166 protein-coding genes, 2 tRNA genes, 1 rRNA gene, 2 other RNA genes and 1 pseudogene (2 of these 172 only partly in view) are annotated in these 230,686 nt (G+C 44.9%); 91 read left to right on the top strand and 81 right to left on the bottom strand.

What is annotated here, in order from left to right; all coding sequences use genetic code 11:
• The 3 genes in view from trkA to JT26_RS03345 are tightly spaced (at most 35 nt apart) and all read left to right on the top strand, a layout consistent with a single transcriptional unit that may run on beyond the window.
• A protein-coding gene (gene trkA / locus JT26_RS03355) for a Trk system potassium transporter TrkA (protein ID WP_036846024.1) crosses the window boundary here: on the top strand, positions 1-1,211 show its 3' portion. The gene continues 130 nt to the left of window position 1, outside the view; the window shows 1,211 of its 1,341 coding nt (coding positions 131-1,341); the start codon falls outside the window, past its left edge; the stop codon is at positions 1,209-1,211.
• A gap of 10 nt (positions 1,212-1,221) precedes the next feature.
• Positions 1,222-2,703 (top strand): TrkH family potassium uptake protein, encoded by a 1,482-nt coding sequence (locus JT26_RS03350; RefSeq protein WP_036788789.1) that lies wholly within the window; start codon positions 1,222-1,224, stop codon positions 2,701-2,703.
• Between the two features lie 35 nt (positions 2,704-2,738).
• Positions 2,739-4,064, top strand: coding sequence for a UDP-glucose/GDP-mannose dehydrogenase family protein (locus tag JT26_RS03345; protein ID WP_036846021.1), 1,326 nt, complete (start codon positions 2,739-2,741; stop codon positions 4,062-4,064).
• Positions 4,065-4,654: 590 nt separating this feature from the next.
• Here the strand turns inward: JT26_RS03345 and JT26_RS03335 are convergent.
• The 3 genes from JT26_RS03335 to JT26_RS03325 are packed head-to-tail and all read right to left on the bottom strand — an operon-like array spanning position 4,655 to position 8,787.
• On the bottom strand, positions 4,655-6,328 hold the full coding sequence (locus JT26_RS03335) for a formate--tetrahydrofolate ligase (RefSeq protein WP_036846015.1): 1,674 nt from the start codon (positions 6,326-6,328) through the stop codon (positions 4,655-4,657).
• Between the two features lie 12 nt (positions 6,329-6,340).
• The gene (locus JT26_RS03330) at positions 6,341-7,057 is read right to left on the bottom strand and encodes a porin family protein (RefSeq protein WP_052110322.1); all 717 of its coding nucleotides are present in this window, start codon (positions 7,055-7,057) and stop codon (positions 6,341-6,343) included.
• Between the two features lie 5 nt (positions 7,058-7,062).
• Complete coding sequence (locus JT26_RS03325; protein ID WP_036846013.1) at positions 7,063-8,787, bottom strand: LysM peptidoglycan-binding domain-containing protein; 1,725 nt, start codon at positions 8,785-8,787, stop codon at positions 7,063-7,065.
• Positions 8,788-8,959: 172 nt separating this feature from the next.
• Here JT26_RS03325 and JT26_RS10115 point away from each other — a divergent pair, with 172 nt between their 5' ends.
• The 23 genes from JT26_RS10115 (at position 8,960) to JT26_RS03210 (ending at position 31,830) form a co-directional block, all read left to right on the top strand.
• Positions 8,960-9,544: a CD225/dispanin family protein gene (locus JT26_RS10115; protein ID WP_052110321.1), complete on the top strand. Its 585-nt coding sequence runs from the start codon at positions 8,960-8,962 to the stop codon at positions 9,542-9,544.
• Positions 9,545-9,559: 15 nt separating this feature from the next.
• The gene (locus JT26_RS03315; RefSeq protein ID WP_036846010.1) at positions 9,560-9,940 is read left to right on the top strand and encodes a DUF2752 domain-containing protein; all 381 of its coding nucleotides are present in this window, start codon (positions 9,560-9,562) and stop codon (positions 9,938-9,940) included.
• A gap of 809 nt (positions 9,941-10,749) precedes the next feature.
• Positions 10,750-12,186: a TolC family protein gene (locus JT26_RS03310; protein ID WP_036846007.1), complete on the top strand. Its 1,437-nt coding sequence runs from the start codon at positions 10,750-10,752 to the stop codon at positions 12,184-12,186.
• 11 nt (positions 12,187-12,197) lie between these two features.
• On the top strand, positions 12,198-13,226 hold the full coding sequence (locus tag JT26_RS03305) for an efflux RND transporter periplasmic adaptor subunit (RefSeq protein ID WP_081966364.1): 1,029 nt from the start codon (positions 12,198-12,200) through the stop codon (positions 13,224-13,226).
• Positions 13,227-13,250: 24 nt separating this feature from the next.
• Positions 13,251-16,391 (top strand): efflux RND transporter permease subunit, encoded by a 3,141-nt coding sequence (locus JT26_RS03300; RefSeq protein WP_036845999.1) that lies wholly within the window; start codon positions 13,251-13,253, stop codon positions 16,389-16,391.
• Positions 16,388-16,681, top strand: coding sequence for a PG0541 family transporter-associated protein (locus tag JT26_RS03295; RefSeq protein WP_036791929.1), 294 nt, complete (start codon positions 16,388-16,390; stop codon positions 16,679-16,681). Before JT26_RS03300 ends, JT26_RS03295 begins: the two co-directional genes overlap by 4 nt.
• Before the next feature lie 9 nt (positions 16,682-16,690).
• On the top strand, positions 16,691-17,005 hold the full coding sequence (locus tag JT26_RS03290; RefSeq protein WP_036845993.1) for a DUF4286 family protein: 315 nt from the start codon (positions 16,691-16,693) through the stop codon (positions 17,003-17,005).
• Positions 16,998-17,573 carry a crossover junction endodeoxyribonuclease RuvC gene (gene ruvC / locus JT26_RS03285; protein ID WP_036845988.1) on the top strand — a complete coding sequence of 192 codons (576 nt, stop codon included), beginning with the start codon at positions 16,998-17,000 and terminating at the stop codon, positions 17,571-17,573. The genes JT26_RS03290 and ruvC overlap by 8 nt, the downstream gene beginning before the upstream one ends.
• 13 nt (positions 17,574-17,586) lie before the next feature.
• A complete protein-coding gene (gene hemG / locus JT26_RS03280) occupies positions 17,587-19,014 on the top strand; it encodes a protoporphyrinogen oxidase (protein ID WP_036845983.1) in 1,428 nt (475 codons plus the stop codon).
• Positions 19,007-19,384, top strand: coding sequence for a putative signal transducing protein (locus tag JT26_RS03275; RefSeq protein ID WP_036791917.1), 378 nt, complete (start codon positions 19,007-19,009; stop codon positions 19,382-19,384). The genes hemG and JT26_RS03275 overlap by 8 nt, the downstream gene beginning before the upstream one ends.
• Positions 19,385-19,407: 23 nt before the next feature.
• Positions 19,408-19,596 carry a hypothetical protein gene (locus JT26_RS03270; RefSeq protein WP_036845977.1) on the top strand — a complete coding sequence of 63 codons (189 nt, stop codon included), beginning with the start codon at positions 19,408-19,410 and terminating at the stop codon, positions 19,594-19,596.
• 865 nt (positions 19,597-20,461) lie between these two features.
• Positions 20,462-21,460 (top strand): MoxR family ATPase, encoded by a 999-nt coding sequence (locus JT26_RS03265; RefSeq protein WP_036846425.1) that lies wholly within the window; start codon positions 20,462-20,464, stop codon positions 21,458-21,460.
• 55 nt (positions 21,461-21,515) lie between these two features.
• Positions 21,516-22,382, top strand: coding sequence for a DUF58 domain-containing protein (locus JT26_RS03260; RefSeq protein WP_036846421.1), 867 nt, complete (start codon positions 21,516-21,518; stop codon positions 22,380-22,382).
• Positions 22,383-22,396: 14 nt separating this feature from the next.
• The gene (locus JT26_RS03255; protein WP_036845972.1) at positions 22,397-23,458 is read left to right on the top strand and encodes a hypothetical protein; all 1,062 of its coding nucleotides are present in this window, start codon (positions 22,397-22,399) and stop codon (positions 23,456-23,458) included.
• A complete protein-coding gene (locus JT26_RS03250) occupies positions 23,455-24,438 on the top strand; it encodes a VWA domain-containing protein (RefSeq protein WP_036845967.1) in 984 nt (327 codons plus the stop codon). The genes JT26_RS03255 and JT26_RS03250 overlap by 4 nt, the downstream gene beginning before the upstream one ends.
• A gap of 14 nt (positions 24,439-24,452) precedes the next feature.
• A complete protein-coding gene (locus JT26_RS03245) occupies positions 24,453-25,496 on the top strand; it encodes a VWA domain-containing protein (protein WP_036845950.1) in 1,044 nt (347 codons plus the stop codon).
• Complete coding sequence (locus JT26_RS03240) at positions 25,493-26,215, top strand: tetratricopeptide repeat protein (protein ID WP_036845944.1); 723 nt, start codon at positions 25,493-25,495, stop codon at positions 26,213-26,215. Before JT26_RS03245 ends, JT26_RS03240 begins: the two co-directional genes overlap by 4 nt.
• Before the next feature lie 11 nt (positions 26,216-26,226).
• Positions 26,227-28,074: a BatD family protein gene (locus JT26_RS03235; RefSeq protein WP_081966363.1), complete on the top strand. Its 1,848-nt coding sequence runs from the start codon at positions 26,227-26,229 to the stop codon at positions 28,072-28,074.
• Positions 28,071-28,880: a tetratricopeptide repeat protein gene (locus JT26_RS03230; RefSeq protein ID WP_052103153.1), complete on the top strand. Its 810-nt coding sequence runs from the start codon at positions 28,071-28,073 to the stop codon at positions 28,878-28,880. Before JT26_RS03235 ends, JT26_RS03230 begins: the two co-directional genes overlap by 4 nt.
• Positions 28,881-28,893: 13 nt before the next feature.
• Entirely contained in the window at positions 28,894-29,589 is a 696-nt protein-coding gene (locus JT26_RS03225; protein WP_036791891.1) for a phosphatase PAP2 family protein, read from the top strand.
• A gap of 9 nt (positions 29,590-29,598) precedes the next feature.
• On the top strand, positions 29,599-30,393 hold the full coding sequence (locus tag JT26_RS03220) for a thymidylate synthase (RefSeq protein ID WP_036791888.1): 795 nt from the start codon (positions 29,599-29,601) through the stop codon (positions 30,391-30,393).
• Positions 30,390-30,905, top strand: a complete 516-nt coding sequence (locus tag JT26_RS03215) for a dihydrofolate reductase (protein WP_036845939.1) — start codon at positions 30,390-30,392, stop codon at positions 30,903-30,905. The genes JT26_RS03220 and JT26_RS03215 overlap by 4 nt, the downstream gene beginning before the upstream one ends.
• A 25-nt stretch (positions 30,906-30,930) precedes the next feature.
• Positions 30,931-31,830: a hypothetical protein gene (locus tag JT26_RS03210; protein ID WP_036845936.1), complete on the top strand. Its 900-nt coding sequence runs from the start codon at positions 30,931-30,933 to the stop codon at positions 31,828-31,830.
• A 572-nt stretch (positions 31,831-32,402) separates the two neighbouring features.
• Here the strand turns inward: JT26_RS03210 and JT26_RS03205 are convergent.
• The 4 genes from JT26_RS03205 to JT26_RS03190 all read right to left on the bottom strand — a co-directional run bounded on the left by JT26_RS03205 (position 32,403) and on the right by JT26_RS03190 (position 37,914).
• Complete coding sequence (locus JT26_RS03205) at positions 32,403-32,921, bottom strand: gamma carbonic anhydrase family protein (protein WP_036791880.1); 519 nt, start codon at positions 32,919-32,921, stop codon at positions 32,403-32,405.
• Between the two features lie 17 nt (positions 32,922-32,938).
• Complete coding sequence (locus JT26_RS03200; protein WP_036845933.1) at positions 32,939-34,738, bottom strand: aminopeptidase P family protein; 1,800 nt, start codon at positions 34,736-34,738, stop codon at positions 32,939-32,941.
• A gap of 26 nt (positions 34,739-34,764) precedes the next feature.
• Positions 34,765-36,312 carry a DUF4301 family protein gene (locus JT26_RS03195; RefSeq protein ID WP_036845931.1) on the bottom strand — a complete coding sequence of 516 codons (1,548 nt, stop codon included), beginning with the start codon at positions 36,310-36,312 and terminating at the stop codon, positions 34,765-34,767.
• A gap of 222 nt (positions 36,313-36,534) precedes the next feature.
• The gene (locus tag JT26_RS03190; protein ID WP_036791873.1) at positions 36,535-37,914 is read right to left on the bottom strand and encodes a tyrosine phenol-lyase; all 1,380 of its coding nucleotides are present in this window, start codon (positions 37,912-37,914) and stop codon (positions 36,535-36,537) included.
• 108 nt (positions 37,915-38,022) lie between these two features.
• On the opposite strand from JT26_RS03190, the gene megL reads away from it, so the two are divergent.
• Entirely contained in the window at positions 38,023-39,219 is a 1,197-nt protein-coding gene (megL, locus tag JT26_RS03185; RefSeq protein WP_036791870.1) for a methionine gamma-lyase, read from the top strand.
• Between the two features lie 99 nt (positions 39,220-39,318).
• Here megL and JT26_RS03180 read toward each other — a convergent pair whose 3' ends face one another.
• The gene (locus tag JT26_RS03180; protein ID WP_036791867.1) at positions 39,319-39,564 is read right to left on the bottom strand and encodes a hypothetical protein; all 246 of its coding nucleotides are present in this window, start codon (positions 39,562-39,564) and stop codon (positions 39,319-39,321) included.
• Positions 39,565-40,494: 930 nt separating this feature from the next.
• Between JT26_RS03180 and JT26_RS03175 the strand changes: the two genes are divergently transcribed.
• The 3 genes from JT26_RS03175 (at position 40,495) to JT26_RS11090 (ending at position 42,238) form a co-directional block, all read left to right on the top strand.
• The gene (locus JT26_RS03175; protein ID WP_052079414.1) at positions 40,495-41,193 is read left to right on the top strand and encodes a hemerythrin domain-containing protein; all 699 of its coding nucleotides are present in this window, start codon (positions 40,495-40,497) and stop codon (positions 41,191-41,193) included.
• A 36-nt stretch (positions 41,194-41,229) separates the two neighbouring features.
• Positions 41,230-41,850 carry a response regulator transcription factor gene (locus JT26_RS03170; protein ID WP_036791865.1) on the top strand — a complete coding sequence of 207 codons (621 nt, stop codon included), beginning with the start codon at positions 41,230-41,232 and terminating at the stop codon, positions 41,848-41,850.
• A gap of 247 nt (positions 41,851-42,097) precedes the next feature.
• The gene (locus JT26_RS11090) at positions 42,098-42,238 is read left to right on the top strand and encodes a YccF domain-containing protein (RefSeq protein WP_081966373.1); all 141 of its coding nucleotides are present in this window, start codon (positions 42,098-42,100) and stop codon (positions 42,236-42,238) included.
• On the opposite strand, the gene JT26_RS03160 is transcribed toward JT26_RS11090, so the two are convergent.
• The 5 genes from JT26_RS03160 to JT26_RS03140 are packed head-to-tail and all read right to left on the bottom strand — an operon-like array spanning position 42,222 to position 48,944.
• Entirely contained in the window at positions 42,222-43,820 is a 1,599-nt protein-coding gene (locus tag JT26_RS03160) for a ComEC/Rec2 family competence protein (RefSeq protein ID WP_036845925.1), read from the bottom strand. The two genes, JT26_RS11090 and JT26_RS03160, sit on opposite strands and share 17 nt — an antisense overlap.
• 15 nt (positions 43,821-43,835) lie before the next feature.
• Complete coding sequence (gene rpe, locus JT26_RS03155; RefSeq protein ID WP_036791855.1) at positions 43,836-44,492, bottom strand: ribulose-phosphate 3-epimerase; 657 nt, start codon at positions 44,490-44,492, stop codon at positions 43,836-43,838.
• Between the two features lie 51 nt (positions 44,493-44,543).
• Positions 44,544-46,796 carry a bifunctional (p)ppGpp synthetase/guanosine-3',5'-bis(diphosphate) 3'-pyrophosphohydrolase gene (locus JT26_RS03150; RefSeq protein WP_036845922.1) on the bottom strand — a complete coding sequence of 751 codons (2,253 nt, stop codon included), beginning with the start codon at positions 46,794-46,796 and terminating at the stop codon, positions 44,544-44,546.
• 51 nt (positions 46,797-46,847) lie between these two features.
• Positions 46,848-48,200, bottom strand: coding sequence for an MATE family efflux transporter (locus JT26_RS03145; RefSeq protein ID WP_036845919.1), 1,353 nt, complete (start codon positions 48,198-48,200; stop codon positions 46,848-46,850).
• Between the two features lie 54 nt (positions 48,201-48,254).
• Positions 48,255-48,944: a peptidylprolyl isomerase gene (locus JT26_RS03140; RefSeq protein ID WP_036792802.1), complete on the bottom strand. Its 690-nt coding sequence runs from the start codon at positions 48,942-48,944 to the stop codon at positions 48,255-48,257.
• A 244-nt stretch (positions 48,945-49,188) separates the two neighbouring features.
• Here JT26_RS03140 and JT26_RS03135 point away from each other — a divergent pair, with 244 nt between their 5' ends.
• Complete coding sequence (locus JT26_RS03135; protein ID WP_036791849.1) at positions 49,189-49,752, top strand: isoprenylcysteine carboxylmethyltransferase family protein; 564 nt, start codon at positions 49,189-49,191, stop codon at positions 49,750-49,752.
• Between the two features lie 770 nt (positions 49,753-50,522).
• Here JT26_RS03135 and JT26_RS03130 read toward each other — a convergent pair.
• The 7 genes from JT26_RS03130 to pheT form a co-directional block, all read right to left on the bottom strand.
• Entirely contained in the window at positions 50,523-52,070 is a 1,548-nt protein-coding gene (locus JT26_RS03130; RefSeq protein ID WP_036845916.1) for an L-lactate permease, read from the bottom strand.
• Between the two features lie 45 nt (positions 52,071-52,115).
• Entirely contained in the window at positions 52,116-52,697 is a 582-nt protein-coding gene (locus JT26_RS03125; protein ID WP_036845913.1) for an LUD domain-containing protein, read from the bottom strand.
• Positions 52,698-52,712: 15 nt separating this feature from the next.
• Positions 52,713-54,086: a lactate utilization protein B gene (locus JT26_RS03120; RefSeq protein ID WP_036845911.1), complete on the bottom strand. Its 1,374-nt coding sequence runs from the start codon at positions 54,084-54,086 to the stop codon at positions 52,713-52,715.
• Entirely contained in the window at positions 54,083-54,826 is a 744-nt protein-coding gene (locus JT26_RS03115; RefSeq protein WP_036845908.1) for a (Fe-S)-binding protein, read from the bottom strand. The genes JT26_RS03120 and JT26_RS03115 overlap by 4 nt, the downstream gene beginning before the upstream one ends.
• 220 nt (positions 54,827-55,046) lie before the next feature.
• Positions 55,047-56,153 carry a bifunctional 3-deoxy-7-phosphoheptulonate synthase/chorismate mutase type II gene (locus tag JT26_RS03110; RefSeq protein ID WP_081966362.1) on the bottom strand — a complete coding sequence of 369 codons (1,107 nt, stop codon included), beginning with the start codon at positions 56,151-56,153 and terminating at the stop codon, positions 55,047-55,049.
• A complete protein-coding gene (locus JT26_RS03105; RefSeq protein ID WP_036791837.1) occupies positions 56,143-56,868 on the bottom strand; it encodes a YebC/PmpR family DNA-binding transcriptional regulator in 726 nt (241 codons plus the stop codon). The genes JT26_RS03110 and JT26_RS03105 overlap by 11 nt, the downstream gene beginning before the upstream one ends.
• 35 nt (positions 56,869-56,903) lie before the next feature.
• Positions 56,904-59,384, bottom strand: a complete 2,481-nt coding sequence (gene pheT / locus JT26_RS03100) for a phenylalanine--tRNA ligase subunit beta (protein WP_036845905.1) — start codon at positions 59,382-59,384, stop codon at positions 56,904-56,906.
• Between the two features lie 558 nt (positions 59,385-59,942).
• On the opposite strand from pheT, the gene JT26_RS03095 reads away from it, so the two are divergent.
• From JT26_RS03095 to JT26_RS03085, 3 genes are all read left to right on the top strand, one after another.
• Positions 59,943-60,815, top strand: coding sequence for an outer membrane protein assembly factor BamD (locus JT26_RS03095; protein WP_052110320.1), 873 nt, complete (start codon positions 59,943-59,945; stop codon positions 60,813-60,815).
• Between the two features lie 45 nt (positions 60,816-60,860).
• Positions 60,861-61,211, top strand: a complete 351-nt coding sequence (locus JT26_RS03090) for a DNA-directed RNA polymerase subunit omega (protein ID WP_036791831.1) — start codon at positions 60,861-60,863, stop codon at positions 61,209-61,211.
• Positions 61,212-61,276: 65 nt separating this feature from the next.
• Positions 61,277-61,729, top strand: a complete 453-nt coding sequence (locus tag JT26_RS03085) for a DUF4293 domain-containing protein (protein ID WP_036845902.1) — start codon at positions 61,277-61,279, stop codon at positions 61,727-61,729.
• Positions 61,730-61,825: 96 nt separating this feature from the next.
• On the opposite strand, the gene JT26_RS03080 is transcribed toward JT26_RS03085, so the two are convergent.
• Together JT26_RS03080 and JT26_RS03075 are read right to left on the bottom strand one after the other, a co-directional pair.
• Positions 61,826-62,230, bottom strand: coding sequence for a DUF4348 domain-containing protein (locus JT26_RS03080; RefSeq protein WP_036845899.1), 405 nt, complete (start codon positions 62,228-62,230; stop codon positions 61,826-61,828).
• A gap of 593 nt (positions 62,231-62,823) precedes the next feature.
• Complete coding sequence (locus JT26_RS03075; RefSeq protein WP_235300012.1) at positions 62,824-65,628, bottom strand: ATP-binding protein; 2,805 nt, start codon at positions 65,626-65,628, stop codon at positions 62,824-62,826.
• A 753-nt stretch (positions 65,629-66,381) separates the two neighbouring features.
• Here JT26_RS03075 and JT26_RS03070 point away from each other — a divergent pair.
• The 10 genes from JT26_RS03070 to JT26_RS03025 all read left to right on the top strand — a co-directional run bounded on the left by JT26_RS03070 (position 66,382) and on the right by JT26_RS03025 (position 83,605).
• A complete protein-coding gene (locus JT26_RS03070; RefSeq protein WP_235300011.1) occupies positions 66,382-68,616 on the top strand; it encodes an ATP-dependent Clp protease ATP-binding subunit in 2,235 nt (744 codons plus the stop codon).
• Positions 68,617-68,661: 45 nt separating this feature from the next.
• Complete coding sequence (gene htpG / locus JT26_RS03065; RefSeq protein ID WP_036845893.1) at positions 68,662-70,731, top strand: molecular chaperone HtpG; 2,070 nt, start codon at positions 68,662-68,664, stop codon at positions 70,729-70,731.
• Between the two features lie 68 nt (positions 70,732-70,799).
• Positions 70,800-71,194: RNase P RNA component class A (gene rnpB, locus JT26_RS10140), an RNA gene on the top strand.
• 139 nt (positions 71,195-71,333) lie between these two features.
• Positions 71,334-72,620 carry a YihY/virulence factor BrkB family protein gene (locus JT26_RS03060; RefSeq protein ID WP_160217627.1) on the top strand — a complete coding sequence of 429 codons (1,287 nt, stop codon included), beginning with the start codon at positions 71,334-71,336 and terminating at the stop codon, positions 72,618-72,620.
• 88 nt (positions 72,621-72,708) lie between these two features.
• Entirely contained in the window at positions 72,709-75,975 is a 3,267-nt protein-coding gene (locus tag JT26_RS03055; protein WP_036845887.1) for a S41 family peptidase, read from the top strand.
• 799 nt (positions 75,976-76,774) lie between these two features.
• Positions 76,775-77,512 (top strand): tRNA1(Val) (adenine(37)-N6)-methyltransferase, encoded by a 738-nt coding sequence (locus JT26_RS03045; protein WP_036845882.1) that lies wholly within the window; start codon positions 76,775-76,777, stop codon positions 77,510-77,512.
• Between the two features lie 93 nt (positions 77,513-77,605).
• Complete coding sequence (gene rpmH, locus JT26_RS03040) at positions 77,606-77,758, top strand: 50S ribosomal protein L34 (RefSeq protein WP_036845879.1); 153 nt, start codon at positions 77,606-77,608, stop codon at positions 77,756-77,758.
• Between the two features lie 276 nt (positions 77,759-78,034).
• Entirely contained in the window at positions 78,035-79,108 is a 1,074-nt protein-coding gene (locus JT26_RS03035; protein WP_036845876.1) for an ATP-binding protein, read from the top strand.
• Between the two features lie 29 nt (positions 79,109-79,137).
• On the top strand, positions 79,138-81,846 hold the full coding sequence (locus JT26_RS03030; RefSeq protein ID WP_036845873.1) for a transglutaminase family protein: 2,709 nt from the start codon (positions 79,138-79,140) through the stop codon (positions 81,844-81,846).
• A gap of 25 nt (positions 81,847-81,871) precedes the next feature.
• Positions 81,872-83,605: an alkaline phosphatase gene (locus JT26_RS03025; protein WP_081966361.1), complete on the top strand. Its 1,734-nt coding sequence runs from the start codon at positions 81,872-81,874 to the stop codon at positions 83,603-83,605.
• Between the two features lie 100 nt (positions 83,606-83,705).
• On the opposite strand, the gene JT26_RS03020 is transcribed toward JT26_RS03025, so the two are convergent.
• Positions 83,706-83,951, bottom strand: a complete 246-nt coding sequence (locus JT26_RS03020; protein WP_036845870.1) for a thiamine-binding protein — start codon at positions 83,949-83,951, stop codon at positions 83,706-83,708.
• Positions 83,952-84,422: 471 nt separating this feature from the next.
• Between JT26_RS03020 and uvrA the strand changes: the two genes are divergently transcribed.
• The 3 genes from uvrA to JT26_RS03005 are packed head-to-tail and all read left to right on the top strand — an operon-like array spanning position 84,423 to position 90,190.
• A complete protein-coding gene (uvrA, locus tag JT26_RS03015; RefSeq protein ID WP_036846400.1) occupies positions 84,423-87,290 on the top strand; it encodes an excinuclease ABC subunit UvrA in 2,868 nt (955 codons plus the stop codon).
• Positions 87,287-89,533: an ATP-dependent helicase gene (locus tag JT26_RS03010; protein ID WP_036845868.1), complete on the top strand. Its 2,247-nt coding sequence runs from the start codon at positions 87,287-87,289 to the stop codon at positions 89,531-89,533. Before uvrA ends, JT26_RS03010 begins: the two co-directional genes overlap by 4 nt.
• An 18-nt stretch (positions 89,534-89,551) precedes the next feature.
• Complete coding sequence (locus tag JT26_RS03005) at positions 89,552-90,190, top strand: DedA family protein (protein ID WP_036845865.1); 639 nt, start codon at positions 89,552-89,554, stop codon at positions 90,188-90,190.
• Positions 90,191-90,459: 269 nt separating this feature from the next.
• Here the strand turns inward: JT26_RS03005 and JT26_RS10110 are convergent, their stop codons facing one another.
• The 11 genes from JT26_RS10110 to JT26_RS10790 form a co-directional block, all read right to left on the bottom strand.
• Positions 90,460-91,344: a GLPGLI family protein gene (locus tag JT26_RS10110; protein WP_052110318.1), complete on the bottom strand. Its 885-nt coding sequence runs from the start codon at positions 91,342-91,344 to the stop codon at positions 90,460-90,462.
• A gap of 21 nt (positions 91,345-91,365) precedes the next feature.
• Positions 91,366-93,696 carry a hypothetical protein gene (locus JT26_RS02995; protein WP_235300010.1) on the bottom strand — a complete coding sequence of 777 codons (2,331 nt, stop codon included), beginning with the start codon at positions 93,694-93,696 and terminating at the stop codon, positions 91,366-91,368.
• 718 nt (positions 93,697-94,414) lie between these two features.
• On the bottom strand, positions 94,415-95,215 hold the full coding sequence (locus JT26_RS02990; protein ID WP_036845859.1) for an ABC transporter permease: 801 nt from the start codon (positions 95,213-95,215) through the stop codon (positions 94,415-94,417).
• A 6-nt stretch (positions 95,216-95,221) separates the two neighbouring features.
• Positions 95,222-96,124: an ABC transporter ATP-binding protein gene (locus tag JT26_RS02985; RefSeq protein ID WP_036845857.1), complete on the bottom strand. Its 903-nt coding sequence runs from the start codon at positions 96,122-96,124 to the stop codon at positions 95,222-95,224.
• Between the two features lie 465 nt (positions 96,125-96,589).
• A complete protein-coding gene (locus JT26_RS02980) occupies positions 96,590-97,237 on the bottom strand; it encodes a hypothetical protein (protein WP_036845854.1) in 648 nt (215 codons plus the stop codon).
• Between the two features lie 98 nt (positions 97,238-97,335).
• Positions 97,336-99,489 carry a peptidylprolyl isomerase gene (locus tag JT26_RS02975; RefSeq protein WP_036845851.1) on the bottom strand — a complete coding sequence of 718 codons (2,154 nt, stop codon included), beginning with the start codon at positions 99,487-99,489 and terminating at the stop codon, positions 97,336-97,338.
• A 73-nt stretch (positions 99,490-99,562) separates the two neighbouring features.
• Positions 99,563-100,831, bottom strand: a complete 1,269-nt coding sequence (locus JT26_RS02970; RefSeq protein ID WP_036791785.1) for a hemolysin family protein — start codon at positions 100,829-100,831, stop codon at positions 99,563-99,565.
• 23 nt (positions 100,832-100,854) lie between these two features.
• On the bottom strand, positions 100,855-101,595 hold the full coding sequence (lptC, locus tag JT26_RS02965) for an LPS export ABC transporter periplasmic protein LptC (protein ID WP_052110317.1): 741 nt from the start codon (positions 101,593-101,595) through the stop codon (positions 100,855-100,857).
• A 9-nt stretch (positions 101,596-101,604) separates the two neighbouring features.
• Positions 101,605-102,981, bottom strand: a complete 1,377-nt coding sequence (locus JT26_RS02960) for a lipopolysaccharide assembly protein LapB (RefSeq protein WP_036845848.1) — start codon at positions 102,979-102,981, stop codon at positions 101,605-101,607.
• A gap of 68 nt (positions 102,982-103,049) precedes the next feature.
• Entirely contained in the window at positions 103,050-104,336 is a 1,287-nt protein-coding gene (locus JT26_RS02955; RefSeq protein ID WP_036845845.1) for a hypothetical protein, read from the bottom strand.
• Positions 104,329-106,452 carry a type III pantothenate kinase gene (locus JT26_RS10790; protein ID WP_052110316.1) on the bottom strand — a complete coding sequence of 708 codons (2,124 nt, stop codon included), beginning with the start codon at positions 106,450-106,452 and terminating at the stop codon, positions 104,329-104,331. Before JT26_RS10790 ends, JT26_RS02955 begins: the two co-directional genes overlap by 8 nt.
• Before the next feature lie 619 nt (positions 106,453-107,071).
• On the opposite strand from JT26_RS10790, the gene mnmD reads away from it, so the two are divergent.
• The gene (mnmD, locus tag JT26_RS02945; RefSeq protein ID WP_036792777.1) at positions 107,072-107,758 is read left to right on the top strand and encodes a tRNA (5-methylaminomethyl-2-thiouridine)(34)-methyltransferase MnmD; all 687 of its coding nucleotides are present in this window, start codon (positions 107,072-107,074) and stop codon (positions 107,756-107,758) included.
• 2 nt (positions 107,759-107,760) lie between these two features.
• On the opposite strand, the gene JT26_RS02940 is transcribed toward mnmD, so the two are convergent.
• The 26 genes from JT26_RS02940 to JT26_RS02815 all read right to left on the bottom strand — a co-directional run bounded on the left by JT26_RS02940 (position 107,761) and on the right by JT26_RS02815 (position 142,110).
• Positions 107,761-109,077 carry a glycoside hydrolase family 57 protein gene (locus tag JT26_RS02940; protein ID WP_036845841.1) on the bottom strand — a complete coding sequence of 439 codons (1,317 nt, stop codon included), beginning with the start codon at positions 109,075-109,077 and terminating at the stop codon, positions 107,761-107,763.
• 62 nt (positions 109,078-109,139) lie between these two features.
• Positions 109,140-110,399 carry a glycosyltransferase gene (locus tag JT26_RS02935; protein ID WP_036845838.1) on the bottom strand — a complete coding sequence of 420 codons (1,260 nt, stop codon included), beginning with the start codon at positions 110,397-110,399 and terminating at the stop codon, positions 109,140-109,142.
• Between the two features lie 27 nt (positions 110,400-110,426).
• Entirely contained in the window at positions 110,427-112,388 is a 1,962-nt protein-coding gene (locus JT26_RS02930; RefSeq protein WP_036845835.1) for a glycogen debranching enzyme N-terminal domain-containing protein, read from the bottom strand.
• 52 nt (positions 112,389-112,440) lie between these two features.
• A complete protein-coding gene (locus tag JT26_RS02925; RefSeq protein ID WP_036845831.1) occupies positions 112,441-113,379 on the bottom strand; it encodes a TIGR01212 family radical SAM protein in 939 nt (312 codons plus the stop codon).
• Entirely contained in the window at positions 113,376-113,939 is a 564-nt protein-coding gene (locus JT26_RS02920) for a DJ-1 family glyoxalase III (RefSeq protein WP_036845828.1), read from the bottom strand. The genes JT26_RS02925 and JT26_RS02920 overlap by 4 nt, the downstream gene beginning before the upstream one ends.
• Before the next feature lie 49 nt (positions 113,940-113,988).
• On the bottom strand, positions 113,989-114,888 hold the full coding sequence (locus JT26_RS02915; RefSeq protein ID WP_036845825.1) for a TonB family protein: 900 nt from the start codon (positions 114,886-114,888) through the stop codon (positions 113,989-113,991).
• Between the two features lie 33 nt (positions 114,889-114,921).
• Complete coding sequence (locus tag JT26_RS02910; RefSeq protein ID WP_036791761.1) at positions 114,922-115,329, bottom strand: biopolymer transporter ExbD; 408 nt, start codon at positions 115,327-115,329, stop codon at positions 114,922-114,924.
• A 4-nt stretch (positions 115,330-115,333) separates the two neighbouring features.
• Positions 115,334-116,056: a MotA/TolQ/ExbB proton channel family protein gene (locus JT26_RS02905; protein WP_036791758.1), complete on the bottom strand. Its 723-nt coding sequence runs from the start codon at positions 116,054-116,056 to the stop codon at positions 115,334-115,336.
• Positions 116,057-116,124: 68 nt separating this feature from the next.
• A complete protein-coding gene (locus tag JT26_RS02900; protein ID WP_036791755.1) occupies positions 116,125-116,841 on the bottom strand; it encodes a pyridoxine 5'-phosphate synthase in 717 nt (238 codons plus the stop codon).
• Between the two features lie 840 nt (positions 116,842-117,681).
• Entirely contained in the window at positions 117,682-119,355 is a 1,674-nt protein-coding gene (locus tag JT26_RS02895; protein ID WP_052110315.1) for a dipeptidase, read from the bottom strand.
• A gap of 183 nt (positions 119,356-119,538) precedes the next feature.
• Positions 119,539-120,534, bottom strand: coding sequence for a class II fructose-bisphosphate aldolase (locus tag JT26_RS02890; RefSeq protein WP_036791753.1), 996 nt, complete (start codon positions 120,532-120,534; stop codon positions 119,539-119,541).
• Positions 120,535-120,646: 112 nt separating this feature from the next.
• Complete coding sequence (locus JT26_RS02885) at positions 120,647-121,138, bottom strand: hypothetical protein (RefSeq protein ID WP_152565478.1); 492 nt, start codon at positions 121,136-121,138, stop codon at positions 120,647-120,649.
• Entirely contained in the window at positions 121,123-123,270 is a 2,148-nt protein-coding gene (locus tag JT26_RS02880) for an alpha-L-fucosidase (protein WP_235300009.1), read from the bottom strand. Before JT26_RS02880 ends, JT26_RS02885 begins: the two co-directional genes overlap by 16 nt.
• Positions 123,212-124,357: a DNA-processing protein DprA gene (gene dprA / locus JT26_RS02875; RefSeq protein WP_052110314.1), complete on the bottom strand. Its 1,146-nt coding sequence runs from the start codon at positions 124,355-124,357 to the stop codon at positions 123,212-123,214. Before dprA ends, JT26_RS02880 begins: the two co-directional genes overlap by 59 nt.
• Positions 124,354-124,746 carry a thioesterase family protein gene (locus JT26_RS02870; RefSeq protein WP_036791748.1) on the bottom strand — a complete coding sequence of 131 codons (393 nt, stop codon included), beginning with the start codon at positions 124,744-124,746 and terminating at the stop codon, positions 124,354-124,356. The genes dprA and JT26_RS02870 overlap by 4 nt, the downstream gene beginning before the upstream one ends.
• Positions 124,747-124,758: 12 nt before the next feature.
• The gene (locus tag JT26_RS02865; RefSeq protein WP_235300008.1) at positions 124,759-126,039 is read right to left on the bottom strand and encodes a peptidase U32 family protein; all 1,281 of its coding nucleotides are present in this window, start codon (positions 126,037-126,039) and stop codon (positions 124,759-124,761) included.
• Between the two features lie 95 nt (positions 126,040-126,134).
• A tRNA-Asn gene (locus JT26_RS02860) sits at positions 126,135-126,208 on the bottom strand.
• Between the two features lie 797 nt (positions 126,209-127,005).
• A complete protein-coding gene (locus JT26_RS02855; protein ID WP_036845814.1) occupies positions 127,006-129,666 on the bottom strand; it encodes a 4-alpha-glucanotransferase in 2,661 nt (886 codons plus the stop codon).
• A gap of 643 nt (positions 129,667-130,309) precedes the next feature.
• Positions 130,310-131,947: ribosomal RNA gene (locus JT26_RS02850) — 16S ribosomal RNA — on the bottom strand.
• Positions 131,948-132,415: 468 nt separating this feature from the next.
• Positions 132,416-134,014: a FimB/Mfa2 family fimbrial subunit gene (locus JT26_RS02845; RefSeq protein ID WP_036845811.1), complete on the bottom strand. Its 1,599-nt coding sequence runs from the start codon at positions 134,012-134,014 to the stop codon at positions 132,416-132,418.
• A 20-nt stretch (positions 134,015-134,034) separates the two neighbouring features.
• Positions 134,035-135,972 (bottom strand): DUF1566 domain-containing protein, encoded by a 1,938-nt coding sequence (locus tag JT26_RS02840; RefSeq protein WP_152566969.1) that lies wholly within the window; start codon positions 135,970-135,972, stop codon positions 134,035-134,037.
• Between the two features lie 13 nt (positions 135,973-135,985).
• Positions 135,986-137,338 carry a fimbrial protein gene (locus JT26_RS02835; RefSeq protein WP_036845806.1) on the bottom strand — a complete coding sequence of 451 codons (1,353 nt, stop codon included), beginning with the start codon at positions 137,336-137,338 and terminating at the stop codon, positions 135,986-135,988.
• A gap of 13 nt (positions 137,339-137,351) precedes the next feature.
• Positions 137,352-138,254, bottom strand: coding sequence for a FimB/Mfa2 family fimbrial subunit (locus JT26_RS02830; RefSeq protein ID WP_036791735.1), 903 nt, complete (start codon positions 138,252-138,254; stop codon positions 137,352-137,354).
• A gap of 99 nt (positions 138,255-138,353) precedes the next feature.
• Entirely contained in the window at positions 138,354-139,475 is a 1,122-nt protein-coding gene (locus JT26_RS02825; protein WP_036845803.1) for a fimbrial protein, read from the bottom strand.
• A gap of 214 nt (positions 139,476-139,689) precedes the next feature.
• A complete protein-coding gene (locus JT26_RS02820; protein WP_160217626.1) occupies positions 139,690-140,271 on the bottom strand; it encodes a DUF3575 domain-containing protein in 582 nt (193 codons plus the stop codon).
• A gap of 351 nt (positions 140,272-140,622) precedes the next feature.
• On the bottom strand, positions 140,623-142,110 hold the full coding sequence (locus JT26_RS02815) for a bifunctional UDP-sugar hydrolase/5'-nucleotidase (RefSeq protein WP_036845800.1): 1,488 nt from the start codon (positions 142,108-142,110) through the stop codon (positions 140,623-140,625).
• A 994-nt stretch (positions 142,111-143,104) separates the two neighbouring features.
• Between JT26_RS02815 and JT26_RS02810 the strand changes: the two genes are divergently transcribed.
• From JT26_RS02810 to JT26_RS02800, 3 genes are read left to right on the top strand one after another with little or no spacing between them, the layout of a single operon-like run.
• Entirely contained in the window at positions 143,105-144,385 is a 1,281-nt protein-coding gene (locus JT26_RS02810; RefSeq protein ID WP_036845797.1) for an O-acetylhomoserine aminocarboxypropyltransferase/cysteine synthase family protein, read from the top strand.
• Positions 144,379-145,329, top strand: coding sequence for an alpha/beta fold hydrolase (locus JT26_RS02805; protein ID WP_036845794.1), 951 nt, complete (start codon positions 144,379-144,381; stop codon positions 145,327-145,329). Before JT26_RS02810 ends, JT26_RS02805 begins: the two co-directional genes overlap by 7 nt.
• A complete protein-coding gene (locus tag JT26_RS02800) occupies positions 145,329-147,761 on the top strand; it encodes an aspartate kinase (protein ID WP_036845791.1) in 2,433 nt (810 codons plus the stop codon). Before JT26_RS02805 ends, JT26_RS02800 begins: the two co-directional genes overlap by 1 nt.
• A gap of 13 nt (positions 147,762-147,774) precedes the next feature.
• Here the strand turns inward: JT26_RS02800 and JT26_RS10785 are convergent, their stop codons facing one another.
• Positions 147,775-147,912, bottom strand: a complete 138-nt coding sequence (locus JT26_RS10785; protein WP_160217625.1) for a hypothetical protein — start codon at positions 147,910-147,912, stop codon at positions 147,775-147,777.
• A 489-nt stretch (positions 147,913-148,401) separates the two neighbouring features.
• Between JT26_RS10785 and JT26_RS02795 the strand changes: the two genes are divergently transcribed.
• A tRNA-Asn gene (locus tag JT26_RS02795) sits at positions 148,402-148,475 on the top strand.
• Positions 148,476-148,643: 168 nt separating this feature from the next.
• Here JT26_RS02795 and JT26_RS02785 read toward each other — a convergent pair.
• The 6 genes from JT26_RS02785 to JT26_RS02760 all read right to left on the bottom strand — a co-directional run bounded on the left by JT26_RS02785 (position 148,644) and on the right by JT26_RS02760 (position 156,457).
• Positions 148,644-149,579: a hypothetical protein gene (locus JT26_RS02785; protein WP_036845785.1), complete on the bottom strand. Its 936-nt coding sequence runs from the start codon at positions 149,577-149,579 to the stop codon at positions 148,644-148,646.
• Between the two features lie 107 nt (positions 149,580-149,686).
• The gene (locus JT26_RS02780) at positions 149,687-150,700 is read right to left on the bottom strand and encodes an NAD(P)-dependent oxidoreductase (protein WP_036845782.1); all 1,014 of its coding nucleotides are present in this window, start codon (positions 150,698-150,700) and stop codon (positions 149,687-149,689) included.
• A gap of 94 nt (positions 150,701-150,794) precedes the next feature.
• The gene (locus JT26_RS02775; protein ID WP_036791713.1) at positions 150,795-151,628 is read right to left on the bottom strand and encodes an enoyl-ACP reductase; all 834 of its coding nucleotides are present in this window, start codon (positions 151,626-151,628) and stop codon (positions 150,795-150,797) included.
• Positions 151,629-151,773: 145 nt separating this feature from the next.
• Positions 151,774-153,924, bottom strand: coding sequence for a methylmalonyl-CoA mutase (gene scpA, locus JT26_RS02770; RefSeq protein WP_036791710.1), 2,151 nt, complete (start codon positions 153,922-153,924; stop codon positions 151,774-151,776).
• A 33-nt stretch (positions 153,925-153,957) separates the two neighbouring features.
• The gene (gene mutA, locus JT26_RS02765) at positions 153,958-155,829 is read right to left on the bottom strand and encodes a methylmalonyl-CoA mutase small subunit (protein WP_036845779.1); all 1,872 of its coding nucleotides are present in this window, start codon (positions 155,827-155,829) and stop codon (positions 153,958-153,960) included.
• A gap of 415 nt (positions 155,830-156,244) precedes the next feature.
• Positions 156,245-156,457, bottom strand: coding sequence for a hypothetical protein (locus JT26_RS02760; RefSeq protein ID WP_036791705.1), 213 nt, complete (start codon positions 156,455-156,457; stop codon positions 156,245-156,247).
• 88 nt (positions 156,458-156,545) lie between these two features.
• Between JT26_RS02760 and JT26_RS02755 the strand changes: the two genes are divergently transcribed.
• The gene (locus JT26_RS02755) at positions 156,546-156,866 is read left to right on the top strand and encodes a hypothetical protein (protein ID WP_036845773.1); all 321 of its coding nucleotides are present in this window, start codon (positions 156,546-156,548) and stop codon (positions 156,864-156,866) included.
• Positions 156,867-157,186: 320 nt separating this feature from the next.
• On the opposite strand, the gene JT26_RS02750 is transcribed toward JT26_RS02755, so the two are convergent.
• Both JT26_RS02750 and ssrA read right to left on the bottom strand, forming a co-directional pair.
• Positions 157,187-158,074: a DUF1266 domain-containing protein gene (locus JT26_RS02750; RefSeq protein WP_052110313.1), complete on the bottom strand. Its 888-nt coding sequence runs from the start codon at positions 158,072-158,074 to the stop codon at positions 157,187-157,189.
• Between the two features lie 367 nt (positions 158,075-158,441).
• Positions 158,442-158,843: a transfer-messenger RNA gene (gene ssrA, locus JT26_RS10400) on the bottom strand.
• Between the two features lie 140 nt (positions 158,844-158,983).
• Here ssrA and JT26_RS02740 point away from each other — a divergent pair.
• The 11 genes from JT26_RS02740 (at position 158,984) to JT26_RS02685 (ending at position 176,014) form a co-directional block, all read left to right on the top strand.
• Positions 158,984-161,809 (top strand): DUF5686 and carboxypeptidase-like regulatory domain-containing protein, encoded by a 2,826-nt coding sequence (locus tag JT26_RS02740; protein WP_036845768.1) that lies wholly within the window; start codon positions 158,984-158,986, stop codon positions 161,807-161,809.
• 737 nt (positions 161,810-162,546) lie between these two features.
• Entirely contained in the window at positions 162,547-164,337 is a 1,791-nt protein-coding gene (gene lepA, locus JT26_RS02735) for a translation elongation factor 4 (RefSeq protein ID WP_036845766.1), read from the top strand.
• Positions 164,338-164,457: 120 nt separating this feature from the next.
• Positions 164,458-165,885: a replicative DNA helicase gene (dnaB, locus tag JT26_RS02730; RefSeq protein ID WP_200879741.1), complete on the top strand. Its 1,428-nt coding sequence runs from the start codon at positions 164,458-164,460 to the stop codon at positions 165,883-165,885.
• Positions 165,886-165,898: 13 nt separating this feature from the next.
• A complete protein-coding gene (locus tag JT26_RS02725) occupies positions 165,899-166,624 on the top strand; it encodes a lysophospholipid acyltransferase family protein (RefSeq protein ID WP_036845763.1) in 726 nt (241 codons plus the stop codon).
• A gap of 5 nt (positions 166,625-166,629) precedes the next feature.
• Positions 166,630-167,685 (top strand): diacylglycerol kinase family protein, encoded by a 1,056-nt coding sequence (locus JT26_RS02720; protein WP_052110311.1) that lies wholly within the window; start codon positions 166,630-166,632, stop codon positions 167,683-167,685.
• Positions 167,686-167,690: 5 nt separating this feature from the next.
• Positions 167,691-169,289, top strand: a complete 1,599-nt coding sequence (locus JT26_RS02715; protein WP_081966371.1) for an ATP-dependent DNA helicase RecQ — start codon at positions 167,691-167,693, stop codon at positions 169,287-169,289.
• On the top strand, positions 169,286-169,777 hold the full coding sequence (locus JT26_RS02710; protein ID WP_036845760.1) for a metallophosphoesterase: 492 nt from the start codon (positions 169,286-169,288) through the stop codon (positions 169,775-169,777). The genes JT26_RS02715 and JT26_RS02710 overlap by 4 nt, the downstream gene beginning before the upstream one ends.
• Positions 169,774-172,938 carry a PD-(D/E)XK nuclease family protein gene (locus tag JT26_RS02705; RefSeq protein WP_036845757.1) on the top strand — a complete coding sequence of 1,055 codons (3,165 nt, stop codon included), beginning with the start codon at positions 169,774-169,776 and terminating at the stop codon, positions 172,936-172,938. Before JT26_RS02710 ends, JT26_RS02705 begins: the two co-directional genes overlap by 4 nt.
• Before the next feature lie 33 nt (positions 172,939-172,971).
• Positions 172,972-173,688: a lipoyl(octanoyl) transferase LipB gene (lipB, locus tag JT26_RS02700; protein WP_052110310.1), complete on the top strand. Its 717-nt coding sequence runs from the start codon at positions 172,972-172,974 to the stop codon at positions 173,686-173,688.
• Positions 173,675-174,163 (top strand): DUF4268 domain-containing protein, encoded by a 489-nt coding sequence (locus JT26_RS02695; protein ID WP_152566967.1) that lies wholly within the window; start codon positions 173,675-173,677, stop codon positions 174,161-174,163. The genes lipB and JT26_RS02695 overlap by 14 nt, the downstream gene beginning before the upstream one ends.
• Before the next feature lie 759 nt (positions 174,164-174,922).
• A complete protein-coding gene (locus tag JT26_RS02685) occupies positions 174,923-176,014 on the top strand; it encodes an endonuclease/exonuclease/phosphatase family protein (RefSeq protein ID WP_052110309.1) in 1,092 nt (363 codons plus the stop codon).
• 10 nt (positions 176,015-176,024) lie between these two features.
• Here the strand turns inward: JT26_RS02685 and JT26_RS02680 are convergent, their stop codons facing one another.
• The 4 genes from JT26_RS02680 to rpsA form a co-directional block, all read right to left on the bottom strand.
• The gene (locus tag JT26_RS02680) at positions 176,025-177,227 is read right to left on the bottom strand and encodes a hypothetical protein (RefSeq protein WP_052110308.1); all 1,203 of its coding nucleotides are present in this window, start codon (positions 177,225-177,227) and stop codon (positions 176,025-176,027) included.
• Positions 177,228-177,267: 40 nt separating this feature from the next.
• Positions 177,268-179,112, bottom strand: a complete 1,845-nt coding sequence (gene cbiD / locus JT26_RS02675; protein ID WP_036845749.1) for a cobalt-precorrin-5B (C(1))-methyltransferase CbiD — start codon at positions 179,110-179,112, stop codon at positions 177,268-177,270.
• Positions 179,105-179,824 carry a precorrin-2 C(20)-methyltransferase gene (gene cobI, locus JT26_RS02670; protein ID WP_036845746.1) on the bottom strand — a complete coding sequence of 240 codons (720 nt, stop codon included), beginning with the start codon at positions 179,822-179,824 and terminating at the stop codon, positions 179,105-179,107. The genes cbiD and cobI overlap by 8 nt, the downstream gene beginning before the upstream one ends.
• A gap of 448 nt (positions 179,825-180,272) precedes the next feature.
• Positions 180,273-182,075, bottom strand: coding sequence for a 30S ribosomal protein S1 (gene rpsA / locus JT26_RS02665; RefSeq protein ID WP_036791675.1), 1,803 nt, complete (start codon positions 182,073-182,075; stop codon positions 180,273-180,275).
• Positions 182,076-182,300: 225 nt separating this feature from the next.
• Here rpsA and ftsA point away from each other — a divergent pair, with 225 nt between their 5' ends.
• From ftsA to JT26_RS02645, 4 genes are all read left to right on the top strand, one after another.
• The gene (gene ftsA / locus JT26_RS02660) at positions 182,301-183,749 is read left to right on the top strand and encodes a cell division protein FtsA (protein ID WP_036845743.1); all 1,449 of its coding nucleotides are present in this window, start codon (positions 182,301-182,303) and stop codon (positions 183,747-183,749) included.
• Between the two features lie 21 nt (positions 183,750-183,770).
• On the top strand, positions 183,771-185,150 hold the full coding sequence (gene ftsZ, locus JT26_RS02655; protein WP_052110307.1) for a cell division protein FtsZ: 1,380 nt from the start codon (positions 183,771-183,773) through the stop codon (positions 185,148-185,150).
• A 59-nt stretch (positions 185,151-185,209) separates the two neighbouring features.
• A complete protein-coding gene (locus JT26_RS02650; protein ID WP_036845742.1) occupies positions 185,210-185,659 on the top strand; it encodes a GatB/YqeY domain-containing protein in 450 nt (149 codons plus the stop codon).
• 1,036 nt (positions 185,660-186,695) lie between these two features.
• A complete protein-coding gene (locus tag JT26_RS02645; RefSeq protein WP_036845741.1) occupies positions 186,696-187,898 on the top strand; it encodes a hypothetical protein in 1,203 nt (400 codons plus the stop codon).
• 147 nt (positions 187,899-188,045) lie between these two features.
• Here the strand turns inward: JT26_RS02645 and JT26_RS02640 are convergent, their stop codons facing one another.
• Together JT26_RS02640 and JT26_RS10100 are read right to left on the bottom strand one after the other, a co-directional pair.
• The gene (locus tag JT26_RS02640) at positions 188,046-188,720 is read right to left on the bottom strand and encodes an OmpA family protein (protein ID WP_036845740.1); all 675 of its coding nucleotides are present in this window, start codon (positions 188,718-188,720) and stop codon (positions 188,046-188,048) included.
• Positions 188,721-188,791: 71 nt separating this feature from the next.
• Positions 188,792-189,121 (bottom strand): hypothetical protein, encoded by a 330-nt coding sequence (locus JT26_RS10100; RefSeq protein WP_052079426.1) that lies wholly within the window; start codon positions 189,119-189,121, stop codon positions 188,792-188,794.
• Positions 189,122-189,465: 344 nt separating this feature from the next.
• On the opposite strand from JT26_RS10100, the gene purH reads away from it, so the two are divergent.
• The 8 genes from purH (at position 189,466) to JT26_RS10095 (ending at position 200,184) form a co-directional block, all read left to right on the top strand.
• Positions 189,466-190,977, top strand: a complete 1,512-nt coding sequence (purH, locus tag JT26_RS02630; RefSeq protein ID WP_036846334.1) for a bifunctional phosphoribosylaminoimidazolecarboxamide formyltransferase/IMP cyclohydrolase — start codon at positions 189,466-189,468, stop codon at positions 190,975-190,977.
• Positions 190,978-191,019: 42 nt separating this feature from the next.
• Positions 191,020-192,039 carry a rod shape-determining protein gene (locus JT26_RS02625; RefSeq protein ID WP_036845739.1) on the top strand — a complete coding sequence of 340 codons (1,020 nt, stop codon included), beginning with the start codon at positions 191,020-191,022 and terminating at the stop codon, positions 192,037-192,039.
• 24 nt (positions 192,040-192,063) lie between these two features.
• On the top strand, positions 192,064-192,915 hold the full coding sequence (mreC, locus tag JT26_RS02620) for a rod shape-determining protein MreC (protein WP_036845738.1): 852 nt from the start codon (positions 192,064-192,066) through the stop codon (positions 192,913-192,915).
• Between the two features lie 18 nt (positions 192,916-192,933).
• Complete coding sequence (gene mreD, locus JT26_RS02615; protein ID WP_052110306.1) at positions 192,934-193,455, top strand: rod shape-determining protein MreD; 522 nt, start codon at positions 192,934-192,936, stop codon at positions 193,453-193,455.
• Positions 193,452-195,335, top strand: coding sequence for a penicillin-binding transpeptidase domain-containing protein (locus JT26_RS02610; RefSeq protein WP_052110305.1), 1,884 nt, complete (start codon positions 193,452-193,454; stop codon positions 195,333-195,335). The genes mreD and JT26_RS02610 overlap by 4 nt, the downstream gene beginning before the upstream one ends.
• The gene (rodA, locus tag JT26_RS02605; protein WP_036845737.1) at positions 195,310-196,752 is read left to right on the top strand and encodes a rod shape-determining protein RodA; all 1,443 of its coding nucleotides are present in this window, start codon (positions 195,310-195,312) and stop codon (positions 196,750-196,752) included. The genes JT26_RS02610 and rodA overlap by 26 nt, the downstream gene beginning before the upstream one ends.
• A 53-nt stretch (positions 196,753-196,805) precedes the next feature.
• Positions 196,806-198,677: a ribosomal protection-like ABC-F family protein gene (abc-f, locus tag JT26_RS02600; protein WP_036845735.1), complete on the top strand. Its 1,872-nt coding sequence runs from the start codon at positions 196,806-196,808 to the stop codon at positions 198,675-198,677.
• Between the two features lie 106 nt (positions 198,678-198,783).
• Positions 198,784-200,184 carry a DUF3078 domain-containing protein gene (locus JT26_RS10095; RefSeq protein ID WP_052110304.1) on the top strand — a complete coding sequence of 467 codons (1,401 nt, stop codon included), beginning with the start codon at positions 198,784-198,786 and terminating at the stop codon, positions 200,182-200,184.
• Positions 200,185-201,234: 1,050 nt separating this feature from the next.
• Here the strand turns inward: JT26_RS10095 and JT26_RS02585 are convergent.
• Positions 201,235-201,486: a DUF4248 domain-containing protein gene (locus JT26_RS02585; protein ID WP_036845733.1), complete on the bottom strand. Its 252-nt coding sequence runs from the start codon at positions 201,484-201,486 to the stop codon at positions 201,235-201,237.
• 689 nt (positions 201,487-202,175) lie between these two features.
• On the opposite strand from JT26_RS02585, the gene JT26_RS10090 reads away from it, so the two are divergent.
• Positions 202,176-202,673, top strand: coding sequence for an HU family DNA-binding protein (locus JT26_RS10090; RefSeq protein ID WP_052089815.1), 498 nt, complete (start codon positions 202,176-202,178; stop codon positions 202,671-202,673).
• Here JT26_RS10090 and JT26_RS11085 read toward each other — a convergent pair.
• Positions 202,670-202,795: a hypothetical protein gene (locus tag JT26_RS11085; protein WP_255359381.1), complete on the bottom strand. Its 126-nt coding sequence runs from the start codon at positions 202,793-202,795 to the stop codon at positions 202,670-202,672. The genes JT26_RS10090 and JT26_RS11085 overlap by 4 nt on opposite strands.
• 35 nt (positions 202,796-202,830) lie before the next feature.
• On the opposite strand from JT26_RS11085, the gene JT26_RS02570 reads away from it, so the two are divergent.
• From JT26_RS02570 to JT26_RS02560, 3 genes and pseudogenes are all read left to right on the top strand, one after another.
• A complete protein-coding gene (locus JT26_RS02570; protein ID WP_036845729.1) occupies positions 202,831-203,292 on the top strand; it encodes an N-acetylmuramoyl-L-alanine amidase in 462 nt (153 codons plus the stop codon).
• A gap of 43 nt (positions 203,293-203,335) precedes the next feature.
• Entirely contained in the window at positions 203,336-203,962 is a 627-nt protein-coding gene (locus tag JT26_RS02565; RefSeq protein ID WP_152566966.1) for a hypothetical protein, read from the top strand.
• 302 nt (positions 203,963-204,264) lie between these two features.
• Positions 204,265-205,572: pseudogene (locus JT26_RS02560) on the top strand (IS5 family transposase).
• Positions 205,573-205,675: 103 nt separating this feature from the next.
• On the opposite strand, the gene JT26_RS02555 reads toward JT26_RS02560, so the two are convergent.
• Positions 205,676-207,247: a RagB/SusD family nutrient uptake outer membrane protein gene (locus JT26_RS02555; protein WP_036845725.1), complete on the bottom strand. Its 1,572-nt coding sequence runs from the start codon at positions 207,245-207,247 to the stop codon at positions 205,676-205,678.
• 22 nt (positions 207,248-207,269) lie between these two features.
• Complete coding sequence (locus JT26_RS02550; protein ID WP_036846322.1) at positions 207,270-210,251, bottom strand: SusC/RagA family TonB-linked outer membrane protein; 2,982 nt, start codon at positions 210,249-210,251, stop codon at positions 207,270-207,272.
• Between the two features lie 667 nt (positions 210,252-210,918).
• On the opposite strand from JT26_RS02550, the gene rnr reads away from it, so the two are divergent.
• From rnr to JT26_RS02535, 3 genes are all read left to right on the top strand, one after another.
• Positions 210,919-213,105 carry a ribonuclease R gene (gene rnr / locus JT26_RS02545; protein WP_052110303.1) on the top strand — a complete coding sequence of 729 codons (2,187 nt, stop codon included), beginning with the start codon at positions 210,919-210,921 and terminating at the stop codon, positions 213,103-213,105.
• 19 nt (positions 213,106-213,124) lie between these two features.
• Positions 213,125-214,162 carry a 23S rRNA (adenine(2503)-C(2))-methyltransferase RlmN gene (gene rlmN, locus JT26_RS02540; RefSeq protein ID WP_036845723.1) on the top strand — a complete coding sequence of 346 codons (1,038 nt, stop codon included), beginning with the start codon at positions 213,125-213,127 and terminating at the stop codon, positions 214,160-214,162.
• A 64-nt stretch (positions 214,163-214,226) separates the two neighbouring features.
• Positions 214,227-215,432: an aminopeptidase C gene (locus JT26_RS02535; protein ID WP_036791622.1), complete on the top strand. Its 1,206-nt coding sequence runs from the start codon at positions 214,227-214,229 to the stop codon at positions 215,430-215,432.
• Positions 215,433-215,594: 162 nt separating this feature from the next.
• On the opposite strand, the gene JT26_RS02530 is transcribed toward JT26_RS02535, so the two are convergent.
• Together JT26_RS02530 and JT26_RS02525 are read right to left on the bottom strand one after the other, a co-directional pair.
• Complete coding sequence (locus JT26_RS02530) at positions 215,595-217,241, bottom strand: PL29 family lyase N-terminal domain-containing protein (protein ID WP_081966360.1); 1,647 nt, start codon at positions 217,239-217,241, stop codon at positions 215,595-215,597.
• A 281-nt stretch (positions 217,242-217,522) separates the two neighbouring features.
• Positions 217,523-218,221, bottom strand: coding sequence for a porin family protein (locus JT26_RS02525; protein WP_036791615.1), 699 nt, complete (start codon positions 218,219-218,221; stop codon positions 217,523-217,525).
• Positions 218,222-218,713: 492 nt separating this feature from the next.
• On the opposite strand from JT26_RS02525, the gene JT26_RS02520 reads away from it, so the two are divergent.
• The 8 genes from JT26_RS02520 to JT26_RS02485 form a co-directional block, all read left to right on the top strand.
• The gene (locus JT26_RS02520; protein ID WP_052110302.1) at positions 218,714-221,974 is read left to right on the top strand and encodes a TonB-dependent receptor; all 3,261 of its coding nucleotides are present in this window, start codon (positions 218,714-218,716) and stop codon (positions 221,972-221,974) included.
• 20 nt (positions 221,975-221,994) lie between these two features.
• Entirely contained in the window at positions 221,995-223,995 is a 2,001-nt protein-coding gene (locus tag JT26_RS02515) for a RagB/SusD family nutrient uptake outer membrane protein (protein ID WP_036845719.1), read from the top strand.
• An 893-nt stretch (positions 223,996-224,888) separates the two neighbouring features.
• Positions 224,889-226,061, top strand: coding sequence for an AIR synthase related protein (locus tag JT26_RS02510; RefSeq protein WP_036845717.1), 1,173 nt, complete (start codon positions 224,889-224,891; stop codon positions 226,059-226,061).
• Entirely contained in the window at positions 226,062-227,150 is a 1,089-nt protein-coding gene (prfA, locus tag JT26_RS02505; RefSeq protein WP_036845715.1) for a peptide chain release factor 1, read from the top strand. It begins immediately after the preceding gene.
• Between the two features lie 25 nt (positions 227,151-227,175).
• The gene (gene lpxD / locus JT26_RS02500) at positions 227,176-228,240 is read left to right on the top strand and encodes a UDP-3-O-(3-hydroxymyristoyl)glucosamine N-acyltransferase (protein WP_036845713.1); all 1,065 of its coding nucleotides are present in this window, start codon (positions 227,176-227,178) and stop codon (positions 228,238-228,240) included.
• 18 nt (positions 228,241-228,258) lie between these two features.
• Positions 228,259-229,641: a bifunctional UDP-3-O-[3-hydroxymyristoyl] N-acetylglucosamine deacetylase/3-hydroxyacyl-ACP dehydratase gene (locus tag JT26_RS02495; protein ID WP_036845698.1), complete on the top strand. Its 1,383-nt coding sequence runs from the start codon at positions 228,259-228,261 to the stop codon at positions 229,639-229,641.
• 8 nt (positions 229,642-229,649) lie between these two features.
• A complete protein-coding gene (gene lpxA / locus JT26_RS02490) occupies positions 229,650-230,441 on the top strand; it encodes an acyl-ACP--UDP-N-acetylglucosamine O-acyltransferase (RefSeq protein WP_036845695.1) in 792 nt (263 codons plus the stop codon).
• A gap of 37 nt (positions 230,442-230,478) precedes the next feature.
• Positions 230,479-230,686 carry the start of a hypothetical protein gene (locus JT26_RS02485; protein ID WP_036845692.1) on the top strand. The gene runs 368 nt beyond the window's last position, so 208 of the gene's 576 nt are visible here — the first part of the coding sequence; the start codon lies at positions 230,479-230,481; the stop codon falls past the right edge of the window.

The following is a 230,686-nucleotide window of genomic DNA, read 5'->3' as shown; positions in this document are numbered from 1 at the left end:
TGGAAGTACTACCGATACAAGGGAGTCCGACGTCCTTGGCAGATCTCAGAAATGCCGGCATTGCAGGAAGTGATCTCTTCATAAGTGTCACCCCCGAAGAGAGTACAAATATCACAGCAGCCATACTTGCCCATAACCTTGGGGCAAGGAAGACCATGGCTCGGATCAATAACCAGGAGTATCTCGAAGATCCCAATGCCGCTTTCTTCAAAAACCTCGGTGTCGATTACATGGTCTATCCGGAATTGCTTGCAGCCCAAGAGATAGTAGATGGAGTACGTTTACCTTGGACAAGACAATATTGGAGTCTTTCGGAGGGAAGAGTTCAGTTGCTTGCAGTAAAAATGATGCCCGGAGCTCCACTATCGGGTATGTATCTTTCGGAACTCGCGAGTACAGAAAAGTACTTCCACGTTGTCGCCATAAAAAGAAAGCAGGAGACTATTATTCCCAGAGGTAACTCCAAAATAGAAGATGGAGATATTATATTCGTAACCTGCGAAAAGGATAATCTCGATAAAGTAAGGATCTTCTGTGGAAAAGAAAGATCAGAAGTAAGAAAGATCATAATGATGGGAGGCAGTAGAATAGCCATCAAAGCTGTGGAGCTGCTACCATCCAACATCAAAGCAAAAATCATAGACACGGACTATGAAAAGTGTAAGCAGATGGCAAAACGCGTTCCATCCAATACCATGATTATCCATGGAGACGGAAGAGATCCTCAACTTTTGCAAGCGGAGGGTATAGAGGATGCCCAATGTTTTGCAGCACTTACCGGTAATTCCGAAACCAATCTTCTGGCAACATTGGCTGCTAAACGGATGGGAGTGTATCGTTCTATTGCCCGGATAGAGAACATCGACTACCTCTCTATTGCAGAACAGATGGAGATAGGGATCCTTATAAATAAGAAGCTAATTGCAGTAGGAAGTATATACAGACATCTCCTCAATGTGGATGTAAATAACGTAAAGTGTCTGGCTATTGCCAATGCCGATGTTGTGGAACTGGTAGCAAAACCGGGGTCCAAGATAACCTCCAAACAGATCAAAGATTTGAAGCTCCCCAACGAAATAAGTCTTGGAGCTCTCATTAGAGATGGGAAAATGCAGCTTGTGGAAGGATCTACCGTAATACAACCCAATGATGTAGTCCTTGCATTCTGTCTTGGGCACTCCTTAATAAAGTTGAGACACTTCTTCTCCTAACAAAGAATCTATGCATCTGTTCGATAACATCAGACGGAAAGTGAACTACCGCTTCGTTGCCCGAATGTTGGGATTTCTCTGTTTATTAGAAATTCCCTTTCTAATCCTCTCTCTATCGGTAGGACTCTTTTACGACAAGTCTATCGTATGGAGTTTTCTCTCAGCCATTGTTGCGATGGCTGCAGTGGGAGGGACTCTTCTTGTTGCAGGCAGGGAGGCAAAACACTACAAGTCCGGGAGAAAAGAAGCGATGCTGACCGTTTCCCTTGCATGGGTTACCCTGTCTCTTTTGGGTATGCTTCCATATATTATCAGTGGGTACATTCCCAATCCGGCGGATGCTTTCTTTGAGACGATGTCCGGATTCACCACGACAGGAGCGACCATATTGGACAATATAGAAGCTCTACCAAAAGGGCTGTTACTTTGGCGCAGCATCACTCAATGGCAGGGAGGTATAGGTATTGTTGTCTTTGCTTTGGCTCTTTTACCTGTCTTCGGAGGATCAGGCTCTTTGGTCTACAACTGCGAGGCAAGCGGAGTTCTCCACGAGAAGTTCATGCCGAGAGCCGGCATCATGGCAAAGAAAGTTACCAACATTTACCTCATCCTGACCTTTGCGTGCGTTCTTCTCTTTTGGATTGGACCGATGGACCTGTTTGACGCTGTCTGCCATGCTCTCACTTGTGTGTGCTCCGGAGGATTTTCCACTCGGACGGACTCTCTGTCGTACTACAACTCCGCCTATACGGATGTCGTGGCGATGTTATTCATGTTTCTTGCCGCGACAAACTTCTCTCTCATCTATTTTGCCTTTACAGGGAAGCCCAAGAAGCTCATACAGGACACGGAGTTCAGATGGTTTCTCTCCATTGTGGTTATTGTAGGGTTTGCCTCTTCGGTCTGGATCTATATGAAAGGAATCATTGACGCTCCTCTGGAAGCTCTCAGGCACGGATTCTTTCAAGTCATCAGCCTCATTTCCACTACGGGCTACTACACGGTAGATTATGACGGCTGGCTCTCGTTCTTTGCTCTGCTCGCGCTCTGTATCATGTTTGTTGCGGGCTGTACCGGCTCCACGAGTGGGGGGCTCAAGGTCGGTCGCTTTCTCATTCTTGTCAAGAACCTACTCAACGAGATACGCAAGCGGACTCATCCCAATGCGGTATTGCCGGTAAGAGCGGACAATATCGTGATTCCGACAAGATTTGTGGGTCAGGTAGGCACTTTTTTCTTCGCCTATTCGATGCTCATCTTGCTCTGTATTTTATTTCTCACCGTTGAAGGGATAAAGCTCGACAGTGCTGTCTCCGTGGCTGTTGCGTGTATCTCCAACAGCGGTCCGGCGTTAGAGTCTTTCGGGCCTACGGAGAGCTACGCTGCTTTAGGCTCTGTTTCCAAGATCGTGATGTCTTTGATGATGATGATCGGTCGCTTGGAGATTTTCACTGTTTTGGCAGTCTTTCACGGTGGTTTTTGGAAGGACTGAAGTTTTATTCTCATCTCATCAGACAACACACATATATGGGATTCAACATAGCTATCGTAGGAACCGGATACGTCGGGCTGGTGACAGCCGCCTGCTTTGCCGAAATGGGAGTCCACGTACACTGCGTGGATATTGACGAAGAGAAGATCTCCAACCTCAAGCAGGGTATCATCCCCATCTACGAGCCGGGGCTGGATGTAATGGTTCAGCGCAACATCGAAGACAAGAGGCTCTTCTTCCACACCTCGTTGGCGTCCTGCATCGAAGAGGTCGATGTCATATTCACGGCTGTGGGCACACCTTCGGGTGCCGACGGCAATGCGGATCTCTCTGCCGTGTATGCGGTGGCGAAGGAGATCGGGCAGCATCTATGCAGATATGCTCTCATCGTGGGGAAGAGCACGGTGCCGGTCGGTACGGCAAAGAGGGTGAAAGAGATCATACAGGCGGAGCTGGATCTGCGCGGGGAGGATATTCCTTTCGACGTTGCCTCGAACCCGGAATTTCTCAAAGAGGGCAGCGCGATAAAAGACTTCACAAGCCCGGACAGAGTGATCGTCGGAGTGGATTCGGAGCGAGCCAAAGAGATCATGACCCAGCTGTACAGACCCTTTCTGCTGAACAACTTCCGCGTCATTTTCATGGACATCGCCTCCGCGGAGCTTACCAAGTATGCCTCCAACGCGATGCTGGCGACCCGAATCAGCTTCATGAACGAGATGGCAAACTTGTGCGAACTCTTGGGTGCGGACATCGAAGCCGTCCGCCGAGGCATGGGTGCAGACAAGCGCATCGGCACGGCATTTCTATACCCCGGCTGCGGATACGGCGGCAGCTGTTTTCCAAAAGACGTCCGAGCCATCAGGCAGACCGCGCTGGAGCACGGGATGGATCTTACCATACTTAAAGCCGTGGACGATGTGAACAACAGGCAGAAAGAAGTGGTCGTGGAGAAGCTGCTCCGCCACTATGGCGACACCCTTCGGGACAAGACCGTTGCGGTCTGGGGGCTATCTTTCAAGCCCGAAACGGACGATATGCGGGAAGCCACTTCCGTCGTCGTCATTGCCCGACTTCTCGCTCTCGGCGTGCGTATCCGTGTGTACGATCCGGTCGCCATTCCCGAAGCCCGAAAGCACTTCGGCAGCCGCGTAGAGTATGCCGACAGTCTCTACTCCGCCTCCGAAAAAGCGGATGCGATACTACTCCTAACCGAGTGGAAACAGTTCAGAATGCCTCTGTGGCAGCGCATCATTTCGTCCATGAAACCGAATCCCGTTCTAATAGATGGCAGAAACATCTACAACAAAACGGAGCTCGAACAAGCCGGACTCATCTACTACGGCATAGGCAAATCTTAGCAGCGGTGCGTCCTGTGGCGATGCGCCATGCCGAGAGGCAGTGAACGCCATCGCCATCCGCCCCGCGCTCCTTCCCCTCGAAAGCCCGCACCGCTCCCCTCCCCAAGAGAGACGCCCCGTTACGGGGGAGGTGTCATGTATCGATAAGAAAGAGATTTTTTGCAGACAGCCTCAGAGACAACGTCTCGGAAGTGAGGTTTGGGGAGCGTTTTCGGGAACGAAACCGGGTCCGAATCTCGAAGGCAAAACAGCAAAAAAAGTACCCTGCAAGGGTCTCAAAACCCGCCACAATTTCCATCTCCGTATCTTGCTCATATAGAGGGAGATAAACCTTCTTCCGTAAAGGTCTGAATTTTTGTACCTACGGAAATTTTTTTCTTACCTACAGAAATATTTTTTCTTACCTACAGAAATATTTTTTCTTACCTACGGAAATATTTTTTCTTACCTACAGAAATTTTTTTACGTGCGCACGGGAAATTTTTTCCTATACTACACTCTGTAGTTTCGGATCGTACAAAATGCAACAAGCCCGGTATCAAACCTCCGAAAAGGGGCGATACCGGGCTTGTTTATGAGATGGGGCGTTATCAGCTGAGTCCTTCGATCTGTCCTTTGACGATGTCTATCTGATTGGCCGACGGAGCCTTGGGAAGTCCCGGCATACGCATCACATCACCCATGAGCACGACGATCATCTCTGCTCCCGCGTTGAGCACTACGTCCGTTACCTTGAGGTCGAATCCGGACGGTGCGCCGTAGAGCTTGGCGTTGTCGGTGAACGAGTACTGTGTCTTGGCAATACAGACAGGGAAGTGAGCATAACCAAGCTCCTCTATGCGCTTGATCATCTTGGTGGCTCTGCCGGAGAACTCTACCATGTTGGCCCTGTAAATCTCGTGGCTGATCTTTTCGACTTTTGTGCGAATGGAGTCTTCCAAATCGTACACATACTTCAAAGGCTTGGACGGAGTCTCCTCCACCATTCTCACGACCTCTTTGGCAAGTGCCACGGCTCCCTCTCCACCTTTGGCAAATGCCTCGTTGATGGCAAAAGAGACACCTTTCTTCTCGCAATAGTCCGCAACGGCTTGGATCTCGTCATCGGTATCCGTCGGGAACCTGTTGATGCAGACACAAACGCTTTGACCAAACTTCACAAGGTTCTCGACGTGACGATCCAGATTGGAGAAGCCCTCCTGAAGAGCCGGCACGTTCTCGGTCTTGAGATCCGTCTGCGGAACCCCGGCGTGGAGCTTGATGGCCTGAACAGTGGCAACAAGCACGGTCAACGCCGGCTCAAGCTCTCCCACACGACACTTGATGTCGAAAAACTTTTCACCACCGAGATCCGCTCCGAACCCCGCCTCCGTAACAACATAATCACCATACTGAAGAGCCGTTTTTGTAGCCACAAGAGAGTTGCAGCCATGAGCAATGTTCGCAAAAGGCCCGCCGTGAATGAGGGCCGGGGTCTGCTCGATGGTCTGAACAATGTTCGGGTTAAAAGCATCCTTCAACAGCACCGTTATCGCTCCTGCAATGCCCAGATCCTTTACGGTGAAGGGTGTGCCGTCGTTCAAGTAACCGAGCACGATGTTCTCTATCCTTCTGCGAAGATCTCTGAGGTCTTTCGCCAAGCAAAGAATAGCCATCACCTCAGAAGCGGGAGTGATGTCGAACCCTGTCTCGGCAGGTATGCCGTTGTTGATGCCGCCAAGACCGGTTACCACCGTTCTCAAGCTGCGGTCGTTCACGTCCAAAACCCTCTTCCAAACCACCTGCTTGAGAGCTTTTTCTGTGTTCCTGTTCTGGTAGATATAATTGTCCAAAAGCGCAGAAATCATATTGTTGGCCGAAGTGATCGCATGGAAGTCTCCGGTAAAGTGAAGGTTTATCTTTTCCATCGGGAGCACTTGCGCGTACCCACCACCGGCAGCACCACCTTTCATACCGAAACATGGTCCCAACGAAGGCTCGCGAAGTGCAACGAATGCGTTCTTGCCTATCTTATTAAGCCCTTGAGCCAAGCCGATGGATACCGTTGTCTTACCGATACCGGTCTTTGTCGGAGTGATCGCAGAAACAAGGATGAGCTTTCCTTTAGGCTTATCATCGACACTCTTATCCAGTGCGTCCAGATTGATCTTACCCATGTTCCTGCCATAAGATTCTACGGCATACTCCGAGAATCCTGCCCTTTTCGCCACCTCGATTATGGGTGAAAGGGTTGCCTCGCGAGCTATTTGAATGTCTGTTTTCATTTAGTGCTAATATTAAAATTTGAATAAGTAGTATAGTTTCAGCGAATAAGTCTGTTCGGAAGACTTCCCGAAGTAATCCTTCCTTTTATTTCCATATATCTCTCCAAGAGCATAAACGTAGGTCGCTCTAAGACCAAGCACCCACTTTTTGGACTGATACTCCAACCCGGGACCTCCCCCTATTCCCCATGCAAACTTGTTCTCCACCGGCATGCTGTGCTGCCGGGTTACAACAGAGTAAGACCCTCCCTCCTTGTAGGTAGACTCACTGCTTTCAGAAAGTAGCCATCCGAAGTTGGGGCCGGCATCCAATGTCAGCTTTACAGGGCTGTTAAAGGCATCTATAATAAGATGTGTCATAAAGGGGATATTGATCCAGCGGAGAGTACGGGAGTATTTAAGATTAGGATAATCATCGTTCTGCTCTGTCCATCCTCTGTCCGAGTAAGAAGCCTCAAGCCATATACCTGCTTCGATAGATGTCCATGGAAGCTGCCCCATATCTGCTCGCAGCACAATCCCGGCGTCGTAACCGAAACGTATCTTCTGCTTAACTTCGGGCTGAAAGATCATGTACTGTCCATTGGCACCGGCAATCAACCCGGCCATGAACTGCGTCTTGCCACGACTATATCCGAGCATCTGCTTGATCTCAGTGATACTCTGTCCTCTGACCGGAAGCATCCAAAGAGAACAGAGTGAGAGGAATAGAAAAAATCTCTTCAGCATATCTTTTACTCTACGGAGAGCTGTCCCTCCCTGTATGTTACGAATAAGACTCCATTGTTAATATGTGCCACACTCTCTTCAGAAGTAGAAAAGCCCAAGTTGCTCTGCACTCCGCGAAGCTGCGGATAAGTAATATATCCGGAATGATCTATCTCTCCGTCACTTTTTCCATAGGCCATAAAGTAACGGGTAATATCATATCCCAAAAGTCCGTATCGCGGATAGACATTAGCCATATTACGTCCAAACCATGTAAAGTATTCTCGAGAAAGGTGTCTGTATTCGGGGGAGTTCTGATCCACATAAAACATCGAATAGTAAGAGACAGGCACTCTACGGAACAGCGGTTTCAGCGATGTCTCATACATTTGCCAGTCCGGATAGCCGAACACTTCGATAGAAATCTCTTCATTCTGAATCTTGGCAACAGTTTCCAACAGCTCTTGGAGCACCACCTTGGTAGCGGCAGTAGGTACCACAACTATCTTTCCTCCTTTAGAGAGGGCTATCTCCGTAAGCTTTTCAGGAGATAAAGTCTCTTCCGTGTTCAGATAAAAGTGTCGAACCTGCTTGCGAGTCATCTCTCCGGTCAAAACATTCAGAAAAGCATCTTTTCTCTCATCGCTTCTGCTCTTGCTGCTGTTGAAGATCAAAACGGGAAGATTGCCGTACCTCTCTACAAACTTTTCCGCAACCAGCCTATGCGTGCTCTCGTGAGGAGGGTTTATTTGAAATAATGAACGATTTTCTTTCGCGCCACTCTCTACCTTTGATGCAAAAGGCAGCACATACTTTGCTCCCTTCTCTTTTGAGAATGCAGACAGTTGGGCGATAGAAGCATCCGAAACCCCGCCAATAACGACATCCACTCGTTTAGTCTCACGAAGGGTGGTAAAAGAACTTTCCATTTCGCTATCGGAACAGTCCACCACATGAAGTTCTACATTTCTCCCTCTATCCTTTTCGTGCTTAAGAGCCAAAAGCAATCCTTCATAAAACTCCACATAACGGCGAGAAGTATCCTCTTTGAAAGGGAGAGCCAAAACCATACTCGTTACTCCGAAAAGAGTGGGAACAGCAGGAGATATTGTTCTTACCTCTCCGGAAGTCGGATAAGATGGCAGATGAGGCATACTATCATCGGGAATCAAGATCACCTGACCGGCAATAAGTCCCTTCTTCAAAGTTGGATTGTATCTGTATAGTTCATCTTCCGTCCATCCCGTGATAGAGAGAAGATTATATATTGTCTGCCCCGATTGGACGGTATAGTTCTTCAACTTCCTTGTCTGTACAGGGATTGCCGGAGAGCTATCCGTATCCGAAAAGTTCCGAGAGACGGGAGGAATTTTGAGTACCATGCCTACATGAATGCTTGCATCATCTTTCAGGTTCGGATTGGCTCGCATCAGATCCTCCATCGTAACGCCATAGCTCTTGGCAATGAGTAGGAGGGTCTCACCTTTCTCCACGCTGTGATAGGTGTCTTTTCTTACCGGAGCAACCTTCTTGCCACTCTGAGCCTCCGGTATCAAGAGGGTCTGTCCGGTTACGATCTTCTCTCTTGCTCCCGGATTGAGAGCATAGAGCTGCTCGGTAGAGATGTTGTACTGTTTTGCTATCCTGTAAGCATTTTCCCCGGCCTGCACTATATGTTTACGCGTCTGCTGAGCATAGAGACCGCATACACATACTACTGCCAATGTAAGAACAAATAAAAGTCGTTTCATATTTTCACTTTATCCGTTTAGTCTTAGACGATAAAGAGCCGAATACTCCTGTAAACTGCTTTCCATAGTCTTAGGGTACAAAGATATAAACTTCGTACACACTATGGTATCAACGAAGAAGAAATAATTGTTATATTTGTTCACATAAACCATCTAAGCTTCTATCATTATTATGTATTACATCGTCGTCAATGAAAAGAAAGTAGGTCCGGTATCTCTGGAAGGGCTCAAAGATTTTTACTTGAGAAATGACACATTGGTCTGGAAAGAAGGACTCGAAAAGTGGACCACGGCAGAGACTTTGCCGGAGTTGGCTCCCTATATCTCCTCATACGGAAAGCCTTCTGCGATGAGAGCAACAGCCACTCCCTCCGAACCAAAACCTTTTTCTGCCATGGGGGTGGAAAAAACTCCGGAAATGCCTTCCTTCAAAGAGAGTAGCACTCCTAAGACAGATACCGAAACCAATCCGCTGTTCGACATAATGCCTCGAACATGGTTGTTGGAGAGCTTCATCATAACATTTTTCTGCTGTAATATCTTAGGAATAATAGCTCTCACCAAGGCATTGAGAGTCGAAAGCAATTTCCTTGCAGGCAGACAAGCAGAGGCCTTGAGATACTCAAAAGAGGCAAAGAAATGGATACTTGTGGCTCTGTTTACAGGTATAGGACTTTACGCAATCTTTATCCTGCTCTACTTCCTTATATTTGCAGCCATCATCGCAGAAGGAGCCTTTGGAGGAATCAATATTTGATAGAGAGAGCGACAGATGAATAGGAAAAAGATATTCTTGTACCTCTCTCTCATTATCATCAGTATTGTCCTCGTGGGAGTTTATCTCTTCATAGATCCCGAAAGCTCAAGGTTCTTTCCCAAATGCCCTTTTCTTTGGGCATCGGGGTATTCTTGTCCCGGATGCGGTAGTCAAAGAGTGGTGCATGATCTGCTTAACGGAGATATAGTAGGAGCTTTCCGGCACAATGCACTCTTGACACTCTCCATTCCGTTGCTGTTGCTACTGCTTATTGCAGAGATACAACACAAAAGATGGCCCAGGCTCTATGGTATGTTGAATAGCAGTAAGTTCATCTTTGCTCTCATTCTCATAGTGATCCTTTGGTGGATAGGACGAAATATTTTTAATATCTGACAACGACATCTATATGAAGCTTCTTAGGAAGCGACACATTTACAAAAAAGGGGGGAGAGAACTATCAGATTCTCTCCCCCTTTTTCCGTCCATTGGGGAGTGCACTTTTATATAAAAACAGAAGCACCAACCCTCTGCTTTTTTCATTGCCGACAAAAATCTTCTTTTCATCTAGGAGGTCCGATAGAGCGATAAACAACTATCTGTCAAAACAATATAAAAATCTCGAATTTGCGAACTTTTTTGAATCCGGTAAACGTATTAAATGAAATCAGTAAACGTGTTCATTGAAAAATTAAACACGTTAAGCCGACAAAATATGCTCGTTTAGCGTTTTGGCTTAACGGGTTTCGGAAATTGTGTTAATAAAAAAGCCCCGATTTAACAATTCGGTCGTGCTCTGAAAACGCCCCCTTCAACCAAAATAGAGAGACCGAAAAAAGTGAGCATTTTTCGGGATGGAATATATAAAAATCGAGTCAGGAAAATCCCTCTAAATTCTCTTCCAAAGATCTTATAAGACTATTTTATTTTTCTCTCTCTTTTTCAAAAAACGCACTGACGGGATCTAAATCTCTCTATCCTTTTTTGGTCTTAAATCCGAATGCGGGAAAAACTCAATATTTACCTCTAAACACTGTTTCTCGTGTACCATCGTAACAATATTTAGAGTACCTTTGCGAGTAGTGAGGATCTCTTCAGATGACGACACAATGCGTCTTAGTCCACAGACCCCAAAGAAGTAAAGACAGAGAGTAAGCGGCTGTATCTTTAGCTTACATCAACATTACATGAAAAATATAACGACAATGGCAACCGGAAACCTTAAAAAGAAGTGGGTCTTAATCCTACTCTTTTCCGCGATATGTCTTGCTAAGACATCGGCACAGGAGACAAAATCCGCCTCCGATACAGAAAATGCCACAAGCCCTAAAGTGGCTCTGACGTTGGAGAAGGCTCTTGAGATAGCGTTCGATAAAGGACCTATGGTAAAGATCTCCGAAATGGACATACTCAAGAGCAAGTATGACAGCAAATCCGTTTGGGCAACACTCCTTCCCAGAATAGATGCCTCCGGAGACTATGGCTATACCATCAAGAAGCAGGTGATGTATTTGGGAGGGAAGGGCAGTATGCCTTCTTTTCCCGGCATGCCGGATCTTTCCAAAGGGATAGAAGTGGGAAGGACACACAACATCAACGGCGGTGTTACGATAGGTATGCCTCTGATAGCGCCTCAACTCTGGAACAGCCTGAAGCTGAACAAGCAAATGGTGGAAAGCGCACTGCTGGAGTCCGAGCTATCGAAAGTATCTCTTACCAACAATGTAACGAAGGCTTTTTACGCTCTCATGCTTGCAGAAGAGAGTTTTAAGGTGATGGAACTGAGTTGGAACTACGCAAAGTCCACCTACGAAGACGCTTCAAAAAAGTATGAAGCCGGCATCATCCCGCTCTACGATAAGATACGAGCGGAGGTTCAGATGGGAAACATCGAGCCAAATCTCGTTAAATCCAGAAACGCTGTATCCTCTGCAAGGTATATGCTCAACATCCTCATGGGTGTGGATATAGAGACTCCCACAACCATCTCTCCGCTTGAAGAGGGATTTTTGGAACGTGAAATGGCAATGGAAGCAGAGGAGATGAAGAAAGGTGTACTCTCCATGATCTCCAACAATATAGATCTTAAGAAAACAGACCAACAGATAAAGATGCTAAAAACACAGGAAAGCCTGGTAAAGTCTGCATATCTACCCTCTCTTTCTCTTGGGGGATATTACAGGGTAAGTGCTATGGACGATACCTTTGTTCTCAAAGATTACCAATGGACTCCATCTTCTGCCGTTTCGCTTTCTCTTAAAATACCGATCTTCAGCGGTGGAGAGCGGTTGATGAAACTCAAAAAAGCAAAACTGACAACGGATCAGGCGATGCTTAGAAGAGAGCTTCAGAAAAACAATCTGCTTTCTGAAGCGATCACCCTAAACCAAAAGCTCGAAGGTGTATTCTCCAATATGCAGAGTGCTCGCAATACTGTAACGATGGCAGAAAAGGGGTATCAGATAGCCAAAAAGAGATACGAGACCGGAGCATCCACTTTGGTAGAGCTGAACGATGCCGAACTTGCTCTGCTGCAAGCTCGTCTAAACTATCAGCAGATCATCTACGAGTTCTTCTCCCTAAGTGCAGACAAGAAGAAGATGAACGGATACTACTTCCGAACAAGAGATATAGAACAGTAATAAATTAAGCAATGATATACGTAATCGCTATGAAAAAGACAGCCATGTACGGGCTTCTGCTCTTCAACATACTATTCCTTGCCTCTTGTGGAGGTAAGAAAGCAGAAGACTCCAACCGGAATGAGAACGAAACAAGAAAGGTAAGCGTTGGAGAGGTACTACCTGATACAGTTCGCGTTACAGAGGCATTCACCGCCAATCTTGAAGCGTATGTTACCAATAAGATAGCTCCTCAAATTCCGAACAGAATATCCAAAATCCTTGTGGAAGTAGGACAAAATGTATCCCAAGGACAGCTTTTGGTCACTCTTGATGAGGCTAACATGACCCAACAGAGGCTTCAACTCGAAAACATGGAGGCAGACTTCAAACGTATAGATGAGCTTTACGCTGTCGGAGGTATCTCCAAAGCGCAATGGGAGGCCAAGAAAACAGCTCTATCTGTCACTCGTACGGCGTTCAAAAATCTCTCTCAAAATACAATGCTTACGAGTCCCGTTACCGGTGTTGTTACACAAAGAAACTATGACAATGGAGACATGTTTGCACAGATACCTATTTTGGTCATCGAACAGATCTCTCCGCTCAAGATGCGAATCAATGTGAGTGAAAAACATTTCTCGGACATACGAAAAGGCATCAAAGTCTCTCTAGAAACCGATGTCTATCCGGGAGAAGAGTTTGGAGGAGTGGTTGCCCTTACATATCCTACGATAGATCCGAAGAGTAGAACATTCGAGACAGAAATCGAAATCAAAAACGCGAACCGGAAACTTCGTCCGGGGATGTACGCCAAAGCGACATTGGACTTCGGTACCAAGCCTGTGCTTTTAGTTTCAGACAAGGCAGTAAATACACTTGCCGGTACCAACAAAAAGTACGTGTTTGTCGTAGAAAACGGCACAGCTATCCAGAGGAATGTCCGGCTGGGAAATCTGTATGGCAACCAATATGAGGTGTTGGAAGGCTTACAGAATGGAGACAAAGTAGTAACAGCAGGTGCTACTAATCTTAAAGATGGTGATAAAGTAGAGTATTAACTCCTCCCCTAAAAATATAGTCTTATGAGTTTATACAGTAGTGCGGTAAAGAGACCTGTTACTACGGCTCTCGTCTTCGTAGCAATAGCTATACTGGGTCTCTTTTCTCTTACAAATCTCTCCATAGACCTCTATCCCAAGATAGAGATCAAGAATGTGATGGTAGTAGCATCCTATCCGGGTGCAGGAGGAGAAGATATAGAAAATAACGTAGCCCGACCTCTCGAAAACTCCCTAAACAGTATCTCGCAACTCAAACACATCAAGTCTTCTTCAAAAGACAATTTTGTGGTAATCACCATGGAGTTTGAAGAAGATGCCGATCTGGATGCCGCTTCCAATGATATACGGGATAAGCTCGATGCGGTAAAGGGTATTCTACCAAAAGAGGTATCCAGTCCGCTGATATTTAAGTTCAGTTCGGACGATATTCCCGTCATGCTCATTTCCGTACAAGCGGAACAGAGTGCAATAGGTCTTAATAAGATCATAGAAGATAAGGTAACAAACAGACTTGCAAGAATAAATGGTATAGGATCTGTCAACTTTGCCGGTGCAAGTCCACGAGAAATACAGGTTTACTGTGATCCATACAAGTTGGAGGCTTACAATATCCCGATCTCGACAATAGCCCAAGCGATTGCTGCAGCGAACAAGAATGTTCCTATCGGAAGCATAGATATCGGTAGCAAAACCAACTCCATACGCGTACAGGGAGAGCTCTCCTCTTCTGATGATCTCAGGAATATCGTTATCGGTAGCTTCCAAGGGAAAAATGTTTATCTCTATGATGTTGCCAAAGTAGACGATAGCATCAAAGAGAAGTATCAGCAATCCTATGCCAACGGAATAAGCGGAGGTATCGTGATGCTCTATAAACAGAGTGGGGCGAACTCGGTATCCGTATCCAACAAAATCAAAGAGGAGCTCCCCGATATACAAGCCTCTCTTCCGAGTGATGTGAATCTCCAGGTTGTAATGGATACTTCGACCAATATTACGAATACGATCAACAGTTTGATGGAGACTATCATCATCACGTTCCTTGTGGTTATATTGGTTGTACTATTCTTCCTTGGACGTTGGAGAGCCACGTTCATTATTATTCTTACTATTCCTATTTCTCTTGTTGCAAGCTTTATATATCTGTATGCGACGGGCAATACGCTGAATATTGTTTCGATGAGTGCCCTCTCCATAGCTATTGGTATGGTTGTGGACGATGCCATAGTGGTTTTGGAAAATATTACCACCCATATCGAAAAAGGAAGTTTTCCAAAACAGGCATCCATATTTGCGACAAATGAAGTAGCAATATCCGTTGTCGCTTCAACACTGACCATGTTGGCTGTATTCCTGCCCCTTACTCTTGTACAGGGTATGACGGGGATTATGTTTCGCCAGTTAGGATTTATTGTCAGTATCGTTCTTATCGTCTCCACAGTAGCGGCACTCACCCTGACACCCATGATGAGTTCAAACCTTCTACGACGTACTCCAAGAGACAGTAAGGCATATACCAAAATATTCAGTGCCATCAACAGATTCTTAGATAAGATTTCTGCCATATATGCAAAAACGATTGGATACACCGTTCGTCATCGTACACTGACCATTGTAGTATCTTCTCTCGTATTCCTTGGATCTGTCATGATGATTCCTTTACTAAAAACAGAGTTTTTCCCGGAAGCAGACCAAGGACTTGTTACAGCTACTATTCAGTTTGCTCCTGCTACAAATCCAGAGACAGTGAAAGAGTTTACATCAAAATATACAAGCTCTCTAAGGGAAAGATTTAAGGATGATATAAAAATCATCAACTACAATGTCGGTGCACCTGAAGACGATAATGCAAGATCCGCTATGTTCTCTGCCGGAGGAAGCGGAGCCAATTTATGGTTTACAATGACCCCGTATGAGAGCAGAAAGTTATCCAGTTTGGAACTTACGGAGATCATACGTAAAGAACTCTCTCTGTTCCCTGAGATTGTAGAGTCGCAGGTAACCAATGGTATGGGTAACAGCTTCGGAGGAAACGGTGTAGACCTTGAAGTATATGGTTATGACTTCTTGAACACATCTTATTTGGCTAAAACTTTTGCAGAAAAGATGAGAGCAACCGGTGTTGCAAGCCAGGTTACCATATCGAGAAAAGCAGATGTGCCGGAATACAGACTGATTTTCGATGATGAAAAGCTGGCGATGTACGGACTCACCAAAACTACTGCCGCCACTCAGGTTAGAAGTGCAGTGAATGGTATTGTTGCTTCGTACTTCAGGCAAGATGGCGATGAGTACGATATACGAGTGAGATACTCTCCCGAATTTAGAAAGGAACTTAGGTCCATCATGGAGATTATGATCATGACTCCAATGGGTACAGGTATCCGGGTACAAGATTTGGGACGAGTGGAAGAAGTGTCCATGCCGCCATCCATTGAGAGAAAAGACCGGGAGAGATACGTCAGCGTAAGCTGTATGCCTGCCAAAGGATATGCACTGAGCGATCTTGTGGAGACATCGAACCGTATCATGAAAGAGATTGGGGACGTTGAAGGCACCTCATGGAAACTCGCGGGAGCTTTTGAAAATCAGCAAAAGTCTTTCCAGGATCTCTTCTTACTCATGGCGCTCATCATTATTCTGGTTTACATCGTAATGGCTGCACAGTTTGAAAGTCTCATGGATCCGTTTGTCATTATGTTCTCTGTACCATTCGGGTTTACGGGGGTAATATTAGGTCTATATCTCACCAACACTCCTCTCGGAATCATGGCACTCATCGGGGCAATAATGCTCATCGGTATCGTTGTAAAGAATGGTATCGTTCTCATAGACTATACCCGTCTCTGCCGGGAAAGGGGTATGGGTCTCATCCGAAGCGTTATTACAGCCGGAGAGTCCCGTCTTCGTCCGGTACTTATGACTACGGCAACCACAGTGTTAGGTATGATTCCTTTGGCGATAGGTATAGGCGAAGGATCCGAAATGTGGCAGTCCATGGGTATGACAGTGGCAACCGGATTGGCTTTCTCTACTTTGGTTACACTTGTTCTTATTCCTACGATTTACACCATAGTGGGTGGCTATAAGATTAAACGCCAACGCAGAAAAGAGCTTAAGGGTAGAAAAGAATCTCGAATCATAAAAACAGGACAAGCATGAAAGCCGTATTCATATCTTTCAATCAAGCCTACTTTGAATTCATAAAGGATATTTTGGACAAGCTTCATCTGAAAGGATTTACCTATTGGGAGGAAGTCAGAGGAGAGGGATCCCGTACTGGAGAGCCTCATATGGGAACTCATGCGTGGCCGACTCTGAATGGAGCACTGCTTGTCATGGTTAGCGAAACCAAAGTATCTCCTCTGCTTGATGCTCTGCACGCATTAGACAAGAGAGCGGAACAGCAGGGACTGAGAGCTTTTGTGTGGAATATAGAACAGACCATCTAAGCAGATCGAATGGATAAATACATTTACAACATCACTTTCCACGTCAGCAAGGCTGTGAGCAAAGAGGTCTTGGAATACATCAAGACTTCTCTCATCCCCATCTGGAACGGTTACTCTCATTGGGACACTCCTCGTCTCATGAGGGTACACACCCCACAAGAAGATGTAGAAGCCTTTGCCCTTCAGTACGAAGTAAAGAGCATAGACAGGCTGAGCGAGTTCAACGAACATACGGATAAAGCTCTGCTTCTCCTTTTGGATGCCTATCCTCAAAAAGTGATGCCTTTTTCTGTTTTGATGCAAGAGGAGGTCTGGGATGCCTGAAACGAACAAAGAAAAGATCATCATAGGGATAGATCCCGGAACGGTTGTAATGGGCTACGGCATTCTTTCCGTAAAAAGGAGGAAAGCATCCGTTGTCGCACTTGGAGTACTGATGCTGAGCAAATACGAAAACCAGTATGTGCGTCTCCAAAAGATCTATGAAGGCGTCCTATCGCTCATAGATCGTTACCGCCCCGATGAGCTTTCCATTGAAGCGCCATTCTACGGACAGAATGTTCAGAGTATGTTAAAGCTGGGGAGAGCACAGGGTGTTGCCATTGCTGCATGTATGTCCAAGTCCATTCCGGTGCATGAATACGCTCCTTTACAGATAAAAAGAGCGATCACCGGGAATGGCTCTGCATCCAAAGAGCAGGTGGCAAAGCTCCTCCAAAGCATGCTAAACATTTCGGACGAACAGATGCTGCCTCAGCTCGATGCAACGGACGGATTAGCAGCTGCATACTGCCATTTTCTGAAGCTCTCCAATCCTCTCATGATGACTAAAGGCAGTTCCGACTGGAAAAGCTATATCAAAAACAATCCCGACAAAGTAAGAGGAACATAAGAAACAGACACAAATGACATCACAATACGACGTTATAATTATAGGCGCCGGCATCACAGGACTATCCGCAGGGAATAGTTTGGTAAATGCCGGCGTTTCCTTTGCCATACTGGAGAAGGAAGAACGAGTAGGGGGACAGATAGAAACCCTCTCCCAAAACGGATTCACCTTCGAGACAGGCCCTAATACAGGAGCAATAGCCACGCCCGAAGTGGCAGAGCTATTTGAAGATCTTATCGGAGAAGTAGATTTAGAGGTCGCCCATACCGGTGTTGCCAACAACCGTTGGATATGGAAAAAAGACAGGTTCCACCCCCTCCCCTCAGGACCTGTATCCGGTTTGCTCACTCCCCTCTTCTCGTTCAAAGATAAGCTTAGAATCTTAGGAGAACCTTTCCGAGCCGCAGGAAACAATCCCGATGAAACGCTTGCCTCCTTGGCAGAAAGAAGACTGGGAAAATCGTTTGTACAGTATGCCGTAGAGCCATTTGTGGGTGGCGTATATGCGGGAGATGCCAAGACCCTCATCGTGAGGCACGCATTTCCCAAGTTATATAGGCTCGATGCCGAGCACGGAGGGTTCATCCGAGGCTCTATCAAGAAGATGCGCACGCCCAAAAGTGAAAGAGAGAAGAAAGCCACAAGAGAAGTATTTTCTGCCTTAGGCGGATTTCAGAACCTCATATCCGCACTGGAGAGCAAGCTCAACAGAAACGGAGAGATACAGACGGGAGTGGACATTCTGAATATAGCATTCGACAACACGCAAAAGATATGGAGCGTGGAGATTCGGGAGAGAGCATCGGGCATGGAGAAAACGCTCCGGTCAAAATCCATCCTCTCCACTGTACCGGCATATACCCTCCCCTCTCTTATGCCTTGGCTTTCGGATCCTCTCAAGAATGCCTTGCAAAATCTGGTCTATGCTCCTGTGATAGAGGTCTCTGTCGGGTTTGACCACTTCCCCGGACATATCAACACAAAAGCATTTGGCGGACTCATCCCTCCCGTTGAAAACAGAAAGATTTTGGGCATACTCTTTCCCTCATCCACCTTTACAGGACGCACACCGCATCCGGATAGTGCTCTTTTTACTATCTTTATGGGTGGAGTGCGCTTTGGAGAGCAGCTTCTGTCCCAGAGCAACGAGGAGATCACAGAGACTGCTCTCGGTGAGCTTTACTGTATGCTTGGCATACCATCTTCGCTAAAGCCCTCTCTCCTCTACGTGTCGAAGCATCCCAAAGCCATTCCACAGTACACGCTCCACATGAATAACCTTCTCCCTTTGGTGAAGGAAGCAGAAGAAAACTTTCCGGGACTACTGTTGGCAGGAGGACTCCGAGATGGTATAGGTTTAGCAAACAGAATTACGCAAGGAAGAAGTATTGGAAACCGCTTAGGCGCGCAATACTCTAAAACAAAACAGACTCATGAGTAAAGATAGATCTAAAGTGGTGGCTATTGCCGATGTAGATACCGAACAGCAAGCCGTCCTGATGCAACAGCAGCTCGAAATGGCAGGCATCCGCTGTATGCTGAGCAACCTTCTGAGCACCACCATACTTGGCAAAAATCAAGGCAATGCCGTTATATCCGTTATGGTTCTGGAAGAAGATGTAGAACAAGCAAGAGAAGTGCTCATCGAGAGTGGTTATGGACACGAGCTCTATCCCGTCGGAGGGGTTACTCTTGAGCATCTCTCTCCCGAACAGAAGAGAAGCAGAGTAAAGAATGCCCTGTTTTACATCCTCATTGCTCTCATCGGGGTGGTGTTGTATTGGATCTATGTCCTTACAGAAAAGCCTTAAGCCGAACAGCCGCTTGCACCAAAATGAGACCCAAACGGAAGAAACTCAAACCTCTACACATAGCTATTGCCATCGCACTATGGGTTGCGATGGTGGGCTATATCCTTATGTATACAAAGAGGATAGATGGTCCTATCGTATTGACGATATTGATGAGCGGAGCATTTATAGGGGTGGCTATCTACAACAACTCGAAGAAGAAATCCCCCTAAAGAGACCGTTTTCCAACCGATAATATAAAGCTAAAAAAGGTCAATCACCTCTGTTCATATTCTGATATGGGCAGAGGTGATTTTCAATACAAAATCAGAGGATTTTTTCTATAAATGGAGCGGCTTCAGTCGGGATGTTTTATATAAAAACGGAGCTGTGAATTTTCCCCTTTCAGGTGGCTCTTGCGCTTCTCTATTTTTGATAACCGGATCAGTTCACCACCTTAATCACATAGTTTTCAATCTATTAGTGAAAATCTCAAATTCGGAAAAAATTTTTTCTTCGTCCATTTGATGGGCTGTTTTCGAGTTAATTGGTGTAAAATTTAACGCCCATCTCTGTGAATAAATCCTAATGCGATTTTCTGCTCAAAAACGGCAAAAAAGAGAAGAAAACAGATAAAACACTAATTATCAACACTATAAGTAAAAATTCTAAACACGTTAATCGAATCCGGTAAACGTATTAAATGAAATCGGTAAACGTGTTCATTGAAAAATTAAACACGTTAAGCTGAAACAATATGCTCGTTTAGCGTTTTCGCTTAATAGCTATCGGAATTTCTGTTAATAAAACAGCCCGAATTTAACAATTCGGTCGTGCTCCGGAAACGACCCCTCCGATCAAAATAGAGAGCGAGAAAAAAGTGAGCATTTTTCGGGATGGAATATATAAAAATACCCTTTTCAAAAGGTTTTACAATAAGACCTATTTTTAAGCTTTCATAATGATTTAATGTTCTATTCCCGAGCAGAAATCATACCGAAAATGTGAATGATTATCACTATATTTGTGCGTTAAAGCCCTCAGATATTCAGAATGGGCTATCACGTAACAGAGAATATAAGAACAGACAATATTGCAATGGAAACAAATACGGTAGACGTACGTGCTCTGACAGAGCTTATAGAGAGAGAATCTTCATTTATCCAAGCCCTCAATAACGGGATGGGCAGAGTGATTGTAGGGCAACGCCACTTGAGAGAAAGCCTCCTGATAGGTCTGCTTGCAGATGGACACATTCTGCTGGAAGGTGTTCCCGGTCTGGCTAAAACGTTAGCCATAAAGACCCTCGCTTCTCTAATGAATGCAGATTACAGCCGTATTCAGTTCACCCCCGACCTTCTTCCTGCCGATGTTATCGGTACTCAGATATACAGCCAACGCAATGAGCAGTTCAGCGTAAAAAAGGGTCCGATATTCGCCAACCTTGTCCTTGCGGATGAGATCAACCGTGCTCCGGCAAAAGTTCAGAGTGCACTTCTGGAAGCGATGCAGGAAAAGCAGGTTACGATAGGCGAAGAGACATTCAAGCTACCCTCTCCATTCCTCGTGATGGCAACGCAAAACCCGATAGACCAAGAGGGTACTTACACTCTCCCGGAAGCGCAGAGCGACCGTTTTATGCTCAAGGTTACCGTAGGCTATCCGGACAAAGAGGAAGAAAAAGAGATTATCAAAAGCCAGATGTTGGCGGAACAAGAGAGCATCTCGCCGGTAGTATCCATTTCGGATATTGCCCATGCAAGAGATATTGTACACCAAGTCTATATGGACGAAAAGATTCGTCAGTACATCGTAGATATTGTACACGCCACCCGCTTCCCTGCTCAAGCAGGCATCAACACCCTTTCCAACATGATAGCCAACGGAGCGTCTCCTCGTGCCAGCATCAATATGGCGTTGGCTTCCCGTGCTTATGCCTTCATCAAGAGGAGAGGATTTGTCATTCCGGAAGATGTACGTGCAGTGTGTCATGATGTTCTTCGCCACCGTATAGCGCTCTCTTACGAAGCGGAAGCGAACAACCTCAAGACAGAAGAGGTGATCAACGAAATATTGGACAAGGTTCAAGTCCCTTAACCTCGCCGCTCTATCGGTTAGATTCCCATAGAAAACCAGAGATATGTCCGAACATATTCAATTGGAAGATCTCTTACGCCGTATCCGTCGCATAGAGATAAAGACAAAAAGACTATCCAGCAACATCTTTGCGGGAGAGTATCATACCGCCTTCAAAGGACGCGGTATGGTCTTTAGCGAAGTACGAGAATACAGAGAAGGAGACGAGATAAGGGATATAGACTGGAACGTTACAGCCAGATACTCCAGACCGTTTGTCAAAGTGTTTGAAGAGGAGAGAGAGCTGACTCTGATGCTGATGGTGGATGTCTCCAACAGCGGACTCTTCGGAACCCATGGCAGAACAAAACGGGAGCTGATAGCCGAAGTGGCAGCAACATTGGCGTTCTCCTCCATACAAAACAATGATAAAGTGGGCGTGCTGTTCTTTTCGGACAGGATAGAGAAGTTTATCCCTCCCGGAAAAGGACGGAAACATGTCCTCCATATACTTAGTGAGATACTGACACTAAAGCCGGAAGGCAAAGGGACAAACATAGAGCACGCACTCTCTTACATCCGAAACATGATGAAGAAGCAGTGCTCCGTCTTTTTGCTGTCTGACCTCATAGATGAAAATCCTTACGAAACAGCCCTCTCTCTTATAGCAAGAAAACATGACTTGCGAGTGATCAGGGTATATGACCGACACGAGGCGGATCTGCCCGACGTGGGTCTGGTTCGGGTGGAAGATGCGGAGACCGGAAAGATGAGAACGATAGACACATCCAACCGAAAGACCCGCGAAAGCTTTGCACGCAGATGGAAAGAGCAGACCATCGGTATAGAGACGATGCTCAACAAGTATGACATCGGACATGTAACCATGCTCACGGATGCGGATTATGTTCCGGGACTGCTACAACTGTTTGCCAAAAGATAACATAAGGTGATACGATGAACGTTTGCAAGACAAATCATACTTTTAGATCCTGTACGAGACCTCTGCTTGCACTTCTTGTACTGCTTCTCTTCTCCGTAAAAGCAGTAGCCCAAGAGCCTCTCCGTGGTACGGATAGCCGTGTGAGGGTGGTTACGAGTATAGATCCTGCCTCCATTTTAGTTGGAGAGCAGAGTGTGCTGACCATCAAAGTATATACACCCAAGGGTGCCAAAGTCAATATCAATCTGCCCGAAAATGCGCTTTTGAATGGTGTTGAGGTACTCTCTGCCCCTGTTCTGAAAGACTCCTCAATGATCAGCGATGATATTGCAGAACGAATTTACACTGTTCCCGTTACGGCTTTTGACTCTGCCACTTACGAGGTAAAGCCTGTGGATGTGTTGGTGGACAACCAAGTCTATTCGCAAGAAGAGGCTCCCCTGCTTCAGGCTACAAACATTCCGGTAGATGTCAGCAAGCCGGATCAGTTCTTTGGCATAAAAGAGAATTGGAAAGTTCCTTTCGTGTGGAAAGACTATCTCTGGATTCTCTATCTGCTTGCAAGCTCTCTTCTATTCATTGCCGCAGTGGTTCTTCTGGTAATATACATTGCTCGAAAAAGAAAGACGGCAGTAGCTCTTCCTCCTGATATCCCCGTTACAGACCCTTATACAGAAGCGAAATCCACACTGGAAGAGCTGAGAAAAGCGGAGCTGTGGAGACAAGGTAGCGTAAAAGAGCACTACACGATACTCTCCGACACCATCAGACGCTACCTTGAAAGGACATTGGGACTATCCACAATGGATAAGACTTCTGCGGAGATCGTAGAGCAGATGTCCCTTCGCAAAGAGGTAAAGCACGAACATGTGGGAGAGCTTAGAGCATTGCTTTCCGAAGCAGATCTCGTGAAGTTTGCAAAGTATAAACCGAGCGAGTCCGAAAATATAGGATCTGTCAATGCCTCCAATAAGTTTATAGACGATCTACATGAGGAGCATAAGGCTTATATTGAAGAGCTAGCTCGTGCAGAGAAAGAAGATATGTCCAAAACAGAAAACAGATCTGAGTCATGACCTTTGCACATCCTCTATACTTCATACTCCTGTTGGCTGTTCCGGCTCTCGTGGCTCTCTATATCTACAGAGAGCGTGTAAGACCCGCGACATTTACCCTCTCTTCTTTGCGTAATCTGAAGAAGATAAAGCCTGGACTAAGGGTATCTCTCCGCCATCTGCCGATGATCTGCCTGATGTTGGCTTATACCTCCGGTGTGATAGCACTGGCAAGACCCCGATTGTTCAACTCCAGCACGACCAGTAGTACCGAAGGGATCCATATCATGATGGCTATGGACATCTCTACAAGTATGTTGGCGGAAGACTTGCAACCCAACAGGTTTGAAGCGGCAAAAGAAGTAGCCGCATACTTTATCAATAACAGACCCAATGATAATATCGGTCTGGTGGCTTTTGCTGCCGAAAGTTATGTGCAGTGTCCCATGACTACGGATCATGCCACCCTGCTGAATCTGCTCAATGCTCTTGAAATGGGTATCATTGATGACGGTACTGCGATAGGAGATGGACTGGCAACGGCAGTGGGAAGGCTGAAAGACTTGGATGTGGAATCCAAAGTGGTGATCATGCTAACGGATGGCGCCAACAACAGGGGGGCTTTATCGCCAAGGACTGCAACGGAAATGGCAGAAGCTCTTGGGGTAAGAGTCTATACGATAGGCGTGGGCAGCAAAGGCACTGCTCCCTATCCGGTTCAGACAATGTTCGGTCTCCAATACCAAAATATTGAGGTAGATATAGATGAACCGGCACTTCGACACATTGCAGAAAACACCGGAGGAAAATACTTTAGAGCCACCGACAACGAGGAGCTTAAGGGTATATATGATGAGATAGATAAGCTGGAAAAAGTCAAAATCAAGGTCGACACCATAAAAGTACAGCGAGAGCTGTTTATGCCTTTCGTATTGGGTGCTTTGTTCTTCCTCGTATTTGCTCTACTGGGACGTATAACCATCTTTAGAGTAGTACCATAAACCATTTTAGAGATATGAGATTTTTACATCCCGAAATATTGTGGCTGCTTGTTCCGATAATAGTATTGGGACTCTTCTCTCTCTATCGCATCGTTACTCTGAGAAAGAATATCAAACGGTTTGGAGAGTATGAGTTGGTTCGTCGACTAATGCCGGATCTTTCTCTCAGAAGGCGAATGAACAAAGACTTTATGCTTCTTTCGGTGGCAACGCTCCTTGTTCTTGCAGCTGCTCGTCCTCAAATGGGAACCAAAGAAGAGACTATAGAAAAACGAGGCATAGAGGTAATGATCTGTTTGGACCTCTCCAACTCCATGCTCTCACAAGATGTTGCTCCGTCAAGACTCTCTATTGCAAAAAATATTGTTTCCAGATTAACGGATAAGTTGACTGAAGACAAGCTCGGACTAATCTTCTTTACCTCTTCGGCTTATGTTCAGCTTCCTATTACAAATGATATAGTCTCCGGGAAGATGTTCTTGGAACACGCATCTCCGGAAATCATGCCGGATCAGGGAACAGACATAGCCAATGCTCTAAGACTTGCTTCTCGAAGTTTCTCTACATCCGAAGATGAGAAGATCGGACGCACGGTAATAGTAATCTCCGATGTGGAAGACCATTCGCAAAAAGCGGTAGACATGGCAAAAGAATTGGCTCAGAAAGGGATTGCAGTCAATATCATTGGAGTAGGATCCGATAACGGTGGTCCTATTTCAATTCCGGGAGAAGGATATGTACAGGACGCAGAAGGGCAGATGGTAATAAGCAAGGTTAATGACGAACTGGGAAAAGAACTGGCATCAGCAGGGAATGGTCTTTATGTTCGTGCGACAAATGTATCCGGAGCGGTGTCTGTCTTGACAAAGGCTCTGGAAAAGATGCAAAAGGCAGACTTTAAGCAGACAATATACTCTACTTACGATGAAAAGTTTGCATGGTTTCTTCTTCCGGCTCTTCTTCTCCTAATCGTGGAGTCTATCTATCTAAACCGTAAGAACAGATGGATAAAAAGAGTGAATCTCTTCGATTCCTCAAAAAATAAGCCTGAGAAATGAAAAAGATAATACTATACATATGTGCATCGACAATATTGGCATTAGGCTTCTCTAATATGGCTTTTGCTCAAAAAAAAGTGAGACAAGAGGTTAGAAAAGGGAATAAAGCCTACCAAAAAAAGAGCTATAACGATGCAGAAATAGCTTATCGAAAAGCTCTCTCTATAGCTCCTACCGACTCCACTGCCATGTACAATCTGGCTGCTACCCTACTCCAAACAGAAAGAGGAGAGGAAGCTTTCGATCTGTATAAAAGGTTAACGGAAGTGGTAAAAAGAGGCAACAGTTCTGCCGATGTACACCACAATATAGGTGTAATGCTCATGGCGCAGAAAAAGTATGCAGAAGCAATAGAGCTTTACAAGGAAAGTCTAAGGGCAAGACCGACAGACAATGACACACGATACAATCTCATCCTAGCACAAAAGCTCTTGCAACAAGAGAATAAGGGCGGAGGAGAAAATCAGGATAAGAATCAGGAACAACAGGATAAGAAAGAGCAAAATCAGAATAAGGAGAAACCCAATGAGGATCAGCAGGAGAACGACAAGAAAGATCGCGCTCAAGAAAAACCCTCAGAGGCTCAGGAGAAGATGTCTAAAGATAATGCCGAAAAAATCCTGAAAGCTTTCCTTGAAGATGAGAAGAAAACTCAAGAGAAGGTAAACAAAGCTCAAAGTCAGCACGCAAACAGAAAGCGAGCAGATAAAAACTGGTAAGCATTTGACTCATGAACAGATATTATACCCGAATGCTACAATGGGGTCTTACCATTGTTCTTTTATTGACAATAACCATAGCTGTATCACAGAATGGAACTTCCGGTAAAAGCCTAAAGCTTTCCGTTGATGTCGAGTCCGCACCACGTGTTGGAGAGCCATTCAAAGTCTCTTTTACGATTGATGCAAAAGCAAGAGGAATAAAGTTGGGAAGCTTAGATCCTTCCTTGAAAATCATATTAGGTCCATCCATTGCATCGGGAGAAAGACAGATTATATCCAATGGGAAAAGAGAGTCTTCCTCTTTCTCTTCGTTCTCATACATGATTATGGCAGAAAAAGAAGGGACATTTAAGATCCCGGCAGCCTCTGTCAAGGTCGGTTCTGCTACTTACAGCTCAGCGGTTCAAACATTCAAAGTCTTTCCGGCAGATACTAAAAAAGGTTCGGAAACAACAGCTGCAAACGGATCGACAAAGCATATAGACTTGAATAAGGGAGTATTTTTCAAGCTTATCTTATCCAAGACAACCATGTATGAACAAGAGGGTTTTCTTGCCTCTTTTAAGATATACTCTCTGTACGATTTCAGCTTTAACGATGTTAAATTTCCGGAGTTTGATGGTTTTCTATCCCAATCCATCGAAAACTCCGGACAGATTCAGCTTACTCCCGAACAGTATAACGGACGTCTTTATCTGACCGGAATCATAAAACAGTTCTTCCTAACTCCTCAAAGATCAGGAGAACTTATTATTCCGGTTGGGAAATTTGACTTGACCGTATCTGTTCCCGTCCAAAGAGCTCAAGATGATATAGATGCAATATTCGGGAATTATCTGGGATCTTATCAGAATATCGAGAAAACTTTCAGTTCTCAAGCAACACGTATAAAAGTGAAACCTCTTCCGACACCCGCTCCGGACGGATTCAATGGAGCCATAGGACAGTTCAGCATGGACACTTCCGCTCCTCTGTCTGTAATTAAATCGGGAGAAAGTTATAAGGTTGTCGTAAAAGTTTCTGGGAAAGGCAACCTGAAGTTGATGGATATACCCAAACCTGTATTCCCTACAGACTTTGAAGTGTATGATCCTCAGGAAAATCAGGATATCACTATCTCCGAATCGGGAGCTTCGGGACAGAGAGAAGTCTCATACTTTGCCGTTCCTCGCTCTCAAGGCGATTATACCATACCGGCAATACGTTTGGTTTACTTCGATCCGGCTCAAGGTCAGTACAAGACAATCTCCTCCAAGCCTTTCAAGCTTCATGTTGATAAAGGGGATGGTACTCAGGTAGCATCTGTATCCAATTTTACACAGAACGAAGATGCTTCAGTACTCAGCACAGATATCCATTATATCAAAAAGCTACCTTCCAAAGCCCACGTATTACCCTCGCGAAACAGGGCGGGTTACATCCTCTCCTATATAGCCATATCCCTATTGACGATAGCGATATTCTTTATCCTCCGATCAAAGAACAACGAAAAGACAGATAATGTGGCTTATCGCAGTAAAAGAGCAGGCAGTGTCGCAAGAAAATGGCTAAAGCAAGCAGAAGAAAGTCTAAAGAGAGGAGATTCCGACGAATATTATGAGACACTGCTTAGAGGTATGGTAGATTACCTTGGAAGCAAGCTAAATATCCCCATGTCCACATGGAGCAAAGAGACTGCGGAGGAGAAACTTTTAAGTTTTGGAGCATCAAAGGAGCTCCAACAAGAGACTGTCAGCCTGCTTTCTCAGCTTGAGTTCAGTCGCTATGCACAAGATCAGTCTATCTCCCAACGGGAAGAGCTGTACAGACAGTGCGTTTCACTTATCGGACAAATCGAAGAAATAAAAAAGAGATGAAGCATACCTATATACTCCATGTTCGTTCAATGCTGCTCATGATCCTGCTCTGTCTTCCGACGTTAGGAGCAAAGGCGCAGCAAGAAATGCTTATTGATGAAGCGAATACCGCATATTCACAGACCGACTTTGAGAAAGCGATAGAGATTTATACCCAAATCATCGAATCCGAAGCAACGCCTACCGCAGAGTTGTATTACAATCTTGGTTGTGCTTATTTCAAGAGCGGAGATATTGGGAGAGCTATTCTGAACTTTGAGCGAACGCTAAGACTAAAACCCGGAGATAAGGATGCTCTACACAATCTCAAGATTGCTCAAAGCCGCACATTGGACAAAATCGTGGACACGGAAACTCCTTTTGTGTACAAGATCCTTGACAGTATAGCTCTCTCGGCACAGATCTCCACGTGGATGATACTGGCTCTTCTCTTCTTTTTGGGAGTCTGCATCTTGGGGATCCTCTTCTTTTTCAAGAATGGTTTGCCTCTGCAAAAGAGACTGTTCTTTTACGGAGCAATTCTCTCCCTGGCTCTCACTCTTGTTTTTAACCTTCTTGCATGGCGAGCATCGGTGGTAATCTACGATGAAACCAAAGCCATCATCACGACAGAAGTGGTTACTCTCAAAAGTTCACCGGACAATGCTTCGGAAAATCTATCCATCATTCACAACGGGATAAAAGTTACCTGGCTTCAAGAGCTTAACGGCTACACGGAAGTTTCGCTTCCGGATGGAACAAGAGGCTGGCTGAAAAGCTCGGATATAGAACAGATATTACCTTCCAACCTTATACAAAGCAACTAAACACCCGGCTACGATGATAGAACAATTGGTTCCATTAGAACAGGATCTCTTTCTTTGGTTAAACAGTCTGCATACTCCATATTTGGATGGAGTGATGTACATGATATCCGATAAATTTCCATGGATCTTTATTGGTGCCATCTATCTTTTCCTTGTGTGTTACAAGCAAAACTACAAAGAGGTACTGCTGCTCATTCTGGCACTCTCCCTGCTTATTCTCATAGGAGATCAACTCTCTTCACATATTATTAAGCCTTGGGTGGGACGTCTTCGCCCCTCTCATCATCCGCTGACGGCAGACCTGGTACACACTGTACTCGACTATCGAGGCGGTAGATATGGTTTTATCTCCGGGCATAGCACCAACTTTCTATCCTTTGCCTGCTTTACCGCACTGCTTTGGCGCAACCGTTTTTACAGCATCATAGCCATTCTTACCGGGCTTACCGTTGCCTATTCAAGGATCTATCTCGGCGTACACTTTATTACGGATGTCATTCCGGGCATAGCAGCCGGTGTTGCCATCGCATTTCTCGTTTATGCCATATACATCTTCCTGAGAAAACGAGTAATGAAGCTCTCCTCCCAAGAGGCAAAGATCCCCTACATTCAGCCGTCCGGCATGACCAAAGTATTCGGATATATGTTGCTGTTATTCTACATCGGGCTTTGGACAGTCTCTCCCATATTATTTCCCCTTTACTATTAGTATCATGCCATGAAACCTTATCTCAATCTGCTACAAGAGGTACTTGATACCGGAACTCGAAAAGAAGACAGAACCGGAACCGGCACTATCAGTTCCTTTGGACATCAGATGAAGTTTGATCTGAAAGAGGGATTTCCCCTTGTTACCACAAAGAAGCTGCACCTCAAGTCTATCATACACGAGCTGCTTTGGTTTATCAAAGGAGACACCAATGTAAAATATCTGCAAGACAATGATGTTCGCATCTGGAATGAGTGGGCTGATAAAAATGGAGATCTCGGACCAATTTATGGCAAACAGTGGCGCAAATGGAGAGATTATAATGGTGGAGAGATAGACCAACTTGCAGAAGCCGTACGAGATATTAAAGAGAATCCTCAAAGCAGACGCATCATCGTATCATCCTGGAATGTTTCCGATCTTCCCGATATGAAGTTGCCCCCCTGCCATGCCTTCTTCCAGTTTTACGTTTCCGGTAACGAACTGAGCTTGCAGCTCTATCAGCGGAGTGCAGATCTGTTCTTGGGCGTTCCTTTCAACATCGCCTCCTATGCGCTTCTTCTCTGTATGGTCGCACAGGTTACAGGGCTGACACCTCGCTACTTCGTACACACATTGGGAGATGCACACATCTATCTGAACCATTTGGAGCAGGTAAAGCTTCAGCTCTCCAGAGATCCTTATCCTCTTCCTACCCTTCGTCTCAATCCGGAAATAAAAGAGTTGGATCGGTTTACTTTTGAAGACATATCAATAGAACACTATATCTCACATCCCACAATAAAAGGAGACGTTGCAGTATGAAGAATGACCCCCCCCCTCTCGTATCGATGATTGTAGCCATGGGGCTGAACAGAGAGATAGGACAACAAGGAGATATGCCTTGGGGACGCTCTCTCCGTGCCGACCTTGCCTTCTTCAAGCAGACAACGTTAGGGCATCCTATCATCATGGGACGAAAAACTTTTGAAAGTTTGCCCAATGGAGCATTACCCGGAAGAAGGAATATCATACTCACTCGCTCCAAAGATTATACAGCTCCATCTTGTGAGATAGTACACTCGATAGAAGAAGCAATATCTGTTTGCAAGGACGAAAAGGAGCTGTTCTTCATCGGAGGTGCAGACATATTCAAGCAAGCTTTTCCTCTGACCGATACGCTGTACATCACAGAAGTGGATGCCACTTTCGACCAAGCAGATACTTTTATGCCCCCTCTATCGGACGAATGGACGGAAGTATCTGCTGTTCATCATCCGAAAGACGATAAAAATCACTACAATATCACGTTCCGTAAATTCTTACGCAAGCAATAACTACACAACAGACTCATTACCCAAAATGGCACAACACACTACAAGACATTGGTGGAAGTCTATCATCTCTTTCCTGATGGTTCTTTTCACCATGCCACTCGGTCATGCTCTCATGGCCATAATGGAGCACCTGCTTGTTCCACCGTATCTGCACTATGCCTCTTTCTCTTTAGGTTTTGTCGGGCTTCTTATGGTAATCTTTGGAGTATTCGCAACCGGAGATACAAGACAAACTTTGTGGGGCTTCTTTGGAGGACTGCTCTTCTGGACCGGATGGGTAGAGTTCATATTCGTTTACTATGCCCAACGCTTTGGCGTACAAGCCGAGATCGTGGATGGAGAGGTGGTTACCAGACCCGAATACCTCATTCTTCCTGCCACTTTTGGGCTATGGGCTATGTTCATGGTGCTTTACCTGTTCAGCGTAAAGACGGGATGCAACTTCATCAATTGGTGGCAAAGGGTCCTTTTCAGAGGGAAGAAAAACGACATTGTTGTACGTCCGATGACCAGACATACCTCTATCGTAACCTTCATGGAGCTCAATATGATGCTCTGGTCATGCTATCTGCTGCTCATGTTCTGCTACGATGATCACTTTTTAGGAGAGTATCATCCCGTCACTTGGATCGTGTTTGCCGTATGTCTTATAGGCTCTCTATTCATGTTCAAAAAGCAGCTGAAGTTTGGATCCTGGGGTGCCAATATTCGCTTCTCGATAGCCACGGTCATCGTTTTTTGGACTGCCGTAGAAATTCTCGGACGGGTAGAGTTTTTCAAAGAATTTTGGACAGATCCACTCTCCCACCGCATGGAGATGATTCTTATCCTGCTACTCTTTGTTGGATTGGCGGTATATCTATGGATCAAGAGCGTAGCAAAAAAGAAAGAAACACTCCGGTCTCAAGAAGAGAGTAGCAGTTAGAACACTGCGCTCTCAATACCGAATCAAATAAGAAATGGTCTCGTCCCGATAACTATTGTAATGTTATCGGGACGAGGCTTTTCTATAAAATGATGTTTAGAGGGTTAAAGCACATTCGGCTTCCATATTCTTGGACTTCACAGGTTTGGGATAAAACAAAAAACAGACAGGCGCATGGCTACCGATTTTTTGTGAGAATACTTTTTCCGAACCCTTATAAAAACTCCTCCGAACCCTTTCATATCTTTTCCTGAACAGATTAAGAAAAGGAGCGCAAGGCTTGATGATCACAAATCAAGAGTTGATTTGTACAAGTCGAACCATGAAAACCGGTGGTCGAGTCGTGCTTTGTACTCTTGAATAGCTTTACGCTCTTTTCTTAATACGTTCAAATATTTTTCTGAACGGCTTTATTTTGAAAACTTTCCTCTTTTAAGACGAAAAGAGATCAAACAGACGCAACAAAAACAGCCAATTACCGGATCATTCAGATTCCGATAATTGGCTGTTGAGATTATACAAACGAAGCCGTTATGGCTTCCTATAAGCTGATATTAAGGAGTTACCTCTGCTTACTGCTCACCATACCAAGAGGCATACATCTGATAGTTTGCAGCGATCTTCTTATTCATTTCGGTGGCTTGCTCTATTGCCACCTCTTTGATAAACTTAGCCGGCGAACCTGCATATAATGCTCCGGGAGGGATCTGAGTGCCACTAAGTACCACGCTGCCTGCGGCAACAATTGCTCCAGATCCGACCACGGCATGATCCATAACGATGGCTCCCATTCCGATAAGGGCACCCTCTTCGATGGTTGCTCCGTGAATGATTGCATTATGACCTATGGAGACGTTGTCTTTTATTATGCTCACAGATTTCTGGTAGAGCGTATGCACCACCGCGCCATCCTGGATATTGACATTGTTGCCTATTCTGATACTGTTTACATCACCGCGTAAAACAGTCCCGAACCATATACTGCATCCCTCTCCCATCTCTACATCTCCCACAACCACCGCATTGGTGGCAAGAAAACAACTCTCCGGAATCTTAGGGGTAAAGCCTCTGACGGTCTGTACTATTGCCATACTCTTCTATGTTTTACTCAAGCAGAGAGCGGAGCAGTCTTGGCTTTTAGCCATGCCGACTCTTCTGCGGTCAGTGAAGGACTAACCTCTGCATAAACCTGTGATTGGTAATCGTTGTACCACTTGATCTCTTCGGGAGTCATAAGAGAGACATCTACCAGATTGTTGTCCAAGTAGCACATTGTTAGCGTATCGAACGCGTAGAATGAGCCAAACTCGGTCTCTTTGTATGGAACACAGAGGATAAGGTTCTCTATACGTATTCCGTACTCTCCTGCAATGTAGAGTCCCGGCTCGTTGCTGGTGAAGCAGCCAAGCTCAAGAAGGGCAGGATTTTCGTCCATACGGATATTTTGAGGACCTTCATGAACGTTGAGGAAGTGTCCCACGCCGTGTCCTGTTCCGTGTCCATAGTTTTGACACACATCCCATAGAGCTTTACGCGCCAAGATGTCCAGCTGCGAACCTCTTGTTCCTTGAGGGAAGATAGCTCTTGCAATAGCGATGTGCCCTTTCAGTACACGGGTATAGTCTGCTTTCTGACGAGCCGTAGGGTTGCCGTCCAAAGAGACTGTTCGGGTAATATCCGTAGTTCCGTCACGATACTGACCGCCGGAGTCCAGCAGCAAGATACCTTTCTTCTCTACTCTCTTACAGCTATCTTTCTGTGCGCTGTAATGCACAATGGCTCCATTGCCGTTATATCCGCAAATGGTGGAGAAGCTATCGCTCACATAAAGATCTCCCTGCGCTCTGAACTCTGCCAGCTTAACTCCAATTTCATATTCCGAAGGCGTTTCCCCTGCATTCAACACTTTTTCCAGCCAGATAAAGAAACGAGTGAGAGCTACCCCGTCTCGCTGCATCGCCTTACGGTATCCTTCCACTTCCACTGCGTTTTTGATCGCTTTCAGACGAGTGATGGCAGAGGTCTTTATCACTCTTGGTGTGTGCGCCGGGATGGATTTGAACAAAGCGTAATTCGTTCTTGCATTATCGAGCAGTACCACCTCTTCTGCCGTAAGACCGGCAACATCCTTGTAGATGTCATTGTATGTACGCACCATTACACCGGCTTCGGATAGAGAGGCTTGCAGTTCGGCAGGTATCTTACCCTCCATTGTATAGATGTATGCAGCCTTTGGTGTAACAAGACCATAAGCTATACCCACCGGGTTGTAAAGCACATCCGTACCTCTTACATTGAAAAGCCAGGCAATCTCATCAAGCATGGTGATAATGCAAGAGTTGGCTCCGTCTGCAAGAAGAGTCTTTCTAAGCAGAGAAAGTTTATCTGCAACAGACATTCCCGCATACTTTAGAGGCTGCTCGTAGAAAGGAAACATCGGGAGAGTGGCAGGCTCTTCGTGCAAAGGTGCTATAAGATCTTTGTCCCACACAACCTCTATACCGTAAGGAGCAAGGGCATTTTGCGTACCCAATGCTTCTGCTGCCGACATGGATTTTCCGAAAAATCCCACTCTGCGGATAGTGGCTTTATGATCTCTGATATATTCAGGAATGGTTGGCGTAGCAGGCATTCCCATCTTGTAAAGCTCAATGGTGGTTCCTTTCAACTGCTCCGAGCCTTGCAAAAAGTAACGAGAGTCTGTCCACAATCCTGCATGATCTGCGGTAACCATCACTGTTCCGGCAGAACCGTTAAAGGAAGAGATCCACTCTCTATCCTTCCAACATTGTGGGGGATATTCGCTCAAGTGATGATCCGAACTCGGAATGATATAAGCATCTATTCCTTCCTTTTTCATGCTTTCTCTTAAACGAGAAAGTCTGTTTATAATGATTTGCTTGTCCATGTTTATTGAATTTGTTTGGTACTTGTCTATCTGTGTGAGTCTCTAAGGAGATCATTGATGGTCTTTACCGGATTGAATGTTTCGGCAGGCACTTCCACAAATGCGGTGTTCCACCCTGCCATTGCGCCATTCCAAAGTCCGGGAAGTTCGAGAGCCTTTAATCTCTCTCCGCCTTTGCTCTTTTCCGCAATAAATCCGGTGTTTTCATCTATAAACGCAGTAAGGTCAAAGAATTTTCCCTGATAGTCTTTGATACTGCAAACTATATCTACGGGATTGAAGTGTGTACCCGATAAAAGAAGCTCTCGTCCCTCTTCTGTGGAAGTGTCTATCTGTGTTCCTTCCAAGATCTGAAGAGATGTGGTTCCATCCTCATGCTCGATAATATAAGGCCCGCCACCGGGTTCCCCCTCATTTTTTACCATTCCGCATATACGAATGGGACGGTTGAGTTTCTCGCGGATGATTCTTACCGCATCTTCCGGATGCAGTCCCTCAATATTTATATCCACCGAGAAGTAGCGATAAAGCAGATCTCTTGCCTGCTCGATGGTATCACGAGAGATGCGTCCTTTGGTCAAACTCTCCATCAGACGATAAACCTTGTTGCGAAGAAAGACCAGGAAGCCGCCCAGTACTTTCTTATAAATCACCGTCTCGCACTTATGATGATCGGGCACTACATTATCTATATTCTTGATGAAAATAATATCCGCATCTATTTCGTTCAGGTTCTGAATGAGAGCACCATGTCCGCCGGGACGAAATACGAGTCTGCCCGTTTTCGGATCCCTTAAAGGCTGATTGTTCATATCCACTGCAATGGTGTCCGTTTCCTTTTTCTGGATGCTGTAAGAGATATTGTAGTTTACGGAATAGTGCTCCTCCATGAGAGTTTTCTTCTGATTCATCAGCTCGTTGAACGGTGCTATGTGTTCGGGAGAAAGGGTAAAGTGCAGATGCACATCGCCTTGAAGATCCTTTGCATACATTGCTCCCTCTGCAAGATGCTCTTCTGCCGCTGTTCTGTTTCCATCCTTATACTTATGAAAAAGGAGAAGAGCCTTCGGAAGATTTCCGTAATTGAGTCCCTTTTCTTCTATCAGATAAGATATGACTTTACGATACTCTCCCTGTGCCAACATTCTTGTACAGGTCTTAAACTCGCTTTTCAGACAAACACTATTGAGTGCATCGAAAAATGCAAAGAGATGAATCTGATCCAGAACCGACTTCACAGAATCCGGTAACTCTTCCATGCTGCACTCTTGAGAGTTTGAAAGCACCTCGTACAGCTCTTTGAACATCCGGGATGCGGCTCCGGAAGCAGGAATGAACTTTATAATCTTCTTCCCGGAAGAAGATTGTGCCTTGCTCCACTCCTCTAAATACTTAACCTGTTCCTCTTTTGACAGTCGTGTAATGCCGTCTCCTACCGTGGCAGATCGTAATACCTTGAGATAAGGAAAGCCATTTGTAAGACGTTTGATCTGCTTCTCTATTTCTTTAAGAGAGAGTCCTTGCTCTTCGATCTGAAGCAAGTCTTCTTGCGTTAAGTAATCAGGGATTTGCATAGGTCGTTTCTACTGTTTTTACACTCCTACAAATATAGACAGAACCAAGAAGAAAACCTAATTATAAACCAGTTCTTAACAGAGCTTATCGGGCATTATCCTCTGCTTATTCTTACTTTACCAGAGAGCATAATGCAAAGAGACCGCTTGAGTATAACACTCAGGCGGCCTCTTCTATGATTAAGTATGTTGCGTTGTTGCAACTCTTCGGGTTCTCCGGTCTTATTTTTCCTCGAAACGAGCAGTAAAGAAGCGGAGTTGCTTCGGTTCATAAACGAAACGCAGACCCTTGATGTCCTCTTTGTGTTTGAAGAGTTTGATCACTGCATCCGCTACAAGATCCATATGCTTATAAGTGTAAACACGACGAGGAATAGTAAGACGAACAGTTTCGAGCTTAGGTCTGTGATTTTCTCCGGTCTTAACATCTCTACCGGCAGACACGATACCACGTTCCATTGCACGTACACCACCTTCCACGTAAAGGTTGGCAGCAAGACTTTGTGCAGGGAAATCGTCTTGTGTCAAATGCGGACAGAAGCGTCTTGCATCCAAGAATACAGCATGACCTCCAATAGGTTGTATCACAGGAATACCTGCTTCAATAAGACGCTGACCAAGATAACGCACTTGCAATACACGGTGTTGGATATACTCGAACTGCATACTTTCGCGAAGACCGATAGCCATAGCTTCCATGTCGCGTCCTGCCATCCCCCCGTAAGAAGGCATACCCTCGTAAACAACAACCAATTCTTTTGCACTTTGGAAAAGCTCTTCGTCGTTCATACAAAGGAACCCACCGATGTTCACAAGACAGTCTTTCTTACCACTCATGGTACAACCATCTGCGTAGCTAAACATTTCGTGAACAATCTCTTTGATGCTTTTATCTGCAAAGCCCTCTTCTTGTTCTTTGATGAAATAAGCATTTTCAACGCAGCGAGTAGCATCGTAGAACACCTTGATGCCATGCTTTTGTGTAAGTTCTCTCACTGCTCTCATGTTCTTCATGGAAACAGGCTGTCCACCTGCCAAGTTCACCGTTACAGCTAAACAAACATAAGCAATGTTTTCAGCGCCTTTTTCCTGAATAAGCTTCTCTAACTTCTCCAAGCAGATATCTCCCTTAAATGGGATTTCAAGACCGGCATCGTGAGCTTCATCTCTGATGATATCAACGAAGATACCGCCATTTCTTTCTTGGTGATAGCGAGTGGTGGTGAAGTACATATTACCAGGCACATATTGTCCCGGCTTAATAGCGATCTGGCTCAACAAGTTTTCCGCACCTCTGCCTTGGTGAGTAGGCACAACATGCTTGAAACCAAAAAGCTCTTGTACGGTAGCCTCCAAGTGATGGAAGTTTTTACTACCGGCATAAGCCTCATCACCGATCATCATACCTGCCCATTGCTTATCGCTCATTGCGTTTGTTCCACTGTCGGTAAGCAGGTCGATGTAAACATCTTCACTGTTGATAAGGAAAGTATTGTACCCTGCTTCACGGATTACACGTTCACGCTCTTCACGTGTATTCATTTTCACGGTTTCTACCGCTTTTATTCTAAATGGCTCCGCAGGAAAGTTTTTTAAATCCATAATAAATGATTTGAAATAGTTAATAATGAATCTGGACAAATATACACAAAGATTTCATATCTTAGCAGTCTCTTACAGAGAAAATCACTTAATACTTACAGAAGAAATATGAACCACGAAAAAATCGAAAAAGCAGGCTTTGCAACAAAAGCTATTCACGGAGGATCAGAAAAAAATGCCTACGGAGCACTTGCAACACCGATCTTTCAAACCTCAACATTTGTATTCGACTCGGCAGAACAAGGAGGAGCTCGCTTTGCCTTGGAAGAACCGGGATATATTTACTCTCGATTAGGAAACCCATCCTGCACCAAAGTGGAGAAGAAACTTGCTCTGCTCGAAGGCGCAGAGGCAGCAATGTCCACCGCATCAGGTATAGGAGCAGTAACTTCTGCTATTTGGATACTGGTACAGACCGGAGATCACATTGTGGCACACAGGACTCTTTATGGCTGTACACATGCTTACTTCACTCACGGTCTGTCCAGATACGGAATAGAAGTAACTTATGTGGACATGAGAGACCCGCAAGAGGTTGCCAAAGCAATGCGCCCGAATACCAAAGTGGTATATCTTGAAAGCCCTGCAAACCCTAATATGGATATGATAGACATTGCCGCCGTGGCAGAGATAGCCCACCGCCAAGAAGGCGTACAGGTGATGGTGGATAACACTTACTGTACCCCTTACATCTGTCGTCCATTGGAACATGGTGCGGACATCATTATCCACTCTGCCACCAAGTATCTTAACGGACACGGAGATGTCATAGCCGGATTTGTTGTCGGAAAAGAGGAGTACATCAATCAGGTACGACTATTGGGAGTAAAAGACCTTACCGGTGCATCGCTCAGCCCATTTGACGCATTCCTTATAGACAGAGGTATGAAGACTCTTCCGATACGAGTGGAAAAGCATAGTGCAAACGCACAAAAGGTTGCCGAGTTTCTCGAAAAGCATCCTCAGGTCTCATCCATCTCATATCCGGGGCTCGAAAGTTTCCCTCAAAGAGATCTGGTAAAGAAATATATGTCTCTTCCCGGAGGTATGATCTCTTTTGAGCTCAAAGGTGGAATGGATGCCGGAAAAAAACTTATCAATGCGATGCAGATGTGTAAAGTGGCAGTGAGTCTTGGAGATGCGGAAACGCTTATCCAACACCCTGCCAGCATGACCCACTCTCCATACACACCGGAAGAGAGAGCCATGGCAAATATTTCGGACGGACTGGTAAGACTCTCCGTTGGTCTTGAAGATGCAGAAGATATCATAGCCGATCTCAAGCAAGGATTGGATGCGCTTTAACAGGTGATAACAGCCACATCGCGAAGACACTATGATAAGGGGAAAAACGCTCCCCGATGAAAATCATAACTCAATGGGAACTCCTTCCTCCATGCAAGCTCACAGCAACACTCCTTGCTGTGAGCTTGTTGTTTGTGGATCCTCTTCTTCTTTGATGGATTTTATCTCAAAAAAACGACGGATTGGCAAGCAATGACGAAGATATAAAAAGAAGCCTCTTTCCATAATCGTATCTTCCGAAAACGAGAAAGAAAATATGCCGTTCAGAGCGAAATTTTTATATAAATCCGAATCAGGGAAATCAGGCTCTCCTTTCCCCTCTCGTCTCCTCTCTTCTCCTATCAAAAAGAAGAAGAATGAAGATAAAACACACCATATCAACAGATTATAAAACCAGCCCAATCTGAGAAAAAATTTTTCTTCAGTCCGTTTGATGGGGCTTTTTCGCGTTAATAAGCGTAAATTTTAACACCCACCTCTGTAAACAAATCCTAATGCAATTTTATGCTTAAAAACAGCCAAAAAGGGGATAAAACAGCTAAAACACTAATAACCAGGCAAGTAATCAAAAATTCTAAACACGTTAATCGAATCCGGTAAACGTGTTTAATGAAATCACTAAACGTGTTCATTGAAAAATTAAACACGTTTAGCCGACAAAATATGCTCGTTTACTGTTTGGGCTTAACGAGTATCGGAATTTGTGTTAATAAAACAGCCTGAATTTAACAGTTCGGTCGTGCTCTGAAAACGCCCCCTCCGATCAAAATAGAGAGCGCAAAAATGGACACATTTCTGCGGTATGGAATATATAAAAACAGCTCCACAAAAGGGAGCTGAAAACTGAAACGAGAAAATATAAATAGCAACACTTTTTCTTTATACCTTTGTCGGATAAAAGGCGTCGGGAGCCTTTTTCCCAAAAGACTCCCGACAAAAATTTGTATTTATCACTTTTAGTATGGTTCCTTTGTGTCAGGAAATATGCTCGCGATTGTGGGAGTGCTCCATCATCGGAATCTCCACTTGTCCTCACGAAGGGACATATTTAGTTAGTTCAGCCTATGTTTGGCAAAGCGATTATTGTATTACTATTACGCTGACAAAGTTATCTCCTATGATAAAATATGCAAATACCTAATAATATTGATTTTGAATAAAATCCGTACCTAAAAACTATCATTGCTTATCTCGACCATATATTGTAATTTTGATACGAAATAGTTAAACGAAATATTTTTCGCAGTATAAAAGATATAAATACAGACATATAGAATGAAGACAATATATAATGGTCGTAGTAAAATGGCAGATCTGATCAGCGAAAACTACAATATGCTTCTGCTGATGAACAGGTTTGGCATCCCTTTGGGTGTGGGAGAAAAAAGCATCGCAGAGGTCTGCAGGGAAAACAGCGTGGATCTGGAGACATTCCTCTACGTGGTACACTACCTCTCTTCTCGTACAACGGGAGACAATATGGATTTGCATAGAAGAATATCCATACCGCAGCTTATTGTTTATCTACGCAATTCGCACGACTACTTCCTGCATTACCGCCTTCCGGAGCTAAGGAGCAAGCTGCTGAATGCCCTCGAAGAAGCTCCCCAAGATGTCGTGTATGTCATTATCAAATTCTTCGATGAATACGAGGACGAAGTACGTAAACACATGAGTTATGAAGACAAATATGTATTCCCTTATGCAACGAAGCTGATAAATGGAGAGAAAGATAGCAAGTACAATATAGATATATTCCGCAAGAAACACGACCAGATAGAGCTTAAGATCAAAGAGCTGAAAAATATTCTTATCAAATACTACCCAACACAAAGCGGGTATAAACTTCACAGCGTACTATACGATATTTTTGCATGTCAGATAGAACTTTATGACCACAACCATGTAGAAGATCATGTCTTTATACCTGCAGTGGCGAAGCTAGAAGAAGAGATGTCGGATAGTTTAGTATAAATCTATATTTTTGAACATAAAATCGAAACTCCTGACATGCAAAAGAAAATAGTCATAGCCATCCCATATCCTCTTCTTCGCATAGGCTTGGAGAATACTATAAAACGAGTAGAGATACTAGCCAAATCGCACTACTTCGTTCTTCACAGCCCCGAAACTTTGGGGGAAGTCCTTTTGGCAGAAAAGCCCGATTTGGTTTTGGTCTCTTCCTCTATCATCGGAGGGATTATGGTACAAACCCTTAAAGAGCAAACCTCTTGCCCCCACACTCATTTCGTAGTGGTAGGAGGGCTTCCGGGAGAATCTATTGAAGCCAAATATTATGATGCATCCATCCTTTTCACCGACACGGAAGAGGAGATAGAGAAGAAGATCTCTCGCCTGTTTGAACAGGAAGAAAAGGAGAAGAAGAGCAATGAAGAGCAACAAGTACTCACCCCAAGAGAGAAAGATATTGTGATATGCGTCGTGAAAGGACTTACCAATAAGGAGATAGCCGATGAGCTTTTCCTTTCAACCCATACGGTCATCACTCACAGGCGTAACATTGCGAAAAAACTACAGATACACTCCCCTGCCGGTCTCACAATCTATGCGATAGTGAACAAGCTTGTGGAGCTTAAAGATATCAAGCAAAACATCGACCCGAACTCATAATATCCTCTCTCCGGAATGTATTTTTTGATCTTCGGAGGGTGGATTATGGTTCTGGAATATCTGTTTACAGGAATATTGGCTTGCGTATCCATGAATCGGTATTGCTTGGGATCGCAGTGCTTGAGAATAGTCTCTCATATCTTGTTTCCGTACTCTTACAAGGTAGTTTCAAAGGACAACTTCTCTTTTTTTAGCCGTCTAGGCAATGTTTTTGGAGTTGCTTAGCGTGGGTCGGATCATATAGGCAATTCACATTACATTTGGTATTTTTCTCTTTTGTACAATCATAGGCATACCGCTTAGCAGAAAACATTTTGCTCTTATCGAGTTATCGCTTGTTCCTTTTGGGAAAACCTTTGTAACGGCATCGTTCACTTCGCGTATCTGAACCGCTTTTGCAACAAGCTGAAAAGGATAAAGAGTGTCAAGTAATAGAGTAAGAGGGCAGGTATTCCAATCATGAGCTCTCCGTCAAGTCCGGGAATAGAAGCAAAGTAAGAAGTTACAGCCGTTAGGGTTTCCAGTACCCGGTTCACACCCAATCCTATAATGGGAGATAGAATAGGAAGAAAGAGCAAAGAAAGCACGAGGAACAAGCCCAATACGATAGCGATGGTAGCGAGTAGCGTTACCGGAATATTGCTCCAGAGAAAGACCAGGCTCCAACGATTGGTAAAGTATGCGAGCCATGCCCAAATACCCAGATGAGCTGTGATAGAAATCCACAGAATATTGAACAAATAGACCAATATGGGATGTTCGGGCTTCAAAATCTTTTTGCAAAAAGGATAAAAGTGAAGTATGCCCCAGACAGCAAAGACACTGAGAAGAAATCCCATATTGAAAATATAGTAAGGGGCTACCATGAGAATCGCAACAACAGTTCCCGTCCATATTTGTACGGCATCGGCTCTCCTGTTCAAACTCTTATAAAGAAGCAGAAAAGCAATCATCACGAAAGCCCTCACAGTGGATGGGGAAGCTCCCGTGAGAAGCGTGTAGGAGAGCAGAAGCGGTAGAGCTATAAGATAACGGTATGACCGATGACGGTATTGGGGCAATAAATGTTTGAGCAACCAGAGCAGACAAGAGGCAATAACGCCAAGATGAAATCCGCTTATAGCCAAGACGTGTGCCACTCCCGATGCTTCAAATGAATGGCGTACATCGTCATAGTCTTGATTTTTATACCCTAAGCATAATGCGTAGAAGAGAGAGCGTGACGATGGAGATAGTATCTCGCCAAGAGCCTTTTCCGTTCGGGAGATGATTTTCTCTCTGTAGTTTTCGAACTTATCTCTGATGCTCTCTCCGGCTTTTTCTTTTCCGGCAGCAACGATTTCAGACTTATCTAACCATGCGTACCGGAAATAGCCTTCCCCTTTGAGGTAGGTGTAGAAAGAGTTATTCTCCGGAGCATTCTTGCCAAAAAGATCGTGAGGAGAAGATAAAAGGGTTACGACATTCCCTTTGGTATATAGAGGTAAATCTGCCGAAGAGCTGCCTCTAACCGTTGCATAGACTTTTCGAGGAAGAAAAATATTTTCCGAAAATGGCATCAGGGAGAGAGTGATTGCCCCTTTTCGGTTCAGTGTTCTTTCTGTAATGATATACTTACGACTCTGATCCCATCCCGACGGACTATTGATGCGATAACCATAGAGTAGGCCAAAAGCCATCATAAGCACTGTCCACAGCAGTGTAACAATCCAAGGGGAAGCATACTTGAAAGCAAAAAGAAGATCCGGAGAGCGTTCTTCCTTATCCCAAGGGAAAGCACTCTCCGGATCTTTTTCTCTTCTACCTGATATTGAGCTAATATAAATCCCTGCCGTCAATGCCACAAATGCAATGGCGGCTACAACCGGCAAAGAGACTCTTGAAGCGTAAAAGTAGACCCAAACGAGCGCAACAACCAGAGCCGATAGCAGGAAATACGCCGGTCTGGAAGCATATCTTGTCGGAGTCATCTGCTGTTCCGATACTTAACAAGAGAGCAGTGTCTCTATTCTCTCCTCAGGATTCTCTGCCGCAAAGACATAATTCCCGGCAACTAAAACATCCACTCCACAAGAGATGAGTTGTGCTCCGGTCTTTTCATTGACTCCACCATCCACTTGGATAAGAGTATTCAGTTCTTGCGCATCTATCATCTCACGAAGCTCTTTGACCTTATCGTAAGTCCTTTCTATAAATTTCTGTCCTCCAAATCCCGGATTTACGGACATCAAAAGTACCATATCCGCTTCTCGGAGAATATCTTTCAGCAAAGCCACAGGTGTATGCGGATTCAGAGCAATACCCGCTTTCATCCCCTGTTCTTTGATTGCAGTAAGGGTTCGATGCAGATGCGAACAAGTCTCATAATGCACGGTGAGCATATCTGCACCGGCACTCTTAAACACCGAGATGTATGGAGTGGGATCTACTATCATTAAGTGTACATCGAGAAACTTTGATGTCATGCTCCTTACAGCTTTTACCACCGGGACTCCAAAGGAAATATTAGGGACAAAGACACCATCCATAATGTCTAAGTGCAACCATTCCGCTTTGCTTCTATTGAGCATGGCAACATCATCAGCCAGATGAAGAAAGTCCGCAGAAAGCAAAGAAGGAGATATTATACGTTTGCGATTCATAATATGTTTAGCATTTAGGTTTTTATCATCAATTATAAACAGATGGGAGATCTAATGCTTATCTCCATCTATTCGGATCACACGGATCACATCATTATGTTCTTTGAGTGTAACCATAAGGTCTTCCAGTTGTGCCACATCCGAAACACGGATGGTCATCTGCCCTTCAGCCATTTCTCTATTGGCACGGAAGTTAATATCCCAAAGTTCGATACCTTTATCCTTGAGAGTTGTAAGGATGTTGAGCACAAAGAAATCTATATTGACACCATATATACCCAAAGTCACCCTGAAAGGCGAATGCACATGCGCTCCCCACTCTACATTGACAATACGATTGCCGTGAGAAGCTTTTTGATTTATTGCTACCTGACAATACCTCTTGTGTATCACCACTTGGTTGTGCTCGTTCAGAATGCCATGTACCTCTTCTCCCATTATGGGTCGACAGCATGAAGGACGGATATAATTTCTGTACCCTTCCTGGGAAGTAAGGATATAGGTCTCTTTAATCCTGCTGAGATCCATCGCTGGAGTAGTACGAAGAACCACCAATGGGTCGTGCGGGTCCACAACTTCATCATTCTGATGTGCAACGATACCATCCAATAGTTCGGTTGTAAGCTTTACCACTCCATGTGCTATATCTATGAGCATATCTTCAAAAGAGAGATAACCGGGAAGAGGAGATGCCTTGCACTTCTCCACAAGAGCTTTATCTTGATTATTCTTCTCACAAAACTCTTGCAGAATCTCCCGCCCCTTCTTAATGTCGTTCTCTCTCTGCTTATTCAAGTATCGGATAATATGACGCTTCACAGAGGGATTAGTCACAAATTTCAACCAAGTCTCCTTGGGACGTGTCTTGGATGTGGTTATGACTTCAACCTGATCTCCATTGGAGAGACGATAGTCCAATCCCACCATTTCGTGATTGACCTTTGCTCCTATACAATGATCACCAAGCTCCGTATGTATAAGGTATGCAAAGTCGAGTACGGTAGAACCACGTGCGATACCTATCTGATCTCCTTTGGGAGTAAAGACCAACATCTTTTCGTTTGACATATGAAACATCATGTTCTCATAGTCGTCAGATGCACTCGGACCGGGATTGCTGAGAAGTTCTTTGACGTTATTCAGTATTCGTTCTTCTACTTCGTCCACCTTGAAAGCTTCTGCCTTATAACGCCAATGGGCTGCGAGTCCTTTCTCAGCCATCTGGTGCATCTGTCTGGAGCGGATCTGTACTTCTATCCACTCGCCCGAAGGTCCCATTATGGTGATATGAAGTGCTCTGTAACCATTCTCTTTAGGACGTGTTACCCAGTCTCGGATACGATCATCTTTGAGTCTGAAATGAGAAGCTAACACCTGATATATTCTGAATATATCGGTATACTCTGTCTCCGGAGAGGTAGGAGTAAAAATGATACGTATGGCAAAAATATCGTAGATCTCGGAGAAAGGAACCTGCTTACTCTTCATCTTTCTCCAAATCGAGTAAACAGACTTGATGCGATAGTGCATCTCATAGTTTAGACCTATATTATTAAGATCTTTCTTGAGAATGTTCTCACAAAGTAAGAAGAGGTCTTCCCTGCTCTGCTTGGTATTTTCGATATTTCGCTTTATTTCTGCATACTCTTCCGGGTGATCGTATTTCAGGGAGAGATCTTCAAACTCGGTTTTGATGTCGTACATTCCCAGACGTTCTGCCAAAGGAGAGTAAAACAGCCGTGTCTCCGCTGCAATTTTCGCCTGCTTCACTGCCGGCATACTGCTGAGCGTACGCATATTGTGAAGACGGTCAGCTATCTTGACCAAAATCACACGAATATCTTTATTGGCTGTAAGCAACAATCTGCGTATGTTCTCAAGCTGTGCCGAAGTATCCTGCGTAACCACATCGACGGATTTTGCCAATATCTCACCGGAAAGTTTGGTAAGACCATCCACGATTACCGCAATGGTAGGACCAAACATATCTTCAATATCTTCGATGGTGTACTCTGTATCTTCCACCACATCATGCAAGAGAGCAGCAGAGATACTGGTAGAACCGAGACCTATTTCATTGCAACAGATATCTGCAACGGCAATAGGGTGCAAGATATAAGGCTCTCCGCTTTTTCGTTTAGCCCCTGCGTGTGCATCCTTAGCCAGTTGGAATGCCTTAACTATAACATCTGTGCGTTTACGGTGATTGCTATTCCGGTAATCTTGTATCAGCTTATCGAATGCTTTCTGGATAAGAATCTGACCTTCTTCTTCACTTATGATTTTTGTATCCTTTTTGGTCATGGCTCTGTACTCTATAGTTGTTAATAGAACAATAACAAATATAGCAATTCTTTAAGAATATACATCTTGTGTCAGCTTCCTGAAACGACGATGCAGCAACAATCCCAAAGCCGAGAGACTGACAGGGAAAGCCATCCAAACACCCAAGACTCCCAGTTCCAACTTTATGCCCAAAACGTACACTAAAGAGAGGGCAAGAAAAATATGGCAAAAGAGTGCGCAGACAGCCATATACTTAACGTCTCTTATCCCTCTGAGAGCATTGGCATAGAGGATCTGCGTAAGGTCTCCAAACTGATAGACAATAACGGGAAAGATGAGCAGTGAAACCGTAGAGACGATATCTACACTGTCTGTAAAGAGATAGCCGATATAGTTCCTCGTCAAGAGTAAGACAACCACCGTAACAAGAGCAAGAAAGATGAGCATATTGCGTCCGCCTTGAACCACTCGCCTCATCTCCGAGACAAGTCCTTCACCATAGTATTTACTCATGAGTATGGTTACGGCAGCCGAAAGACCATAAAAGATCATAAATCCGAGCGTAGAGATCACACTCATGATCTGATGTGCCGCCAAAGCATTAGCCCCCATCCATCCCACCATCACTACGGCAAGAGAGAAAGAAGCAGTCTCCATTCCCATCTGAGCTGCTGTGGAGAGCCCTAATCCGAATAGAGATTTTACATGCACGCGCTTCACCTGTCCTCTCTCCTTAGGTAAAGATTCATAGAGCTTCACGAATGAACGCCCCTTGTAACAGACTGTTCCGAGAGCGACAAGACAAAACAACCTCGCAATAAATGTCGCCAGACCTGCACCTGTAAGCCCAAGCTCCGGAAAGCCCAGCTTACCGTATATCAGCAGATAGTTCAGTACAATATTCAGTCCGTTGGACAAAAGCATTATGACCATAGGGGCAGACGGATTACCTGCTCCCTCCGCATACTGCTTGTAACCATTGAAAAGCATCAGCACCGGAATGGATGCCAGCTGTATAATATAGTATGGTACAATAAGCGGAATAAGCTCCTCCGGTTGGTTGAGAAGATCTATCCTCAGCAGCAGAAAGCCCATGACCAGAACCAGAAAGAGGGCAATGATAAGATTGGCAAGCAGTGCACTTTTCAGCAGAGAGAGGTGTTCTCCGTCTTTTCCGGTTACGGAGGTGGCGATCAGAGGAGAAAGCCCGTAAGAGAAACCCAGCCCGAAGATAAAGGCAAGGTTCATAAAGTTGTTCACGAAAGAGGCAGAAGCAAGCTCCGGAGTACCATAATGCCCGACCATCATATTATCTATGAAGCCGACAAGAATAAGACCGACCTGACCCAAAATGATAGGAAGGCCGAGCTTCAGGAGTGGTTTGTAATACGGATTTTGAAGCCGACAACGGGAAAAAGACATCTGAATCTCTTGCAAATAACAGATACGACAACAGAACAAAAAAGAAGTAATCTCTTACTTCTTCTTTTTCTTCAATATCACCACCTTCTTGATGTAGACGGGCGACACCGGCTGATCTGCTCCGTCCGTCGAGACAGACTGTATCTTTTCTACCGTATTCATTCCCTTCACCACCTCTCCGAAGACCGTGTAATTTCCATCCAGATGCGGAGTGCCTCCCATCATTTTGTAGGCTTCTTTGATCTCATCTGTAAAGGTTAGGCCTTTGCTTGCTTCGTACCTTTTGAGATCCGAATCCAGATAACACTTACCCGTCACGATGTAAAACTGAAAGGAGGATGACTTCTTCTCCGGATTGACATCATCTCCGGTGCGAGCCGCCGCCAACGCTCCATATTTATGGAAATACTTCGGATACACTATCTCAGCCGGGAGAAGCTCCGAGTGTTTCTCTTCCAATCGTGTGGCGGAGAGGGAGTCTCCTTTGAGCACATTGCCGCCGGCTTGCACCATGAACTGCTTGATCACACGATGGAAAATGACCTTATCGTATGCCTTTTCCCGCACGAGACGGATGAAGTTGTCCCTATGCAAAGGCGTCTCATCGTACAGACGCACCTCCACACTTCCCTTATTGGTTACGATCTTCACATAAGTGGCTGTATCTTGCGGTGCATCAGTGGCAAAAGCGAGACCGGATAGCGATAAAAACGCAACAATGGCGCAAAGTATTTTTCGAGACATAATCTTAATCTTTTTAATCGAGACATCGCGACCTTCCGTGTGGGGGTGCTTTATCTCCAAAACCAAACTTCGTCGCAAAGATACCAAAACAGACTCAATAAGAGCCTCTTCCCTGCCGTTGCGGGAAGAAAAATCTTCTCGAATATCGGGAGAAAAGCAATAAAAATCACCATTTCTTGCGATTGTGAGCCGTCGTCGGATTCGATACATTTGCAGATATTTCACACAACCGACATTCACAATCATGGACCTCTCCTTCTTCACAACACTAAAGCCCGGCTGGCTCAACACATGGATTCTCTCACTGGGAGCGCTGCTCGTACAGTTCGTATGGATGGCACTTTTCCGCGAAGGAGGCAGGCGGGCGGTGGACACCTCCTGGTACACAGCCAAAGACAAAATCAACGCCTCCGTCAGCACCTCATTGCAGATCCTCCTGATCCTGCTCTCGATCTTCGTCCCCTTCAAGTGGGGCACGGCATGGTTCACGGTCGGCATCATCGTCTTCTCCGTCTCCTTGCTCGCCTCGATATACGCCTATCACAGCTACGCCGCAGGCGAACCGGGAAAAACCATCAGGGGCGGACTCTACCGCCGGTCTCGCAACCCGATGTACTTCTTCTTCTTTCTTTCGATGTTCGGGCTCTGCATCGCCTCGGCATCTTTATGGATGCTGCTCGTGATGGTACCGTTTGCCATCTCAACCCACCTGACCGTCTTGGGAGAAGAGCGTTACTGTGCAGAGACTTACGGCGAAGAATACCTCCGATACAAAGCAAATACGCCGCGATACTTCCTATTCTTCTGACAGCAGACGCAGGCACGTCCCCGGTCATTTCCGTATAACAAAGATCCCGATGCAGGCACTCTTCGCATCGGGATCTTTTTGCTTTTCGGAAGACACCTCCGCCGAGATGGAGAAAAAAATGATTCGGAGAAGGAGAAAAAGCAGTAGAAAAAACCTTTTTTATTACCGTGCAAAAAGTAAGAAATAATCGGGGAAAAACGCATATCCTAATTACCAATTCTATATTTCACGGCGAGAAACCAATATTTCACGGCGAGAAACTAATATTTCACGGCGAGAAACCAATATTTCGCGGCGAGAAATATAGAATTGATAAATAAGAACAGAACTTTTACTCATCTGCTTTTCAGTTTCAGATCATTGGAAACAAAACTTTTACTCGGCTGCTTTTCAGTCTCCGATCATCGGGAACAGAACTTTTACTCAGCTGCTTTTCAGCCTCCGATCATCGGGAACAGAACTTTTACTCGGCTGCTTTTCAGTTTCAGGTCATTGGAAACAGAACTTTTACTCGGCTGCTTTTCAGCCTCCGATCATCGGGAACAAAACTTTTATTCAGCTGCTTTTCAGCCTCCGATCATCGGGAACAAAACTTTTACTCGGCTGCTTTTCAGCCTCCGATCATCGGGAACAGAACCTTTTTTGAGCTGTTTTCAGGACAAATCCGCATCCGGGCAGATGCCGAGATAAGCATCAAAGAAAACCCCGCCGACCTCTTTTGCAAGATCGGCGGGGTTTCTTTTATGAATAGTTTAATGAATGCGGAAAGATCAGGCTGCAAAGAAAACCATCAATCCTCCTATGATGATGTATCCGAGAGCATAAGGCAGTGCGGAGCGGAGAATATCTCCATCCTTGCCCGGCATGTCGCAGGAAGCTGTCGCAATGGCAATGCTCTGCGGAGAGATGATCTTGCCACCGGTTGCTCCCGTAGTGTTTGCCGCCACGAGCCAGTTGGGATCGGCATAGTTGAGCTGACCTGCAACGTTGGCTTGCAGCTTGCCGAAGAGGATATTGGAGGAGGTGTCGGAGCCTGTTACAAAGGTTCCGATCGCCCCGATCAATGGTGCAAAGAACGGATAATAAGCTCCCGTTGCGCCTGCCAATGCGGTTGCAATCACAAGAATCATTCCGGCATAGTTCATCACGGATGCCATAGCAACAAGACTGATAATGGTTACTGTCGTTTTCCTCAGATTGACAATGGTCTTCGCCAATACCACCATGAGCTTTTTGAATGAAAGTCCTTGTATAAGTCCTCCAACAATGGTGCCGAGGAACAACATCAGTCCGGCATTGGAGAGCCAGCCGAAAGCGAAATACTTGCCTTGTTCATAGATGGGAAGATGAATCTTGGAGACCAGTGTGGACTTTAGAAGTTCGTTGATCGGCTTTACCAACGGTCCGCTCAGTACAATGAAGAGAAGGATGAACAGGTAAACACTCCATGCCTTGAAAGCACCGTAAAGCGTCGTCCCGGAAGAGGTGCTCTCTTCTTTCTTTGGTGCAAAAATCTTGGCATAGGCTATAATCGCCAGGATTGCAGCGATACTTCCCAAGATCGCAGGCGTCTCTGCTCCGAGATTCTTTGCAACCACATACTGCACAGCAAGAGAGATACCTCCCACCCAAAGAGATAGTAAGATGTTCTTGACAATCTTCTTTGCGGAAGGATCCGTAATGGTGAGTATCACAAATGGTATGAGTATCATCAGAGGAGAACACTGCAAGACGAATTTTGCAGAGATGTCGCACACTTCCGCCTGAGTAGCCACACCGTTGGCTGCAACCTCATTGGCAAGAGTAGTAACCGGAACGCCTACGGCACCGAAACCTGTCGGAACGCTGTTGGCTATCAGCGAAACCAATGCAGAGAAGCCGGGCTTGAAGCCTAACCCTATAAGTATCGCCGCAGGTATGGCTACCGCTGTTCCAAAACCTGCCATCCCTTCCAACAATCCGCCAAATCCCCAAACAAGCAAGAGCACCATTATTCCCTTGTCGTCCGTAAGAGAGGTAAACTGTTTCTTTATCACCTCTATCTCTTTGCTTTCAAGCAGAACATTGTAGCTGTATATAGCCATCAGGATGATGATAAGGATAGGGAAAACTGCTTTCAAAATGCCTTCCACAACAGCCCAACCTACTCCCGGCATAGAGAAACCATCCTTTGCAAACCCAAGAGCCGGAGCAGCAAACAATGCTATAAGAATGGTGATACAAAGAGTAATGAATGCACTTCTGTGTCCGGGCTGCTTAAGCCCCAACATGAGCACAAACAGAAGCAAAATAGGTAATACGGATAATAAGACTGCCATAATTCTACTATTATTTAATTACACATATATACACCTTCTCTCTTGTCAGATCAACAGCACCACAGACTCTTTTGCCCCGTGAGCTCCTTTTACCAAAGCCTGTTCGATATCTGCCGTCTTGGAGGGACCGGATATGAATCCTCTGAATTCTCCCTCAAACTTATGAGAGATGCGCGGCATCGCTTCGTGCATGGTATCTACCAATTCTCTCTTAGGCAGAATAAAAAGAAGAGACTCTGCTATGAAGTAGATGGCTCTCTGCTTGTACTGTTGCTCATAATAGATTGCTCCATTTTCGCAGACACCAAAGATCCCTCGACAAACAACAAGGTCCGTTCCGTTGAGTTCCGCAGGAGTATTGACATTATCCGGATTGACCGTAGCACAAGTTACTTCCGGCATGTTACAGGCAATGCTCTTTGCTTCCGGATATATGCGCTTTATCGCTTCGTCTATGGTTTCTCCATCTTGAAGCTCATACGCTTCGCCTCCCACTCCACGACATATCTCTTTGAACTGATCTACTTTATTTTCAAATCTCATGTGAGAGATACGGATCTCCGGCTTCGGGAAGACCTCCAGGATGTTCTCTCTCAAACTTTGTAGTATCGTATCTTTACTGTTCATAGGATCTGCTTTGTCTTATTTGTTTCGTATTTGAGTCTCTTTCCACCAGCTCTCAAAAGACTGCTTGGCAAATGTAGGCATCTCTCGCCCTTTACCCCAGCCGTTAAGACCGTTATAGATCAAGAAACGAGGCATATTATTGGCTATCGGAGCCATCTTCAGAGTACGGTGAAACAGCTTAGGTCTTTCCATCAGGAACTTCATTCCACTACACATAAGCTTCTTCTCTCTGCTTGCTTTTCCTATGCCGTCAAGCTTTTGACGCCAAACATATATCTGCTCACCGAGATCTATCATTACAGGACAGACAAAGGAGCAAGACAAGCAAAGAGAGCAGGCAGAGACATTACCGCTATACTCTTTCGGATTATGCAGCATACCTAAATTTATACCTATCGGACCGGGAATGAAATAGGAGTAAGAATATCCTCCACTTCTGCGATACACCGGGCAAGTGTTCATACAAGCACCACAACGTATGCAGTTGAGTATCTTACGATGCTCTTTCATGCCCAATATCTTGCTTCTTCCATTATCTACGATGATGAAGTGTTGTTCCCCTCCTTCTCTTGGTCGTCCGAACATGGAAGTATAGGTAGTAATAGGCTGTCCGGTCGCAGAACGAGCCAATAAGCGAGTAAACACACCTGCACTCTCCAAATCGGGAATAAACTTATCTATACCAAAAGCCGTAATATTCAGCTTCTGGCAAGCCATCCCCATATCTGCATTGCCTTCATTGGTACAAACCATCACCTCTCCGGTAGAAGCTATTGCAAAGTTTCCTCCCGTCATTCCGGCATCGGCATTCAAGAAATCCTGTCTGAGAGCCTTGCGAGCCTGATGAGTAAGATAGGTAGGATCGTAATTTCCTTTTTCCGATCCCAACTTTTCTTCAAACAAAACACCCACGGCTTCTCTCTTGATATGTATGGCAGGCATGACAATATGACTGGGATGCGCCTCCATAAGTTGCAAAATACGCTCTCCAAGGTCTGTTTCCACCACATCTATACCTTTAGATATAAGGTAAGGATTGAGTTCACACTCTTCGGACAACATGGACTTGCTCTTGACAAGCTTCTTGACGTTATGTCTCTTAAGAATACTCTCGATGATTTGGCAATACTCTTCATCATCCTTGGCAAAATGAACATGACAGCCATTTGCCACGGCATTCCGTTCAAACTGCTCTATAAGTTCGGGCAGATGAGATGTGCTATACATCTTGATCTCCCTTGCCATGTGTCTCAACTCTTCCCATTCCGGTATTTGGTGAGACTGTCTATCTCTCTTCTCTCGTACAAAATAGAGAGTTTTATCGTGCCAGCTTGCATTCTCCTTATTCTTCAAGAACGCTGCTGCGGCTTTTGAATGATACGTACTCATAGCTGCGATGTTAGTATTTCAAGAAAATGGATAGTCTTTATAGGTAACTTCTCTCTGTCTATGACTCCCTGCATGTGCATTAAACAGGAACTATCTGCTCCGGTTATAAAAGAAGCTCCCGTTGCAAGATGGTTTTTCACTTTATCTTGCCCCATGCACACAGAGACATCATGCTCTTCCACGGAAAACAATCCTCCGAAACCGCAACACTCATCTATACGCTCCGGTTCTTTTACTGTTATTCCATCTACTTTTTCCAAAAGAGCCCGAATCTTGTTGAAGTAAGGAATAGTCAGCTCGGAGGCGGAAGAAAGTCCCAGCTCTCTTACACCATGACAGCTGTTATGCAGGCTCACTACATGAGGGAAGCTCGCGGGTATTCTCTCCGGCTGTATTACATCGTGAATAAATTCCGTGATGTCGTATATATGTTTTGCACTACGACATTCATGGTGTTCATGTTCGGCAAGAAGACGGGGGTGATTCTCTTTTACAAAAGAAACACAGCTGGCAGAAGGACCGACTATATAATCATAGTTTTGGAAAAGCTCTTCAAATCTCTTAGCCAACTTAACAGATTCTCCTTCAAATCCTCCATTTGCCATTGGCTGTCCACAGCAAGTCTGTCCAAGTGGATAATCCGCATCGACTCCCAGTTTTTTGAGTAACTCAAAACACGCTATTCCAACCTGCGGATACACTGCGTTGATATAGCAAGGGATAAATAATCCTACTTTCATAATCGCTTTTGTAATAGTTATTCTATTCTCAAATGTATTGTAATTCCTCTAAAAGAGCAAATTAAACCACTCATTATTATCTTAAATTAACAAGAGGAACATAGTGAGAGAATATAAAAATAAAAAAACCAAAATAAAAAAGAAGCATCTTTTGGGTAAAGATGCTTCGGCAAGCAGGATCTGATCTCCTACTGTTCAGTATCAAGATATGTAGCAAAATCTACTGCTTCAGTCCCAATACTATTTTATTCTGAAGAGCAATGGACTCATCATGTATGAGATCGAATATAGCTTTTATAAGAGCTTCGGAAAGCTCCTGACTTTGGGAGAACTGCAATCTCTCTTGCAAAAGAGAGTTGTAGCGTTCCGGCTGTACCACCGATATATCGTTAAGGGCTTTCAGCTTAGCTATCTCGGCAGAGATGGTCATGCGTTCGGAGATAAGCTCTATAATCGAGTGATCCAATCCGTCTATCTTCTCTCTCAATGGAGCAAGGATAATCTCAGCATTGGAAGGAGACTCCTGAATGCAGATATGTTGCAATATCTCCGAGAAACCGTCCGGAGTGAGCTGTTGAGCCGCATCGCTCAGCGCCAAGTCCGGAGAGGGATGTACCTCCAACATGATGCCATCATAGTGGAGATGTATGAGTTGCCGGCATAAGCTGGGGATGAGATCCCTTCGTCCTGCCATGTGACTGGGGTCTCCCACCAAAAGGAGATTCGGAATACGAGATCTCAGTTCCATGACGAGGCTCCAGTGTGGAGGGTTTCTGTACAACCCTCGTCCCAAGCTCGAAAAACCTCTATGGATAGCTGCTATCCTACGCAAACCTGCATTGTACAAGCGATCTATGGCTCCGATCCAAAGCTCGATATCCGGGCTGACAGGGTTCTTCACCAACACCGGAATATCTACCCCTTGAAGAGCATCCGCAATCTCCTGCATCATAAAAGGATTGGAAGTTGTACGTGCTCCTATCCAAAGGGCATCCAATCCGTACTCAAGGCAGAGACGCACATGGGTAGCCGTGGCAACCTCAGTGCAGAAAGTCATATACGGAAACTCTTTCTTGAGTTCCCGTATCCATGACAATGCTTCCTCTCCCATGCCTTCAAAGCCTCCCGGACGAGTACGAGGCTTCCACACTCCGGCTCTAAACCATGTAACACCCATGGCAGAAAGAGCAAGAGCTGTTTCTCTCATCTGCTCATAACTTTCGGCACTACACGGACCGGCAATCACCCAAGTACAAAGAGAGTGTGCACTTGGATCTTCTATTATAGGTAGAAAGTGATATGTTTGTTTCGTGTTATTACTCCTCATCAGAGGCTTTCATGTTTGTAAAGACATTTTGCACATCTTCATCTTCTTCCAGCTTCTCTATAAGCTTATCCAGTTGCTCGCGTTGTTCCGGAGTAACTTCCTTTTCATCGTTAGGAATACGAGTAAACTCTGCGGAAGTGATCTCAAAGCCTTTTTCTTCCAAGAACTTTTGTATTGCACTGTTTTGGGCAAACTCTCCGTAGATGATTACTTCTCCCTCATCTTCTTCCAGCTCTTCCACGCCGTAGTCTATAAGTTCAAGCTCAAGTTCTTCAAGATCGAGTCCGTCCGGCTTATTCACATGGAATACACACTTGTGGTCAAACAAAAACTCCAAGCTACCTGTTGTTCCGAGACTGCCTCCAAACTTATTGAAATAGCTTCTTACGTTTGCCACGGTACGTGTTGTGTTATCGGTAGCGGTTTCTACGAAGATGGCTATACCGAAAGGTCCGTATCCCTCATAGTTCATCTCCTTATAGTCTGTAAAGTCTTTGGATGATGCTTTCTTGATAGCCCTGTCCACATTTTCCTTAGGCATGTTCTCTTTCTTTGCTGTTTGCACGAGAACACGCAGGCGAGGATTGGTTTCGGGATCAGGTCCGCCGGCTTTCACGGCAATAGTGATCTCTTTTCCCAATTTCGTAAAGACGCGAGCCATATTGCCCCATCTCTTCATTTTTCTCGCCTTTCTGTATTCAAAAGCTCTTCCCATGATTTTATTTGTATGATATAAGTTTTACGTTTTTCTTATCTGAGTGATGCACCCAACTCCTTAACCAATGCAGCATGTATGCGTTCCATTGCCGACTCTATAGCTTTATCGCTAAGAGTCTTTTCTTCATCCTGCAGTTCAAAAGCAACGGCATAAGACTTCTTTCCCGGAGGAAGATGTTTGGGATCTTCATAAACATCAAACAGAGTAATGCCTTTCAAAAGTTTCTTCTCCGCTTTGTAGGCCACTCTCTCTATATCCACCAAAGAGACACCATTGTCTATCAGTAAAGCAAAGTCTCTACGGACGGCAGGGAATTTGGAGATACTCTTCATCTTGATCCCCGACGAATGCGCAATCTTATACAGCTTGTCCCAGTAGAGTTCGGCATAGAACACCGGGAAAGCTATGTCCGCATCGGACAACACTGCTTTGGATAGACGACCCCATCTCGCCAAAAGCTCGCCTTTAACATCTCGGATCTCCTCGCATACAGCAAACAGAGGACTATCACTCTTGCTCTCATAGCGGACATGATAAGGAGCAATCCCCAAACGTCTCATGATATTATAGACATAAGCCTTAAGATGGAATACGGTAGAGACACTATCGTTATTGGTTGCCCAGTGATCGTTCCACTTGTCTCCGCTTATCCACAAAGCCAGCATGCTGTCTTCTCTGTATCCCTTCGTAGGGCTTTCCAGCTGCTGATCTATTCGATGATAAACAGAACCGTACTCATACAGAGACAGAGGCCCGCTCTTTCTCTTGGAGTTGAAGTCTATCACTTCCAATCCTCCTTTTACCATGCTCGGACGCATCACGTTAAGATCCGAAGAGAGCGGATTCACAAGCGTTACTATCTCATCTTCTCCCACGAGAGAGTGGTCAAGGAAAAACTTGGATGAGGTCAAAGAGTTGTTCAAAATCTCTGCAAACCCTGCGCCTGTAAGCATTTCGGCTATGATGCGTTGTGCTTCGACACTCTTGTCCGTCTCGGTAACATGGTTGAGAGAAGCCTTAAGGGTATAGGACATGGGGATATTGTTGTATCCGAATATTCTCATCACCTCCTCTATCACATCTATCTCTCTGGTAACATCCACACGATAACGAGGGACATCCAAAGCCCATATCCCATTGCTTTCTTTTGCAATGTTGATGTCCAAGTATTTCAATACGGTACGTACCGTAGCTTCGGGTATTTCGTATCCGGCGGTGGATGTGAGCTTTTGGAGAGAAAAATCAACCCGATAAGGCTCTTTCTTTTCCGGATAATAGTCCGTAAGCGGAGAAGCTATCTCACCTCCGGCGATCTCTTTGAGAAGCTCTGCCGCCATGACAAGAGCCGGCAGAGTGGCTTCCGGATCCAATCCACGCTCGAAGCGGAAAGAGGAGTCCGTATTGAGTGCATACCTGCGTGCGGTCTTCCTGACACAAGTGGGGTTAAAGTTGGCACTCTCCAAAAAGATTCGAGTAGTGGATTCCGATACGCCCGAATCTTCTCCTCCCATCACGCCACCCAAACAGAGCGGACGCTCTGCATCTGCAATGACCACATCTTGAGGCAAAAGTTCGTGTTCTGCTCCGCTAAGGAGAAGCAGCTTCTCCCCTGCCTTGGCACTGCGAACGGATATGGTATGTTGGGACAGCTTGTCGAGGTCGAAAGCGTGAAGCGGCTGACCGATGCTGTGAAGCACATAGTTGGTAACATCCACCACGTTATTGATCGGCTTTTGCCCTATTGCTTCCAATGCTTTTCGGAGCCATTCGGGGCTTTCTGCCACTTTCAGATTATCTATTACAATGCCGGAATATCTCACCACGGCACTCTCCTTGTCTACCGTTACGGTAACAGGGGGCTTCACATCCTGCTTCTCGTGAAGAAGCTCCACACTCTTCATCGGAGGGTTAAACGATACTATCTTCTCCGGTGCATGGGTTTGCAGATAGGCATGAAGCTCTCTTGCCACACCATAATGGCTTGTGGCATCCACCCTGTTGGGCGTGATGTCCACCTCTATGATATAATCGCTTTTGAGGTCAAAAAGTTCGGCTGCCGGCGTACCTGCTTTCACATCGTCTGCCAACACCATTATCCCATCCGAATCTTGCCCTACCTGAATCTCTTTAGCCGAGCAGATCATTCCGAAAGACTCTTCACCACGTATTTTGGACTTCTTTATGGTAAAGCTGTCCTCTCCGGAGTAGAGAGTTGTTCCCAATGTGGCTACCACAACAGTCTGTCCGGCAGCAATATTGGGAGCACCGCAAACGATTTGTGTAGGCACTCCATCGCCCAGATCAACCGTTGTGATATGAAGGTGATCGGAGTTCGGGTGGTCTATACAAGTAAGTACCTTTCCCGCGACCAAGCCTTTGAGGCCGCCGCGAACCGACTCATGCTCCTCCACTCCGCCTACTTCGAGACCGATGGAGGTGAGTATTTCAGACACTTCCTGTACATCCAATGTACTCTGGATATAGTTATTTAGCCATGCTAACGAGATGTTCATAATACTTTATATGTGTTATATCTATTTTCTGACCTACAAAATTACGATTTTTTCCCCATTCATTACTTGAGTTATCATTCTCCACTCTCCGCCCTCTCTTTTTTCACTCTCTTTTGTATCGGTTTCATCTGAAAAACAACCCGATGGAGATCTCAAAATAAACCTGTTCACAACTTCTCTTTAACACGTTCGGAAAAAGCTTTGATGCCTTATAAAATGTCAAATCAAGGCTTGAACCTCACAAACCGGGTCTTAATCTTTAAGAATCAAAGCTTGATTTCCATACATAAAGGCTTGATTTTTAATTTTTAATACGTTTGGCAAAAGATACAAAGCTATTCGGAGCATCTTTCTAACAGGTTCGCAAGGCTTTTGCTGCTTTCAAACAGAGAGACTCTATCTTGAAGGCAGACTTAAACGACTCTTTTGCCGATTATCTTGACCTCCACTCCCTTAAATATCTTAAACTTTGCAGATACTGCACAAAAGGGGTTTCTCATCTCGTTACAATTGGTTATCTTTGCATGCTAATAGTATTATATACTCTGTAGAACAGTCATGCACAAAACATATAAAATAGTACTTGCTTCCTTTCTAAGCATCTTTCTACTCTCTTCTTGCGGAGAGTATGTTCGGGTACAAAAGAGCAATGACATCATGGAAAAGCTCTCGTATGCCAAGAAGTACTATAACACAAAAAAATATAGCCGCACCATAGAGCTGTTGGAAGAGATTACCCCTTACTTCAAAGGGCGTAATGAAGCGGAACAGGTGGATTATCTGCTTGCGGATTCTTACTTCCAATCCAAGAACTACGACTTTGCGCACCAGTATTTCAAGAAATACTACTCCTCTCATCCCACGGGCGAATATCAGGAGTATGCCAGATACATGAGCGGCTATGCACTTTTCCTGCACTCTCCGGATGTGCGTCTGGATCAGGCGATGAGCTTGGAGGCGATCAACGAACTGCAACTCTATCTGGACTACTATCCTACGGGGACTTATGCCGATGAGGCTAAGAAGATACTTTTCGAACTGCAAGAAAAACTTGCACAAAAGGAGCTTCTTGCTGCCAAACTTTATTATAACCTCGGCAACTACCTATTTAACAACTACCTTTCGTGCATCATCACCTCCCGTAATGCCATAAAGGACTATCCCTACTCCAAGTACAAGGAGGAGTTTAGCTACCTCATACTGGCATCTCTGTATGAAACGGCTTACAACAGTATCGAGTCGAAGAAAGGAGAACGTGTCAGAGAGCTTCGGGATGAATATTACAGCTATCTGAACGAATACCCGGACGGGGCGTTCTTGAAGCAGACAGTGAAGTTCAAAAACTTTATAGACAAGATGCTCCCGCAGGATGATGATCTGGTGGAAGCAGAAGAAACAACTAAAGAAGATACCGCCGAAGAAAAGGCGTAACAAGAATACAAAAGTACAAACCAATAAATATCAGGTTCTTTCATAATGGACTATAAGAAAATCAATGCCCCTCTGACTACGGCAACACGCGATGTGGTAGAACTCTCTAAGCCTACCGGCAATATCTATGAGACGGTAATGGTGATATCCAAACGTGCCAATCAGATCTCTCAAGAGATGAAGAAAGATTTGGAAACAAAGTTGCAAGGCTTTGCTGCCGTATCCGACAGCTTGGAAGAGGTCTTTGAGAACAGAGAGCAGATAGAGATCTCTCGTTACTATGAAAAGCTTCCTAAGGCATCTCTCATAGCAACAAAAGAGTTTGAAACAGGCAGTCTCTATTTCCGCAACCCGGTTAGAGAAGCAGAGACAGCAATAGAGAGAGACGACGATTGATGTTCACCCCTTGTGGATAAAAGGGAAAACAGACAACAAAGCACTCTTTACAACCTTATACAGTCATGATTCAACGTATTCAGACCATATATCTGTTGGTGGCTTCTATCCTTATGGCAATTTTGTCGTTCATACCTGTGGCTACCGTTAATCTCTCAGGAGATATTTTCTTACTTGACGGAACAGGATTTATGTCCCTTGACGAGTCTCTGTTTGAAGCCAAGTGGGGATTGTTGTTTCTTCTGATTCTTTCTGCTCTCATTCCGATGATTGCAATATTTCTCTACAACAGAAGAGTATTGCAGATGCGCTTGACAATGTTCTCCGCGCTTATCACATTGGGCATGATCGGGGCATTCCTGTTCTATGGCTACCAAGCTTTGGGCGGAACATTGGAAGGATTCAAACCGACATACGCCTTCTCATTTCCGATCGTAGCGGTTATCTTGGAGCTTCTTGCCTATCGAGGCATAGCAATAGACCATAGAACCATAAAGTATGCAGACAGATTGAGATAACGTCTAAACAACTCCTCCGAAACATCATAAAAAAAAGATTCGCATATTTCTATGCGAATCTTTTTTTATTTCTCTGCAACTGTATTGCCCACGGATCTACATGGATCTGTCCGACAAATGCAGTAAAAACCACTTCCCTTCCTTACAAACAAAGACGGCTTCAAGGTTTATGCCATTGTTTACACCTTGAAAGTGTACTATCGTAGTATCTTTCCGCTCTATAATCTCCCTGTCGTAAGCATCGGTTTCTCGTGTTTTATAGGATGGATCCCAACTTAGATCCACTTCCTCCCACTCCTCTTCCGGTATCTCTTGAAGCATCAAAGAGTCCGTTTCAATATCATACCCCTCGTATTTAAGAGGAAAAATCACCCGGCTTTTTTGAAACGAAAGATCCTCGTTGAACTGTTTCATGAAGAGGTCAAACTCCTCCACATTGTTTTTATTACAAGCCGCAAAGAGAATAGACAGAAATAACCCGAAGAATAAAAAATGTCTCATAAATAGAAATGTTTGATAGAAAGCCAAAGTTACAAATTACAAGAAAAATGAAGTAAAGAGAATATGGTTACTCCCAAACAATCTGCGCACCGAGATAAAAAATAAAAACAAAAAAGCCTAAAGCAGTAAAACAAATACCATAAAGGAAGCATCCGCCATAAAGCTCTTATACTCTATAGACGGATGCTGCAATTCTTTGAAAACACGCACTATTTGACAACTATTCCATTCGCTTCATAACTTTCGATGTAAGAGTCTCCTCAAAATATCGGACTCTCTCAGAAGGATTCTTGCGTTAGCTATTCATTATTCAAAGCTCGATAGCTCTTGAAGCCGACCTTAATAATTGACTTGTTTTTACACTACAAATGTAGATCTTTAGCCGGCTTCGACTCTTCACTATATCTGCACACTTCTACATTTTCAGGGCATTAACAGTTGTGCCTATCTGTACTATTCAAGCATAAAAAGCATATAAAACACTTACTGCCAATAAAATAAAAATATAGACAAAGAAGAGAAAATAAAACAAGGAAATCGTGTAAGAATAGATGACTTCCTTGTTTTTTATTGAAGAATATGCTTTTTACATACTATGTGTCAAGCGTCATTTTCTGATATTGAGAGGGAGGAACACCCACTTCCTTCTTGAAAACACGAGAGAAATAGTTCGGATCGGAAAATCCGCAAGCATCGGAAATCTCTACGATGGAGAGAGATTCTTCTCTCAGCATCTTCTTTGCTTTGGAGAGTCTGATCTGAAGAACATAAGATATTGTAGAGTATTCGGTCAAGGCATTCAGCTTTCGATTCAGTTGAGAGGGGCTCATAGCCATCTTGTCTGCCAAGTATGAAGCATTCATTTCAGGATTTCTCAACTGAGAATATATGAGATCGGTAACTTTCTGTAAAAACTTCAAATCTCTATCGTTAAGCTCTCGAAGCTCGGATCCGTTCTCTTTATCTATAACCTCCTTATACTTCTGTTTCAAAAGACGTCTGTTTTCAAGGATATTCCGCATCCTTATCCGAAGCTCTTCCGGGCTGAATGGTTTATGCAGATATGCCTCTACACCCAAGTTCAAAGCCTTTAATCGATCCGGATCGGAAGCTTTTGCCGTAAGCACTATAATGGGAATATGATTGAGTAACATACTCTCTTTCATCTTTTTACAAAATTCAAATCCATCCATGACAGGCATCATAATATCCGTTATAACAATGTCGGGAATATGCTTTTCTGCCAACTCCAATCCCTCTTCCCCATTCTGGGCAAACAACAGATTGTAATACTCTCTTAGCATAGACTTAAGATAGAGAGAGACATCATTGTTATCCTCGACAATAAGAATCATCGGCTGTATGCCGTTAAGCTCGGAAGACTCTATCGGATCGCTTTTCTTATGATCTACAATAACAATATCGGATGGAGATAGAAGAGAGTGAGAAGCCTCGTCAACGGGTATAGACTTAAATGGAGCCTTACTCCTTACCGGAAGAGATACCGTAAATGTGGAACCCTTACCCGGCTCGCTGTAAACGGAAATCTCTCCATTCATCTTTTCTACCATCATTTTACAGAAAGACAGCCCTATTCCGGAACCGGTATCATTCTTGGTATTCGGACTCTGATAAAAGACTTCAAAGACCTTATCCTGCTCTTCTTTCGGAATCCCTTCGCCTGTATCCGATACTTGCAACTGGATATTTTTCTCTTTTCGTCCCTTAGTAAGTACAACGTTAATAAATCCCCCCGGAGGAGTATGCTTGATGGCATTGGAAAGCAGATTGCTAAAAATCTTATCTATATAGAATGGTATAAAATCCATCTCAAGAACATAAGCCCGGTTATAAAAGTTTAGCGTAACTCCTTTATCCGCTGCGTATAGCTTGAAAGTCTCTACTATCATCTGAAGATAAGAGACAATATCTCCTCTTCTCCAATCCGGCTCATATCCTCCACTTCTCAGCTTCGCAATATCAAGTAGCTGATTCACCAGCTTTAACAAGTTGCTCCCCTGCCTGTCTATGGCTGAGTGATAGACTTGTCTCTCTTTCTCGGACAGATTTCTTGCTTCTGCAAGTTGTCTGTTCAGCCCTTTTATAACCGTCAAAGGTGTCCGAAGTTCATGCGTAATATTGGTAAAGAACTCCGTCCGACGACTTTCAATCTCTTTCAGAAGTCTGTTGCTCCGAGTGCGTTGCCTGTATGCGTAGTAAAAAAGAGCCGAGGTCATGAGAGCCACTAAAATCACTGCCCACAGCGTATATATGGCTCTCTCTTTTTCGGTTTTCTTCTTTTTCACCTCAGTTTCTATCTCTTGAAGTTGGCGAAAAGTCTGTTCGCGTTCGTAGTTTACCTTCAGTTCTATATACCGATCTGCCTTCTGAACACTCAAGATACTGTCTTTAATGACCTGACCTTTCTTGTAATGGTTGAGAGCGGAATAAAAATTTCCATCCTGAAAATCCCGCTCATGCCTCAACATATATATGGTTGAGAGGTGCTCCGGAGCATTTATCTCCAAAGCCGTTTGCTCTGCTTGGCATATGTAGCGTTCAAATTCGGACTTATTACCAACAAGATGATTGATCTCGGCAATAGATATACAGGAAGTAAGCCAATGGAATCTATCGCTGTGCTCCTGCATTATATCATAAGACTGTCGGTAGTATTCCTTGGCTTGTTCGTAGCGTTTCTGCTTCTTATAGATATCTCCCAAATAGGAGAGACAAAGCCCTTCCCCAACATAGGATTTGCCCAGCCGATTCTGTTCCAAAGATTTCTCGTAATACTCTTGAGCAGCATCATACTCTTTCCGAGCCTCATATACTGCTCCCAGATTAGCCAAGTTGATCGCCTGCCCGATATTATTTTCAAGTAAGACTTCCCCCTCCAATGCTTGCTTAAAATACTTTTCAGCCTCATCGTAATGTCCAAGAGTCAGAGAGATATTTCCGATACCGTTCATGGAGGAGATCTTACCTTTCAATCCTTCGGGAGTGTCTACTTTAGAAAATGCTTCGGAATAGACCAATGCCCGGTAGTGATACTCCGATGCTTGAGAAAGTGCTCCTATGCGACGGAAATCGGTACCGAGATTGTTCAATCCCTGTACAATAAAAATAGTATCGCTTAATTTAAGGGACATCTCAAGTTCTTTTCCATGAAATTCTATTGCTTCCGAAAAGGAGGAGTTTGCTCTATGAAGATTTCCAAGAGTCTTATAACATAACATTGCCGCTCTGTCATCTCCTCTATCCAAACTTCTATTCAGTAAATAGAGAAGAGAGTCTTTGTTTTTTCTATTTCGAAACAGCTCTTTTGAGATAGCATGAGAAGAGAAAGAGCTACGTGCATCTTTACTCTTACGAGAACAGGATACTAAAAAAGACATACCCCAAAACAGCACCATTAGGAGCAGATAAAATCGGAGAGGTCTATATGTAGAGAGTCGAATCATGACTCATTGCTTCGTTTAGATTATTGTACCAAGTTTTCAACAAAGATAAGATATTCCAGAAAATAAAGGAAAATGAACGAATTTCTTCATCTACTCTGCTGGTCGTTCTCTACCGACAGAAAAAGTGCTGACTGGACTTGCCTTGTTTCCGAACAAAATTCACTTGTCAAATTCACCTAAAAAACGAGCATATTCTTTCGGCTTAACGTGTTTAATTTTTCAATGAACACGTTTACCGATTTCATTAAACACGTTTACCGGATTCGGTTAACGTGTTTAGAAATTTCACTTATAGTACTGACAGTTAGAGGATTGAGTGTTTTGCGCTCTTTTTTGCTGCTTTTAGGCTCAAAATCGCATTAGGTTTCATTCACAAACATAGGCGTTAAAATTCACCTATATTAACGCAAAAACAGCCCCTGAATCCGACCAAGAGGAAAAATTTTCCGAATTTCCACTTTTTCGTATTTCCCTTATAGTAAGATATTTATATAGTTCGCCTCTTTATGTCTTGAGTGAAGATGATTTGAAACAAGAAGGTCTCGGAAAAGAAAAGAGTCCACTAACGGAATCCGTTTTTATATAAAAAGACACGCCATGATCCCCTTTTCTCCTCTTGGCATTCCCTCTTGGCATAGTATATGTATGTATAAACTTCGGAAGGTTTTACCAAAGAACATGACCGATATGAAGCAAAACAGATACAATACTGTCTTTACAGACGAAACAACCGATAGCCCATTCATGACAGCTGTCATGGAAGAGGTAGTAGACTCTGCCCTTACAGAGCAGCCCTCTTCCGAAGAAGAGGGAGAGTCTTGGGACGAACTACTGACCGGAGAAAACGACAAAAGCAGTGCCGCAAAAACCTCTTCCGACTCCGGAAAAGGCAAAGGGAACAAAAGCCGTACACCCAACCTCGATCTCTATGGCATATCTCTCAATAGAAGAGTAAGGGAAGGAAAGATAGATCCGGTATATGGAAGAAACAAGGAGATAGTGCGCATCGCACAGATTCTTCTGAGAAAAAAGAAGAACAATCCGATTCTGCTCGGTCTGCCGGGAGTGGGAAAGACCGCAGTGGTAGAGGCTCTTGCACAACGCATAGAGCATGGAGAAGTGCCTCCTTTCCTTATGGGCAAAACCATATACTCTCTCGACCTTGCAGGCTTACTCGCAGGAGCGGTGTACAGAGGTCAGTTTGAAGAGAGACTGAAAAAGCTCATAGAAGAGGTGCAGAGCAATAGCGACATCATCCTGTACATAGATGAGATACACACCATCATGGGTGCGGGAAACTCTCAAGGCAGTTTGGATGCTGCCAATATACTGAAGCCGGCATTGGCTCGTGGAGATATCCGCTGCATCGGAGCCACGACTCTGGATGAGTATAGAAAGTCCATCGAAAAAGATGGTGCCATGGAACGAAGATTCCAAAAGGTAATGATAGATCCTCTGACAGAAGAGGAGACCAAAAATGTCTTGCTCGACCTGAAAGAGACCTACGAAAAGTTTCACCACGTTCAGTATGAAGAAGAGGCTCTCGAAGCATGTGTCTCTCTTACTGCCCGATATATAACAGACCGCAACTTCCCCGATAAGGCGATAGATGCAATGGATGAGTCGGGGTCTTATATTGCGATCCTCGAACAGAATAAACCAAACAAGCTGGACTCCCTAAAAGATTCCCTTAAAGAGATCAGGCTGAAAAAAGATGCCGCCGTAAAGGAGAACAACTACGAACTTGCAGCGAAATACAGAGACCAAGAGTCTGCCACAAAAGCAGAAATAGAGCGTTATCTGGAGGCATTGAAGAATAAAGACTTCACTACTCCCCCTCCTGCCGTGACGGTCGAGGATGTCGAGCGCACGGTCTCTCTCATGTCCGGAGTACCGGTCTCAAACATATCGGCGGATGATCTTACCAAACTGTCTACTCTTGCTCCTACGATCAAGTCTAAAGTGATAGGGCAAGATCATGCTGTGGAGACACTTATAAAGAGCATACAACGCAATAAAATCGGACTGAGAGACCCTAAAAAGCCTATCGGTTCATACCTGCTTTTGGGATCTTCCGGTGTGGGAAAGACTTATCTCGCAAAGCAGATAGCAATAGAACTTTTCGGAACCGAGAAAGCTCTCATCAGGGTAGACATGAGCGAACTGATGGAGAAACACACCGTTTCTCGCCTTGTGGGAGCTCCTCCGGGATATGTAGGATACGACGAAGGAGGACAGCTGACCGAAAAAGTGCTCCGCCGTCCCTACTCTGTGGTGCTCTTCGACGAGATAGAGAAAGCCCACCCCGATGTGTTCAATATCCTGCTCCAAGTGTTGGATGATGGTATCTTGACCGATGGTAATGGCAAGACCGTGAACTTTAAGAACACGATCATCATCATGACTTCCAACATAGGCACTCGCCAGCTAAAAGACTTCGGCGTTGGGATAGGCTTCCGCGACACATCCGGAGACCTTAGCTCTCTCTCTCAGCAAGTGATACAAAAAGCTTTGCGCAAGACTTTTGCTCCGGAGTTTTTGAACAGAATAGATGACATCATCACCTTTAATGCACTGGGTACAGAGTCTATACTTAAAATAGTAGACCTCGAACTTGCATCTCTTCTTAAACGTATCGCAGAGATAGAAATATCGGTGCAAATCTCTCCAGAAGCAAAGTCTTTCCTCGCAAAAGAGGGATACGATGCCACCTATGGTGCTCGTCCTCTCAAAAGAGCCATAAGCAAGTATATAGAAAACAAGATATCGGATGGTATGATTTCGGGAGAAGTACAGAAAGGAAAGTGCTATCTGATAGATGTTGTCAAGGATGACAACGGCAATGCAACCGATACAATCGTAAAGGAAGTGTTCAGTATGGAAAACCTGAATATCGAACCTCAAAAAAAGGTACAGGAATAACACCAGCACTTCCAACAGACAGGACATAAAACAACAATAAATGATATGAGTACAAAACAAGGAAACATTGGTGTAACAAGCGAAAACATTTTCCCTATTATTAAGAAGTTTCTCTACTCCGATCATGAGATCTTTCTGAGAGAATTGGTTTCTAACGCAGTAGATGCTACGCAAAAGCTCAAGACTCTCAGTGCCAAGAACGAGTATAAAGGAGAGCTGGGAGACCTTACCATACGTCTGCGTATAGAGGATGACAAGCTCATCATATCGGATAGCGGTATAGGTATGACTGCCGAAGAGATAGAGAAGTATATCAATCAGATAGCAATCTCCGGAGCAGAAGAGTTCATGGAGAAGTATAAAGACGATGCCGCTGCCATCATCGGGCATTTCGGTCTTGGCTTCTACTCTTCTTTCATGGTGGCTTCCAAGGTAGAGATAGACACTCTAAGCTATAACGAAGGAGCAGAGCCTGTTTTGTGGAGCTGTACCGGTACTCCCTCTTTTGAAATGCAAAAGGGTACCCGCACGACACGAGGTACAGACATTATATTATACATAGATGAAGAGAATAAGGAGTTTCTGAATCCGGACAAGATAAAAGCCCTACTTAAGAAGTACTGCCACTTCCTCCCCGTGCAGATTGCATTCGGATACCAACAGGAGTGGAAGGATGGCAAATATGTGGCTACAGATAAAGAACTTATTATCAACACCACAGAACCTGCATGGACCAAGAAACCTGCCGACCTGAAAGATGAAGATTATCTCTCTTTCTATAATGAGCTTTATCCCTCTGCAGGTTTCGGCGGTATGGATGAGCCTCTCTTCTGGATCCATCTGAACATTGATTATCCGTTTAATCTTACCGGTATTCTCTACTTCCCTCGTATAAAAGATAATATAGACCTCTCCAAGCATAAGATACAGCTGTATAGCAATCAGGTTTTTGTTACTGAGAACGTAGAAGGTATCGTTCCGGATTATCTCAACATTCTGCATGGTGTGCTTGATTCTCCGGATATTCCTCTGAATGTTTCCCGTTCCTACCTCCAAAGCGACCGCAACGTCAAGAAAATATCTTCTTACATCACAAGAAAGGTCGCAGATAAGCTGGATGAACTATTCAAAGACAACCGTCCTTCGTACGAGGAAAAGTGGTCTGCTTTAGAGCTATTCGTGAAATATGGTATGCTGACGGAAGAAAAATTCTACGACAGAGCCAAGAAGTTCTTCCTTTTGAAAAACTCGGAAGAGAAGCTCTACACGGAAGAGGAGTACAGAAACCTTATCTCCTCTGTTCAAACAGACAAGGATGGTAAGCTTGTCCTACTCTACTCCACCAATATAGAAGAGCAATACTCTGCCGTAAAAGAGGCAACGGATAAAGGATATGATGTGCTTCTTTTGGATGGCAGATTGGATATGCCTCTTGTATCAATGCTCGAACAAAAATGGGAGAATGTTCGCTTTGCACGTGTCGATAGCGATGCCATAACAAACTTGATCCCAAAAGAAGAGAACAAAAAAGAGGTAGAGAAAGAGCTATTTGCAGGTCTTAACGGACTCTTTGCAGGGGCTGTTCCTAAAGCAAATGGAAAGAATTTCCATATCATTCCTTCTCACATGGGGTCGGATGCAAGACCTATCACTATCGTCAGAAATGAATTTATGAGACGTATGAAAGATATGTCCCAATTCCAGCAAGGGATGAACTTCTATGGAGATTTACCGGACAGCTTCGAGCTTTTGGTAAACGTGGATCACCCGATAGTGAAAAAGGTTTGGGAAGACTTTAATGCAACTCACGCAGAAGAAGCAAAAAGGCTGAACGGAGAGCTGAAAGGATTTGAAGCCAGAAGAGATGTGCTGACACAGCAACTCTCTACCGATAAGACGGAAGAGGAAAAGAAAACATTGGAAGCTGATCTTGAAGAAACCAAAAAGCAGCTCTCGGATATCGAGCAGAAAAGACAAGGTCTGTTTGAAAAGTACGGCAGTGAGGACAAGATAATATCACAGCTGATCGACCTCGCACTCCTTGCCAATGGACTATTGAACGGGAAGCAGCTAGACAGCTTTATTTCTCGCTCGCTCGAAATAGTTGGAAAATAAATGCTATTTTTGTACAGGTGGAATCTTATGTTAGGTTCCACCTGTAACTTTTTTGAAGAACGGACTAAGAGACAAAGTAGCTTGTCGCTGCGCTAAGGTTTCAAGGCGGAGAGGAAAGTCCGGGCAACGTAGAGCACCATACTTCCTAACGGGAAGCTGCCTGTCCTTTCATGCGTGATAGAGAAAAAGGCAGACTAATGCAACAGAAAAGAACCGCCATTGGAGTCTCGACTTTAACGGTAAGGGTGAAAAGGTGAGGTAAGAGCTCACCGGAGGCATAGTGATATGTCTCGTCCATGTATGTTATGGGTTGTAAGATCATGTATACCGACGTCTAAGTGTTGCTCGCACAATGTCGGGGGGTAGATCGCTAGAGATTGCAGGCGACTGCAATAGTAGATAAATGACAAGCACCTGATCTTCGGAGAGGGCACAGAACCCGGCTTATAGCTTTGTCTCTTTCGTTCTTCACACTTTATATTCGATATATGACAGACTCTGCTCCAAAGAAGAAGCCTGACGGGCAAAGAAAACCCAAGAAGAGCCTTGCAAAATGTATGTCTTACTCCTTCCGGATGGCGTACAAATTTATCACTGTAGATATGTGGCGCATATTCCCTGACGAGACTACCGGAGTGAAGGGAAAGATGACCAATACTCTTAGGGTCCTTTATATCACCATAGCGGAGTTTATTGAAGGTAACACGATGCGCAAGTCCGCAGCTCTGACCTACTCTACCATTCTGTCCATTGTCCCGTTATTGGCTATCCTTATCAGTATTGCTGCCGCATTTGGTGTACAGGAAACCGTACAACAGCAGCTGTATGAATATCTCCCTGCACACCGCTTAGAACTGTCGCAAGGGCTGGAATTTGCTCAAAAGTATATCGCTGAAACAAAAGGAGGAGGGCTGTTCATCGGTATTGGTGTTATCTTTCTTCTATGGGCGGTAATCTCTTTGCTCTCCTCGATAGAAGATACTATCAATGATGTCTGGCAGATTAAAGAAGCTCGAAGTTGGAGCAGACGTATTCTCGGATACCTTGCTGCCTTTATCCTTCTTCCTGTTCTGATGACTTTAAGTTCCGGTATCAACATCTTCATTTCATCCTTAGGCAACGTAAACATAATAGATAGCATCAGTCTCACACCCATTGTTACACTTCTTCTTCACGCTGTTTCTTTCTGCATCGTTATAGGTATATTCACGACCCTCTTTCTCATCTTTCCCAATACAAGAGTACACTTCTCCAGTGCGCTCATAGGGGGAACGGTTGCGGGTATTGGTTTCTCCCTATTCCAATGGGTGTATATCTCCGGAATGCTTTGGGTTACAAAATATAATGCGATATACGGAAGTTTTGCAGCCATTCCGCTTCTACTCATGTATATCAACTTTTCATGGGTCATCTGCCTATTCGGTGCGCATCTGAGCTATGCCATAGAAAACACATCGCTATATCTGTTCCGAGCAGAAAAAGATAACGTATCCAGAAGATTCCAAGACTTTGTTGCCTTGATACTAATGAAGAAGATCGCCACGGCATTCAAGAATGAGAGAAGCAAACCATACTCTATCGAAGGTCTTTCAAAAGAGAGCCGCATTCCCATTACCGTTGTAAGGGATATGTTAAACAGGCTTGTTGCCACAGGGCTTATACGTGAGATCCCCAATATTGATCTGCCAAGAACTCTCAGATACATGCCCAACGTAGATATTCACACCATCAGCGTGCAAAAAATATTACATGCGTTGGATACCTTGGGCTTTGAAAATCTTTCACAAGAAACCTATAAACGTTTCGATCAAGAGTGGCAAACCATATTGGCAACAAGGGATATCAGAAAAGACGATGCCGTAATGCAGCAAAATATTCTCGATATTTAGTTGGCTTCCCCTTATTTCTTCCGAAACGAAAACAGATATTACACATTCAAGAATAAAGATATTCTATTAAAAATCACAAATCAAAATCATGAAACTAAAAAGAGTTTTGTTAGGAATGTTCTTCGCCACGATTGCCTGGAGCGGTGTTGCTCAAGAACGTCCCCTATGGATGCGCTATCCAGCCATCTCTCCTGATGGGAAAGAGATTGCGTTCAGCTACAAAGGAGATATCTATAAGGTATCTGCTCAAGGCGGTCAGGCTGTTCGCCTTACTACAAACGAGGGGTACGAGAAAAGCCCTGTCTGGAGTCCCGATGGCTCAAAAATTGCTTTCACCAGCACTCGCAACAATGCCGGTGTAAACATCTATATCATGTCCTCAATGGGAGGAGTGGCTAAGCAGCTTACTACTCACTCCACTACGGAAACGCCATACACATTTACTCCGGATGGCAAAAGCGTGGTATTCAAAGCGCACATCCAAGACCCTCATACCAGTGCTCTTTTCCCCACAGGACGTTTATCCGAGCTTTATGCCGTGTCTGTCAATGGAGGAAGACCCGAGCAGATTATCTCCACACCTGCTGAAGCGGTATCATACTCCAAAGACGGTAGCAAGTTCTTGTATCAAGACCTCAAAGGATTCGAGAATGAGTGGAGAAAGCATCACACTTCCTCTGTTTCCAGAGATATTTGGGAATATGACCTCAAGAGTGGAAAGCACAGATTTGTAGTCCAACATGACGGAGAAGACAGAGATCCGGTATACAGTTCGGACGGGAAAAAGGTCTATTTCCTGAGCGAACGCAAGGGTGGCTCTATGAATGTATATGAAACAGACATCAATGGTAATGGCGAGACTGTCAAGGCTCTGACATCGTTCAAAGGGGATCCGGTTCGCTTCCTTTCCACATCCAAAGACGGAAAGCTATGCTTCGGATATGCAGGAGAGATATATACCATGACTCCGGGACAAAAGCCCCAACGGGTCAATATATCTGTTGCAACAGACATCTCCGATGTTCAAGACAGACGTCTTTTTCTACAAGGCTATCAGTCTGCAAGCATCTCTCCCGATGGGAAACAGCTTGCTTTCGTATCTAGAGGAGAGGTGTTTGTAACATCAGTGGATTACAGCACAACAAAGAGAATAACCAACACCCCTTCCGGAGAGCAAAGTGTAACCTTCGGAGCAGATAACCGCTCTATCGTATATGCAAGCGACAGAAGCGGCAAATGGGATCTCTACAAAGCAACAATAGTAAACAAGAACGAGCAGAACTTCCCTAATGCCACCATTATTAAGGAAGAACTTCTCATACCGGGCAATAAAGTGGAGAAGATGCATCCGGCATTCTCTCCCGACGGAACAGAGGTAGCATTCGTGTTGGGACGTAAAAAACTTGCCGTGTACAACCTCAAAAGCGGAAAGATAAGAGAGATCACCGATGGTTCTACACAGCATGGAGAAGATGGCGATATGAACTTCGAGTGGAGTCCGGACGGCAAATGGTTTGCCATTTCTTACGTTGCCAGAAACCACGCACCCTATTATGATATAGGTATCGTTAGTGCCAAAGGCGGAGAACCGATATTCAATGTAACCAACAGCGGATACTTCGACATGAATCCGCATTGGGCTATGGACGGCAATGCCATCATCTTCCACAGCGAACGTTATGGTATGCGCAATCACGCCTCTTGGGGTTCTCAGTCCGATGTCATGATCGCTTTCATGAACAGAGAGGCCTACAACAAGTTCAAGATGAACGAAGAGGAGTTTGAACTCTTCTCGGAAGAGGAAAAGAGCATCAAGAAAGAGGCCGAAGAGAAAGAGAAGAAAGAGAAAAAAGGAAAGAAGGAGGAGGATAAGAAGAAAGCATCCGAAAAGAAGGATCTCAATATCGAGTTCGACAACATGGAGGATCGCATCATTCGTCTTACACCGAACTCTTCTGCCTTGGGAGACGCTATCGTTACCAAAGATGGCAAGAAGATGTACTACCTCTCTGCATTTGAAGGCGGATACGACCTTTGGTCTTATGACTTGAGAAAACGCTCCACAAAACTGCTAAGAAAGATGGATTCGGGAGGAGCACAGTTCCAGATGGACAAAGAGGGCAAGCAGATCTTCATCCTTGGGGCTCAACCTCAGAAGATGACCGTGGCAGGAGAGACCTTTAAGCCGATCTCGTACCAGGCTGAATGGAAGACAGACCTTGCCGCTGAGCGCGAATATATGTTCAATGTCGTTAAACGTGAAGAAGGTCTTCGCTTCTACGATGCCGGCATGCACGGTGTAAAGTGGGACGAACTTACCAAACACTACTCTCGCTATCTCCCTTACATCTCCAACAACTACGACTATGCCGAAATGCTGAGCGAATTGCTTGGAGAGCTTAATGTCTCTCACACCGGATCCGGTTACAGAGGAAGCGGAGCTTCCGAACCTACTGCGGAGCTCGGACTATTCCTCTCTTGGGAAAAGGGCAAGGATGGTCTGCTTGTGGATGAAGTGATAACAGGTGGTCCGTTTGACAACTTCAGAAGCAAGGTTAAAGCCGGCGACATCATCGAGAAGATTGATGGTGAAGATATCAAGGCAGGCGAAGACTACTTCCCTCTCCTTAATGGAAAGATCAGACGCAATATTTCCATATCGTTCTACTCCCCTAAGAGCAAAGAGCGTTGGAGCGAAACCGTGAAAGGTATCTCCTCTTCACAGCTCGAAGATCTGCTCTACAAGAGATGGGTTAAGCAGCGTGCCGATGAGGTAGACAAGCTATCCAAAGGACGTTTAGGCTATGTACACATCCCTTCAATGGGAGACCCAAGCTTCCGTACGGTTTACTCCGAAGTGATGGGACGCTATTACGACCGTGAAGGCATCGTTATAGATATTCGTTACAACGGTGGCGGACGTCTTCATGAAGACTTGGAAGTATTCTTTACCGGAAAGAAATATCTGCAACAGCAGATTCGTGGAAAAGATTACTGCGAAATGCCGTCTCGCAGATGGAATCATGAGTCTGTCATGGTCATGTGTGAAGCGGACTATAGCAACGCTCACGGTACACCATGGGTGTACAAACACCTTGGAATAGGTAAGCTCGTCGGTATGCCTGTCCCGGGAACCATGACGAGTGTCAACTGGGTTACGCTTCAAGATCCGAGCTTGTACTTCGGTATTCCTGCCGTTGGCTACAAGACCGCAGAGGGTATATATCTCGAAAACTACGAGCTGCACCCTGACGTTAAAGTGCGTCTCGACTTTGATAAAGCCCTAAAAGGCAAAGACACACAGATGGAAGCAGCAGTAGAAACATTGCTAAAAGAGGTCGGTAAAAAAGAGTAACCCCTTCCGTCCATAATATTGGAGAAAAAGCTCCGGTGTGAAGATTGAAAAATCTCATACCGGAGCTTCTTTTTTATGTCTCTCTTTTCTGCTCCTTTTGCCCCAAAATATAGGGGAATTTTGCGTGCACTTTTATATAAAAACAGAGTGCAGAGAAGAGCCACCGCTCTCTTCCACTTTTGCTCTCTTTTCCCTCAACCAAATCGCAAGAAGAGGATAATCCCCTAAAAATAAGGCAAATATAAATCAGCTCGAATTTGAAAAAATTTTTTTCTCAGTCTATTTCATGGGGCTTTTTCGCGTTAATTGGTGTAAATTTTAACACCCACTCCTGTAAACGTTTCCTAATAAAGAAATCTGCCTTTTTGGGTACTTTTTAGGGCAAAAACACATAAAACACTGGCATATAACCTTTTATCAATTTCGGCTAAACACGTTAATCGAAATCGGTAAACGTGTTCAATGAAATCGGTAAACGTGTTTACTGAAAAATTAAACACGTTAAGCCGAAACAATATGCTCGTTTAGCGTTTTTGCTTAACAAGTATCGGAATTTGTGTTAATAAAACAGTCCTGATTTAACAATTCGGTCGTGCTCTGAAAACAACCCCTCCGATCAAAATAGAGAGACCGAAAAAAGGGAGCATTTTTCGGGATGGAATATATAAAAATCCTCTCTCCTCAAAACATCCGAAAAGCAATAAAAACTTGTAGCTTTGCAAACAAAATCGGGAGTGGAAACAGTGCATAAAACTGCCTTGCACCATCCGCCCCGGTTACAATACCCTAAAACAATATTGTGGACAAGAAATTTCATCTCAAACAGTTCAGCATCGCTCATCACAGAAGTGCCATGAAAGTGGGTACGGATGCGCTTATCCTTGGAGCCATTGCTGGCAGCACAATGCAGTTTGAGCCGGATACCATACTGGATATAGGCACCGGATGTGGCATTGTGGCACTGATGCTGTCGCAGAGATTCTGTGGTAGCAGCGTTGTGGGGGTGGATATACACGAAGAGAGCATTGCGGATGCGGAGGAGAACAGAAAGGGTTTTCCTCATCCCGACAAACTGCAGTTTGTCCATGCCGATATAGAACATTTTTCTTCGGAACGCTTCCCCCTCTATGACCTTATTGTCTCCAATCCTCCCTACTTTACGGCTACACACAGCTCTCCATCCGAGTTAAAAACTCTTGCCAAACACGCCATCACACTCCCGGCAATCACTCTGTTTCGGAGGGCAAAGCAGATGCTGAGCCGACACGGAGAGGTTGCCATCATATATCCTGCATCTATGGCACAGGAGTACGAAGCAGCCGCCCAAGAGTGCGGACTGATACTACACCGGAGAGTAGCCATACGAGGACGGCAGGATCTTCCGGTAAAACGCTTTCTAAGTACATGGAAAATGGAGGAGAGAGAGGGTTTAATAGAAGAGTCCGAGCTGGTCATAGAGGTAGAGAGACACAGGTACACAGCGGAGTACAAAGCTCTTATGATGCCGTTTATGCCGGATTCGGTCTTGAATAAATAGCACTATTTTCTTGGCAGTCTAAAATAAATTGACTATCTTTGCCCGACCAAAGAAAAGAAGACAAATCAAAACAGCATAAAAAGTTAAAAAGCAATGAAAAGAACATTCCAGCCTTCTAACAGAAAGAGAAGAAACAAACACGGCTTCCGCTCAAGAATGGCAACGGCAAACGGACGTAGAGTTCTCGCAGCCAGAAGAGCTAAAGGCAGAGCTAAGCTAACTGTTTCTGACGAGTATCCAAGATAACAAGAACAGATGCTCCCTGCGGAGCTGTTATCATAGACTTCCCTTACAGTTTCAGACTGCAAGGGAAGTTTTTTATTGTACAGACAGAAAGCTTCAAGCAGATACCTTGACCTCCTCACCCCAAAATGGTTCTCTTCCGGGGCAGAAAGGTTGAGCTCTCTGCCTTAAGAAATCACAATAGACAAAAGAGGGAGATAGCCCGATTCGGAATTGGCTATCTCCCTCTTGTTGTGAAATAATATTGCTAACTTTAGAGGTCAAAAAAGTCAATAAAAAATGAACAAAAATATAGTACGAATAGCGCTCACGGGAGGGCCTTGCGCCGGTAAGACCACAGCAATGGCGAAGATCATAGAGCGATTTACCATAAGAGGATATTTGGTGTATGCCTTACCCGAAATCCCCACGATATTTACGGCGGCTTCCGTGAACTTCCTTACGGACGATAAGACCTACTTCTACAATGCGGAGAAAGCGGTCTTGAAGTTTCAGCTCCAAATGGAAAACATCTTCTATGAGCTGGCAAAGTCTGTCAATAAACCGGTACTGATCATATCCGACAGAGGTACCATGGATATTTCTGCATACATGGACCCAAATATGTGGCAAGCCATGCTGGACGAACTCTCCCTTTCGGAAGTGATGCTGAGAGATGCCCGATACGATGCGGTAATACACATGGTAACAGCGGCAGACGGAGCGGAAGACTTCTATACCATCGAAAACAATGCGGCAAGAACAGAGACGGTAGAATTGGCTCGCGAGTTGGATGGTAAGATTCTAAGTGCCTGGACAGGGCATCCGAACCTGCGCATCGTCCAAAACAATAGTGATTTCGATGCCAAGATAGAGCAGACCATCCGTGAGATTGCCTGCGTTGTGGGAGATGAAACAGCCGATGAAACCCGAAGGACATTCAAGGTAGAGGTAACCGGTGATGTGCCTTATGGTATAGAGACAGAGATATTCGAGTACATGCTCAATACGGACATAAAAGGAAATACAAAGATCAAGAAACGCGGAACAGCCGGCAACTTCGTCTATTTTCACTCTTTCTTCCGTACCACTTCGGAGGGTAAGAGTGCAGAAGTAGAACGCCTTATCACACCGGAAGAGTTCGTTATATATCTCAGACATATAGAGCCGGATGCTCCCGTTGTACACAAAAGGAGAAAGAGCTTTGTCTGGAGAGGACTTGCCCTCGAAGTGGACACCCTCTTATCTCCCGAGTACAGCTACTCGCTTCTACACACCATGACCTCCAAGCCTATGTCCGAGATCAAATTTCCGCCGTTTATAAAGGTATTGGAAGAGGTGGATAGAAGCGTAATGGAACATCCGCAACAATAGAGAAGAAACAACCTAAATCAATCCATTATATGAGAAAGAATCTATCTTTAATACTTTCCATCCTGCTTATTACGCTGGGTGGATCTGCATTTTCTTCATGTTCTAAGTCCGGAGAGAAGAGTACGGACTCTGCTCTCTTCCCCAAGAGCATTCTTGATGAAGCCATCAAAAGCTATCAGGAGAAATATTCCTATCTCGGCTTGCCTGTTTCCGACCATGTTCCGGCAGGTGAAGTGTCCCAACCGGTACAAGAAGCATTGGACTTTTTGTATGGCTATATGATCACCCCGGATATGCTCGATTATAGCACGGCATTCTATGTAAAGAACATAGAGACCAGCTACAAGGCAAGAGAGGAAATGCCTTGGGGAAAGTCTGTTCCGGCAGATGTTTTTCGTCATTTCGTACTTCCCGTTCGGGTCAATAACGAAGCTCTGGACAATAGTAGAGAGTTGTTCTACGAAGAGCTAAAGAACAGAGTAAAAGGTCTATCCATGATGGATGCCGTGCTGGAAGTGAATCACTGGTGCAACGAACACGTAACCTACGAGCCATCGGACGGACGTACCTCCTCTCCTGTGTACACTCTGCAAAATGCTCTTGGACGTTGCGGTGAAGAGAGTACCTTTACCGTTGCCGCACTGCGTTCGGTGGGTATTCCTGCCAGACAGGTCTATACTCCCAGATGGGCGCATACGGACGACAACCATGCCTGGGTAGAGGCTTGGGTAGATGGCAAGTGGTACTACCTTGGAGCGTGCGAGCCGGCACCGGTACTCAACAACGCCTGGTTCGATGCCCCTGTACGCCGTGCCATGATGCTGCATACCAAAGCATTTGGTGCTTATAGCGGATCGGAAGCATCCTTGAAGCAGTTCCCGACATACACCGAGCTCAACCTCACTTCTCTCTATGTGCCGACAGCTCCGGCGAGAGTAAAAGTGTTGAAAGACGGTGTTCCGCAAAAAGATGTGAAGGTATCGTTCAGACTCTACAACTATGCGGAGTTTTTCCCTATCACGAGCATTCTTACGGATAAAAACGGAGAAGCCGCTCTCGAAACCGGCATCGGAGACATGCTTGCCACAGCGGAGCATGGAATAGAAGCCATGGCGATGGGCGTGGTACGCGCAGGAGGCGAGACATTGGAGCTGAACCTCCAACCATTTGCGGAGATGCCTTCGGAGCTTCACTGGGTCATCAACCCTCCGGAAGCGGTAACACCTTCCAACACTATCGACAGTACGGCTATCAGGGCTTGTGCTCTCCGCATCGTGGAGAACGACTCCATCAGAAAAGCCTACCTCGCGACCTTCCCCGGCTCTCTCCGGGCGGAAGAGACATTTAAGTCGCTCGGTCTGAAAAACAGAGACCTTTGGAGCAAAGTCTATATCGAAAGCAGAGGACACCATCATACTATCCTGAAGTTTATGGAGAACCTTGCTCCCGAACAGAGGGAACTCGGACTTCTGCTTCTCTCTTCGCTCACAAAGAAAGACCTGCATGACGTTCCGTACGATGTGCTGACCGATGTCATGAAACATTATAAAGGCGGAACATCCGACAAAGAGGTGAAGTATCTCCTCTCTCCTCGTGTCGGCACCGAACAGCTATTCCCCGTACAAGAGGCTCTCAACGAAGCCTTGAAGGTCATCTTTGCCGATAACGCCACAGAAAGTTCGGAGAAAGAAGCATCTTGGACTGCTCTTTCCGCAACAGAGAGAGCCGAGAAGATAGTCTCTTATCTTCGTACATTCAAAGTGGACGAGCAGTATAACCCCATCCGTCATCCGCTTTCTCCGGCAACGGTACTCTCTCACAAGGTGGGGGATGTTCGCAGTTTGGCATTTACGTTTGTGCGCTTGTGCCGTGCGGCAGGTGTACTTTCAGAGTATGACGGCACCATCGGCGTCTCCAAGATCTACACCGAAGATGGTGGCTACAAGCTTTTTGCCATAGCTCCGGAAGAGGAGAGCAAAGTGAATCCGGACAAAGCGGGCACATGCAAGATCAGTCTCGACTATACACCGCTGCCCTATCTTTCAGATCCGAAGTACTACTACAACTTCTCTCTTGGCTACATCTCGCCATCCGGTGCGCCTGTTACTTATGACATGGCAGACGGTCTGAGCTACAAGGAGACCGTAAAGAATCCTTTGGAATACGAAAACAACTACATCATCACCGGGACACGTCTTGCTTCCGGAGGTGTATTGGTTGCATTCCGCAAGCTCACTTGTGGAGACACTCCCAATATAATGGCATTCGACAGAGACACCACGGCAATATCCGTCATCGGCAGCATGAATCCGGAAGCTCTGTATCACGACCTCAAGACAGACAGCAAAAAAACGCTGCTAAGCTCTACGGGAAGAGGCTACTATGTGCTGGTGCTGGGCAAGGATCACCATGAGCCTACCGACCACATCTTGAGAGATCTTCGCAAGTCCATGTGGAACGAAGAGAGCAAGAGCCTCACACTGCCGGTCGTTGTCCTTCAACAGATGCAGGGAGACGGAGCACCTTCTGCCATGGGTCTGCTTCCGGAAGCATTCTGGGGCAAAGACACGGACGGCTCCATACTGAAGCTCCTCACCACCGGTACGGAGACCGCCATTCCTTTCGAGTATCCTCTGCTTGCCGTTTGCGATACGTTCGGACGTGTCGTGTTCGTATCCCAAGGTTATACCATAGGCATAGGAGACAGAATATCCAAGGTCGTTTCAGAAGTCAAGTAACATTCATCTCAAATACACTACATCAATGAAAATAAGACTCGCCCTCAAATCTGCGACAGCGGTTGCTGTCTGTGTTCTTTCCGTATGGGCATCCCTTCCGTCGGCAGCTCAGACCACCAACGGAAAACCTGTGAAGCAAGCCAAGAACGTCATCCTTATGATTGCCGACGGCACCTCACTCTCTGCTGTGTCGGGAGCGCGTTGGTATCAGAGGTACATGGATGCGGAGAGCAAGCATCTGCATCTGGACCCTTACATGAGTGGGACCATCGTAACGTTTTCTTCGGACGCACCCATCGGGGACTCCGCGCCCACTACTTCCTGCTACATGACCGGGATGCCATCGAGAGCGGGATACATCTCCACCTACCCCATGAGCACTCCGGGAGCCGACCTTGTTCCGGTGGATACGACCAGATCTTTGAGGCCGCTCATGACGCTGCTCGAGGCTACAAGGATCAAGCACAACAGAAAGACCGGGCTGGTGTTCACCTGCGAGTTTCCGCACGCCACTCCGGCGGACTGCGCGGCGCACTCTTATTCGAGGAAGAGGTACGATTGGATCGTGCCGCAGATGGTACACAACCGGCTCGATGTCGTCATCGGAGGAGGTGCCGGTCTGCTATCCGAGCAGCACCGCAAACATCTCACCGAGTCGGGCGTGAGTGTCTTTCTGAACGACAGAGAGGGAGCCTCCAAAGACACCAATCCGAGGATGTGGCAGCTCTACGAGAAAGCCGATGTCCCTTACGACATAGACCGCGATCCGGCAGAGATCCCCTCTCTTGCGGAGATGACTGCAGATGCGCTGCGCCGCCTCTCTTCGGGAGAGCGTTCGGAGAACGGATTCTTCCTGATGGTCGAGGGCAGCAAGGTGGACTGGGCTGCGCACGCGAACGATCCCGTGGCACTCGTCACGGAGTTTATCGCGTTTGACAAAGCGTTTGCCGAGGCGTTGGAGTTTGCCAAGAAGGACGGCAACACGGTGATCATCGTAACTTCCGATCACGGCAACAGCGGATTTTCTTTGGGACGGCGCGAAGTGCCCTACACGACGGCGAGCGGACAGCACTTGTTCGGGGCTCTGACCGCAGTGCGAAAGACCTCCGAGTTCATAGCCGAAGAGCTGAACAGGCACCCCTACTCCGAAGCTCGCGCCATCGTGGAGAAGCACGCCGGCTTTGCACTTACGGAGGAAGAGTTGGTGCTTCTTGCCGATTGCAAAGGGTACAAAAACAGCCCGAAGCCTGCCGAGGAGCGTTCCGAAGAGCAGATAGGCGATGGCGGCTACAAGAGCACTCTTCCGGCACTCATCAACCACTTTTTCCATGCCCGGATACCGCTCGGCTTCACCACCAACGGGCACACGGCGGAAGAGGTGTTCCTTGCCGTGTACACGCCGGAGGAGGTGGACAAGCTCGTGGGCGTGAACCAAAACACGGATCTGCACCGCTACATGGCTACGCTCTTGGGCATGGGCGATGAGCTGCCTGCGATGAGCGACCGCTACTTTGCCCCGCACGATGAGGTGTTCAAGGGGATGAAGTTCCGCCTGACTTCCGACGAAAAAGGGCAAGCCACGCTCACGGTGAAAGGCAAACGGGGCAAGGCTCTGGAGATCGAGGCGTACACGAACATCGCCACGCTGAAGCAGGGGAAAAAGATCCTCTCCAAACGGGAGATGCCCACCGTGGCGGTCTATGTGGACAAGCGCGACAAGCTCTATCTCCCTGCCGACATCAGAAGCTGGATAGAGTAACGAGCCGTGCCCGGAGGGCGCACGAGGAGACAAAAATTCCCGATAGGAGCGAATCTCTTATCGGGAATATTTTTTTGTCCTCATCGGGCAGAGCGGCTGCCTACTTGTCTCTGTCCATGTTCAGGATCTTGATCACGAACACCGAGTGCGGCGCCTCGAAAGCGCGCTCCATCGCCTCCGTGAGTATCCTCATCACCGTGCGATACTCCCCGAAGACGCGCGTGGATATGCTTCCCGGCTCCACCTTGATCTCGTCATGCGTTTTCAGGTCTGCGATGAACGCCTTTACCGCCGGTTTGAACTCATTGCCGAGGGGGTAATAACTCAGCTCTACGGAACACTTCATAATGCACATATTTTAACATAGGTTCAACAATAATTTGTTTTTCACGCGAGAAAGTTAGCACATTTTTTCCGGTCCGCCACCCTCCCTTTTCGAAGAAAAAACGGCTTTTTTGCCTGTCTCTCAGAAACGGGATCAGTACTGGGCTGCGAGGGGGTCGGCAAAAAGCCCGGATTTTCGTGCGCACGAAAATATTTTTTTGTGCGCACGAAAATTTTTTTTCTTGCGCACGAAAATTTTTTTCTGTGCGCACAAAAATTTTCTTCCGTGCGCACACCTCTTTTTCCGGCTCCCTCGTAATGAATTTCGGGTGCGCGCTCTGCGTTAAAAATCTCTAATTTTTTGAGCCTTGCTTTCGACCGGAATCTTGCCGAAAAGAGTGCTTTTCTTTCCGCTTCGGAGGCACCGGAGAAGATTGGAAAGCTTCTCGGAAAAACGTATCTTTGCTGCGTTTATTCGGAACACTTTCCCTCCATGAAAGAGCTTGACAAGAGAAGAGATACAGACAGAATAGAACACGGCGTGCTCCAAGTGCGCGGTGCGCGTGTCCACAACCTCAAAAACATAGACGCGGATCTGCCACGCAACTCCCTCTGCGTCCTGACCGGACTGAGCGGCAGCGGGAAGTCTTCCCTCGCTTTCGACACCATATTCGCCGAAGGAAGCCGGCGCTACATCGAGACCTTTTCGAGCTATGCGAGAGGGTTTCTCGGCAACATGGAGCGTCCGGATGTGGACAAAATCACAGGGCTCAGCCCGGTGATCTCCATCGAACAGAAGACCACGAACAAAAATCCGCGCTCCACCGTCGGCACCACAACGGAGATATTCGACTTCCTCCGCCTCCTCTACGCCCGCGTCGCCACAGCCTACTCCTACAACACCGGCAGACCCATGGTGCGCTACACCGAAGAGCAGATCGTCTCCTCGATATGCTCCGCCTTCGCCGAGCAAAAGATTTATCTCCTCGCCCCGGTCGTGAAAGACAGAAAAGGACACTACCGCGAACTCCTGGAGCAGCTGCGCAAAAAAGGCTACCTCAACGTCCGGATAGACGGGCAGATGAGAGAGATAGAACGCAACATGGCACTTTCGAGGTATCAGATCCACAGAATTGAAGTAGTGATAGACCGGATAAAAGTCTCCGACAGCTCCGAAAGCAGGATAAAGGAGAGCGTCCGAACCGCTCTCAAGCAGGGGAAAGATCAGATGGTGGTCATAACCTTCGACGACCCCGACACGCCACACTACTACTCCCGCTCGCTCATGTGCCCCACCACGGGTCTCTCCTACTCCGAACCGGCACCCCACTCTTTCTCTTTCAACTCGCCCCGGGGAGCCTGTCCGAAGTGCAAAGGCCTCGGGCAGGTAACAGCCTTGCAGGCAGAGAAGATATTCCCCAACCCGAAGCTGAGCATCCGGGACGGAGGAATAGAGCCGATAGGAAAACTCAAGCGGAACATGATCTTTGCACAGCTCATGGCGATATGTGAACACCACGGCTTCTCCATAGACGACCCCGTGGGAGAGCTGCCCGAAGAGCTGATAGACGATATCCTGAACGGAACAAACTACACGCTGAACCGACCCAAAGAGATCCCCTCCGGGATGTTGCCCGAAAAGCTGCTGGAGTACAACGGACTTGCAGAGTACATCAACCGGTATGCGGAGATGGAAGAGTCGCACGCGGCAAGGAAGTGGGCAGAGCAGTTCAGCACTCATGTGCAGTGTCCGCTCTGCATGGGCAAACGGCTGAAAACCGAAAGCCTCCACTTTAAGATAGACGGCAAAGACATCATGGAGGTATCCTCGCTGCATCTGCCCGACTTCAAAGAGTGGATAAAGTCCCTGAAAACAAAGTTCGACAGCAGACAGTGGAGCATCGCAGAAGAGATCATCAAAGAGATAGATGCCAGAACGGACTTTCTTCTTGACGTCGGCTTGGATTATCTGAGCCTGAACCGCTCCTCCGGATCCCTGAGCGGAGGAGAGAGCCAACGCATACGCCTGGCAACTCAGATCGGAAGCAAGCTGGTCAATGTCCTCTATATCCTGGACGAACCGAGCATCGGTCTGCATCAGAGAGACAACGTAAAGCTCATTCACTCCCTCAAGAATCTTAGAGATCAGGGCAACTCTCTTATCGTCGTCGAGCACGACAAAGATATGATGCTGGAGGCAGACTATGTCGTAGACCTGGGCCCCGGAGCCGGACGCAAAGGCGGACGAGTGGTCTTTGCCGGCACGCCGAAAGAGATGCTCGAACAGGATACTCTCACCGCCCAATACCTCAAAGGGACAAAGAGGATAGAAGTGCCCGCCTCTCGCCGAAAAGGTTCGGGGGAACTCTTGGTGCTGAAAGGCGCTACGGGCAACAATCTCAAAGGAGATACCATGCGCCTTCCCATCGGGACATTGACCTGTATCACCGGAGTGTCGGGAAGCGGAAAGTCTTCTCTCATCAACTCTACCCTCTACCCCATTCTAAGCCAACACTTCTACCGCTCACAGACTGCCCCGCTGCCCTATGAAGAGATAGAGGGACTGGAATATATAGATAAGGTAGTCGCCGTGGATCAAAGCCCCATTGGCAGAATGCCTCGAAGCAATCCCGCAACCTATGTGGGGATTTTCACTTTGATACGCAGCCTCTTCGTGGAACTCCCCGAAAGTAAAATGCGCGGCTACAAGCCGGGACGCTTCTCATTTAATATTAAGGGCGGCAGGTGCGAAACCTGCAAAGGCAATGGCTACAAAACCATAGAGATGAACTTCCTGCCCGATGTCTACGTACCTTGTGAAGCGTGCAAGGGAAAACGCTACAACAGGGAGACGCTTGAAGTTCGGTATAAAGGAAAATCCATCTCCGACATCTTGGACATGACAGTCAATAGGGCTGTGGAGTTCTTTGAAAACAATCCGTCGATCCTAAAAAAAATAAAGACTCTGCAAGATGTGGGACTCGGTTACATCAAGCTTGGTCAGCCCTCTTCAACGCTATCCGGAGGAGAGTGCCAACGCATCAAGCTGGCAACAGAGCTCTCCAAAAGAGATACGGGAAAGACGATCTATTTCCTGGACGAACCCACCACGGGACTCCACTTCGAGGATATAAGAATGCTTCTGAACATCCTCCAAAGCCTTGTGGACAGAGGAAACACGGTGGTTGTGATAGAGCACAACTTAGACGTGATAAAGTCCGCAGACTATATCATAGACCTTGGCCCGGAAGGAGGTACGGGTGGCGGAGAAATCATCTTTCAAGGTACTCCGGAAGAGATGACCGCTCCGGAAGTACTCTCCAAATCTCACACGGCATACTTTCTAAACAAAGAGTTATGAATATAGAATCCTCTCTCGAAACTCTCAACAATGAGCAGCGAGAAGCTGTGCTATACTGTCAAGGACACTCCCTGATACTTGCAGGAGCAGGATCCGGTAAGACCCGTGTGCTGACAACCAAGGTAGCATACCTGATAGCACAAGGCTACGCTCCTTACAGCATCATGGCACTTACCTTTACCAACAAGGCAGCCAGAGAAATGCGAGAGCGTATAGCTTCTACCGTTGGCAGGAGTGTAGCGCAGATGATACCCATGGGGACATTTCACTCTATATTCTCTCGTATTCTAAGACACTACGCTTCCCATATCGGCTTTACCTCCTCTTACACGATATACGATACGGCAGACTCTCGCGCTCTCATCAAGAGCATCATAAAAGATATGAAGCTGGATGAGAAGCAGTATAAGCCCAATGCCGTTCAGAGCATCATATCAGGAGCAAAAAACAACATGGTATCTGCCAAGCAGTATGCTCTCTCTCCCGTTTTGACAGATGCGGACAGAAAGCGTCAGATGCCAAGGATAAAAGATATCTTTCTGCTCTATTCCGAAAGGTGTATTGCTGCCAATGCAATGGACTTCGATGATCTCCTACTCTATACTTACAGGCTTCTCAATGACCATCCGGAAGTAAGGGAAGAGCTGCAAGAGCGGTATAAGTTCATACTCGTAGATGAGTATCAGGACACCAACAGGGTGCAACATCAGATTGTGAAACTTTTGTGTGGTGAAGACTGTATGGTTTGCGTTGTCGGCGATGATAGTCAAAGCATCTACTCATTTCGAGGAGCTCGGATAGACAACATACTCAACTTCCGGAAGTCTTTTGAGAATGCCGCACTCTTCAAGCTCACAAAGAACTACCGCTCCACTTCCAATATCGTAGATTTGGCAAGCGGACTCATAGAGAAAAACACACAACGCATCCCGAAAGAGGTAGTAAGCGTGAAAGGACCGGGACAGAAAACCACTCTTATTTCATCTTACTCTGCCAACATAGAGGCACAAGCAGTAGGGGCAAGGATACTGCACCTTATACAAAGCGGTGTAGATCCGGAAGATATAGCCATCCTCTACCGCACCAATGCGCAAAGCCGTATATTGGAAGACCAGATCAGAGTGTTAGGCATCAAGCTAAGGATATATGGAGGGATGTCTTTCTACGAACGCAAAGAGGTGAAAGATGTTATCGCATACCTTCGCCTGTTGGTTAATATGGATGATGACGAAGCCTTCCGACGCATCTACAATATGCCGGCAAGAGGTATAGGAGCAACCTCTTTCGAGCAGTTGCACGCATTTGCAAAAGAAAAAGAGTGCTCCTATATGAATGCCATTGTCAATGAGCCCGACTTTTGCAATGCCCTCAAACCGGCCGCCGTAAAGAAGTTTAGAGCCTTTGCCGATATGATTTTGGGATTTAAGACAGAGGCTGCAAGCGCCACCCTGCTGGAATTAACACAAAATATCCTTCACAAAAGCGGACTGTACAGTCTGCTGGAATCCGATAAAACGGCAGAGGGAGAAGATCGTAAGCAGAATATTTCGGAGCTGCTCAATGCGATGGACGAATATACGGCTCTGAAGGAGGATGAAGGTGTGGAAGCACCCACACCGGAAGAGTATCTGCAAGAGGTTGCTCTCTATACGGATAGAGACCAAGACGAGAAAGACGATGCCCCTAAAATAACACTTATGACCATGCACACCTCCAAAGGGTTGGAGTATGACTATGTGTTTATAGTAGGTGTGGAGGATGGACTTATCCCGTCCGAACGGAGCATTGATACCATAAACGGAGTGGAAGAGGAGCGACGACTGCTCTATGTGGCTATCACAAGAGCCAAGATCGAGTGTTGTATCTCTTTTGCATACTCTCGTAGCAGCTACGGCAAGTATGTACAATCTTTCCCCAGCAGATTCTTGTACGACCTTGATGAAAAGTTCATCAACAACGAGAGCGATCTCAAATTCAGGAAAGAGAAGCACTCTCCCTCATTTCTTGCAAAAGCCATAACACGAGAGAAAAAGCTGGAACCCCTCAAAAACGTTTCCCAAGTAGCCACTACGCAAGCACTCTCCTACAAAGAGGGAGATCGCGTCAATCATCATATCTTTGGGGATGGGACCGTTCAAGAGATGGTTCAGAGCGATCATGGAATAAAAATAAAAATCATATTTGATACCGAAGGAGAAAAGCTACTCATAGCCCGCTATGCAAAGCTGACTCCGATCGAATAAAACAGACAACACCATACAATGGATACAGCATCTCTATTTCAATGGGCATTAGAGTCCTTGGACTACTTTACCATCACTCTCTTGATGATCATCGAGAGCTCTTTCATACCGTTCCCTTCCGAAGTGGTTATACCTCCTGCCGCATATAAAGCGGCTGCAACAGGCGAACTCAATGTCTATCTTGTAGTCTTATTCGGCACAATAGGAGCTACGATCGGAGCTCTCATCAACTACTATCTGGCTCTCTTTCTCGGACGAAAAATAGTTTACAGATTTGCCAACAGCCGCATAGGAGCGATGTGTCTTATCAATGAAGCCAAAGTACAGAAAGCGGAAAGCTTCTTCTATAAAAACGGAATCATATCCACCCTTATGGGCAGGCTTGTTCCGGGTATTCGCCAACTCATTTCCATTCCTGCCGGACTTGCCAAGATGAAACTTCCACAGTTCATCCTCTATACTTTTATCGGAGCAGGTGTTTGGAACGCCATTCTTGCAGCCATGGGCTACTACTTCGCTTCATTTGTTCCGCAAGATAAACTCATGGACTATGTCATGAAGAACAGCCATCTTTTAGGTTACATCTTCATGGGAATAGGTGTCATAATTGTTGCCGTACTCATCTACAAGGGGAGCAAAAAGCCCTCTAAGTCCTGAATATATCTTGTTGTTTCAAGTTCATCCATACTCTTATAAGTATCGTTCTGTACATTGATTGACACAGATAGAACGAAAGTACTTTTCACATTACAGCAAAGAAACAGTTAAGGGCTGACTCCTTTATGGGAAGTCAGCCCTTAAATTTTATGCGGTAATAATCTGGAGATTTTGTTTTTAACACTCCGATTTTCTTCATAAGAGTCTTCTTCATTCAGCACAATGAAAATTGTTTTCGCTCTTTATGATTTCCATACCGGATCCATTTTTTAGAACTCCATTGGATTATAGTATGCACTCCAGCTCTCAGGAACAGAATGGCTACCTTTTTCAGAATTATCCATAATCAATACGCGAACGCCAAGATTCTTAATGAAGCGCCCGGCTTGCTCATACATATACTTCTCAAATTTTAGCCACTCCTTTTTCGTTGTGTTCTTGTATTTCCAATTATAGTTAAGAATCGGTCGTGCTTGTTGGGACAAACCAACACATTTGAATATGAAATTATTTTTTGTATCCGTTATCTTTAAAATTGCACCGGGCAATCCCTGAAATTTCCACGGACCGAATCCGATAGGTATTTCTGATGTAAACCAAGCGATATAGTCTCTTCCTGCGTAATTCAATGTTGCTTTTTGACAATTATATCCCATAATAGAGTCTGTTTCGTTTTGGATATGCCAAGTCATCATTGGCACTTTTTCTTCATAACGATAAACTTCCGTTGTAAATGGAATTCTATTATCCACCGTAAACTCTTTTTTCAACAGATTTTGTCGTATCTCATACCCTTGCCACCCAATGTCATTCGGTTCAAAATATCCTACTACACGAACCAATGAATCATTGAGTATGTCGTTTTCTCTGAGATTCTTACTAAAGAAAGAGGTGTATCTCTTACCAATGAGCAGCACCATATCATCTTCGATACTTAGTTGTGTGTCATTCTCTGATGCTTTGGTCTGAAAATGATAGGTTAAGGTAAGATAGGCACTATCCAATACGCTATACTTATTGGGGTTAAGCGATGCTAATACAAATTCGGGACTATCCATTATATAAGACATCTGAACTTGAGCTTTCAGTTGCGTGGAATAGCTCAAAGAGATAATGAGAAGAATTGCCGAACGGACTAAAAATCTTGCATTCATAATTCATTTCTATTTTAATGATTAAAATAACTTAACTCTTACTCCAACCAAGAAAGTACGTCCTCTCAGTGCAACATCATTGACAGAAAGCAAAACACCACTATCTATGGCGCGATGATAAACAGTTTGATTAAATAGATTGATACACATGAGATTGAGAGTGGCACGTCTCAGTTTCCACTCAAGAGAGGTATTGAAAAGGTGAGTAACTCTATCGGATGAGAAATAACTGTTGTAATACACTTCAGATTCTGCTTTTAGCATAACAGGATCGAATAGATTGATCAGAAGATTGTTGCTGCTCTGTAGCATCCAGTAGTTATCCTTTTTTCCTTGATCCGTCACATAAGATTGAGAAAAAGAGACATTATTATTCGATGAAACTGATAGCCATTTAAGAGGTTGAGCCATACCACTTATCTGAGCCACTAAGAAGTTAGTATATCCATCATAGTGCTTGCCTCTGATTAGATAATTCTGCCGATCACGTCCGAGACTGATCATTTCAGATACTTTGCTGTTCCATTTATAAAAACCTTTTGAGAACTCCTGAGTAATCTGAAAAACCTGATAATATTTCTCTTGTTTAATAAGTTGATGAATGATTTTATCATTTTCCGATCCGTAAGCATTCATATAGCCTTTCCGTAGATCAGCCACAGTAAAGGATATATTGGCAAAGAGCATCTGTAATATGTCTTTATAATTGATGACGGCAGATGCTTTCAAACTTTTGTTACGCAAAGGAGCCAAACTTGCTTGGTTGTTAAAGAGAGTATGATAGTTGATATAATAACGATGAGACAACAACTCGAGTAAGCCATTGTACTCATCTTGATAAGAAGCGGAAGCCTTCACCTCAAAACGATCACTCGCTTTGTAATTGATTGAAAGCATTGGAGTGATATTCCAATAATGTTCCGATTGGATTTCGTTCTTTTCGCTCTCTTTTTGATAGCCTTTTATCCCGATTGGGCAATAGACAAACCATTGCCATGCTTGATGAGGATGAAAATAGGATAAGCGAGGCACTGCATAAAGACCATATTGAATCATAGACTCATTGGAGTGTTCATCGGATAGTGCTATTTTTAGTCTTTCAGCCTTGGTGATGGTATTGGCTCTTATATCAAAATGCGTCCATCCCACTTTCGTCCGATATAAGGACAAAGAGTGCTCCGTATCGAAAGAATATCTGTCGAATGTCTGTTGATTAAGTGGTATTTTTAGAGTCGATTGCGTTGTTCTAAAAGATAGCCTGGAGGAGATATGAGACAATAAGTGTTTGGAGGGTGTTTGCACTATCAAGCTATTGGATATGGCAAAATTTGTCTGACTCAAATTCTGTTGAACTGCTTCATTCATTTGCTTTAGATCTCCATCTGCATGACCGGTATTGAAGTGGGTATTAAAAGTATTTTTCAGATACCACTTCTTCGAGTTTAGTTTATAGTTGATATTGCTTGCTAAGTAGTGCCGTCTGTTTTGTAGGCTATTTTGCTCTTTGAAAATAAGCTGTTCGTTGTTATCCAAAAAGAAATTCCGATAATCGTTTGACTCTCTCTGCTCTTTATCATAGAGATAGTTGACATTTAATGCCAGAGTCCTGTCTTGATCAATCTTAAATAACTGATTTATAGAAGCCGAGTGAGTATCATTCAGATAAGACCAAGAGTTATTGATGGGAGCTTTATTGGGTAGTACTAGTCCTATTCCCTCTTCAGTATTGATATTGGTTGGTGCTTTGAGCTCTTGCCTCAAGTCGGTTCCTATATTGTTGCTTTTAAGCAAAGATATATTCTGATGCTTGGAAGCAAACTTCATTATATTAAAGTTTACATCTCTTGCCAGTGGCACTCCTCCCGCTTGGGCATCTAAAGTAGAAGCCCAAACTCCTTTGGCTCCCTGCTTTAGTCGGATATTGATAGCCGGCTGGTCGCTATACTCTTTGCCTCTTAATATCTTTGCCTCTTGATGATGTTGTAGAATTTGAACCGAAGCAATATCTTCTGCATTGATGTTATTTGTGGCAATATTGTACCTATTGTCAAGCAGGTTATTGCCTTCTATATAGAAATCTTTAATCCACTGACCATTGACCTGTATTTTACCTTCATTATCGACACTAATACCGGGCATCTTTTTTAGAAGATCTTTCAAAACTCGATCATTCTTACTGAAATAAGCTCCCGCAGTATAGCTGATAGTATCCCCTCTTGTTCTTATTTTGGAAGCTTTGACTGTAACTTCTTGCAATCTGTGAACTTCTTGTTCTACCTTAAAATCTATCTTTTGTGATTTATTCTCTATCTCTTTTACAATCGTTTTTATACCCAATCCTTTAACTGTCAAACGAATCCGTTTTAGCTCCGCAGCGTTAATAACTAAAGAATAGCGACCATTTGTATCTGCTTGCGTATACGAAAGTGGTCGATTATTCTGCAGAGATGTCCCTATTACGAATATTAAGTTATCACCAATTGGAGTGATTGTACCTTCTATCCGAACTTGAGCATAAGAGACTTTGAAAGTAGTAAATATGAATATCACCAAAAAGAGCAGACGTTTCATAGGTTTAATATAAGGTATAGAGAGGAGCAATATATCTTATAGGAAATTCGCCCCTATGCTAATTCATTGATTAAAACATCAACTTCAAGATTGTGTCAAGGATTTATTCTTTATCCCATGTGCATTTGTAGCCCTACAATCTGTGTAATCATAAAAAAGCGATTAACAAAAAATACCCTAATAGAATTTTCTAACTCTAATAGGATATTCCAAAAGTAATACATTTATTTTACCTTAACAATGTCTATACGAAGCATCTTCACATTTTTATATTACTATCTGACAAAGCCTTTATCTTATATTCACCTATACAATCAAAAGGTTGGTCTCCATACAGTCATAACTTGTTAAGAATTTCGCTAAGAGAAACACGAAATGATATAGTCTTTTCTGTTCTGCACATTCCGGTATTAAGGACAATGAATAGCAAACTCAATGTTATTCTCTTATTATTAAGTTCTTAGGTTTTATTCTTTTTTATCCGAAGGTCTATATTTTCTTAAGACAGCAAGCGCCTCTTTTCCGGTGTAAAATATATGTATCCCAACACCATCCCTCCTCCCAAGAGTATCAGGTTGGCGATGTCTCGCATATCGTATCCCATCAGTTCTTCTATCGGACGTACTGAGCCAATGTAAGTATAGGTTGCAAATGGCAGATAAGAGCCAATCGGTTCGTTCGTAACAAAGATTGCAATACCTGTCAAAAGAATGCACGAAATAACGGGCAGCGTAAAGTTTCGGGAGAACAAACTGAAAACCAACTCTATCATCCCGACACAGAATGAAGCCAGCAAGATCCTTGAGAGAATTTGTAGCGATGGCAACCAAACGGCATACTCTGCAAATGGATATGCCGGCATTAAAAAACCTAACAGATACCCGCCCAAAATGAAGCCTGCCCACGTAATAACAGACACTATTACGATCAGAAAAAATAGCACAAGCACTTTAGACAGATAGAGCTTCCACTTTGTAACAGGCAGAGAAAAGAGAGACCTGATGTTGTCATTCTGAAACTCTATCTCACAAAGCAGGTAAGATACAACTGTTACAACCAGTGGCAGCATCAACGAAAGGATAGGAAGGCTTTGGCGAGACCAGATCGTCATCCATGGATTACCGACATACTGAGGCATCTCATAGTCAAAAAGTCCGCTCCGTCCCTTATAGAGCATATAGATAAGTGCAAGCAGGTAGACGAGCAAAGGGGATAACAGACAGGAAACAATGATCCTGTTGTGAAAAACTTTATAGATCTCGGCTCCGCATAGAGCCGAAAGAGAGAGCTTGGATTTCATAACTATCTATTCTGTAAGGTGGATAAAAGCATTTTCGAGAGCAGAGCCTTTGTGGGTTATGTTGTATATAGAGATTCCGTCTTTCGACATGGAAGCTATCAGGCGAGCAAATTCATTTTCGTTCCCGATCTCAAACTCCACATGATTTGAATCATGAACGCCCAGCAAAGAAAAGTTGGAGTCATACCCCAGACGAGTGATGACAGAGGTATCATTGACCTTAAAACTTACGATGTCGGGCTGTTTTCTTGTCAGACCGTCAATATTCCCTTGGTAAAGTATTCTGCCTTCGTGGATGATGGCGACGTGGTCTGCCAGCTTCTCCAACTCCTCCAAGATATGGCTCGAAAGGAATATGGTTACTCCCTCTTCCCGGTTCAGCCGCTTCAATATCAATCTTAACTCATATATCCCCTGAGGATCCAACGCATTGAGAGGCTCGTCAAGAATCAGCATCTTCGGGCGATTGAACAGACACATGGCCAGACCAAGACGCTGCTTCAATCCGGATGAAAGAGAAAGGGCTTTCTTGTTGGCATGATCACTGAGCCCCATTAGGGACAATACCTCCTCTTTTCGTTGTTTGCCCATCCCGAATATAGTATCAAGGTAGTTCAGATTTTCCGATACGGTCAGAAACGGATAAAAAAATGGGTGTTCTATCATACTACCGGAGAAAGAGCGCAGAAGGAGTGGAGACTCTTTAAGATTAACACCTCGAAAAAAAATCTCCCCTCTCCCTATCGGAAGCAACCCCAATAACAGCCTTATGGTGGTAGATTTTCCCTCTCCGTTTTTTCCCAAATAGCCAAACACGGATCCTTGAGGCACTTCCATATCGACTCCTCGAAGGACTTGGTTGCCTTGATAAGCAAAATGCAACCCTTTTATAGATAGTATGCTATCCATAGAACTAAATTTTTAATTAAACCATGCATCAAAGGTATATAATATATCTGTTATTATCAAAATCCAACGAAGGCTATTGTATCAGAAAGTATGCTTTAGATGGTTTATCAATACTTTCTACCCTTTTATTAGATAGCTTTGTGTCTTCTCTGTTTCTAACTTAAACACGAATGAAAAGTGTTCCATACACGTATAAAAGAAAGATTGATGCCTTACAGAAGTGTAGTTCAAGGCTTGATAGGTAAAAACCGAGCTTTGAATATTGGAAAGCAAGGCATGAAGTGGAAAGAGCAAAGTGTGAAGCGGAGAGAGCAAGCCTTGCTTCTAACTTTCTAACCTATTCAAGAAAGAAAAAGACCATGTTTAGCAGATAATCTAAACATGGTCTTTATGATTATGATAGTGGGATAACAGTGAGGGCTGCCTTTATCTTAAATGAGAGGCAATCTTCTACCGATAATCTTTCTACGGCTCTACCCTATCGAACAGAAAGGAGTATATGATGTAGTTGTCCAATCCAAACTTGGTTTTCCACTCAATGGGCGGAACTTTGCTATAATTGATGGCGCAGTAGGAACCGAATCCGTCCTCCATATAGAGGGGAGGAATGAAAACAAATAAAGGTGTAAAGACTCCGCGTTCAAACTTCGGATAGGCATGAGCGACGGAGAAAAAGATATAGTCTTTTGCCTGCTGCTCGTCCACTTTCAGTTCACGAGTGGCATCTTGCTTGAGTATGGGCAGATTGAAGCTCACTTTTAACGTGGCTTTTCCATCTTTATTCTTTGAAATCTGCCCAAGTCCGGAAAGAGGGTAAGATGTATATAGATCATTTTGGGAACGATGTGCCAAAATGTCGGCGAAAGAGATCGTGTCTCTCGCTACCGAGCCTCCTTCGATCTTCTCGATAAGTATCGCCTTGGGATGAGTCAGGGGCAAGGAGGAAGAGATTTTCAGTTTGTAGAGACGGACACCCAGAAAGTCCAACAGGTCGGACATATCACCTTCGGGAAGAGTATCGGTAACGGATAGAGTGTCGTCCTGCTCCCGGCTTTGCGCATTAGAAAGCAGAGGAAAAGAAAGAAGGAGTAGAAAGAGTAGAATTTTGTTCATAACAAATAAGTAGAATAAGGGTATAAAAAAGGGAATCTTCGATCGGGCAAAGCCGATGAAAGATCCCCTTTCTGTTTTATCTATGTCTTTATTGCTGTTTAATAGAAGCGTACTCTATTGTCAACAACATCCATCTTAGACATGAGCAGTCTCAAAGCCTGCATTCTTACCTTAGACTGAAGGTTGGCTTGGATAAGATCTCCTGCGTTTGCACCGGTTAGAGGAGAGTTGATATTAGGTACTCTCTCTTCAACCTTCACTACATAAACGCCATTCATACCCTTTACAGGAAGAACCTTATTGAGCGGAGCAGAAGCCGCCACAGCATTGAGAGCAGGTTCAAAACCGACACCATCTATTCTGGTACTTGCAAAGCCCAAGTGTTTCAAAGTATCTGCCGGAAGAGAGTGAGCAGCTGCAAATGCTTCCAAAGACTGAGGATTTTCAGACTTCAACTGTGCGAAGAGCTTTTCAACCTTCTTTTCGTTCAATAATACAGGACGAATCTCTTCTTTCGATTCTTCAAATGGCTTGTAACCTTGAGGTATCTCCTTGCGTACAACAGCCATTACGAACTTGTCGTCATAGTCTTTAATGTCGGAGATAGATCCCTTCGGGTTATTGAATGCCCAGCGTACCAGCTCTCTACTGCTTTGGATATTTTGAGCAATAGCGGAAGATGATGGGTAAACTTCCATGTTGTAAAGCACTTGATAACCCTTGTTGATCGCAGCTGTATCTATACCTTCTGCCTTATTGTAAGCAGCCTTGAATGAGCTGATATCGTTGTATGCCTTAGTATATGTCTCTGTTCCGGGCTCTACACTCTTTGAAAGATATGCCACCTTATACTTATTGACCGGAGCTGTAGCCTTATCGACCAAAAGGATGTGCTCTCCAAAACGAGATGTAAACTTGAATGGCTTATTGATCTGAGCAGAGAAAAGAGCATCGCGGAACTCTTCACCGAACGATTGCAAGGCTTGTACCTCTGTTACCCAACCAAGTTCGCCTGCGTTGTCTTTAGAGCCGGGATCTTGAGAGAACTGTGCTGCAAGATCCGAGAAAGCTGCCGGAGTAGAACCCAATACATTCAAAAGGCTGTCTATAACCTTAGTGCCTTCGGCTGTTGAGGGTTGTAGGATGTGGCGGATGAATATTGAGTCCGGAGCCACTTTCCTGCCAACAAGCTTTGCCACGGCGTATGTACCGCTGTTTTGATGTACCGGCAGTACGGCACCAACCTCTGCACTCTTCAGCTCGTCCAACATTCCAGTGTAGAAGTATTCCGAAGAAAGGAGACCTTCTGAAAGGTATGAGTCGATATACTTCATATCTGAATAAGAAGAGATAATATCGTCATAGTTTTCTCCTTGAGCAAGTTCTGCCGCAGCGTCTTCTATATCTTTCTTTGTGTCTTCCTTATCTTTTTCACTCGGAAGAAGAGTAGAGTAAATCACGTCAACTACTCTATATGCAGGCACTTTGAACATCTCTTTGTGAGTGTTGTAGTACTCTTTCATCTCTGCATCAGAGACAGAAACAAGAGAGTCCGGCATTGCAAAAGAGTTTTGTGCAACATAAGCGATGGTTGCAATCTCTTTTTCTTCTGTGGTTGCAGCAGCTATATCCAGCTTATTTGCAACAATTCCTTTGGTCAAAAGAGCATCGTACTTCTCATTCAAGCGGAACTCTTTGACTTGATTTTCTATGGACAACCAGTAAGCACGGTATTGTAGCAACTGCTGACGGAGTTCGGGAGATGCTTCGTTTACCTGCTTCTCTCCAATAGACTTTCTAAACTCGATAAATCCATTTCTGTCAAAGTTGCCCTGCTCATCCTTAAACATCGGAGATTGTAGGATAAGAGGAGAAATGTTTTCACCTTGAACAAGATCGTAAACCTCATCCGGAGAGATGGTAAGACCAATCTTTTCGGCTTCGCTATTCAAAACATTCTCCATGATGATCATAGAGTAGACTTGATTGCGAATCTGTTGGTAGTCTGCCTCTGTGAGCTCTCTGTTTCCACTGAACATCTTGTAGTTTTCAGTGGTCTCTTCCACTCTCTTTTCAAAATCTTGAATCTTGACATTCTCACCATTTACACTCAATACAACCATCTGGCTGTCTTGAAACAAAGCAGACCCTCCTCTGAAAAGGTCTCCAAGTACAAATGCAAGCATAGCCAAGCCCAATAGTACAACGAGCAAGATTGCATACTTACTTCTGATTTTCTCTAATGTTGCCATATAATGATATTATAGTTTTAATTTACATGATTTACGAGGAACAAAGGTACATATTTTTTACTGTATAGCTACACTATTCAGGGGAATTAGCTATGGTCAAACGTACCAACATTATTTTATTTTTTGTCGCTCTTATAATATTAAACTTAAAGCTTGGTTCCAAGAAGATAGCATCTCCTCTATTGGGCAGGGATTGATGATGATCCAATATCAATCCGGCTATGGTAAGATAGTCCGGAGAGGTAGGCAGATCAAGATCAAATTTATCGTTAATGTCATCAATCTCGGCACGCCCCGAAAAGATGTATTCGTTATCTCCGATCTTCTTCATCACAACCGATAGAGTGTCGTGCTCATCCTCTATATCACCAAAGATCTCTTCCAAAAGATCTTCGAGTGTAACTATTCCGGCTGTACCTCCAAGCTCATCCACGACAACGGCAATGCTCATCTTTTCCTGCATGAGCTTCTTCATCATCTTCTGAGCAAGTACACTTTCTGGAGCGTAAAGCGTAGATCGGATGCTCTCTCTCCAGTCTCCTCTCTGCTCGGAAAACATTTCCACCGAGTGTATATAGCCGATGATGTCGTCTATTGTATCTCTATAAACTATTATTTTGGAGAATCCGGAAGAGATAAACAACTCTAAAAGCTCTTGCCTTGTGGTGTTTTCTTCCACAGCAACAATCTCGTTGCGAGGGATCAGACAATCTCTTAGGTGAATATCGGAAAAGTCTATCGCATTCTGTAGTATCTTTACTCCTCCTACCGTAGTCTCTTTACCTGCAGAGGTGTCGCCTTGATTTATCTCTATATAATTGTCCAAATCTATTTTGCCGAGCTTTACCTCTGCACTCATGTCCTTTCTTATTCCGAACAGGAACAGCAACAGATTGGACAAGAGAGCGGAAAACTTTGCGATAGGATAGAGGATGATGTAGATCAGAGCAAGGGGGAAAGAGAAAAATCTTAAGCTCCAGTTGGGATTGATTTTGGCAATAGCTTTGGGTATAAATTCTGCTGTTACAAGAATGATGGCGGTGGAGATAAGTGTCTGAGCAAGGACAACAAGAAACGGATTGGAAATAAAACGGGAAAGAGGAGGCTCCAAAAGCTGAGCCATAAGGAGACCAAAAACGACCAAAGCAATATTATTCCCCACAAGCATTGTGGTAATAAACTGTCCCGGATTGTTAAAGAAAAGTGTTTGCAGCCGTCCAATACGGTTGGAAGAAGATTTGTCTAACTCTATACGTAGCCTGTCCGATGAGACAAAAGCAATCTCCATCCCGGAGAAAAAGGCTGAAAATAAGATGCAAATAAAAATGTAAAGATAAATCATGGCTCTTCCTGATAAGTCTTGACTTAATTGGTCGTCGTGTTAATATCGGACTTATGTTTAAGTTTTTTCTCCTCTTTCTTTTTAGGAAGAGAGTCCGTAGGAGTGGTAGAAGCAGAAGATGTTCCGGAAGAAGCCTTTGAGTTGACCATCTCTCCGTCTTGCAGTAAAAAGTTTGCCATAGACTTCTTAAACTCAAACCGGGTCATCTGTTCGTTACTCTCAAATCCCTCGATACCTTCTATCTGATTTCCATTGGCGAGATCTACCCTCACATATTCATCGGAATATATAAGTTGTCTTGTTCTATTCCAAAACATTCTATTGGTTGTAAACCTATCTCCCAATAGATTGATGATCTCAACATTTCCTATCAACTCCCAAGTATCTCGTCCTACATAGTAAAAAGCAGTATCGGACTTTACGGTAGCTTGCGGTACAAACAGGGTATCAAACTGCTCCAGATATATTCCTTTCGGGAAGCTCCACTGATCCAAAGTATCGTTATTATAAATGTACCACTCGTCTGCCTTTAGCTTATATTTCGTAACGCCGGAATCCGAAATCAATGTCTCCACTCCACGAGTATACACGATATATGCAATGCTGTCCGAATTGTCTTTTATAGCATCTGTCTTTGCACCTCCGCAAGATACCAGAATAGATGAGAGACATAATGCAACAATAACACAACCCCATACTTGAGGTTGTGTTATTGCATTTATAAGGGTCTTAAGACCTTGTTTATGATCTTTGTCGTTGTCCACGTTTAGCTATTACTTCACACGAATAGTGGTACTTTCACCTATCCATCCACCGATAGCCATGCTTTGTCCCTCTTTAAGATCAGGGTGCATAAAGACATCTTCCTTGCTTGGATAGTAAGATCTGTATCTTGCGATCAATCTTCCTGCTTCCGCTGCAATGGATGGGTCTATCGCTCTTGCTCTTTCAAGCTTATCCACTGCAAGGCAATAAACGATGCGAGACTTCACTGAGTCGTCCGGGAAGATTGAGTTGGCTGTTGCTGCATAAGCATTAGCAATCAATACCAATGGTGCTCCAAAGCCCGACTTTTCTTCCATAGCCTTGTTGGCATATTGTCTTGCACGAGAGTATTGACCTTGTTCGTATGCAAGCTGAGCGATGATATAATATATATCTCCCTTTTGGTCTGAAGAGGTAGAAAGAGATGCAGCTTCCTCAAAGAGTTGATTCGCTCTTACTCTATCCTTATTCAGGTGAGCTCTTTTAGCAAGCCCCAAAGCAGCTTCAGCCGAAGGAGAGATAGCATAAGCAAACTCAGATGCACGGAAATAGACATCACTTTCCTGGCAGTTTACTCTACGAAGAAGAGCGATAACATTATCCAAGTACTCCTTGTTGTCTTTGTTCTCTTCTATCTTACTACCATATATCTTTTGAAGCATATCGCAACTTGCAGCTCCACTTGAAGCAAATTGTGTATCTGCTGCAGTTTTAAGGTCTGTGTAGAGCTGTTGTCTGTCTGCATCACCACTTTCTTGGGCTTTCTTGAGAGCATCTTCGTAGTACTTGGAGATAGTCAGATACTCATTTATATATTGCTCTTTGTGATCTGCATTCTTAATCACCTTCACCATAGAAGAGTAGAGGTAGAAGTTCAGAGCCATATAGTCTGTCTTTTCTTTCTTCTCTGCCACGATATCCTTAAGCCAGTTGTAAACCATTTCATAGTCTGCCTTTTCAGCCATTACCTCTATATAGTCTGAAACCTTAGAAGCTAAAATATAGTCAGGACCAAATTGCGGATCGTTTGCGAAATACTTCATTCTTGTATCGTAAACCTCCATAAGCTGGCTGATGAACTCTGTTTTCTCTTGTGGCGTTTTTGCTTGTGCCACCTTCCATTTCAAGATTTGAGGACCGACGATATAGATATCCTTAGTCATATCGGGGCAGTTCTTGTAAACCTTCAACCAGAAATCGTAAGCATCCTGAAAGTTGTTGGTCTTAGCATGAATCTTGAAGTAAGACACATTCTTACGACACTCTGTTGTATCAATAGCAGCATTCGGAGTAGAGTCTGCTATCACAGAAGCAACATTGTTAGCCTTAGAAGACCATGCACTCATTGCGATCATGGCAATGGTAAAAAGTAGTGTTTTTTTCATCTTATATTCTGTTTTGCTATTTTACATTCTTTGTTATCTATCACAAAAGACCTTTACAGTCGTTATCATCAATATATCTTGAGTTTACGGAACCACGTTTCACTGAAGTTTATACTCACGGAGAGCTTTATCGCGTCCTCTTTCAAGATAGCTTGTTTATCATTCAGACTCTTAACGTACTCCAAGCTCAGATTAAGGAGAGAAGCTCTCTCGTCATTAACATATATAGGAAGTCCGAGACCGAGAGATAGCCCTAAGGTCGAAGACTGTCCCCATTTATGATGTTGTATATAAGGTGTTGCATAGTTGAGCCCTGCACGATACACTATGTTGTCCGAATAGGTTCGAGAGAAAGGATTGGGAGTATAAGAAGCACCCAAAGCAACCTGCCAAGCATCCTTATATGATACATTCTGCTTTTCAAACAGATTGGGAACGCTTTCCCAATTTGTATATTTGACGTCCAATGCAGTCAAAAGTTTATTCTTATAATTAAAACTTCCACCGACTCCTATCTCCATAGGCAACTTACCAACGTAAGACTCTTCTTTGGTGGTAACATCGGGAGTAAGGACTTTACCAAAATCTCTATCTTCAAAAAGTACCATCTTAGGTCTATGACCCAAAGAAGGAGAAAATGTAGCTCCCAACACGGACTCCCACTCTTTGGTGCGATGATGATACTGTGCTCCAAACGCAGCCGACCATGTGGATGTATGCCATGTTTCTCTCACAAAACGTGTATTGATCAACGATGAATTGGGTTGAGAAAGCACTTCATGTATCGTAGAACCAAAAAGGTAATTGACCTTTGCTCCCAGCGATAACTTCTCAAACAACTTAAAACCAACTCCCATGTAAGCATTCTGCAACGATCCCTCACCCTTGAAAGTCTGTTTATAAGTAGCATTGGGGAATCCTTCAATATCTCCGGAAGTTTGTGCCAAATACCCCACTCTCGAATAAGGGATAACGCCAAGGCTCAGACCCACAGAGTTGAAAAGAGACATCTGAAACGCCAGATAGTCTATGTTCGCCTGGAATGTACTCTTTTTAAGCTGATTCTCTCTGAACATCTTATAGTTTGAGGTGAGTCCTATATCAAAGACAAAAGATAGAGAATCCACAACAGAGAAGGCTGCCGGATTTTTGAAGTTGATCATACCATCTTGACGCAACCCTATACCGACACCTCCCATACCTCTGTACGAAACAGGGGAAGGATCTACCAAAGAGCCGTAACCATAACGAGAGAGGGGCGAAGTCTCAATATTTTGAGCCTCGGCTACTCCCACGAAACAAACCATTGCCACTGCAAACATTGCAGCAAGCCTTTGTACTATCTTTCTATACATTCGCTATCAATATCTCATTTAGTCCTGTCTGAACAAGACAACCATCTGCAAAGATGGTATTTTTCGCTATTGTTTCAAAATAAATTCGGTCTCCGCCCGTTAAATAAACCAAAACAGGAGCAACCTCTTTCGTTATCTTCTCCACCCATCCAGCCACTTCCAGCACGGCGGAAGAGACGGTACCGTGATAGATACACTCTTCGGTGTTCTGTCCTATGAGAGACCCCGGATTCAATTTCTTGGATACCAAAGGCAGTCTGTGCGTGTAGTCGTGAAGAGCTTTCAGCCTCATATCCAGTCCGGGAGCTATGACACCTCCTTCGTAAACTCCATTCCGAACAAGATCTATCGTAATTGCCGTTCCGCAATCTATGACCAAAAAATCTTTTCCTTCAGCAAACAGATAAGCCCCTACACACGCCGCAATCCGATCCTGCCCCAGTTGCTCCGGAGAGTTGTAGGCAATCTTGAAAGGCAGACGAAGTGTCGAGAGGTTGAAAGGAATGGTTTTCAACCCTATTCCATTCAGCTCGGCTTCCAAGACCGAACAAGGTACCGACGTCGATATTACCATGCTCCTGACGCTCTCTTTCGGTATATCGAGATCTTCCAAAGCCTGTTGCAATGGTAGAATAAGCTCCTTTACGGAAGAGGAAGAGTGTTCCCAGAGAGCGACCCGTCCGTGGTATAGAGTGGCTTTTAAGGCGGTATTACCGCTATCTATGGTCAAGAAAAAAGAGCCGACCAAAGATGTTCCTGCCGGAGACTTCCAGCAGTCGGTAAGAAGCGACAACTCCTTTTCCAATACCTCTGCAACCACAAAATTGCTTCCGCAAACCAGAACAACAGACTCTTCAGGGGCTATCATTGCTGCCGAGTATGCCTGTTCCAAAGCTTTCCACACCGGCTTAACCACAGTGTAATCAAGCGCATTGGAAGATGCCAGATCCGATAGTTTCTCCGCGGCACAAGCACGTTCGCCTCTGCTTTGGGTGATGTAATAGCGTGCACGTTTGGGCAGCATATCAAAGACGGCAGAGACATCCTTATCTTCCGCCATGCCTATCACGATATGAAGCTGTTTCCCTTTATCGAGGACAGACTCCAGGTAAGGGCTGAGATGAGCCCATGCTCCGACATTGTGCCCGGTGTCTATATAAAGATCCGGCATGCTGCTCAGCTTCTGCATCCGACCTGCAAGCCCTACACTCTCTACGTTCCAAAAACCTTTCCGGACAGCGTCCGAGTCTATTTTCGATCCCTTCAAAAGAGTCTCAAGAAGCCCTAAAGCGGTCAGCACCGTAGTGGCATTCTCCAGCTGATGAGCACCTTTGAGAGGGAGCTTTATCTCTCCAAAACGACAGCTATCCAGCTTATATCCTCCCTCCGAATCCTCTTCGTAAGAGCGCAGAACGGCTTTTCTGTCGCAGAGATAAAGCGGAGCACTCTCCTGCCGAGCCTTATCTTCCACCACCTGTCTCACCTCTTCACTCTCATGGTTACCCAATACAACGGAAATGCCGGGCTTTATAATACCGGCTTTCTCACCGGCTATCGCAGCCAATGTATCTCCCAAGTAGGTGGTATGATCGAGGCTGACATTGGTGATAATACTCAAAACGGGCGTGATGACATTGGTACTGTCCAAGCGTCCTCCCATTCCGACCTCTATCACGGCAATATCCACTTTTTTATGGACGTAGTAGGCAAATGCCATTGCCGTGGTAAGCTCGAAAAAAGAGGGAGAGAGCCCAAGCTCCCTGCACCATTCTCTGGCAGAGTTGCAGAAATCTATAACAAACTCTTGCTCTATCACTTTGCCATCTACACGGATTCTTTCGGAAAAATCTACAAGGTGAGGGGATGTGAACAAGCCTACTCGAAGTCCGCTTTCATGCAGCACCGAGGCAAGAAGAGAAGAGGTTGATCCCTTCCCATTGGTACCTGCCACATGAATGGTAGATATTTTCAGATGAGGATTGCCAAGCTTCTCGAGGAGTTTTAAGACCGTTTCCAATCCCGGCTTATACGCCTTTCCCCCCACGTTCTGAAACATGGGAAAGCTATTGAAAAGATAAGTGGTTGCTTCTGAATATGTGGATATTCTGTCCTTCATTTTTCTATTCAAGGGGCAAAAATACACATAATTTTTCTTCCTTAATAGCTTTCAGACAAGTTATTTTATACTCCTCTCCGATGCTCGTTCAAAGAACAGCTATGCCACCCGACAGCACAAGAGAAAAAGAGAGCATTTCAAGCATATTCTTTCGGCTTAACGTGTTTAATTTTTCAATGAACACGTTTACCGATTTCATTAAACACGTTTACCGGATTCGATTAACGTGTTTAGCCAAAAACATCAAACTACTAAATATCAATAGATTAACTATTTTCGCCCTAAAATGCCCCTGAAAAGGCAAATTTCTTTATTAGGAAACGTTTACAGACAAAGGCGTTAAATTTCATGTTTATTAACGCGAAAAAGCCCCATCAAACGGACTGAGAAAAAAATTTTTCCAAATTCGCGATTTTCTGTATAACCCTAAAAATCAATACTCTAAGCCACCTCTTTGTGATCATGAAGTGCAACATCGGAAAAAAAGAGAGCAGATCGGAGAGAAAATCGGGAGATTCATTTTTATATAAAAGCAGCACCAAAATGCTGCTTTTTTGAAGTTCGGATTGTGGAAAAATGCGGCATCTTTTTCTACCTTTATACCCTAAAAAGAAAAAAGATGGAAGAAAAAAAGATTGCACTTATAGAGACTTCGGATGGGAGTCATACCATTCTCATTGATGGTGGTAATGAAAGCTATCACTCGACCAATGGGGCAATAACCGAGTCCAAACATGTTTATATCCGTGCCGGACTGGAACATTTTCTGGAACAGACCTCAAGCAGAGAGGTTCGGATCGGGGAGATAGGGTTTGGTATGGGGCTGAATGCAGTGTGTGTACTGGAATACGCCCTTGCACATCCGGAACTGTCTTTTGAGATGCGGAGCATTGAGTACGAGCCTCTACCCACCGACGTTCTTCTCTCTCTGAACTATGCGGAAAGGCTCGGTATGGAAAAAGAGCATGTCGAGCAGATTTTCCGTGCAGAATGGAATGCCCGAACCGGGATTCTTTCCAATCTGACCCTGATAAAAGAACACGCCGATGCTCTTGATTTCAACTTTGAAAACGAGAGCATCGACGTGCTGTTTTTTGATCCTTTTGCGCCTGACAAAGTGGAAAGTCCGCTTTGGAGCGTTCCTTTCTTCAAGAAAATGAGAGCCTGTCTTAGGAAAAACGGCATCCTCACAACCTATTGCGCAAAGGGCATTGTAAGAAGAGGGCTTCAAGAAGCCGGGTTCAACGTGGAAAGACTTCCGGGTCCTCCGGGAAAGAGAGAGATACTCCGTGCCACAAAATTGTAGCTCTACTCCGCAGCTTTGGTACTCTTCTTTGTTGTCTTTTTCTTGGCTTTCAGTTCGGAAAGCTCTTTTTCCAGTGCCACGATCTGCTTATCCTGATTTTGTATGGTAAGCACCAACGCACTCAGTTCTTCGTTTTCGATGGAAGTCGGATACTGTGCCTGAATACGGAGAACCACATCGCTAAGAACATTCATATAGTTGTTGAAAGCATCGTAAGCATTATCATACGGACTGAAAGGCCTTACATCCTGATAGAGTGTAGTCATATAGAAGAAGTGGTCGCAAGACTGAAGATGCAACCAGTCCAGGAACAGCCTTCGGTCTGTACTTAGTCTCAACCGTTCTCCCCACTCGCCCAACTTTCTGAATGCTTCTTGTTGTAACACATTGCCAAGCCAGGAAGTGATACCTTTTTCCTCTTCCGACCAAGAGATAGGAGACGGAACAGAGAGCGGTGCAGCCACTTCTTCCTGCTGAAGGATCTCGGATGGCAGTGCCATGGATATGCCTCTGCTTTCCAACGTAGTAGGCAGAGCCTTGAGAAACTCAAAGATTCCGGAAGGACGCTTGTGGATATGACCGAATGTTTCCAATGGGATATCTATGTAAACAAAGCTCTCTACCTCGGGAAGATTGGCAAACCAACCGGCAAGCTTCTCTGTGGTAAGAGGATACTCGGACCAGTGCAGGTTAGAGAAGTGTCGTACAAGATCGGAGCTGTATGAGGCATTGCGCAACATCAGTTTAAGCTCCGGAGCTTCCGCCGAAGAGTACAGATAGTTGGGACTTTTCCAGCCAAGAACGTGCTTTGCCCCTTCCGTCATCATCGCCTTAAAGCCCATCTTTTGAGCCGTAAGAGCTATATCGTCCGAGTAGATCAGCTCTGTATTTCTCAACACTCTCGGAGAGACTCCGAAAAGAAGTTCGATCTTCTTGGAAAGCACCCCGACCTCTCTCTCAAACTCTGCGGTATCTCCCAATGAAGAGAGGGAGTAAGAGTATGGTGCGGCGATGAACTCTATCTGTCCGGTAGAGTTGATGTCCAAAAGAAGATCCAACAACTCCGGAGCATACAGCTCTATCTGCTCGAATGCAGTACCGGATATGGAAATGGAGAATCGGAATGGCACCCTGTCCTGTATGATAAGATCTCTTATTGTTCTAAGTGCAGGAAGGTAAGACTCTTCTGCTAACAGACGAAAGACTTCTTCGTTCTGAAAATCGTCGAAATAGTAGTGGTCATTCCCTATATCAAAGAAGCGATATCTCTTCAGCCTGAAAGGCTGATGCAAGTTTAGATTGAGACATATTCTTTTCATGACTTTATCTTTGATGTGAAAATATTCTTAGTTAATGGTTATTCCGTAAAAGTGCTGCAATGCTACCTCAAAAGCCGGTCGTAAATATGCCTTACTTTGAGCCCTGCATCTTCCCACTTGATATTGTTTACCTCTTTCAAGCCCTCCTCTTTGAGGAATGTGTGAAATGCCGGATAGGTTACCAGACCGTGTATAGCGTCCGCCAAAGCATCCACATCCCAGTAGTCCACTTTGATGGCATAGTCCAAAATCTCGGCACAACCGCTCTGTTTGGAGATAATACTGGGGACACCGCACTGCATGGCTTCGAGAGGAGAAATACCAAAAGGCTCGGAAACGGAAGGCATCACATATACATCGCTTGCCTTGAAGACTTCGTACACCTGATTTCCTTTCATAAAGCCCGTAAAGTGCATCCGATCGGATATGCCTCTCATGGCACTCAGACGGATCATCTGATCCATCATATCTCCGCTTCCTGCCATTATAAAACGGACGTTCTTCGTTTTAGCCAAAACTTTTGCAGCTGCTTCAATGAAAAACTCAGGACCTTTCTGCATGGTTATTCTACCAAGAAAGGTTACGACCTTATCCTTTACGCCCTTCTTATCCCTTATACTCAAGATAGAAGGGCTAAGTGGTGTTACGGCATTGTGAACGGTGGTTACCTTCTTGGGATCTTGGTGATACTTCTCTATCACGGTATTACGGGTAAGATTACTTACAGTGATAATATGATCGGCGTAATCCATTCCGTTCTTCTCTATGGCGTATACCTGCGGGTTCACTTGCCCTCTTGACCTGTCGAAGTCCGTAGCGTGAACATGAATGACCAGAGGCTTTCCACTAACGCCTTTGGCGTGTATGCCGGCAGGATAAGTGAGCCAGTCGTGAGAGTGAATAATATCATAGTCGAGCTGTCTGCTCAATACCCCTGCCATTATAGAGTAGTTGTTGATCTCCTCCATCAGGTTATCCGGATATCTTCCGGAGAATTCAAGGCATCCGAGTTCGTTGGTATGCAGATAGTTGAAATCGGTATAAATCCCTTCACGCAAATGGAAGTAGAGTTCCGGAGACATTAGTCTTCCTATCATTGCATCCACTTGTTCTCTGCTCACATTACGATACACGACAGGAACTTGAGATGCTCCTATGATACGCAAAAAGGACTGATCTTCGTCTCCATGCGGTTTAGGAATGACGAATGTAATATCCATATCCTCCTGCAAACTCATACCTTGAGTGAGTCCGTAACTTGCCGTTCCGAGTCCTCCAAGTATATGCGGTGGGAATTCCCAGCCAAACATCAATGCTTTCATATTTTATCTATCAAGGTATTTCTCTGATTAGAAAATATCGAATATATCATCACCTCTGCGCATATCATCATCCAGCCTGTTTTTGATCCTAAGTATCGCACTGATACTTGTGGCATAAGAGATCTCTCCTCTACTGTAAAAAGGAGGAGTGGCATCGTATAGCTCGGAAATGGTACCGATTCCGTGGTTGGAAAGCTCTCCTTCAAACGGTATCATCATGCGCTCCACAAAAGAGTATCCTGCCCTTCGGAAGAGATGAAGATATGCACTCAGGTAAGGATACATAAGCCAACTCCAGACACCTCCATTGTAATATGAAAGAGACCTGTCTCTCAAACTTCCATTACAGTATCCCTTATAAACCTTTCCCACAGGGCTTAGTGTCCGTAGTCCTAATGGTGTCAAAAGCTCCTTCGTTACGATGTCGAGCACCGATCTTTGAAGCCTTCGGGAGAGTGGTGAGTACATCAATCCTATTGCAAACAACATATTGGGTCTCACGCTCCAATCCTGAGGTAAGTTGGGATTAACGTAATCGAAGAGATAATTATGCTCATTCACGAAGACACGAACAAAAGATTCGGAGACTCTTGCGATCTCGTCTTCCAATCTGTCGTTATCGGGTTCAAGCAATGTTTTATAGAAGCACAGAGCATTATACCACAAGGCATTAAACTCCACGATATAGCCTTCTCTCTTGACAACCGGTTGGAAATCCCACTCTGCATCCATCCATGTAATGGGGCGGTTATCCTTGCTCCATGCGTAGAGCAGTCCGTTGTTTTCCAGCTTCATGTTCGGATGCCTGCTGGACGAAATATAATTTATGATGTATCGCAATGTCTCTCCGAACTTTTCGCGAGTGTCTTCCGGGCTTGTCCACTTGGAGTAATCTATTATTGTATTCACCGCCCAAAGAGGAATATCCGGCTTATCTATATCCATTATGACAGAATCCACTTGTCCGGTTTCCATAAAAAGCTTGAGGGCGGGCCAGAATGTATCCCAAATTCGATGGAATCTTTCCGGCTTTCCTATACCGAAACTACAACCGGTAAGTGCAATAAGCATATTTCTTGCCTTTACTCCTCCCCATGGATAACCGGACATCAGGTAAGCACGCTCCTCATTCGGCTGATAGTAAAACTGGTCTGCGGCATTTACAAGACAGTTCTTAAAACTTGTTCTTGGCGTGCGTTCTTCAACACTTTCATCAAATAAAGAGGAGATCTTTTCGGGTTCCAAAGGAGAGAGACCTGCGGAAAAAATGATGGATTCTCCGGTCTCTATTTCGACCTCAAAGTATCCGGGCATCGGAAGATCCTCGGTACAGGCATGACCTCTTTCCCTCTCTTTATCGTACAAAAAGTGTTTGTACCATGTGGGCTGAGAGATATACTCGTTCTCTTTAGTCATTTGGAGAGCAAGTTTAGGGAATCCGGGATAGAGGCAAAACTCTTGTCCGTTTATCACCGGAGAGGCATTAAGGTTGGCATCTTGCGTTTCAATGCACAACTCTTTCACGCTCCTAAATCCTAAGAGAGGACGAAAACGAAGGGTTGTCTTCGCTTGAGACTCCAAAAGAGTGTATCGGATAAGCACCCGATCATCTTCACGAGAAAGAGCAATCTCTTTACATAGAATCACACCACCTACTCTGTATATCGTTTTAGGCACGCCATCCAGATCGTACTCACGGATATACTTATGACCATTAGGACTAAAATGCTCCCCCTCATACTTATGCACGGCAAGATTGAACTCCGCTCCATGCTGTATGACGGTCTCGTCCAAAGAAGAAAGAAGCACATAGTTGTGAGGTCCTAAATGTGTAATAGGAACGACCAATAACCCGTGGTATTTTCTTGTGTTCAGACCTATTAAAGTGGAACAGTGGTAAGCACCTCGTCTATTTGTACGCAATATCTCTTTATTGAGTACCTCTTCGAGGTTACTCATACTACTTCTGTCAAATTTCAGATAGCTCATAACAGGCTAATTTTAGTAGATTCATTCTCTTTCAAATATAGTATAAAACCACTTATCTACAATATTTCTGCCCTTGGAATAACCCATTTTCTCTCATATATGATACAAGTTTGAGAGTAAAGTAGTAGTTTTTCATTCCCCATTGAGGAGCTATGACCATGTGAGGAGGACTTGATGAAACAAAACGATCGACATACATATCGGGACGAAGATGGCATAGAAAGTCTGCGACAAGTTCCAGATACTCCTCATAAGTAAATAGAGGCAGATCATTAACCTCCCCCTTTAGAAAGTCTGCTCCGAGCTTAGTACCTCTGAGGACTTGAAGTTGATGAATCTTTATCGAATTCAAAGGAAGAGAAGAGATTAAAGCGGCACTCTTCACGATGGCATCCCTATCCTCTCCGGGGAGACCGAATATAAAATGTCCGCCAACCGGTATATCGGCTTCCACCGTTCTCTGTATGGCTCCCACGCTTTCCTCGAACGTATGCCCTCTGTTTACTCTTTCCAGCACGGTGTTGGAAGTACTTTCCATGCCGTACTCCACAGCAACATAAAGGTCTTTATCTCTCTTCAGACTCTTGAGATAGTTAAGAATCTCATCGGGCATACAGTCCGGTCTTGTTCCTATAATCAGTCCCACAACATCGGGATAGGCAATAGCCGTCTCATACTTTCGGATCAACTCATCCACATCACCATAGGTATTGGTGTAAGACTGAAAGTATGCCAGAAACTTCATATCCTTATACTTTCTTCGGAAAAAGTCTATCCCCAGTTGTAGCTGCTCGATAATGGGTTCGGTCTTCAGTGTATATTGGGGAGTGAACGAACTATTGTTGCAGTAAGTACATCCGCCAAAACCTTTTATGCCGTCCTTATTGGGACAGGTGCATCCCGCATTAAGGGAGATCTTCTGCACTTTGTAGTGCGGAAAGATCTCCCTTAAATGTGATGCAAAATCTGCGTAAGGAAGAGGATACTTCATCGTAAAGATTCGGTAAGAAGCATACCTCCTGCTACTGTGTTTGCAGTCTCTTTATCCAATAAATACTCCACAATGGCAAGAGCAAAAGGGAATGAGTAGCCCGGTCCACGCCCTGTGATGATATGACTATCCACTACAACGGGTTCTTTTTGGCTATACTGCCTGCATGCCAACTTCTCTTCAAATCCGGGATAAGCGGTAGCTACTTTCTCCTTCAACAGCCCCATCGAGCCGTACACAACGGGAGCGGCACAGATGGCAGCAAGTAGCAATCCTTTCTTATCTGCTTCTGCAATCATCTCTCTCAAGGGTTGAGAAGCCTCCAGATTGGTAGCGCCGGGAAGTCCGCCCGGTAAAACGATGGCATCGGTTTCCGTATGTTTTACGTCTGCAATACATTTATCTGCCATTACAAGCACGCCATGCGCGCCCACTACTTCTCTATCGGACGTGATAGATACTGTTGTAACATTCACTTCTGCCCTGCGCAAAATATCTATTGTAGAGATAGCTTCGATCTCCTCGAAGCCTTCTGCCAAAAATACAAATACTCTTTTCATACTCAACTTTATTGTTTGATGTTAGACTCTGTCTCGTCATGAATCTCCATCATGAACGGAGCTTATAAATATAAGTTATCTTTCCCTCCGCATTTTTTATGTCTTCCGCAACTGTAAACTTAGCCTTTTTGGCAGCTTCCAATGCTTTCTGCCTCATGGTATGATTATCAATGTTGGTACCCGGACCTATGGAAGCGCTTATCACATTACCTTTTGGATCAACCGTGATACTGATAACAATGCGACCTTCAGTCTGACCTATATATTGAGGTACAGGCAATTTCCCTCCTATAAGTCCGCGTCCGGAAAGATCCCATGAGCCATATCCACCATTCCCCGAACCTGCACCGCCGGAAGAGACATTACCCGTAGGAGAACCCTGCATACCGCTTCCGGATGTACCTGTTCCCCTTGAACCTTCAGAATTTTTGGCTCCCTGAAAAGCGTTGGCTACGCGACTCTGAGCCGCTTTACGCCTCTGTTCTTCCTGTTCTCTAAGAGCCTGTTCGGCTTTCAGACGAGCTTGCTCCTCTGCTTTTATCCTTGCCTCCTCTGCCTTTCGTGTATCTTCCACCTTGGGTGTAGGAGTCTTTGGTGCAGGTTTAGGCTTAGGTTCACTCACCTTAGGCTTTTCCGGCTTCTTCTTTGGAGGTACCGGAGCCATAGCCGGAGCTTCTTCATGCTCTTGCGTCAACAGCTCTTCCGGCTCTCCTTTTTCCGGAGCGGGGGCAGGCTTGGGCATGGCTCTGCGAGACTTTGGAAGTGCTTGGCTCCAACTCTCCATATCGCTACCCATTGCAACCTCTATGTTCCCTATATCCACCGGAGCGCTACTCTGTTCGTCCTGAGCACTCATCGTCATATAGACAAAAAAGAGCAGCAGAACCAGCAAAGCATGAGCCACTATGGTTACAACTATGGCTATGAGTTTTTCTTTACTATTGCTCATAGATAACTATCTCCTATCATCTTTTTTCATAAGTCAGAGAGGCCTTGTCGCCATCACCATCTTAAACTTCTTCTCCACCGCAATGTTGAGGATCTTCACCACTTCTCCATAGGGAATGCTCTCGTCTGCATAGAGTGCGACAAAGAAATCCGGATCTTCCGAAAGCTCTCCGTCGATGTATGCTTTGAGTTCGTCGTAGCCCACTTCCCTGTCTTCTCCATTCTTCATGGTTACATAGTAGCGCAGCTCTTTGTCTATCGTTATTCTTGTAGGAGTCTTCACAGCTGTCTGCTGATTGCTCTGCGGCAAAAGCACTTTGAGAGCATTGGGCATGACAAGCGTGGAAGTAACCATAAAGAATATCAGTAGCAAAAAGATGACATCCGTCATGGAAGCCATGCTAAATATCTCTACGACCTTCGCTTTTCTTTTTAGTTTCATGCCATTACTTGATAGGTTCGTTCAGCATATCCATAAACTCAAGAGCCTGAGTCTCGCTCTTGGTTACCACGTGGTCTATTCTATACACGAGGTGATTGTATGCAAACAGACAGATGATACCGACAATAAGACCTCCCACAGTGGTTACCAATGCTTCGTAGATACCGGAAGAGAGAAGAGATATATTCACATTATTTCCGGCAGAAGCCATATCAAAGAAAGCGTGAATCATCCCTGTAACCGTTCCAAGAAAACCGATCATCGGAGCTCCTGCCGCTACCGTGGCAAGCAGTGGAAGTCCCTTCTCCAGCTTCGCAATCTCGATGTTGCCGACATTTTCCACAGCAACGGAGAGGTCCTGCATCGGTCTGCCGAGACGCTGTATTCCTTTCTGAATCATTCTTGCACCGGGTGTTCCCTCTGCTTCACAGAGCGAAAGAGCGGAAGATATCTTACCCTCTTTCATATAGTCCCTTATCTGGTTCATGAATGTATGGTTGGTGCGTGCGGCTTTGCGTATCACCAAGTATCTCTCTATGAAAAGATAGATAGCCAATATAGAGAGCAACAGAAGAACGATCATGATAGGACCGCCTTTCATAGCCAGATCGAGAAGACTCAAAGACTCCGGAGCCACCGGCATGGCTGCTGCAGCTCCTTCGGTTGTACCGGACAGATCCGGCATGGAACCCGGCTGTACTTGTGCTAAAATAGAATAAATGTTCATCCGATTTATCTTTTATTTTGTAGTTGTTTTATGATTACTGTTTCTTTTGATTGCAATAGTGAGAGGGCTTAAACTTTAAGACACTCCAAGTATGAAGCAATACTCTTCTCCAATCCCAGATACAAGGCATCGCAGATAAGAGCATGACCGATGGAGACTTCCACCAAATGAGGCACCTTTTGAGCAAAAAACCTGAGATTCTCAAGGCTTAAGTCGTGTCCGGCATTCAGCTCCAAACCCACTTCGTGAGCCACTTTTGCCGCTTCGACAAAGGGTTGCACCGCAGCGTCTCTGTCTTTTGCATAGCCGGCGGCGTAAGGTTCTGTGTACAGCTCTACCCTGTCTGTTCCGGTCTTGGCGGCTTCCCGAATGTTGTCCAGGTCCGTATCCACAAATATGGAAGTGCGTATGCCCAAAGACTTAAAGTGTGCCACCACCTCTTTCAGGAACTCCATGTTTTCTGCCACACGCCATCCGGCATTGCTGGTGAGTGCTCCCGGCGGATCCGGCACCAATGTTACCTGCGCCGGACGAACTTCGGAGACAAGACGGACGAACTCCGGTGAGGGATAACCCTCTATATTGAACTCCTCCGTAACGATCTTTTTAAGATCATATACATCGCGGTATCTGATGTGTCTCTCATCCGGACGAGGGTGAACGGTAATCCCTTCCGCGCCCCATCTTTCCACATCCTTGCACACTTTCAACAGATCCGGATTATTACCGCCTCTCGAATTTCGCAGAGTTGCTATCTTATTGATATTTACACTTAGTCTGGTCATCTTATTTCTTTTCTATAAAGCCGATGCGGAGCCACGCTCTCCCCTTTTAGCATCGGAAGAGCAAAGGCATCCTGCGATCCATACAAAAATACTCTTTATATCTCGAATACTCATCACTTTCAAGCTATTTTTATGGTCTTCATCACATTTTCATTCTATTTTTCGGATCCCAAAGAGCGAAAATGAGAACAAATTTTGCCGACTCTTTTCGTGCACTTTTATATAAAAACAGACTCCCTCCCGACCCTCTCCGGAAGGGTGAGAAAAATGTCTCATCTCCGGTTTTCATCTTTCTGAAATCTTGAAACTACTCATAACCAATAGGATATAAATCAGCCCGAATTTGGAAAAAATTTTTCTTCAGTCCGTTTGATGGGGCTTTTTCGCGTTAATAAACACAAAATTTAACACCCAAACTTGTAAATGTTTCCTAATAAAGAAATCCCCCTTTTTAGGGGTATTTTAGGGCAAAAACAGGTAATCTACTGATATTTAGCAGTTTGATGGTTTTGGCTAAACACGTTAATCGAATCCGGTAAACGTATTTAATGAAATCGGTAAACGTGTTTACTGAAAAATTAAACACGTTAAGCCGACAAAATATGCTCGTTTACTGTTTTTAATGAACAGGTATCGAAAATAGTGTTAATAAAACAGCCCAAATTTAACAATTTGCTCGTACTCTGAAAACGACCCCTCCGATCAAAATAGAGAGAGCTTTGGAGCGTGGGATGGAATATATAAAAATGACCTCTTTGCCGGGCATAAAAAAACGACCGATCCCCATAAAGAGATCGGTCGCATAATACTCCTTTTTCTCCGTGAATGAGTACGGAGTTTTTATTTGGTCTTGGCAGGTCCCACCAAGAGTCGGTCTCCGGTATTCTCTGCAATAGCTTTGTAGAAGTTAGGATCGTATCCCGGTTGGCTTGGAGATACGGGATAGTTGTCCGCCGTACGCTCAAACTTACCATCTTTTTCCTTCTTCACGTTACCGTCGATATACTTCACCACGAGATATTCACCCAGCTTTCTCCAGCGAGCTGTTGCGCCATTTGCCTCAGTTGTAGCGTAATTGGTCAAAAACTCTACCGCATCCTTTTCAGAGCCGTTCTTGGCAAGCTCCATCGCATATTTCTCGATCATCGGCTGCATTGCAAAGAATTTGTTTTCGAGCTCACCCTGAACCTTGCGAATATCCTTTATCATATAACTGTACTTGTGATAAGCCATGTTTGCCACCCAGTTGTGCATCCAGAAAGCAGATGTCCACGAAAATTCGAGAAGATCACCATTGCCCACCTTGAAGCAGTCCGGTACAGATGTGATAGAGCAATACTGTGGAGTGAACACGCACATATCGGCATCGTCCACTCCGAACCAAAGCACGCCACCTACGTAGTCGGGAAGATAGTTGCGAAGTTGTGCTACAAGCACAAATCCTGTCTGCTGTGTGGCGATGGCTCTTTCGTTCAGATACTGCTTGCCTTCCACTTCAAAGTGCATAGGTCTCCAGCGATAAGGACAAGCGTAAGGACCTGCACCCACATCCTTGGTCATATCCATGGGAGTGTCTTCGTAGTGGTCGCGCATCATGTTTTGTACGTCTTGTACGGACACTTTGCGGTTAGGCTTCATGTATAGAGGCATTGGAGTGGCATCCATCTCCTGTCCCATTACGAAAGGAAGATACTTATCCATTCCGTCCACAAAGCGGTTGAAGAAGCTCCAAACACGTGCTTCACAACCACGAAGAGCACCAAAGTCGTAAGGTGCATATGCCTTTTGGAAGCTGAACTCGCTATCTTTTCCCTTGAAATAGCCTTTTTCACGAGCGAAAGAGACTACATCTTTCGAGTACACACAGTTTTCTTTGTCTGCGAAAGGAATGTTTTGGATACGTGCTTGATTGGCATGTCCGGAGATACAATCGTCCGGAATACGAATGGCAACCCATACTGCGCCTTTGCGTCCGGGGCCTTTACCGATCATCTCCATCACCCACACTTCGTTCTTGTCTGCGATAGAGTAGCTCTCTCCACTACTGCAATAGCCGTATTCTTCCACCAGCTTACCCATAATGTCTATGGCTTCGCGAGCAGATGCGGCACGTTGAAGCGTTACGTAGATAAGGCTGCCGTAGTCCATGATTCCCTCCGGATTCACAAGCTCTTCGCGGCCACCGAAAGTACTTTCCGTGATGGCCACCTGCTTTTCATTCATGTTACCCACGACGTTATAAGTCTGTGCCACTTGCGGGATGCTGTGTCCCGATGGTTTTCCGGTATCCCATTCCACAATGTTTAAACGTGAATTGGGCGCCCATTTACGAGCATCCCAGTGGTAAAGTTCACCGTAAAGCACATGGCTGTCTGCCGAATAGGAGATGATGACAGAGCCATCCGCCGATGCTTTTCGCCCTACAATAAGTCCGGTACACGCTTCCGCGATGTATGCTCCGGATGTACAAGCCAAGACCGCAACAAGGGTCAGTAGTTTTGATCTAAAGTTCATAAGTATCTGTATATGGTTACTAAAATGCCAAATAAAACTATTCAAACCGAGATTTTCAACGCTATTACCTGAAAATCTCAGCTTACAAACATACCAAAAAAAGTCCAAACGGGGTAAGAAAAAAGGGTAAAATGGTCTGTTAAAACCATTTTACCCTCTGTTTATAGAGATCGCTCTACTCTATCAGATCTTGTTGTTGGATCCGAGAACGTTTTCGATCTTGTGCTTGTAAAGCTCTTTCAAACTGTCGCGAGCAGGTCCGAGATATTTTCTTGGGTCAAACTCAGCCGGAGATTTCGCGAATACTTCTCTCACTGCAGCTGTCATTGCAAGACGACCATCGGAGTCGATGTTGATCTTACATACGGCAGAACCTGCGGCATGACGCAACTGATCTTCAGGAATACCGATGGCATCCTTCAGCTGACCGCCATACTTGTTGATAGTGGCAACCTTATCTTGTGGAACGGAAGATGATCCGTGTAGCACGATAGGGAATCCCGGTATGCGCTTTTCAATCTCTTCAAGAATATCAAAACGGAGAGGAGGAGGGACCAAAAGACCATCTTCATTGCGTGTACACTGCTCCGGAGTAAACTTGTTGGCTCCGTGAGATGTTCCGATAGAGATGGCAAGAGAGTCCACGCCTGTCTTTGTTACGAAATCTACAACCTCTTCGGGACGAGTATAAGTGTGATGCTCTGCAACGACATCATCTTCCACTCCGGCAAGAACACCAAGCTCGCCCTCAACGGTTACGTCGAACTGATGAGCATACTCTACAACCTTCTTGGTCAGAGCCACATTTTCTTCGTAAGGAAGGTGAGAACCATCGATCATGACAGAAGAAAAGCCCATCTCGATACAGCTTTTGCACAATTCAAAAGTGTCTCCGTGATCAAGGTGAAGAGCAATCTGAGGATTCTTACAACCAAGCTCTTTTGCATATTCTACCGCACCTTGAGCAAGATAACGTAGTAGTGTTTGGTTGGCATATTTGCGAGCACCGCTGGATACTTGCAAGATTACCGGAGAGTTTGTCTCTGATGCTGCTTGAACAATAGCCTGAAGCTGCTCCAGATTATTGAAGTTGAAAGCAGGTATAGCATACCCTCCATCAACGGCTTTAGCAAACATTTCTCTTGTATTTACCAAGCCAAGATCTTTGTAATTTACCATGATATTTTAATGTTTATGGATACATACTCGAATAGCATTACTATTCGAGTACAAAAGTAAATATTCTTAGCGAACTGTACTAATCTTTATAAGCCCTATTTCTTTCCCGTTTTCAAGGAGAAAGAACCAGGGAAATCCGGGAGATTTCCTGCTGTCGCTCTTTCGTATTGCTCGATCCCAAATACTTGTTTATGACTTTTAACTCCTCCTTGATAACCTCTTTGGTTTCGACATCTATCAGTGAGATTTTTGCCTGTCCGAACAACACTTCTGCGTCTTTCTGGTAGACATATCCGTTAATAATGATGGGTTGAGTAATATTTAACCTCACAGTCTTATCAACAGGCAGGGCAAGCCCGTCGTATGTTCTGCGAACGAATAAGCCGTTTTCATCTAAAGCGGTCAGGTCGGACATATCTCCGTAAAACATGAAACCCTCTCCGTGCATCCATATCTCTATACGGACATTGTAAGACCTGTTGTTGGAAGAGAGCTTTTCATCATAGACGGTATTAGAGGAACACCCAACCAAAATCAGATTGAGCAATAAAAGCCAAAAGGCTATCGGCATCCTCCATCTGTTATGAATTATTTCTCTTGACATTGTCGTATGCTCACATTTTGCAATAAAGCGGGAGAAGCCTTCAGTCTGTCCGTTCCTTCCAACCGGATAAAAGAGGTTGGAGAGTCCGTCAAAACTTTCTGTTGCAACAGATAGACATTTTCAGGAACATTCCATCTGAGGACAGCGGCTTTTCCAAACCTGTTATACACTTTGAATAAGAGTCGGTGAGTACCTTTAGGAATCCTTAAAAGCAATAAATCGCTAAAGGGTTCTGTGAGATCTCTTTTAATATTTCCATAAACGTACTCTCCGTTCAAGTAAACCATCAAACCATCTTTATAAGAAAGGTTTATAGGCAGTATGGTATCGTCATATACGGTTATGGGCACATCCAAAGCCACTGCTCTTCTTGGGCGTAGAGGATAATTCATATCCATAACCTCTTCTACCTCTTCCCATTCACCATTATCCGTTACAGGTGCTCCGAATACACCATAAGCTATCTTCCGTCTTGCTTTACCAAGCAAATATTTTGGTGTGGAAACAGAAAGGTTTTTTCCTTCTGCCAAAACAATCTCCTTTGCTCCCTTTGAAGTAACAAGACGAATGCTTTTACCTTTATCTTCAAGAGGATATAAAAGCAACAGAGAACTTTCTTTCTTATTCAGATAAGGAGTATTCCATTTATAACCGATGACACTGCGGTATCCGCAATAGTAGTCCAATGACGAATGGCTGTTGAGATACTCGGCATTGGCATAAGAAAGTACTTCTTCCGGTTGTCGGATAGAGGTCTTCGGAGTATAGTCATAACCTTTCTTATACTCTACTTTAACCACCATCACCGGATATTCCAATGGATGCAGAGGAGCTCGTAAAGCCAATCTTACTGATCCGTCTTGAAGACGAGAATAAGAGAGACGCTCTTCTTTCCCTTCACCATTAAGCAGTGTAACCCTCTTTATATCTCCTCGATGAGCAGGAAGAAGAATATCCTGCATCCGCTTATCTCTCATATCCGAAGAGGTCGGGACAAACAGATAAATGCTCTTTCCTCCTTTTGCAGTAGCCAAATAAGACTTATCCTCCAAAGAAAAAGGAGCTGCCTGGACACCATACAGAGCTTCTTGATAAACAGCAGTGCGTTTTCCCATCTCTTTCAGCACCTCCACTTCAAAAGGTACCAAAGATCCGCTCCCCATAGGTCCTATATTGAGCAGATACTTTCCTCCTCTTGCAAGTACTTTTACCAAGGAGAGAAATTTCTCATTAACCTTATCTGCGACCTCTCCTCTCTCTTGCCATGAACGGTATCCCCATGTTTCGTTAAACATGGATGCTGCCGTCTGCCATGGTTTCACTATGGAGTAGTTGGGGTATTCATTGTCTGCCATTACGGAAAAATCCGCTTGGTCGTTCCCCACTCTACCGCTAACCATACACTCCGGCTGCAGTTGATGTACAAGATTATACAGTTCGCGACTCTGTTCTGTCGTTAGTGACCCCATGTCGAACCAGAGTTCATCCACCTTTCCATACTTGGTCAGAAGCTCTGTTACCTGCTTTTTATTGTACTCGTGATGCAGGATGGTAATAGGATCTGCATTGTGTGAAGAGATTGGCATAGCACCGGGAAAGTTCCAGTCTATCAGAGAAAAATAGATACCGAAACGCATTCCCTGCTTATGACATGCCTCTGCAAGCTCTCCGATAAGATCTCTCCTTGCCGGTGTGGCATCCATTACATCGTAAGAAGTGTAGTCTGAACCGAACAGACAAAACCCGTCATGATGTTTTGCTGTAATCACTATGCTTCTCATGCCTGCAGATTTAGCCAGCCGGACTATCTCGTCCGGATTGAAATCTTTAGCATCGAACTGTTCGGCGAAAGCCTCATACCAATCCGAGAAATGCACTCCAAAACTTAATATCTGCTCGGAATAACCGGACTCTACCCTCTCTCCATTCCAAACTCCGGCAGGTATAGAGTAAAGTCCATAGTGAATAAACATGGAGAACGCATCATCTTTCCATTCCGTCTGAGCCTTAACAACGGAAGAAGAAAAAGAGAGCAACAATAATGATAATATGGCAAGGTTAAAACGCATCACTCTATCTGTATTGAGATTCAAGCTCGTATATTCCTCCGGGCTTGCTTCTAAGATATCCATTAAGTTCGAGTTCAAAGAGTTCGGCAGACGCTACATGGATTGGGATGCCCAGTATCAAAGAGATATCTTCCATTGTACACCCCTCTCTCTCTTTGAGTAGAGAGTAGTATCTGCTACTCTTTAACTCCTCCGGTATATCTGCAAATATACCAATAGATTGTTGAATAACTTTACTTTTACCTTCCTTTAAGCTATCCCAACCTATTTCTGTCAGCATCTCTTCGGCTGAACAAAAGATCGAAGCTTTCTGCTGAGAGATAAGTTCGTTACAGCCTGAAGATAGCATATCTCCCACTCTGCCGGGGACGGCAAACACAGAACGCGAATAAGAGAAAGCCAAGTCTGCCGTAACCAAAGAGCCTCCTTTCGCTGCACTTTCAACGACAACCGTAGCATGAGACAAGCCGGCAATGATCCTGTTACGAGCCAAAAATCTTGCAGGTAAAGCCTTTGTATAGTACGGATACTCGGTTATCACGGCTCCTCCTGCCTGTATTATATTCTCGGCATCCCGTCTATGGACTGCCGGATAAAGAGTATGAAGCCCATGCGCAAGCACTGCCAATGTTTTAAGACCATATTTAAGAGCTGCCCTGTGTGCCAGAATATCGATCCCGTATGCCAATCCGCTTACAATGACAGCGTTCGGATTGCTTTCGGCAACAGCTTTTACGATCTTATCCACCATGCTTTCTCCATATCCCGTACAGCTTCTACTCCCTACGATACTTATCCATGGGGCATTCGGTTCAGGGAGTTCACCATAATAGTATAAAAGCAGAGGCGCATCCACGCACCCTTTCAAAAGAGCAGGATAAACATCATCGCTACTGAAGCAGATGTTTATCCTGTCATTTTTCCGAAGCAGATCCAGCTCTTCTTGAGCCTTGAGAAGCGCTTGACCATCGTATATAGCGGATGCCAACTTCGGTCCTACTCCATCCAGACGAAGCAGTTCCTCTTTCCCTTTATTCCAAATATCGGTAGCCGATCCGCACAGATCAAGCAGGGAGTGAGCTATCACCGGTCCTACTCCATCCACACAGCTCAAAGCCAGTAAAGCTTTCTGTTCCTCCGTCAGTATCATCCGAACAAGGTATCGAAATACTCTCCACGAGTAAGTCTTCCATCCTTTACGATAGCGACATGTACTCTCCCTTTGGAGTGTATTACAGAGCCATCCAAAGATGTAATATCTTGATAGAAGATCATCTGAGCGCCGGATCGTTCTTTACGAAGAGTTACCTTGAAATGATCTCCACTCCGAAGAGACTTTTTGTATTCCACTTCTATCTTCACCACGAAAGCGTCCAATCCTTCATCGTGCATACGGCTAAAACTCTCTTCAAACGTCTCCAGATATTCATGCCGGGTATGCTCCATATAATGAAGATAACGTGCATTGTTTACCACACCTTGCAGATCGCACTCGTAGTCTCTGACCTTAAACTCCAATTCGTAAACGATTTCGCTCATGACTTCTACTGTTTATTTGAATCGGGAGCCGGAATCCTGCTTCATTCTCATGGCATACATTCTATCTCCCGGACGTACCTTTTCCGGTACTTTTATACTGAAACGTTCGCCTTTCTCCGCTTTGTCAACACTCTTGAGATCTACCCTTATATCTTCAGCCACGACAAAGACGGCACCTGTCGTAGGTCCGGTGATCACCAACTCCTCTCCGACAGAGACGGCGCTGCTTTCCACCTCGACCTCCGCAACGGAAAGATTACTGAAATACTTGGTTACTTTTGCCACATAGACCTTTACTCTTGTGGCGGAAGAGCCGTAAGAGTGTGTCCACTCTCCGAGCTTCTGTCCCAGATAGTAACCATCCCAAAATCCTCTGTTGAAGACTTGTTCCAATCTGTAATCCCAGCCATCTATCTTCTCTTGCGTAAACTCTCCGTTGCAGTAAGCCTGTAACGCTTCACGATAACACTCGGTCACGGTACGGACATACTCCGGACCGCGTGCGCGTCCTTCTATCTTAAAGACTCTCACTCCGGCGTCTATCATTTTGTTCATAAAGTGGATGGTCTTCAGGTCTTTTGGGGACATGATATATTGGTTGTCTATATCCATCTCTATACCATCCTCTTTATCTTTCACGGTGTACTGCCTGCGGCAAATCTGATTGCAGGCTCCTCTGTTTGCGGAAAGATTTTTCTCATGCAGGCTAAGGTAACACTTGCCACTCACAGCCATACACAAAGCTCCGTGTGCAAACATCTCTATGCGGACAAGCTCGCCTTTGGGACCTCGAATATCCTGTCTTATGATCTCATCGTAAATATGACGGACTTGGTCCAGATTAAGCTCTCGTGCCAACACGACCACATCGGCAAAATGGGAGTAAAACTTCAACGCCTCCACATTGGTGATATTGAGCTGAGTGGAGAGATGCACCTCCACTCCTTTTGAAAAGGCATACTGCATGGCCGCGACATCGGAAGCGATGATGGCAGAGACATCCGCCTCTTTCGCCGCATCTATTATGGAGTGCAGCAGATGCATATCCGAGTCGTATATGATTGTATTGACCGTGAGATAGGTTTTCACTCCTTTCTCCTTGCAAAGGCGGACAACCTCTTTCAGATCTTCGTTCTGAAAACTTCGGGAAGAGTTACTTCTCATATTCAATCCCTGAATACCGAAGTAGACAGAGTCTGCTCCTCCCTGTATCGCAGCGTGAAGAGCTTCAAAGCCGCCCACGGGAGCCATTATTTCTAAATCCTCCAAACGAGGTCTTATATCTGCATTCATATATCGCAAAGTTACTAATTTTTAGGGTTTCTTTCCAGACCACATACCAAAGAAAAAAGCCTTACAGACAGTATTGTCTATAAGGCTTTTGTGAGCTCTTCCTCTTGGACTTGAACCAAGGACCCTCTGATTAACAGTCAGATGCTCTAACCGACTGAGCTAAGGAAGAGTTTCAAAAATTTATCGTAAAGCAGGTGCAAATTTAGTACAAATTTTCGTTTCCGCAATAGCAATGCTCCTCCTCTGCCCGAAGCAGGAGATTTTTTCCCTGCAATGAAGGAAGATAGGGCTGTTTTTCATACCCGTATCTTTTCCCGATCTCTTACAGATATTCCGGTCTGTCAAATAAAAAATCAAAGAGGAGAGACAAAAAGAATTTCTCTATAAAACGATCGCAGCCGAGAGGAGCTTTTATATAAAAACAGAATGGCTACAAATCTCCTCAAAGAGCCGTTTTGATATAGAGAATTAAAGCACCAATTCCACTTGAAGCGCCTTAATAAGCTAATAACAAAAGAGATACAAGAAATCTCGAATTTGAGAACTTTTCTCCTCTTGGTCGTTTTCATGGGCTGTTTTCGAGTTAATAAAACTCAAAAACAAGCCGGTCGTATGTAAACAAAACCTAACTCAAAAAGAGCCACAAAAAGCACGAAACAGACAGAGAAACAGATAAAACACTGATAACCAAAAGACTAAAGAAATATTCTTAATACTTTAATTGAATCCGGTAAACGTATTAAATGAAATCGGTAAATACGTTTACCGATTTCGTTAAATACTTTAAGCCGACAAAATATATTGCTTTAGCATTTCGAGTAAACAGGTATCAAAATTTGTGTTAATAAATCACCCCGATTTAACAGTTCTGTCACGCTCTGAAAACGCCCCCTTCAAGCAAAATAGAGAGCGAGAAAAAAGCCCTTTTTTCTCGGGATGGAATATATAAAAACAGCTTTTTCGGAATTATAGGTTATGACTTCTCGATGACACCGTTTTCGTGATTTTTTTGGTAAGTTCCCTATCCGAAAGCAGCTCTTCAAGTGTGCCGGGTATCCGGTAGTCCCACACATGAGACGCATTTTCCGGGAAGTTTATCTGCTCTTTATCCGGAGAGATATGATCATACTTGCCTGTCAATGCCCACCAATCCTGTATGGGAAGAATCACGGCAAGAGCCGGCATCTTCACAAGCATATTTACCACTCCGCTCATCTCCATCGGCTCTTGGAAAAGATAGTTAAGCCCCTGTGGCGGAGTCATGGAAAGAAAGAGCTGTGTGTACTCTTGAGACGACAGGGTTTCCCACCATTTCCGAAGGCTTGGCATATCATGAGTTCCGGTGGAAAGAATATTTCGATACTCCACATCCGCAGAGGTCATAAACGTTTCTTCGGGTTTACGAGAAATGCGAGGTAGATTGAGCGACAAGATGTTATACTTCTTCAAGACATGAGGAACGGCATTGCTCATAAAGCCTAAATCTTCTCCGCAAAGCAGCATCCTTGAACTTTTTGAAAGCCGATCCAGTCTCTCCTGCGCCGTTTTGTACCAAAGCTCATCATTTCTTTCGTAATAGTAGTGGTAGTGAAGAGCCGAAACAGCTCTCTTCTCCTCGTTGGACAGCGAGGCGTAACGCATTGTAAGCTCCGGCAATACCCTCGGATGCAGACCGTTGTTCATGTCTCTGATAAACAGCGCCTCTCCTCTGATCTTTTCGGCTAACGAAATTGCCTTGCCAGAGAGAGTGGCAGAGGAAAGAGAACATTTGGGATCGGGCATTACAAGATTCTGCCCTTTTCTCTTCAAGACACCGGATGCAACAAGTTCGTTTACCACCTTTTTGGACGACATCGAAAAGGCTTGCTCTTCCGAAACGACCGGTAGGGTAAGAGCTTCAATGTCTATATCGGGGATATACTGCGCTATGGTGTGGCTGTCCAAAGGGATGGCAGGATCGAAGTAACCACAGCAGGCATTCTCCGTATATTCGGGAACAGACCAGATGCGAAAGAATCCCAAAACATGATCTATCCTGATGGCATCATAGATGAGAGCCATGCACTGCATCCTGTTAGTCCACCATCTGTACTCCTCGGAAGCGATACTCTTCCAGTCATAAGTAGGAAATCCCCAGCACTGCCCCTCTGTGGCAAAAAAGTCGGGCGGTGCTCCCGCTTTGAGGTTCATATTGAGAAGATGAGGTCTTACCCAGGCATCCACACTATCGGGTGCAATCCCGATGGGCAGATCTCCCTTTATGGCTATGCGATTTTCGGCTGCATAAGTCTTGGCATCCAGCAGTTGATCATAGAGAAGATATTGAAGATAGATGTGGTAATGCAGCTCCAAAGGCAGGCTGAGACACTCCGTTCGTCCCTTTGTCTTCTCTTTCAGATAGGTGGGATAGGCAGACCATTCGGCAACAGCTCTGCCCGGATGTTCGGAAGAGTAAAGCTTGAACAAGGCATATTCCAGAAGATCTTCGGAATGAGCATCATAAAAGGAGAGATATGCCTCTGTCATCCATTCTTTTGAAGAGGTAAGCTGCTCAAAATGGTGCCGATACGCTTCCATCTTAAGAGATAAAACGGAAGAATACGCCACTTTATCTTTTTTGTCGAATCTCTTCAACTTCTGCAACAGACTCTTGCCGGCCATCCCTCTAAGCGATAGATAAACCGGGTTCAGAGCAAATGTGCTGATGGCATTATAGGGGTAGTTCCTATCGTCTGAACAGGAAAAATTGGTATCGTAAATGGGAAGAAGCTGTATCACTTGCTGCTTGGTCTGCTTCACCCAATCGATAAGAGTTTTGAGATCATCAAAGTCCCCGATACCGGTAGAGCTTTCTGTGCGCAGAGAAAAAAGAGGAACCACCGTCCCCGAAATGCGTGGAAGGGATAAGGATTGAAACGTTGGGAGTGAGAGATTTACAAGAACAGGAGCACGATTTTCCTCCGCTCTGAAGATTCTGTTTCCATCTAAAAGTTCCCACTCGACCCTGCCAAAAGGATCTTTTGCAATCAATTTGTATTCAAAAGGTTGCCCTCCTCCTCTGATTTGTGCCATAAGCCGCCCCCCAACTTGCCGAAAAGGCAGAGCCTCTTCCGGATTCCAATAGCCCAATTCTTCTATACTGCCTGCGAGATACAGACTTTCGTTCAGTGGCGAAAAAAGCAGTGGCAAAGTGAAATAAACACCTTCATTCTCCATTTCAAAAGAGGAAAGCGGGGTGCTGGGACGCAGTATGACATCGAAAAGTTGGTTATCAAGAAGCCCCAAAGATGTGGAACAACGCCAGTCGTCTCTCACTATAAAGCTCTCGATATCACTCTTAAATGGGAGTCTTAATTCGTGAACACCGGATGTTTCACTATCGACCAATGACTCATTTCGATAAACTTCGTAGCTGTATTTAAGCACTATCTCCGTGGCTGATGAACAGGGATTTATGGTAAGAGTTCTCGTCCAAAAATCAAGGTCTAAAGGAGAGAGCATAAACAACAAAGAGGTAGCATCCCGGTTCTGAACCGAACCATTAACTACCTCAATAACAAGCAGACGAATATCTTCTCCGTCTGCCACTCTCTTGGAAAGCTCAAATTTGATATGAATAGGGTGCATGAAATCTGTTTTTCTTCCGTAAAGATACCTTTTATTCACGATTTCAGCGTGGAGAGACCAGAAAAACAGATGAGACAGGAAGGAGTCTTGGAACACTTGAGGATATTCCTTTGGAAGAAATATTTAAGAAGACAGATGTAATAAATATTTGTATACTCTTTTCTAACGCTGCTTTTGCAGATTGAAATATTGGGAAAAACAGATGTAATAAATATCCGGCCTGCGATATTTATACAGCTATCTCTAAAAGAATACCGGAACAACAGATACAATAAAATGCCTACAAAAGGGCTATAAACAAGAAAAGAGCCTTTCTGCACTTGGCAAAAAGGCTCTCTTTATATCAGCATATTGGACAAAACAAGATGTACGCAGAACTTCTGTAACNGGCTATAAACAAGAAAAGAGCCTTTCTGCACTTGGCAAAAAGGCTCTCTTTATATCAGCATATTGGACAAAACAAGATGTACGCAGAACTTCTGTAACCTCTATCTTATATCCTGCATAAATAACACGCAGAATATCTCGTAATACTTCGCTCCAGAAAGGAGGTGTTCCAGCCGCACCTTCCGGTACGGCTACCTTGTTACGACTTAGCCCCAGTTACCGGTATTACCCTAGTACGATNAATACTTCGCTCCAGAAAGGAGGTGTTCCAGCCGCACCTTCCGGTACGGCTACCTTGTTACGACTTAGCCCCAGTTACCGGTATTACCCTAGTACGATCCTCGCGGTGACGTACTTCAGGTACTCCCGACTTCCATGGCTTGACGGGCGGTGTGTACAAGGCCCGGGAACGTATTCACCGCGCCATGGCTGATGCGCGATTACTAGCGAATCCAGCTTCACAGAGTCGAGTTGCAGACTCCGATCCGAACTGAGATGAGGTTTGGAGATTCGCACCCTGTCGCCAGGTAGCTGCCCTTTGTCCTCACCATTGTAACACGTGTGTCGCCCCGGATGTAAGGGCCGTGCTGATTTGACGTCATCCACACCTTCCTCGCGGCTTACGCCGGCAGTCTCGCCAGAGTCCTCAGCTTTACCTGTTAGTAACTGACAATGTGGGTTGCGCTCGTTATGGCACTTAAGCCGACACCTCACGGCACGAGCTGACGACAACCATGCAGCACCTACATACATGCCCCGAAGGGTATAAACCGTCTCCGGTCTACGTCATGCACATTTCAATCCCGGGTAAGGTTCCTCGCGTATCATCGAATTAAACCACATGTTCCTCCGCTTGTGCGGGCCCCCGTCAATTCCTTTGAGTTTCATCGTTGCCGACGTACTCCCCAGGTGGATTACTTAACGCTTTCGCTGTAGAACATACATTATATCGCATACTCTTAGTAATCATCGTTTACGGCGTGGACTACCAGGGTATCTAATCCTGTTTGATACCCACGCTCTCGTGCTTCAGTGTCAGTTGTAACTTTGTAAGCTGCCTTCGCAATCGGAGTTCTGCGTAATATCTATGCATTTCACCGCTACACTACGCGTTCCGCCTACAGCATCTACACTCAAGCTCCTCAGTTTCAACGGCAAGACTATGGTTGAGCCACAGCTTTTCACCACTGACTTAAAAAGCAACCTACGCACCCTTTAAACCCAATAAATCCGGATAACGCTCGTATCCTCCGTATTACCGCGGCTGCTGGCACGGAGTTAGCCGATACTTATTCTTAGGGTACTTGCAAATTGCCTCGCAAGGCAAACTTTAATCCCCTACTAAAGAAGTTTACAACCCATAGGGCAGTCATCCTTCACGCGAATTGGCTGGTTCAGGCTCTCGCCCATTGACCAATATTCCTCACTGCTGCCTCCCGTAGGAGTCTGGTCCGTGTCTCAGTACCAGTGTGGGGGTTTAACCTCTCAGTTCCCCTATCCATCGTCGCCTAGGTGAGCCGTTACCTCACCTACCAGCTAATGGAACGCATGCCTATCTGTCAGCTATAAATATTTCCTTGAAATACCATGCAGTATCTCAAGTGTATGCGGTATTAGTCCGAATTTCTCCGGGTTATCCCCCTCTGACAGGTAAGTTGCATACGCGTTACGCACCCATCCGCCGGTCGCCANCATGCAGTATCTCAAGTGTATGCGGTATTAGTCCGAATTTCTCCGGGTTATCCCCCTCTGACAGGTAAGTTGCATACGCGTTACGCACCCATCCGCCGGTCGCCACCATATTCAGCAAGCTGAATACGTGCTGCCCCTCGACTTGCATGTGTTAAGCCTATCGCTAGCGTTCATCCTGAGCCAGGATCAAACTCTTCTTTGTCATTTTGTTTCTATTTATTCCTATGCTCAGTATNTCCTGAGCCAGGATCAAACTCTTCTTTGTCATTTTGTTTCTATTTATTCCTATGCTCAGTATCCTTAATATATTTCCCAGGTAATAGTTGACGGGTAAACACTAAAAAGTTGTAAGATGCCAAAACATCTATCTACTTCTGTTTCCCTTGTACTACTTTGTTGATTTTTGTCTCAATATGTCTATGACCTCTTTTGTTGTCCAAAGAGCATTACTCTTCTCCTGCAAAAGTGGCACAAAGTTAAGTAGAATATTCTATACCACCAAACTTCTGCAATCTTTTTCTAAACTTATGAGTATTCTCGTCGGAAGTAAAATCACAAAATAGAGATGGCCACTCCTAAAAGCAGCCATCTCGAAAATGGATCTAAATCTTCCATGAAAACCATATATCCAATATGTCTTTTCCTTACTTATATCTTTCTTAGAAAAGACTTAACTTCTTGTATATGAAACATTTCCTTTCGCAAAATACTCTGCAGAGACCTCAACTGTTTCCACACCTGACACTGAATTGGTCTTGAAGTGTACCTCCTTTGTACCCGGAGAAGTTACTCTAAAGATATGGTACATATTACTTCCTCTCGTAACAACTTGTACGCCTTGTTGTACGGGATAGAGAGTATTGGCTTTTATCTCTATGTATAGAGGGAAAAGGTCCGCAGGAAAATCTGATGGGATATTGAAATAGACCTTAGCTACTTTTTCCTGACCAGATGGTACGGTATTGGAAGTATTGATCTTAACAGTTCCAAAACTATACGGCGTTCTTAGCACAACCCGAATAACTCTTGCAAGAAAATCCCCTTTGGAAACTATAATACGAGCTTCCCTTGGTGAAGGAGGCAACTGATTTATGGCAACTCCCCTAATCTCACCATTATTCGTATTAAACTGAAGAGAGCCGGCAGCTAAAACTTCCTTACCGGTCTCCTGTTCTATCCGGCATGTTACTCCCTCATTATTGAAAGTAGGGTTGTTAAGATTGGGATAGTACTTCGCCCAAGTGATCAGATCTTCAGATGCTTTGGTCAAGATAATCAAGGTACGCTCAACCTCAAGTTTGCTCACTCCATCACTTATAACAGGATACTTCTCTACTGTCGGGTCGAGAGCCGTATTATTATGAGAAGCAACCTGCAAGGCAGCAGCAAACGTGGGAGAACCTCCTTTGTGTACATTCTTGATAATAATCTTATAATGATAGTTCCTTTCTATATCATACCTTTTCTTATCGGAATCTATAAGGTCTATCTTATAATATGTAGAAGCTCCTCCCTGATATTTACCTTTTATAATAGCGGTAGTAATATCTTTGGCACGTCCGTTTTTGCGCTCAAAGAGGAAACGTTCTCCCATACCCAGATTACTTTCAACCGCAGTATTAAGAACTATATCAAGTGGTTCATTCAAAGATCCCTCTTGGAACTTAAAGGTTGTTGTATTGTATGGAGCGACTGTTCCCTTTGTAAGCGTATTATGAAGAGTGAAACCTTCAAAGACAAAGTTTGCTGCTTGATTTTCGACAGTTACTTTTGCCTGATTTCGCAATAGAGATATACTTCCTTCAAGGTTCCCGGCATCAATACCATTCGGCAACTCCTTTCTTGCCCAAAAGACTCCCCTATCTGTTGTCATAAGAGCAACCACAGAAGCTTCATCATGTCCTAAGATATGGGAGTCTTCCACTGTTGTCCAATCATGATTGGCAATAAAGTGAATTGTCCTAATATCATCAGACTTAGGCAAGCTAGCAGAGAAGCGATACCCTTCTCCGGATAAGCCTTGTAATGTAGCTACTCGACGTGCGATAAGAATACCATACTGATTAAAAACCAACAGATTCAGATTCTCAACGCCACCATTATTTCTTAGCTCCACAGCCTTGAATCCGGGGATAACTGCACCAAACTCAACCAAGACATCGCCCGTATCTCCCTGTTTTTTCTCATTTGCAACATCTGTTCCCAATCTTGAACAGCCCGCAAGAGACAATATCAAGCATCCAATAAGTGTATAAATTATCTTTTTCATAAGTGTACTCCTTATTAGTGTTATTTAATATCACGGATACAACGCACGTGAGCTCTCGTTGGAGAAGAACCCGAAGTATTATTGTTCACAAACAGGTAAGCATTATTACCGCTGTATGAATCCCAGTACCATCGTCCCGTCATCAAAAGACCTTGAAGATTTGCAGGCAGATGTTGGAGTTGTTCGATATACTTCAACTCTGCTTCAGTCGGCAATCTCCATCCTCTCTTCCTTACTCCTGCTTCACTTTCCTCCCAATATTGAGCACAATGTCTTTTAGCATTATTATATTCTTGTGCCACCGTTGCACCAAATTGGGAAGCCATCTCAAAATTAGGAGAAACCATCTTGGCTACATCTGCGTTGTTAAGAGTATTGCCATCCGAATCCACAGGAGGGAATCCCAGTATCAGCTCTTCATTACTGCTCGGATATTTTGCTCCCGATGCAGATGTCGTTACTCTATAAGTATAGGCATTACGAAGTCCATTCCCCGAATCTACCATATCACTATAAGAATTGAACTGAGAAGATTTCACACTCTTTTCATTGGTAAAATAGACCCCCGGAGTCTGCTTTATATTAACCACTTCTGTAAGTGCCCCATTTGTAACCTTGAACTCAATATCTTTAGGCACCAAGTTCACAGGTATCGGACTTGTGATGGTAATATTTCCGGTTCCCACTCCCGAAGCTACAACTACTGTCGGCATCTGTGCAAGAGTAACAGGAGTAGTAACAGGAGAGCTACCATCAGCAGGCACATAGGTATATGTAGCCTTCAAGGATCCGGGCACAAGCCTGACATCGGGTTGGGAAGAATTGAAGGTTAAAACATAATCGGTGATATTTGGCATATCCACACTATTCTCGGAAACAACGAGATAGTCGGATGCTTTAACCTCAGCAAGAATAGTTCTTGTGCTCCAATCCTTAATGGTATAAACCCCGGTCAATGTTACAGGTTCTTCCTTGAGAGCACCAAGAATATTGACCGTAACCCCTACATCATAAAGCAAATTACGCTTAAAGCAAGAGTTATATACTGCTTCTTCTCCCACAAGATTCTTGGGAACCAAAGGCAAGATATATCTATATGTACGTACAGTTCCGGTCTCTTGTTTCTTTAGAGGAAGCAACAGTTCGGCATACGCTCTGCTTTCAATATTGTTTTTCCAATCTTGTTCATAAGCATAAAATGGAGCCGATGTAGTGTAGACTCCTCCCGTTAGAGCCAAATCACGTGCAGACGTCTCTTCAAACTCGGTAGGAGTATAAGTACCTCCTTCCAAAAGAGCGGACTTAGCGACAAAGTGCTTAAACTGCACCGTTCCTGTATTAGGCGTATATTCATATCCCGGAACGGAAACAGAGTTTATCTTGATCCTGATCTTGGAGGCTGCTCTCTTAAGTTTAACCAAACCCAGATCACAATCCTGATAAGTGAGCACCTTAGAGACAAAACCTTCCATCACGAAATCCGATTGAGCCACATGTCCTCCATTTGTCTTGAAGTCTGCAGCCTGAATCACCCGATTCCGAAGATCTGCAGGACTATTATTAGGCACCCCGGGTGAAATATTGCTAAGGTCCACAGAGCTATTGGCCACGATATACAGATCGTAAGAGTTTGTATTTTGGAAAAACAGATAACCGTGATTGGACGGTATCGGAATCACTACACTATTCCCCGTGATCTGCATATCCGACGGCTTGATGTGCCACTTAAGCACTCCGGCGTGATAAAGAAAAATATCCAGTTTGTTTATTGTATTTTCATTCAAAGCATCTTCTCCATCCTCTGCTGTTCGAGGAGAGATATCACTGGCAGCCAACCGCAACACTAAGGAGTTCTCCCGATCCGGTTCCATCCCCTCTTCTCTTTTACAAGAAGAGAGAGATATTGCCCCTGATAGTGCAACAACACAAGCCACCATCGTCAATAAAATCTTTTTCATAAGAGTATCTCCTTTATTTACTGAACGGCATAGGAGCCTTCTTCTGCTTAATAACTATTCTGTTACCAGGTCCTATCGAGGTATTTCCCTTGAGAAGAGGAATCTCAACGTCATCCACTATGATAAATAGTTCGGTAATCCGTTCTTCAGGTCCTTGAGGATTACGAGGTCTTATCTTGATAGTGTATTCCCGACCTGCTTCTCCGGAAGATACTGCGCCACCTTCCTCTACAAATTCAAAATCGATCGGATTGGGTAATATCGCTCTCCAAGTAGCTTCAATAGGATTCTTCAACTCAAATGTAAACTGAACCACATCGGCAGGAGATTTGACTTCGATAGTCTTCTCATTAAATGTGAGATGAGGATCTATCCTGAATACTCTCTTGAAGACAAGATCTTCTCTGATAACATTCCAAGGAAGAACGTCCGTGCGTAGAGTCAGATTGTTTGTTTCTCCAAGATTCTTTAGCTCTGCCGTCAAGTTGTATTGATGATTCCGCTTTATAGAATAATGATGATCCGTAGCATTGGAACTTTCATCATTGACATACCCCACATATTGAGTTGGGATATTATTATAATGAGCATAAATTGCCAGATATGTCGCCCTCGAAACAGTATCCGAAACGGAGCCAAGATTCTCAAAGACATAGGCAGCATTCTTGCTACCGCCCCAGACATCTACACCCTCGTTCGTTACGGGTATAAAACTATTATATCCGGCTATAGCATCCCAAAACTGCATACTTCCCCCCGGCACACCTTCCATCAAAGGTGTGGAGCCGGTATTCCGATAGAGTTTTACTTGAAGAAGCTCTATCTCCGCTCCGGCACTTGCATTCTTCACCTTAAGGGTTACTTTCGCCACGCACCTCTTCAAGTCCACTGTCATCAGTAGCGGAGTGGATTGAGAAGGAATATTTACTGTTGCCTTGCCTACCATTGTCAAAGGGACAGGTAGGAAGGTCGTTGTTGTCAATCTAATATTATCCAGCTGATCTATCGTCTTGATAGCATCCAACTGAGCAGATATACCTGCCGGTTCATTTGCCACTACCAAGATTGTTTTCTCTCCGGTAGTACTTTTAATTCTAAAAGGATTGGAAAATGTCATTTCTCCTGCAGAGAAAACATCAATAGACTCAGCGTGAGATCCATTAAAAACATAAACTCTGACCTTATTTATGGCATCATCTCCGGAAAACAAGCTCCCGGCTCTCATTTCCGATCCCCAAAGCATGAGAGAAATTACGGCATTCTTCTCAGAGGGAATGTCGGATAACAATGCATCTTTGCAACCCGTAAGAAAAAAAGAACCAATCAGCACGAAAAGCAAACAAACCTTTTCTGTTATAACTTTCATTTCTCTTATGTTTTTAATATTCAACTTCCTGATACACCACTCCCCAAGGAGTTACCACCACCTTAACGGAAAGATCTGCATCCACGTCTATAATAATATTGAGGAGTCTTCCGAGCTGTGGAACCAAAGGAGTGCCATCGGTACCATGAGTAAATGCTTTCTTAAGTTGTCCATCCCAATACATTTCAAGAGTATATGTCTTTCCTCCTGCATTGGGGAATGTATTGAATATTGGTGTAACCCACTGACCTGCGCCATCAAAAGCAAACGTAGGTTTGTATGAGACTACACCTCCTGTAAGTTCTCCATTTGAATTGTATGTATCCGGCGACTCTTTCAACACGAAAGATACCGATGATACTACTTCGGGCGATAGCTTACGTGCCACAATGCGCACAGAAGCCACCTTATGCTTTATCACTACGGTATGAGATTTTCCGGGTTCCAAACCACCGAACTCTACCGGTACATCCAACGATCCGGAAAACAATTCTCCGGGATAACCGGCGATTCCTTGTTTACTTTTCAGTTTCACATAAAGATCCTGTTTTTGCTTCACGGTTGCCATAGCCGGAAACTCTACAGACTCATCCAGATTGCCCCACGCGGTACAAGTAAGTGTCTTGGAGCCCGGAAATGGGATCTTTACATGCATAGGCTGCTTCTTTTTGACCTGCTCTTCGGTAAGCTTAAAGGCCTCCATCACCAATCCTTTCTCGTCAAACACAAACATGACGACATCCTTAACAGCACCTGATGCAGTAATATCATTACCATCCGCATCAAGAGCTTGCACCGTTAGCTGGAAGGGTCGAGGACAGTCTGAGAGATCTTCTTTAATACATGCTGAAAACAAGGTCATCATCAGCACAAATAGGAACCAGCGTTCTACTCGATATGTGTTTGCACGATTCATACTCTTGCTTTTTTAGTTTAACAGAGAATGTGGGCAGGCAGATTGCCTGCCCACATTAGTTTTAGGTTTTACGGAAGATCTTTCCGTCTGCTGTTCGGCTTAATATGTCACGTTTTGATCAACCACAGTCCATGGAGTTACTACAACCTTAACATCAAGAGTTGCAGGATCCGATGGTATAATGGTAGGATCATTGTTGCCTGGACGCTTGATAGTTACGTGAAGCTTATACTCTGTGTTACGTTTAACCTTTCCGTTGCCACCACTGGCATCTCCTTCATAGGAATAACCCTGCTTTGTTACATTTACCAAAATAGAGTAGTAGGTAGTTCCTTCTGCATCTGTATAAGGAGAATTTTTAACAAGCTCACCGTCAGCATCTTTAAGTAGACCCTTGATGGTCAGAACCACAGGATGAGCTGCATCCTCATTTTCATAAGTGTAGAAGTAAGCAGGAAGCTCTGGAAGCTCTTCGAATGAAGAAATCTCATCTTGCAAAGAGTTGTGCTTTTCAGAAGCAGCCGGTCCTAGATCTCCTGAGAAAGAACCCAAATCTACCCCGCTATAGAAAGGAGCATCCGCCATGTAAAGATTATCTCCAAACAGTTTGGATTTACCACGAACGTTGAAAACAAAAACTTGTTGCGGTTCAAGAGTCCAGCCTTCGAAAGTTCCGGAAAACTCGGTCTTTGCTTCTTGCAATACTACGCGAGCAGGTACTCTGACAAGAGCAAGAGGATCTGCGGAGATTTCGTTTTCATCACCGGTCTTAGTGTATCCATAAAGATTCTTTCCTGCCTTTATGGATATCTCTTTCATTTCCGAAGTCATCAGAAGACCTCCTGCATCTTCTATAACACCTTCTTTTACTGCTTCTTTCAGCTCATCAAGCGTAAATGCTTTACCAAGACCTTCTCCTCCGGCATTTGCCACAACAGCCAATGTAGCATTTCCTGCAGAGACTTCAATTTCTTTTGCTTCCATAGCGCCTTCGACTCTCTTGTATCCTTCCAAGACTTGTCCTTTGAAAACATAGACTTCAAAGTTCTTTACAGGATCAGAATCATCGGGAGCACCGAGAGCACGTAACGTACCGGAACTGATTTTAACAGATAGCGTTGCTTGCGCTTCTTCTTGAGGTACATTGATGTCCTCATTCTTGTTACAAGCCATAAAACCTAAAGCAATGGCTGCAACTACGAAAATTTTACTCGTTTTCATAACCAATTAGAATTAAAAATGTGGATAAATATTGTATAACAAGTTGTCAGTTCGAGAGTATATAAATACTATCGTAAATGGATATATTACATCACAAAGTTGTTAGTCCATGCCACTAAACAATGGCAGAGAGAGGGTGGGGATGTAAAAAACATCCCCGTTAAACCATTCTAAAAGTGTAATCTTACTTACTTAATGAGCTTCTTACTATTTACTATAAGAAGAAGACATAGGATAGCGACAAGCCGGTAAGCCCGAAATAGTGGTACACACCCTTTTCCATGAGAGTTCCGCACTTTACACACTTAAACTTCTCATAGTCGAAAAGGACATACCCTAAGTCCAAACCGAGCTCCACTCCACTCCGAGCACCAAATCTCCAGAGATAGTTATACCCGACTCCAAGTCCGTAGCCCATCCCTTCGTAGCGGTGATCTCTAAGATTTTTATAGAGACCGAACGGAGGTTTTACCCCACCGAAGTTGTACTGTGCTACCATTCCTTGAAGGGCAAACGAGTGTCCCGTGAAACTTCCTTGAGGCCAATATCGGACCTCAGGCTTCACCATCCAATGCTTCATTCGTTGGTTCTCTTTGCTCCAAAACCAATTGTAGCTACCTTTTATGCCAACAGAGTAACGAAGAGCAACCGCCTTCTCGACCGTAAGATTAGGAGATGCACCCAAAGCCCAGTTCGCAAGATTGGTCTTGAAAGCCCAAGATTGCGCTAAACCTCTTCCTGAAAAAGTGAGAGAAAGAGCAAGAAGCAGAAAAAACATCAAGCACTTAATTTTCATTTTCATTCAAGTTTAAAAGCGTTCTCTCCTCCCTTAGGAGATATACATTCGTTTTTTATATAAGTTACAAGTTCTATAATCTCATCCGGACGGCACCACTATCCCATGGTACAATATTCCTTATCACAATCCGGAAGTACAACAATCCAATAATAAACCGGGATGAGGTGTTTGTTAAAGGTAACAAGCCAAAAGTCAACGTTCAAAATCTTTACCCCAAGGGTCACTTCCAATAGCAAACCTCCCGTGTCTCAAATGTAAGCATCTTTTTTGAAACAAACAAAGAATTGCACAAAAAAGATGCTTTTTTCACCTAAAACAAACTAAGAGTAAGTTTTCAGGGGAATATGTTTAGAGCTTTGCTCCGCTGATTCGGCTCTCTTTGCGATAGCTCGGCACTGTCTTAATTTCACGAAGATAATCTATAAGTCCCTCAGCAGTAGTCCTGAAGAGAGATTTTCCTGCATCCGAGCGTTCGTACTTATAGGTTACGTTCATGTAGCTGCTCATAACCACCTTATAGACTCTATCCATATCGAAATCGGATCCATCAGGATTAAAAATCCGTACATCCTTAACATTTCTTTCGGCATCAAGTGTATATTGCAGTTTAAGTCCGGAAGGAACCATCGGGCGTTTCTCGTCCATTTCAAAGCCCGAAAGCATCATAGCGCGTATCTCATGCCCGGTAAGATTTACCAGCACCATTTCATTTCCGAACGGGTCAAGTGTGTAGACATCCATAAGAGAGATATCCCCCTTGCTCAGATTATCCATTCGGATACTGCCAGGATTGACCAAAGCGATCTCCGCACCCGCACTCTTTCTGAAAGCGTCCGCCATAAGGTAGCCGAGCTGCTCGGATGACGTAAAGTGGTCTCCGGCTTGTGCCACAACCTCTTCCAAAGGAGAAGCAGCCAGATAGCGTGCCACCATTTCCTGAATCTCCGGTCTCACATTGCCACTCTTTCCTACCGGCAAGAGCTTCATACTCTTTTGCACCTTGCCATCGGGATGCAGAGCCATGGTGATAAGCGTAGCATATTTGAGCTTGCTTGCCGCCTGCGTGATAAGGATGTCGTTATGAACCTGCTCGGTATCTATCTTTGTATGAGAATGCCCTCCTATGATAAGATCCACCTTTCCGGCAGGAAGATTTTTTGCCAACTCTACATCGTTTTCAAACCCATAGTGATTGAGATAGATGAGAATATCGCAGCTATCTTTCAAGAAGGTCATATCTTTCCCGACCTGCAGCGGATCTTTGAACGAAAACTCCCTTACTCTGTCCGGGTGTGTATCCGGAATGTTTCCGCTGTTGATATCCAAAACAGAGGTAAAACCGACCCTCACGCCACTCGGCATACGGAGTATCTTGTAAGCTTTGAAAGGGAAGTCGGCATGAGGCAGTACTACATTGGCGCACAAATAGTCGAAGTTGGCTCTTCGGATGAGTACCTCCAGCGGGTTATCCTTACCGTTTGTGTCGAACTCATGATTACCAACGGCAGAGAGGTCAAACTTCAAAGCATTCATCAGCTCTACCATTGGAAGCCCTTTCGGAACATACTGGTCGTTCAGAGGATTACCTGTCTGATTATCGCCACCTGAGACCAAAAGAAGCCCCGGATAGATTCCTCGCAGGCTGTCTACCATGTATGCAAAACGAGGAAAATTGGGCAGAGTGGCATGTATATCATTAACGGCAAGAATATTTACCACTTGTGGTTTGGTCTCCGTCCTTGCTATCTTTTTGGAAGTACCACAACCTACCAACGAAGCTGCAAGAAGCAAAAAGGACATCGGTAGAAATAAATAGTTTCTCTTGATTGTTTTCATAGCTTGTCTCCTGTTTTTTCACTCCTGCTCAAACATTGCCATATTTTGCGCCCTCTATTTTTCTTAAAGACGCGAAGCAGGCAAAGCAAACATCCCTTTCAAACTCTTTCCCATACAGGATACTCTATTCTACAAAATGATACGCAACTTCTGCATCTGCAAAAGCACGACATCTTTTCAATGAGAGATCAAAAAGAGATTTTTTTGCCAAAGCAGGATCTTCTATTATACCTATATTTTGCAAATGTATACGACAAAGGTAAATATTTTTTAAGCACGATTCACATTAAAAAGAACAAATAAAAGTTATGACAAAATCGCCTCCTACAAATCCTATTTTCATATATCCGGCTCCGGATGAAGATGAAAAACATTGCAGACAAGCGTACTCTCTTTTTTATTCATTCCTATTATTCTTTTAAGCGCAACAGAATTATTAAATCAGGCCGATTATTTTGACACTATTTAAAACAACCATTACCCCTAAACTCTAAACAAGCATATCCTTTCGGCTTAACCTATTTAACTTCTTAATAAATACGTTTATAGTTCTCTTTTGAGACATTTATCCGACCCTATTAGCGTTTTAACATTGTATTATAACACTTGCAAACAACATCTTATTAAATGTCTTCAAACTTCAACAGCTGTTTTTTTGCAAGAACTTTGAGCTAAAATCCTCTACCACTATTCTCTTATATCTTAAATCAAGAAAAATTACAACAAGCAAAACAGATTAGGTATTGGACTTTTATTTTTTTTATCTACCTTCGCGAGCAATTAGGACAAACAAGAAATAGAAACAACGAAATGAACAAGAATATGTACATGATGGCTATGATGATGCAAATGAGGTTTGCATCGGTTGTCTTGTACGCATAAGTTCCGAAATATACTTTGCAATATATAGACAGACCGCTGCAATCTTAAGACTGCAGCGGTCTTTTTTTGTACAATATCACAATTATATAATAACCCTAAAAACTTTAAGATCATGGCTACAAAAGCAACAACACAAGCACTACACGCCGCCTACGAACCCTCGGCAAACAACGGCTCAACGGCTATCCCTCTCTATCAGGCTACCGCTTACACATTTGAAAGCAGCGACCACGCCGCAGGCGTATTCGACCTGCAAAAACCGGGATACATATATACTCGTCTCAACAATCCTACCACAGATGTTTTGGAACAACGCATCGCTGCTCTCGATGGAGGTATAGGAGCCATAGCCACAGCAAGTGGAATGAGCGCCATTACCACTACTCTTCTCACACTTCTTAAGAGTGGAGACCATATTGTTGCTTCGTCCAGCATCTACGGTGGCACCTATAACCTGCTCAGCGTTACACTCCCCCGCCTGGGTATCGAAACCACTTTTGTAGACCCCGAAAACCCTAAAGCTTTCGAGGAAGCCATACAACTCAATACGAAGATTGTCTATACGGAATCTTTGGGTAACCCAAAATTGGACTTCGTAGACATAAAAGAAGTAGCAAACATCGCGCACTCGAACGGTCTTCCACTTGTTGTGGACAACACTCTTACCCCTATTCTCTTCAAGCCCATAGAGCATGGAGCAGATATCGTGATCTACTCTCTTACGAAGTTTTTCTGTGGCAATGGCACAGCAATGGGAGGTGCAGTGGTAGATGCGGGAAGATTCGACTGGAGCAATGGTAACTTCCCGGACTTTACCGAACCAAGTCCCGGATACCATGGACTTATCTATAGCAAAGTGTTCAAAGAGGCTGCATTCATCGTGCGTGCAAGGGTGGAAGGGCTCAGAGACTTCGGTAGCTGTATCAGCCCAACCAACAGCTTTATCATACTACAAGGGTTGGAAACACTATCCCTGAGACTCAATCAGGCATGTAAAAACGCCCTTGAGATCGCAGAATGGCTAAAAGAGCATCCTTTGGTAGAGTGGGTACACTATCCGGGACTTGCTTCCGACAAGCATCATGAGATATGCGCGCGCTACCTGAATGGAGGTTTTGGCAGTCTTGTTACGTTCGGACCAAAGGGTGGATACGATGCTGCCAAGTGCGTAGTGGATAACACAAAGATCTTCCGTATCGTAGCAAATCTCGGAGATACGAAGTCGCTTATCATTCATCCAAGCAGCACGACACACCGTCAGCTAAAAGAGGATCAGCAACTAAGTGCCGGAGTAACTCCTGATCTTATTCGTCTCTCTATCGGACTCGAAGATGTAGAAGATCTTAAAGCCGATCTTCATAATGCACTAACTCAATCTGCACAGAAATGCTAAAGGAAATAGTCATAAAAGATTTCCGTTCGGAGAAAGGGGTGGAGCACTCTGACATAACTCTAAGCTACGAACTGGCAGGACCTTCACTTGGTTCGGCTCCTATCGTTGTAGTGAATCACGCTCTGACCGGAAACTCTTCCGTCACGGGAGAAAAAGGGTGGTGGAACAAGCTGATAAGTGATGAGGGAGGTATTCCTCTCTCTCACTACACCATTATTTCCTTTAATATCCCCGGTAATGGATACGATGGAAGAGAGAGCACAGACCCTGAAAGTTTTTCCCTTAAAGACATTGCCGCCTTGTTCATAAAAGGTATAGAATCTCTTGGCATCACGGAAGTCTATTGTATCATAGGCGCTTCGATGGGAGGTTCACTCACGTGGCAGATGGCGCATTTACGCCCTCAGCTGGCAAAAAAGATATTCCCTATCGCTTGCGATTATCGGGCTTCGGACTGGCTTCTGACTCAGACACTGATACAAAAACAGATACTTGCCAACTCTTCAGACCCTTTACGAGATGCCCGCATACACGCTATGTCTTGCTATCGGACACCTCAATCGCTCAATGTTCGCTTCAATAGCACACAGGAAGAGCAGGAACAACTCTACGATGTAGAGAGATGGTTGCTCTATCATGGCGATACTCTGAAAAAGCGCTTTAAGCTTTCCGCTTATAAGGTAATGACGCATCTCACCTACTCTATCGCTGTTTGCAAGACAGCTTTGGAGCTTGCACAGATCCATTCGGATATTCACATGGTATCCATAGACAGCGATCTGCTCTTCACGCACGACCGTGCAGTGGATACTTATAACGAACTATCGGATATAAAAAACAATATCACGCTCGACACCATAAACTCCATACATGGGCACGATGCATTCTTAATGGAGTATGAACAGCTGAACCGTATTGTCAAACCTCACTTTCCTACATTGTAATGAAGATATTAAAATTCGGAGGCAAATCTCTTGACAACGGGCTTGGAATAGCCAAAGTATTAGAGATCATCACAGACAACCATGAGCGGGAACTCTCTCCCGTCGTGGTGGTATCTGCTCGAGGTGGCAGCACAGATACCCTTCTTGCTCTTATAGATAAAGCCCGAAAAGGAGAACCATTCAAGGACGACCTCTCCCTTTTCTGGGAACATCAGACGGAGTGTTCGGAGATAAAGTTTGAACAAGAGCAGGAACAGCTCCTAAGACTACTCACCGGAATTTCTCTCGTAGGCGAGTGCAGTCTGAAGCTGGAAGACGAAATCGTAAGCTACGGAGAGCTACTATCGGCCAAGTTTGTAGCTAATGCGCTGGAGCGACAGGGGTATAAAGCTGCGGCTATAGACTCCGGAGACTTTTTCGTAACCGACTCACAGTTTGGCTCAGCCTCCGTTCACGTAGAAGAGTCAAGAGAGAAATGTCTCCGGCTGTTCGGTCAGTTGCCTTCGTCTTGCATACCTATCGTTACGGGATTTATTGCACGGGACAGAGAGGGAGTCCGTACCACACTCGGAAGAAATGGCAGCAACTATAGTGCAGCTCTCCTTGCCAATTTTTTGGATGCGGAAATCATGGAAAACTTCACCCATGTAGACGGTATCTATACAGCCAATCCGTCCGTAGTTCCGGAAGCTCGAAAGATGGACGAGCTCTCTTACTCCGATGCGGCGGAGCTATCTCAGTTCGGAGCGGAAATTCTTCACATTAAAACCATAGAGCCTTTGCAGGATAAAAATATCCCATTGAGGGTGCTCAACACTTTCGGATACGGCTCCGGGCAGAACGGGACTCTCATCACATCCAGTCCGAAAGCAAAGTCGGTACGAGCCTTGGCATCTCTTTCACAAAAGGCACTGATCCACTTCGAAGGACGCAATATGCTTGGGCGTTCAGGAATAGATGCTCGAATCTTTGGCGCATTCAAGAGTGCGGATGTCAGTGTCAGCCTTGTCTCCCAAGGCTCCACAGAGCGCGGTATAGCCATAGTGGTAAGCGAAGTGGATGCCGATAAAGCGGTGGAAGCCCTGCACCAAGAGTTTCGCCAGGACCTTTTGGAAGGGAAGACCACCAAGATCTACGCAGAAAAAGGGCTTACCATCGTTGCCATCATCGGGCTCAATCTGGCGGAGTTTGACCGTCCGTATAGAGCACTGGTGCGCAACCGCATCTTGCCTGTTCTGCTCAATAACGCCGTTCCGGACAATACACTCTGCCTGCTTGTTCGGGGGGAAGAAGAGCGCATCAAGGCTCTCAACGTGATTCATGGAGAGATGTTCGAGCGTCCCAAGCGTGTCCATCTTGCCATTATCGGGCACGGCACGGTGGGCGGTGCTCTTATAGAGCAGATCATACACCAGCATACACAGCTGAAAGAGCAGAAAAACATTGACCTCCGAATATTTGCCATTGCCAACTCTCGGCAGTTGCTTCTCTCTCATACAGGCATCGGAGAGGGGTGGCAAGAGGAGTTGAAACAGTCGGCATCCGTAAACAGTCTGGCAGAGACCATCGTCGAGTATGGGCAGAAGTTCGCTTTGGAGAATATGATTTTGGTGGATAACACCTCTTCCGAAGCCATCGCTGCGAAATATCCATACTTTGCAAGCAACGGCTTCGACATTGTCTCTTCCAACAAGAAATCGAATATAGCACCTTACGCAGACTATATCCACCTGAGAGAGACACTCAAGAAACACAGACGAAGCTACCGCTACGAAACCAATGTTGGTGCCGGTCTTCCTCTGATAGATAACCTCAAACTGCTCCATTTGGCAGGCGAACGCATTACACGCATTCACGGACTTTTCTCGGGAAGTTTGAGCTACATTTTCAATACGCTTACCGAAGAGCCTTCTCGCTCTTTCCGTGAAATCGTAGAGGAGTCTGCCCAAAGAGGACTCACCGAACCCGATCCTCGTGAAGATCTTAGCGGAGAAGATGTGGTAAGAAAGGTTCTGATTTTGGTGCGAGAACTGGATGTGGCGGCAGAGCTTTCGGATGTAAACTGGAAAAATCCTGTACCCGAACAGCTGAGAAAACTCTCTTTGGATCAGTTCTGGACGCGATTCGGAGAACTGGAGAAAGAGATAGAAGAGCTTCGGGGAACCTGCTCTCCGGACGAAGTTCTCAGATATGTGGGAGACATCGTTTGGGACAACACAAAGCAGGAAGCTACTCTTACCGCAGCTCTTAAGCGTGTATCCAAAAACTCTCCTTTGGGTAGAGTGAGCGGCGCAGACAGCTGTTTTGAAATCTATACCGAAAGCTACGGTAGCAGACCTATTGTAATACAGGGAGCGGGAGCCGGTGCCGTGGTAACGGCAAGAGGTGTGTTTGGCGACCTCTTAAGGCTGGCAGAGGGCTACGAAAGTTAGACCGCTCTCTCCTTTAGACGAATGGTAGCAAGTGCGATCCGGACAAGAGTTGGGATATATCCTTTTTCTGTCCGGATCGCACTTCTTTTACAGATGAAATCATCTCCTCTTCCCCTCCCGGTATGCTTTCTCTTTTTCTTGTGGAGTGCATGATTCATAATCATGATGTCCCGAGTTCCGGTTTCGGTATGCTTGTTTTTTCTCTGTTCTAAAGCTGTTCAGAGTTTACGTTATTCACTTTTATATCTTGCACTAAACCCATTCACTTCCTCGAACCAAGCTTCGACTTCTGAAAATCGAACCTTGACTGCTCCAAAGCGAACCACAACTTCCACCCCTCAAACGTTGATTTTGAAATCTTATAAGGTTCGGAAAGTTTTCTAAAAGTGTTCGACAGATTTTTTATCCACGCTAATGAATATTTCTATTCTTGACCTAAGCGAATGCTCTCCGGCTTATCCGAATGAAGGAATCCGATGAACGACAATCTTTAACCCTCAGACGGAGAAAAAAGAGACAAGGAAGAGCAGAGCCAATCGGGAGTAAAATAGCAAAAGAAGAGGTAACATTTTTTCTTTGAGCTATTGCAGGATAAAAAAAAATGCCTAAATTTGCATCGTCTAAGAGATAAGACAAACACTCTTCCTTAGCTCAGTCGGTTAGAGCATCTGACTGTTAATCAGAGGGTCCTTGGTTCAAGTCCAAGAGGAAGAGCAGAAAGCACACAGCGAAAACCTCTCTATCCGGAAACAGATAGGGAGGTTTTTCTTTTTCACGAGGCTAAAAGCTCCACGAGAAAAGCGTAAACCAAAAAAAAGCACGAGGATCTCTCTGCATAGAGACATCCTCGTGCTTTTTCTTTTTCCGTTCGGCTCTTCCGCCCTACTTGGCTGCGTTTTTCCTTGAACACTCTATGTAGCTGAACGGGATGGAGCCGGGATCTCCCGTTTCGGGATCGGGACCATAGAAGTTTATGATAAGCACCTCGCTCTCTTCACCATTGCCAAGATCGCAGGTTATGACAGACCATTTACGTCTAAGCTCCCAGTAGTAACCCTCACAGATGTCCAAGGGGAACAAATCGAACTCCACTCTCAGCTTGTTCCCTATCACTTTCCCGGAAAAAGAAGCATCCCATCCCTCGCCATCGGCAGGGACAACCTTGAAGAGACCTTTCACTGTACCATCGGAGGCAATATCCATCTCGATATTGGTGATATCCTTGCCTTCATCACTGTTTGTAAAGCAGCGTTTGCCGGGGTGCAGAAGCATTGGTACAGGCTCTGACGGAATCCTCTTACAGCTCATCTCATCTATGACAAAGCCCTCTCCCTGCTCCACAAGACGCACCGTGGATTGTATTGCACCTCTCCACTCATACTCAAGGATTACGTTATAACGAAGCTCTCCAAGTGGTACCACCTTGACGTATTCCACAATTTCCAGATCATCATATCCGGCTCCGAAAAATCCCATTGCATCCTCTTTGATGGGATAGATGCCTTCCCACTTCTTTTTGTACAGCTCTTTTGCCTCTTCCAACTCCGCATCGCTCATGTCATTGGAGCGTGTGTCGTAGAGCATATAGGACTCTTCAAAAAACTGATGCAGACGAGGGGTGAAAACAGCCTCATCGTAAGGTAGAGAAAATCCCTCTCTCTCTGAAGATTGGAAGAGTGCCATGAGCCAACGACCTCCCTTGTCCAATGTTTCTGAAGCCGAAGATTGGGTAGTGGTATCCTCGGTAGAGGAGTTGCCGGAACTGCTACAAGCCGATAATGCAAGGCAGATCGCGACCAAAAGTAGTAGGTGTTTCATATTATTTGATGTGTTTTATATAGATGACAGATCTGTTTTTTCAATTTCATGCTCCCGTTTTTATCATCCCCAAAAGGGATTGGACGAAGGAGGTAGCATATATTATATTAGTTCAGCAGCCCGTTCTCTCTTGCCCATGCCACGGTTGCGGTGAGCCCTTCTTCGAGATCGTATTCCGGCGAGAAGCCTAAACGGAAGATAGGAGAAGCATCACACCGCCAGTTGCGCTGCGCAAAGATCGTATATTTATCTCTATTGAGAGGTGTGAGAGAGCCGGTCAGACCGCCCCAAAGTTGCCCTATAACGCAGCCGACATACACCAACGGCAGGGGAAGTGCGAGCTTTAACAGACGCTTCTTTCCGAGTACTTTCCGGAGAAGTTCTCCGAAATCTTTGTCCGTGTAGCTCTTTCCGTCCGAAACGATGTACTTGTTCCCCTCTGCTTCGGAAGCCTCTGCGGCAATGAATGTAGCACGGGCAAGGTCGGAAGCAAAGATAAACGTGAGATGTTGAAGAGCTAATCCGGAACGGACATAAATCCCTTTGGATACACTTTTTATAGCCATGAGATAGTCTTGGTCATACGGCCCGTAAACGCCGGTAGGCTGTATAATGGTGTAAGGTAACCCGCTCTCCTGCACATACTGCTCGGCAAGCAGCTTGCTCTTTCCATACTCCGTGCCGGGATGGCAAGGGTCAGAGGAACGAAGAGGCTCGGTATCATTCGGAGGCGGACCGTAGCTGCCCATGCTGCTCATAAGGACAAAACGTTCGGGCGGACACTTTGCCTGCCGGAGCTGTGCCACGAAAAGAGCCGTCTGTTCGCTATTGATGCGATAAAACTCTTCTGTTTGCTTCACCTTCGTTACCCCTGCATTGTGAATCACCAAATGCCATGCCGGTTCGCCTTGAGGGGCTAAGCTGTCTGCAAGATGAGCGATGTGCGTCGGGGAAGTATAGTCCAACTCCACAAAGTGAATCTTAGGACTGTTCAGGCGAGAGCGGTTACTGCTCTTTCGGACAGCCGCCCACACTTCGTATCCAAGCCGGAGCGCCTCTTCCACCAAATAGCCTCCGATGAATCCGGTTGCGCCTGTTATGAGTACTCTTTTTCCATTCATATCACAAAAAAGTCCGCAGTACTTTGAGGAAATCTCTGTACTTGCGGACTCGTATCATACCGCTCAAGAGGTAAAAACTACTTGAGCAAACGGGTTAGTCTATATTGTCAAGCTCTCCTTTAACGTACTGCTCCATAGCGGCAACACTCATTCCCATGGAAGAGAATCCGCCATCGTGGAAGAGGTTTTGCATGGTAACCTTCTTGCTCAGATCGGAGAACATCAGCACGCAATAGTCCGCACACTCATCGGCATTGGCATTACCGAGAGGAGACAGCTTCTCTGCGAAGTGGCGGAGATTGTACATACCATCTACGCCACTACCGGCTGTGGTTACGGTTGGAGACTGCGAAATGGTATTGACACGCACTCCCTTGTCTCTACCATAGATATGACCGAAACTTCTGGTGATGCTCTCCAACAAGCTCTTAGCATCTGCCATGTCGTTGTATCCGCAGAAAGTGCGTTGAGCAGCTACGTAAGTAAGAGCAAGGATACTGCCTCCCTCTGCCACTGCATCCATCTTTTTTGCCACCTGCATCATCTTATGGAAAGAGATGGCAGAGATATCCAAAGTCTTTTCAAGGAATCCGTAGTCAAGGTCATCGTACTCGCGTTTCTTGCGAACGTTCGGACTCATTCCTATGGAGTGAAGAACGAAATCTATCTTACCGCCCAACGCTTCCATACTTTCTTGAAAAACTTTTTCCAAATCTTCAAGAGAAGTAGCATCGGCAGGGATAACTTTTGCTCCGGTCTCTTCTGCCAAAGCATTCAACTCGCCCAAGCGAAGTGCCATAGGGGTATTGGTAAGTGTGATGGTAGCACCTTCCTGTACAACTCTCTGTGCTACTTTCCAAGCTATAGATTGTTCGTTGAGAGCACCGAATATGATTCCTCTCTTACCTTTTAATAGTCCGTATGCCATGATAATTCTGTTTTTTTTGATGTTAAAGCTGAACAAAGATACTAATATCCCCTTAATATTACACACAATAAGAGGATAAGTGCAATTTTACACCTATCCTCTCACTGCCGTTATCCCCCTAAGGGAACTGTATTATAATGTATGCTTATTCGTTATCGAGCAAGATCTCCAACAACTGAACGGCTGCCTTAGCCACGGAAGTACCGGGACCGAAAATAGCGGCAACGCCTGCCTTGTAAAGGAAATCGTAGTCTTGAGCAGGGATAACACCTCCGGCAATCACGATGATATCTTCACGGCCGAGCTTTTTCAACTCTTCGATAACCTGAGGAACAAGAGTCTTATGACCTGCTGCCAAGGAAGAGACACCCATGATATGCACATCGTTCTCCACGGCTTGGCGTGCAGCTTCTGCCGGAGTCTGGAACAATGGTCCCATATCCACGTCGAAACCACAGTCTGCATACCCTGTCGCCACAACTTTAGCCCCGCGGTCATGACCGTCTTGACCCATTTTGGCTATCATGATACGAGGTTGACGTCCCTCTTTCTTCGCAAATTCTTCGGCAAGCTGACAAGCTTTAACGAAATCTGCATCCTTATTTGTTTCTGCTGAGTACACCCCTGAAATAGTTCTAATGATTGCTTTGTATCTTCCCACTTCACACTCACAGGCATCGGAGATTTCCCCTAATGTTGCACGGACAGAAGCTGCTTTCACTGCAAGATCAAGGAGATTACCCTCTTTGGTTTTCACGCAATGAGTGATGGCTGCAAGAGCTTTTTGTACCTCCTCTTCGTTACGTTTCTCTTTGAGTTGAGAGATACGTTCGATCTGTTGAGTACGAACAGCGGTATTGTCTACCTCCAGAATTTCGATAGGATCTTCCTTTTCAAGTCTGTACTTGTTCACCCCTACGATAACCTGATTATTGCTATCAATGCGAGCCTGAGTACGTGCCGCAGCTTCTTCGATACGTAGTTTGGGCAAACCGGTTTCTATCGCTTTTGCCATACCGCCCATCTGTTCGATCTCCTGGATATGCGCCCACGCTTTGTGAACAAGCTCGTTGGTCAAGCTCTCTACATAGTAGGAACCGGCCCAAGGGTCTATCTCCTTACAGATCATTGTTTCCTCTTGGATATAGATCTGAGTGTTACGAGCGATACGTGCAGAGAAATCTGTCGGAAGAGCGATAGCTTCATCGAGCGCATTGGTATGCAGAGATTGGGTATGCCCCAAAGCCGCAGCCATCGCCTCTATACAAGTACGTCCGACATTATTGAACGGATCCTGCTCTGTAAGAGACCACCCTGAAGTTTGAGAGTGAGTACGCAAAGCAAGAGACTTAGGATTTTTAGCCCCGAAGTCGTTCAGGATCTTAGCCCAAAGCATACGTCCAGCTCTCATCTTGGCAATCTCCATAAAGTGATTCATACCTATCGCCCAGAAGAAAGATAGACGGGGAGCAAACTTATCCACATCAATACCTGCATTGATACCGGCACGCAGATACTCCATCCCGTCAGAGAGTGTATATGCCAACTCTATATCTGCCGTTGCACCGGCTTCCTGCATATGGTATCCGGAGATAGAGATAGAGTTGAACTTCGGCATATTTTGAGACGTATATTCAAATATGTCCGCAATGATACGCATTGAGAATTCAGGCGGATAGATATAAGTATTACGCACCATGAACTCTTTCAATATATCATTCTGGATAGTACCTGCCATCTCTTCCAACAAAGCTCCCTGCTCAAGACCGGCATTGATATAGAATGCCATCACCGGAAGCACTGCTCCGTTCATTGTCATGGAGACAGACATCTTGTTCAACGGAATACCATCGAAGAGCACCTTCATATCTTCAAGCGAGCAGATGGATACGCCGGCTTTACCAACGTCGCCCACGACACGCTCGTGAGTGGCATCGTAACCGCGGTGAGTAGCCAAGTCGAACGCTACGGAAAGACCTTTCTGACCGGATGCAAGGTTGCGGCGATAGAAAGCATTGGACTCTTCCGCTGTGGAAAACCCGGCATACTGACGGATGGTCCATGGTCTCATGGCGTACATACCGCTATAAGGTCCGCGAAGATATGGAGGAAGTCCGGAAGCATAAGAGAGATGCTCCATGCCCTCAAGGTCTTCTTTTGTATATACAGACTTTACATGGATATGTTCCGGAGTCTCCCAGTCTGCTGTGATATTATTTCTCTTAACATAGTCGGCAATGGAAGATGTACCCCATTGACCTTCATTTATATTGATACTTCTATAATTTGGTTTCATATCTAATATTCTAAAAGTGAGTTTTGGGGTCTGTTATTTCTTCTCTTGAATACCGAGCAGCTTATGGAATCCTTGCAGTGTTTCCAACACATTAACCTTAACGTGGATAAAGTGTTCGATGCCTTTTTCCTTCAACTCTTCCATACAAGCCGGAGCTCCTGCCACCACAAAAGGCACTCTGCCTGCGATAGCCTCATACGCCTGAGGAGCATACTCTGCATACTCATCATCGCTGGAGCAGAGCACTATCACGTCTGCCTTGGCTGCCATGGCTGCATCCACGCCCTCTTGAACGGTGTTGAAGCCCAGGTTGTCCTTCACTTCGTATCCTGCCACGGCAAAGAAGTTGCTGGAGAACTGGCTTCGAGCAAGTCTCATGGCAAGGTTACCTATTGTAAGCATGAAGACCAACGGACGCTTCGGAGCCTCTTCCGTTGCCAAACGAAGCAGTTCAAAGTCCGAACCTCCGCGACGATAATCCAGTGCGGTAATGGTTGCATGCTTTTCGCAACCGCAAGCCACGGCATCCGGTTTGGTGATTTTATCTTTTGCCATCTCGGAGAAGTTGGGGAAGATATTTGTTCCCAACAGACTTTCTCTGCGAGTAGCCACATCTTTATGACGCTTCCGGTTGCTTTCGTTCACGGCTGCCTGTATCGCTCCTTCGTTTGCAGCTTTTGCAAAACCGCCGAGATCCTCTTCGATATGCAGGAACAACTTCCACGCTTGCTCTGCAATAGCGGATGTAAGATGCTCTATATAGTACGATCCCGCACCCGGATCCACCACTCTGTCGAAGTGGCACTCTTCCTTGAGAAGAAGCTGTTGGTTGCGAGCGATACGTTCGCTAAACTCATCGCTTTCTTTGTAGACGGCATCGAATGGCAATACGGTAAGAGAGTGAACACCTGCAAGTGTAGCAGACATCGCTTCCGTTTGTGTGCGAAGCATATTCACGTATGCGTCGTAGATGGACATATTCCAAGACGATGTCTCGGCGTGTACCACTGCTTTGGCTGCATCGCCTTTGCAATCTTCGCCATGCGTTCCGACTATCTCAGCCCAAAGCCAACGAAGAGCGCGGAACTTTGCAAGCTCCATGAAGTAGTTTGTTCCCACTCCCATATCGAAGCGGATACGAGGAGCTATTTCGGCGGCAGACCCACAACCTTCTGCCACAAAAGTATCCAGGATGGTAGTGGCTGCACTGAGAGCGAAGCCGAGTTCCTGATACACGAAAGCACCTGCGTTTGCCAAAGAGATACCGGCAACATCCAGCACAGTAAACTTCTTAAGCTCGTAAGCAGAGCACAAAAGCTCTTTACCGATCATGATCCACTCATCGGTTACGACGCCTTTGCTCAGCTGTTTCTTGAATACATCAAAATGGAAAGAGCCGGGACACGCTGCAAGATCGACACCTTTCTCACGATAGATCTCTACGATCAGCTTAGCCACAGCCACTATTCGGGTACGGCAGCTCAGATAGTTAAGCTCCACTTTTTCCACATCTATACCATCCAAAAGAGTAGTCAGATGCTGTTTGCTTGCCATCTCCTTGCTTATCTTGAGTCCGAAAGAGGTGATGCCTTTACCCAAAAGCTCTTTCATCTTGGCGTTAGCTTCCTCTGCGTTGGTCACGTTGATATCCTGACGGACATACCAGGAGTTGCACACCTTTGTACCTCTAACGTAAGGGAATTCACCGGGTAGCGCATCCGTTGTTTTGAGATGGGCTATATCCTCTGCCCTGTAAAAGGGATTTACATTGAAGCCCTCGTTGGTTCTCCATACGAGCTTCTTATCAAAAGGAGCCCCTTTAAGATCGGCTTCAATCTTCTGCATCCACTCCTGAGTAGAGATCTCAGGGAATTGTGAAAACAGCTTTTCTTTAGTCTGATTCATAATCGTTACTTATTTGTTCTACTTCTGTTTTTATCCGTTATTATTGAATACATAAAATAATCGCTATTCCGCTTGCAAAGTAAGCAAAATAACTTGAAAAAGAAGCCTTTTCTCTCTTTACTCGATACCGAACAGCGCATATTTTATGACGTGTTTCTCCTACCATGCTACCCTCTACAAGAAGAATATTGGCGGCAATACACGATGAGTCTTCGGCATTCTACCCTCCTTTAGACGGAACTACAACATGGTTTACAAATATACGAAAAAGAGATCGTTGCATGATAACATTTTGCTCTCAATATCCTCTTTTATCATCTGCCGCCGGACAGACTTTCCGATGAAGCAAAGAAGAAAAAGAGCTTAACGCTTCTACAAAATCTCCTAAAGCCGTATAAAAACCGCGCTAAAGCCATTAACTTTTCCAAGTCGGGGCTTGAATCTTAAAAATCAGGGCTTGACTTCCAAAAATCGAACCTTGATTTCCAAAAAGCGAGCCTTGACTTCCGGTTCTTAACCCGTTTGGAACAACCTGTAAACCCGATAAAAGAAACCTCCAAACCTGTTCAAGAAAAGACTGCCAAGGCACAAAAAAGAAGAGAGAAAGAGCAATCCGGATCTGCCACATACGATGTCTGCTTTTTTCACTAACTTTGTATACAAGCGGATATTCAGCATCCGAACCGAGCCAAAAACAACCGATACAAAGCACAGCCATGGAAGATAAAAAAGCCAAAATCGCATTCTTTACCCTCTTTGGGGTTATCCTGCCATTGGGAGCAGTATGGGCTCCTTTTCTGGTCAAGACAACGGAGCACAGCGACAGAAAATTTCGCATGAGACTGGTAAGTGTGGAGATTATTGTGGCGATAGTCGCACTTTCTCTCAGCACTGCTGAATGGATCAAGCAGATAGAACGAATCATGAATGGAGCCGGTGAGATAGAGACCCAAAAGCTCTCCGTGATGCTCTTATACCCGCTGCTTGTGCTCTGCATCGGTTTGGGCGTAGGCTTTTACCGGCTGTACAAAAAGTAGGCTTCGGACTCATCCTCATCTTTTTGCGTTACAGCAACCGGTCTTCGGGTGATATATGCACTGGAAGTATTGTTCCTCTTTTTTTACAAGAGGAACACCTTTCTTGCCGTTCAGCGATATATTAAACGAAATACACCTGAAGAGCAGTTTCTTCGGACACATTCTGACACACCGGACTCGGACAAAAAAGAAAGGGATGATAGCTTATCGCTATCATCCCAAGCGGTTGGGCGGACTGCCCCGACCCTACCGACTTATCATTATGAAAGAGTTACTTTTTTTCGGATCAATACCTCATTTCGTGGTTTTCGGGATAGAGATCAGAACGCAATCTTGTTCCAAGGACTATCGGGCTTGGTGCAAAGCTCTGTCGCATACAGGCGGATCAAAGAGCTATCGGCATTTATTCCGCCCCATAAGTATCGACCTACGACATAGCTTTCGGCTAAAGCCTTCCAAGAGTCAAGTTTCTCATGAGCAAGTCGGTCTGCATCTTGCAGATATTTCCAAGCTGTCTCTTCATCTATATACCCGGCATCATAACAGGCACGAGCTATAAACGAGAGCCGTCCGACGTCCCAACCGCCTACGCCTATTCGTTCCAAATCTTCGATACCCGTAATGGTTCCCTCTTTTTTCATGGCCTCTACGGATCCGGACAGATTATTCAAGAAATACACAGCGCGCTCTATCTCCTCCTCTTCCTCGAAATGAGCAAGAATAACATCCCCTTTAGCCTGATCATCGGGTTGCTTCATGGCTTCCAAGACATAAGGGAAGAAGTAACGATGCCCTTTGTCTCGTAAACCGTCAAGTGTTTCCAAAGCATCTTCGGTGCATCGAATATCCCACCATTCGTCGAGGATCATGCTGCGTTGCTTGCTGTCGATATGCAGTTTAAGAGAGTCGAGCCGGGCATTCTGCTGCGAGGAGAAGATCGCTCCAAGCAGTATATGACGTTGCTTTTCGGTGCTTAGAGGATTATTGGAAGTAACATCGAATTTTCCCGAGATGGCACGGAAAATATTGGCAAACATTCGTCGTCTGCTTACAAAGAAATAACCCACGAATACGATTCCGATCAAGATCAGAACATACGTTGTGTAGTTGGGAGATGCCGGGCTTTCCACAGGAAGGGTTTCACCTATTCCGGACGGAATGGTATCGCTCTGAGCGAGCGCTTGAAGAGATAATAATAAAGGTTTCATCTGACAATGCTCTAAAATTAGTTTTATACTGTACGTTGTTAACTATTCATGTCCATAGTTCCGGACAGTGAAACTATCCGACCCAAATTTAAGAAAAAGATTTCTTTTTTGGAATAAGAAAAAGGCGATAACTATTCGCCACCGCCTCTCCGAGGGTTGAGCGGATTGCCCCGAACAACCAAAATCGTCCCCAAAAAGAGTTTTATTTATGGTGTAAATGTAAGGATTTTTTCAAATGGCAGGCATAAGTTCCGAATAAAAACAATCCTCATAAACACAAGAACGCTCCGAAACATCTGTCTCGGAGCGTTCTTTTGTGTTCAACATCGTGTTCAAAACTTTTTTAATACCGACAAGCAGTATCATTCTGTGGAGATGGAGGGATTTGAACCCTCGTCCAAACACGGAACTAATTTGCTTTCTACACGTTTAGCTTCACTTCTATTGTCGGCGTCGGAAGTATGGATGAAGCTACCTCTTCCGTGCTTAGCCTCTAAAATGTCTCCCTTACAGCAAGGCGATGCAAAGGATAACCCCGATATACCGGCACTACCATGATCGGACCACTTCGGGATAAGAGTATCCGGGTAGTGTCTCGTCCCCGCAGCTTGCAGGGATAAAGCGTTAACTTACTGTACTTCGGTTACGCAGCAAGAGCGTAATTATTTGCGCCATTTAAAAGGTCTGAAGTCTGAGATTAAAGTGCCAGGCTACAATGCACTACGTGCTTACAAACCACCTCTACGCGCTGTCAAAACCAGTCATCCCCGTATTGGTCTATTTGTATAGTGGCACAAAGTTAGTCATTTCGCCCCAAATGGCAATTTCTATTGCCCACTCTCTCGCATTGCCAATAGAGATAAAAGAAATACTTTTGCAAAAGCAATACTTACTTATGATAGTAAAACCATGAGCCAATCACTATTCGGGAAAATCTGTGGTACGCTTTTCATCGTTCTTTTTGCCACGATCTTCTCTCATTCAGAGGCACAGACAGAGCCGGCTGCTTCTGCTGTTTCCATCTCCGGAGTCATTAAAGACAAAAGGAGCAACAAGGGTATTCCCCACGCGACACTCTATATCAAAGAGCTTCAAAGCGGTGTCATCGCAAACGAGAGCGGACTCTTCAAACTGCATCTCAAGCCCGGCACATACGCTTTAATCGTCAAGTCGTTAAGCTATAAACCGCTTCACACCTCTCTTTCCATCCATGAGGGAGAGAACGAGAGTGCAGAGTTTGCGCTCGAACCGGCAACATACAACATTGCCGACGTGGTCGTAAAGCGCGACAAACGAGCCGAAGACCCTGCCTATGCCATCATGCGCAAAGTAATGAGCCGTACTCCGATATATGAGAAGATAGTCAAAAGCTCTGTCTCACACACCTATACCAAAGGAAGTATGAAGCTTGAAGATCTTCCTTTCTTCCTTAAAAATGTCAAGGATGAAGGCGTGGCGATGAAAGAGTACATCGGCAAAAGATTTGTCGTAGAGGGAGAACTCGAAACCGCTTACACCTCTCCGAACAGCTACAAATACCATACGTTGGCGATGCGATCCTCCATTCCGGAGAAGCTGACCAAGTCCAGCGCAGCTGCCGTACCTACCATAAACTCCATGATGAGCAATATCTATGGTGCGTACATAGGCTTAGGGAACAACGGTTCGATACCAAGTCCGATCCGCCTGAACGGGTTGCGCCTCTACTCTTACAAGCTGAAGAGTGCCACCACAGAGGGTCAAGAAACCATCTATCACATATCTTATGGCAGCAGAGAAGATGGAACCACGAAGGGAGAGCTATCCATATCGGACAAGACATGGGCGCCCACACATCTCACTGCCCACGTATCCCTTGCAGGGACAATGCGACAGACGCTCAACGTAACACTCAATCCCATTCAGGATGGTCTGCTTCTGCCCACCTCTTATGCCTTGAACATGTATCTGAATATGCTGGGTATCAAGATGGATTTTACCCTTTTCTCCGCCACTTCATACAAGGAAGTGGTGCTGGACGGCTCCATAGACAAGATCAAGGAAGCCAGACTCTCCGAAGAGGAGAAGAGTATGCCGGATGATGCAATCTTCTTACCTCAAAAGCGCGGACAGAAAAGAAAAATAGAGAAAAGCATTGCCGCACTGGAGCATAAGATGGACACACTTGGTCTGAATGTCAAAGACCCATACCTCATCCCCGAAATCAAGAGAACAATAAAGGTATCGTCCGACTCTCTTGCACTCCAAAGAGATTCTCTCTACTGGCAGGAGATCTCCACGCAACCGCTGTCCGCAGAAGAGAAAGAGAGCTATGCAAAACGAGACTCACTGGCCAAAGTCTTTGAGAAAAAGCGTGCATTGGCTCCCAAGAAAGAGGGTGAGCGCACCGGCGCAGACCCTTTGGATATTCTGTTTTGGGGATATGACCATATCTCCAAGAACAAAAAATGGGTAGTGGGAATCAACGGACTTTTAGGAATGACCCTGAACAACTACCGGTACACAGACGGCTTCTGGCTCGGCCCGACACTCTTCTTGCGCTACAACAACCGCAGCAAGGAAAACCCTTTACGGCTCGACATCAAGCCAAGCCTGTACTACACCACTCATCGAAAAGAGTTGTACTGGCGTGTGGAATCTTATCTGGAGTATGCCGGAATGCGTAGAGGACTCCTCACACTAAAGGCTGGACATCACAGTGATGATATTAGCGGACAGCAGCTCGGCCTACTCACCAATCTCAACAACGCCTTCTTCACCCTCTATGATGGCCGTTACACCAACATGCTGTACGATAGAAGCTACATACGTGTACAGAATAAGATAGACCTCTTCAATGGTGTAAAGCTCTCTTTGGGGGCAGAACACCGAAGAAGCCAACAGCTTCCGGACAAGCGGATATGGGGGTTTGTAAAACCGGGGCAAGAGAGTTTCGTCAACTTCATGAATGCGGAAACGCACTACCCTTACCCCAACTATTACAGCATGGAGAAGCACCGCTCCAACACGATAGACGTCGCCCTCTCTTTCAACACATCGCCCTATTACAGAGTGATAAACGGAAGAAAAGAGGTGGTGAACGAGATCAACATGGATAAGATCCTCTCCGACAACTTCTCCATACAGCAAAGTGAAGACGGCACAAAGCGTGTGGTTACACTCTCTACCGGGAGTAGCAGTGCGCCCGTTTCAGCAAGTTGGACTGCAAGAAATCCGCTCTTCTTCTCCTTGAGATACAAGCAGGCAATCCCCTCTCCGGGTAGCAACGACAGCGACTTCAGCTTTGTCTCCGGCTATGTAAAGGGACTCTATCACATCACACGCAGCTATCCCATACTTTATGAGGCAGAGGTGGGCTACTATCCGCATCTGAAGCGTATGTATGCAGATGATAGAAACTATCTCAAGTACGAAAATACCTCTTTCGTATCTCCTCAAGACTTCCTCTTCCATACGATGCCGCCTTACACCTATGCCGGCAAGCTGTACGGCAAAGCCCAAGTATCCGCCCCTCTGCCACGCATACTCGGCAATCTGTTTGGGAAGCGAAAATATCTGACACAGGAGAGGCTGCTGTTGAAGTCTTATTGGGACAAAGCTCTGCCGGAAAAACCATTTTTTGAAGCCGGTTACAACCTTTCTCTGTTAGGCGGATTCAATATCGGCGTGTACTATGGAGGGTACAACTTCCGGGAAAATCCGGGAGTCGCCGTAAGATTCATTTGGAGCCTCTAAACGAAGGCGGTTTTGAGGGTGCACTTTTATATAAAAATAGATTTGGAGTGCGCCCTCAAAACAGACCTTCTCATCCTGTCGGTTTTTCAGTCTCCGCTTGAACAAAATCCATAACACACTATCAATCAAACGGATATAAATATCTCGAATTTGCGTCCGACTCTCCTCTTGGTCGGTTTTATCGCTTGATTTTGCGTTAATAAGCATAAAATCTAAGCCGCTCCATTGTGAATAATTGTTAATAGAGAAATAGTGCCAAAAAGCACCTTTTTGGCTCAAAAATCCATAAAGCACTCTATACCAACGCAGTAACCAAAAACTCTAAACACGTTAATTGAATTCGGTAAACGTATTAAATGAAATCGGTAAATACGTTTATTGATTTCGTTGAATACTTTAAGCCGACAGAATATACTGCTTTAGCGTTTTGAGTAAACCTGTATCGAAAATGGTGTTAATAAAACAGCCCGGATTTAACAATTCGGTCATGCTCCGGAAACGACCTTTCCGATCAAAATAGAGAGCTCGAAAAAAGTGAGCATTTTTCGGGATGGAATATATAAAAATGACGCTCTGAAAATCGCCTCAAAAACCGAAAAACGAATACAACAAACAGGGTCAAGGGGGAGCTTCTCTGTTCAGAGGTCTCAATATAATTTGTATCTTTGTATGCTACGAGATACAGCTCTCTTGTCGCGAAGAAAGATTGAACAAATAAAAGATATATAGATCAGAGGATGAAGCATATCCGCAACTTTTGCATCATAGCCCATATTGACCACGGGAAAAGTACACTGGCAGACCGTCTGTTGGAGTTTACCAATACACTCGACAAGAGTAGTATCACTTCGCAGGTGTTGGATAACATGGACTTGGAAAAAGAGCGTGGGATAACCATTAAAAGCCATGCCATACAGATGAACTACGTTCACAATGGCACGGAATACACCCTCAACCTGATAGATACTCCGGGACACGTGGACTTCTCATACGAGGTCTCCCGTTCCATTGCTGCCTGTGAAGGTGCGCTGCTTATCGTGGATGCCGCTCAAGGTATTCAGGCTCAAACCATATCCAATCTGTATATGGCACTGGAGCACGATCTGGTCATCATCCCGGTTTTGAACAAGATAGACTTGCCAAGTGCGCTTCCGGAAGAGGTGTCGGACGATATTGTGGCTCTTCTCGGCTGCGATCGTTCCGAAATCCTGAGAGCAAGCGGAAAGACCGGAGAAGGCATCGAAGATCTCCTCAATGCCATTGTGGAGCGTGTGCCTGCACCTACGGGCAGTCCGGATGGTCCGCTTCAGTGTCTCATCTTCGACAGTGTGTTCAATCCGTTCAGAGGTATCATCGCCTACTTTAAGGTCTGCAACGGTGTCATCCGAAAAGGCGACCTCGTGAAGTTTGTCGCCACCGAGAAGGAGTACGATGCCGATGAGGTGGGTATCTTGAAGCTGGATATGGTGCCACGTCAGGAGATTCGCACCGGCGATGTAGGCTATATCATCTCCGGGATCAAAAGCTCCAAAGAGGTCAAGGTGGGAGATACCATCACTCACGTAAAAGGCGGTGCACAAGAAGCTATTGCAGGTTTTGAGGAGGTAAAACCAATGGTCTTTGCGGGAGTTTACCCAATAGAGGCGGAAGATTTTGAGAATTTACGCGCCTCTTTGGAGAAGCTTCAGCTCAACGACGCATCACTCACATTCCAACCGGAAAGCTCGGCTGCGCTGGGCTTTGGATTCCGTTGCGGATTTTTGGGACTGCTTCACATGGAGATCATACAAGAGCGTCTCGACAGGGAGTATAACATGAGCGTCATCACCACAGTGCCTAACGTGTCGTACATTGTACACGATAAGAAAGGAAAGGTAACGGAGGTACACAACCCTTCGGGGCTGCCCGACCCGGCATTTATAGACTATATCGAAGAGCCTTATATCAGAGCATCCGTCATCACGGATGTGGCTTACATCGGACCTATAATGACTCTCTGCCTTGGCAAAAGAGGTATATTGGTACGGCAAGACTATATCTGGGGCAATCGGATAGAGATCATCTTCGACATGCCTCTGGGTGAGATCGTGATAGACTTCTATGACAAGCTCAAGAGTGTGTCTAAAGGATACGCTTCCTTCGACTATCATATCCACGATTACCGGGAATCGAAGCTGGTAAAACTGGATATACGACTCAACGGAGAGCCGGTGGATGCCCTCTCTACACTGACTCACGCAAGCAACAGTGAGGCATTCGGTCGTCGTATGTGCGAGAAGCTGAAAGAGCTTATCCCAAGACATCAATTCGACATTGCCGTTCAGGCAGCAATCGGAGCAAAGATCATTGCTCGCGAAACCATCAAAGCCGTCCGCAAAGACGTAACGGCGAAGTGTTACGGAGGAGACATCTCGCGTAAGAGAAAGCTACTGGAAAAACAGAAGGAAGGTAAGAAGCGCATGAAGCAGATAGGTTCGGTGGAAGTGCCACAAAAGGCATTCCTTGCCGTTCTAAAGCTGGACAGCTAATCTCCCATCCTTTCAAACGACAGAACGATCAACAGATAAGATATGGACTCTTCCACAACACAAACACAAGCATCCGGGCATAGAGGCAGAAAGTCTCCCAATGTCCTCTTGCCGGCAGCGATGAAACCGCCACAAAATCTACAAGCGGAGCAGGTCGTATTAGGGGCTCTTCTTCTGGAGAAAGATGCTTACACAGAGGTGGGAGAGCTGCTTCGTCCCGAAAGTTTCTACGATCCGCAGCATCGGATCATCTTTGAAGCGATAAGGGATCTCATACTTGAGCAGAAGCCTGCCGATGTTATCACCGTCATCCGAAAGCTGAGAGAGAAAAAACAGCTGGAGGCTGCCGGTGGAGACCACTATGTAACGCTTCTAAGTACACAGGTAACGAGTACGGCGCATTTGGAGACTCACGCTCGGATCATGCACGAACATGCAATCCAGCGAGAACTGATCGGATTTTCCAACGAGGTGATCAAGTATGCCTATGACGACAGTATAGACGTCAAGGATACCATGCAGATGGCGGAGAGCCGACTGTTTGAGATCACCCAACAAAACGATAAAAACGAAGTGGTACCTGTAAGCTCCGTCTTGCAGGATGCCATGAGACAGATAGAGGCTGCGTATATCAGGAAAGACGGTATAAGCGGTCTCAACTCCGGATTTACAGATATAGACGCCCTCACATCGGGTTGGCAAAACTCCGACCTTGTGATCATCGCAGCCCGTCCGGCTATGGGTAAGACAGCCTTTGTGCTTTCCATGGCTAAGTCTATGGCTATGGACTTCAATCTTCCGGTAGCCATATTCTCCCTCGAAATGAGTAAAGTGCAGCTGCTGAACCGTCTTATCGTGAATCATTGTGAGATAGAAAACGAAAAGATTAAACGTGGAGACCTTTCGGCTGACGAGTGGCGCATATTGACGGAGCGCGTCAGCGACCTCTATCAGGCACCTCTCTATCTGGACGATACCGCAGGTCTTTCTGTCTTTGATCTCCGCTCCAAAGCAAGAAGACTTGTACGGGAGCATGATGTGAAAATGATCATCATAGACTATCTTCAGCTCATGACCGCAAGCGGAATGAAGAGCAACGCAAACCGGGAACAGGAAGTGAGTATGATCTCTCGCTCTTTGAAGCACCTTGCAAAGGAGTTGAATATCCCCATTATTGCTCTTTCTCAGCTCAACCGGGGGGTAGAAAGCAGAACGGGAGAGGCTAAAAGACCGCAACTTTCGGACCTTCGGGAGTCGGGAGCAATAGAGCAGGATGCGGATATGGTCTGCTTCATCCACCGTCCGGAGTACTACAAGATCTTCGAAAGTGAGGATGGAAAGATAGATTACAGAGGCATGGCGGAGTTCATCATAGCAAAACACCGTAACGGTCCTACGGATATTGTGCTGCTACGTTTCAGAGGCGAACTTCTGAAATTCTGTAACGGGCACGACCTCGATATTCACCGCAACAGTTCGATGAGAACGGTACAAAGCGGTATGAACAATCACAACAGAAGGGAAGAAGAAGATCTTCCTCCACATTAAAAGATGTCCGGCAATGAAGAGATTCTTTTACCTTGTTTATCTTATCATAATAGCCCTTCCTCTATTTGCTGTTACAACGATCTTATGTGCCATCTTTGCAGGAGTAGGATCTGCATTCATCAATGAGCGGATATTCAGTTACTATCCGGGGCGTATCTGGTCGCGTATAGCTTTGGCTCTATTCCTCTGTCCGATAGAGGTGCATGGAAAAGAAAATATCCCAAAGAACAGAGCAACAATAGTGATATCGAACCATCAGAGTTCTTTGGATATCTATATGCTCTATGGTTATATGGGAATCCCTTTCAAGTGGGTACTGAAAGGTGCTCTAAGGAAAGTGCCGTTTGTGGGATGGGCTTGCGAAAAAAGCGGATTCATCTTTGTGGATAACAGTAGTGCAAGAGCCGCAGCTCTTACGATAAAACAGGCAGAGGAGGCAATAGAGAAAGGCTATTCGATATTTATTTTCCCGGAAGGCTCCCGTACCAATAATGGAGAGCTGCAACGCTTCAAAAGAGGTGCTTTCAAGATAGCTCTCGACACGCAGGCTACGATTCTGCCGGTGGCAATAAAGGGTGCTTATGAGGCTCTTCCCAAGAATGCGCTGTTTGTAAAACCTCGTCGACTTGTCTTGGAGATAGGTCGCCCGTTTGAATCCTCTGCTTTTGAGCAGTCGCCGAGAGGACTGATAGAGCTGACCCAAAAGGGAGAGAATGAAGTACGAACACTCATAGGGTAAAAGGTATGAGATCCAAAAAGAGATTCTATTATATCATTTGTAATCCGGCTTCCGGCAAAAAGAGGGACAAGGATGGTGTACTCGCTTCTCTTGAAAAAGCGATTAAAGAGAAGAAGGGCAGATACGAATCTCATAAAACAAACCATAGAGGACATGGTGCCGAACTATCTAAAGATGCCGTAGAAAAGAGAGCAGACATCGTGGTGGTTATTGGTGGAGACGGGACTGTAAACGAAGTGGCAAAGTCGCTTGTAGGAACAAACACTATTTTAGGTATCATTCCGATGGGTAGCGGAAACGGTCTCGCGAGAGAGTTGGGCATTTCTCAAAATCCGGAAGAAGCAATCGCCACCCTTTTGGAACACAAATGCCTCCGCATGGATGCCTGCACGGTGAATGACGAATACTTCTTCTGTACATGCGGTGTAGGCTTTGATGCCGAAGTCTCTGCCCGCTTCAGTGAACGCACTCAACGAGGTCCGGCAGGATATGTACAAGAGGTAATAGATACGTTCTTCAAGCATGAACCTCTTCGATGCGAGATAGATGTAGACGGGAAAAAGAGTACAAACTCTCTTTTCCTACTAACCTGCGCCAATGCTTCCCAATACGGCAACAATGCGTATATCGCTCCTCAGGCAGACATAACGGATGGAATTATTGATGTAACCATGATCGAGGAGTTTTCCTTAGTACACTCGGGACAGATTGCATACCAGCTTTTCTCCAAAGGCTTGGACAAAAATCCATACACCAAACAGCTTCGCGGCAAACGCATAGAGATAAAACTCCAAGATCCGGTTCATTTCCATGTGGATGGAGACCCTAAACCCAAAACCGATCATCTCCTCATAGAAATGAAGCCACAGGCTCTGAATGTCATACATGGGCAGTATGACAAAAGAGAACAGACGATATTGGATATATTCTTTACCCATACGAATAACTATTTGGAGTGGAAAGATGGAATACTTGAAGAGGTCGTCTCCACACTGAAAGGGATAGGAAAGAAAAAAGAGGAGAACGAAGGCGAAGACAACCCGAAAGAGATAGAAGAATGAGTGTGATGCCCCATTTGCAGGAACAGACTCCGGAAACAGTTCTTAGAGAACAGTTTGGACTCTCTGAGTTTAGACCGCTCCAGAGAGAAGCGATAGAGGCTGTTCTTAACGGGCAAGATACTTTTGTACTGCTGCCGACAGGCGGAGGGAAGAGTCTTTGCTTTCAAATACCTGCCCTTATTCTTCCCAAGTGTACAATAGTGGTATCTCCTCTGATCTCCCTGATGAGCGACCAGGTCAAAGCTATTTCTCATAAATCTTCAGACCTTACAGCTGCCACTCTCAACAGCAGCATGAAAGAGTCCGAACGGAGAAACGTCTTGGAGCAACTCTATTTCGGAAAACTCAAACTCCTTTACCTTGCTCCGGAAACACTTCTCAGTCCGCTCGGATTACAACTTCTCCAAGAGAAATATATATCTCTTATTGCCATAGATGAAGCACACTGCATATCCCAATGGGGGCACGACTTCCGTCCGGAATACGGCAAGCTCTCCATCGTAAGGCAATATCTGCCGAATACTCCCATCATAGCACTTACCGCAACAGCGGATGAGACAACCAGAAAAGATATTATAGAGAGATTGGATCTACGTAATCCGACAGTGCTAATTGGAGATTTTGATCGCCCCAATCTTACTCTGACCGTCAGGAGAGGATATAAAAAGGAAGAGAAGATACGTGCCATACAACAACATATAGAAGCCCACGAGAGGGGATCAACCGGAATCATCTACTGCACTAAGCGAGATGATACGGAAACACTCGCAAGCAAACTCAACAAGATGGGTTTTCGGGCGATGCCTTACCATGCCGGACTCCCGGCACGATCTCGTGATCTGGTTCATCAGATGTTTGTCGGAGATCAGATAGACGTCATCTGCGCCACTGTCGCATTCGGTATGGGCATAGACAAGTCCAATGTCAGATGGGTCATTCACTACAATATGCCTCGCAACATAGAGAGTTATTACCAAGAGATAGGCAGGGCAGGAAGAGACGGGAAACCGGCTTCCACGATCCTCTTTTACTCTTATGGGGATATTTTTATACTCGACAAGCTGTTGGAAGAAGGGGGACGCACAGAGCTGAATCAGCAGAAGATGGAATACATGAAAAGATTCTGCGAAAGTTCTATCTGTCGAAGGAGAATATTGCTAAGCTACTTTGGGCAAGAAGCTCATCACAACTGTGGCAACTGCGATGTATGTCTCTCTCCTCAAACAGATCTATTCGATGCTACGATTATTCTTCAAAAAGCACTCAGCACAATCATTCGTGCCGGAGAGAAAATCAGTATAGACACAACCGTGGAAATCCTTCGAGGATCAAGAAGATACGAGATCCTAAACAGAGGTTATCACCATCTATCCACTTACGGCATAGGGTTAGACCTTTCTTATAGAGAGTGGAAAGACTATATCTTTCAAATGGTACAGCTCGGTCTCTTACGTATAGACTACTCTCAAGGATATAGTTTACAGGTAACTCCATCCGGTCGTATTGCTTTGAAAGGAGAAGAACCTACCATGCTGCATCGCGTAGAAGTTCAGCCTTTCACAAAGGTTAAAAAGAGTTCCAATCAAAGTAAGACAAGGAAATGAAACGCATAGGACTACTGTCGGATACCCATTCCACTTGGGACGAAAGGTATAGAGAGCACTTCTCCGGCTGTGATGAAATATGGCACGCAGGAGATATAGGAGATATAGAGATTTCTGATAAACTCTCGGAGATAGCTCCTTTACGCGCTGTGTTGGGCAATATTGACGGTGGAAAGTTGAAAGGAGAGTTTCCTCTCGCACAAGAGTTCACCATGGAAGGTATACCGGTTCTCATGACTCACATTGGAGGTTATCCCGGAAAGTATGCCCCAACCATTGCGACCACCATCCGCAGAAAAGGGATAAAGCTATTCGTTTGTGGGCACTCACATATCCTGCGTATAATGTACGATCACTCCTTAGACTGTCTGGTGGTAAACCCAGGAGCTGCGGGGACGTATGGGCAACAGACAGTTAGGACATTGGTTCGCTTCACAATGGATAACGGACTAATATCCGATATGGAAATAATAGAACTTGGCTCGTGAAACTTTTACAACAAATAGCCGATCATTTTGTCTCGGCACATCGTTCGGACTTATACCGCTACACATTCATCTTTCCCAACAGACGTAGCGGAGTGTTTTTTCGGCACTACATACGCCAACACGCCACGGCGGATCTGCCTATACTCTCTCCCGAAATAGTTACTCTCGAAGAGTTTTTAGGTAAGATGAGCAAGAGTACCAATGCCGACCCTGTCCTCCTTGCATACCGACTCTACATCTGTTATCTGCAACTCTGCCAGGAGCTACCGGGAGAAAATGAAGAAGATGAGAGCCTTTCCACTCGAAACTTCGATGCTTTCTACTCTCTCTCCTCTCTTATTCTCAGCGATTTTAACGATATAGACAAACACTTGATAGATGCCGGGGCTCTGTTCCGAAACCTGAGAGATCTCAAAGAATTAGAGGGCGACACTTCCTATCTATCCGAAGAGCAGAGAGAAGCATTGAAGCCATTTCTCCACAGTTTGCCGGCATCCGGGCAGAGCGATCTCTACCATCGCCGTTTTCTCCTCTTTTGGGAGAGAGTCTGCAAGCTCTATTTCAAGTTCAGAGAAGAGCTGCAAGACGAAAATCTTGCCTATGAAGGCATGGCGTTGCGAGCATTATTGGAAGAGCTTCAAGCCGATCCCGCTCCTCTCTCCTCCTCTAAAACGACCTTTGTATTCGTTGGTCTAAATGCTCTTACTCCTGTTGAACAGCGGCTCTTATCTCTCTTCAAAGAGCACGCATCCACCATCTTCTATTGGGATTACCGTTTCGAAGCACTTCTTCCCAACGGCAAAGCGCTCTACTTCAAAGAGCAAAATCTGAAACTCTTCCCCTCTCCGTCACCGGGAGATACGGACTATATAGAGTATAAGATCAAGCAGACCGTTCCGGAAGTGTCTGTTTACAGCGTTCCTTCAAGTGTAGCCCAAAGCAGAGTGATAGGACAGCTTTTGGAGCAAAACCCATCACTCTCATCCGGAGATCAGCTTCATACCGCCATTGTTCTACCCAGCGAGTCGCTCCTGCTACCTTTACTCAACAATATTCCATCCTCTGTTCCTGAGTTGAACATAACCATGGGGTATCCTATCAAAGGATCATCCTACATCGGTTATATAGAAACTCTCATCCGGATGCACCTGAGAGCGAAAAAAAACGGTGCCGGAACAGTGGAATATCACCATACGGATGTCGAACGTGTGCTATCCAACTACATCGTCTCCGATATCATAGGAGAGGCTTCCACAGCTATACTCAAGACCATGGAGAGAGAGCGTATATTTTACATCCCATCCGATCAGCTTCTCAATCCTGCCGGTTTTCTTTCCAAGTCGAAATATTCTCACTCCTTCACAGCAACGGAAACAGAGTTTTTCAAACGGATCTTTCTACCACTCTCTGCGGATGACGGCTCTGCTCTTCTACCCTATCTGAAGAGCATCTTGCGGCTCATTGCAGACGTCAGATACAAAAAGCCTGAAGAGAGTGAAGAGTGGAGATCCGAAGAGTATAAGCTCAAAGCCGAGAAAGAAGCAGTCGAGCGCACCAATGCAGAGTTTTATGTCGTTCCGCATCTGCTAAAGATCGTGAAGACGCAAGAGCAGCTTTTTGAAGACCTGCTCCGTCTGCACCGCTCCCAGACCCTCTCCACTCTGCCTCCTTTTACGCTCAAAACTGTGGCTTCGATGATGCTGACCATATTCAAATCGCAGTCCATTCCTTTCGAGGGAGAGCCTCTTCACGGACTCCAAATCATGGGAGTGCTCGAAACAAGAGGACTCGACTTCGATACCCTCTATATTCCCGATGCGCAAGAAGGACTTCTACCGCCCAGGAGAAGCATATCCGGCATTATCCCCATGACGCTTCGAGTCGGGTTCCAATTGCCTACTTACGAATGGCACGAGCAGGTCAGAGCCTACCACTTCTATCGTCTCATCTCATCGGCAGAGAGGATCGTCTTCACCTACGATACCCGAAAGGGAAAAGGCTCATTGGGAGAAGTCTCTCGTTTTATCCGCCAGCTCGACTTCATTCATGGCATCAAAGTCTCCTACAAGAGTGCTCACTATCCTCTCATCATGGATAAAAATCCGGATCTGAATAAGGAGATAGACAGAAAGCTGGTACGGAAGTTCATTGCCGAAATCACGGATCCCGAAAGTGGTAAATATCTCTCCGCTTCTTCCATAAAGAGGTATCTCTCCTGCCCCAGACAGTTTTATTACACCTATATATATGGGATAAAAGAGGAGACTGGTTTCAAAGAACTTCTCGACCCTGCCCTTATAGGAAGCATCATACACAGGAGTATGAACAACCTCTATCGGAAGTTCCTCTCATCTCCGGATAAGCCCGGACTCATCTCTAAAGAGCAACTCAAGTCGTGGCTAGAAGAAGAAGAGCATCATGTGATAAGCGAGCTTCGCAGCTCCTACAACTATTATATGTCCGGCTCAAGCGGTGTTCCCAATGATCCGAAAGGGTTCAACACCGCACTCTTCGCCAATGCTTGTGATCAGGTCTTTAAGATTATCCGCACCGATCTGGAGCAAGAGGAGACTCCATACTACTTCATCGCAGGAGAGAAGGAGTATAAGCTCTCTCTTTCCGTAGGAAACGGAAAGAGTGTCAACTTTACGATGACCATAGACCGACTCGATACGGACACCAGGATACTGCGGATTGTGGATTATAAAAGCGGTAGAGACGAAACCACTCTTCCCCAAGAGTTATCCATGGAAAAGCTCCCCTCTTTCAAGAAGCTCGCCATTGTCCAGCTTCTTCTGTACTGTGAGGCACTTCTCTCTGCTCCGTCCGATAGCGAAGCCGGTATGTTGAACTCCCGATATGAAGGTGTCTGTCCGATGATTCTCAAGACCTACGATGCCACTCCGATCAACTACTTCCAATTCTCCAAAAAGAAAGGAGCAAAGAAAGAGACGGATGCAGACGAGATAAGAGACTACGCAAAAGACTACCGGGAGACTTTTCTCCCCTTCATGCAAGAGCTTTTGACCGAAATCATCAACCCGGACAATCCCTATACTCCCAACACCAAATCCTGTACCAAATGCCACATGAGCGAAAGCTGTTGGGCAAATAAGTTCGGCATACAAGAGGAAGAAGATGACACGGAAGAGGAGATATAGGAAAAGTAACACTTACTAACACCATAAACAACCATGACAACAGAACAGCAACAGACAGATAAAATACTCCACTATACCACGCTGAGGGAGATCCCTTATGCAACAGGTCTTGCCCTGCAAGAGCAGTTGTTCAACGAAGCCCTCCCTAGAAAAAGAGAGTTGGAACCGGCTCGCCATGCTCTCATAAGCCTGACACACACTCCCGTCATCACGATGGGAAAGCACGCAGACCCTCACAATATCCTCTTCTCAAAGGATGTACTAACCGAAAGAGGCGTAGAACTCCACCACACCTCCAGAGGCGGAGATGTTACTTACCATGGTCCGGGACAGCTTACGGTCTATCCCATCATAGACCTTGAAGATCTCGGCATCGGGGTAAAGAAGTATGTCTGGAGTCTGGAAGAGGCTGTCATGAAGCTCCTTGCCGAATATGGTTTCAGGAATACCACTCGGATCGAAGGCGCATCCGGTGTATGGGTTCCCGGAGAACGCAGCTACGACAAAGTGTGTGCCGTGGGCATCTACTGCTCAAAGTACATCACCATGCACGGCTTGGCGCTCAATGTCGATCTCGATACCTCTATCTATAACCTGATCAACCCCTGCGGATTTACCGATAAGGGTGTTACCACCATGGAGCGTCTGCTCTCCTCTTCTCTTCCTCCCATGGAAGATATAGAGAAAAGACTCATAGAACTGCTTGCGCAAGAGTGGGGCATATCTCGCATAGAGCTTGCAACGTTCTAATCTCATCCCGATGTACACAAAAGCCGAATTAGCTGCTCTCAAAACCGAATTCTGGAACGCTTTTGCCCGATATGCCTCGGTGCAACCCTCGCTGCGTGGCAGAAAAAAGCTCTGGATACTGCACCACACCAAAGTGAAAGGCGTTGCACTGAAATTTATAGTGGAACGTCGGCACGTGGCAGTGGTCATAGAGCTGAGCCACAACGCTCATCACGAAAGAGCCGAAATGCTTGAGCGCATCGTGCCATACATGGATACGCTCCAACGAGACATAGATCTGCCCCTTGAGACCCGGACGGAGACCACCACCGAAGTGGGTAAGTGTGTAACGCAGATCGGCATCTACAAGGAGGGTGCATTCGACTATCATGTGCCGCAACAGTGGGGAGACTACTTCTCTTTCATGGCAAAGTATATGTATCTTCTCGAACGCAATTTTTTGGAGATAAAACCATACATCTCCTTTGAGGTATAAATATAAAACAGAAAGACTCTTTTCTAACAAAAGCGACAGCCTTAGGGCTGTCGCTTTTATATAAAAACGGATGCGGCTCTCCCCTGTTTTTCATCGCTCCTTTTCCTCTCTTTTTGAGAGCATTTTCACCTGTCTGCTCTGAAATATCCCTATAATCTCCTCATAAACAGCAGGATATAAAACCAGCCCATCCTTGAAAAAATTTTCCTCCTGATCGAATCCATGGGCCTTTTTCGAGTTAATAACCCTAAAATTTAACACCTCTAATTGTAAACAATTCCAAATAAAGAAATCCTCCTGAAAACACACTTTTTATGGAGGAAACAGATAAAAAGCTAACAACCAACAGATTAACCAAAAATTCTAAACACGTTAATTGAATCCGGTAAACGTATTAAATGAAATCGGTAAACGTGTTCATTGAAAAATTAAACACGTTAAGCCGAAACAATATGCTCATTTAGCGTTTTTGATGAACAGGTATCGGAATTTGTGTTAATAAATCGGGGCTGATTTAACAATTCGGTCATGCTCTGAAAACACCATCTCCGACCAAAATAGAGAGAGCAAAAAAAGGGAGTATTTTTCGGGATGGAATATATAAAAATCCGGACTCATCCGAAGCGATTTTTACGGCTCTCAAAACAGAGTTTTTGTCCATTCTTTTGCTTATTCCTTTCAAATTTTCTTACTTTGTGCCACCGAAAAGCGATATTCTCACGAAGAGTAGCTTTCGGCACCATATAAACAGAGAAAAACATGAAAGGAAAGTATATCGGCTTGATAGCATACGTGTGCATACTATCAGCATTTGCAGCCCTGTCTTCGAGTGCACAACCCGGACAAAAGAGGTCGGAAAAGTATTTCAGTGTAGCGTTCTACAATCTGGAAAATCTCTTTGACACCATCAATCAGCCCAAGGTGAACGATGAAGAGTTCACTCCAAAAGGCAAGAACAAGTGGGACACCAAAAAGTATCAACACAAGTTGCACAACATGTCAAAAGCCATATCTCTCATAGGAGGTATGGGCGGTCCGGATATTCTCGGTTTAGCCGAAATAGAAAACAGGTATGTACTGGAAGATCTTGTCAAAATGCCGGCGATAGCGGATAAGGGCTACGACATCATACATTACGAATCGCCCGATCCCAGAGGCATAGACTGCGCTCTGCTCTACCGTAAAGAGATGTTTGAAGTGGTAAGCTCAGGCATCAAGCCGGTAGTGATCCCAGACGAAGAACATATTAAGACAAGAGACCTCCTACACGTCGAGATGCGCCACGAAGGCGAGACATTTCACTTTATCGTAGGACACTGGCCATCCCGTTTCGGGGGTGAGCAGATCTCTCTGAAGCGAAGAATGGCTGCCGCCGTTACGATGAGACAGATGAGCGACTCCATTGTGGCTCGCTCTCCGGAGGCTAAAGTGGTTCTGATGGGTGACTTCAACGATGATCCCGTAAGCCCAAGTATCGTAAACGGACTACGGGCACTTCCGTCCGCAGACCTGCTCAAAGAGCCGTCCGACCTGCTCTCTCCCATGCACGCTCTGTATGCAGACGGTTACGGGACTCTGGCTCATCAGGATGCCTGGAACCTGTTCGACATGTTGATGATCAATAAAAATGCGGTCTTCGGAACAGCTTCAAACCCCGACGGATTTACCGTTTATGCAGATCCGGATAAGGGATACAGGGCATTTATTGTCAATTCTTCTCTTCTCACAGAGCCTGACGGTCAGTACAAGGGTTACCCTTCTCGTACATTTGTGGCAGGGGAATACAGAGGAGGATATGCGGATCACTTCCCGGTCTATCTCTACTTCGTAAAAGGGAGAAAGGATAGATAGGAAGTTCTTATCAGAAACGTTTCAGCAGAAAAGAGGGCGAAACGCTGATGTAAACGCCCAAATGATGACTCGTGAGCGAGGAGGCTTGCGGATGTATCCATAGCGAGGCTTCCGCCCCAAAGGTGTATAAGTTGCGCTCCACTATCTTATAAGAAGCTCCTATCTGCCCGAAAGCAAGGCTCCTATCGGCATTATAAAATGCGCCATGCCTGTCTATGCTCTGCACAAAAGGCGATCCCAACACACCCAAAAAGCCTTTCCCATACCAGAGAGAGCCGAAGAGCTGAACGCTTTCAGACTCCAACGTCATCTTCCCATAAGCTCCCCAACCTTTGTCGGAAGCGAAGTGTCCGCCTCGTTGAGAGTATCCGAGCAGATACGCTTCGGATTTAAGCGTGTACCTGTTACGGATGAGTCCGGGTATCGTATGCACTGCTCCCACTGCGGCATTGACCCAAGTGTGAACGGTATCGGGATGTATGTCATTGAGTTTTCCGCCCCGATGATGAGCGATAAACTGCAAGGAGAGATCGAGAGCCTGCTTGCTCTCCGTGTGAGCCGTGAAAAGCCTCTGTCTCAGATTGGCTCCTGCAACAAACGCTTCGGGATGAGTGGCGTGTTTGAATATGAAGCTCTGCCAGTCTATCCAGAGATCGAAATGTCTTCGAGGCGTATCGTAACGGAGCTGGAAGCCGTTCTCGAAGTCGGACGTGAGGTTCAGCTCCGAATGGAAAAGAGGTTCGATGAGCTTGTGTCTGCCTAAACCCTCCAGTCTGCCCAGTATGATCAGCCACTCTTTGCTCGGTGCCATTGCGGCTCTGAAGCGTGGTTTTATCCGAAAACGCGTGTACGGGTTTTCATCTTTCCAGTATGGGAGGTCGTTGTAAGCGATGGCAGCCGGGTATTTGGATGCTCCAAAGAAGTAGAGATTTTCCGCTCCCAACGAGAGACGAACAGGGATAACGCTCTTAAGGTCGTAGGTCAGATCGAATGCCGCACGGTATCCGGGAAGCGTGTAGTCTGCTATAATGCTGTTGGCATACTCGTTGTTTCTGAAAAATGCTTCTGCTTCGACATCGAGAGAAAGCTCTCCACGCTTCATCTCCATAGCCGATAAGACCGAACGCTCGGCCCTGTAAAAGTTTTGAGCATACATCTTGGCAGAAAAAAAGAGCAGTGCCAAAGCGAAAAGAGTAGTCTGTATCGGTTTCATGCGATATACGAAAAATCGGTTTAAGGAGAGAGAAAAGAGTTCAGACAGAAGAGCGATGAACATTGCCCTCATCGTCCATCAGCAATATATGAAAAGCTCCATGCGTAAACAGAGACGAGCAGTGCCGGCGGCATAAAGAGATCAGTCTGTCGAAGAATAGACGCTCCGCTGCCGGGACAATCTCCCAAAGCTGGCGCGCCAAAGTGATCTCTCCGATCTGCCGGATGGTCTCCGAAGAGCATCCCGACTCCTTTGCCACTTCCTGCAAAAAGGTTTTGTTCATCACGCCTTTCTTACTGTGCGTATCCAGAGCACCTTCAGCCAGTTTGACAGCCTTACCTATCATCACGCAGAGCGTAACCTGTTCGAATGCCAAATCCTCTGCAATCTTCAGCGTCTCACCTATAAAGTTGCCATACTGTACGAATGCCTGAGGGAGGGAATCGGGGTAGAGCGCTTTCAGATACCTTTCGCTCTTTGCTCCGGAGTTGATCACAAGATGAGTTACACCTACTGCTTTGGAGACCTGAGCCTCTCTCTTGATAGAGGCTATAAACGCTTCCGTGGAGAAAGGTTTCACTATACCGGACGAGCCGAGTATGGATATTCCGCCCTCTATACCGAGACGAGGGTTGAAGGTCTTGCCTGCCGTCTCTCGTCCTTTAGGTACCGAGACTCTGATGTTGATGCCCATATCCGGGTGGTAGCCGTAATGGTCGAGCGTGCGCAACACCTCTGCCGTCATCATCTTTCGAGGAGTGGCATTCACGGCAGGCCCTCCGATCTCAAGCCCCAAACCCGGAAGCGTAACCACGCCGACACCTTCGCCATTTAGAAATCTCACTTCTCCCTTCGGCACATCCCTGCTCCACGAAACAGACGAACAGATCTCCAGACCATCGGTAATATCGGGGTCGTCTCCTGCCTGCTTTATCACACAACAGATGATACCGCCATCGCTCTCCACACCGGTAGATGCAATGGGGAGAGTTACCGGCTCTCCGTTGGGCAGTAAAATCTCACTTGTCTCCTGCTCTTCGCCTGTAAGAAGCGTTGTGATGGCTGCTTTCGTGGCAGCCGTAGCGCATGAGCCTGTGGTGAATCCGGTTTTTTGAGGGAAAAATGAAGGTAGAAGAGCTTCGATCTTCTTTCTCAGTCCGTGAGGTCCATAGACTGTCTCCGTAGGATTATAGGGCAGAGGCGGACGGCGTATCACCAACACCGGTATTCCCATGCGTAGTGCCACACTCACCTTATCGGCAAAACCTCCGCTCTCACCGCTCTCTTTGGTGATGATTGCCTGCGGCTGCACTTTCTTGAAAAGAGCTTCATCGTCCTGCTCATCGTCATAGAAGACAATCTGTTCGAGTGGAAAGTCGTTTGCCTTGACACTCTCCAGCGACTCCTCTCTCCGCATTATCCGGAAAACGCAAGTGTGTTTCGTCCAATAATCTTTCAGCTTTGCTATCGTATTGACGCCCGTAAGAGCAAGCAGCGAAGTGATGTCCTGCTCGAAAAGATAGGCAATGGCATCCTGATAACTATCGAACGGAATGATGCGTGAATCCACTTGCGGAAACGAACGTTCCATACGAATGGTCGAAATATCCGGCAACAGCTCTGCCGTCCTGCCGATATTGGCATGGACATTCAAGGCAAAAGGATGAGCCGCATCTATGATAAGAGCCACACCGTTATCCCTGCAAAAACGGGGCATACTCTCTTCATCCAATCCGCCCGTAAGGCGTATGCCGTGAGCGCATTCCACTTCGCCCGAACGGTTTTTCGTGGAGTAGAAGTAAGGTTTTGCGGCTTCGTCGCACACCTTGGCGGCTATCTTGCCTTCCGTTGTCCCTCCTATTACAAGTATTGCAGGTTCACTCATTGCGAAGGATCAGGATAGAAAAGTAAGGCACTTCCCTTTCGGCTATGATGCTCTTATCTGTCGTGTAGTACTCTTTGCCCGATACCCCGACATTCTCAAAGTAGTGCCACGAGAGATCGGGACGGTTTTGCAGCAGAGTCTGAAGCGTCTGTTGCTGCTGGGAGACCTTCATCAGCACCACGGTTTTATGCTCCGAGAGATCTTTCTCTATCTGTTCCGGTGTAACATTGGAAGGATAAACGGAGAGTGGTTCATCCTGCTTCACGATATGAATACCTGCCAAAGAGCCGCAAGCAATAAAGGCAGGGACACCGGCGGTATGCGTTGCGGACAAGCCGTGATGCTCCAATAGAATATCGGATATATAGTGTACGGAGGAGTAGAAACAGGAGTCCCCCTCCGCCACGAATGCGGTTCGGAGACCTTTCTGAACGGCTTGGAATATCTCCCCGGCAACCTCTGCGTAAGCAACCATAGCCTTCGAGCGGTCTTTGCTCATGGGTACATGAAACAGTCTCAGCTTGCTCTCCTCTATGCCGACAGCGAGTATGATGTCTCTTGCACGTGATGTGACGGAACTCTCTCTAATGGTAGCCGGACAGAAGATAACATCTGCCTCTTGAAGTATCCTTAGTGCACCAAGCGTAAGAAGGTTAGGATCTCCCGGACCTAACGAGACGCACTGAGGAGCGTATGCCGTTGTTTTTGTCATGGATAAGTGATAGTCTGTTTTCCGTGTAAAGGTACGGAAATATTTCAATGGGGCTGTTCTGCCCTCTGCACACGGCAAAGCCTCCCTCTTGGTCGTTCTTTTTTTGCCTTTAACCTGTTCACAAAAAGAGTTTAACCCGTTCAAAAGTGGAAGTAAACCCGTAAAGATTTAAGATTCAAGGCTCGATTAGTGGCAACCAAGACTTGAAAAGTGGAAGTCAAGCCTTGCCATGCAGTTTTCAAGCCTTGATTTCCTCTTCCGAACAGGTTTAGAAAAAGAAATTAAAGTGAATAACCCGATTTTCAAATGGCTTTATCAAAACTCTTGATCCTGAAACGGGAAAGAGGGAAGGAGATTCCTCTGCAAAAGATGCAGGGATATAGAAGGTAAAACAAAAGCCCGATGAAATTGCTTTCACCGGGCTTTTAGTATGATGTATAATCTAAGATTATTCTTCGTTACCGCCTAACATCTTTTCGCGAAGAGCTGCGAGCTCTTCAAGATCACCAAGAGTAGATTTTTCTACTGTGGTAGCTGTAGCTGTGAATGCAGGTGCTTGTTCTGCCTTCTTAGCTTCACGGCGTTCCTTAGATGCTTCTTGACGAGCCTTCTTTTGCTCATCTTCAAAGATACGGCTGTGAGAAAGGAAGATGCGACGAGCGTCCTTGTTGAACTCGATAACCTTGAATGGAAGTTTCTCGTCCACTTGAGCTTGTGTACCATCTTCTTTTACAAGATGCTTTGGAGTAGCAAAACCTTCTACACCATATTGTAGAGCTACTACTGCACCCTTCTCTATCATTTCTGTGATTACGCCTTCGTGGATAGAACCGACAGTGAATACTGTATCGAATACATCCCATGGGTTCTCTTCCAATTGCTTGTGACCAAGGCTGAGACGGCGGTTTTCCTTGTCGATTTCAAGTACTTTCACTTCTATAGGAGCACCGATCTGAGTAAATTCGCTTGGGTGTTTGATCTTCTTTGTCCAAGATAGATCGGAGATGTGGATAAGACCATCTACACCGTTTTCAAACTCAACAAATACGCCGAAGTTGGTAAAGTTGCGAACCTTAGCTGTATGTTGTGAGCCTACAGGGAATTTCTCTTCGATGTCAGCCCATGGATCCGGCTTAAGTTGCTTGATACCAAGAGACATCTTACGTTCTTCACGGTCGAGAGTAAGCACTACGGCTTCGATCTCATCGCCTACTTTCAAGAACTCTTGTGCGCTGCGCAAGTGTTGTGTCCAAGACATTTCAGATACGTGAACAAGACCTTCCACGCCCGGAGCTATTTCTACAAATGCACCGTAATCTGCCATCACAACCACTTTACCCTTAACCTTGTCGCCCACTTGCAAGTTTGCATCAAGGTTATCCCATGGATGTGGAGTGAGTTGTTTAAGACCAAGAGCGATACGTTTCTTTTCATCATCGAAGTCAAGGATAACCACGTTGATCTTTTGATCAAGCTGTACCACTTCTTCAGGATGGTTTACACGACCCCAAGAAAGGTCTGTGATATGTACTAAACCATCTACACCGCCAAGGTCGATAAATGCACCGTATGTGGTGATATTCTTAACCACACCTTCAAGAATCTGACCTTTTTCAAGCGTAGATATGATTGCTTTCTTCTGTTGTTCGAGTTCTGCTTCGATAAGAGCCTTGTGAGAAACCACAACGTTCTTGAACTCTTGATTGATCTTCACGATCTTGAACTCCATTGTTTTGCCTACGTAAACATCGAAATCGCGGATCGGCTTCACGTCTATTTGAGATCCCGGCAAGAAAGATTCGATACCGAAGATTTCTACGATCATACCACCACGAGTACGAGACATTACATAACCCTTCACAATTTCGTCGTTCTCCAAAGCTTTGTTCACACGCTCCCAAGAACGTACTGCGCAAGCTTTCTTGTGTGAAAGTACAAGCTGACCCTTCTTGTCTTCTTGGCTTTCGATAAGGACTTCTACTTCGTCGCCCTCTTTTAGGTCCGGATTGTAACGGAACTCTGCATAAGGCACCACGCCTTCGCTCTTGTAGCCGATATTCACGACTACTTCTCTTTTGTTGATAGAGCTTACACGACCTACAACAATCTCTTGCTCTTTAACGGCGCTAAGGGTGTTGTCGTAAGCTTTTTCAACTTCTTCTTTTGGTTGTTCGGAAATAATTGAGCCTTCCTCGAATTGTTCCCAGTTGAAGTCCTCTAAGGGCTTCACGTCTTTGTAAGATTTGTTCATTAACTAAAAATTAAAATTAAGCTTTAGTGAGTTGGACATTATGTTGATTATCCGTGCCACTCAGCACGGCTGCAAAGGTATAGATTTTTTCTGATATAACAATCTATTTCCTGTTTATTCTTAGGGAGTTATGTGTGTATGTAAAAAAAGGGTCGGGAGAGGCTGTTTTTCTTTCCATTTAAGCGAAAAAAATGTATTTTTGTATCACATCAAAACAGACCTCTCATGGAGAATAAAAACATAACCGTAGCGGTAATAGACTTCGGCTCCTCCTCTATAAAAGGGGCTATCGCAACCAAGCGTTTTGAAGGAGGAGCATACACCATAAATATCTTAGCCAATGCAGAAGAACCCACCGATGGCTGCATTCTTCGCGGAACAATATTCAACCTCGAAACCACAGCATTGAAAGTCCAGTCTCTTCTCAATACGCTCGAACGCCTTACAGGAAAAAAGGTCTCGCGAGTGTACGCCGGGATAGGAGGACAAAGCCTTAGGACGGCACAACATTTAGAATCGATCACGTTCGATTCGCCTCACGAAATCACGGATGAAGATGTCGAACAGCTTCGCCAACAAGCCTCCTCTTTCGAGCTTACCGGTTACGAGCTTCTCATGATAGAGTCTCCGGAGTATTATGTCAACAGCCAATACACTTCCGATCCGGTAGGAGTGCAGGCGATGAAGCTGGATGCCCGCTTCCGTCTTCTGCTTGCCAAGCCGCAAAAGAAGCACAACCTCATATCGGTGCTCACCAATAAACTCCCTTATGAGATCTGTAACATCGAAATCTCACCGCTTATACTCTCCGACATCTTCCTGACAAACGACAATAAGAAGCTGGGGTGCGTGCTCATCGATCTCGGTGGAGGCAGCACCACAATCTGTGTTTACAAGAACGGATTGCTGCAAGGCGTCAGAGTGATACCGCTTGGAGGTCAAAACATAACACAAGACATCACTTCGCTACACATCACTCCGTCAGAGGCAGAGAGGGTCAAATGCTCCGTGGGAACGTGCCAACCGGTTTATGGAGATAAGACTTTTGTAGAGGTCAATACACGAGACAAGCTCTCCACCAAGCAGATCAGCAAGTATGAGATAGACAAATACATCGAAGCGCGTACACAGGAGATCGTGGACAACATCCGGTATCACCTTTGGGAGATGATCAATAAAGGTGAGATAGGAGGCGATATAATCATCACGGGAGGAGCTTCCCAGCTTACCGGACTCACTAAGATGCTATCCGATGCACTGGGTGCAAACGTACACGAAGCCTCTACCTTGAGCCAACATCTCCAGGTAAGCCCTGCCAACAGAGCCTATATCGCAAAGCCTCATCTGCATCTGCTCTATGCTCTTATCAGTAAAGCGTACGAAGAGTGTATAGAGCCACGCCCCGTGGCAAAGCCGACAGAGATAAAAGAGGTAGCGGTAGAGCCGCAGGGAGCACAGGAAAAAGAAGAGCCGGAAGAGAGCTACGCCACAGAGACGACACCGCAAGCTCAGAAGATAGAGTTCGACGAACCGATAGAAGAGATAGAACCGGAGCCGGAACCGACAAGAGACACCACCTCCTCCGCACAGAAGCAGAAGAAGAAAGGAGGCTTTATGGGTTGGGCAAAGAGCTTTATGGACATCATAACACCTCCGGACGAAACCGAAAATTAATGTATTAGAAGATTATAGCTTATGACAACTACAGATAATCTACTCGATATAAACGGAGACACCATTTCCAATACCTCCCCCATCATAAAGGTGATAGGTGTGGGAGGAGGCGGTGGAAATGCCGTCAATCATATGTATAAAGAGGGCATAGAGCACATCACCTATCTTCTATGTAATACAGACCGGCAACACCTCCAACGCTGTAGCATCCCACACAAACTCTGTATAGGAGAAAATCGGACGCGCGGACTTGGAGCCGGAGATAAGCCTGAAGTGGCAAAAGAAGCCGCAGAAGAGAGCGAAGAAGAGATTCGCAGAGCTCTCAATGACGGCACTCGCATGGCATTTATTACTGCCGGGATGGGTGGCGGAACAGGTACAGGAGCTGCTCCCGTCGTGGCTCGCATCGCCAAAGAGATGGGTATCCTCACCGTGGGGATCGTTACCATTCCGTTCCTTTTTGAGGGACAAGAGAAAATCCTGAAAGCGTTGGACGGACTTGACGAGATGAGTAAAAACATAGACGCGATGCTGGTCATCAACAACGAGCTACTCCGTTTCGTCTACTCCGATCTCAACATCATGAACGCCTTGGATAAGGCTGATGATACGCTCACAATAGCCACACGCTCAATTTCGGACGTCATCACTCGCGACGACATCGTCAATCTCGACTTTGCGGATATTCATACAACGCTCAGCAATGGCGGCGTTGCTATCGTGAGTCATGGGTATGGTTCCGGCAAAAATGCGGTGATAGAGGCGATAGATGCCGCTTTGAACTCTCCCCTTCTCAACTCTGCGAATGTTGCCGAAGCAGGTCGAATCCTTCTGCATGTCTCTTTCTCCAAAGAGAGCGCACCGCAGATGGATGCCATCCAAGAGCAGATAGGAGAGTTTACGGGAAGGCTCAAAGGACGCTACGGATGGATATGGGGCTACGGCTTGGACGAGTCTCTCGGAGACAAGGTCAAGGTTATCATCCTTGCCTCAGGCTTTAGCCTCAAAGATGCGAAGCCGAACATCACGAACGAAAAAGACCTCAACCGCATCCGCGAGTACTACAAGCAGGCGATGGGAGACAGCATTGTTCTGGCGAGCAAGCCGAAGTCTGTCATCTTTGAAGAGGAAGAGCTGGACAACGATATCTTCATCTCCTTTATCCAAGACACTCCGACTCTGCGCCGTGTAGACTCTATGATCGAGCGTTTTCGCACTCCGAAAGAGGGAGCAACGGCAGGTCAGTCATCCGATGGAGGCATAAAGGAGGGAGAGACAGCAGCTTCCGGCTCTGCATCATCCGCATCCGGCACTTCGGACAAAGGACAAACGGAAGAGAACAAAGAGCACGATAACGATCGTGAGTGGGATTCGGACGTCATCACATTCGGAAAGAAGTAAACCCCGACCCCGACACAACGAAACAATTAACACATACATATAATATATATAAGAGATATATGAGCCTATTCGACACCATAAGCGATGGCATCAAATCCGCCATGCTTGCTAAAGATAAAGTGCGTCTCGAAGCACTCAGAGCCGTCAAGAAAGAGTTTTTGGAAGCAAAAACCGCCAAAGGTTCGGACGGTGAACTGACAGACGAAGCCGCCACCAAAATCGTGGCAAAGCTTGCCAAACAACGCACCGAAAGTGCAGAGATCTACCGTACACAAGGCAGAGAAGATCTCGCACAAGAGGAAGAAGCACAGCTTGCTGTACTGCAAGAGTTTCTCCCCAAGCAGCTCTCCATAGAGGAGATAGAAGCACACGTGAAAGCCCTCATAGCCGAACTCGGAGTGGCAGACATGAAAGGCATGGGACGTGTCATGGGTGAAGCATCCAAACGACTCGCCGGACAAGTGGATGGAAAGGTTCTCTCCGAAGTGGTAAAGAAGCTCCTCTCCTAAACAACGCACTCTTGCCGTTTCGGGAGAAAAGGCTCCCCATATACGGTGCGATGCTTCACACAATCGAAGCAAAACAGACATTCCAAATACCGAAAGGCAACATCCTATAACGGGCTATCCGATCACACTTTCGGATAGCCCGTTTTTATCTGAAATCAACCACAAAAAAGCGAGCTTCCCGAAGCGCGTTTTTATATATTCCATACCGAAAAATGCCTACTTTTTTCGGTCTCTCTATTTTGATCGGAGGTGGTGTTTCCGGAGGGGTGCCGAATTTGTTAAATCACCCCGTTTTATTAACACAAATTCCGATACCTGTTTACCCAAAACGGTAAACGAGCATATTCTTTCGGCTTAACGTGTTTAATTTTTCAATGAACACGTTTACCGATTTCATTTAATACGTTTACCGGATTCAATTAAAGTATTCAGCCAAAACAGACAAAGCACTAAATATCAAGCCATTAAGTATTTTTGGCCTAAAATGACCACGAAAAGGCAAATTTCTTTATTAGGAAACATTCACAAATATAGGCATTAAAATTCACACCTATTAACGCGAAAAAGCCCCATCAAACGGACTGAGAAAAAAATTTTCCCAAATTCGCGATTTCGTCATATCAATTTGCAGACAAAAGAGTTACCTCAAAACGACTTCCTCAAAAATGGAAAATTCACCTCAAAATTCCACCTGAGAAGCCCTCAAAACTGCTCTCCATTTTTATATAAAAAGTACCGACTTATTTATCTTACATTTCAAAAGCATATTATCACTATTAGAGAAAGAAATGAAGTATTTTCTTATCCTCTAAATCTATCACTTGTTTTATACAGAAAAAACCACTACTTTTGAAAAACAAGTAAAAAATTAAGTTTTTAACACCACGCAAAACTTATTTCGTAGGAAGACATTATTTACAGACACTTAACTATAAAGAAAATAAGATAGTTCAACTAAACACAGATGGCTAAACAATTATGTAAAACATCAATATAAACCAAGAGTATAATTATATTTAACCACAAACTTTTTATTATGAGCACAATAAAGTTAAATTATTTAAAATGCATTATACCAGAAGACTATGGAAAAGATGGAGACGAACCATCATTGAAAATTGTTATTGACGGCAGAGATCCTTTTAGAATTCGTGTTGCAAAAAATATTAAAAAGGGGGAGACTATCTGGCTAAACGACAAATTCGATTTTGAGAGCTACATTCAAATAGAAGTTTGGGATCTGGACAAAGGAACATGGTATGATGGACACGATTACATTAATAAGGTCAAGATAACTCCATACGCCAATTCAGGAGAATCGACATGTACACTGAGTGGAGATGGGGCAAAATATGAACTTTCATTTACATTGGAGACTCCTTTTTCAGAGTCAAGCGAGAGCTCCGAAAAGAGAATAAAAAAGATCCTTGAACATTTTGCAAATAAACCTGAAATGTCCAGTCGCGTATGGAGGCACTACAGCAGAAAGCAAATCTACTTGGAACTAAAAGCAAGGTTTTTTCGCAGTGAGATATCTCAGGATGAATATAAGATATTATCAACGTGGGACTCCTCAACAAAAATTCTTCAAAGATTCTACCCTTATCAGGGAAAAACTGCACTTTGCGGACCCGCCGCCATCGCTTATGACCTTTTTAAGTCAGATCCCATAACTTATCTCACTGCTATCATTTCTCTTTATGAAGCAGGAGAATGTCCTGTGAAAGGATTGTACCTGCGTCCAAGTGCAAAATTAAAAAGAAGTAAAAGGGAAACATTACCTGCAATTGACTGGATGCTTTTAGCTTCGATGCGAGAAATGAGAAATAAGTTGCTCAAGGAATTGCACGAGACTTCCGACTGGAGGGCTTGCTATACTCCTCCCAGGGACATAGTATACTGGTTAAAGCGAATATACCCGGGTGAACACATACGGCAAAGACTGAGCGTTGGACGGATAGAATCAGCAAAGACTCATAAAAGAGCAATTTTAGAGGCATTCCGAAAAAGAAAGAGATCTTTCTTTCTCATAGATGCTAAAATGATCACTGGTAGTTCTAATCTGTTATCCTTATCCAGGTTTCATTGGATTGTCATTGAGCCAGGAAGTGTTAAGTGGGCCGAAGATAAGAAGTCGGTAAAGGTTACTTTTTTTACTTGGGGATATAATAAATCGGAGAAGGAAATAAGTATGAAAAAACTTATTGAGCACTTATATGTTATAGTAATGAGAGATTAGATTTCACCCAAAGCTATGAATTTGAGTGATATTATTCATAGACTCACAAATTTCTTTGAAGTCTGATAAACACGACAAAAAAGGCTGTAATGAAGGTTTGCCCTTTCATCACAGCCTTTTATCTATTCTAATGGTCGGAACGGGAGATTATAGTTTTCCACTCTTCGCTTCTTCGATCATCTTTGCATTAGGGAGGATAAACACCTCTACACGACGGTTTTGAGCGCGACCTTCCACTGTGCTGTTATCGGCAATCGGTTGAGTCAGTCCTACTCCGTAAGAGTTGATACGACCGGAAGCGATACCTTGAGACACCAAAAAGTTGAACACACTTAGTGCACGCTTTTCGGAAAGTTTCTGATTATACTCCGCTCTACCTGTATTATCGGTATGTCCCACAATACGTATATCGGTATCGGGGTGCTCTTTCATGTTGGCAGCAAAACGGGTAAGGGCAGTCTTGGATGCAGCGTTAAGAGTGCTGGAGTTGGTAGGAAACAGAATGCCGCTATCGAATGTAACGCGGATCGCTTCCCCGTTGTTCACGGTCTCTACCTTTGCTTCAGGTATCACCTGTTCCAGCTCTTTCTTTTGCTTATCCATCTGCTTGCCGATAAGTCCACCCGCAACACCGCCGACGACAGCGCCGATGATGGCACCTACACCCGTGTTCCCGGCAACTTTACCAATGCCCGCACCAACAGCTGCACCGGCTCCGGAGCCAATACTTGTACCTTTCACCATATTATTTGCGCCACAACCGCTAAACATCAGAGCCGTAGCAAGGCAGGATACGCCTACAATAGATTTCAGATTTTTCATGCTTTATATTCGCTTTTAGGATTATCAAATACCGAAGAGATGGCTCTTCGGGGCTATTTTTCTTCTATCTGTTACTCCTCGTCTTCGAGTGTATCCCGATAATCATCGTCCAAAGCCAAAAACTCTTTAAATGATTCGGGAGAGAGGGAGAAGTCTTCAAAGTCGTCCCTCTTTATGTTTTTAACAACAAAATCGTACAACTCCGTATTCTTCAAAGAGAGAATATCCTCCAGCGCTTCAAGATCCGGATCCTCTTCGTCAAAGTAACCGCGAGACTCCAAAAACTCATCCACCAAATCGGTAAGATAGATGATCTTGTCATCATCCAACTGTCGCAACTCCTCGGAAGTGGCATGAGTCAAGATGTAATTGACCATTTCGTCGTCATCGTATGTCTTCATATTTTACTCGTATTGGGATGGTTGTCTCTCGTTATTTACGATATTTTGTACAAGACAAAGGTAAAAATATTTTTCCGACTACTGCACTTTATACCATTCAGAGTAAAGATTTTGACCTGCTTTAGGGGTATCGTGATACGATTACAGGGATCTCTTTTCATCAAAAAACAGATCTTCTCAAGCCATTATTGGGCATCGTTAAGATCTCTTAGGATAATAAGCGTTTTCACCCCTCGCTTTTGAATGGTATTTAGTGTTTATTCGGTGTTGAACTCTGCTGATAAATAGCTATATTTGTAGTTCAGATAAAAGAAAAGTTTATCCCGATGCCGTATACAGAACAGATGGAAGTAAAGAACGCAAGAAAAATCAAGAAGGCACTGATATCGGTGTATCACAAGGATCACTTGGATGTCATTCTCTCCAAGCTGAACGCTCTCGATATAGAGATCGTCTCCACAGGAGGAACGGAGGAGTATATCAAACGTTTGGGCTATTCCTGCACTCCGGTGGAAGAGTTGACCAACTATCCCTCGATCTTTGGCGGACGAGTGAAGACTCTTCACCCAAGCATTATGGGTGGGATACTGGCAAGGCGTTCCAATGCCGATGATGACAAGCAGTGTGCAATGTACCAGATCCCGCACATAGATCTGGTGATCGTGGATCTCTATCCGTTTGTCGATACGGTAAAGAGCGGTGCGGAGCATCAAGCCATCATAGAGAAGATAGACATAGGCGGTATCTCTTTGATACGGGCTGCTGCAAAAAACTATGCGGATGTCGTACTCTGCCCTTCGATAGCACACTACAAGACGATAGAAGGCATCCTTGAACGTGGCGGCATAACCTCGGAAGAGGAGAGACGTGCCCTGGCAACAGAAGGATTCAAGCTCTCTGCCATGTATGATGGAGCCATTGCGTCTTACCTCGCAGGGGAAAGCGTTGAGGAGTCCATGCCTTTGAGATACGGAGAGAACCCTCATCAAAAGGCGAGCTTTAGAGGAGACATTGATGCGTTTTTCACCAAACACAACGGAAAAGAACTGTCCTACAACAATCTTCTCGATATAGATGCTGCTGTCGGGATCATAGAAGAGTTTGATGCAAAACCGGCTTTTGCCATACTGAAACACAATAACCCCTGCGGATTGGCAACAGGCGAAAATGTCAGAGATGCCTATATGAGAGCACTCTCTTGCGATCCGCTCTCTGCATTCGGAGGCATACTCGTAACCAACAGAGAGGTAGGTCTCTCCGCGGCAGAGGAGATAGGCAAACTCTTTTTCGAGGTGATCGTTGCCCCGAAATACTCCGAAGAGGCTCTGAACACTCTTAGGGAGAAAAAGAACAGAATCATTTTGGAGCGCAAAGAACACTCTACGCTTCAAGACCATCTGCTTCGCACCTGCCTCAATGGTACTCTCGTACAAGAGAGAAACTGCTCTTCTCAAAGCGAAGAAGATTGCAGGACCGTAACAGAGAAGCAACCGACGGAAGCGGAAATAAGGGATATGCTCTTTGCCAACAAGATTGTGAAGCACTGTAAGAGCAATGCAATAGTTTTGGCTAAAGACGGACAGCTGTATGCCGCAGGTGTCGGACAAACTTCGAGAATAGATGCCTTGAAACAGGCGATAGAGAAAGCAGAACGCTTCGGCTTCTCTTTGCAAGGGGCTGTACTGGCTTCGGATGCGTTCTTTCCGTTTAGCGACTGCGTGGAAGAGGCCCACAAAGCCGGCATAACAGCAATCATACAACCCGGAGGCTCTGTCAGAGACGAAGAGTCGGTGGCTGCCTGCAACAACTTCGGTATAGCCATGTGCTTTACCGGAACAAGGCATTTCAAGCACTAAGAGGAAAAGAATAACAAGAATATACAGACACAGAGAAAAGATATGGGCTTTTTTTCATTCAAACATGAGTTGGCTATGGACTTGGGGACTGCTAACACCGTCATCATTCATGATGGAAAGGTGGTGGTGGATCAGCCCTCCTATGTCACGATCAATAAGAAGACAGACAAAGTGGAAGCTGTGGGAGATATGGCTTACAGCAACTTTGAAAAGGAGAATAACGATCTGCGTTCCATTCGTCCCTTGAGAGACGGTGTGGTGGCAGACTTGGAAGCGTGTCAGGTGATGATACGCGAACTGATCAGAAAGGCTATTCCGGGAAGAGGATTCCTTCCAAGATCTTTGAAGATCGTCATCTGTATCCCTTCCGGTAGTACAGACGTGGAGGTCAGAGCGGTGAAAGAGGCTGCAGAGAAAGCCGGAGCCAATGAGGTGTATCTGATACACGAACCGATGGCAGCAGCAATAGGAATAGGACTGAACGTACTGGATCCGATGGGCAACATGGTGGTGGATATAGGTGGTGGTACTACCGAAATTGCCGTAATATCTCTCGGTGGTATCGTTTCCAATAAGTCCATAAAGGTTGCCGGAGATGAGCTCACAAACGATATAGTGAACTTCATGAAGACGGAACACAATATGAGGATAGGTGAACGTACGGCAGAACAGATCAAGAAGAGTGTCGGCTCTGCTTTGATCAACCTTGAAAATCCACCCGAAGAGTTTGAGGTGTGCGGACAAGACCAGGTAGGCATACTTCCGAAGATCATAAAGGTGAGCCACAAGGATATTGCCGAATGTTGGGAAAAGTCCATACTGAAAATAGAAACCGCCATAGAGAATGCCCTTGACAACACTGCTCCTGAGTTGTACGCAGATATTGTTCGCAACGGAGTTTATCTTGCAGGCGGTGGTGCTCTTATCAAGGGGTTGGACAGACGTTTTTCCAACAAGTTCAAGATACCTTTCCATGTGGCGGAAGATCCTCTTCACATGGTTTCCATGGGGACATACGAAGCTCTTAAGAACACAAGCAAATACAGACTGCTTATAAAGTAAGCGGAATAAAGCCTCTGCTCCGAAGTGCATAAACTCTTTGAACTCCTAAGGAGAAATATACATGTCTTGCTGTTTGTTCTTCTTGAGATCATAGCAGTAACGTTGATGTATAACAGAAACAACTACCACGGAAGTGTTCTCTTTGGCACATCTAACCGACTGGTAGGGCATGTTATGTCTTATAAAGGGGAGTTCGACAAGTATAGAGGGTTGCATGATGCAAACTTGGAGCTGATGCGTTCCAATGCTGAACTGGAGAAAGAGCTGCTGAAACTGAATGCAACCATAGAGCGATATAAGGTAGACAGCCTTTCGTATAATACGGTCTTTGCAACGGAAGAGAATCCGGCATCCGATTTTGAGTACTCTGTTGCCGAAGTGGTGGGGCGTACAAACCTCACCAAGACAATCTATCTTACAATAAATAAAGGTAGTCGGGATGGGGTCAAACTCGATATGGGCGTTCTTTCAACCAAGGGAGTCGTGGGGTCTGTCGTGGCTGTGGGGACACATTTTTCCAAAGTACTTCCTTTGATCAATAACTCTTTCTCTCTGAGTTGTAAACTTTCCAATCAGGAGTATTTGGGTAGTCTTCAATGGGATGGAGAAGATTTAACACACTCCGTACTTACCAGATTGCCCAAACATCTTTCCTATACACCCGGAGATACGGTGCTGACAAGTGGTTTCTCCACAATCTTTCCGAAAGGTCTCTTTGTTGGTATCGTGGAAGGAGAGACCAAGTCCACAGACGATAACTTCCTATCTCTTCGGGTAAGGTTGGCTACCGATTTCGAGAGACTCCGATACGTATATATGGTGGAGAATATACACAAGTTTGAGAGAGATAGCCTGGATAAGGTTTCTATCAAATAGGATAAAGCTTTTGGTGAAATGTGGCGAAAAATCTCACTTCTGTTTCTTCTGCTGCTGCTGTTTGTGCTGCTTCAAGCTCTGTTCTTCAATCATATCAGAGTGTATCAGTATGCTCTTCCCTTGGTCTACCTCTATCCCATATTCTCTGCCAGTGTAAAACTACCGCGCTGGAGCATTATCCTTTCAGCTTCTCTTGCCGGACTGCTGTTGGATGTATTCATGAATACCATGGGGATAAACATGTTTGCCGCAACCATTGTGGCATTTCTGCGCAGACCTTTCTTACTTATCTTTATGGATGAAGAGGAGTTGGAAGAAGGGACAGGAAGGCCTGATACGAAAAGCTTAAAGCTCACGGGGTATCTTCTATACCTTCTGTTCTTCGTTACTCTGCTTGTGTCTCTCACCCTTTTTACGGAAGCATTCTCCGTCTACATGTTTTCCCATCTGCCGCCCTATATTATAGGGACATCACTTCTGAGTATTCTCGTTACTCTTATCTTCCACTACTTCAATACCAGAGCTAACAAGCTGAAATGAGAAAGTCAAATCCCAGATTTGCCATCCGTAAGGTGTACATAGGACTGGGGTTTACTCTGGTCACTCTGTTCTTTATATATCGTCTGTTTTATCTGCAGCTTCTCTCCGATGAGTACAAGATAAAAGCAGACGGTAATGCTTTCTACGAAAAGATAATCCACCCGTCGCGTGGAATGATATACGATGCCAAAGGAAAGCTTGTGGTGTATAATAAGTCCTCATCGAATATCATGGTTGTAACCAAAGAGGTTACTCCTTTCGATACGTTGGAGCTTGCACGGATACTGAATGTCGAGCCGGAGTATATTGCTCAACGTTTTGTGGAGATCCGAGATAAGAAAAAAAACAGAGGTTATACCCCTTTTCTTCCTCAGCTTCTTATCTCACAAATCTCGGATCAAGAGGTTGCGCTGCTACAAGAAAAGCTGTATCGTTTTCCCGGATTCAGTATAGAGAGTCGTACCGTTCGAGATTACAATCAGCCTGTTGCCGCTCTCATTCTTGGTTCCATAGGCGAAGTTCAACCCGAAGATATAGAGCGAGATCCCTACTATATTCCGGGAGATTACTCCGGTCGTACCGGATTGGAAGCGAGCTATGAGAAAATACTGAGAGGTGTAAAAGGGGTAGAAATTCTTCTTAGAGACTCCAAAGGTCGCATACAAGGGAAATATAAAAACGGGGAGTTGGATAAAGAGGTGGTCTCAGGGCATGACCTGCATCTCGGACTCGATATAGAACTCCAAGCATACGGCGAGAAACTGATGTGGGGAAAGCGAGGAGCAATAGTAATGATCGAGCCTGAGACAGGGCTTGTACGCTGTATGGTTTCGGCTCCATCCTTCAACCCCGGTATGCTTGTAGGCAAAGAGAGAGGTAAGAATCACAATCTGTTAGCCAAAGATACTCATAAGCCGCTCTTTAATAGAGCGATTATGGGAACTTATCCTCCCGGATCTACCTTCAAACTGGCACAGGGAGCAGTCTTTTTGGCTGAGAATGTCATCACGCCTAACACCGTTTACAGTTGTCATGGCGGTTATCCTTTGCTCGGCGGACGCCCTAAGTGCCACCCTCATGGCTCTCCCTTGAGTATAGTTCCGGCTATCGCGACTTCATGTAATGCCTTTTTCTGTTGGGGGCTGCGAGCGATGTTGGAAAACAAATCCAAGTATGGATCCATTCAAAACAGCTTCGACATTTGGAAAGATCACATGGTTGCAATGGGATTCGGTTATCCTCTAAAAGTGGATCTGCCCGGAGAGAAAAGAGGATATATACCCAATAGTCAGGTCTACGATAATATTTTCAAGAAACAGTGGAACTCATCCTCCATTATCTCTATCTCCATCGGACAGGGTGAGATACTTACCACTCCACTACAAATAGCCAATTTAGCCACAATCATTGCCAACAAAGGACATTTCTATACTCCTCATATTGTCGAGAGAATAGAAGGATTACCTGCCGATACGCTTCATGTAGAAAGAAGAAGTACCAAGATGCCGGTGGGCATCTTCCAATATCTTGATCAGGGGATGGCGGCAGCAGTAACCGGAGGTACGTGCAGAAAAGCAGCAATACCGGGCATCGAAGTATGTGGCAAGACCGGGACAGCAGAGAATGCCCATGGAGAAGACCACTCCATATTTATGGGATATGCCCCGAGAAACGCTCCCAAGATTGCGATCTGCGTCTATGTCGAAAATGCCGGCTTTGGAGCATCTTTTGCCGTACCGATAGCCCGACTTATGATGGAGAAGTATCTTAAACCCGATGAAGAGCTAAGCCCTGACGGTAAAGCATACGAACAAAAGATGCTCTCTACACAGCTCATCCAAATACACCCGGAATATGGAGGACAAAATAAATCCCTTTAAGCGGCTGGACTACATCACACTGCTTGTATATATACTGCTTGTGGCTGTGGGATGGTTTACCATAGCCTCTGCTACCTATGAGATGGACAATGCTCCACTGTTGGACTTCAGCGGTAGAGCAGGAGCGCAGCTGATTTGGATAGGAGCAACACTGCTCATAGGCGGAGCATTGATGTTTATAGACCTGAATCTGATCAAGTCCTCTTCTTTCTATCTCTATGTCCTGATGCTTTTTGTGCTGCTGCTCACCATATTTATAGCTCCGGAAATTAAGGGTTCTCGTTCATGGATTGCCATCGGTTCGTTTCGGATACAGCCTGCGGAGTTTAGCAAGATGGTTACAGCGATGGCATTGGCAGCATGGATGGCAAGATACGAATTCGATCTCCGCAGCAGAAAAGAGTTTTTTGTGGCAGTCCTCATTGTTTTTGCCCCGATTCTTTTAATCATCGGACAGAATGAAACCGGCTCTGCCGTGGCTTTCTTCGGACTCATTCTTGTCTTTTATCGTGAAGGGTTAAGTGCTCTTTACCTTCTTCTCATCACGTTCGTTGCCTCTTTCGTGATATTGTCTATCCGCTTTTCGGGAGAAAATATAGGTGGCACCAATCTTGGTCTTCTCTTCTGCTTTTCACTCTTATATATTGTATCTGCCATCCTGGCTCTTCGCTATGTACGAGTAAGAAGACTATGGATACTGTGCCTTGGCATTCCGGTTGTTTCGGCTATCGGTTTCGGCATCGCCTCTCTCTTTATGCCTGTAAACTGGGCATGGGTTCCGATCTCTTCCGGTATCATATTCGCCATCATCGGAGGCCTGAACTATCTCTTTCGCAGACATCTTCCAAGCCTGCTCATTGTCGGCTTCATGCTCTCTTCCGTTGCCATATATTCGAGTGTCGATTACTTCTTTTACAATATCCTCCAACCTCACCAGCAGATCCGTATTCGCAGTTCGTTAGGGATGGAAGACGATCCGAAAGGGATTGGATATAATGTCAATCAGTCCAAGATTGCTATCGGCTCCGGAGGACTCTTGGGCAAAGGATTTCACAACGGAACACAAACCAAGCTGAAATACGTACCGGAGCAGGAGACAGACTTTATCTTCTCTACCATCGGAGAGGAACAAGGATTTGTGGGAGCATCTGCCGTACTTCTCCTCTTCCTGTTTTTGGTTTGGCGGTTGCTGATAGTGGCAGATCGTCAATCCACTATATATGGCAGGGTCTACGGCTATTCTGTGGCATCATTCTTTATCATACATATTGTTATCAATATCGGCATGGTTCTCGGCATCACTCCCGTCATAGGCATTCCCCTTCCGTTCTTCAGTTATGGAGGCTCCTCCATGCTCAGCTTCTCTTTGCTCATCTTTCTTCTCCTTAAGATAGACTCGGCAAACAAGCCTCACTGATACGCTTTCAACTCTTTTTACCCTCTAAAGATCCAATAAATACGATACTCAAAATGGCAAATCCGTACCTACAAGTAGAAGATCTCACCAAGTCTTTCGGCAGTCTGTTGCTCTTTCAGAACATCTCTTTTGGCATTGCCGAAGGGCAACGCATAGGGCTGATTGCAAAAAACGGAACAGGGAAGACCACTCTGATGAATATTTTGGCAGGTAAAGAGGGCTACGATAGCGGGAATATTACCTATCGGAACGATCTTCGTGTAGGATACTTGGAGCAAGATCCGCACTACCCGGCAGACCTTACCGTATTGGAAGCATGCTTCATGCACGGCAACGAAACGGTGAACCTCATCCGCGAATATGAGCATTGCATGCAGACAAAAGGGCATCCCGGAATGGAGGAGCTGCTATCACGGATGGATGCCGCAGGGGCTTGGGAGTACGAGCAGCAAGCCAAACAGATACTTTCGCAGCTTAAAATCACCGATCTTGACCAAAAGATCGGAACACTTTCCGGCGGTCAGCTCAAGCGTGTAGCCCTTGCCAATGTCCTTATCACAGAGCCGGATCTGCTCTTTTTGGACGAGCCGACCAACCATTTGGACCTTGAAATGACGGAATGGTTGGAGAATCACCTCTCACGGACACGCATCAGCCTGCTCATGGTAACGCACGACAGATATTTTCTGGACAGGGTCTGCTCCGAAATCATAGAGATAGACCACAAGCAGCTCTACCAATACAAAGGCAATTACAGCTATTATCTCGAAAAGAGAGAAGAGCGCATGGAAGCTAAAAGTGCAGAGATAGAGCGAGCCAACAACCTCTACCGCACCGAGCTGGAGTGGATGAGACGAATGCCTCAAGCCAGAGGACACAAAGCAAGATACCGCGAAGAAGCATTCTACGAGCTGGAAAGAGTGGCAAAGCAACGCTTCCAAAACGAAGAAGTAAAGCTCTCCGTGAAAGCCTCTTATATCGGCAGTAAAATCTTTGAAGCAGAAAATCTCTGCAAAAGATTCGGAGACCGCATCATACTTGACCGGTTCTCCTACATCTTTGCCCGCTATGAAAAGCTCGGCATTGTCGGCAACAACGGAACGGGAAAGTCCACATTTCTCAAAATTCTCTTGGGAGAGATCTTGCCGGACAGCGGTAGTTTAGAGATAGGCGAGACCGTCAGATTCGGGTACTACTCTCAAGCCGGACTCTCTTTCAACGAAGAGATGAAGGTGATAGATGTCATTCAGGAGATAGCCGAAGTGATAGAGTTGGGCAACGGGAAGCATCTCACCGCCTCTCAGTTTCTACAACACTTTCTCTTCTCTCCCGAAGCGCAGCACAGCTATGTACACAAGCTGAGTGGAGGAGAAAAAAGAAGACTCTATCTCTGTACCGTGCTGATGCGTAATCCCAACTTCCTCATACTGGATGAGCCTACGAACGATCTCGACATCATGACACTCAACATCCTCGAAGAGTATCTCCGTGAGTTCAAAGGCTGTGTCATCGTGGTCTCTCACGACAGATATTTCATGGACAAAGTGGTAGATCACCTGATGGTATTCAACGGTCAGGGAGACATTCGAGACTTTCCGGGCAACTACACACAGTATCGAGAGTGGCAGGAGCTCCACAAACAGCACGAGAAAGAAAACATCAAGCCGAAAGAAGAAAAAGTCGCACGCATTCGCCTGAACGATAAGCGCAAGCTCTCCTATAACGAAAAGAAAGAGCTGGAAAGACTGGAAACAGAGATTGCCGCTCTCGAATCCGAAAAAGAAGAGATAGAAACAGCTCTTTGCAGTGGAACATTGGATATTGATACTCTCACGAAGCACTCCATACGTCTTCCGGAATTATCCAACGAGATAGACGAAAAGACATTACGATGGATGGAACTGAGTGAGATAGAGCAAAGTTAGCAGAGCAGAGCAACGATCTTTTGTATATTTATTGTAACTTTGTGGCGAAAAGCACAGACTAAATACAACTAAATCCGGAAACACACATCCCAAAAGATCGTAAGTTATGAGACTGATATTTAGAAAAATTCCAGCTGTATTGTTGCTGGTTCTATCTCTCCATGCACTCAATATCACAGCCCAAAATAGCGAGACACCTCCCCCACCGTTACGGAATAGCTCCTCCTCCATTGCAGAGATTCTATCCAAGCAGATCGTTCCGATTCCGGAGGGATACACCTATAAAGACACAACGATATTCTCTCAGCTGTTTCTCCCTATCGTATTCGACATCAATAAGATGTGGGACGAAAGAGCATTCTCTCAAACCGTAGAAACACAAAAGGAACAGGGATACAAGCTGCTCAATACACCTTCGGCACTTTCTCTGGTAGCTGTTGCAGACTCACTCTCCATAGAGCCGGCCGCTCCGGTAAGCTCGTTTGTAACATCGTGGCAGAATGGCAAATCTTTCCTTCGAGACTTTATGGCATCCAACGTGGCTCTCGTAAACATGACATCCGAAATGCTTCCGAAAGCCATCACCCTCGAAAAAGTGGATGCCGTGAAGTATGACAACCGTTTTGAGGTAAAGCAAGGACCCGCGATCTCTGCACAGGAAGAAAATTTCGAGACGGCAAAAGTAGACCCTATCTACTGGATCAAAGGTTTTGAAAGTACCATCCAATTCTCCCAGAACCATATCTCCAAGAACTGGCACAAGGGAGGAACAAGCAACCTGAACATCTTTGCCCGAAACTTCTTTAGCTTGAGCTATGTCAAAAACAAAGTGAAGTGGACCAATGAATTGGAGTCTAAAATCGGGATCTACAACGCTCCAAACGATACCGTAAACAAGTATAAGATCTCCGAAGACCTCCTGCGACTCTACTCCAACTTCGGTATCAAAGCAACCTCCAACTGGTACTACACACTTTCAGGAGAGCTTCGTACCCAGCTGCTTAAAAACAGAAAAGAGAACAGCAAAGACCTTATCACGGCACTCCTCTCCCCTCTTGCTATGGATGCCGGTCTCGGTATGAAGTACGAGATAGACAAGAGGTTCGACAGTGATAAGTTCAAACGTCTTCGCTTCTCTGCCAATATCGCGCCCTTCTCCGTGAGCTACAAAGCGACCATCAGAGAGGATATAGACAAGGCCCGTGCCGGTCTCAATCCGGATCAGACCTATATCATCGCTTTCGGATCCACGATGCGCGCGGCTCTCAACTTTGATATAAGCCAAACCGTAAACTGGCAAAGCCGATTCTATTATGGTACGACATTCAAGCGCATAGAGACAGAGTGGGAAAACACGCTATCCATATCGCTCAACCGCTACTTCTCCACCCGTCTCAACGTAAACCTCAGATACGATGATGCTGTAAAGAACACCGGCGGACGCTTCAGAGATCTTCTCCAGTTTACAGAGCTGTTTAGCTTCGGCTTCAACTACAAACTGCGTTAAACGCTCTACGGAACAAGCATAGAAAAGTCCTCTCAAGACAGTGTCTTGGGAGGACTTTTCCATTTTACCCCCTCCTTCAGAGCAACTTCTTTTCCCGTTCCCAAGAAGTCATTCCTTGTACCCTTTCTGCAAACAGAGAGTCCCGGCACAGAAAAAGAAAAGGCAAAAACCGGAAGAGAAAAAAGCGTAAGCAGAGAGCAAACGAAAGTGATTCCGGGACTCTATCTCACAACAGAAACCGATGTCAAGAATAAGGATAATTTGAGACATAAAAACAGGAGTAGTTTCTGCACTTTTCTCCCTCCTCGAAGCCTTCATTTTTATATATTCCATACCGAAAAATGCCCACTTTTTTCGGTCTCTCTATTTTGATCGGAGGGGTCGTTTTCAGAACAGCGCCCAATTTGTTAAATCAGCCTGTTTTATTAACATAAATTCCGATACCTGTTCACTCAAAACACTAAACGAGCATATTCTTTTGGCTTAACGTGTTTAATTTTTCAATGAACACGTTTACCCATTTCATTTAATACGTTTACCGGATTCAATTAAAGTATTCAGCCCAAATAGACAAAACACTAAATATCAACGAATTACCTATTTTTACCCTAAAATACCCTTGAAAAGGGAAATTTCTTCATTAGGAAATATTCACAGATATAGGTGTTAAAATTCACGCCTATTAACGCGAAAAAGCCCCATAAAACGGACTGAAAGAAAATTTTTTCCAAATTCGAGATTTTGCCATATCAAATTGTAAACAAAAAGATTACATTAAAATGACTTCCTCAAAAATGGAAAAATTATTCCAAAACCTCACCTAAACAGCCCGACCAACCACTCTCCATTTTTATATAAAAGCTCCCGGGAAAAAGGGTTGTTTTTTATCCTCCGAGACAATGCTAAAGAAGATAATTCAGAACTTGCATTTCAACTTTAAGAAAACGAAATAGCCGTGATACAAATCCGATTTTCGGGATTTATATCACGGCTTCTTAAAAACAGGATTGAGTATTTCGGAAAGAGATAAAAGGAAAAAGGAGGGAGGCATTACACGTCCCATGCACCAAGATATTGCTTTAGAAGATCCAGGTGGGCAGGAAAAAAGCTCCTTTTATTCATCTGCCAGCCATGCGCTTCCAATGCTTTCTTTAGCTCAGGATACTCTTCGATGTCTCTTCTGAACTTTTGAGAGGCATATCTTGGAGAGTAAGTCGGGTAATAGCATACGGCAACTTCTTTCACGGTCATCACGGCATATTTTGCTTTTTGTCTTTGAATAGTGTTTTGGTTCTGTGTCATGCTGTTTTCTGTTTTACTTAGTTACGATATGATGGTTTTATAGAATAATCTCTCACTCTTTAAGTTTGGAGCCCTTGAAACAGATCTCAAATCAGAGTCTGTAAACGGCTTGAGTTTTAAGCAACCTGTTTTCTTTCTTACAATCAATCTCTTACCGGAAACAGTAGATTGAAGAAAAGAGAAGAAAGAGTATGGCAAAAAAATAGAGAGAACAAGCTCTGTCTTCTCCCTCTACGAAGCCAAACCACACTGTTTTCGGCTACAACAGTTCTCCTCGGCGTCTATTCCGCCCTCTTCCAAAACCTCCTTATATATATAGGTATGGTTTTCGGTGCTTCGCTCTTTTCCTTAAACAGAAAAGGCAGGCTTTGCAACGCTCATGAGAGTCCCTCTTAAAACTCTTCGTCGCAAAGTTAAACAGTTATTTCCATTATTGCAACACTTCTCGATTTAAGAGAAAAGAGAGCCGGTTTGACAGGAAAAGAAGAAAAACAGATCACTTCTACAGCAAATAAATGATTAGTAAAGCGATTATTCAAATACGACCGAGAACGACCTCTTTTTACAGAAGTGCCATCCGGTGTGTTATAACTTTGCAATGTCTTAAGAGAGAAACGGCAACTCGCCACTCTCCAAAGGACACCAAAACCTAACTATTTTATTATTCACCATCTAAAAACATTTTTATTATGGCAATCTATTTCAAAGTTCAAGAATCGAAAAACGGCATCAACAAAAAGAGTGAAAAGCTCGTCTTTGCAAGAGCCAAAAGCATCGGAGACGTCGGAGTGGAGGATATGGCAAAGCTTATATCGGAACGCTCTTGTGTATCCACCGCAGATGTCAAAGCCACTTTGGACAACCTCGCATGGGCTTCGTCATTCTTCCTCAAGCAGGGTCTGCGTGTGAGTCTGGGCGATCTTGGAAGACTCTCTCTTGTGATCAGAAGCAAAAGCACAACGGACAAAGAGAGCTTCAACATCTCTAAGATCGAAGGAGCAAAACCGAGATTTCACGCGGGTAAATGGCTAAGAGCAGCCATCAAAGAGGCATCGCTGACCAACATAGAGGAGTACGCCAAAAAGAAGAACAAGCCGGAAGCAGGCGGTTCTGCCGATAACACTTCAGGCAGTGGCGCAGGAGACTCGACAGGAGAGCAGAACGGCGGCGGCGAAGGATCTTTCTAAGCGTACGCACCGACACCGACAGCCCCACTCTTTATCTCTCCGGGATGCTCTCTGACGGCTTCTGAGAGGATGAATGACAAAGACCGGAGCAACACCTCTCTTGCTCCGGTCTTCTTTCCCAAACAGATTTTTAACCATAATACCAAGACCTGTAACAATGGATAACAACAGACGAAAAATAAGACTCATAGTGCTGCATTGTAGCGCAACACGGATAGATGGCAACTACTCCGTTGAAGATTTGAGAAGAGATCACACTGCGCGCGGATTCCGAGGCATCGGCTATCACTTCTACATCCGTACAGATGGCTCTCTGCACAAAACCAGAGAGATAGAGGAGATAGGAGCACACGTTTACGGACACAATGTAAACTCCATAGGGATATGCTACGAAGGTGGCATAGGAAGGGATGGACAACCGGCAGATACTCGGACTGTGGAGCAGAAGCATACGATAAGAACTCTTCTGATAGCTCTGAAACATTCTTATCCGGAAGCTGCGATAGTCGGGCATAGAGATTTAAGCCCCGATAGAAACAGAGATGGAAAAATATCTCCTGATGAGTGGATAAAACTCTGTCCCTGCTTTGATGCCAAACAAGAATATAAACAGCTGTAAGGCTCTACCTCTCTAAAAACAGATGGAAATAAAACAACCGGGCTTGAAAAAGCAGAGAGAAATACAAGAAACCCCTCTTGTAAAACAAGAAAAAGCAAAATATCCACAGTTTAAGAGCAACTCAATAGCACCAATATTCCCTATCGCAAAACAGATGGATAAGAAGCAACAGAATTTGAAAAAGCAATCCGGAACAAAATGCAATTTTATTGTAAAACAGAGGAGAGCAATCCTTTCAAACATGGAGAGAGATTCAACCTCTCAAGCAGTCCCTAACACAATACAGATAAAAAAGAAACAACCGAACTTGAGAAAGCAATCTCAAGCACAACAGTCCCCTATTGTAAGACAGAGGAGAGCAAGCCATTCAAACATGAATAGCAATTCTATCGAGCAGATTGTTCCTATTGTAAATCGGATTATACCGGGAGATAGAGAAAAAGCATCCTCATCTCTCTTTTACAAAAAGATAAGATACACGATGGCTACATCCCTTCTTGTAGCAGGTGTTGTAGTAATCTTCTTCGGGCTTCTCTACGAACCTCAAGGCGAGATTCACCACTCAATCCTCACACTATTCGGAGAACTTGCCACAGTTGCCTGCTTTCTATTAGGGATAGAACCTGAAAATAAAAGAGGAAAGAAGCTTTCAAAGCAGGAAAGTTATTAAAATAATAACTTATGGAGGTCTTTTTCAAAGGTCACTATTTGGCAAAAACCTCTTTCCCAAAAGCAATTTCGAGAAGTACTTCAGATACAAGTCACTGAGAGAGAAGAGAACGGAAGGTACTTACGATAAGACCAGATCCGAATCTTAAATAATACAGCGAATAAGGTACTCCCCAAAAGTCTCTTATTTAGTCGTCCCTTAAAAAGCTGTCTAATTACTGATATTCAGTATATTATATTGAAAATCCCTTTGATAAATCTGCAAGTTTTCTTATCTTTACAGTGAGAAACTTGCAGATTTTCATGATTAAAAAGCTTCATCATAGTCCTTCATTATTCAGCAGCTTATCAGACCTGTTGAATTCATCGCACCCACTCTATAAATTAGCCGACAAAATAGATTGGGCAAAATTCGATACGGCTTTCGAACCTTTGTATTCTCAGAACAATGGTCGCCCTGGTAAGCCGATTCGTCTGATGTGTGGCTTGTTGATTCTCAAGCATCTTCGCAATCTCTCAGATGAATCCATTGTGGAACAATGGAGTTAAAATGCTTATTATCAGTACTTTTGTGGCATGCAAGAGTTTACACCCTGTGCCCCCTGCGCCTCTTCTGAATTGGTGCATTTTCGCAATCGCATTGGGGAAAAGGGTATAGAACTTATTTTTCAGGAAAGCATTCGTGTCAATAACGAAGAAGACGATGAGCATCATCATGATACCGCCTTTATCGATTCTACCGTTCAAGAAAAGAATATCACCTTCCCGACTGATGCCAAGTTGCATAAAAAGATTGTCCGTAAGGTTCTGGATATCGTCGAAAAATTAGATCTTCCTCTTCGCCAAAGCTACACTTTCGTTTTGAAGCGCATTTATCGCGACCAACGTTTCCGCAATCACCCCAAGAACCTCAAGAAGGCACTGAAAGCAGACAAGAAATTGCGGACCATAGCGGGGAGATTAGTTCGAGAACTCAAGCGTAATCTTGGATCGGATTCTCGCCACACTGGATTAATTGAGAGGTTTGAAGCCATTCTTTCACAAAGACGTAACAGCCGGAAAAAGATTTATTCTATTCATGAACCCGAGGTGCAATGTATCAGTAAGGGGAAAGAGCACAAGAAGTACGAATTTGGCAATAAGGTATCTATCATACGTTCGGTTACAGGTATTATCCTTGGAGCCCAATCTTTTCGTAATGAATATGATGGTCACACCATAGAATCCTCGTTAGCACAAGTGGAACGTCTTACACGAAGAAAGATCAAAATACTTGCGGGCGACAGAGGTTATCGTGGCAAGAAAGAGATTAACGGCACTCAGATTTTAATTCCAGATTCCCCAAAATCCTCAGATAGCAGGTATCAGAAGTGCAAGAAACACAACCTATTCTGCAAGCGAGCAGGCATAGAACCCACCATTGGACACTTGAAATCAGATCATCGTTTAGGGCGCAACTTTTACAAGGGATTGGTAGGGGATGATATAAACATCCTGCTGGCAGCGGCTGCTTATAACTTCAAAAGAGCTATGAAAGCTCTTTTACACTTGCTCAAAATAATAAGCGAGAAGCCATTCATCCATGACTTCTCGCTTAGCAATGCTTTTTAAGGGACGACTAGGTACTATCTCCAGAATCAAACATAATATATAAAAAGAGAGGTTGCCTGCAGAGGCAACCTCTCTTTTTATCCAAACAAATATCAGATGTGGATTACCAACCCGGATTTTGTTGTCCTTTCAGATTCTTATTTATAAGCATATCATTCGCAGGAATTCCCCAAACGAACTTATTATGTCCAGCAGGAATTTCCAACTCATAATAAGGTTTAGATCCAGCCCCCCTAGATAAAGCTGCAATATTCTGAGGAGCTCTTCTTATCATAGGCATATTCCAACGTCGAAGATCCCAAAGCCTATGACCTTCAAAGGCAAGTTCCCGAGTACGCTCATTCTTAATTTCCTCAAACAACTCATTCCCTGAAAGATTTATAGGATCTAACCCTCTTGCACTCTTCAACTCATTTAAAAGTGTTTTAGCAATATCTTCTTTTCCGGACATGTAGGCTGATTCCATTGCTATCAAATAGGATTCTGCTATGCGAAATACCTTAGGAGCTTGTCGTCCTGTAGGAACAACACCAAAGAATCTATTATTTGTCAGATCTGCAAGAGTCGGATTACCCCAATACTTAATAATAGTGATAAGTCCTCCAAATACACCCACACCGCTAACGTATACACGATGCCTATTGTCCATTTCAAAATAGACTTTCTTTCTATAGTCTTTTTCACTATACAAATCCAACATCCACTGAGTAGGGAACCAATGAGCAGTTACAAACGGATAACGATTAGAATTTAAAGGAGAGAAATAGTTATTCACAGAAGAGGGTATCTCATCCGGTTTACTAACAAATAACTGTAAAATGTCCTCCGTAGAATCATCATGACGCCACATGTTAAATAGAGCTTCAGCTGAGTTAACCAAAGGGAATACCTTGGAATCAATAAGCTTCTTAGACAACTCTAAAGCTGTGGTATAATCTTTCTTCTCTAAACTAACTCTTGCTTCCAAAGCATCACAAGCAGCTGGAGAAAAGCGAGTATTTTTAGGTTTATTTTCAATTTTCTGTTCCATATAAACCTTTCTTGCAAAAGCAATATCTTCTGATATTTGCTTATAAACAGCTTCATTTGTCGCACGTCCCGGCTCTTCATTTATGTTATAGACTAAAACAAGAGGAACACAAAGATCACTTGCAGCAGTAGCTTGGTTATATATTGTCCCATAACGCTTAGCCAATTCTGCATAATAATAAGCTCTTACAAATCTGGCATTAGCTTCAAATAGTTGCAGAGTAGCAATATTCTCCTTACCCTCATCACTCGTAGCATCAAATGTAGCTGCTAATTTAGGCAAATTAGTCAGAATAAGATTGGCATTCTTTATCGCACTATAATAAGCTTCCCAAATACCAGAAATATCATAGTCTGAAGAAGTTAACTTTATCCAACCATGAGGGAACCCGGAATTGTTTCCAAAATCCTTCGCAGCATTGAGTTGATCAGCTTGGACATCGGCAATTTTAACAAAATCCCCATATTGACGCGCTCTAAAGGAGGAATACACTCCATTATCCCAATTCTTCGCATGCGCCATGGTTTCAAAAGAATTCTCAACCTCTCCCGGTATTGTACTTTTAGGAAGCCTTTCCATATCGCAAGATGAGAAAAACAGCGCTCCCAAGACAAAGGCCCCAATAAGATTTTTTATCTTTTTCATAATAAATCAACAATTAACTTTGTTAGAAATTCAGTTCAAGTCCCACAGAAACCTGTTTTGTATTAGGGTTAGCTCCAAGAGTCAAATTACTATCAACCTCAGGGTCGACACCATCAAACTTAGTAAAGGTTAGCAAGTTCCGTCCAGAAACAAAGACTTTTGCTCCTCTTATAATATTTTGCTTAGCCAATAGCGATTTAGGTAAAGTATAACCTAAAGTAAGATTTTTCAAACGTGCAAATGACGCATTTTTTATCATACGGCTATCGAATTCAACAAAGTTATGGGCCAAAGAAGGATACTTTGTTACATCTCCAGGGTTCTTCCAATAATCTAAGATCTCTTTTCGAACATTCATCGAAAACACATATGGGTTCTGAGAGAAAAAGTAGTCATCATTTGTGATCAAGTGCTTTCCTAACGTAAAAGCAAAGTCTGCCTGCAAACTAAACCCATAGAACTGTGCGTTCAAACCAAAACCGCCATTGATAGGAGCTTGACGTGAAATACCTGTATTCTGAGCTAACGCATCCGAACTAAAAGGCTCCTCATCGGTCGGAGTAAACACATCCTTGTCATCTTTATTAGTTATAGCATTGTTAGCTCCAGGATTATACCACTGAGGTGCTCCGGTATTAGGATCGACCCCCTTCCAAATAGGATAAAAGAAAGTAACTGGCTGTCCTACAACATAGGCAAGACCATAGTTGTGCATAATCCAAGTATCTAATCCTCTGAACAATTCAAGAATTTTATCTCGGTTGTAGTTGAAATTTCCGTATAGAGCGACAAAGTTTCCATTGCTCTTGTTATTATAGACATCAACATCCAAACGAATATCAACACCTCTATTCTGATATTTTCCCACATTTTCTTTTAGAGAAGAAAATCCCGAAGTATGGGGATAAGGAACATCCATCAGCATAGAAGAAGTCAACCTATTATAAACCTCGACATTCAGTCCTATTATATCTAATATTCTTGCATCAAAGCCGAGAGTCGTTTTCCATTGAGTCTCCCAAGTAAGTTTCGGATTTCCAGGAGAAGAAAGCCCCCAAGAAGCTCCAGAATCATATTGACCTATCTTACCAACTTGTTGTTGAGCTTCGTAATTGCCAATACCAGCATTACCAGAAGTACCGGTACTAAACTTCACTCTCAGATTATCCAACCAGTCAATATCCTTAAGAAAACTTTCATTTTTAGCTTTCCAAAGTAAACCGAGAGAACCAAATGAGGCATTTTTATTGTCAGCTCCAAATCTGGATGAAGCATCATTACGAGCGGTCAAATCAACAAAATACTTATCCCTATAACTGTAAGATAATTGGGCAAAATAAGACAAGAATGCGGATGCAGAATAAGACTCTCCTAGCTCTTTATCCTTAGTAACAGAAGACAATAGAATGAGCTTATCATCTATCAAACCCTGCCCTTCTCCCCTAAAGCTCTCATATCTATTATCTATATACTCCTGGCCTATTAGAGAAGTTATTTGATGATCATCTCCTATTCTAAACTTATATTCTGCCGTATTAGTAACTGTCCAGTTAATATCGCGTCCAAAAGACTGTCGTCTAAAACCATTTCCAAAGGAATCTCCGAAAGAAGGATAACGAGTAGTCGTTCCACGCGTATCAGTTAATTCGAGTCCTACCTGAGAGCGTATTGTCATGCCTTTAAACGGAGTAATAGTCAAGTTCCCTGCCGAAACCATTGTAAGAGATCTACTATTTGAAGGTATCTTATCCGCCAAGTAGCGAGGAGACCAACGGTTCCAACCAGGTATTTTAACGTCATAATACTCGTTTCCGTCCTTGTCGTAAGGAGAGTACCATGGAAGAGCTAAAGAAGAGAGACCTCCATTGGTACTGTTCCTTGTGTATTGATTTGTTTCAGAGACATCATAAGTAATGGCCGTATTTAGCCCAACCTTGATAATAGGGTTCAAATTACTATTGATATTGGCCCTTATATTATATCTTTCATACCCTGAACGATACCTTAGTCCTTGTTGTTGAAGAAAACCGGAGGAGATGTAGTAGTTAGTACTTCCTGATCCTCCGGAAAAAGCGATATCTGCGGTCCTTAGGGGTTGATTTTTCTTAAAATAATAATCGTGCCACTTTGTGTCAATACCGGATTCCCAAATTTTATTAATCTTCTCCTCAGTCTCATCATCATAAAATTTCAGATCCTTGTATAACTGTCCTAATTCCCTTGAGTTCATCAGAGACTCATAATAGTCCTTATTTGCAAGATTTGACACCCCATACTGAGTTCTAAATGTTATATTTCCTCTTTCAGAAACACGACCCTTTTTGGTAGTTATATAAATAACTCCATTCGCAGCACGAGCACCATAGATAGACGTAGCAGCGGCATCCTTTAAGACCTGGAAACTTTCGAAGTCGTTAGGATTCATACTCATTACAATCCCCGCACCCACAGGCATACCATCTAACACGTAAAGAGGAGTAGAGGAAGCTCCAAGAGAACCACTACCGTGAAGTCTTACAGAAGATATTTCAGAGGGTTCTCCAGAAGAAGAAAGCACCTGCAAACCAGCGACTTTACCTTGGACAGCATCAAAAGGATTCGCCACTGGCTTTTGTTCCAAATCCTTGGCTCCAACTTTGACAACCGAAGCCGAAGTATTTGTTATAGCTTTTCCTGATCCATAACCGATAACAACAACATCCTCAAGAACAGAAGACTCTTCTTTCAGAAGGATTTTCAAATTTGTGCCAACGGGAACTTCTATTGTGGTCATCCCCACCAATGAAACAACAAGCATCTTTTCTGTTGCAGGGACATTAAAACGGAAGCGTCCCTGAGCATCTGTATAAGCTCCGCCCTTGCCACTTTTCGCTTTTACTGTGACTCGAGTGAGAGGCTGATTGTCCTTTTGGTTGAGAACCACACCGGACACCTCCTTCATCTGTGCGACGACCGATCCTACGCTTATCAATAGGACGGTCAGCAACAACATAAACTTCTTCATAAGCATATTAATTATTTGTAAACCTTTGTACCAAGCTTCCAATAAATCAGCCCCACTCCGACAGTGATAAGACCTATACTGTTTGCTTGCTACATCTAAAACACTAAAATTCTGTATATAAACCAATTACCAAACCTCTTACAAAGAAAGATCTCCAATGTATTCTTCGGGTTCTTTCATACTGCTTATCATGAGGGTTTGACTCTGCTACAAATAACGAAAATCTTTTCGTTATTAACAAACATTTTTGTAACAGCCCTATCACTTTAACACACAAGAAACCACTTTTTAACAATAATACACAAGAAGAAAATTGATAAACTTACTTTCATTTGATGTTAAAAATATTGGGAGAAGATGAATTTGCTCATGAAAGAAAATCCCTTTGATTAAGCATCACGATGAGGAAGTCTATTCCACTCCCATTAAATAAAAGAAGAAACGATTTTAGGAAAAAGAGTACGTACGGAAAGACATCCTTATGAATCAGATAACGATTGGCACTATATTAAAAAAGCATAATATTACTTCAACAGAAAGGCATTCCTACAAATACCACTATTTATATCATTTTTAAGAATTGGGGCTCTTTCCTTTCTTGCACTCACAAGTGCAAGAATAATAGTACCTTTGCGAAGGAAAAAAGACTCAATAAGATCTTTGAAAGATGACAAGACAAAATAAAAAGAGTAGAGCCTCAAGAGGATCTATAAGAAGTAAAAACGCAACATATTCTACAATAAAAGATGCCGTTCTAAAGCATCTCTATTCCAATCCTACCAAAACATTCAATCCCAAACAACTCGCTTCAAACCTTCGTCTTAACGTAGGGAATGGAAGAATTTTCATACAGCAAGCTCTTAATGAACTCAGAAAAGAAGAGAGTATCAATGCCATAGGGAATCATCGCTATCGTCTCAATTATAAAGGAGACCGGTATGATGCAATATTCATAGCTCGTGCCAATGGAAGACATACGGCAAAAGCTGTAGAGAACGATGAAATATTCTTAATAGACAACAGAGATACTCGCAACGCCCTCAATGGAGACCGGGTGCGTATAGAGGTTCTGCCTAAAACTTTTTCCCATAGCAATAACAGAGCTGCTCGAGTAGTAGAAATCTTGGAACGTGCACAAGGGAATTACGTGGGGGTATTACAAAAGCCTCTCGGAGCAAAAGTGGGCTTTGTAATCCCGGAAGGCAATAAGATTCAGAACGATATCTTCATCCCGGACAAGCACACAAATGATGCAAAGGATGGAGATATGGTATTGGTTCGAGTAATAGAATGGAGACAGGAAGACAAGAATCCTGTCGGGGAGATAATAGATGTACTTGGACGACCGGAAGATAATGATACCCAGATGCACGCAATATTGGCGGAGTTTGGACTTCCTTATAAATATCCGGAAGAGCTGGAACAGTTGGCAAACGAGCTTCCTGAAGGGCTGTCCGAAAAAGAGCATTCGACAAGGGAAGATCTAAGACATCTTACCACCTTTACAATAGACCCGATAGATGCCAAAGATTTTGATGATGCAATCTCCTATGAACGACTTGAGAACGGCAACGTCAGTGTCGGAGTTCATATCGCAGACGTTTCTTTCTATGTGAAGCCCGGCGATCCGATAGATATTGAAGCTCAAAAAAGAGCGACGAGTATTTATTTGGTGGATCGTACGATACCGATGTTGCCGGAGCGTCTTTGCAACGATTTGTGTTCTCTCAAGCCCAATGTGGATCGTCCTGCCTACTCCGTAATATTCGAGCTCAACGATAAAGCGGAAGTGGTGAACTACAAAATCGCAAAAAGCATCATACACAGCGATGCACGTCTGACTTACGAGCAGGCGTATGAAATAATCAAAGGGGAAGGAGATCCGGCCGAAGAGGTAAGGCAATCCATCATCCATCTTAGCGAAATTGCTCAAAAAATCAGAAGCAGAAGATTTGAAGCCGGGGCTATCAACTTTGAAAGGCAAGAGATTAAATTCATTCTTGACGATCAAGGTAAGCCGACCGATGTTTACACAAAAGAGAGCAATGAGGCTCACCAGCTCATTGAAGAATTTATGCTTCTCGCCAATAGAACCATCGCCCAACATGTAACCGAAAAACATTTGAAGGGTCATCCCAAGAGAGCTTTTATCTATCGTATCCATGACTTGCCCAATGAGGCAAAGCTGCAAGACCTTTCCAAATTTATGATGAAGCTTAAGTATGTACTCAAATTGGACGGCAACAAAGAGCACATATCAAAGGCGCTCAACGAAATGCTTGTGGCTTTTCGAGGCAAACCGGAGCAAAATATGTTGGAAACAATAGTATTGCGAACAATGTCCAAGGCAATATATACGACAGATAATATCGGACACTATGGATTAGGATTTCCTTTCTATACTCACTTTACATCTCCCATCAGAAGATACCCGGATGTTTTGGTACACCGATACCTTTGGGCATACGAACATGAACAGGAGTTGGACAGCCCCGGCATATTAGAGTCGCAAGCCCGCCACTGTTCGGATCAAGAGCAGTTGGCATCTCAAGCAGAACGTGCATCCATCAAACTCAAACAGGTAGAATACATGTCCGATAAGATCGGAGAAAGATTCGAGGGCATGATAATAAGCGTTACAGATTTCGGATTCTTTGTAGAAATCAAATCCAATGGTTGTGAGGGTTTAGTGCCCATACACTCTCTTACAGATGACTTCTATGTTTACGATGAAAAGAACTTTTGTTTGATTGGAAGGCAGTACGGCAGAGTCTTCAAACTGGGAGACAGCGTAGAGATAGAGGTTGACAGGGTAAACTTCGAGAGAAAACAGATAGACTTTATTCTCTGCTGAAAATAACAATAGACCAATCATGAAAACACTTATAGGTCATACGCTGAAAGAGCTTGAAGCTTTGGTAAAAAGTCATAACCAACCCAAGTTCAGGGCAAAGCAGATTGCGGAGTGGCTTTACGTACACAAAGTAACAGAGATCGAAGAGATGAGCAACCTGCCCATCTCTTTTCGACAACAGCTTTCCGAGAATTATACCATTGGACGCCATGTTCCCATTACCACACAACGTTCTAAGGACGGCACGGAGAAATATCTCTTTTCAGTAGATACAAAAAAAGGCTTGCGAGAGATAGAGACCGTCTATATCCCCGAATCCGATCGCGCAACACTATGTATATCCAGCCAAATAGGCTGTAAAATGAATTGCTCATTTTGCCATACCGGCAAGATGGGCTTTTTATTTAACCTCTCTGCGGCAGAAATCATCAATCAGTTTCTCTCCTGTCCTCATATAGAGAAGCTGACAAATATCGTGTTCATGGGCATGGGAGAGCCTTTGGATAACTATGATGAAGTATCAAAAACCTTAGAAATACTAACTGCCCCATGGGGCTTGGCATGGAGTCCGAAGCGAATTACTGTAAGCACCATAGGGTCGAGAGATGGGCTGCTAAAACTATTACAGGAGCAACAGTGTCAGGTAGCCATAAGCATTCACTCCCCATACCCGGAAGAGCGAGCTGCTTTAATGCCTGTGGAGAAAGCTTTCCCGATAGAGGAGGTCATAGCAACGCTTCAAAAGTTCGACTTTTCAGGGCAGCGCCGGCTGTCGTTCGAGTACATTGTCTTCGATGGTCTCAATGATGATCTTCGCCATGCGGAAGCTCTTATCCGCATACTCAAGCCTCTGCTTCCCGATTGCAGGATAAATCTTATTAAGTATCACTCTATCCCAGGCGTGGATCTTCGTTCGCCTTCTCCGGTAAGAGTACAAAGTTTTGAGGACTATCTCAACTCTAAAGGAGTCAGATGCACTACTAGAAGATCACGAGGGGAGGATATCTTTGCCGCATGCGGTATGCTTGCCACTACGAAAGGCAAGAAGCCGCAATAGCAAAAGTTTGTCTATCTTTGGCTGCGAATGTTCAATAACCTATATACTAATAACAAAAACAGAAATGAAAAGATTATTTCTTTCTCTTGCTCTGATCTGCGGTGTATTTTCACTGCATGCACAAGAGGCATCTACAGATGTTAAGAAAAAAGAGGCTTATGTATTCACCCCTGTGAAAGAGCTCAAGATCACACAGGTAAAGAATCAGTCCAGAAGCGGTACCTGCTGGTCTTTCTCCGGTATAGGATTTTGGGAAGCCGAAATGTTGAGAATGGGTAAACAACCTGTTGATTTAAGCGAAATGTTTGTTGTAAGCCACAGCTACAAAGATAAGGCTGTGAAATATATTCGTACAGACGGACACATCAACTTTGCTCAAGGTGGTTCGTTCTACGATGTGCTTTATGTTCTCAAGCATTACGGAGCTGTTCCAAGCACCATAATGCCCGGTCTCAACTATGGAACCACTATCCACGCACACAGCGAACTCGAAGCCGGAGCAGTGGGCTTCCTTAAAGGAATTGAAAAGAACCCTAACAAGAAGCTTTCCACAGCTTGGAAGCGTGCATTCGACAGCATCATAGATGCTTACTTGGGCGAACTTCCTACCGAGTTTTCTTACAATGGCAAGAAGTACACACCAAAATCTTTCGCAGAAAGTATCGGTTTGGATGCAGACAACTATGTTTCTCTCACTTCATACACCCATGTTCCGTTCTACTCTTCATTCGTGATGGAGATTGCGGACAATTGGCGTCACTCCAGCAGCTACAACCTTCCGTTAGAGGAGTTGATGGCCACAATGAAGAATGCTATCAATACCGGTTATGCGATAGCATGGGGTTCGGACGTTAGCGAACCGGGCTTTACTCGAGACGGATATGCTCTTCTTGTAGATGTTGAAAGTGCAGAAAACTCCGGTTCAGACCAAGCACGTTGGGTTGGAGCCACTCCAAATCAAAGGAATGAAATGATCCGTGATCTTGTAACACACATCAATACTCCCGAGATCAAGGTTACACAAGAATATCGTCAAGAAGGATACGACAACAAGACCACAACAGACGACCACGGTATGGTTATTTATGGTATTGCTAAAGACCAAACAGGAAAGCTTTTCTTCATGGTTAAAAACTCTTGGGGAGAGACCGGAAAGTACAAAGGAATCTGGTATGCCTCAGAAGCATTTGTTGCCGGAAAGACGATGAATATTGTTGTGCACAAGAACGCTATACCTAAAGAAATTAGAGCAAAGTTGGGCTTGAAATAAGACATCCCTACCAAACAGAGCAAAAAATATAAAGGGCGAGACGGAAATTATTCCGTCTCGCCCTTTTCTGATTCTTGTTTTGAGTAGAATAGGAACGGAGAAACTAACCCAATGTTTCGGCTCTCTGTTCCACAAAGATTTATCTTCCCAAAGATGACTCTCTTATTTTTTTCTCATCAATCGGACTGGCAGGGCTGACTTCTTCTCCATCGTGTGAATACGAGAATAGTTGAACTCCACATCAAACATAAAGCGGTAAGCATAAGAGGCGTACTTCTCGTACGTATCCGCATTCCAGAAAACACTTGTACGCCTATTTAGAACTATCCCTCCTACTCCTTCTCCGTGCTCATTACAATTCATATAAAAACCAGTGGTGATGAATGTTCTAGAGATATCCTTTTCTTTATTGGTTGCCCAATACTCTTCTTTGGCGACATCAGCCAACACTGTGGTATCATCTCCCAAGTGACGAATCGTAACTGTATAGGTAAAGAAGGCACTTTTTTCCTGTTTCAAAACATACCTGTACGCGGCTCTATATTTGCTGCCGTTACCCTCAAGACGTACTGCATACGAGATACCGTTGCCTACACCCTGATAGTAACAACGATAAGTACTCTTGGTGCCATCCAAAGTAATATCTTCGTTTTTCTCAACAGGACCGAATGTTGAGTTAAGAAGCAACACCTGCATAGCTGCCGGAAATACCGTAAGCATTTCATCCTTTGTGGGCACAGCATATTGATCTCCCAATGAAGGATTATCTCCTAATATCGATTTCCCCTCTACGTTTCCGTTAGAATCTTTTACTCCCATAAGTCTGAACCAAGAGAAGAAACCGATATCGGTATTATTACTCAGATCTGTAAGAAAATCGGTTCCCGTTTTGTTCAGATAGAATTTCGACATGTAAGACATCGGGATAAGAGGATTCATCTCTTCGTCTCCGGTTATGGGAGCAGCTCCTTCAATAATAACCACATTGCACTCTGCTTTCTTACCTCCTGCTATTGCTATGATCTTAACAGCACCTTTAGCCAAAGCCGTTACGTTACCTTCATTATCCACTGTTGCCAAAGTTTCGTTAGAAGATTGCCAGACTATCAGTGTAGAAGCAGCCTCTGCCGGTTTGATAGTCGCTCTTATCTTGAAGCGTTCTCCAACTTTAAGTTGCTTCTGAACCGGATCTAGAATGATCTCTTTCACCTCCACTATGGCAGGTTTCTTAGGAATAATAAACTTGTGTCCGTTATATTCGATGATGACGGATTCGTCTGTTTCGGTAATCTTCAATACTTCGGAGAGATCCTGCCCGGTAGCCTTTACCGGTTTTCCGTCTGCACCAAGAACGAGTTGCCAAGTTTTACCATCGTCAACGCTCACTTCCCACAATCCATTTCCATTCACTCTCAATTTTGGTGCTATACCTGAGGCTTTTATTTTATTACCATCGGCATCACGCATAAAGTCGCCATTCAAAGTCCAGTAGAGCTGACCATCGGTATCGGTTTTCACTCCAACCGCACTTCCGTTCTTTATTACAATCTTAGATCCATCACTCATAACGAGTTCGTAGCCGCTCTTGTCCGCAAGCTCTGTATAGGATACTATTCCTATCTTTTTGTTTTGAGCATCCAACAACTCCTTCATCGCCTTGATGTCGGAATTGGTCGTTGTCATTAAAGTCTCAAGATTTTTCAGCCGGACTTCGTGTTCGTCTAATCTTTTTCTTAGATCACTCAAATCCGAACATGCCGTAAAAAGAATAAATACCGGCAATAACCAGAAGAAAATACTTCTATTCATCTCATAAGTTTTTAATAAGTTAGAAATAGGTTATTACATCTCTTGAAGTTCGGCAAGCGTACAAATGCTTTGCAGAACCTCACTGCACGAAAATAAAAATAATAATTGCGAAATACAAATATTTGTTTAACCTTTCTCCGAAAGTAGTATTTCTCATCCGGGTACTTAAAGGTCAAAACAAATACAACGATACCCCATTATCTCATGCACCAAATCAAAAAAAGAAAAGGCGGAAAGAGTATCCCCCTTCCGCCCCTATGAAAGTCTTTATGTCTGACCTTTTAGAATCTGAATCCTATGGAAGCATAAGCATTAAAATTCTTCAATGTGGAAGATGAACCAACACCCAAAAGGTCTCCCAAAAGGGACTGCACCTTAACATTATTGGTAAGACCATACTCGGTACCTATGCGGAAAACAGCTCTTGAAAAGTCCACAGCCACAGAAGCGTTAATACCGGCATCAAATCTCTTAAATTCCAATGACTTTTTTACAGACTCCGGCATTGAAAACAGATCCATGTCAGAGTCTCCATAAACACCTTTACCGCTGAGAGCATAAGCAAAATAAGGACCGACCTCAGCGGAGAAACCTAATGTCGGACTCAACTCTGCACGAAATCCGAGATTAAGAGGAACAGAAAGATAGTGGTAGTTGAGGTGTGCTCTGTTGGCTTTGGCATTATCTCCGCTCAAAGGACCAAGACCAAAAATCTTTCTAAAGCTATTCAGATCATAGTTTCCTCCTTGAGACTTAAAAGTAAGACCCGGAGCAATGTACAAACCACCACCCAATCCGATTTCCGCTGCACCGGATACCCGGTAGCCCATCTTTACTTTAGAGTTCAGATCAACAGAACTGGCTTTGAACTCCACTATGGACATTACGCCTCCCACTTCTATTCTCGGACGAATGTTTTGCGCGTTTGCAGTAAATAGCCCTCCGGCTAAAAGTAACAGTGCTAAAAGTTTCTTTTTCATTGGTATTTCTGTTTTTTAGAGGAAAAAACGCTTAAAGCTTCTTTTTGTTCTACTCAAACCTTCTCTCCTTAGGGTTATACATAGAAAGCACAAATATGATATGCCTTCTTAAAATATCACCTTGCCATACAAGCCGATTGTGTCGGTTGTTTTACAAGGCAGTGCATGACAAATGTATAAAGAAGAAGCACAAGACACAACTTTACATCTCTCTTTTAATCTCTTCTCAAAAGAAACAATATTATTTTCGATAAAATCTCTATAAAAAAAAGAGGAACTCTTTTGACTACTCAAATAAAGATGGCACAGACACAAGGATAGAAGAGCAAAAAGAGATAAACACTCTTTCTGATAAAAAAATAAATATGAAGAAATAAGCCGAACAAACCTCTGATATCCTAAAAAATACATACATTTGCACTACCATATAAATATTTTTTTAGTTACCATATCCACAAAAAGAACAGGAATATACTATTTAGATATGTAATTATGAAAAAGAGAAATTTTTCTAAAGGCAGAGATCTAAGCATCAGACTCCCCTATCGAACAATGGCAGGGGTACTACTGGCAGGTCTCATGACAGCACTGAGCCCGACAGCTACGGCAGCCGACTCGAACACTACTACCACTCAGCAGCAAGACACAAAAAGTGTTTCCGGTACTGTTGTAGATGAAAAAGGCAATCCCGTGCCTGTTGTTGCGGTTCGCGTTACAACCCAAAGAGGTAAAGGAGCACGTACAGACGAAAAGGGAAGATTTACCATCAATGGTCTTACCCCGACAGATGTCTTGGAAGTATCTTTCATGGGATACGAAACAGTGCGCATTACCGTAGGTAGCCAAACTACTCTCAAGATCGCACTTAAACCTTTGACTTCACAGTTGGAAGAGGTTGTTGTCGTGGGCTATGGTACACAAAAGAAAGTTAATCTTACCGGAGCAGTTTCCAATGTGGATTCAAAGCAGCTTCAAACTCGACCTGTTCAGAACGTGGCTCAAGCACTTCAAGGGGTTGTCCCGGGATTGAACTTCAGCGTTACAAACTCCGGAGGAGCTCTCAACAGTAGATTGAGCATGAACATCCGTGGTAGCGGAACCATAGGCGAAGGATCATACTCCAGCCCATTAGTACTTATCGACGGAGCAGAAGGAGACATGAATACTCTTGCAGCCAATGACATCGAAAGCATCTCAGTATTGAAGGATGCGGCTTCCAGTGCCATCTATGGTTCTCGTGCGGCATTCGGTGTTATTCTTATCACCACAAAGAGTGGTAAAGAGGGCAAGAGCAGATTCTCCTACAACGGAAATATGCGCTTCAATACAGCAACACAGATCCCTACAATGATGGACTCTGAAATGTTTGCAAACTACTTCAACCGTGCAGGAGCAAATGCAGGTGAAGGTATCGTCTTCCCTAACGACGTACTCGAAAAGATTCGTCTCTACAAGCAAGACCCGAATAACGAAAAGGTCAGATTCGGTACCATGTGGAATGCTGCCAAAGGCGAATGGGCAATGTACGATGAAGGAAACTGGGCAAATACCAACTGGTTTAAGGAAAACTACCGCTCAAATGCGCCTTCACAAGAACACAATGTTTCGTTTTCGGGTGGCACATCCAAGCTAAACTACTACATCAGTGGAGCATTCTTGGATCAAGAAGGTCTTATCCGTTATGGGCAAGACAAATTCAACCGTTACAATGTATCCGGAAAGTTCTCGGCTGAAATCACTCCTTGGTTCAATATTACCTATAACAACCGTTGGATTCGTGAAGACTACTCTCGTCCAAGCTACATGACCGGTCTGTTCTTCCACAACATCGCACGCCGTTGGCCTGTGAATGCGGTTACAGACCCGAACGGACACCTTATTTCAGGTCAGGAAACCATCCAAATGAGAGATGGAGGTAAGGACATCAACCAAAAGGACTTCTCCAACCAACAGATTACGTTCCTTGTAAAGCCGGTGGAAGGCTGGACCATTAAGTTGGAAAACAACTACAATACCACTTATAACAACAACCACTGGGATGTTCTTCCTATCTTCAGATACGACAAGGACGGCAACCCTCATCCTACATCTCGCGAAGGTGGAGACGAAGGACAGACCCGTGTTTCGGAATCTGCATGGAAGAGCAGTTACTTCAACGGTCGTTACTTCACAGAGTATTCCGAAAAGTTTGGCAAGCATGACGTAAAAATGCTCGGAGGTCTCGATATAGAGATCAGCAATACAAGAAATCTCGGAGGTAATAAAAAAGATCTTATCACTCCTCTTGTTCCTACCGTAAATACTGCGACACACGACAAGCCTACATTCTATGGCGGTTACAGCCATTGGGCTACAATGGGATTCTTCGGTCGTATCAACTATATATTCGACGACAAATATCTTTTTGAAGCATCTGTTCGTAGAGATGGTTCTTCTCGCTTCATCGGAGACAAGAGATGGGGAACATTCCCAACATTTGCAGTGGGTTGGAATCTTTCCAACGAAAGCTTCTGGGAACCTATCAAGCATATCGTTCCTCTCTTAAAGGTAAGAGGCTCTTGGGGTGCTTTGGGTAACACCAACATCCAAGCGCTATATCCTTGGTTCCTTGCACAGCCACAGGGTGTTGCAAACTCCGGATGGCTTCTCAACGGAGAAAGAGTAAATACCTCCAATGCTCCGGGCATCGTTTCCTCTTCACTCACTTGGGAACGTGTAGAGTCTTGGAACATTGCACTTGACTTCTCTCTTCTTAACAACAGACTTCAAGGTAGCTTCGACTTCTTCAACAGAACAACCTATGATATGGTTTCTAATCCGGAGAAGCTTCCATCAATACTTGGTGTGGCTCCTCCTAAGATCAACAACACGGACATGAGATCTTATGGTTGGGACTTGGAAGTTCGCTGGAGAGATCAATGGAGAGGTTTGGATTACGGTCTCAAACTCGTTCTCAGCGATGACCAACAAGAGATTCTCAGATACAGCAACCCGACCAACTCTCTTAGCGACCATTATTCAGGTAAGAAAGCCGGAGAGATCTGGGGTTATACTACTATCGGCATAGCCAAGACAGATCAGGAGATGAACGATCACCTTGCACACAGCAAGCAACCGATGGGTACACAATGGGCTGCCGGAGACATCATGTATAAAGACCTCAATGGTGACGGCACCGTAAACTATGGAAACTATACATTGGACAACCATGGCGACCTTTCTGTCATCGGTAACGCCACTCCGAGATACAAGTTCGGTATCAATGCAGATGCTGAATGGAAGGGTATCGACTTCTCCATCTTCCTTCAAGGTGTAGGTAAAAGAGACTGGTGGGACGGCTCTCCATACTCTGTTGGTGCTACAAGTCATGGTAAATGGCAGAGTGTAGGATTCGTAGAACACTGGGACTTCTTCCGTCCTGAAGGCGACCCTCTCGGAGCTAATCTTGATGCATACTACCCAAGACCTCTATTCGGAAAGGGTGGTAAAAATATGCAAAGACAAACCAGATATCTTAAGAGTGCAGCTTATATGCGTATCAAGAATATGCAGATAGGTTACTCTCTTCCTCAATCATGGATAAAAAAGGTCGGACTCTCCAGAGTACGTGTGTACACATCTGTGGACAATCTTGTTACCTTCACTAAGATGACTAAGATCTTTGACCCCGAAGCCATCGGTGGCGACTGGGGACCGGGTAAGCTTTATCCGCTTCAACGCACATGGTCTTTTGGTGTAAATGTTAATTTCTAATCCGTAAAAGAACGATCACAATGAAAAATATATTTAGTAAAATAGCTCTTATAGGAGCTCTATCCTTCTCTTTGGTAGGATGTGATTTGCTGGATAGAGAACCGCTGGATCAAGTAGGCCCGGATAGCTTTTATACCAATGCGGAACAGCTTGGAAGCTTTACGTTCAACTACTATCCCGCTGTCTTCCCTACAACAGGAGGTTGGAATGCCGGTGTTGCAGCAAGAGATAACGGCACAGACAACCAAGCCGGTGTAAATCCGAACAGAGCCTGGTTCACAAAAGATGTATGGAAAGTGCCTTCAGAAGGCGGTATCGGCTTCGAGGCAATAAGAAACGTCAACTGGTTTCTTGAGAATGTTACCGAGAAGTTGGAGCAGAAAGCGATCAGCGGATCTAAAGCAGACATCGACCACTATATTGGTGAAGCTTACTTTATCCGTGCTGCGCTCTACTTCGACAAGTTGCAAACTTATGGCGACTTCCCTATCATAAAGAAAGCTTTGTCCGATGACAGAGCTACTCTCATCGAAGCATCCAAGCGTATGCCTCGTAACGAAGTGGCTCGCTTTATCCTTTCGGACTTGGACAAAGCCATCTCTATGTTGAAGGATAAAACTCCTATGAACCAACGCATTTCCAGAAATGTAGCTCTATTGTTCAAGTCTCGTGTAGCTCTTTTCGAGGGTACATTCGAAAAGTACCACCAAGGCTCCGGACGCGTACCGGGAGATCCTACATGGCCGGGTAGAGACAAAGAGTGGAACAAGGGTAAAAGCTTCAACATTGCAGGGGAGGTAGAGTTCTTCTTGAATGAAGCGATGACTGCCGCCAAAGCTGTTGCCGATGCATTCCCTACTCTTACAGAGAACAGCGGAGTGATGGATCCGGTAAAGGGTCAGCACCATGGATGGAACAACTACTACGAAATGTTTGCAGATGAAGACCTTTCAAAGTTCCCTGAAATCTTGCTTTGGAGACAGTACAGCAAGGAGAAAAACCTTGTACACTTGACCTCTCACAAGCTTGCAGTAGGCTCTTCTTCCGGTTGGACACGCGCTTTGGTAGAATCTTTCTTGATGAAGAACGGTCTTCCTATCTATGCTCAAAACTCCGGATACACAAAGACAGACGAGACTGTCGATCTTGTAAAGAAAGATCGTGACGAACGTCTGCAGCTCTTCTTGTTCGGAGAAAGCAATGTGCTTTACACCAATGAAGATCCTATCGTAATGTTCAATGTTGCAAACATTATTGCGAATGACGAGTCGAGAGACGTTACCGGCTATCGTCAGCGCAAGCTTTACAACTACGACAAACGTATGCACCTCAACTCCGAGATGCACGACGTTTCCGGTACTATCATCTTCCGTGTGGCAGAGGCATACCTCAACTACATAGAGGCATCTTACGAAAAGAACAAAGTGATAGACGGCAACGCAAGAAACTACTGGGATGCGCTCCGCAGACGTGCAGGTATAACAGTGGCAATAGAAGTAACAACAGGAGCCACCGATATGGTTTACGAAGCGAATACGAACAGAGAGTCTTACGACTGGGGAGCATTCTCAGCCGGTGTGGCTATCGACCCGGTTCTTTACAGCATCCGCAGAGAGCGCCGCTCCGAATTTGCAGGAGAGGGTATGAGAGCCGCGGACCTTGCACGCTGGAGAGCTATGGACCAGGTAAAAGATTACCATATAGAGGGTGTAAACTTCTGGGACAAGATCCATACTTACCCAAGATTCTATGGTACCGATGGCAACTCTCTCATCATTGCCGACGGCTCTTCTGCTTCCAATCTCTCTTCTAAGGAGTTGAGCAAATACATCCGCCCATACCAAAAGATCAAGGCAAACAACGATGTATTCAATGGCTACACCTTCTATCAGGCGCACTACCTCTCTCCATTCTCTTATCAAGAGTTGAGCTTGGCATCACCTACCGGTAATGCAGAGGAGAGCAACCTGTATCAAAATCCGGGCTGGAAGGCTTCTGCGGAAACTCCTGCAGAATATTGATAACAGACACGGAATAAGCTCCTTTCCTGTCATACCCGTTTCAGGAAAGAGATATTTCAAATAAAAAGCAAGTGCATGGCGAAACGAAAGCCGTGCACTTGCTTTCTTTTTGAGCTGTTGAGAAGAAAAAAAGAGAGAGATTTCTCCCTTTCCAAAATCTCATTTTTATATATTCCATCCCGAAAAATGCTCACTTTTTTCGGTCTCTCTATTTTGATCGGAGGGGTCGTTTTCAGAGCACGACCAAACTGTTAAATTCGCCCCGTTTTATTAACACAATTTCCGATACTCGTTAAGCCAAAACGCTAAACGAGCATATTCTTTCGGCTTAACGTATTTAATTTTTCAATGAACACGTTTAGCGATTTCATTTAATACGTTTACCGGATTCGATTAAAGTGTTTAGTCAAAAACATTAAAACCCTCAATATCAAATAACTAAGTATTTTCGCATTAAAATGCACCTAAAAGGGCAGATTTCTTTATTAGGAAATGTTTACAGGTGTGGGCGTTAAAATTCACACTAATTAACGCGAAAAACGCCCATGAAATGCATTGAGAAAATTTTTTCTCCAAATTCGAGCTGATTTATATCTATCTCTATTCTAAATAATTACAGACAAACTCTCCGCTTCAGTCCCCAAAATGGAGTTTGGAGAGGAGCAAAAAGCGAAGATTTTCGCGGATTCATTTTTATATAAAAGTTCACCCCTCGGAAGCGTTATCACCATTGCCACATCCGGTCAAAAGCCATAAGAAAAGGGTTTGGTAGGTCATATCCTTTTTTTTTCATAGTTTTGTGTAGCAATGAATCTTGTACCTGTTCTGTATCTGCATGATACATCAGAGATTAGAACGGTAAAGAGAATGTTAATGATACTCTAAGACAACAGATGACTACAAACAACTATGATTTGCGAGGTGTATCCGCCTCCAAAGAGGATGTTCACAACGCAATCAAGAACGTAGATAAAGGTCTATACCCAAAGGCTTTCTGTAAGATTATCCCCGATATACTCGGAGGCGATCCCGAATACTGCAATATCATGCACGCAGACGGAGCAGGCACCAAAAGCTCTCTGGCGTACGCTTACTGGAAAGAGACGGGCGACCTCTCCGTATGGAAAGGTGTCGCCATAGATGCTGTGGTGATGAATCTGGACGATCTGCTCTGCGTGGGTGCCGTGGATAACATCCTGCTCTCATCTACTATCGGCAGGAACAGACTCAAAGTTCCGGGAGAAGTGATCTCTGCCATCATAAACGGTACAGAGGAGTTTCTCGAAGAGATGCGCGCTTTGGGCGTGGGCATATACTCTACCGGCGGAGAGACTGCCGATGTAGGCGACCTCGTGCGTACAATCATAGTGGACAGCACGGTAACCTGCCGTATGCCTCGCAAGAACGTCATAGACAATGCCAGCATCCGTCCCGGCGATGTGATAGTGGGATTGGCATCGTCCGGACAAGCGACCTACGAGCAGTCTTACAATGGAGGGATGGGCAGCAACGGACTGACATCCGCTCGCCACGATGTCTTCGGACCACAAGTGAAGCAGAGCTATCCGGAGACTTACGACCATGATCTTCCGAACGAGGTCGTTTATTGCGGAACAAAGAGACTCACAGACATGGTCGACGGAGTACCTTTGGATGCCGGACGTCTCGTACTCTCCCCCACAAGGACATACGCTCCCATCATTGCAGAGGTACTCAAGCACCACAGAGAGAAGATACATGGCATGATCCATTGCAGCGGTGGTGCTCAGACGAAAGTACTGCACTTTGTGGAAAATCTAAAGGTAGAGAAAGATAATCTGTTCCCGATACCGACACTCTTCAACCTCATTTACAGCTCGGGACGGACAGAGCCGAAAGAGCTGTACAAGGTGTTCAACATGGGACATCGTATGGAACTTTATGTGCCGGAAGAGGTTGCACCCGAAATCATTGCCATATCCCGCAAGTTCGGTGTGGAGGCTCAGGTCGTCGGCAGAGTAATGGAGGGAGAAGGGAAGAAAGAGGTTGTACTGCACACGCCTTTCGGGGTATTCAAATACGAATAAATGGCTGAGCAGATAAGCATAGTAGACAAGATAAGCGTACTGCACGCCAGATTTGAAGAGGTATCCCTTCTGATTACAGACCCGGACGTCATCGCAGACAGAAAACGCTTTGAAAAGCTCACACGAGAATACAAGGAGCTGGAGCGGATACTGGCTAAAGGCGATGAGTACACCCTTGCCGTGAAAACGATAGAAGAGGGACGGGAGATGCTGCAAACGGAAAGCGACCCCGACATGGTGGCTCTCATAAAGGAGGAGATAGCCACTGCTCAAGATGCCCTGCCGGTATTGGAGGATGAGATCAAGCTGCTGTTGGTTCCTGCCGACCCCGAAGATGCCAAGGACGCAATAGTGGAGATACGAGCAGGAACAGGGGGTGATGAAGCCGCCCTATTCGCTGCCGATCTTTATAAGATGTACGTTAAGTATTGCGAGTCGAAAGGGTGGCGGACAGAGGTTACCGGTATGAACGAAGGTACTTTGGGAGGTTTCAAAGAGATCGTATTCACGGTAACCGGAGCGGATGTGTATGGTACTCTGAAGTATGAGTCGGGTGTACATCGTGTGCAACGCGTGCCTCAGACAGAGACCCAAGGGCGTGTACACACTTCGGCTGCCACGGTGGCGGTATTACCGGAAGCGGACGAGTTTGACGTCGAAGTGAAAGAGAGCGATATCAGAATAGACACATTCTGTTCTTCCGGAGCGGGCGGTCAGAGTGTCAATACCACTTACTCCGCCGTGAGACTGGTACACATCCCCACAGGAATAGTCGTGCAGAGTCAGGACGAGAGATCCCAGCTTAAAAACAAAGCGAAAGCACTGGCAGAACTTCGGACTCGGATCTACAACCTGGAGCATCAGAAATATCTGGACGAAATAGCCGGCAAACGGAAAACAATGGTCTCCACAGGAGACAGAAGTGCTAAGATCAGGACATACAACTATCCGCAAGGACGCATCACAGACCACAGAATAAATCTAACCATGTACAACCTCTCCGCTTTTATGGGAGGAGAGATACAGGAGATGCTCGATGCGCTGATAGTGGCTGAAAATACAGAACGCCTAAAAGAGGCAGAGCTGTAAGCCGTGTCCATTATCCACGATAATCATGAAAGTAAAGATAAAAGAAATAGCCGCATATCTGGGAGGAACGGTCGAGGGCAACGAAGAAGCCGTCGTATCTCAGTTTGGAAAGATAGAGGATGCCTCACCCGGCAGTCTCACTTTCCTTGCCAATCCCAAGTACGAACAATACATCTATGAAACCAAGGCGACAGCCGTGCTTGTATCCAATGAATTCAAGCCGGAAAGAGCCATACCTTCTACCCTGATCCGGGTGGAGAATCCTTATGAGTCTCTTGCCAAACTGATGGAGTTTGCAGAAAAGCTCAAAGAAAAAGAGAGCGGAGTGGCTTCGACCGCTTTTGTGGATCCGTCCGTCACTCTTCCCAAAGATGTTTACATCGGTCATGCCGCTTATATCAGCAAAGGAGCGATACTGCATCCGGGTGTCAAGATATTTCCATTCGTATTTATAGGTGAGAATGCAGAGATCGGAGCGGAAACCATTGTGTATCCTTCTGCCGTTGTCTCCGCCGAATGCAAGGTGGGCGAACGCTGTGTCATCCACTCTTGTGCAGTGATCGGGGCAGACGGTTTCGGGTTTGCTCCCTCCGAAGAGGGCTATCGCAAAATACCTCAAATGGGCAATGTCCTGATAGGAGACGATGTAGAGGTGGGAGCTTGTGCCTGCATAGACAGAGCGGTGATGGGATCTACCATTGTGGAGAGAGGTGTCAAGATAGACAATCTTGTACAGATCGCTCACAACGTAGTGGTCAATGAACATACGGTCATAGCCGCTCAGGTGGGCATCGCAGGCTCTACAAAGATAGGCGCATGGAATATGATCGGAGGACAATCGGGGCTTACCGGACACATGCAGACGGCTCAAAAGGTAACCATTGCCGCACGCACCGGAGTGATTTCGGATATTAAGGAGGAGGGCGTTACCTACTTCGGCTCTCCCGCTTTTCCCATAAAGAAAGCGATGCGTGCACATGCAGTCTACGGAAGACTCCCGGAAATGGACAAGCAGCTCTTCGCTCTATCCAAAGAGGTAGAGGCTCTGCGAAAAGAGCTTGACGAGATCAAGAATGGTAGCAACAAGTAACAGATAATATATTACAAGATGAAACAGCATACACTCAAAGAGTCGTTCAGCCTTTCCGGCAAGGGACTTCACACCGGTTTAGAGATTGCAATCACCTTTCATCCCGCACCGGACAATCACGGCATAAAGATAAAGCGGGTCGATTTGGAGAATAAACCGATCATTGCGGCTCTTGCTGAGAATGTGGCTCAGACCAATAGAGGCACCGTCCTACGCGATAACGGCGCACACGTAAGTACGGTGGAACACGCTATGGCTGCGCTTTATGCCATGGGGGTAGATAACTGTCTGATAGAGGTGAACGCTCCTGAATTCCCGATTTTGGACGGTAGCTCCATCCATTTTCTTGAAGGAATCAAGAAGGTCGGTATCGTTGAGCAGGAGCATCTGAGAGATTACTATGTTGTGAAGAAAAAGATAGAGGTATCGTCCGAAGATGGCAAGTCTTCTTTGATTATCCTTCCGGACGACAGCTTCGGACTGAATGTTCTGATCTCTTTCGACTCTCCGATACTCTCCAATCAGTATGCCTCTTTGGACTCTATCGCAGACTTTGAAAAGGATATTGCGGCTGCCAGAACATTTGTGTTCGTAAGAGAGATAGAGCAACTCTTGGACAACAACCTCATAAAGGGTGGAGACCTCGACAATGCCATAGTAATATATGATCAGGTACTCACTCAGGAGAAGCTGGATTCGCTCTCCGACCTGATGGGAGTAGAGAAAAAGAATGCTGCAGACCTTGGATATATCAACAATAAACCTTTGGTCTTCAACAACGAACCGGCAAGACACAAACTGCTGGATCTGCTTGGAGACCTCTCCCTCATCGGTAAAAGAATCAAGGGAAGAGTGATCGCGACCTGTCCGGGACACAGTATCAACAACGTCTTGGCACAGCAGATCCGCAAGGATATTCGCCTGAATGAAGCACAAGCACCGGTATATGATCCCAACGCAGCGCCTCTACTCGATGTCAAAGAGGTGAAAGCTCTTCTTCCGCACCGCTATCCGTTCTTGCTGGTAGATAAGATCATAGAGATAGGATCCATGCACATCGTGGGCGTGAAGAACGTTACATCCAACGAACCATTCTTCCAAGGGCACTTCCCGGACGAGCCTGTAATGCCGGGCGTCCTGCTTATAGAAGCGATGGCTCAGGTTGGCGGACTTCTTATCCTGCAACAACTCTCCGAACCGGAGCAGTACAGCACCTATTTCATGAAGATAGACAACGTGAAGTTCCGCCATAAAGTCGTACCCGGAGACACGCTACTTTTCCGTCTTCAACTGCTTGCCGAGCCACGCAGAGGCATATCCAACATGAGAGGTCTTGCCTTTGTCGGGGAGAAGTTGGTAGCTGAAGCGGAGTTTATGGCCCAGATCACAAAAAACAAGTAAAGAGAATCATGGACAATCCAAAGATAAGCCCTCTGGCTGTGGTACATCCCAATGCAAAGCTTGGAAAAGATGTAGAGATAGGCCCATTCGCCATCGTAGAAGATAATGTAGAGATAGGAGACAAGACCGTACTGCATCCGCACGCTATTGTACGCTGGGGTGCAAGGATCGGCAGCAACTGTCAGATACATCCCGGAGCCGTCATCAGTGGCATTCCGCAAGATTTGAAGTTTGTCGGAGAAGAGACTCTCACCCACGTTGGAGACAATACCGTGATCAGGGAATGCGCCACCATCAACAGAGGGACAGCATCCAAAGGTTATACAAAAGTGGGCAGCAACTGTCTTCTCATGGCATACTCACACGTTGCACACGACTGCGAGTTGGGCAACAACATCATTCTCGGCAATGCGACACAAGTTGCGGGAGAGGTCGAAGTGGCAGACCATGCCATCATAAGCGGCGGTGTACTCGTCCATCAGTTTGTCCGCATCGGATGTCATGTGATGATCCAGGGAGGAAGCCGAGTTACCAAAGACATCCCGCCATACTCACTCATCGGACGAGAGCCGATATGCTACTGCGGTATCAACATTGTGGGACTTCGCAGAAGAGGTTTCACCAACGATCAGATCTTCCTCATCAACGACATCTACCGTACCATTTACAGCAAAGGACTCAATACCACCGATGCTTTGGAGGCGATAGAAAAAGAGTATCCGGAGACACCGGAAAGAGATGCCATATACTACTTCATAAAAGAGTCCAAACGAGGAGTGGTGCGAGGCGCTATGGACTAATGTTTTATTCCCAAGAGATTTTTCAGAGTTATACACAATGATATACAGATTTGTAATAGTTTCCAACGAGGTACCCGGTTTCAGACGAGACATAAAGATTGAAGCCGGAGCAAAGTTCTCGGATCTCTGCAACATCATACAGGAAAGCGTCGGCTACGCAAAAGACCAACTCTCCTGCTTCTACATCTGCGATGATGCGTGGCAGAAAGAAAAAGAGGTTCACATCATGGATTTGAGGATGAATC

Source organism: Porphyromonas sp. COT-108 OH1349 (assembly GCF_000768755.1).
Classification (GTDB): domain Bacteria; phylum Bacteroidota; class Bacteroidia; order Bacteroidales; family Porphyromonadaceae; genus Porphyromonas_A; species Porphyromonas_A canoris.
This window is presented reverse-complemented; position numbering and strand designations above follow the sequence as displayed.

Bases quoted from the DNA above. Each gene is read 5' to 3' on its own strand.
- JT26_RS03350 (WP_036788789.1), top strand. From the start codon at position 1,222: ATGCATCTGTTCGATAACATCAGACGGAAAGTGAACTACCGCTTCGTT.
- JT26_RS03345 (WP_036846021.1), top strand. From the start codon at position 2,739: ATGGGATTCAACATAGCTATCGTAGGAACCGGATACGTCGGGCTGGTG.
- JT26_RS03335 (WP_036846015.1), bottom strand. From the start codon at position 6,328: ATGAAAACAGACATTCAAATAGCTCGCGAGGCAACCCTTTCACCCATA.
- JT26_RS03330 (WP_052110322.1), bottom strand. From the start codon at position 7,057: ATGCTGAAGAGATTTTTTCTATTCCTCTCACTCTGTTCTCTTTGGATG.
- JT26_RS03325 (WP_036846013.1), bottom strand. From the start codon at position 8,787: ATGAAACGACTTTTATTTGTTCTTACATTGGCAGTAGTATGTGTATGC.
- JT26_RS10115 (WP_052110321.1), top strand. From the start codon at position 8,960: ATGTATTACATCGTCGTCAATGAAAAGAAAGTAGGTCCGGTATCTCTG.
- JT26_RS03315 (WP_036846010.1), top strand. From the start codon at position 9,560: ATGAATAGGAAAAAGATATTCTTGTACCTCTCTCTCATTATCATCAGT.
- JT26_RS03310 (WP_036846007.1), top strand. From the start codon at position 10,750: ATGGCAACCGGAAACCTTAAAAAGAAGTGGGTCTTAATCCTACTCTTT.
- JT26_RS03305 (WP_081966364.1), top strand. From the start codon at position 12,198: ATGATATACGTAATCGCTATGAAAAAGACAGCCATGTACGGGCTTCTG.
- JT26_RS03300 (WP_036845999.1), top strand. From the start codon at position 13,251: ATGAGTTTATACAGTAGTGCGGTAAAGAGACCTGTTACTACGGCTCTC.
- JT26_RS03295 (WP_036791929.1), top strand. From the start codon at position 16,388: ATGAAAGCCGTATTCATATCTTTCAATCAAGCCTACTTTGAATTCATA.
- JT26_RS03290 (WP_036845993.1), top strand. From the start codon at position 16,691: ATGGATAAATACATTTACAACATCACTTTCCACGTCAGCAAGGCTGTG.
- ruvC (WP_036845988.1), top strand. From the start codon at position 16,998: ATGCCTGAAACGAACAAAGAAAAGATCATCATAGGGATAGATCCCGGA.
- hemG (WP_036845983.1), top strand. From the start codon at position 17,587: ATGACATCACAATACGACGTTATAATTATAGGCGCCGGCATCACAGGA.
- JT26_RS03275 (WP_036791917.1), top strand. From the start codon at position 19,007: ATGAGTAAAGATAGATCTAAAGTGGTGGCTATTGCCGATGTAGATACC.
- JT26_RS03270 (WP_036845977.1), top strand. From the start codon at position 19,408: ATGAGACCCAAACGGAAGAAACTCAAACCTCTACACATAGCTATTGCC.
- JT26_RS03265 (WP_036846425.1), top strand. From the start codon at position 20,462: ATGGAAACAAATACGGTAGACGTACGTGCTCTGACAGAGCTTATAGAG.
- JT26_RS03255 (WP_036845972.1), top strand. From the start codon at position 22,397: ATGAACGTTTGCAAGACAAATCATACTTTTAGATCCTGTACGAGACCT.
- JT26_RS03250 (WP_036845967.1), top strand. From the start codon at position 23,455: ATGACCTTTGCACATCCTCTATACTTCATACTCCTGTTGGCTGTTCCG.
- JT26_RS03245 (WP_036845950.1), top strand. From the start codon at position 24,453: ATGAGATTTTTACATCCCGAAATATTGTGGCTGCTTGTTCCGATAATA.
- JT26_RS03240 (WP_036845944.1), top strand. From the start codon at position 25,493: ATGAAAAAGATAATACTATACATATGTGCATCGACAATATTGGCATTA.
- JT26_RS03235 (WP_081966363.1), top strand. From the start codon at position 26,227: ATGAACAGATATTATACCCGAATGCTACAATGGGGTCTTACCATTGTT.
- JT26_RS03230 (WP_052103153.1), top strand. From the start codon at position 28,071: ATGAAGCATACCTATATACTCCATGTTCGTTCAATGCTGCTCATGATC.
- JT26_RS03225 (WP_036791891.1), top strand. From the start codon at position 28,894: ATGATAGAACAATTGGTTCCATTAGAACAGGATCTCTTTCTTTGGTTA.
- JT26_RS03220 (WP_036791888.1), top strand. From the start codon at position 29,599: ATGAAACCTTATCTCAATCTGCTACAAGAGGTACTTGATACCGGAACT.
- JT26_RS03215 (WP_036845939.1), top strand. From the start codon at position 30,390: ATGAAGAATGACCCCCCCCCTCTCGTATCGATGATTGTAGCCATGGGG.
- JT26_RS03210 (WP_036845936.1), top strand. From the start codon at position 30,931: ATGGCACAACACACTACAAGACATTGGTGGAAGTCTATCATCTCTTTC.
- JT26_RS03205 (WP_036791880.1), bottom strand. From the start codon at position 32,921: ATGGCAATAGTACAGACCGTCAGAGGCTTTACCCCTAAGATTCCGGAG.
- JT26_RS03200 (WP_036845933.1), bottom strand. From the start codon at position 34,738: ATGGACAAGCAAATCATTATAAACAGACTTTCTCGTTTAAGAGAAAGC.
- JT26_RS03195 (WP_036845931.1), bottom strand. From the start codon at position 36,312: ATGCAAATCCCTGATTACTTAACGCAAGAAGACTTGCTTCAGATCGAA.
- JT26_RS03190 (WP_036791873.1), bottom strand. From the start codon at position 37,914: ATGGATTTAAAAAACTTTCCTGCGGAGCCATTTAGAATAAAAGCGGTA.
- megL (WP_036791870.1), top strand. From the start codon at position 38,023: ATGAACCACGAAAAAATCGAAAAAGCAGGCTTTGCAACAAAAGCTATT.
- JT26_RS03175 (WP_052079414.1), top strand. From the start codon at position 40,495: ATGAAGACAATATATAATGGTCGTAGTAAAATGGCAGATCTGATCAGC.
- JT26_RS03170 (WP_036791865.1), top strand. From the start codon at position 41,230: ATGCAAAAGAAAATAGTCATAGCCATCCCATATCCTCTTCTTCGCATA.
- JT26_RS03160 (WP_036845925.1), bottom strand. From the start codon at position 43,820: ATGACTCCGACAAGATATGCTTCCAGACCGGCGTATTTCCTGCTATCG.
- rpe (WP_036791855.1), bottom strand. From the start codon at position 44,492: ATGAATCGCAAACGTATAATATCTCCTTCTTTGCTTTCTGCGGACTTT.
- JT26_RS03150 (WP_036845922.1), bottom strand. From the start codon at position 46,796: ATGACCAAAAAGGATACAAAAATCATAAGTGAAGAAGAAGGTCAGATT.
- JT26_RS03145 (WP_036845919.1), bottom strand. From the start codon at position 48,200: ATGTCTTTTTCCCGTTGTCGGCTTCAAAATCCGTATTACAAACCACTC.
- JT26_RS03140 (WP_036792802.1), bottom strand. From the start codon at position 48,944: ATGTCTCGAAAAATACTTTGCGCCATTGTTGCGTTTTTATCGCTATCC.
- JT26_RS03135 (WP_036791849.1), top strand. From the start codon at position 49,189: ATGGACCTCTCCTTCTTCACAACACTAAAGCCCGGCTGGCTCAACACA.
- JT26_RS03130 (WP_036845916.1), bottom strand. From the start codon at position 52,070: ATGGCAGTCTTATTATCCGTATTACCTATTTTGCTTCTGTTTGTGCTC.
- JT26_RS03125 (WP_036845913.1), bottom strand. From the start codon at position 52,697: ATGAACAGTAAAGATACGATACTACAAAGTTTGAGAGAGAACATCCTG.
- JT26_RS03120 (WP_036845911.1), bottom strand. From the start codon at position 54,086: ATGAGTACGTATCATTCAAAAGCCGCAGCAGCGTTCTTGAAGAATAAG.
- JT26_RS03115 (WP_036845908.1), bottom strand. From the start codon at position 54,826: ATGAAAGTAGGATTATTTATCCCTTGCTATATCAACGCAGTGTATCCG.
- JT26_RS03110 (WP_081966362.1), bottom strand. From the start codon at position 56,153: ATGAGGAGTAATAACACGAAACAAACATATCACTTTCTACCTATAATA.
- JT26_RS03105 (WP_036791837.1), bottom strand. From the start codon at position 56,868: ATGGGAAGAGCTTTTGAATACAGAAAGGCGAGAAAAATGAAGAGATGG.
- pheT (WP_036845905.1), bottom strand. From the start codon at position 59,384: ATGAACATCTCGTTAGCATGGCTAAATAACTATATCCAGAGTACATTG.
- JT26_RS03095 (WP_052110320.1), top strand. From the start codon at position 59,943: ATGCACAAAACATATAAAATAGTACTTGCTTCCTTTCTAAGCATCTTT.
- JT26_RS03090 (WP_036791831.1), top strand. From the start codon at position 60,861: ATGGACTATAAGAAAATCAATGCCCCTCTGACTACGGCAACACGCGAT.
- JT26_RS03085 (WP_036845902.1), top strand. From the start codon at position 61,277: ATGATTCAACGTATTCAGACCATATATCTGTTGGTGGCTTCTATCCTT.
- JT26_RS03080 (WP_036845899.1), bottom strand. From the start codon at position 62,230: ATGAGACATTTTTTATTCTTCGGGTTATTTCTGTCTATTCTCTTTGCG.
- JT26_RS03075 (WP_235300012.1), bottom strand. From the start codon at position 65,628: ATGTCTTTTTTAGTATCCTGTTCTCGTAAGAGTAAAGATGCACGTAGC.
- JT26_RS03070 (WP_235300011.1), top strand. From the start codon at position 66,382: ATGAAGCAAAACAGATACAATACTGTCTTTACAGACGAAACAACCGAT.
- htpG (WP_036845893.1), top strand. From the start codon at position 68,662: ATGAGTACAAAACAAGGAAACATTGGTGTAACAAGCGAAAACATTTTC.
- JT26_RS03060 (WP_160217627.1), top strand. From the start codon at position 71,334: ATGTGGCGCATATTCCCTGACGAGACTACCGGAGTGAAGGGAAAGATG.
- JT26_RS03055 (WP_036845887.1), top strand. From the start codon at position 72,709: ATGAAACTAAAAAGAGTTTTGTTAGGAATGTTCTTCGCCACGATTGCC.
- rpmH (WP_036845879.1), top strand. From the start codon at position 77,606: ATGAAAAGAACATTCCAGCCTTCTAACAGAAAGAGAAGAAACAAACAC.
- JT26_RS03035 (WP_036845876.1), top strand. From the start codon at position 78,035: ATGAACAAAAATATAGTACGAATAGCGCTCACGGGAGGGCCTTGCGCC.
- JT26_RS03030 (WP_036845873.1), top strand. From the start codon at position 79,138: ATGAGAAAGAATCTATCTTTAATACTTTCCATCCTGCTTATTACGCTG.
- JT26_RS03025 (WP_081966361.1), top strand. From the start codon at position 81,872: ATGAAAATAAGACTCGCCCTCAAATCTGCGACAGCGGTTGCTGTCTGT.
- JT26_RS03020 (WP_036845870.1), bottom strand. From the start codon at position 83,951: ATGAAGTGTTCCGTAGAGCTGAGTTATTACCCCCTCGGCAATGAGTTC.
- uvrA (WP_036846400.1), top strand. From the start codon at position 84,423: ATGAAAGAGCTTGACAAGAGAAGAGATACAGACAGAATAGAACACGGC.
- JT26_RS03010 (WP_036845868.1), top strand. From the start codon at position 87,287: ATGAATATAGAATCCTCTCTCGAAACTCTCAACAATGAGCAGCGAGAA.
- JT26_RS03005 (WP_036845865.1), top strand. From the start codon at position 89,552: ATGGATACAGCATCTCTATTTCAATGGGCATTAGAGTCCTTGGACTAC.
- JT26_RS10110 (WP_052110318.1), bottom strand. From the start codon at position 91,344: ATGAATGCAAGATTTTTAGTCCGTTCGGCAATTCTTCTCATTATCTCT.
- JT26_RS02990 (WP_036845859.1), bottom strand. From the start codon at position 95,215: ATGAAATCCAAGCTCTCTCTTTCGGCTCTATGCGGAGCCGAGATCTAT.
- JT26_RS02985 (WP_036845857.1), bottom strand. From the start codon at position 96,124: ATGGATAGCATACTATCTATAAAAGGGTTGCATTTTGCTTATCAAGGC.
- JT26_RS02980 (WP_036845854.1), bottom strand. From the start codon at position 97,237: ATGAACAAAATTCTACTCTTTCTACTCCTTCTTTCTTTTCCTCTGCTT.
- JT26_RS02975 (WP_036845851.1), bottom strand. From the start codon at position 99,489: ATGGCAACATTAGAGAAAATCAGAAGTAAGTATGCAATCTTGCTCGTT.
- JT26_RS02970 (WP_036791785.1), bottom strand. From the start codon at position 100,831: ATGATTTATCTTTACATTTTTATTTGCATCTTATTTTCAGCCTTTTTC.
- JT26_RS02960 (WP_036845848.1), bottom strand. From the start codon at position 102,981: ATGAAAAAAACACTACTTTTTACCATTGCCATGATCGCAATGAGTGCA.
- JT26_RS02955 (WP_036845845.1), bottom strand. From the start codon at position 104,336: ATGTATAGAAAGATAGTACAAAGGCTTGCTGCAATGTTTGCAGTGGCA.
- JT26_RS10790 (WP_052110316.1), bottom strand. From the start codon at position 106,452: ATGAAGGACAGAATATCCACATATTCAGAAGCAACCACTTATCTTTTC.
- mnmD (WP_036792777.1), top strand. From the start codon at position 107,072: ATGGAAGAAAAAAAGATTGCACTTATAGAGACTTCGGATGGGAGTCAT.
- JT26_RS02940 (WP_036845841.1), bottom strand. From the start codon at position 109,077: ATGAAAAGAATATGTCTCAATCTAAACTTGCATCAGCCTTTCAGGCTG.
- JT26_RS02935 (WP_036845838.1), bottom strand. From the start codon at position 110,399: ATGAAAGCATTGATGTTTGGCTGGGAATTCCCACCGCATATACTTGGA.
- JT26_RS02930 (WP_036845835.1), bottom strand. From the start codon at position 112,388: ATGAGCTATCTGAAATTTGACAGAAGTAGTATGAGTAACCTCGAAGAG.
- JT26_RS02925 (WP_036845831.1), bottom strand. From the start codon at position 113,379: ATGAAGTATCCTCTTCCTTACGCAGATTTTGCATCACATTTAAGGGAG.
- JT26_RS02920 (WP_036845828.1), bottom strand. From the start codon at position 113,939: ATGAAAAGAGTATTTGTATTTTTGGCAGAAGGCTTCGAGGAGATCGAA.
- JT26_RS02915 (WP_036845825.1), bottom strand. From the start codon at position 114,888: ATGAGCAATAGTAAAGAAAAACTCATAGCCATAGTTGTAACCATAGTG.
- JT26_RS02910 (WP_036791761.1), bottom strand. From the start codon at position 115,329: ATGAAACTAAAAAGAAAAGCGAAGGTCGTAGAGATATTTAGCATGGCT.
- JT26_RS02905 (WP_036791758.1), bottom strand. From the start codon at position 116,056: ATGAACATTTATTCTATTTTAGCACAAGTACAGCCGGGTTCCATGCCG.
- JT26_RS02900 (WP_036791755.1), bottom strand. From the start codon at position 116,841: ATGACCAGACTAAGTGTAAATATCAATAAGATAGCAACTCTGCGAAAT.
- JT26_RS02895 (WP_052110315.1), bottom strand. From the start codon at position 119,355: ATGAACTTTAGATCAAAACTACTGACCCTTGTTGCGGTCTTGGCTTGT.
- JT26_RS02890 (WP_036791753.1), bottom strand. From the start codon at position 120,534: ATGGTAAATTACAAAGATCTTGGCTTGGTAAATACAAGAGAAATGTTT.
- JT26_RS02885 (WP_152565478.1), bottom strand. From the start codon at position 121,138: ATGTCAAGAGAAATAATTCATAACAGATGGAGGATGCCGATAGCCTTT.
- JT26_RS02880 (WP_235300009.1), bottom strand. From the start codon at position 123,270: ATGGATATCTTAGAAGCAAGCCCGGAGGAATATACGAGCTTGAATCTC.
- dprA (WP_052110314.1), bottom strand. From the start codon at position 124,357: ATGATACTGACGGAGGAACAGAAAGCTTTACTGGCTTTGAGCTGTGTG.
- JT26_RS02870 (WP_036791748.1), bottom strand. From the start codon at position 124,746: ATGAGCGAAATCGTTTACGAATTGGAGTTTAAGGTCAGAGACTACGAG.
- JT26_RS02865 (WP_235300008.1), bottom strand. From the start codon at position 126,039: ATGAATGCAGATATAAGACCTCGTTTGGAGGATTTAGAAATAATGGCT.
- JT26_RS02855 (WP_036845814.1), bottom strand. From the start codon at position 129,666: ATGCACCCTATTCATATCAAATTTGAGCTTTCCAAGAGAGTGGCAGAC.
- JT26_RS02845 (WP_036845811.1), bottom strand. From the start codon at position 134,014: ATGAAAAAGATAATTTATACACTTATTGGATGCTTGATATTGTCTCTT.
- JT26_RS02840 (WP_152566969.1), bottom strand. From the start codon at position 135,972: ATGAAAAAGATTTTATTGACGATGGTGGCTTGTGTTGTTGCACTATCA.
- JT26_RS02835 (WP_036845806.1), bottom strand. From the start codon at position 137,338: ATGAAAGTTATAACAGAAAAGGTTTGTTTGCTTTTCGTGCTGATTGGT.
- JT26_RS02830 (WP_036791735.1), bottom strand. From the start codon at position 138,254: ATGAATCGTGCAAACACATATCGAGTAGAACGCTGGTTCCTATTTGTG.
- JT26_RS02825 (WP_036845803.1), bottom strand. From the start codon at position 139,475: ATGAAAACGAGTAAAATTTTCGTAGTTGCAGCCATTGCTTTAGGTTTT.
- JT26_RS02820 (WP_160217626.1), bottom strand. From the start codon at position 140,271: ATGAAAATTAAGTGCTTGATGTTTTTTCTGCTTCTTGCTCTTTCTCTC.
- JT26_RS02815 (WP_036845800.1), bottom strand. From the start codon at position 142,110: ATGAAAACAATCAAGAGAAACTATTTATTTCTACCGATGTCCTTTTTG.
- JT26_RS02810 (WP_036845797.1), top strand. From the start codon at position 143,105: ATGGCTACAAAAGCAACAACACAAGCACTACACGCCGCCTACGAACCC.
- JT26_RS02805 (WP_036845794.1), top strand. From the start codon at position 144,379: ATGCTAAAGGAAATAGTCATAAAAGATTTCCGTTCGGAGAAAGGGGTG.
- JT26_RS02800 (WP_036845791.1), top strand. From the start codon at position 145,329: ATGAAGATATTAAAATTCGGAGGCAAATCTCTTGACAACGGGCTTGGA.
- JT26_RS10785 (WP_160217625.1), bottom strand. From the start codon at position 147,912: ATGCACTCCACAAGAAAAAGAGAAAGCATACCGGGAGGGGAAGAGGAG.
- JT26_RS02785 (WP_036845785.1), bottom strand. From the start codon at position 149,579: ATGAAACACCTACTACTTTTGGTCGCGATCTGCCTTGCATTATCGGCT.
- JT26_RS02780 (WP_036845782.1), bottom strand. From the start codon at position 150,700: ATGAATGGAAAAAGAGTACTCATAACAGGCGCAACCGGATTCATCGGA.
- JT26_RS02775 (WP_036791713.1), bottom strand. From the start codon at position 151,628: ATGGCATACGGACTATTAAAAGGTAAGAGAGGAATCATATTCGGTGCT.
- scpA (WP_036791710.1), bottom strand. From the start codon at position 153,924: ATGAAACCAAATTATAGAAGTATCAATATAAATGAAGGTCAATGGGGT.
- mutA (WP_036845779.1), bottom strand. From the start codon at position 155,829: ATGAATCAGACTAAAGAAAAGCTGTTTTCACAATTCCCTGAGATCTCT.
- JT26_RS02760 (WP_036791705.1), bottom strand. From the start codon at position 156,457: ATGTGGCAGATCCGGATTGCTCTTTCTCTCTTCTTTTTTGTGCCTTGG.
- JT26_RS02755 (WP_036845773.1), top strand. From the start codon at position 156,546: ATGGAAGATAAAAAAGCCAAAATCGCATTCTTTACCCTCTTTGGGGTT.
- JT26_RS02750 (WP_052110313.1), bottom strand. From the start codon at position 158,074: ATGAAACCTTTATTATTATCTCTTCAAGCGCTCGCTCAGAGCGATACC.
- JT26_RS02740 (WP_036845768.1), top strand. From the start codon at position 158,984: ATGAGCCAATCACTATTCGGGAAAATCTGTGGTACGCTTTTCATCGTT.
- lepA (WP_036845766.1), top strand. From the start codon at position 162,547: ATGAAGCATATCCGCAACTTTTGCATCATAGCCCATATTGACCACGGG.
- dnaB (WP_200879741.1), top strand. From the start codon at position 164,458: ATGAAACCGCCACAAAATCTACAAGCGGAGCAGGTCGTATTAGGGGCT.
- JT26_RS02725 (WP_036845763.1), top strand. From the start codon at position 165,899: ATGAAGAGATTCTTTTACCTTGTTTATCTTATCATAATAGCCCTTCCT.
- JT26_RS02720 (WP_052110311.1), top strand. From the start codon at position 166,630: ATGAGATCCAAAAAGAGATTCTATTATATCATTTGTAATCCGGCTTCC.
- JT26_RS02715 (WP_081966371.1), top strand. From the start codon at position 167,691: ATGCCCCATTTGCAGGAACAGACTCCGGAAACAGTTCTTAGAGAACAG.
- JT26_RS02710 (WP_036845760.1), top strand. From the start codon at position 169,286: ATGAAACGCATAGGACTACTGTCGGATACCCATTCCACTTGGGACGAA.
- lipB (WP_052110310.1), top strand. From the start codon at position 172,972: ATGACAACAGAACAGCAACAGACAGATAAAATACTCCACTATACCACG.
- JT26_RS02685 (WP_052110309.1), top strand. From the start codon at position 174,923: ATGAAAGGAAAGTATATCGGCTTGATAGCATACGTGTGCATACTATCA.
- JT26_RS02680 (WP_052110308.1), bottom strand. From the start codon at position 177,227: ATGAAACCGATACAGACTACTCTTTTCGCTTTGGCACTGCTCTTTTTT.
- cbiD (WP_036845749.1), bottom strand. From the start codon at position 179,112: ATGAGTGAACCTGCAATACTTGTAATAGGAGGGACAACGGAAGGCAAG.
- cobI (WP_036845746.1), bottom strand. From the start codon at position 179,824: ATGACAAAAACAACGGCATACGCTCCTCAGTGCGTCTCGTTAGGTCCG.
- rpsA (WP_036791675.1), bottom strand. From the start codon at position 182,075: ATGAACAAATCTTACAAAGACGTGAAGCCCTTAGAGGACTTCAACTGG.
- ftsA (WP_036845743.1), top strand. From the start codon at position 182,301: ATGGAGAATAAAAACATAACCGTAGCGGTAATAGACTTCGGCTCCTCC.
- ftsZ (WP_052110307.1), top strand. From the start codon at position 183,771: ATGACAACTACAGATAATCTACTCGATATAAACGGAGACACCATTTCC.
- JT26_RS02650 (WP_036845742.1), top strand. From the start codon at position 185,210: ATGAGCCTATTCGACACCATAAGCGATGGCATCAAATCCGCCATGCTT.
- JT26_RS02645 (WP_036845741.1), top strand. From the start codon at position 186,696: ATGAGCACAATAAAGTTAAATTATTTAAAATGCATTATACCAGAAGAC.
- JT26_RS02640 (WP_036845740.1), bottom strand. From the start codon at position 188,720: ATGAAAAATCTGAAATCTATTGTAGGCGTATCCTGCCTTGCTACGGCT.
- JT26_RS10100 (WP_052079426.1), bottom strand. From the start codon at position 189,121: ATGAAGACATACGATGACGACGAAATGGTCAATTACATCTTGACTCAT.
- purH (WP_036846334.1), top strand. From the start codon at position 189,466: ATGGAAGTAAAGAACGCAAGAAAAATCAAGAAGGCACTGATATCGGTG.
- JT26_RS02625 (WP_036845739.1), top strand. From the start codon at position 191,020: ATGGGCTTTTTTTCATTCAAACATGAGTTGGCTATGGACTTGGGGACT.
- mreD (WP_052110306.1), top strand. From the start codon at position 192,934: ATGTGGCGAAAAATCTCACTTCTGTTTCTTCTGCTGCTGCTGTTTGTG.
- JT26_RS02610 (WP_052110305.1), top strand. From the start codon at position 193,452: ATGAGAAAGTCAAATCCCAGATTTGCCATCCGTAAGGTGTACATAGGA.
- rodA (WP_036845737.1), top strand. From the start codon at position 195,310: ATGGAGGACAAAATAAATCCCTTTAAGCGGCTGGACTACATCACACTG.
- abc-f (WP_036845735.1), top strand. From the start codon at position 196,806: ATGGCAAATCCGTACCTACAAGTAGAAGATCTCACCAAGTCTTTCGGC.
- JT26_RS10095 (WP_052110304.1), top strand. From the start codon at position 198,784: ATGAGACTGATATTTAGAAAAATTCCAGCTGTATTGTTGCTGGTTCTA.
- JT26_RS02585 (WP_036845733.1), bottom strand. From the start codon at position 201,486: ATGACACAGAACCAAAACACTATTCAAAGACAAAAAGCAAAATATGCC.
- JT26_RS10090 (WP_052089815.1), top strand. From the start codon at position 202,176: ATGGCAATCTATTTCAAAGTTCAAGAATCGAAAAACGGCATCAACAAA.
- JT26_RS02570 (WP_036845729.1), top strand. From the start codon at position 202,831: ATGGATAACAACAGACGAAAAATAAGACTCATAGTGCTGCATTGTAGC.
- JT26_RS02555 (WP_036845725.1), bottom strand. From the start codon at position 207,247: ATGAAAAAGATAAAAAATCTTATTGGGGCCTTTGTCTTGGGAGCGCTG.
- JT26_RS02550 (WP_036846322.1), bottom strand. From the start codon at position 210,251: ATGAAGAAGTTTATGTTGTTGCTGACCGTCCTATTGATAAGCGTAGGA.
- rnr (WP_052110303.1), top strand. From the start codon at position 210,919: ATGACAAGACAAAATAAAAAGAGTAGAGCCTCAAGAGGATCTATAAGA.
- rlmN (WP_036845723.1), top strand. From the start codon at position 213,125: ATGAAAACACTTATAGGTCATACGCTGAAAGAGCTTGAAGCTTTGGTA.
- JT26_RS02535 (WP_036791622.1), top strand. From the start codon at position 214,227: ATGAAAAGATTATTTCTTTCTCTTGCTCTGATCTGCGGTGTATTTTCA.
- JT26_RS02530 (WP_081966360.1), bottom strand. From the start codon at position 217,241: ATGAATAGAAGTATTTTCTTCTGGTTATTGCCGGTATTTATTCTTTTT.
- JT26_RS02525 (WP_036791615.1), bottom strand. From the start codon at position 218,221: ATGAAAAAGAAACTTTTAGCACTGTTACTTTTAGCCGGAGGGCTATTT.
- JT26_RS02520 (WP_052110302.1), top strand. From the start codon at position 218,714: ATGAAAAAGAGAAATTTTTCTAAAGGCAGAGATCTAAGCATCAGACTC.
- JT26_RS02515 (WP_036845719.1), top strand. From the start codon at position 221,995: ATGAAAAATATATTTAGTAAAATAGCTCTTATAGGAGCTCTATCCTTC.
- JT26_RS02510 (WP_036845717.1), top strand. From the start codon at position 224,889: ATGACTACAAACAACTATGATTTGCGAGGTGTATCCGCCTCCAAAGAG.
- prfA (WP_036845715.1), top strand. From the start codon at position 226,062: ATGGCTGAGCAGATAAGCATAGTAGACAAGATAAGCGTACTGCACGCC.
- lpxD (WP_036845713.1), top strand. From the start codon at position 227,176: ATGAAAGTAAAGATAAAAGAAATAGCCGCATATCTGGGAGGAACGGTC.
- JT26_RS02495 (WP_036845698.1), top strand. From the start codon at position 228,259: ATGAAACAGCATACACTCAAAGAGTCGTTCAGCCTTTCCGGCAAGGGA.
- lpxA (WP_036845695.1), top strand. From the start codon at position 229,650: ATGGACAATCCAAAGATAAGCCCTCTGGCTGTGGTACATCCCAATGCA.